The 230,686-nt window shown below is 46.9% G+C and carries 197 protein-coding genes, 3 tRNA genes and 1 other RNA gene; 100 read left to right on the forward strand and 101 right to left on the reverse strand.

Translation table 11 applies throughout. The features are described 5' to 3' along the window. Positions 1 to 158: 158 nt before the first annotated feature. The 10 genes from BC792_RS00505 to panC form a co-directional block, all read right to left on the reverse strand. A complete protein-coding gene (locus tag BC792_RS00505; protein ID WP_148907024.1) occupies positions 159 to 749 on the reverse strand; it encodes a DUF4136 domain-containing protein in 591 nt (196 codons plus the stop codon). Between the two features lie 122 nt (positions 750 to 871). Continuing rightward, on the reverse strand, positions 872 to 2,500 hold the full coding sequence (locus BC792_RS00510) for an NAD+ synthase (RefSeq protein WP_148907025.1): 1,629 nt from the start codon (positions 2,498 to 2,500) through the stop codon (positions 872 to 874). A gap of 15 nt (positions 2,501 to 2,515) precedes the next feature. Continuing rightward, positions 2,516 to 3,250, reverse strand: coding sequence for a porin family protein (locus tag BC792_RS00515; RefSeq protein ID WP_148907026.1), 735 nt, complete (start codon positions 3,248 to 3,250; stop codon positions 2,516 to 2,518). A 211-nt stretch (positions 3,251 to 3,461) separates the two neighbouring features. Beyond that, positions 3,462 to 4,148, reverse strand: a complete 687-nt coding sequence (locus BC792_RS00520) for an FKBP-type peptidyl-prolyl cis-trans isomerase (RefSeq protein ID WP_148907027.1) — start codon at positions 4,146 to 4,148, stop codon at positions 3,462 to 3,464. A gap of 203 nt (positions 4,149 to 4,351) precedes the next feature. Further along, the gene (locus BC792_RS00525; protein WP_148907028.1) at positions 4,352 to 4,969 is read right to left on the reverse strand and encodes an FKBP-type peptidyl-prolyl cis-trans isomerase; all 618 of its coding nucleotides are present in this window, start codon (positions 4,967 to 4,969) and stop codon (positions 4,352 to 4,354) included. A gap of 221 nt (positions 4,970 to 5,190) precedes the next feature. Further along, a complete protein-coding gene (locus tag BC792_RS00530; RefSeq protein ID WP_148907029.1) occupies positions 5,191 to 5,667 on the reverse strand; it encodes a thioredoxin family protein in 477 nt (158 codons plus the stop codon). A 188-nt stretch (positions 5,668 to 5,855) separates the two neighbouring features. Next, the gene (locus BC792_RS00535; RefSeq protein ID WP_246154727.1) at positions 5,856 to 8,207 is read right to left on the reverse strand and encodes a TonB-dependent receptor; all 2,352 of its coding nucleotides are present in this window, start codon (positions 8,205 to 8,207) and stop codon (positions 5,856 to 5,858) included. A gap of 282 nt (positions 8,208 to 8,489) precedes the next feature. Then, positions 8,490 to 8,855, reverse strand: coding sequence for a hypothetical protein (locus BC792_RS00540; RefSeq protein WP_246154729.1), 366 nt, complete (start codon positions 8,853 to 8,855; stop codon positions 8,490 to 8,492). 85 nt (positions 8,856 to 8,940) lie between these two features. Beyond that, the gene (panD, locus tag BC792_RS00545; RefSeq protein WP_148907030.1) at positions 8,941 to 9,291 is read right to left on the reverse strand and encodes an aspartate 1-decarboxylase; all 351 of its coding nucleotides are present in this window, start codon (positions 9,289 to 9,291) and stop codon (positions 8,941 to 8,943) included. 187 nt (positions 9,292 to 9,478) lie between these two features. Further along, entirely contained in the window at positions 9,479 to 10,324 is an 846-nt protein-coding gene (gene panC / locus BC792_RS00550; RefSeq protein WP_148907031.1) for a pantoate--beta-alanine ligase, read from the reverse strand. Between the two features lie 143 nt (positions 10,325 to 10,467). On the opposite strand from panC, the gene BC792_RS00555 reads away from it, so the two are divergent. Together BC792_RS00555 and BC792_RS18450 are read left to right on the forward strand one after the other, a co-directional pair. Next, complete coding sequence (locus BC792_RS00555; RefSeq protein WP_148907032.1) at positions 10,468 to 11,295, forward strand: glycogen/starch synthase; 828 nt, start codon at positions 10,468 to 10,470, stop codon at positions 11,293 to 11,295. A gap of 1,130 nt (positions 11,296 to 12,425) precedes the next feature. Then, positions 12,426 to 12,680 (forward strand): hypothetical protein, encoded by a 255-nt coding sequence (locus tag BC792_RS18450; RefSeq protein WP_211357435.1) that lies wholly within the window; start codon positions 12,426 to 12,428, stop codon positions 12,678 to 12,680. 194 nt (positions 12,681 to 12,874) lie between these two features. Here BC792_RS18450 and BC792_RS00565 read toward each other — a convergent pair. The 7 genes from BC792_RS00565 to BC792_RS00595 all read right to left on the reverse strand — a co-directional run bounded on the left by BC792_RS00565 (position 12,875) and on the right by BC792_RS00595 (position 16,159). Continuing rightward, positions 12,875 to 12,948: transfer RNA gene (locus tag BC792_RS00565), tRNA-Asp, on the reverse strand. 36 nt (positions 12,949 to 12,984) lie between these two features. Then, positions 12,985 to 13,058, reverse strand: a tRNA-Asp gene (locus BC792_RS00570). A gap of 61 nt (positions 13,059 to 13,119) precedes the next feature. Next, positions 13,120 to 13,193, reverse strand: a tRNA-Asp gene (locus BC792_RS00575). A gap of 72 nt (positions 13,194 to 13,265) precedes the next feature. Beyond that, on the reverse strand, positions 13,266 to 14,339 hold the full coding sequence (gene prfA / locus BC792_RS00580) for a peptide chain release factor 1 (protein WP_148907033.1): 1,074 nt from the start codon (positions 14,337 to 14,339) through the stop codon (positions 13,266 to 13,268). 72 nt (positions 14,340 to 14,411) lie between these two features. Next, positions 14,412 to 14,741, reverse strand: a complete 330-nt coding sequence (locus BC792_RS00585) for a DMT family transporter (protein ID WP_148907034.1) — start codon at positions 14,739 to 14,741, stop codon at positions 14,412 to 14,414. Between the two features lie 126 nt (positions 14,742 to 14,867). Further along, entirely contained in the window at positions 14,868 to 15,428 is a 561-nt protein-coding gene (locus BC792_RS00590) for a Crp/Fnr family transcriptional regulator (RefSeq protein WP_170249923.1), read from the reverse strand. After that, complete coding sequence (locus BC792_RS00595) at positions 15,416 to 16,159, reverse strand: UDP-2,3-diacylglucosamine diphosphatase (RefSeq protein WP_148907036.1); 744 nt, start codon at positions 16,157 to 16,159, stop codon at positions 15,416 to 15,418. Before BC792_RS00595 ends, BC792_RS00590 begins: the two co-directional genes overlap by 13 nt. Positions 16,160 to 16,615: 456 nt before the next feature. On the opposite strand from BC792_RS00595, the gene BC792_RS00600 reads away from it, so the two are divergent. Beyond that, positions 16,616 to 18,763, forward strand: coding sequence for a prolyl oligopeptidase family serine peptidase (locus tag BC792_RS00600; protein ID WP_148907037.1), 2,148 nt, complete (start codon positions 16,616 to 16,618; stop codon positions 18,761 to 18,763). A gap of 49 nt (positions 18,764 to 18,812) precedes the next feature. Here the strand turns inward: BC792_RS00600 and BC792_RS00605 are convergent, their stop codons facing one another. The 19 genes from BC792_RS00605 to BC792_RS00695 form a co-directional block, all read right to left on the reverse strand. Next, positions 18,813 to 20,051 (reverse strand): thioredoxin family protein, encoded by a 1,239-nt coding sequence (locus BC792_RS00605; protein WP_148907038.1) that lies wholly within the window; start codon positions 20,049 to 20,051, stop codon positions 18,813 to 18,815. 138 nt (positions 20,052 to 20,189) lie between these two features. After that, complete coding sequence (locus BC792_RS00610) at positions 20,190 to 21,380, reverse strand: C1 family peptidase (protein WP_148907039.1); 1,191 nt, start codon at positions 21,378 to 21,380, stop codon at positions 20,190 to 20,192. A gap of 586 nt (positions 21,381 to 21,966) precedes the next feature. Continuing rightward, on the reverse strand, positions 21,967 to 23,019 hold the full coding sequence (locus BC792_RS00615) for a TerC family protein (protein ID WP_148907040.1): 1,053 nt from the start codon (positions 23,017 to 23,019) through the stop codon (positions 21,967 to 21,969). A gap of 20 nt (positions 23,020 to 23,039) precedes the next feature. Next, positions 23,040 to 24,011: a polyprenyl synthetase family protein gene (locus tag BC792_RS00620; protein WP_148907041.1), complete on the reverse strand. Its 972-nt coding sequence runs from the start codon at positions 24,009 to 24,011 to the stop codon at positions 23,040 to 23,042. Positions 24,012 to 24,127: 116 nt separating this feature from the next. Continuing rightward, positions 24,128 to 24,691: a DUF3109 family protein gene (locus tag BC792_RS00625; RefSeq protein ID WP_148907042.1), complete on the reverse strand. Its 564-nt coding sequence runs from the start codon at positions 24,689 to 24,691 to the stop codon at positions 24,128 to 24,130. Between the two features lie 11 nt (positions 24,692 to 24,702). Then, positions 24,703 to 25,494, reverse strand: a complete 792-nt coding sequence (locus BC792_RS00630) for a DUF3108 domain-containing protein (protein ID WP_148907043.1) — start codon at positions 25,492 to 25,494, stop codon at positions 24,703 to 24,705. A 31-nt stretch (positions 25,495 to 25,525) separates the two neighbouring features. Then, entirely contained in the window at positions 25,526 to 26,041 is a 516-nt protein-coding gene (locus BC792_RS00635; RefSeq protein WP_148907044.1) for a DUF2480 family protein, read from the reverse strand. A 60-nt stretch (positions 26,042 to 26,101) separates the two neighbouring features. Beyond that, the gene (locus tag BC792_RS00640) at positions 26,102 to 28,201 is read right to left on the reverse strand and encodes a peptidylprolyl isomerase (protein WP_246154732.1); all 2,100 of its coding nucleotides are present in this window, start codon (positions 28,199 to 28,201) and stop codon (positions 26,102 to 26,104) included. Between the two features lie 162 nt (positions 28,202 to 28,363). Beyond that, positions 28,364 to 28,966: an LPS export ABC transporter periplasmic protein LptC gene (gene lptC, locus BC792_RS00645; protein ID WP_148907046.1), complete on the reverse strand. Its 603-nt coding sequence runs from the start codon at positions 28,964 to 28,966 to the stop codon at positions 28,364 to 28,366. Positions 28,967 to 29,031: 65 nt separating this feature from the next. After that, positions 29,032 to 30,351, reverse strand: coding sequence for a BamG family beta-barrel-assembly machinery protein (gene bamG, locus BC792_RS00650; RefSeq protein ID WP_148907047.1), 1,320 nt, complete (start codon positions 30,349 to 30,351; stop codon positions 29,032 to 29,034). 325 nt (positions 30,352 to 30,676) lie between these two features. Further along, positions 30,677 to 31,660, reverse strand: coding sequence for a DUF6427 family protein (locus tag BC792_RS00655; RefSeq protein ID WP_148907048.1), 984 nt, complete (start codon positions 31,658 to 31,660; stop codon positions 30,677 to 30,679). 86 nt (positions 31,661 to 31,746) lie between these two features. Next, a complete protein-coding gene (locus BC792_RS00660) occupies positions 31,747 to 31,944 on the reverse strand; it encodes a CcmD family protein (RefSeq protein WP_211357436.1) in 198 nt (65 codons plus the stop codon). Positions 31,945 to 31,959: 15 nt separating this feature from the next. Then, positions 31,960 to 32,625, reverse strand: a complete 666-nt coding sequence (ccsA, locus tag BC792_RS00665) for a cytochrome c biogenesis protein (RefSeq protein ID WP_148907050.1) — start codon at positions 32,623 to 32,625, stop codon at positions 31,960 to 31,962. 18 nt (positions 32,626 to 32,643) lie between these two features. After that, entirely contained in the window at positions 32,644 to 33,303 is a 660-nt protein-coding gene (locus BC792_RS00670; RefSeq protein ID WP_148907051.1) for a heme exporter protein CcmB, read from the reverse strand. 58 nt (positions 33,304 to 33,361) lie between these two features. Further along, the gene (locus BC792_RS00675) at positions 33,362 to 33,736 is read right to left on the reverse strand and encodes a hypothetical protein (protein ID WP_148907052.1); all 375 of its coding nucleotides are present in this window, start codon (positions 33,734 to 33,736) and stop codon (positions 33,362 to 33,364) included. A gap of 121 nt (positions 33,737 to 33,857) precedes the next feature. Next, the gene (locus BC792_RS00680) at positions 33,858 to 35,693 is read right to left on the reverse strand and encodes an ABC transporter ATP-binding protein (protein WP_148907053.1); all 1,836 of its coding nucleotides are present in this window, start codon (positions 35,691 to 35,693) and stop codon (positions 33,858 to 33,860) included. A 214-nt stretch (positions 35,694 to 35,907) separates the two neighbouring features. Then, complete coding sequence (locus BC792_RS00685; protein WP_148907054.1) at positions 35,908 to 36,285, reverse strand: SdpI family protein; 378 nt, start codon at positions 36,283 to 36,285, stop codon at positions 35,908 to 35,910. 147 nt (positions 36,286 to 36,432) lie between these two features. Then, on the reverse strand, positions 36,433 to 36,993 hold the full coding sequence (locus BC792_RS00690) for a hypothetical protein (protein WP_148907055.1): 561 nt from the start codon (positions 36,991 to 36,993) through the stop codon (positions 36,433 to 36,435). 113 nt (positions 36,994 to 37,106) lie between these two features. Continuing rightward, positions 37,107 to 37,892 (reverse strand): SAM hydrolase/SAM-dependent halogenase family protein, encoded by a 786-nt coding sequence (locus BC792_RS00695; RefSeq protein WP_148907056.1) that lies wholly within the window; start codon positions 37,890 to 37,892, stop codon positions 37,107 to 37,109. Between the two features lie 735 nt (positions 37,893 to 38,627). Between BC792_RS00695 and BC792_RS00700 the strand changes: the two genes are divergently transcribed. From BC792_RS00700 to BC792_RS00750, 11 genes are all read left to right on the forward strand, one after another. Further along, the gene (locus BC792_RS00700; protein ID WP_148907057.1) at positions 38,628 to 39,593 is read left to right on the forward strand and encodes a PhoH family protein; all 966 of its coding nucleotides are present in this window, start codon (positions 38,628 to 38,630) and stop codon (positions 39,591 to 39,593) included. Between the two features lie 31 nt (positions 39,594 to 39,624). Further along, a complete protein-coding gene (locus BC792_RS00705) occupies positions 39,625 to 40,572 on the forward strand; it encodes a phosphoribosylaminoimidazolesuccinocarboxamide synthase (RefSeq protein WP_148907058.1) in 948 nt (315 codons plus the stop codon). Between the two features lie 477 nt (positions 40,573 to 41,049). Further along, complete coding sequence (locus BC792_RS00710; RefSeq protein ID WP_148907059.1) at positions 41,050 to 41,430, forward strand: STAS domain-containing protein; 381 nt, start codon at positions 41,050 to 41,052, stop codon at positions 41,428 to 41,430. Beyond that, entirely contained in the window at positions 41,427 to 42,341 is a 915-nt protein-coding gene (locus BC792_RS00715; protein ID WP_148907060.1) for a ribonuclease Z, read from the forward strand. Before BC792_RS00710 ends, BC792_RS00715 begins: the two co-directional genes overlap by 4 nt. 47 nt (positions 42,342 to 42,388) lie before the next feature. Further along, positions 42,389 to 43,456: a histidinol-phosphate transaminase gene (hisC, locus tag BC792_RS00720; RefSeq protein ID WP_148907061.1), complete on the forward strand. Its 1,068-nt coding sequence runs from the start codon at positions 42,389 to 42,391 to the stop codon at positions 43,454 to 43,456. A gap of 56 nt (positions 43,457 to 43,512) precedes the next feature. Further along, positions 43,513 to 44,652: a bifunctional histidinol-phosphatase/imidazoleglycerol-phosphate dehydratase HisB gene (hisB, locus tag BC792_RS00725; protein WP_148907062.1), complete on the forward strand. Its 1,140-nt coding sequence runs from the start codon at positions 43,513 to 43,515 to the stop codon at positions 44,650 to 44,652. A gap of 50 nt (positions 44,653 to 44,702) precedes the next feature. After that, complete coding sequence (hisH, locus tag BC792_RS00730; RefSeq protein WP_148907063.1) at positions 44,703 to 45,302, forward strand: imidazole glycerol phosphate synthase subunit HisH; 600 nt, start codon at positions 44,703 to 44,705, stop codon at positions 45,300 to 45,302. Between the two features lie 55 nt (positions 45,303 to 45,357). Continuing rightward, positions 45,358 to 46,110, forward strand: a complete 753-nt coding sequence (locus BC792_RS00735; protein WP_148907064.1) for a 1-(5-phosphoribosyl)-5-[(5-phosphoribosylamino)methylideneamino]imidazole-4-carboxamide isomerase — start codon at positions 45,358 to 45,360, stop codon at positions 46,108 to 46,110. A 1-nt stretch (position 46,111) separates the two neighbouring features. Further along, on the forward strand, positions 46,112 to 46,864 hold the full coding sequence (gene hisF, locus BC792_RS00740) for an imidazole glycerol phosphate synthase subunit HisF (RefSeq protein WP_148907065.1): 753 nt from the start codon (positions 46,112 to 46,114) through the stop codon (positions 46,862 to 46,864). Between the two features lie 55 nt (positions 46,865 to 46,919). After that, positions 46,920 to 47,504 carry a bifunctional phosphoribosyl-AMP cyclohydrolase/phosphoribosyl-ATP diphosphatase HisIE gene (gene hisIE, locus BC792_RS00745; protein WP_148907066.1) on the forward strand — a complete coding sequence of 195 codons (585 nt, stop codon included), beginning with the start codon at positions 46,920 to 46,922 and terminating at the stop codon, positions 47,502 to 47,504. Positions 47,505 to 47,595: 91 nt separating this feature from the next. Continuing rightward, positions 47,596 to 48,510 carry a WD40 repeat domain-containing protein gene (locus tag BC792_RS00750; RefSeq protein WP_148907067.1) on the forward strand — a complete coding sequence of 305 codons (915 nt, stop codon included), beginning with the start codon at positions 47,596 to 47,598 and terminating at the stop codon, positions 48,508 to 48,510. A gap of 128 nt (positions 48,511 to 48,638) precedes the next feature. Here BC792_RS00750 and BC792_RS00755 read toward each other — a convergent pair whose 3' ends face one another. Together BC792_RS00755 and BC792_RS00760 are read right to left on the reverse strand one after the other, a co-directional pair. Next, positions 48,639 to 49,109: a GAF domain-containing protein gene (locus BC792_RS00755; RefSeq protein ID WP_148907068.1), complete on the reverse strand. Its 471-nt coding sequence runs from the start codon at positions 49,107 to 49,109 to the stop codon at positions 48,639 to 48,641. A gap of 136 nt (positions 49,110 to 49,245) precedes the next feature. Next, the gene (locus BC792_RS00760; RefSeq protein WP_148907069.1) at positions 49,246 to 51,021 is read right to left on the reverse strand and encodes an aminopeptidase P family protein; all 1,776 of its coding nucleotides are present in this window, start codon (positions 51,019 to 51,021) and stop codon (positions 49,246 to 49,248) included. Positions 51,022 to 52,501: 1,480 nt separating this feature from the next. On the opposite strand from BC792_RS00760, the gene dacB reads away from it, so the two are divergent. From dacB to ruvA, 3 genes are all read left to right on the forward strand, one after another. Next, positions 52,502 to 53,917, forward strand: a complete 1,416-nt coding sequence (gene dacB / locus BC792_RS00765) for a D-alanyl-D-alanine carboxypeptidase/D-alanyl-D-alanine endopeptidase (RefSeq protein WP_148907070.1) — start codon at positions 52,502 to 52,504, stop codon at positions 53,915 to 53,917. 300 nt (positions 53,918 to 54,217) lie between these two features. Then, positions 54,218 to 56,497, forward strand: a complete 2,280-nt coding sequence (locus BC792_RS00770; RefSeq protein ID WP_148907071.1) for an NADP-dependent malic enzyme — start codon at positions 54,218 to 54,220, stop codon at positions 56,495 to 56,497. A gap of 63 nt (positions 56,498 to 56,560) precedes the next feature. Continuing rightward, positions 56,561 to 57,145: a Holliday junction branch migration protein RuvA gene (gene ruvA, locus BC792_RS00775; protein WP_148907072.1), complete on the forward strand. Its 585-nt coding sequence runs from the start codon at positions 56,561 to 56,563 to the stop codon at positions 57,143 to 57,145. Positions 57,146 to 57,780: 635 nt separating this feature from the next. On the opposite strand, the gene BC792_RS00780 is transcribed toward ruvA, so the two are convergent. Beyond that, positions 57,781 to 59,004, reverse strand: coding sequence for a DUF4374 domain-containing protein (locus BC792_RS00780; RefSeq protein ID WP_148907073.1), 1,224 nt, complete (start codon positions 59,002 to 59,004; stop codon positions 57,781 to 57,783). A 29-nt stretch (positions 59,005 to 59,033) separates the two neighbouring features. Next, positions 59,034 to 61,379: a TonB-dependent receptor domain-containing protein gene (locus tag BC792_RS00785; protein ID WP_148907074.1), complete on the reverse strand. Its 2,346-nt coding sequence runs from the start codon at positions 61,377 to 61,379 to the stop codon at positions 59,034 to 59,036. Positions 61,380 to 62,660: 1,281 nt separating this feature from the next. On the opposite strand from BC792_RS00785, the gene BC792_RS18245 reads away from it, so the two are divergent. The 4 genes from BC792_RS18245 to BC792_RS18460 all read left to right on the forward strand — a co-directional run bounded on the left by BC792_RS18245 (position 62,661) and on the right by BC792_RS18460 (position 64,254). Then, positions 62,661 to 62,837 (forward strand): hypothetical protein, encoded by a 177-nt coding sequence (locus BC792_RS18245; RefSeq protein ID WP_170249924.1) that lies wholly within the window; start codon positions 62,661 to 62,663, stop codon positions 62,835 to 62,837. Between the two features lie 3 nt (positions 62,838 to 62,840). After that, positions 62,841 to 63,167 carry a hypothetical protein gene (locus tag BC792_RS00790; protein WP_211357437.1) on the forward strand — a complete coding sequence of 109 codons (327 nt, stop codon included), beginning with the start codon at positions 62,841 to 62,843 and terminating at the stop codon, positions 63,165 to 63,167. A 2-nt stretch (positions 63,168 to 63,169) separates the two neighbouring features. Next, a complete protein-coding gene (locus BC792_RS18455; RefSeq protein WP_211357438.1) occupies positions 63,170 to 63,388 on the forward strand; it encodes a hypothetical protein in 219 nt (72 codons plus the stop codon). Between the two features lie 614 nt (positions 63,389 to 64,002). Then, complete coding sequence (locus BC792_RS18460; protein ID WP_148907075.1) at positions 64,003 to 64,254, forward strand: hypothetical protein; 252 nt, start codon at positions 64,003 to 64,005, stop codon at positions 64,252 to 64,254. On the opposite strand, the gene BC792_RS00800 is transcribed toward BC792_RS18460, so the two are convergent. Next, positions 64,251 to 66,116, reverse strand: a complete 1,866-nt coding sequence (locus BC792_RS00800) for an alpha-L-fucosidase (RefSeq protein WP_148907076.1) — start codon at positions 66,114 to 66,116, stop codon at positions 64,251 to 64,253. The genes BC792_RS18460 and BC792_RS00800 overlap by 4 nt on opposite strands. Before the next feature lie 347 nt (positions 66,117 to 66,463). Between BC792_RS00800 and BC792_RS00805 the strand changes: the two genes are divergently transcribed. From BC792_RS00805 to BC792_RS00815, 3 genes are all read left to right on the forward strand, one after another. Continuing rightward, a complete protein-coding gene (locus BC792_RS00805; protein WP_148907077.1) occupies positions 66,464 to 68,752 on the forward strand; it encodes a GH92 family glycosyl hydrolase in 2,289 nt (762 codons plus the stop codon). Between the two features lie 254 nt (positions 68,753 to 69,006). After that, entirely contained in the window at positions 69,007 to 69,339 is a 333-nt protein-coding gene (locus BC792_RS00810) for a GIY-YIG nuclease family protein (RefSeq protein ID WP_148907078.1), read from the forward strand. A 277-nt stretch (positions 69,340 to 69,616) separates the two neighbouring features. Continuing rightward, the gene (locus BC792_RS00815; RefSeq protein WP_148907079.1) at positions 69,617 to 71,989 is read left to right on the forward strand and encodes a glycoside hydrolase family 3 N-terminal domain-containing protein; all 2,373 of its coding nucleotides are present in this window, start codon (positions 69,617 to 69,619) and stop codon (positions 71,987 to 71,989) included. Between the two features lie 420 nt (positions 71,990 to 72,409). Here the strand turns inward: BC792_RS00815 and BC792_RS00820 are convergent, their stop codons facing one another. After that, on the reverse strand, positions 72,410 to 73,618 hold the full coding sequence (locus BC792_RS00820; protein ID WP_148907080.1) for an acyltransferase family protein: 1,209 nt from the start codon (positions 73,616 to 73,618) through the stop codon (positions 72,410 to 72,412). A gap of 192 nt (positions 73,619 to 73,810) precedes the next feature. Between BC792_RS00820 and BC792_RS00825 the strand changes: the two genes are divergently transcribed. The 9 genes from BC792_RS00825 (at position 73,811) to BC792_RS00865 (ending at position 88,366) form a co-directional block, all read left to right on the forward strand. After that, positions 73,811 to 75,037, forward strand: a complete 1,227-nt coding sequence (locus BC792_RS00825) for an ROK family protein (RefSeq protein ID WP_148907081.1) — start codon at positions 73,811 to 73,813, stop codon at positions 75,035 to 75,037. A 711-nt stretch (positions 75,038 to 75,748) separates the two neighbouring features. After that, a complete protein-coding gene (locus tag BC792_RS00830) occupies positions 75,749 to 76,942 on the forward strand; it encodes an ROK family protein (protein WP_148907082.1) in 1,194 nt (397 codons plus the stop codon). After that, positions 76,939 to 80,160 (forward strand): SusC/RagA family TonB-linked outer membrane protein, encoded by a 3,222-nt coding sequence (locus BC792_RS00835; protein ID WP_148907083.1) that lies wholly within the window; start codon positions 76,939 to 76,941, stop codon positions 80,158 to 80,160. Before BC792_RS00830 ends, BC792_RS00835 begins: the two co-directional genes overlap by 4 nt. A gap of 11 nt (positions 80,161 to 80,171) precedes the next feature. Then, positions 80,172 to 81,752 carry a SusD/RagB family nutrient-binding outer membrane lipoprotein gene (locus BC792_RS00840; RefSeq protein ID WP_148907084.1) on the forward strand — a complete coding sequence of 527 codons (1,581 nt, stop codon included), beginning with the start codon at positions 80,172 to 80,174 and terminating at the stop codon, positions 81,750 to 81,752. 83 nt (positions 81,753 to 81,835) lie between these two features. Beyond that, positions 81,836 to 83,263: an alpha-L-fucosidase gene (locus BC792_RS00845; RefSeq protein ID WP_148907085.1), complete on the forward strand. Its 1,428-nt coding sequence runs from the start codon at positions 81,836 to 81,838 to the stop codon at positions 83,261 to 83,263. Positions 83,264 to 83,267: 4 nt separating this feature from the next. Continuing rightward, positions 83,268 to 84,311: a sialidase family protein gene (locus tag BC792_RS00850; protein WP_148907086.1), complete on the forward strand. Its 1,044-nt coding sequence runs from the start codon at positions 83,268 to 83,270 to the stop codon at positions 84,309 to 84,311. 194 nt (positions 84,312 to 84,505) lie between these two features. Continuing rightward, positions 84,506 to 84,784 (forward strand): 30S ribosomal protein S15, encoded by a 279-nt coding sequence (gene rpsO, locus BC792_RS00855; protein ID WP_148907087.1) that lies wholly within the window; start codon positions 84,506 to 84,508, stop codon positions 84,782 to 84,784. A 364-nt stretch (positions 84,785 to 85,148) separates the two neighbouring features. After that, positions 85,149 to 87,308, forward strand: a complete 2,160-nt coding sequence (gene pnp, locus BC792_RS00860) for a polyribonucleotide nucleotidyltransferase (protein ID WP_148907088.1) — start codon at positions 85,149 to 85,151, stop codon at positions 87,306 to 87,308. Positions 87,309 to 87,421: 113 nt separating this feature from the next. Further along, positions 87,422 to 88,366 (forward strand): hypothetical protein, encoded by a 945-nt coding sequence (locus BC792_RS00865; RefSeq protein ID WP_148907089.1) that lies wholly within the window; start codon positions 87,422 to 87,424, stop codon positions 88,364 to 88,366. Positions 88,367 to 88,424: 58 nt separating this feature from the next. On the opposite strand, the gene BC792_RS00870 is transcribed toward BC792_RS00865, so the two are convergent. Then, positions 88,425 to 88,754 (reverse strand): DUF493 family protein, encoded by a 330-nt coding sequence (locus BC792_RS00870; protein WP_148907090.1) that lies wholly within the window; start codon positions 88,752 to 88,754, stop codon positions 88,425 to 88,427. Positions 88,755 to 88,827: 73 nt separating this feature from the next. After that, positions 88,828 to 91,101 (reverse strand): GH92 family glycosyl hydrolase, encoded by a 2,274-nt coding sequence (locus tag BC792_RS00875; protein WP_148907091.1) that lies wholly within the window; start codon positions 91,099 to 91,101, stop codon positions 88,828 to 88,830. 220 nt (positions 91,102 to 91,321) lie between these two features. Between BC792_RS00875 and BC792_RS00880 the strand changes: the two genes are divergently transcribed. Continuing rightward, complete coding sequence (locus BC792_RS00880; RefSeq protein ID WP_148907092.1) at positions 91,322 to 92,344, forward strand: LacI family DNA-binding transcriptional regulator; 1,023 nt, start codon at positions 91,322 to 91,324, stop codon at positions 92,342 to 92,344. Here the strand turns inward: BC792_RS00880 and BC792_RS00885 are convergent. Beyond that, entirely contained in the window at positions 92,310 to 92,732 is a 423-nt protein-coding gene (locus BC792_RS00885; RefSeq protein WP_246154762.1) for a methionine-R-sulfoxide reductase, read from the reverse strand. The two genes, BC792_RS00880 and BC792_RS00885, sit on opposite strands and share 35 nt — an antisense overlap. Positions 92,733 to 93,086: 354 nt before the next feature. Here BC792_RS00885 and BC792_RS00890 point away from each other — a divergent pair, with 354 nt between their 5' ends. The 16 genes from BC792_RS00890 (at position 93,087) to BC792_RS00965 (ending at position 110,280) form a co-directional block, all read left to right on the forward strand. Then, positions 93,087 to 94,370 (forward strand): cytochrome c3 family protein, encoded by a 1,284-nt coding sequence (locus BC792_RS00890; RefSeq protein WP_148907093.1) that lies wholly within the window; start codon positions 93,087 to 93,089, stop codon positions 94,368 to 94,370. Positions 94,371 to 94,409: 39 nt separating this feature from the next. Continuing rightward, positions 94,410 to 97,421, forward strand: coding sequence for a TAT-variant-translocated molybdopterin oxidoreductase (locus BC792_RS00895; protein WP_148907094.1), 3,012 nt, complete (start codon positions 94,410 to 94,412; stop codon positions 97,419 to 97,421). Between the two features lie 28 nt (positions 97,422 to 97,449). Next, the gene (nrfD, locus tag BC792_RS00900) at positions 97,450 to 98,931 is read left to right on the forward strand and encodes an NrfD/PsrC family molybdoenzyme membrane anchor subunit (RefSeq protein WP_148907095.1); all 1,482 of its coding nucleotides are present in this window, start codon (positions 97,450 to 97,452) and stop codon (positions 98,929 to 98,931) included. A 5-nt stretch (positions 98,932 to 98,936) separates the two neighbouring features. Then, a complete protein-coding gene (locus BC792_RS00905; RefSeq protein ID WP_148907096.1) occupies positions 98,937 to 99,473 on the forward strand; it encodes a DUF3341 domain-containing protein in 537 nt (178 codons plus the stop codon). Next, positions 99,445 to 100,095, forward strand: a complete 651-nt coding sequence (locus BC792_RS00910) for a c-type cytochrome (RefSeq protein WP_148907097.1) — start codon at positions 99,445 to 99,447, stop codon at positions 100,093 to 100,095. Before BC792_RS00905 ends, BC792_RS00910 begins: the two co-directional genes overlap by 29 nt. 19 nt (positions 100,096 to 100,114) lie before the next feature. Further along, complete coding sequence (locus BC792_RS00915; protein WP_148907098.1) at positions 100,115 to 101,350, forward strand: quinol:cytochrome C oxidoreductase; 1,236 nt, start codon at positions 100,115 to 100,117, stop codon at positions 101,348 to 101,350. A gap of 42 nt (positions 101,351 to 101,392) precedes the next feature. Further along, positions 101,393 to 102,718 carry a cytochrome c oxidase subunit II gene (locus tag BC792_RS00920; protein ID WP_246154734.1) on the forward strand — a complete coding sequence of 442 codons (1,326 nt, stop codon included), beginning with the start codon at positions 101,393 to 101,395 and terminating at the stop codon, positions 102,716 to 102,718. Between the two features lie 26 nt (positions 102,719 to 102,744). Continuing rightward, complete coding sequence (locus BC792_RS00925) at positions 102,745 to 104,622, forward strand: cytochrome c oxidase subunit I (RefSeq protein WP_211357439.1); 1,878 nt, start codon at positions 102,745 to 102,747, stop codon at positions 104,620 to 104,622. Between the two features lie 50 nt (positions 104,623 to 104,672). Then, positions 104,673 to 105,716 carry a COX15/CtaA family protein gene (locus BC792_RS00930; RefSeq protein ID WP_148907099.1) on the forward strand — a complete coding sequence of 348 codons (1,044 nt, stop codon included), beginning with the start codon at positions 104,673 to 104,675 and terminating at the stop codon, positions 105,714 to 105,716. 70 nt (positions 105,717 to 105,786) lie between these two features. Next, positions 105,787 to 106,695, forward strand: a complete 909-nt coding sequence (gene cyoE, locus BC792_RS00935) for a heme o synthase (protein ID WP_148907100.1) — start codon at positions 105,787 to 105,789, stop codon at positions 106,693 to 106,695. Continuing rightward, entirely contained in the window at positions 106,696 to 107,280 is a 585-nt protein-coding gene (locus BC792_RS00940; protein ID WP_148907101.1) for a cytochrome c oxidase subunit 3, read from the forward strand. It abuts the gene before it with no gap. 9 nt (positions 107,281 to 107,289) lie between these two features. Beyond that, positions 107,290 to 108,027, forward strand: a complete 738-nt coding sequence (locus tag BC792_RS00945; protein WP_148907102.1) for a cytochrome c oxidase subunit 3 — start codon at positions 107,290 to 107,292, stop codon at positions 108,025 to 108,027. Positions 108,028 to 108,060: 33 nt separating this feature from the next. Further along, positions 108,061 to 108,441 carry a cytochrome C oxidase subunit IV family protein gene (locus BC792_RS00950; protein WP_148907103.1) on the forward strand — a complete coding sequence of 127 codons (381 nt, stop codon included), beginning with the start codon at positions 108,061 to 108,063 and terminating at the stop codon, positions 108,439 to 108,441. A gap of 17 nt (positions 108,442 to 108,458) precedes the next feature. Further along, positions 108,459 to 109,178: an SCO family protein gene (locus BC792_RS00955; protein WP_148907104.1), complete on the forward strand. Its 720-nt coding sequence runs from the start codon at positions 108,459 to 108,461 to the stop codon at positions 109,176 to 109,178. Positions 109,179 to 109,186: 8 nt separating this feature from the next. After that, the gene (locus tag BC792_RS00960; RefSeq protein WP_246154739.1) at positions 109,187 to 109,720 is read left to right on the forward strand and encodes a DUF420 domain-containing protein; all 534 of its coding nucleotides are present in this window, start codon (positions 109,187 to 109,189) and stop codon (positions 109,718 to 109,720) included. Positions 109,721 to 109,821: 101 nt separating this feature from the next. Beyond that, positions 109,822 to 110,280 (forward strand): ABC transporter ATPase, encoded by a 459-nt coding sequence (locus BC792_RS00965; RefSeq protein WP_148907106.1) that lies wholly within the window; start codon positions 109,822 to 109,824, stop codon positions 110,278 to 110,280. Positions 110,281 to 110,719: 439 nt separating this feature from the next. Here BC792_RS00965 and pckA read toward each other — a convergent pair whose 3' ends face one another. Together pckA and BC792_RS00975 are read right to left on the reverse strand one after the other, a co-directional pair. Further along, entirely contained in the window at positions 110,720 to 112,333 is a 1,614-nt protein-coding gene (gene pckA / locus BC792_RS00970; protein WP_246154744.1) for a phosphoenolpyruvate carboxykinase (ATP), read from the reverse strand. A 203-nt stretch (positions 112,334 to 112,536) separates the two neighbouring features. Next, the gene (locus BC792_RS00975) at positions 112,537 to 113,439 is read right to left on the reverse strand and encodes a S66 peptidase family protein (protein ID WP_148907108.1); all 903 of its coding nucleotides are present in this window, start codon (positions 113,437 to 113,439) and stop codon (positions 112,537 to 112,539) included. Positions 113,440 to 113,540: 101 nt separating this feature from the next. Here BC792_RS00975 and metG point away from each other — a divergent pair, with 101 nt between their 5' ends. Then, positions 113,541 to 115,610: a methionine--tRNA ligase gene (metG, locus tag BC792_RS00980; protein ID WP_148907109.1), complete on the forward strand. Its 2,070-nt coding sequence runs from the start codon at positions 113,541 to 113,543 to the stop codon at positions 115,608 to 115,610. Between the two features lie 230 nt (positions 115,611 to 115,840). On the opposite strand, the gene BC792_RS00985 is transcribed toward metG, so the two are convergent. From BC792_RS00985 to BC792_RS01010, 6 genes are all read right to left on the reverse strand, one after another. Then, positions 115,841 to 116,815 carry a phosphatidylinositol-specific phospholipase C gene (locus BC792_RS00985; protein ID WP_148907110.1) on the reverse strand — a complete coding sequence of 325 codons (975 nt, stop codon included), beginning with the start codon at positions 116,813 to 116,815 and terminating at the stop codon, positions 115,841 to 115,843. 293 nt (positions 116,816 to 117,108) lie between these two features. Beyond that, a complete protein-coding gene (brnQ, locus tag BC792_RS00990; protein WP_148907111.1) occupies positions 117,109 to 118,398 on the reverse strand; it encodes a branched-chain amino acid transport system II carrier protein in 1,290 nt (429 codons plus the stop codon). 9 nt (positions 118,399 to 118,407) lie between these two features. Further along, positions 118,408 to 119,250 carry a dihydropteroate synthase gene (gene folP / locus BC792_RS00995; protein WP_148907112.1) on the reverse strand — a complete coding sequence of 281 codons (843 nt, stop codon included), beginning with the start codon at positions 119,248 to 119,250 and terminating at the stop codon, positions 118,408 to 118,410. A 196-nt stretch (positions 119,251 to 119,446) separates the two neighbouring features. Further along, positions 119,447 to 119,923 (reverse strand): DUF4920 domain-containing protein, encoded by a 477-nt coding sequence (locus tag BC792_RS01000; RefSeq protein ID WP_148907113.1) that lies wholly within the window; start codon positions 119,921 to 119,923, stop codon positions 119,447 to 119,449. A 266-nt stretch (positions 119,924 to 120,189) separates the two neighbouring features. Further along, positions 120,190 to 120,771 (reverse strand): L-threonylcarbamoyladenylate synthase, encoded by a 582-nt coding sequence (locus BC792_RS01005; RefSeq protein ID WP_148907114.1) that lies wholly within the window; start codon positions 120,769 to 120,771, stop codon positions 120,190 to 120,192. Positions 120,772 to 120,773: 2 nt separating this feature from the next. Then, positions 120,774 to 121,601 (reverse strand): 2,3,4,5-tetrahydropyridine-2,6-dicarboxylate N-succinyltransferase, encoded by an 828-nt coding sequence (locus BC792_RS01010; RefSeq protein ID WP_148907115.1) that lies wholly within the window; start codon positions 121,599 to 121,601, stop codon positions 120,774 to 120,776. Positions 121,602 to 121,836: 235 nt separating this feature from the next. Between BC792_RS01010 and BC792_RS01015 the strand changes: the two genes are divergently transcribed. From BC792_RS01015 to BC792_RS01045, 7 genes are all read left to right on the forward strand, one after another. Next, positions 121,837 to 122,244, forward strand: coding sequence for an RNA-binding S4 domain-containing protein (locus tag BC792_RS01015; protein ID WP_148907116.1), 408 nt, complete (start codon positions 121,837 to 121,839; stop codon positions 122,242 to 122,244). A gap of 8 nt (positions 122,245 to 122,252) precedes the next feature. Further along, entirely contained in the window at positions 122,253 to 123,881 is a 1,629-nt protein-coding gene (locus BC792_RS01020) for a DUF6377 domain-containing protein (protein WP_148907117.1), read from the forward strand. A gap of 198 nt (positions 123,882 to 124,079) precedes the next feature. Further along, positions 124,080 to 127,052 carry a SusC/RagA family TonB-linked outer membrane protein gene (locus BC792_RS01025; protein WP_148907118.1) on the forward strand — a complete coding sequence of 991 codons (2,973 nt, stop codon included), beginning with the start codon at positions 124,080 to 124,082 and terminating at the stop codon, positions 127,050 to 127,052. Positions 127,053 to 127,070: 18 nt separating this feature from the next. Next, on the forward strand, positions 127,071 to 128,591 hold the full coding sequence (locus BC792_RS01030; RefSeq protein ID WP_148907119.1) for a RagB/SusD family nutrient uptake outer membrane protein: 1,521 nt from the start codon (positions 127,071 to 127,073) through the stop codon (positions 128,589 to 128,591). A gap of 67 nt (positions 128,592 to 128,658) precedes the next feature. Beyond that, entirely contained in the window at positions 128,659 to 130,149 is a 1,491-nt protein-coding gene (locus tag BC792_RS01035; protein WP_148907120.1) for a glycoside hydrolase family 30 protein, read from the forward strand. 46 nt (positions 130,150 to 130,195) lie between these two features. Further along, on the forward strand, positions 130,196 to 131,524 hold the full coding sequence (locus BC792_RS01040; RefSeq protein ID WP_148907121.1) for a DUF5125 domain-containing protein: 1,329 nt from the start codon (positions 130,196 to 130,198) through the stop codon (positions 131,522 to 131,524). Between the two features lie 114 nt (positions 131,525 to 131,638). Continuing rightward, positions 131,639 to 132,667, forward strand: coding sequence for an isoaspartyl peptidase/L-asparaginase family protein (locus tag BC792_RS01045; RefSeq protein WP_211357440.1), 1,029 nt, complete (start codon positions 131,639 to 131,641; stop codon positions 132,665 to 132,667). 41 nt (positions 132,668 to 132,708) lie between these two features. Here the strand turns inward: BC792_RS01045 and mtgA are convergent, their stop codons facing one another. After that, a complete protein-coding gene (mtgA, locus tag BC792_RS01050; RefSeq protein ID WP_148907122.1) occupies positions 132,709 to 133,455 on the reverse strand; it encodes a monofunctional biosynthetic peptidoglycan transglycosylase in 747 nt (248 codons plus the stop codon). A gap of 201 nt (positions 133,456 to 133,656) precedes the next feature. Between mtgA and mutS the strand changes: the two genes are divergently transcribed. Then, the gene (mutS, locus tag BC792_RS01055) at positions 133,657 to 136,233 is read left to right on the forward strand and encodes a DNA mismatch repair protein MutS (RefSeq protein ID WP_425262442.1); all 2,577 of its coding nucleotides are present in this window, start codon (positions 133,657 to 133,659) and stop codon (positions 136,231 to 136,233) included. 59 nt (positions 136,234 to 136,292) lie between these two features. On the opposite strand, the gene BC792_RS01060 is transcribed toward mutS, so the two are convergent. Next, positions 136,293 to 137,435 (reverse strand): hypothetical protein, encoded by a 1,143-nt coding sequence (locus BC792_RS01060; protein ID WP_148907124.1) that lies wholly within the window; start codon positions 137,433 to 137,435, stop codon positions 136,293 to 136,295. Between the two features lie 97 nt (positions 137,436 to 137,532). On the opposite strand from BC792_RS01060, the gene BC792_RS01065 reads away from it, so the two are divergent. Then, positions 137,533 to 138,234 carry a tRNA1(Val) (adenine(37)-N6)-methyltransferase gene (locus BC792_RS01065; protein WP_148907125.1) on the forward strand — a complete coding sequence of 234 codons (702 nt, stop codon included), beginning with the start codon at positions 137,533 to 137,535 and terminating at the stop codon, positions 138,232 to 138,234. A gap of 171 nt (positions 138,235 to 138,405) precedes the next feature. Then, positions 138,406 to 138,900 (forward strand): metallophosphoesterase family protein, encoded by a 495-nt coding sequence (locus BC792_RS01070; protein WP_148907126.1) that lies wholly within the window; start codon positions 138,406 to 138,408, stop codon positions 138,898 to 138,900. Between the two features lies 1 nt (position 138,901). Here the strand turns inward: BC792_RS01070 and BC792_RS01075 are convergent, their stop codons facing one another. Next, positions 138,902 to 139,237 carry a MerR family transcriptional regulator gene (locus BC792_RS01075; protein ID WP_148907127.1) on the reverse strand — a complete coding sequence of 112 codons (336 nt, stop codon included), beginning with the start codon at positions 139,235 to 139,237 and terminating at the stop codon, positions 138,902 to 138,904. 249 nt (positions 139,238 to 139,486) lie between these two features. On the opposite strand from BC792_RS01075, the gene BC792_RS01080 reads away from it, so the two are divergent. Beyond that, on the forward strand, positions 139,487 to 139,831 hold the full coding sequence (locus BC792_RS01080) for a hypothetical protein (RefSeq protein WP_246154746.1): 345 nt from the start codon (positions 139,487 to 139,489) through the stop codon (positions 139,829 to 139,831). 126 nt (positions 139,832 to 139,957) lie between these two features. Here BC792_RS01080 and accD read toward each other — a convergent pair whose 3' ends face one another. The 5 genes from accD to dprA form a co-directional block, all read right to left on the reverse strand. Then, a complete protein-coding gene (accD, locus tag BC792_RS01085; protein ID WP_148907128.1) occupies positions 139,958 to 140,800 on the reverse strand; it encodes an acetyl-CoA carboxylase, carboxyltransferase subunit beta in 843 nt (280 codons plus the stop codon). Between the two features lie 387 nt (positions 140,801 to 141,187). Further along, positions 141,188 to 141,285: signal recognition particle sRNA small type (gene ffs / locus BC792_RS01090), an RNA gene on the reverse strand. Between the two features lie 82 nt (positions 141,286 to 141,367). Continuing rightward, positions 141,368 to 141,595 carry a DUF6814 family protein gene (locus BC792_RS01095; RefSeq protein ID WP_148907129.1) on the reverse strand — a complete coding sequence of 76 codons (228 nt, stop codon included), beginning with the start codon at positions 141,593 to 141,595 and terminating at the stop codon, positions 141,368 to 141,370. Between the two features lie 2 nt (positions 141,596 to 141,597). Beyond that, on the reverse strand, positions 141,598 to 143,124 hold the full coding sequence (locus BC792_RS01100) for an MFS transporter (RefSeq protein WP_148907130.1): 1,527 nt from the start codon (positions 143,122 to 143,124) through the stop codon (positions 141,598 to 141,600). 13 nt (positions 143,125 to 143,137) lie between these two features. Further along, on the reverse strand, positions 143,138 to 144,223 hold the full coding sequence (gene dprA / locus BC792_RS01105) for a DNA-processing protein DprA (protein WP_148907131.1): 1,086 nt from the start codon (positions 144,221 to 144,223) through the stop codon (positions 143,138 to 143,140). Positions 144,224 to 144,267: 44 nt separating this feature from the next. On the opposite strand from dprA, the gene BC792_RS01110 reads away from it, so the two are divergent. From BC792_RS01110 to BC792_RS01120, 3 genes are all read left to right on the forward strand, one after another. Then, entirely contained in the window at positions 144,268 to 144,801 is a 534-nt protein-coding gene (locus BC792_RS01110; protein ID WP_148907132.1) for a hypothetical protein, read from the forward strand. A 79-nt stretch (positions 144,802 to 144,880) separates the two neighbouring features. Beyond that, positions 144,881 to 145,120: a GIY-YIG nuclease family protein gene (locus BC792_RS18555; RefSeq protein WP_246154748.1), complete on the forward strand. Its 240-nt coding sequence runs from the start codon at positions 144,881 to 144,883 to the stop codon at positions 145,118 to 145,120. Between the two features lie 288 nt (positions 145,121 to 145,408). Next, a complete protein-coding gene (locus BC792_RS01120) occupies positions 145,409 to 145,651 on the forward strand; it encodes a hypothetical protein (protein WP_148907133.1) in 243 nt (80 codons plus the stop codon). Between the two features lie 36 nt (positions 145,652 to 145,687). Here BC792_RS01120 and rsmG read toward each other — a convergent pair whose 3' ends face one another. Both rsmG and BC792_RS01130 read right to left on the reverse strand, forming a co-directional pair. After that, positions 145,688 to 146,323, reverse strand: coding sequence for a 16S rRNA (guanine(527)-N(7))-methyltransferase RsmG (gene rsmG / locus BC792_RS01125; RefSeq protein WP_148907134.1), 636 nt, complete (start codon positions 146,321 to 146,323; stop codon positions 145,688 to 145,690). Between the two features lie 33 nt (positions 146,324 to 146,356). Beyond that, positions 146,357 to 147,502: a glycosyltransferase gene (locus tag BC792_RS01130; RefSeq protein ID WP_148907135.1), complete on the reverse strand. Its 1,146-nt coding sequence runs from the start codon at positions 147,500 to 147,502 to the stop codon at positions 146,357 to 146,359. Between the two features lie 146 nt (positions 147,503 to 147,648). Between BC792_RS01130 and tgt the strand changes: the two genes are divergently transcribed. From tgt to BC792_RS01145, 3 genes are all read left to right on the forward strand, one after another. Next, entirely contained in the window at positions 147,649 to 148,779 is a 1,131-nt protein-coding gene (tgt, locus tag BC792_RS01135) for a tRNA guanosine(34) transglycosylase Tgt (protein WP_148907136.1), read from the forward strand. A gap of 62 nt (positions 148,780 to 148,841) precedes the next feature. Next, the gene (locus tag BC792_RS01140; RefSeq protein ID WP_148907137.1) at positions 148,842 to 149,924 is read left to right on the forward strand and encodes an LptF/LptG family permease; all 1,083 of its coding nucleotides are present in this window, start codon (positions 148,842 to 148,844) and stop codon (positions 149,922 to 149,924) included. A gap of 66 nt (positions 149,925 to 149,990) precedes the next feature. Further along, a complete protein-coding gene (locus BC792_RS01145; RefSeq protein ID WP_148907138.1) occupies positions 149,991 to 150,902 on the forward strand; it encodes a DMT family transporter in 912 nt (303 codons plus the stop codon). A 239-nt stretch (positions 150,903 to 151,141) separates the two neighbouring features. Here BC792_RS01145 and BC792_RS01150 read toward each other — a convergent pair whose 3' ends face one another. Together BC792_RS01150 and gltB are read right to left on the reverse strand one after the other, a co-directional pair. Continuing rightward, the gene (locus BC792_RS01150) at positions 151,142 to 152,608 is read right to left on the reverse strand and encodes a glutamate synthase subunit beta (protein ID WP_148907139.1); all 1,467 of its coding nucleotides are present in this window, start codon (positions 152,606 to 152,608) and stop codon (positions 151,142 to 151,144) included. Positions 152,609 to 152,628: 20 nt separating this feature from the next. Next, positions 152,629 to 157,143: a glutamate synthase large subunit gene (gene gltB / locus BC792_RS01155; protein WP_148907140.1), complete on the reverse strand. Its 4,515-nt coding sequence runs from the start codon at positions 157,141 to 157,143 to the stop codon at positions 152,629 to 152,631. A gap of 366 nt (positions 157,144 to 157,509) precedes the next feature. On the opposite strand from gltB, the gene BC792_RS01160 reads away from it, so the two are divergent. The 5 genes from BC792_RS01160 to BC792_RS01180 all read left to right on the forward strand — a co-directional run bounded on the left by BC792_RS01160 (position 157,510) and on the right by BC792_RS01180 (position 161,741). Next, entirely contained in the window at positions 157,510 to 158,127 is a 618-nt protein-coding gene (locus BC792_RS01160) for a hypothetical protein (RefSeq protein ID WP_211357441.1), read from the forward strand. 97 nt (positions 158,128 to 158,224) lie between these two features. Further along, positions 158,225 to 159,322: a mandelate racemase/muconate lactonizing enzyme family protein gene (locus BC792_RS01165; protein WP_148907141.1), complete on the forward strand. Its 1,098-nt coding sequence runs from the start codon at positions 158,225 to 158,227 to the stop codon at positions 159,320 to 159,322. Positions 159,323 to 159,521: 199 nt separating this feature from the next. Continuing rightward, entirely contained in the window at positions 159,522 to 160,502 is a 981-nt protein-coding gene (locus BC792_RS01170; RefSeq protein WP_148907142.1) for a deoxyhypusine synthase family protein, read from the forward strand. Between the two features lie 62 nt (positions 160,503 to 160,564). Further along, positions 160,565 to 161,098 (forward strand): hypothetical protein, encoded by a 534-nt coding sequence (locus BC792_RS01175; RefSeq protein WP_148907143.1) that lies wholly within the window; start codon positions 160,565 to 160,567, stop codon positions 161,096 to 161,098. A gap of 67 nt (positions 161,099 to 161,165) precedes the next feature. Beyond that, positions 161,166 to 161,741 carry a non-canonical purine NTP diphosphatase gene (locus tag BC792_RS01180; protein WP_148907144.1) on the forward strand — a complete coding sequence of 192 codons (576 nt, stop codon included), beginning with the start codon at positions 161,166 to 161,168 and terminating at the stop codon, positions 161,739 to 161,741. A 119-nt stretch (positions 161,742 to 161,860) separates the two neighbouring features. Here the strand turns inward: BC792_RS01180 and BC792_RS01185 are convergent, their stop codons facing one another. Beyond that, positions 161,861 to 164,125, reverse strand: coding sequence for an OstA-like protein (locus BC792_RS01185; RefSeq protein WP_246154751.1), 2,265 nt, complete (start codon positions 164,123 to 164,125; stop codon positions 161,861 to 161,863). Between the two features lie 150 nt (positions 164,126 to 164,275). Between BC792_RS01185 and tilS the strand changes: the two genes are divergently transcribed. The 5 genes from tilS (at position 164,276) to BC792_RS01210 (ending at position 168,124) form a co-directional block, all read left to right on the forward strand. After that, on the forward strand, positions 164,276 to 165,607 hold the full coding sequence (gene tilS / locus BC792_RS01190) for a tRNA lysidine(34) synthetase TilS (protein ID WP_148907145.1): 1,332 nt from the start codon (positions 164,276 to 164,278) through the stop codon (positions 165,605 to 165,607). A 5-nt stretch (positions 165,608 to 165,612) separates the two neighbouring features. Then, positions 165,613 to 166,110: a hypothetical protein gene (locus tag BC792_RS01195; protein ID WP_148907146.1), complete on the forward strand. Its 498-nt coding sequence runs from the start codon at positions 165,613 to 165,615 to the stop codon at positions 166,108 to 166,110. A 91-nt stretch (positions 166,111 to 166,201) separates the two neighbouring features. Beyond that, on the forward strand, positions 166,202 to 166,519 hold the full coding sequence (locus BC792_RS01200) for a DUF4834 family protein (protein ID WP_148907147.1): 318 nt from the start codon (positions 166,202 to 166,204) through the stop codon (positions 166,517 to 166,519). A gap of 194 nt (positions 166,520 to 166,713) precedes the next feature. After that, on the forward strand, positions 166,714 to 167,817 hold the full coding sequence (gene recF / locus BC792_RS01205) for a DNA replication/repair protein RecF (RefSeq protein WP_148907148.1): 1,104 nt from the start codon (positions 166,714 to 166,716) through the stop codon (positions 167,815 to 167,817). After that, positions 167,810 to 168,124, forward strand: coding sequence for a DciA family protein (locus BC792_RS01210; protein ID WP_148907149.1), 315 nt, complete (start codon positions 167,810 to 167,812; stop codon positions 168,122 to 168,124). The genes recF and BC792_RS01210 overlap by 8 nt, the downstream gene beginning before the upstream one ends. Before the next feature lie 57 nt (positions 168,125 to 168,181). On the opposite strand, the gene BC792_RS01215 is transcribed toward BC792_RS01210, so the two are convergent. From BC792_RS01215 to sucC, 3 genes are all read right to left on the reverse strand, one after another. After that, positions 168,182 to 168,802 carry an L-threonylcarbamoyladenylate synthase gene (locus tag BC792_RS01215; protein WP_148907150.1) on the reverse strand — a complete coding sequence of 207 codons (621 nt, stop codon included), beginning with the start codon at positions 168,800 to 168,802 and terminating at the stop codon, positions 168,182 to 168,184. Between the two features lie 187 nt (positions 168,803 to 168,989). Further along, positions 168,990 to 170,435 carry an asparagine--tRNA ligase gene (gene asnS, locus BC792_RS01220; RefSeq protein WP_148907151.1) on the reverse strand — a complete coding sequence of 482 codons (1,446 nt, stop codon included), beginning with the start codon at positions 170,433 to 170,435 and terminating at the stop codon, positions 168,990 to 168,992. 202 nt (positions 170,436 to 170,637) lie between these two features. Beyond that, positions 170,638 to 171,831 carry an ADP-forming succinate--CoA ligase subunit beta gene (gene sucC / locus BC792_RS01225; RefSeq protein ID WP_148907152.1) on the reverse strand — a complete coding sequence of 398 codons (1,194 nt, stop codon included), beginning with the start codon at positions 171,829 to 171,831 and terminating at the stop codon, positions 170,638 to 170,640. 96 nt (positions 171,832 to 171,927) lie between these two features. On the opposite strand from sucC, the gene BC792_RS01230 reads away from it, so the two are divergent. The 4 genes from BC792_RS01230 to BC792_RS01245 all read left to right on the forward strand — a co-directional run bounded on the left by BC792_RS01230 (position 171,928) and on the right by BC792_RS01245 (position 174,858). Then, positions 171,928 to 172,578 carry an ABC transporter ATP-binding protein gene (locus BC792_RS01230; protein ID WP_211357447.1) on the forward strand — a complete coding sequence of 217 codons (651 nt, stop codon included), beginning with the start codon at positions 171,928 to 171,930 and terminating at the stop codon, positions 172,576 to 172,578. 6 nt (positions 172,579 to 172,584) lie between these two features. Beyond that, on the forward strand, positions 172,585 to 173,052 hold the full coding sequence (locus tag BC792_RS01235; RefSeq protein ID WP_148907154.1) for a hypothetical protein: 468 nt from the start codon (positions 172,585 to 172,587) through the stop codon (positions 173,050 to 173,052). A 191-nt stretch (positions 173,053 to 173,243) separates the two neighbouring features. Beyond that, entirely contained in the window at positions 173,244 to 173,786 is a 543-nt protein-coding gene (locus BC792_RS01240) for an HAD family hydrolase (RefSeq protein ID WP_148907155.1), read from the forward strand. A gap of 67 nt (positions 173,787 to 173,853) precedes the next feature. After that, on the forward strand, positions 173,854 to 174,858 hold the full coding sequence (locus tag BC792_RS01245; protein WP_148907156.1) for a LacI family DNA-binding transcriptional regulator: 1,005 nt from the start codon (positions 173,854 to 173,856) through the stop codon (positions 174,856 to 174,858). Between the two features lie 114 nt (positions 174,859 to 174,972). On the opposite strand, the gene lpdA (BC792_RS01250) is transcribed toward BC792_RS01245, so the two are convergent. Further along, positions 174,973 to 176,361: a dihydrolipoyl dehydrogenase gene (gene lpdA, locus BC792_RS01250; protein ID WP_148907157.1), complete on the reverse strand. Its 1,389-nt coding sequence runs from the start codon at positions 176,359 to 176,361 to the stop codon at positions 174,973 to 174,975. A 482-nt stretch (positions 176,362 to 176,843) separates the two neighbouring features. On the opposite strand from lpdA (BC792_RS01250), the gene BC792_RS01255 reads away from it, so the two are divergent. Further along, a complete protein-coding gene (locus BC792_RS01255) occupies positions 176,844 to 177,158 on the forward strand; it encodes a DUF3817 domain-containing protein (protein ID WP_246154753.1) in 315 nt (104 codons plus the stop codon). A 3-nt stretch (positions 177,159 to 177,161) separates the two neighbouring features. Here BC792_RS01255 and BC792_RS01260 read toward each other — a convergent pair whose 3' ends face one another. The 7 genes from BC792_RS01260 to BC792_RS01290 form a co-directional block, all read right to left on the reverse strand. Next, positions 177,162 to 177,560, reverse strand: coding sequence for an acyl-CoA thioesterase (locus BC792_RS01260; protein ID WP_148907158.1), 399 nt, complete (start codon positions 177,558 to 177,560; stop codon positions 177,162 to 177,164). Positions 177,561 to 177,610: 50 nt separating this feature from the next. Further along, the gene (gene lpdA / locus BC792_RS01265) at positions 177,611 to 179,017 is read right to left on the reverse strand and encodes a dihydrolipoyl dehydrogenase (RefSeq protein ID WP_148907159.1); all 1,407 of its coding nucleotides are present in this window, start codon (positions 179,015 to 179,017) and stop codon (positions 177,611 to 177,613) included. Between the two features lie 149 nt (positions 179,018 to 179,166). Next, a complete protein-coding gene (locus BC792_RS01270; RefSeq protein ID WP_148907160.1) occupies positions 179,167 to 179,697 on the reverse strand; it encodes a plastocyanin/azurin family copper-binding protein in 531 nt (176 codons plus the stop codon). A 216-nt stretch (positions 179,698 to 179,913) separates the two neighbouring features. Then, a complete protein-coding gene (locus BC792_RS01275; protein WP_148907161.1) occupies positions 179,914 to 181,530 on the reverse strand; it encodes a response regulator in 1,617 nt (538 codons plus the stop codon). 342 nt (positions 181,531 to 181,872) lie between these two features. After that, a complete protein-coding gene (locus BC792_RS01280; RefSeq protein WP_148907162.1) occupies positions 181,873 to 182,442 on the reverse strand; it encodes a chemotaxis protein CheB in 570 nt (189 codons plus the stop codon). Further along, on the reverse strand, positions 182,439 to 183,269 hold the full coding sequence (locus tag BC792_RS01285) for a CheR family methyltransferase (RefSeq protein ID WP_148907163.1): 831 nt from the start codon (positions 183,267 to 183,269) through the stop codon (positions 182,439 to 182,441). Before BC792_RS01285 ends, BC792_RS01280 begins: the two co-directional genes overlap by 4 nt. After that, positions 183,257 to 186,730 carry a GAF domain-containing hybrid sensor histidine kinase/response regulator gene (locus BC792_RS01290; protein ID WP_148907164.1) on the reverse strand — a complete coding sequence of 1,158 codons (3,474 nt, stop codon included), beginning with the start codon at positions 186,728 to 186,730 and terminating at the stop codon, positions 183,257 to 183,259. The genes BC792_RS01285 and BC792_RS01290 overlap by 13 nt, the downstream gene beginning before the upstream one ends. Positions 186,731 to 187,054: 324 nt before the next feature. Here BC792_RS01290 and floA point away from each other — a divergent pair, with 324 nt between their 5' ends. The 3 genes from floA to BC792_RS01305 all read left to right on the forward strand — a co-directional run bounded on the left by floA (position 187,055) and on the right by BC792_RS01305 (position 189,571). Then, positions 187,055 to 188,038, forward strand: a complete 984-nt coding sequence (gene floA, locus BC792_RS01295) for a flotillin-like protein FloA (RefSeq protein ID WP_148907165.1) — start codon at positions 187,055 to 187,057, stop codon at positions 188,036 to 188,038. Between the two features lie 401 nt (positions 188,039 to 188,439). After that, the gene (locus BC792_RS01300) at positions 188,440 to 188,958 is read left to right on the forward strand and encodes a KdsC family phosphatase (protein ID WP_148907166.1); all 519 of its coding nucleotides are present in this window, start codon (positions 188,440 to 188,442) and stop codon (positions 188,956 to 188,958) included. 1 nt (position 188,959) lies between these two features. After that, positions 188,960 to 189,571, forward strand: a complete 612-nt coding sequence (locus BC792_RS01305) for a Maf family protein (protein ID WP_148907167.1) — start codon at positions 188,960 to 188,962, stop codon at positions 189,569 to 189,571. Between the two features lie 321 nt (positions 189,572 to 189,892). Here BC792_RS01305 and BC792_RS01310 read toward each other — a convergent pair whose 3' ends face one another. The 11 genes from BC792_RS01310 to BC792_RS01360 all read right to left on the reverse strand — a co-directional run bounded on the left by BC792_RS01310 (position 189,893) and on the right by BC792_RS01360 (position 201,901). Beyond that, positions 189,893 to 192,469, reverse strand: a complete 2,577-nt coding sequence (locus tag BC792_RS01310) for a carboxypeptidase-like regulatory domain-containing protein (protein WP_148907168.1) — start codon at positions 192,467 to 192,469, stop codon at positions 189,893 to 189,895. Positions 192,470 to 192,810: 341 nt separating this feature from the next. Next, on the reverse strand, positions 192,811 to 193,257 hold the full coding sequence (locus BC792_RS01315) for an HYC_CC_PP family protein (RefSeq protein WP_148907169.1): 447 nt from the start codon (positions 193,255 to 193,257) through the stop codon (positions 192,811 to 192,813). Between the two features lie 499 nt (positions 193,258 to 193,756). After that, on the reverse strand, positions 193,757 to 194,530 hold the full coding sequence (trpA, locus tag BC792_RS01320) for a tryptophan synthase subunit alpha (RefSeq protein WP_148907170.1): 774 nt from the start codon (positions 194,528 to 194,530) through the stop codon (positions 193,757 to 193,759). Positions 194,531 to 194,539: 9 nt separating this feature from the next. Beyond that, positions 194,540 to 195,724: a tryptophan synthase subunit beta gene (trpB, locus tag BC792_RS01325; RefSeq protein ID WP_148907171.1), complete on the reverse strand. Its 1,185-nt coding sequence runs from the start codon at positions 195,722 to 195,724 to the stop codon at positions 194,540 to 194,542. After that, positions 195,717 to 196,343 carry a phosphoribosylanthranilate isomerase gene (locus BC792_RS01330; RefSeq protein WP_148907172.1) on the reverse strand — a complete coding sequence of 209 codons (627 nt, stop codon included), beginning with the start codon at positions 196,341 to 196,343 and terminating at the stop codon, positions 195,717 to 195,719. Before BC792_RS01330 ends, trpB begins: the two co-directional genes overlap by 8 nt. Then, a complete protein-coding gene (trpD, locus tag BC792_RS01335) occupies positions 196,336 to 197,325 on the reverse strand; it encodes an anthranilate phosphoribosyltransferase (RefSeq protein ID WP_148907173.1) in 990 nt (329 codons plus the stop codon). The genes BC792_RS01330 and trpD overlap by 8 nt, the downstream gene beginning before the upstream one ends. Positions 197,326 to 197,652: 327 nt before the next feature. Next, positions 197,653 to 198,117, reverse strand: a complete 465-nt coding sequence (locus tag BC792_RS01340) for a hypothetical protein (RefSeq protein WP_148907174.1) — start codon at positions 198,115 to 198,117, stop codon at positions 197,653 to 197,655. Positions 198,118 to 198,272: 155 nt separating this feature from the next. Beyond that, on the reverse strand, positions 198,273 to 198,494 hold the full coding sequence (locus BC792_RS01345; protein WP_002996718.1) for a DUF2795 domain-containing protein: 222 nt from the start codon (positions 198,492 to 198,494) through the stop codon (positions 198,273 to 198,275). A gap of 288 nt (positions 198,495 to 198,782) precedes the next feature. Then, the gene (locus tag BC792_RS01350) at positions 198,783 to 199,541 is read right to left on the reverse strand and encodes an ABC transporter ATP-binding protein (RefSeq protein ID WP_148907175.1); all 759 of its coding nucleotides are present in this window, start codon (positions 199,539 to 199,541) and stop codon (positions 198,783 to 198,785) included. Between the two features lie 26 nt (positions 199,542 to 199,567). Continuing rightward, complete coding sequence (locus BC792_RS01355; protein ID WP_148907176.1) at positions 199,568 to 200,311, reverse strand: lysophospholipid acyltransferase family protein; 744 nt, start codon at positions 200,309 to 200,311, stop codon at positions 199,568 to 199,570. A 219-nt stretch (positions 200,312 to 200,530) separates the two neighbouring features. Next, a complete protein-coding gene (locus tag BC792_RS01360) occupies positions 200,531 to 201,901 on the reverse strand; it encodes a dipeptidase (protein ID WP_148907177.1) in 1,371 nt (456 codons plus the stop codon). A 190-nt stretch (positions 201,902 to 202,091) separates the two neighbouring features. Between BC792_RS01360 and BC792_RS01365 the strand changes: the two genes are divergently transcribed. Both BC792_RS01365 and BC792_RS01370 read left to right on the forward strand, forming a co-directional pair. Next, the gene (locus BC792_RS01365; RefSeq protein WP_148907178.1) at positions 202,092 to 204,854 is read left to right on the forward strand and encodes an outer membrane beta-barrel protein; all 2,763 of its coding nucleotides are present in this window, start codon (positions 202,092 to 202,094) and stop codon (positions 204,852 to 204,854) included. Continuing rightward, positions 204,854 to 205,645 (forward strand): GLPGLI family protein, encoded by a 792-nt coding sequence (locus BC792_RS01370; protein WP_148907179.1) that lies wholly within the window; start codon positions 204,854 to 204,856, stop codon positions 205,643 to 205,645. The genes BC792_RS01365 and BC792_RS01370 overlap by 1 nt, the downstream gene beginning before the upstream one ends. Positions 205,646 to 205,701: 56 nt before the next feature. On the opposite strand, the gene BC792_RS01375 is transcribed toward BC792_RS01370, so the two are convergent. Then, complete coding sequence (locus tag BC792_RS01375) at positions 205,702 to 205,884, reverse strand: histone H1 (RefSeq protein WP_148907180.1); 183 nt, start codon at positions 205,882 to 205,884, stop codon at positions 205,702 to 205,704. A gap of 122 nt (positions 205,885 to 206,006) precedes the next feature. Then, positions 206,007 to 208,145, reverse strand: coding sequence for a S46 family peptidase (locus BC792_RS01380; RefSeq protein WP_148907181.1), 2,139 nt, complete (start codon positions 208,143 to 208,145; stop codon positions 206,007 to 206,009). Positions 208,146 to 208,453: 308 nt separating this feature from the next. On the opposite strand from BC792_RS01380, the gene BC792_RS01385 reads away from it, so the two are divergent. The 4 genes from BC792_RS01385 to BC792_RS01400 all read left to right on the forward strand — a co-directional run bounded on the left by BC792_RS01385 (position 208,454) and on the right by BC792_RS01400 (position 210,953). Beyond that, positions 208,454 to 209,773 carry a DEAD/DEAH box helicase gene (locus BC792_RS01385; protein ID WP_148907182.1) on the forward strand — a complete coding sequence of 440 codons (1,320 nt, stop codon included), beginning with the start codon at positions 208,454 to 208,456 and terminating at the stop codon, positions 209,771 to 209,773. Beyond that, entirely contained in the window at positions 209,770 to 210,012 is a 243-nt protein-coding gene (locus BC792_RS01390; RefSeq protein WP_148907183.1) for a hypothetical protein, read from the forward strand. Before BC792_RS01385 ends, BC792_RS01390 begins: the two co-directional genes overlap by 4 nt. 162 nt (positions 210,013 to 210,174) lie before the next feature. Further along, positions 210,175 to 210,525, forward strand: a complete 351-nt coding sequence (gene gldC, locus BC792_RS01395) for a gliding motility protein GldC (RefSeq protein ID WP_148907184.1) — start codon at positions 210,175 to 210,177, stop codon at positions 210,523 to 210,525. A gap of 20 nt (positions 210,526 to 210,545) precedes the next feature. Further along, on the forward strand, positions 210,546 to 210,953 hold the full coding sequence (locus BC792_RS01400; protein ID WP_148907185.1) for an EVE domain-containing protein: 408 nt from the start codon (positions 210,546 to 210,548) through the stop codon (positions 210,951 to 210,953). Between the two features lie 65 nt (positions 210,954 to 211,018). Here BC792_RS01400 and BC792_RS01405 read toward each other — a convergent pair whose 3' ends face one another. The 7 genes from BC792_RS01405 to BC792_RS01435 form a co-directional block, all read right to left on the reverse strand. After that, positions 211,019 to 211,543: an acyl-CoA thioesterase gene (locus BC792_RS01405; RefSeq protein ID WP_148907186.1), complete on the reverse strand. Its 525-nt coding sequence runs from the start codon at positions 211,541 to 211,543 to the stop codon at positions 211,019 to 211,021. Then, entirely contained in the window at positions 211,536 to 212,450 is a 915-nt protein-coding gene (locus tag BC792_RS01410; protein ID WP_148907187.1) for an SDR family oxidoreductase, read from the reverse strand. The genes BC792_RS01405 and BC792_RS01410 overlap by 8 nt, the downstream gene beginning before the upstream one ends. Before the next feature lie 7 nt (positions 212,451 to 212,457). Further along, on the reverse strand, positions 212,458 to 213,411 hold the full coding sequence (locus BC792_RS01415) for a M20/M25/M40 family metallo-hydrolase (RefSeq protein WP_148907188.1): 954 nt from the start codon (positions 213,409 to 213,411) through the stop codon (positions 212,458 to 212,460). Positions 213,412 to 213,493: 82 nt separating this feature from the next. Further along, complete coding sequence (locus BC792_RS01420) at positions 213,494 to 214,144, reverse strand: lipoprotein signal peptidase (protein ID WP_148907189.1); 651 nt, start codon at positions 214,142 to 214,144, stop codon at positions 213,494 to 213,496. 63 nt (positions 214,145 to 214,207) lie between these two features. After that, positions 214,208 to 214,594, reverse strand: a complete 387-nt coding sequence (locus BC792_RS01425) for a TraR/DksA family transcriptional regulator (RefSeq protein ID WP_148907190.1) — start codon at positions 214,592 to 214,594, stop codon at positions 214,208 to 214,210. A gap of 2 nt (positions 214,595 to 214,596) precedes the next feature. After that, positions 214,597 to 218,013, reverse strand: coding sequence for an isoleucine--tRNA ligase (gene ileS, locus BC792_RS01430; RefSeq protein ID WP_211357442.1), 3,417 nt, complete (start codon positions 218,011 to 218,013; stop codon positions 214,597 to 214,599). Between the two features lie 353 nt (positions 218,014 to 218,366). Beyond that, positions 218,367 to 218,720, reverse strand: a complete 354-nt coding sequence (locus BC792_RS01435; protein WP_148907192.1) for a HesB/IscA family protein — start codon at positions 218,718 to 218,720, stop codon at positions 218,367 to 218,369. 368 nt (positions 218,721 to 219,088) lie between these two features. On the opposite strand from BC792_RS01435, the gene BC792_RS01440 reads away from it, so the two are divergent. From BC792_RS01440 to purE, 8 genes are all read left to right on the forward strand, one after another. Continuing rightward, positions 219,089 to 220,360: a serine hydroxymethyltransferase gene (locus tag BC792_RS01440; RefSeq protein WP_148907193.1), complete on the forward strand. Its 1,272-nt coding sequence runs from the start codon at positions 219,089 to 219,091 to the stop codon at positions 220,358 to 220,360. A 209-nt stretch (positions 220,361 to 220,569) separates the two neighbouring features. Further along, positions 220,570 to 221,160, forward strand: coding sequence for an RNA polymerase sigma factor (locus tag BC792_RS01445; RefSeq protein ID WP_148907194.1), 591 nt, complete (start codon positions 220,570 to 220,572; stop codon positions 221,158 to 221,160). 360 nt (positions 221,161 to 221,520) lie between these two features. Next, positions 221,521 to 222,210, forward strand: coding sequence for a zinc metallopeptidase (locus BC792_RS01450; RefSeq protein ID WP_148907195.1), 690 nt, complete (start codon positions 221,521 to 221,523; stop codon positions 222,208 to 222,210). Positions 222,211 to 222,414: 204 nt separating this feature from the next. Then, entirely contained in the window at positions 222,415 to 223,758 is a 1,344-nt protein-coding gene (gene ffh, locus BC792_RS01455; protein WP_148907196.1) for a signal recognition particle protein, read from the forward strand. Positions 223,759 to 223,963: 205 nt separating this feature from the next. Beyond that, positions 223,964 to 224,557 (forward strand): NADH-quinone oxidoreductase subunit A, encoded by a 594-nt coding sequence (locus tag BC792_RS01460; protein ID WP_148907197.1) that lies wholly within the window; start codon positions 223,964 to 223,966, stop codon positions 224,555 to 224,557. A gap of 3 nt (positions 224,558 to 224,560) precedes the next feature. Next, positions 224,561 to 225,061 carry an NADH-quinone oxidoreductase subunit B gene (locus tag BC792_RS01465; RefSeq protein WP_148907198.1) on the forward strand — a complete coding sequence of 167 codons (501 nt, stop codon included), beginning with the start codon at positions 224,561 to 224,563 and terminating at the stop codon, positions 225,059 to 225,061. 17 nt (positions 225,062 to 225,078) lie between these two features. Then, positions 225,079 to 226,221 carry a 5-(carboxyamino)imidazole ribonucleotide synthase gene (locus BC792_RS01470; protein ID WP_148907199.1) on the forward strand — a complete coding sequence of 381 codons (1,143 nt, stop codon included), beginning with the start codon at positions 225,079 to 225,081 and terminating at the stop codon, positions 226,219 to 226,221. Positions 226,222 to 226,223: 2 nt separating this feature from the next. Next, positions 226,224 to 226,733, forward strand: coding sequence for a 5-(carboxyamino)imidazole ribonucleotide mutase (gene purE, locus BC792_RS01475; protein WP_148907200.1), 510 nt, complete (start codon positions 226,224 to 226,226; stop codon positions 226,731 to 226,733). A 93-nt stretch (positions 226,734 to 226,826) separates the two neighbouring features. On the opposite strand, the gene BC792_RS01480 is transcribed toward purE, so the two are convergent. The 4 genes from BC792_RS01480 to bshA form a co-directional block, all read right to left on the reverse strand. Further along, positions 226,827 to 227,801 (reverse strand): sugar phosphate isomerase/epimerase family protein, encoded by a 975-nt coding sequence (locus BC792_RS01480; protein ID WP_148907201.1) that lies wholly within the window; start codon positions 227,799 to 227,801, stop codon positions 226,827 to 226,829. A gap of 218 nt (positions 227,802 to 228,019) precedes the next feature. Beyond that, positions 228,020 to 228,583, reverse strand: a complete 564-nt coding sequence (gene frr, locus BC792_RS01485; protein WP_148907202.1) for a ribosome recycling factor — start codon at positions 228,581 to 228,583, stop codon at positions 228,020 to 228,022. A gap of 25 nt (positions 228,584 to 228,608) precedes the next feature. Next, positions 228,609 to 229,313, reverse strand: coding sequence for a UMP kinase (pyrH, locus tag BC792_RS01490; protein ID WP_148907203.1), 705 nt, complete (start codon positions 229,311 to 229,313; stop codon positions 228,609 to 228,611). A gap of 226 nt (positions 229,314 to 229,539) precedes the next feature. Then, positions 229,540 to 230,679: an N-acetyl-alpha-D-glucosaminyl L-malate synthase BshA gene (gene bshA, locus BC792_RS01495; RefSeq protein WP_148907204.1), complete on the reverse strand. Its 1,140-nt coding sequence runs from the start codon at positions 230,677 to 230,679 to the stop codon at positions 229,540 to 229,542. Positions 230,680 to 230,686 lie beyond the last annotated feature (7 nt).

Raw genomic sequence — 230,686 nt, forward strand, 5'->3', positions numbered from 1 at the left:
CTAATAGCCGATGGCAGATAGCAAATGGCTATAGGCCGCAGAGTCGTTGATTTGTGAAGTCGCGAGGAGGTACGACAAAGCGATCTAATCTGCTAACTATTCTAACTTCTCATTTCTAACTTCTCACTACTCAAATCTCACTTCTAAAATCTAATTTCTCACTTTACTTTGCGCAACGGATATTGTTTGAAAATCCCAGCAACCACCTCCGGAAGTTTGTTGATCGATTTTTCCGGTGCTTTGATTTCCGATGATCCCCGGGCCTGCCATACGACGGTATTGGTACGCCGATCCACGGCCTCTATAATCAGGTGTGCGTAACGGAACTTCTCGCTGCCGACAGGGTAGCTAGTAGCGCCGAAACCCCACATGCCCATTCCCCACATTCCCCATGGTCGGTACCATCCCCAGGGACCCCAGCCGCCCCAACCGTACATCGGCGAAGCGTAAACCAAACGGCTCTTGTTGTTGACGATGCTTACGTACCGAAACAGGACATCCGGGTTATCTTTGGTATACTGAAGGCCCAAAGACTCAAGTTCCTTATTAGCGGCGTTCAATATATTGCTTTTTGCAATATCATTGTTGAAGTAATTTTTGGACAAGGAGTCCACCGGCGGCAACCAGCCGTAAGTGCGGTATTGACCAAAATCTAGGCTCTGTACTTTTGTGGTGTTATATTGGACAGAAGCACAGGAAGCTAGAAACGCAATCAGCCCAAGCGCGAAGATATATCCTAACTTTTTCATCTTTATAATTTTTCTTAGTCGGCGATAAGCTTGCATAAACCGTATCCTTTTGTTTTATAAATAATTTATGCAGGTATCAATTTGTATTATATTAGACTCCGCAAAGCCCCCATGGTTTAATTCTAAAATGGATATTTTGCGACCAGAGGCATTGCTCTTCCCGAACCAAAAGCCTTTTGGCTTACACGGAGGATCGGAGGAGCTTGGTAACGCTTAAATTCCGCCCCTACAAGCAATTTGTGGATGCGCTGCACGAGCGCTTCATCGAATCCGGCCTTGACGACTTCACTCGCTGACTTTTCGAGCTCAATCAGCTGGAACAGCACGCTATCCAGCAGATCGTAAGGAGGGAGCGAATCCGAATCTTTCTGTCCCGGCCGGAGCTCCGCCGACGGCGGTTTTACAAGCGTATTTATGGGGATGATTTCCCGTTCCCGGTTTATGTGGTTTGCTAGTGCATAAGCCTGGGTTTTATAAACGTCGCCAATGACGCTTAATGAACCAGCCATGTCGCCATAGAGGGTGCCATACCCGACGGCAGCCTCGCTCTTGTTCGACGTGTTGAGCAAGATGCGCCCAAACTTATTGGATAAAGCCATCAAGATTGTTCCCCGGATGCGCGCCTGAATATTTTCCTCGGTCACGTCAGGCTGTCGACCCGCGAAGGCGTCGGACAACGTAGTTTCAAATGCGGAAGCGACATCTTTTATGGGGATAATATGATGGGCACAGCCGGTATTGTTTACGAGGTCCAGCGCATCTTTGAGCGAATGGTCGCTGGAATAAACGGAGGGCATAAGAACAGCCAGCACATTCTCCGCGCCCAGCGCTTCGCACGCCAGCGCCGCCACCAGTGCGGAATCCAAACCTCCTGACAAGCCGAGGACCGCTTTTTTAAAGCCCGATTTGTTAAAGTAGTCCCGCAAGCCCAGTACAAGTGCCTCATGGATTAATCCAATCTCCGACGGGGGCTCGGCGTTTGCTGCTGCGCCTTTGCCGGAAGTATCCACGATGCGGTAGTCTTCTTCGAACCGCCCCAGTTCCGCTAAGAGGTCTCCATTGCGGTCAAGAGCGAGCGAGCGCCCATCAAAAATGATATCGGTATGCGCACCTATGTGGTTAACATATACCAGCGGACATCCTGCCTTAATAACGTTGCGCTTCAGTACGTTGATGCGGTTCTCAAAGTGTACATATGAAAAAGGAGAAGCAGCGATGTTGATGATAATAGCGGGGGCTTCTTTCCGAAGCTCTGCCATAAGATCGCCGACATAAGAGTTGGAGGCGTCATCATCCCACAGGTCTTCACATATTGTCAATGCCACTTTTTGTCCCTGAATTTCTATGCAGGATACGTAACGGTTCGGTTCGAAGTATCGGTACTCATCGAACACGTCGTAATCCGGAAGAAGGCTTTTCTTTACGATACGGGTGATGGCGCCCCCCTCGATCACCACTGCGGCGTTGTATAGGGCTTTGCCCTCGGGGTCTGTATTCTCAACGGGCGCCCCGATGATACAGGTTATTCCATGGCATGATCGGGCAATCTCGGCCAGACTGTCGTTACATCTTTCGATAAATCGCCGGTTTCGCAGAAGATCTTTGGCAGGGTATCCGCCCACCGCCAACTCAGCAAAAACGATCAAATCTGCCTTGTCAGCTTTAGCTTTTTCGATGTGGGCGATAATCTTTCGGTTATTTTCGGCGAAATTGCCAATATGGTAATTTAGTTGTGCTAGTGCGATTTTCATTTGTTTCAGTACGAATTAAAAAAGTAAACCGATGTTGAAGGAGAGATAAGACAGGCGAGGGCTACCAGCTGACATTGTGCGGGTGAAGCCGTTGTTATACGTGATGCCCGTTTGTGCAGAAAGGTTGCCCGCCAGTCGCCATTCTGCTCCCGTGCCGATTTGCAGTCCTAGCCGGAAAACATCATCGCCAGCGATTGGTGTATAATTTGGGTTGCCTTCATACCTTTCTTTTCCGGACACTTTCACGCCGGCAGTCAGACCAAACTGTCCATAAAACCGCCCTCTATAGCCTTGGTTCGTCTTAAGCTTGATCGTTAGCGGAACTTCCGCATATTGTAAACGATAAACTTTCTCCATGAGGATATCGTCCCCCGGGTAGGCCCCATACGCGCCACTATACAACGTGTTAATGAATAGGCCCGTGGAAAAGAAATAATTACGTGCAAATCCCAGGTCTGCCAGCAGCCCGTAGGAATAGCCTATTTTAGCACTGGGGTGGTAAGTATCGCGGTCTTCATAGGACAGCCAGCCAATGTTTGGGTTAAATGTCAATCCTAAAGACATATTCTTATCTCCATAATAATATTGTGCATTTGCAGGAAGAACAGACAAGCCAAACAAAAAGACGAAAATAAATTTAAAAAAGCCTATCCGGGCCGGAGTGAAAGAGAAATGTTGGGATGCCCCTTTTTGCGGAATAATAGAACGGAAATTTTCAAAAAAGAAGGGCTGTTCGAGCAGTTTCTCCATTATAAATAGGGGTTTGTTGCACCGGTAAAATTACTAATTCCTTTTATGTGAGCCTAAAAAACTTTCAAGATGTAGACCGGTTTTTGTGATTGGTATTGTTGTTATATCACGTGGGGTTCGATGAATTGTTTAATACAAAGAGCGTGTCTAATCTTTTTAAACACGCTCTTTGTATGTTTTGGGTTTTATGTATGTTTCTTGTTATTCAGTATTACTGGATGTTCATTACTTCAAACTCATAAATCACGGGAGCATTTGCTGGAAGATAATCCGCGTTTTTTTGGCCTGTATAAGGATTTACAGACCAATATGATGGTGCTATGATGCGGATTTTGCTACCTTTCTTTAAACCTTTTTCGGTGAGGCCCGCAAGAAGAAGTAGATTGGCGTTCTCCCCGTTATGCTTTACTGTATAGGGAGAAAATCCGATGAACCACGCCACCGTTAAGTGCGTGTTTGTATTGCTGAAATTATAATCGCTGCCTGTCGCATCCTGCTTTAAAGGTGTCTGACTTGTTAAGGAGTATACGGCATACTTTAGCTTTACCGTAGTCGGAGGAACTATTTGGTGTTGATTATATCCGACGTTCTGCACTTTATATTCATACGCCTTATCGTCTTCCTCCGTCGGTTCTGCAAGGATTTCAGACCATATACCTCTTTCAATTTTTTTTCCTAATCGCGGTAAAGACATCGTGACCGTATCTTTTACCCAGTTTCCTTCCGCTGAAGCTAGGTAGTCGTTAATCTTTAGCTTTTCGGCCGAGAACAAGGAGTCCAAGGCTCTTTCCTGTTTTAAGGCTTCTGCTTCGTAATCCGTATCGTCACTTTTCATACAGGAGGTAAGTGCGATTGCAGCAACAATAACCGCAAATAATGGTTTAAATAGAGTTTTCATCTTTTTTCTTATTTTTTTAATGGTTGATAAGAGAGCTCTCCCGATAACCTGGGATCGATTTCATAAAATTTATAAGTCTTTTCAGTGGTTAGAACGCACATGCGAAAGCTAACGCTACAGTGAATTTACATTATCGTAACAAAGAACGTAAAAAACTTTCAAGATGTCTTCAGATTATCGAATCAAAAGCATACTCGGTTTCCTTATTTTATATCCACGACCTCTATTTCAAAGTACAGCGGCGAGTTGGCAGGGATCTTTTCTCTTGTAGCGGTATCATACGCCCATGGAGAAGGAGTGACGATCCTAAACTTCGCTCCTTTCTTAAACCCATTTGGAGTTAAGCCTCCTGTAGTGTGATTGTCGCCGTTAAACCGGAATGTCTTCGGCAGAAAAGCGAGCTGCCAAGCTTCGATAACACTGGCTAAGGACATTTCAACCGGCTTGTCGTCTTTTGACTCATCGAACACTGTTCCGTCCAATAATGTTCCCTTGTATTTGACCGAAATCCTTGGTGCCAGGATTCCGCCCCTAGCAGAGACTTGGTAGGTATACGAGTTGTTGTCTCCAGGCTCTAAAATCTGTAACCAAATTCCGGTGGAGTCGTGCAGCGTAGCTCCTTCCATATGTTGGTCGGCAAAAGCCTTCAAGGCCCCGGCCTGTTCAGCAATGATTTTCTTTTTCCGCTCCAGCTCAAGGGAGTCTTTAATACGCTGCTCTTCCAGCGCTCTTTCATAGTCAAAATCCTCGCTTTTTGAGCAACCTAAAAAGCAGGCAGATCCAATAGCAATAACAACAAATAATCTAGCTAGTTTCTTCATAAAAATGTTTGATACAGATATATCGGATGAAAACGGAAACCAATCCGTAGACGCTACAATATCAGAAAAATCTTTTAAGATTCCATGTTTGTTAGCAGAGAATATGATGCATGGATATGTTAGAGGGGGAGAAGCGTTCGGAAACTGCAATAGTGCCAGGGAAGCGGCCCCATCTCACGTGTCTTCCGGCAAGGTATGAATCACGATCAGCTGTGTTGTTGTCATTCTACGTCTCTCAGAGCTTTCAAAAGCTTCTGCGGACCGATATATTCAAAGTACCGTCGCTGTACCCTAAAGTCGGGCTGTAAAAGTAAGGTCGTCGGGAATGCGAAATCTCCGTTTCGGGCGGCCAGAATTTTGGCTATATCGTGGTACTTGCCCGTCTGTTTCCTTCCGTGTTCGTTTCTGAGGATCTGACCATCAAAATACACGGTATCTATGCTTTCAGCATCGAATTGAACGGCATAATAATCGTCATTCAGCTTTTCAGCAATTGCGGGATTCGTGAATACATCGGCTAGCATCTTTCTGCAGTATGCGCACCAGTCGGTGTGAAAAAAGAGTAATACAGGCTTGGGACGTACCGTTAACGAATCGGACAGCTGCTCAAAAGTGAGCCAGTGCACAGCACGCTTCTCCTGCGCAAAAGCGGCACTGCTGATAGCGGCAAACCAGAGTATAATAAGTGTTTTTTTCATCCGTTTAAACTATCTATTCGTGTTAAGTCTCCACTGTATAGATGAGCGCGCCTCAGCGCTTCTGTTGCAGCTTCAGACGGCGGGAGATTTCGGCCGGACGTCGTTCAGGAGTCCGGCCGGAAACTCACTAACGTATTTTCCAACGAGCTTGCGACAGTTCAGCACAGCCTGGATAGTAGGGCTCTTTCTTAATGAAAATGTCCAACTTTTATACCAAACGTAAATGTACGCGGTCTTGTCGGCCCGTAGACATAATCGGAATCGCGTAATGGGCCCCTGTCAAAATCCTTTTGGAACGCGTTGAACATATTTTGCACGCCGCCAAATAGTTCGGCATTAAAGTTCTTTTTTATGGAAAATGTATAGCCCAGACGGACATTAAGCTCCATAAAGTCGTTAGCATTTTTAACAAGCATGCGCCCGTCCGGTTGATAGTGTGGTACCAACATGCTTCCCGTGTACACGCCTGTAAGGTCGACGGCGAGCTGCTTGGTTGCCTTGATGTTCGTGTTTAAATAACCGTACGTATTCGGCGTGCGCATGTAGCGGGTCGTGACAATATCATCTGCTGGATCTTCGCCTTCGAAAATAACCTGTTCCTCGCTATATCTGGAACGCTGTATGGTACCTCCAGCCTGTATGCTCAACATGTTCGACGGAGCGACGCTTAGCTCTATGTTACTTCCGTACACGCGCGACCGGCTGCCGTTGCGCATTTCCTGCAAAATGATATCCGCTTCTTCCGACGTCATTACCGTCGTGAAGGGGTTCTGCAGGTCGGTATAAAATCCTTCCACCAGCAAGCTGGCCTGTGTCCGTCCGAAGTTACGCGTATAGTTGAAAGACCCGGTATAGGCGTTCGAATATTCGGTTTTTAGGCCCTCGCCCATAAGCACGAAAACCTGCTGTCCGCCGATGGACGTGACATGCATGTCTTCGTTGAACGCCTGCGGGGCGCGGAAGCCGCGGGCGTAGCCGCCACGGAATTGCAGTTCATTGGTAATATCGTAGAGGATGGTAAGCCGCGGGCTTAGCGTGCCGAAATTCTGGTCAGATGTACGGCTTCGGCCGAGCAGGCGATAGGTGCCGTCTACGTAGGTGTAGTCGTACCGTGCCCCCACAAGGGCTTTCAGCTGATCTACGACTTTCCATTCGTATTGTGCATATGTGCCGATGGCGTGTGTACGCTGGTCTATACTTCGCCGGTAGGCGGGGATATTGTCTTCCGTGCGGTTCATATTGTATTCCACGCCGGCGGTGAACACATCACGCTCAAAATTATACGTATACTGCCCCCCTGCAACCATGGCCAGGTCGTCGGTCTGTCCATATGAGTTGGCTGCAATGATACTATCCTGGTATGTGCGCTCCCCACCCAGTCCGCCGTAATAGCTGTCACGCTTACTCTTCTGCGCAGAGGCATATACCGAAAACTTCTGTTTCCAGTCTTTTGAATACCGATCATAGGTAATGCCTCCGATGAGCGAGTTGGTCTGCAGCTGTTCGGTGATGTCCGTGAAGTGCGGGGCCAGGTCGAGACGGTCGCCGCCTCTTCTGAATTCGTTCAGGATACTGAGGTCGGCGGTGATCTTTTCGTATTCCGAGGGTTTAAAAAAGGCCTTTGTGCCGAAGGTGGTGTTTCGCAATCTGGTAATCTCCGAAAAGCCATCCCCGTTGGCATCCCAAGGCTGCCGGTCACGATGCATCCCATAAAAGGTCACGCCGTTCATCAGGTCGTCTTCAACGAAGGAAGTGTTAAAGTCAATGGTGTTATCCCAAGAGGTTCCGGCAATGAGCGAGTTTGTCAATTTAATCTGCCAGTCATTTTCTACCGGATCTTTAGTGATGATATTGATCGTTCCGGCAATGGCGTTCGCACCAAAAAGGGCAGATCCGCCGCTGCGTACCACCTCTATGCGGTCGATCATGCTTGTTGGGATCTGGTCCAGTCCGTAGACGCTGTTCAATGCGCTGAATACAGGTCGGCTATTAATCAGGATCTGTGAGTAGGCGCCTTCCAGCCCGTTCAGTCTTACCTGAGAAAAACCACAGTTCTGACAGTTGTTTTCTACGCGTACGCCCGGCTGGTAAGCCAACGTTTCAGACATCGCGACAGACTGGGTCGCATTAAACAGCTTGGGGCCGAGTACATTTACAACTACCGGAGCTTCCCGCCGGTCTAGCCCGTACCGGGTGGCGCTGACTACTACCTCATGGAGGTTTAGGTTATCTTCCAGTAGGCGGATATGGATGGGCTGTATCTGTTGTTCCGAAGTTAAGGTTGTCTTTTGCGTCTGATAGCCGACTGCGCGGACGACCAGCGTCGATCTGTTAGCAGGTACGGCTGTCAGGATAAACACGCCCTGTTCATTGGTCGAAGCGCCGGCATTGGTGCCTTCAACCAGTACGGAAGCCTGAGCGATCGGCTCGCCGGCGGCGTCCGTTACCTTTCCTTTCCATGTGGATTGTGCAGATGCGGCTATTGGCGCCATATATAAGACGGCTAAGGTTAATAAAAAACCGTAGTACTTTTTTAACATATAATAATTTTTTAAGTGCTTAATGTGTTGATATTTCCTTTGGCGGCGGCAGGGAACAGAGTTTCCTGTTCATCGTCCTTCGAGCGGGCGCAGGCCGGAGACGTCGGTCGCTCCCTGTTTTTAACACTGTTTCCGGCCGGATCAGGAGGAATGCAACCATACAACCCTGCCTCACTGTTATGGAGGATAGTCGTTTTACAGCATAAAAAACAGCATTATGTTGTTAGGGAAGCGATAACACCGTCCGATAGTGTTATCTCAGGCAAGAAGTGACGTTGCCCATTAAGCTAGGCGAGGGGGGCCTCGCAGGTCGTAGTGTACGATACTGTTGTAGCGAATGCGCTCTATGAGTTCGGCATAATAGATCCGCAGATAGAGCGGGCTCAGGGCGATCTCATAAATGAGTGTGTCGCTTGCTACAAAGGCGCCGGCGAAAACAACATTCAGGTATTGAATTTCGGCGTCAGACTTGTGATGATCTGGTTTTCCCTTTTTTGTGAAATCGTACGGGTGAACGTGGGTGATAATTTCGCCCGTGGAGGTAACCTCCTTGTGCATAAAGACAACACCACTTACAATAATAACAACCATCCAGGCACTTAGCAGGTAAGCGATGATGGAGCGGTATGTGGCAGTCAGTTGATGCATAGTTTTTCGTAAACTCTCTTTTTCTTTTAATCAAAAAAGCACTGTAAATGCAACAGTGCCACAAACATAGAGAATACTCCTTAAATTATTGTATTAATTTATTATTATCATCCGGAAAGACCAGTGTGGGTCTGTGCGCTTTCGCTTCCTCAGGTGTCATACTAGCATAAGATATAATAATGACAATATCGCCGACCTGTACCAGACGGGCAGCAGCGCCGTTTAAGCAGATGGTTCCGGTCCCCCGCTCGCCGGGGATGACGTACGTCTCCAGACGGGCTCCATTATTGTTATTTACGATCTGCACCTTTTCGTTGGCTATGATGTTAGCCGCATCCATCAAGTCTTCATCGATCGTGATACTGCCGACATAATTTAGCTCAGCCTGTGTCACACGCGCCCGGTGAATCTTCGACTTCATTACTTCAATTAACATATTACAAAATTACCTATTTTTTTTTAATTGTAGAGCTTCGTTTCCTACGCGGTGCGCTGGCCGCCGTCGGCCCGTTGATGTTTGGTTCGCCTCGCAGCCCGTCCTGTAGTACCCGACCCCTTAGGTTTGCTTGCGCCTGGTTCTCGGTCAAGACGTCGGTATTGACAGTTTTTTTACAAAGCGATACTCAATCCAACAGCATGTTGTCGATCAGCCGGACGCCTTCTACCCACGCGACGAGCAACGCGACGTGCTGTTTATGCGGAAGTAGCAGGTCCACCTCCCGCAGTGTTCTACGCTCACAGATAGCTAAATACTCCACCTCGATGTCACCTTCCTGTGCCAAAATCTGTAACGCTCCGTCTTTTAAGGCATCTACTGTCTTGGCCGTCTTATAGTTTTTTATAAACGCAAGCGACCGATATAGTGCCAGCGCTTTGATTCTTCCGGCATCCGAAAGCCTAAGGTTGCGCGAACTCAATGCCAGGCCGTCCTGATTACGAACCGTGGGGCAGATGTGAATGCGCACCGGTAGCTCTTTGATGTCGACCAGCCGCTGAATAACCATTACCTGCTGAAAGTCTTTCTGGCCAAAACAAGCGACATCAGGTCTGACGAGCTGAAACAGTTTGTAAACGATCTGTGTCACCCCCTGAAAGTGGCCTGGCCGCTTTGCTCCTTCCCAAATTTGGTCCAGCTCCCCAAGGTCAATGTGCCAGGGCATATCATCACCAGGGTACATCTCGTCTACTTCGGGCAGGAAAACAACATCGCAGGCCACAGCTTCCAGAAGCTGCAGGTCGTTTTGTATCGGACGCGGATATCTTTCCAGATCTTTTGGGTCGTTAAACTGTGTAGGATTTACGAAAATACTACATACTGTTGCATCGGCGATCTGCTGAGCTTCCCGTATTAAAGAAAGATGCCCTTCGTGCAGCGCCCCCATTGTGGGTACCAATGCTATTTTTTTAGCTGCCTCGCGAAGCCCCTGTAGAAAGGACTGGAGCTCCTTTTGGGTTTTAAATATTTTCACCGTTCAACGTTAAATAAGCGGACAAAATTGCATAATTAATTTGGTATTATAAAGCTATGAAAACTAACAAATTGTAAAATTGACAAAAACTTCGTACCTTTGTATACCGATTTTACTGTTCGATAAATAAAAATTAATTGGAGATGGCAAAAACGAAAATATTGTTTGTAACCCATGAGATGTCGCCTTTCCTTGAAATAAGTAAAATTTCTGAAATAACACGCCAGTTACCTCAAGCTATGCAGGAGAAAGGATTTGAAATCCGTATTCTTATGCCACGTTTTGGTAACATCAATGAGCGCAGAAATCGTCTTCATGAAGTGATAAGGTTGTCGGGAATGAACATCGTGGTGGATAACAACGACAATCCGCTAATCATTAAAGTGGCTTCATTACCAGCCGCACGCATGCAAGTGTACTTTTTGGATAATGAAGAGTATTTCCAGCGGAAGAAAGTTTTTCGTGATGAAAAGGGAACGTTTTTCGACGACAATAACGAGCGGTCGTTATTCTTCTGTAAGGGTGCGCTAGAAACTGTCAAAAAGTTGGGCTGGTCGCCCGACGTGGTGCACTGCCATGGCTGGTTCTCAGCGATGGTGCCGGCTTATCTGAAGACAGCTTATAAGGATGATCCTACGTTTAAGGATGCTAAAGTGATGTATTCGCTATATGCAAATGAGGACTTCGATTCGCTGGGCGCGAAATACGCCGAGATGGCGTCGCAGGACGATATGAGTGCGGCTGAAGCATCTCCGTACGGAAGTGGTTCTTACGTCGACTTATATAAAGGGGCGCTATCCTTCACGGATATTGCCGTGTTCGCCGATCCTGATGTCCATCCGGAATTGAGGGCGTATGTCGAAGAAAATGGTATCCGTAGCTTTTCTCCTAACGGGGACGCGGATTATGAAGGTTTTGCGGACGTATTTGATGAGTTTTCCACGGTTGATGTGGAAACGGCCTCAGCTTAAGGGTTTGTTCTATGACAAAAAGAAGGCATTTCCAGCGGAAGTGCCTTCTTTTTTTGTCCATGCCTATTGTTCCATCAGGCAAACGATAGGAACCTAGGGGGGCGTGACTAACGGGAGCCTCGACGGCGTCAACGCAACGACGACCGGCCGGGGAAAAGCGAAAATATTACGCAACCGATTGATGTAAGGATTCCTGGAAGAAAACGGCGGGTGGAGCCGTGAGGGCCTATAAAGAAGTTTGTAATTGATAAGAAGGATTCTATTTTTGCTGTATCAAATGGCGTCATGACAAGAAAGTTCAGCTCACGATACCATATCGGCTGCTCTTCGTTTCACCGGGACAGCCAGTTACCCAAAGTCGTCCGGTGACCTCCCGCTTGCCCGGTTTTTCCTACAATCACAAGAAACACTATCGGGGGAAGAGTGGGAGTCTCCCCGGCGATCTGTCTTTAACCAAAAATGGGATCAAGCATAATTCTTGGGGGAAGATCAATTGGGGTCGATAATCGCGGGCATTCGGGGAGATGCTAATCCCGCATTACTGTGTAACAGCTATCCGATTCTGAAATATATTGAACTCTTATGGGGTTCTAACACGCAAGGCAAAATCAACCTAAAGTAATCGTATAGCGTTACCGGACAGATATCGTGGGTACGTTTTTTTTAATCCAAAACAGTTCATTGTTAATTGAAAAATATAGCAGTTTTTCCTCGCCGGAAAAGGAAAAGTGCTTTGCTGACGTTATTTGGACCAACGTGGATGACATTACGTTGGTGCTGCACGTCATTAAGTCGATTGTGGACGTAAGCTCGTCGACTGTGGACGTAAGCTCGTCGACCCTGGAGGTAAACACGTCGACCCTGGACGTTATGTCATCTAGTGCTCACGTAAGTACGTCAGCGTCCGGTGTAAAGCCATCCGCTGTTTACGACATAGCGTCCGCTCCGCATAAATTTACGTCAGCGCAGCTTTTTTTGGATTATTGTGCGTAGAATGCCTTTAAGCGGTCTTAAAACAATTTCTTACAAATTTCAGCTCCTGCCAACAAGCTGATCAACGGACAATCTATTTCCGGAAGCATCGCCCTTAATTCTAACTATTTATTCTTAACACGATCAGTGCCCATTTTTTGGAGCTTCTGTTCCAGCTGGACGGCAAACAGCTCCAAGATCAGTATAAGAATTACCTGAGCGACTTTCGTGACTGGGACAAGAAACCTCATGCGGAGTACTGGACTGTATTCCTTAACAATATCTCCCCGCAGCTCGGTATCAATGCATCCGCAGAGCCATTCAATGCAAAACTCAGCGCTTTTAGAGGTGTGTTTCGTGGTGTAAGAGATACCGCATGTTTCTTATATCGAGTGATGAAATGGTGTGCTTAAAAAACATTCCCCCAAAACTTTCGGTATAATCCCCAGACTATGAGGAAATGCAAGTTCTGGAGCAGGACAGTACACTGTTGTATGATCCAAAAATGCCCCCCTCTGGAGGAGCGGCGCATGCATGAGCCGACGTGCCGCTGGCAGTGGAACAAAAAAGCCTGCTCATTTCATCAATGAGCAGGCTTTTTTGCTAGCGGTCTGGACGGGACTCGAACCCGCGACCCCATGCGTGACAGGCATGTATTCTAACCAGCTGAACTACCAGACCAAAAATCTTTAAAAGAATATTTACAATAAATATGGGCGGTCTGGACGGGACTCGAACCCGCGACCCCATGCGTGACAGGCATGTATTCTAACCAGCTGAACTACCAGACCAAAAATCTTTTAAAAATGTATGTTTAAGAACGTTTTAGGAAGCCTAGCTTCTTTATTTTAGCGGTCTGGACGGGACTCGAACCCGCGACCCCATGCGTGACAGGCATGTATTCTAACCAGCTGAACTACCAGACCTAAACCCTTCCTGCGAGAAGGTGTGCAAATATAGTGTTTATTTCTAATTCCGCTAAACTTTTTTGAAAAAAACTAGTCTACAGCCCCTTCTTTCATCTTTTCTGCGTTCTCCGCAAACTGTAACGCATCTATAATTCCTTGGATATCACCGTCCATAATTGCCGGTAAATTATACATGGTTAGACCGATCCTGTGTTCAGTCACACGGCCCTGCGGATAGTTGTAGGTACGTACTTTGGCAGACCTGTCGCCGGTCGAGACCATGGTCTTCCTTTTGGCTGCGATGTCGCCATGTTTTTTCTGCACTTCGAGCTCATACAGCTTGTTCCGGAGCATTTCCATGGCCAATTCCCGATTGGCAAGCTGCGACCGCTCCACCTGGCACACAACAACAATACCCGTCGGTTTATGTGTCAGCTGAACCTTTGTTTCTACCTTATTTACGTTCTGCCCACCTGCACCGCCGGAGCGTGATGTCTGCATCTCGATGTCGCCGGGGTTGATCTCAACGTCAACGTCCTCCGCCTCAGGAAGCACGGCCACTGAAGCTGCCGACGTGTGCACCCGCCCCTGCGTCTCAGTGTCCGGTACGCGCTGCACGCGGTGTACGCCCGACTCATACTTGAGCTGCCCGTATACATCTTCTCCGATCACTTTTAGGATAACCTCCTTATATCCGCCGGACGTGCCTTCCGTCACATCCATCACCTCAGTTCGCCAGCCTTTGCTTTCAAAATAGCGCGTATACATACGGTACAAATCGCCGGCAAAAAGCGCAGCTTCGTCGCCGCCTGTGCCGCCGCGGATCTCTATAATTGCATTTTTAAGATCTTCCGGATCCTTTGGAATAAGCATCAGGCGGATCTCCTCTTCTTTTTCCTCCTTTTGCCCCAGCAGCAGATCCAACTCTTCCTTCGCCATTTCCCTTAACTCCTGATCTTTTTCGTTGGCGAGTATATCTTTGTTGGTCTCGATATTGCTCACCATATTTTTGTAAATATGATACTGCTCAACGATCTTGCTCAAGTCTTTATATTCTTTGTTCAACTTTGCAAATCGTTTCATATCGTTGATGGTTTCCGGCTTGCTTAATTCTGCCTCTACCTCTTCCCATCGTTCTTTTATAGCTTGTAATTTCTCTAGCATAGTATATTGCTCGTTAATAGCAGCATGATGTATTCCTGCTTTATTGCCACAAAAGTACGTAAATTTTTGGTATTAGTGTGTCGAAACCGCTTTCAGACCGACGATTGAAGCGATAAGTGTGAAGATGAAAAAGATCCGCCAGAAGTCAGCAGGCTCCTTAAATATAAATATCCCCACGAGTACGGTTCCTACTGCGCCGATGCCCGTCCATACAGCATAGGCCGTGCCAAGGGGAAGTTGCTGCGTCGCCCGCATAAGCAGGAGCATACTGAAGGTGAGACAGGCAACAAAACCGGCATACCACCAGTACATTTCCGCGCCCGTTGTACTTTTCGCTTTACCCAGGCAGGATGTAAAGCCAACTTCGAAAAGCCCTGCAACAATTAAAATAATCCAGTTCATGATCTACGTGTTTTAGCTGTCGTACGCTCTTGCCCTCGCGGTACCGCGGAACGGGGTGGAACGATGACAATTACAGCACAAAGATCGCCTTTCGCCGGACGAATCTTTTTTACAAATGCTAAAAAGTTAAATCTTCGACCGTATCCGGCTTAGTGTGACCTGTGAGATACCTAAATACGAAGCGATGAAGCCCAGCTTAATTGTGGCCACCATGCCGGGCGCCCGTGCCAGTAGCTCCTGGTAACTTTCGGTAGCCGTCTTGAAAAGTTTGGACATCAAGCGGGATTCAATCTTAAGGGTTTCCAATTCGGCAAGTTTACGTCCCCAGTTGGCGATGGCTATGGAGTTGGCAAACAGCGTTAGCAGTGCCCTCACCTCCACTTTGTATAGTACGCACCTTTCTAAGGTCTGTATTGTCTCATATCCTGCTTTGCCATGCACATAGCTATTTAGGGAAAGCAGTGCATCGCCGGGGAAGGCAAAGTCAAGGATAACCTCTTTTTCCACTTTATGGTAAAATATACGGCAGGAGCCTGATCCAATGAAATAAACGAAATTCGCTACTTTTTCGGCTTCGATAATGTATTCATTTTTATCGACTGTAACTTCCTGGAACAAGCCGGCCAGCTTGTCCCGATCGTCGGGGGGGAGGGCCGTGATGCGGTTAATGATACTTATAACGTCCATTGCTTCAACGTAAGGTCTTTCCCATCCCATACGGCATAGGTACAATGATGTATCCATTCGCCGAGGTTGATAATACGGGCGTCGTTCTGCAGCCTAATGTCGTAGGGAAGGTGTCGATGTCCGAACACAAAATAGTCATAATGTGTTTCGGCCAGCTTTTCTTTTGCATATTGGATAAGCCACTCATTCGCTTCTCCCAGAAAACGTTCTTCCGCTCCATTGGACGCCCGGCTATGAGCCGACCATCGTTGGGCAACTCCAATGCCCAGGTTAGGATGTAAGCGAGCGAAAAGCCACTGGCATACACGGCTGCGGAAAAAGGCTTTCAAAAATTTGTATTTGGCATCTCCGGGACCCAGCCCATCACCATGGTGAATAAAAAAGCGTTTTCCCCCAAGGTTGAGCAGCAGTTCGTCGTCAACTATCCGTGCGCCCAGTTCCTCTTTAAAATAGCCGAACATCCACATGTCGTGGTTGCCTTTAAAGAGGGTGATTTTTACGCCGAGGTCAGCCAGCTCGGCCAACTTTCCTAAAAACCGGATATAGCCCTTCGGAACGACCGTGCGGTATTCGAACCAGAAGTCGAAGATGTCGCCAACAAGAAACAGTTCGGCAGCGTCCGACTTTATGTTATCCAGCCATGAAATAACGCGCCGTTCACGGTCCTGCGAGGTCGCTTTCGGCTGCACGCCAAGGTGGAAATCCGACGCAAAATAAATCTTGTCTCTCATGTTACGCATCAAAACTAGAGAAATAATCAGGGATATACAATAATAGGAGCCCGGCAAAAAGCTGTTTTAACAAAAAACGCCATTGTGGGACAGCTTAGTAACATGGTAACGACACGGTTTGTTTGGAAGTCGCCTTGTTGCGTAGGCGGTCGTTGTTAACCTGCGTTCGATTGCTAAAAGGCGGAGGTCATGGGCATCACGACTTTATACGATAAACGTATAGGTAAATCTTTGTGTTTTATAAAAAGGATGTAGGATCTTGTAGAGGCCCCATATTTATAGCAAGCATATATTTCTATAAAGGTGCAAACCCTCCGTGTTTATCTTATCATATAACAATATGTATCGGTCCGATCATCGTGCGCCCGACAGCATTTACGGCATTTGCTTTTCGGGAGGCTTTTTGTAACTTGCAGGGAAACACAAATGGAACACGATTATTTTAAAGATCAGATTATGAACAAAAATTTCGGGATAGTGCTCCTCGCTCTCAGCTTTGGAGCCTGTCAAACCCAAAAGACCATTGATGTAAAGGAGAATCTAGCGGTCAAACCTTACCCGAAGACCGAAAAAATCGACCAGAAGGACACCTATTTCGGGACAGTGGTGGATGATCCCTACCGTTGGTTGGAGGACGATCTGTCGGCGAAAACCAAGGAGTGGGTTGCTGCAGAAAACGAAGTAACGCAAGATTATCTGGGGCAAATTCCGTTCCGTGAAGCTATCCGCAAGCGTCTGGAAGATCTTTGGAACTACGAAAAGGAAACCGCACCGTTTAAGGAAGGCGAGTATACCTATTATTACAAAAATGATGGGCTTCAAAACCAGTATGTCCTGTATAGGAAGAAAGGTGATGATGGGCAGGAAGAGGTTTTTCTGGATCCGAATAAATTTTCAGACGACGGAACAACGTCGCTCGCGGGGATCTCTTTTAGTAAAGATGGTTCGCACGTAGCATATCAGATATCGGAGGGTGGGTCAGACTGGCGAAAGGTGGTCATTATGCGTGCCGCGGATAAGCAGATCATCGGAGACACACTGATAGATGTTAAATTCAGTGGCCTTGCCTGGAAAGGTAACGAAGGCATCTACTATAGCAGTTACGACAAGCCGAAACAAGGTTCGGCCCTGTCGGCCATGACCGACCAGCATAAATTGTATTTTCACAAGCTGAATACGCCCCAGTCGGAGGATCAGCTGGTGTTTGGCGGTACGGCGAAGCCGCGGCGTTATATTGGTGCAGGGCTGACAGAAGATGAGCGTTTTCTGATTGTATCTGCCGCTAACGCGACGTCCGGAAACGAGCTATACATTAAGGACTTGTCGGACCCTGCGTCTGATTTCGTCACCGTTGTGGGAAATATGGAGAAAAATCACTCGATTATCGACAACGAAGGTACTAAATTGTTTATCTACACGGAGTTGAACGCACCAAACGGGAGGGTAGTAACAACCGATTTTGCGACACCCCAGCCGGAGAACTGGAAAGATCTTATTCCCGAGACCGCTCAGGTGCTGTCTCCTGTTACAGGCGGGGGAAAGATTTTCGCCCATTATCTAAAAGATGCGACATCGCTGGTGAAACAATACGATAGGACAGGCAAGCTGGAGCGGGAGATTGAGCTGTCGGGGGTAGGTTCTGCCTCGGGATTCGGAGGGAAGTCGACCGATACGGAGACATATTATGCTTTCACGAATTACGTCAACCCAGGCACCATTTATAAGTATGATATTGCATCAGGAAAATCAGAGATATATAAAAAGTCGGCGGTTAAATTTGATCCATCGCAGTACGAGTCGAAGCAGGTATTCTATACCTCGAAGGATGGAACCAAAGTACCAATGATCATTACGTATAAAAAAGGAATTAAACTCGACGGCAGCAATCCTACAATGTTGTACGGATATGGCGGCTTTAATATTAGTCTCACACCTTCCTTTTCGGTGAGCAACGTGCTTCTGCTGGAACAGGGGGGCGTGTATGCCGTTGCCAATTTGCGCGGTGGGGGTGAATACGGGGAAAACTGGCACCTCGCCGGAACAAAGCTTAAAAAGCAAAATGTGTTTGACGACTTTATTGCTGCCGCGGAATATCTGATCGCGGAAAAATACACCTCTTCGGAGAAGCTCGCCATCGCGGGCGGATCAAACGGCGGCTTGTTGGTCGGAGCAGCCATGACGCAACGCCCCGAGCTATTTAAGGTGGCTTTCCCGGCTGTCGGTGTCCTCGACATGCTGCGATATCACAAATTTACGGCAGGCGCCGGTTGGGCTTTTGATTACGGTACGGCCGACGATAGCGAGGAGATGTTCGCCTATTTGCATAGGTATTCACCCTACCATGCACTGAAGCCCGGTACAGCATATCCAGCAACGATGGTCACGACGGCAGATCACGACGACCGTGTGGTACCGGCGCATTCGTTTAAGTTTGCTGCCCGTCTACAGGAATATCACCAAGGCGAAAACCCCGTATTGATCCGTATCGACACAAAAGCTGGACACGGCGCGGGAAAATCTACGGCCATGGTCATTGCCGAGCAAACGGATAAATGGGCCTTTATGTTCCAGAATATGGGCGTAGGCTATCAGGAAATAAAATAATATGTACCCTCTGGCGACGCGGAGATAGGTGTCGCCAGAGGGTATCTCTTTACCAGGTGGGTTCTCCTTTTTTCATTTTTTCCAATGTCGCTGCGTACGCAGACTTCTCTGCGTCTACCGCTTTTTCCAATGCTTTTTCCTGCCATATAATCGCATTGTCCTTATCGCCTGATTTGTAAAGGAGGTTGGCATATGTGTCCAGAAACGCCGGTTGTTCGCCCGCTTCCAAAGACTTCTTGCTCCATGTCAAAGCTGCCTGTACGCATGCTGGGTCGTCGCAGTTCTCAAATACCGACCATGCAAAAGAATTGAGGGAAGTTGGAGAGATATTTTTATTGTTCGTAGCGATCATCTCATTTACGGCGTCTTTAAACGCAGGCCAGTTTTTCTGTACAAAATAATATTGTGCTTTGGCATGGGTCAATATGGGAGCCATGTCGACATAGGGGTGTTCTTTTTCAAACGTTGCCTGCAGGGCAGCGAAGTCCAGATCTTTTTCTTTATTCCGGATTTTTGGCCCCACGAACTCATTGGCGAGGACCGACGACAGGACATCGTTGGCCGACTGTTTTTTTTCTCGTAGAAGTTCGTCGACCCGACTTCTGTTGTCTCTGATAATCTGATAGGCTGCCGATTTGCTGGACGAGGCTCCCTGTATCAATAGCCGGATATTTTCGGCCGTAAGGAGCTCTTCGGCTCCGGCCAGTCCAATATAGCGTTCGATGGCCCTGTTTGCAAGTTTGTTATCATACGAGGCCAGTGCAACCTGTGCCGTCTTTTTGGCGATGCCGGCGTCGTCCGGATGTTGTTCGAAGCGCTTAACGGTGGTGACGTACTGGGTTTCCGGATTTAGACCTTCCTTCGCTTTCGCAATAAACATGTCTGCTTCGCCCCCGCCGATAATGCGGTGGACCAGCTCTCCCTCCGGGTTGAAGATTAAGAATGTAGGATAGGCCCGGACAGCGTAGTCCGAAGCAAAGCGCTTGGCTTCCTCGTACCACGACTTAACATCTTCGCTGTCTTCCTTCGTCTGATCCATCTGTATTTTCAGATTTACAAAATGTGCATTGAAGAAATCGCCCACTTTTTCCTGCGGGAATATCGTGGAGGACATGTACTTGCAGGGACCACACCAGGTAGTAAAGCAATCGACAAAGATATGCTTGTTTTCGGCTTTTGCTTTAGCCTTCACTTTTTCCCATGTGGTTTGGTGTTCGAACTGTATTCCTTTTTCCTGCGCTACAGCCAGGAGCGGGATACAACATAAAATAAATAGTAGCTTTCTCATAACTTTCTTTTAAAAATGGTTATTACGAATGTTTGTCTTCAATGGGGATGAATAAACCGCCATGCTTAATCTACGGATTTTTCATAAAAAAACCCAAGAATATTTCTCGGGTTTTAGCAAAGCATGGAAAAAAGCTGATTAAAGGCCTAATTTAGCCTGCATGTTTTTCGTTAGTGCTTTTTTGTGTAACAAAATAGATATGGTTTTGTAACGGACGTATTCTTTGGTCGCATATAGATACCCTTTATAGTCATTCGACTCGCCCCATGAGTTTTTGACGATATAGTATTCTTTGCCATGCTGATCTTTAACGAGGCCGACGATGTGCATACCGTGGTCGTCTGTTGTTGTGTAATTGTCAAAGGCTTCCTGTCGCTGGGCAGCCGTAACTGTAGGTTCTGGTTTCGGACCATTAAACATGTTATCCAACTCCTCCTTCGTCATTTGCTCAATCGGCTTTTCGGGCACATAGGCTACTCCGTTCTTCCAGCTAAAGCTTTTTTCCGATACGTCTGTCGCCCACGCAACGGTGTAACCGTTCTGTAGGGCGTTGTCGATGATCTCCGTTATCTCGTTGATCTTTACATTGTAAAAACGTTCAAACGACCAGTTGTCCGGGATCAGGAGAACAAACGGCTTGTAGTACGCATGTTCCTCGAACGACGAAATGCCGACATAATCATCGGGATTGATACCGATCACGTCGTCGGCAAAGGTGCGGGGCGTGTATGTCTTTCCATTATATTGAAACGATGTCGGGACTTCTCCGAGGTAGGCATCCATCGCCGCGGTGAATGCGGCAAGCCAGTTGGCGCTTGGTTTCTTGCTTTTGGCTATCGTTTCGGTGATACCCTGCAGGATAGGAGCCATTTCAGCAAAATTATTGCGCGTTTGTCCCGGCTGCAGACCTGTATATACGTCGTGTGGAACAGCCCCGTATTTGCGGAAAATGGTCAGAACGTCATGCAGCTGACCGCCGTCGCCCTGAGCTTGTTGTCCATGTAAGCGCACGTAGTTTTTTGCTTTTTCTATATAGGTGTTTCTAGCAGTGAAAATAGGAGAGATGTCTACCGGTTGTTTCCCCATGCGTACCATCTCTGACTCCAGAAAAGAGTTGCCCGAATACGACCAGCATGTGCCTGATGATCCCTGATCCTTGATAGAGGTGTTGCCCAGGTTGATAATTTCGGTAAATTTGAACCCCTCTTTACTGTTATCGCTAACATTATTCTTCAGCGCGTTGATGAGGTTGTCCTGCGCATGGAGACTGGCAGGAGCAGCAGCAACAAATAATGCCGCCGCTAAAAATATTGATTTATTCCAGTTCATTATGTTGTTATGTGTTAATCCTACGAAGTTAAAATTTTAAAGGAGACCCGCTTCGGTCCAATTGTAAAAATCATAACACAGAATGATGTGATTCTGTGGGGCGCGTAATTGGTGTTGAATTTTCTATCGGAATGGTGATTAGAAGTGAGAACTAGATATTAGAAGTGAGAAGTGAGAAGTCAGAAGTTAAAAGTCAGAAATCAGAAGTCAGAAATCAGAAACTAGGAGTTAGAATAGTTAGGGAGTCTCCCTACAAGTACCCCTCACAAACCAACGACTTTACGGTTAATAGCCATTTGCCATCTGCTATTAGCCTTTCACCTCACGACTTTACGAATCAACGACTTTACGGCTGATAGCCATCTTCCATCTGCTATTAGCCCCTCACTTCACGACTTCACAAATCCACGACTTTACGGCTTATAGCCATTTGCCATCTGCTATTAGCCTTTCACCTCACGACTTTACGAATCCACGACTTTACGACCTATAGCCATCTGCCATCTCCTATTAGCCCCTCACTTCACGACTTCACAAATCAACGACTTTACGGCTTATAGCCATCTGCCATCTGCTATTAGCCACTCTAGCGCGACAGATCCTCTTTTTTAGGGAACATCAAGGACGCTACAATACTCAACACCAAAATGGATACAATGATGATTAGCGAGTGAATCGTTTCAAAGCCAAACTCTTCCAGCCAACTGTGGAGAAGCATCTTTGCCCCAATAAAAATCAGTAGAAAAGCCAGCCCCACTTTCAGGTAATGGAACTTATGGATAATGTTCACCAAAAGGAAGAACATAGATCTTAGCCCCAACACCGCAAAAATATTTGAGAAGAACACAATGTATGGGTCTTTGGTTACGGAGAAAATTGCCGGTATTGAATCGACAGCGAAGATTAAATCCGTGAATTCGATGACGAGGAGTACCAAAAACAATGGAGTCATGTACCGGACGCCGTTTTCCACGTGAAAGAAGCGTCCTCCATCCAGTTTTGGAGTCACTTTAAAGTACTTTGAAGCAAATTTTACAACCGCGTGGTTCTGTGGATCCACTTCTTCTTCTTTATTGCGGTTTATGTACATGTTGATACCCGTGTATACAAGGAACGCCCCGAAAACGTACAATATCCATCCAAATTTAGCGATTAATGCGGCACCCACGAAGATAAAGATACAGCGTAGGACAATGGCGCCGATGATACCCCATACTAATACCTTGTGGTAGTATTTCTCGGGAATTCCGAAGGAAGAAAACAGCAGTACCATGACAAATATATTATCCACAGAGAGTGCGTATTCGACCACATACCCCGTGAGATATTCTATCGTAAGGTTGCGGTTGTACAACTGGATACTGGCTGCCAGGTCGTTGTCATAGACGGCGATATTATGGTAATGTTTTGCAATGACTTCGCGCAATGTAGCGAAATCGTGTACATCGTGGAGCTCATTGCCCCAGAAGTATAACACTAAGCCAAACGCCAAAGCAAAAAGCACCCAAACTGCGCTCATGATGGCAGCCGACTTCAGCGAAACAGGCTTGTCGCTTTTGGAGAACAACCCAAGGTCTATCGCTAACATGAGGACAATAAAGACAATAAATCCTCCAAAAAATAACAACTCGTGGCTCATAGTGTATAGTAATAGTAAATCTATTTTTTTCTTTCTGTTGTAAAACGCACCAGCTGTTCCAGTGCGGCCTTATACCTGTTGTCCGGAAAGCTCTTCAAGATGTCAAAAGCTTCTTGCTGGTACTGCATCATGCGCTCGGTCGCATATTCCATGCCTCCGCTGCTTCGGACAAAAGCGATGACTTCTGCGACCTTTTCTTTGTTCTCACTGTGGTTACGTACCAGGTTGATGATGCGGCGTTTCTCAGACGTTGGTGTGTTACGCAGTGCATATATCAACGGTAGCGTCATTTTCTTCTCCTTGATATCGTTTCCGACAGGTTTGCCAACATCGTCAAGACCGAAGTCGAAAAGATCGTCTTTGATCTGAAAGGCGATACCAACCTTCTCGCCAAACGACTGCATGAGTTGGGTGTCTTCGGCGGATGCGCCCACCGATGACGCTCCGCATGCGCAGCAGGACGCAATCAGGGAAGCTGTCTTCTTCCGTATAATCTCAAAATATATATGTTCCTCAATATCCAATTTTCGTGCCTTTTCTATTTGAAGCAGCTCGCCCTCACTCATCTGTTCCACAGCCTCGGAGACAATCTTCAATAGATTATGCTCCTCGTGTGTCACCGATAGAAGTAGGCCTTTCGACAGTAGGTAGTCGCCGACAAGTACGGCCACCTTATTTTTCCACAGCGCGTTGATAGAAAAAAATCCCCGCCGTGCGTTCGCGTTATCTACGACATCATCGTGTACTAGAGAAGCCGTATGTAACAGCTCCACTAAGGAGGCTCCCCGATAGGTAGAATCGTTTATAGTGCCACAGACACCTGCCGATAGAAAAACAAACATCGGGCGCATCTGTTTTCCCTTTTGCTTGATAAGATATTGGGTGATACGGTTTAATAGCGGGACGTTACTGCGCATCGATTCTTTAAACCGACCTTCAAATAGTTCGAGCTCTTGGGCTATGGGCGTTTGTATATCTTTTAATTTCAGCATGGAAAATGGTTATATAACCATATCTTTTTAGCGGTTAAATCTGCAATAAAGATAAGAAATGTCCTTGATTGCCGAAACACAAACACGCGAATGAATAATTATTCGCATGAAATAGATTATAAAGTGTCTACAGCTGATTCCAACTCTCTATACCATTCCTCGCCGTATTCGCGTATAAGAGGTTCTTTCAGAAATTTGTATACAGGCACGCCAAGTTCTTTGCCGAACGTACATGCGTCATGGCAGATGTGCCAGCGATCGTAGTGCAGCACATCGAACTCGGGGTAATGTGTAACGCGGATAGGGTATAGGTGACAGGAAATAGGTTTCTTCCAATGTACGTCGCCCAGTTCGTAGGCTTTTTCAATGGCACATTTCGTGATGCCGTTTTCCCACGTTACGTAAGCACACTCTTTATTGCCATCCACACATGGCGTCGTCAGATCGCCGTCCTTGTCAATAACATGGGTACCCTGCTCTTCTATGGTTTGGATTCCCTTTTCGGTCATATAGGGCTTCACTTTCGGATAGATTTCCTGTAATATGGCGGTTTCCCTGGCAAGCAGCGGAGCGCCGGCGTCGCCTTCCACGCAGCAAATACCCTTACATTTTGTCAGGTTGCATACAAAATCGTTCTTGGCAATATCCTCATGCACCAGCACGCGACCAACTTCAATCATATTCTTCTCTTCTACTTTGAATAACTTACACGCTCACCAAGTTTATATTTTAGTCCGCTAGCCTGGACCAGCTCCATGGTGACGGAGCCTATTAATATTTCGACCTGAGCCTTTACGGGGATACGATTGCCATCATTGGTCACCCATAGTAACAACTGGCTGTCCTTTTTAAAAATCCGCCCAGGGGTAATCTCCGGACTGAATTTAAGACATTCGACAGTGCCCAGCGGCGTTTTTATTTTTTCGACGCCGAGATACCGGACACCAAGCTGCGCAACCTCATCGTTCAAAAAATAGCTAATCTTAAACGTACCTCCCTTTTTCAAAGACGACAAGTCGAGGTTCCGCGAAAAATAATAGGCCGACAGCAAATCGAAAAATTGGGATGTCGGACTCGTGAAGGTGCCCTTTTTACCGGTTACCTTCTTACTCTTATGATCGAATGTCGCATATTCTCTGCGGGTATAGCTGCCCTCGTGTATGTCCTCGGTGTAAAGGTAAGGAAGGTAGGTATCTCCGTCAATGTAAGAATCATACTGGTTTTTTACCGTATAGAACACAGAAAAAGCTCCCGAAGTTTGTCCAAAGGCGGACAGGTGGTATACATTTGGATTGCTGAAACGTAACTTAGATTTCTCGACCTTCAACGTTCCTGTTGCGGCAGAGATGATTCCGTACCGCAGCTTGTAGGTCAATTTTTCTCCTTCTTTATAGGTGGGATTGGGAAGGTAGGGCAAGGTCTGTCCGTAGGTCAGATAGATACTTCCTAAGCACAGTACAGCAGCGATGAATAGATTTCTCATATAAGGAGTGACAAATAAGAATGTCAATAGTTTAACTTTTCCTTTTGTAAACGGGAACGGTAGAGCAGGGCTCTCCATACATAATGCTTTTCGCCACTTTGCTGAGCGCAACCGTGAATGTTACGAACGCCGATTCGGGAACATAGATATCACCGCAGCCTTTGACAACAACCCGTTGATCTGCATAGTCTTCGTAAGCGATTTTGCTCAACGCCTCCTGAAAGAGGTTGTTTAACACTGTTTCCTTATCGCCGAAATGTACAGAAGCGGCATGCGGTTCCAGTTTATTCGCCAACAGCATATACGCCCATGTGGGGACAATGGCGTCGGTCGAGCAGATAATGCCAACATGTTTGTTTGCGTATTGGCTCCAGTCGTGATTCTTGATAAATTCTCTAAAATCCTTCTCTTTTAGAATCAGACCATGAAAAAGGTTGTCTTTGATGTCATAAATTACGATATCCTCTTTAGGGGCATAGTTCGCTAAGTCGATAGTGATCAGCCCGCTTTGAGCTACCTTGTTGACGATGTTTTCCTGAATATCCATAGTACGTAAACAAAAAAAGCCGGATAATATTTATCCGGCTATAAAGTTAACGATTATATCTTAATAGAATCTAATGCGATTGTCATCAATATCTGCTTTATTTTGAAGCGCTTGATAGATAGATGACCACGAGCGCTGAGCCTTTGTAGTCTGCATCTGTTTCTTTTGGTTGTTGACCTCGCTGGCGACGAGCTCGGCGGGGTTAACAAAGCCTGTCACCTGTACCGCATACACGCCTTGCGTGCCTTTAACAGATTTTGAAAGCTTATTTGGCTGCAGGCCAAACGCTGTTCCGACAACGGACGGCTCCAATGCTACACCTGGTAAAACAGGATTGGCCAACACGATATTTTCTACGCTAACGGCGGTCTTTCCGAGCTTTTGAGCTGCCTGGTCGATCGTGGACGCTCCGTTTAACGCATTGTTAAGTTTCTCTGTAAGCATTTTTGCTTTTACCTCGTTTCTAACCTGCGCCTCGATATGTGGTTTTACCGCATCCAATGACAATAAGCCTTTAGGTTGTATGTCAACGACCCGTGCAACAATAAAGTTCTCCTCGGTATCGAAGATTTTGTCGGTAACCTCGCCCTTTTTCGCTTCAAAAGCCCAACGGACGAGCTCTCTCGGAACGTCTACGCCGTTGAAATTGTTGTCCATGGCAATGACGCGGTCTACCTTTTGCGCCTTTAAGCCGTGCTTTGTTGCTGTTTCCGCAAAGTTTTTGCTGTTTGCATCGCCGAAGAAGTTATTGGCCTTCGCATAGGCGGCGTCCGTTGTCGCTTTACCGCTGTTGATATTTTTCGTGACTATGGCTGCCTTTACAATTTTCGAATTTCCGATCTGTTTTTCAATCTTAATGATATGCGTACCAAAGCGGCTGTTTACCACAACTACATCGCCCGCTTTACCTGAAAACACAGCTTCGTCGAACTCAGGAACCATTTGTCCGCGCGGGAAAGTACCCAAATCTCCGCCGTTGACTTTGCTGTTTTGGTCGACACTGAATTGTACGGCCAGTGCGGAGAAACTTTCGCCCTGCTGTATAAGCGCTTTGATGGAATCAGCTTTCGCCTTGGCTTTTTCAACACCGCCCTCCGCCGTAGCGTTCAACAGAATATGAGAAGCTTTGACCGAGTCCGGACTAAACTTGGCGTCTACAACTTTTGCGATTTCGAACGCGCCGTTTGATAAGAACGGACCCACAGTCGTTCCCACCGGTACGTTAAATAGTACAGAATCCAAGGCTGGGCTTACCTGTCCTTTGCGGATATACGAGAACGGGTGTTTTGTATCCGAGTTTACTGCCGCGAATAGAGAGTCTGTTTTAGAGCTTGTCAGCTCAGCTTTAAGCTGTTCTATCGTAGATTTTGTAGCCGCTGTATCATTGGCCGTTGGTGTAGCGTCAAACAGAACAAACTCAACGGTTCTTGTTTCCTCTGGATTTTTGAAACCGTTTTTGTGCGTATCATAATAGGCTTTGTAATCTGCATCGCTAAGTTTGATCTCCGAGTCCTTTACCGAAGAATAGTCCAGCATCAGATATTTGAAGTTCGCCAGTTTGTTCCGCAGGCTATATTCTTCCTGAACTTCCAACGAGGTAACATATACGCTGCTGCTGAGCAGGTTCGAGTATTTCTGGTTTAGACGTTCATTGCGGATATTTTCCAACAGCATGTTCCATTGGTGTTGCATCTCCGGTGTCCCTTGGGTATTCACCTGTGAAATAAAGGTGTTCAACTGGTTTTTATCGAACATGCCTGTTTCAGGATTTGTAAACGCCTGAACGATCTGTGGAGAAGGGTTCGCTCCTGTGACAAGGCTGTTTAACTCATCTTTGCTTACGCTCAGACCGATCTTTTCTATTTCCTGTTTTAAGAGCTCCTGCGACACAAATTGGTTCCACACCTGCTGTACGGCATAGTTGCGGATCTGAGGAGACCCTGCTCCGCCCATTTGTTGCTGATACATCGCCGTCGTCTGCTCCACCTGAGCGTTAAATTGTTGATAGTCGATGGATTCTCCGTTCACGCTACCTACTTGATTCTGATTTTTCATCCAGAAAGGAGTTCCATAGTTTATGATATCTCCCAATAAAAACGCAACAATTGCTAAACCAATGATGGTTACAACTAACCCCGCACGGTTTCGCAAATAGCTCATTAATCCCATAGTCTATATACTGTGTTTATTTTGTAATTGCTTGTTTTCAGTTATTTAATTGACTTTCTTAAAAACAAGGCGCAAGATACAACTTTTATGAAAAAAAATAGAAAAAATTGCGTAGGTGCGAAACTAAATTTGGAAAAATTTGTTACGCCTGTCCTAATGGCCGAACGACGGCAACTGCTGATCGCCGGAGGGGATATAAAAGCCGGTCATGTTCTGACCGTCGATTTTTTTGAAGTCGGTATCAGAAACGAAGGATGTGGCCTGTAGGCTTCCCCGCTGATCTTTAAAGTCGAAGGTGATGGGAACTGTATTATAGTAGATCTGTTTTTTCTCATCATAGAACAACTCCTCGGTTTTGATGATGGATCCATCAGCCATATTAACTACTACATTTTTCCGAAAGACGGTGAGACCCTCTTTCTCCTTACGCGTAGCCATGTCCGACTTGATCCGCTGCGATTCCTGTCCGTTTTCATCGAAAAAGCGGATCAGTACGCCTTTTCTAAACTCAAACAGTCCAATGCTATCTGGGTACTCCCGTAATTCAGGTCCTGTAAGCTCCGCTTTGACGACCGCCGAATCACTGTAGATGACTGTCACGTCTTTTGAAATGTTAACATTTTCTTCCTGCTGTATATTCGCAATTTTTTCGACGTCCCGCAGATCATTTTCACAGGCGACAAACGCGATCGCCCCCAGCAGAAATAGCATCGGGGGCAGAAAACGGTATATGCTATCGCCTATCAGCCGTTTCATACGTGCAGAATATTCAATTGCGTGCTTAAATCTTTAATAGCATTCATGAGCGTACTATGTTCGGTTTAATCTAAGCTGCGACGGATAAACCAAGAGTCGTTGATGGTAAAACCAAAGTTGATATTGATATAACGTTCGCGGACGAGGTTACTCTTTAACGTTCCCTGCTGGCCAAATTCGGCAGAAATGTTGACTTGGGAGAATGTGCGCCCGAAGTTCGTTTCCGGCAACGGGAACCCAAATCCAACTGTTACAGCCATGTCGTTAATCCGCTGGTTGCGGAAAACAACAGGCGTCTGGTTATAGCGGAAGCCCAGCCGGTAATCCACCTGGTTCCAGTAGCGTACGGATGTCGGGTCGGGTTTCAGTTGCCCGCCAACAGCAAAGCCGTAGCTTTTTTCCAGTTTATTGTGGCCTTCTCTAACCTGAAAATTAGACCAGTCGGCGTATTTAAAGTCGGCCCCCACCATCCAGTTGTAGCCCTTCGAAAGCGTGAAACCTACATTGTGTTTCAACGGTAAGGTGAGCTTCGAACTGCCGAACGTGTGCGTGCTGATGGTGTCCAACGGAGGGGCGATATAATCATCGGTGCGGTTTTCGGTAATGATAGTCATCCTGTCGCGGTTCGCGTTGATCTGATTGTTCAGGCTCCCACTGTAGCCAACTGTAAGGTTGTATTTCCTGTTTAAAGCTTTGCTATACTGAATCCCGTAATCAAGACTCGCCCCGCGGATATTCCGCGTCTCTCTCAACTCCGTAGGATAGGCATTTGCCTCGCTGAGGAACGTGACCCGCGTAATATCATATAGGTTGCCGAACAGAAACCCCGCGTTTACGCCGACACTCAACCCTTTCACGGGAGACACACCGTACCCGGCAAATGCTTTATTTATACCGCCTTCACCCGTAACACTTTTCCTGTAAACAATATCACCGATAGATTCCGTACTTGACGCTGAATACCCCATGTCAGAGTAGGGTAGTAGGCCGAAGGCCAGCCCCCCGTATTTCGCCAGAGGAACACCGATGGCTATATGGCCAAAGGCGAAATCAGCTGTGTGATCGCTACGGTCGTTTTTTGATAATTGTGTGAAGTTTCCGTACATACCAGCCTCAAGGACTGTTCTGTTCAAGCCGGAATAGGAAGCGGGATTGGTTATATTCAATGTAGGAAGGCCGTTCAGATACCGGACACCCGCAGAAATACCGCCCATCGCCCTTGTCTGGGGAAAGAGGTCTTCACGCATCTGGCCTAGACCAAACTGTGAATAGGGAGAGTGAGAGGTTGACCGCTGTGCGTAACTTTGTTGTGTACCTAAAAGCGTAAGACCGAATAATAAGTGGAACGCTATTTTGGCAAAACTTCCTGTTGAGTGTCTGTGCATATATACGTGTTGTTACATTTCAGCAAATCCAGCATTTACTATTCATTTTAGGCTTTATTTGTTGCTGGGCCTATAAAATAGGTAATTTACTAAAATGATTGCTCTTTCAAAATTTGTTACAAAACTATCTAATTTTTAATTATTCCGTTAGTTCTATTTGTTAAAAAAGGTTAATCGGCTTGTAATGAAAAAGTTAGCCAAAAAAAAGCGGAATGTTACGTAGTAAGCGCCGCTGTGCTTTTTCAGCGCCGTGAGCCGCCGACCGCCGTTGCATGTGATAGCGCAGGCTAATCACGGGCGCGGCACGATCAGCCTCGTTCGATTGCTACGTAAACTGAAAATACAAAATGGTAGCAATAATCACCATATATAGAATTTCGTAGGTCCACTTCGATTTCGAATTGGTGAAGTAAAAAGCCAGATAGATTGCGATAGGAGGAGCGCAAAGCAGAAAGTGGTTAACGGTTATATGGTCGTTAAGATAGAATGATCCTAACGTCAATAGGATCATAAAAAATAGCAATTGAAAGGACTTACGCAGGTGTACGACGCTCTTAAAGAAGTGATCTTTAAGAATGAATAGGAAGAACAGCAGGGCTACGAGCACCGGTACAACGACCAAATAATCATAGACGTTCAGGGACAATTCGGTAGGAAAGGAATAGCCCAACGGCTTGAATATAGCATAGAACTCCTGAAGTCTGCCGATCCAGTAATATATCACGCCAAGCAGAAAATAGATGGTCGAGAAACCTAATAAGGGGGTGAGCCATTCCCGCCAGTTAAACGGGCGGAAGATCACTAAGCTGATCCACAGCAGGAGCATCATCACCATAAACGGAAAATAAATGAGACTCCCAATAGCAACGATCATTCCCAGATCATACATCAGTCCTTTGATTTCCTGCTGTTTGTAGATGTTAAACAGTTTGCCCAACATCCATATGGCAATGAAGTTGCATATCAGGGGCGGGGAGAGCACCAAAAACGGTGTAAACAAGCTGACCAGCGTCATGAACAGCAGTGCCGTGAGGAAGTTTGGCTTTCCCAAAAAGTTAAAGTGGTTGATAGTCCGGTTGAGAAAAAATGCCTGCAGCAACGTCAGGACCAGCGTTATCATCACATTTTCGCCCGGAGACAAGGAGCTGCCGATCTGTATACCGATCAAATTATTGACGGCTGGTTCAAAAAGAACCGGCGTTATCTGTTCAGGAAGATGCAGAAAGATGCCTAGGCACAATGCAAAGCCGACAATCGATACCGATACGATGTTGAAGGGAGTGAACTTTCGATGTTGGTTGATAATCATTGCCGTGTTGCATAGGGGGCAGCGCGTGGGTCACTTTTTCATAAGAGCGTTGGCATCTTACGATGGCGCCCGCTAACGCCTTCCAATTATTTTTCTAATTTGCTGATGCGTCTATCCAGCATAAATAAGAATACGCCCAATACGATAAAGATAGTTAATACCACCAGTACCACGACGTATATTTTGCCCGAGCTACGGAGCGCGGTCGCCATTTCTATGTCGTCCTGCGCGAATACATGCAAGCTGGTAAGGAAAAGGAGTAATATTGCAACGATCTTCTTCATGATAATGTGTATGAATTAGTCTAATAGGTTTCTTTTATTTTCAAGGAGACGCATACGGTAGCGCAACGTGCATATCCAGATACCGATAAGGATCCAGCCGGCAACAGCGGTATAGAAAACCGGCCGCATCTGATTATCCATGTCGAGGTCGCCGAATGTGCTGTTTCCGCCGCTACCGGGGTGTAGCGAATCTGTCAGTTTCGGTAAAATATACAATAGTACGACCATGACCGGAAAGGCGAAAATATTATATATCGCAGAGATTTTGGCCCGCTTCTGTTCTTCTTCCAGCGCGTTTCGTAGAACGAGGTAGGCCAGGTACATCAGCGTGGCGATTGCAGAGCCATTCAGCTTCGGATCGTTAGGCCAGGGGTCGCCCCACGTGATATTCGCCCACAGCATGCCTGTCAGCAGGCCCATGATACAGAAGACGATGCCTGTATTTACAGCCTCGACCGCCAATAGGTCGTGCTCTTCCTTGCCGGAGCCGAGGTACTTTATGCTGTAAACGACAGAGATGAGGTATAAGGTAAGCATGGTGAACCACATGGGGACGTGAAAATAGACGTTCCGAATGGTTTCATGTAGGATAGGTAACGTTGGTACCGGACCGAGGAATCCAGCGATAATACCCACGCCCACCATTACTAGTCCCAGAATTTTCCACCAAGATTTTCTCATGTTCGAAAAGTTGAAGAATTAATCTCGCCAAAGGTACGGAAATAACAACAAAGAAATTGTAATCGTAATTACATTAATTGCCAGAAGGACGAGTATTTCGCCTGAGCTGGCCGTTCTGTCCAGTCCGTTTAGCGCATTTTGCGAGAGCTTAATCAACACAATCAACAGGGGGACAATAACGGGGAAACTCAGCACTGCCATTAATGTGCTATTGTTGCCGGCTTTGGCGCTTATGCCCGATACCATGGTAAACACAGACGCGAAGCTTATGCTACCGAGCAATACAGCTAAAGTATAGAGCGCCGGATCGCCGACCGGATTGCTGAATGTGATTGAGTACGAAATGTAGGCAATGGTGGAAAGGAGGAGCATGACCAGCGCATTGTAGATAATTTTGGCCATGATAACAGCTTTGGGGCTGATGATTGTGTAATAATACAGCTGTCGATAGGGGCTCTCCTGCGTGAAACTCCGGCTGATCGCATTGATGCTGGCGAACAGTAAAATAATCCAGAAGAGCGCATTCCAAACAAGTGTATCTACGGATTTGAAAGCTTGGTAGCAAACAAACACCGTAGATAACACGTATAATAAAATTCCGTTGATGGCGTACTTTGAGCGCCATTCAAGAATAATATCTTTGTAGACTAATGTCCTTACTTCCTGGAGAATCGTCATGCGATGCAAAGATACAAATACTTCGCGTCGAATGGCACGCGGTCTCCAACTTATGTGTTTAGGCGTTGTTGATCTCTGATTTCGCTTCAGCTAAAACATCATCCGCCTTATTGCTGGCACCGTTAGCTGCTTCAGATGCTCTGTCCGCCCATTTACTGGCTTTGTCCGACGCCGCGTCGATTGCATTCTTGCCGGCTTCTTTGGCTTTATCTTTTAGATTTTCAAGATCGGCCTTGGCAGACTTAGCCAATTTAGCGGCCCGCTTAGCTTCTTTTTCCGAAAGTTCTTTAATAGAATTGGTCAAGCTCTTAATGCCGTCGTTTGCCCGCTCAAGCTGACGTTTTCCGTCTTCTGTTCCTAACAAATAATATGCTGCTGTTCCTACTGCTAAACCTAAAAGCGCAAATGCAACAAGTCCGTTCTTATTTTCCATGATTTATGCGTTTAATGTGTTTCAAATTCTACTTTTTAAAGTACTAACAAGGTACGGGGGAAAAGGTTTACAGAAAACGCGATTTAACAGAATTTTAACATGGGCGTGTAGGCAGTGTGTGCTAGACGGTGAGTTTCTGAGCAGACTGTAGCGAGTACAGGTGGTGATACAAGCCGCTGCCTTTGCTCATTAGTTCCACATGGTTGCCGGTTTCCGACACCCGACCATTTTCGATTACAACGATCTGGTCCGCATCCTTAATTGTGCTGAGCCGGTGCGCAATGATAACCGACGTTCGGTCGCGCATCAGTTCTTCGAGCGCAAGCTGAACCAAACGTTCCGATTCCGAATCCAGCGAAGACGTGGCTTCGTCGAGAATAAGGATGGCGGGGTCTTTGAGTAAGGCTCTCGCTATGGCGATACGCTGCCGCTGTCCGCCCGACAGTTTTACACCACGCTCGCCGACCAATGTGTCATAACCCTGTGGAAATGCCATAATAAAATCGTGCGCGTTGGCACGTTTGGCTGCCGTAATGACGTCTTCAGCCTCGGCATCCAATCGTCCGTATCCGATGTTCTCGCGGATAGTTCCCCCAAAGAGCAATACATCCTGAGGTACGATTGCCACCTGATTACGGATGTCTGTCAGCGAAAAGGAGGTGCTATCATGACCATCATAGGCTATAGTTCCGCCCGTAGGTTTGTAAAACTGCAGTATAAGCGAAGCAATGGTTGATTTTCCCGTACCGCTGGGGCCAACGAGAGCGAGCTTCTTTCCGGCATCTACATGAAACGAAATATCCTTTAAAATTGGGATGTCGCAACGGGACGGGTAAGCGAAATTGACATGGTCGAACGTCAACGAACCGTGTATGGGTTTACGAATCTCTTTATTCTCCTCCGCGATGACAATGGGTTCCTGCTCCTCGTCAAGTATCTCCAAGACACGTTCGCTGGCACCGATTGATCGCTGGATATTAGCATAAAGTTCCGGAAAGCTCCCCATTGACCCTGCGACAAACATCGAGTACAGGATATACGTGGTTAGATCGCCAACGCTAATCTCTCCCTGTGAAACGAGAGACGCCCCATACCAGATCACGGTAATGACCGCGCCAAAAATACAGAAGATAATGAACGACGCAAAGAAACCACGGTACGTGGCTCCTTTAACAGCCAGGCAGACGACGGCATCCAGCTTGTTTGCATACCGTTTTGTCTCGTAATATTCGTTGACGAAGGCCTTGACATTACTAATGCCCAGTAAGGTCTCCTGTACAATGCTGTTGGAATCGGCGAGCTGGTCCTGTGCCTGCCGCGAAAGATTCCGTATAAAGCGCCCAAAAATCATCGCTGTTATGACAATAATAGGCAGAATACACAGGTTCATCATCGCCAGTTTCGGCGAAACAAAGATCAGCAGACATACACCGAACGCCAGGCTTATTGTCTGGCGCAGCACTTCGGCAAGGGTCGTTGTCAGGGTGTCCTGTATCTGGGCAAGGTCCGCTGATAGGCGGCTGTTTAACTCACCCACGCGGCGATTGGCAAAAAACTCTGTCGGTAAGGTGATCAGTTTGTGGTATGTATCTTTACGGATCGTCGAGAGCGCCTTCTCCGCAATTTCCACGAATAGACGGATTCTTCCGAACGAGATGATCGACTGAAATAGCAGAATGATCATGGAGATACCGCCTATACGTAACACGTCTGCCGGAAGCCAAGGATATGTTTGCCGGCCCTGTGCTGCGTCAATCATAGCGCCTAGCAGGGCGGGAAATGTCAGCATAGTCAGACTGGAAAGCGTCAAGAATACCATTCCCAAAATGAATTTCCCCCGATAGGGACGTAAGTAAGAAAATATTTTTAACGCCTTCTTAACTAGTTCTTTATTCAGTTTGGGTTTGGGTAAATCATCTGATTGGGTATTACCACTGTTCAATCGCGCTCTAGCCATCCGTTACTTAAAATTTGCCAGCAAAAATACAGTATTATTTGACGTACCTTATCACTCTTGCGTCAAATTTTTTGCACGGAGGGGGAGCCAACGCCGGTCAATAGCCGTAAAGGAATGTGTTTAGGCAGCCCGTGGCCGATGGAGCAGGGGCTTTTTAAAAAAATGGCGGGTAGCATAGGGTTTGCTCGTGGCGTTCTTTCAAAAGTTGTTGTCTCTAATACTCTTTGTTAGGAAGATTTGCACGGCCCAGCTTTTTTAATTTTGCCTCAGTTATAACCATCAGAACAATCGAATAGGTAAAGAACAAAACCATGGATAGTATTTCAATGAGATTTATATCTTTTATCTGCAATAAGGTCAAAGACAATATTTGGAATAGAATGATAAGGGGAATTGCCAAAAGCCATTTCCCAAAGTAGAACCTTTGGGAAAAGTCCCAGTTTTCTTGATTTTTCATTGAATTGAACGTTCGATATCCCACAATGCCGTTGATCTTCCTTTTGGGCAAAAAGTACATTAGCAAGGTCACAAAGCTGATGACCATATCACAGAAAAGAATGTCCATATAATCTTTAAAAAAAACTACTTCCATTTTTCGTCTTTATGGTTTCTAACTCCAAACTCGGGTGGGGGCCAGACGTGTTGGTTATATATAAACTAAAAGGCTGAGTTCCGTGGAAGAGGTCCGGCACTGCTGGTTGGGAGCTATCTAAGTTGTTAAACCTGTTTGAAGTAGCTTTTACGGTTTCTGCAGGTTATGTCTTAGTTTCCGATGATTGGTATATAGCGTATAAACAACGATGAGGAGTACAAAGACGATGGCCAGCAGCAGGTATGTCCAAAGGTGGTTGGCGTGATCTTCTTCGTCCATACCTGCGATCTGCGCGCGGAGCCGCTCATTTTCAAGCTGAAGCTTGGTTATGGTTTTCATATAGGCAGAAACCTGTTGGTCGTACTCTGCCGCTAATGCTTTATTACGGCTACTTTCAAAATCTTTGATGTCCAGCAGCTTTTTCGTCTCAACGAAAATATTGTTGTCGGTTAAAACAATCTGCTGCAGGATGTCAATAGACCGTTGCATGTCGGCCTTGGTTTTGAATATGCCGAAGATGCCTGTTTTTTTCTGCAGACTGCTGTTGTAGTCGCCGAATCGCTTGCTGCGTTCTTCCAGAAGCGTATTCACCCGTTGTCTTTGCTGTTCGAAGCTCACCGTGTCCGGATCCATGGGTTGCCCGCCGTAAAGAGCTGTAATAAAGGCTGCGTTTAATACAAAAATTAGTAGAAGTGCAATTTTGTTCATCTCTCAATTCGCTTTGGTTCTGCTTTTTTCCTTTATCCCTCGGGGAGTCGGACTGTTTCGCTCTTTATGAAACGGGAGCGTCAAGTGACGTATATTCCGGTCGCATAACGCGGCTAACGGTCCAAAAATTCGATCATGATGATCTCGTCCTGATGAAGACCCAACAACCGGCTGGCATGTCCCTTGTTAATGGCAATCTCGAGAAAATTGCTGATCCCAAAAAGGCAAAGTTTTTCGCCCTCCGGAACCTCGTTGTAGTGCCAGCTTAGCTTGTTGATCGTCTCGTTGCGTTTAAAGTGCAGCCTAAAGCTGCGACCCTTTTGTACGTCATTAAACAGCTCCTTGCTGATATTGCTGATCACGTTGCCGAAGGAGTCTATATACGACACATGTCCCTTGATAATGTTGTTGTCTACCAGCGGTTGGACCATCACCTTCTTTAAAGGGCGCTCCATCGGCTGTCCAATTTCGGATAGCCGCCCCCCTTTAGCAATGTGGCACGCCGCTTTCGTCAGAATGTCTGCCAGCGGAAAGTGCAAATAACGCAAGTCCTGCATGATGTCTATTTCGAAAAGTTCCTGAGGGGGCTTTTCGCCCAGAATAATGCTGAAGATACCATTGTCTGCGCCAACGAAGAAGTGGTCGTCGAATTTCATCATGGCATAATGTGAGCCTTCCTGAAACACGGTATCGATACCGATGAGGTGAACCGTGCCTTTCGGAAAATAATGGAAGGCGTTTCGAAGGACAACGGCCGCACGCTGTATATCAAAAGAAGGGATCTCGTGGGTTATGTCTACGAGCCGGACATCAGGCAATTGCGATATAATGCTACCTTTCAGCGCAGCCTGATAAAAGTCGCGATGTCCTAGATCTGTCGTTAGCGTAATTACTCCCATAGCGTACCTTCTAAAGATACTAAAATCTTAATGTGCTGATATACTTTTTTTAAACCTTCGTGAGCAGCGCCGTCAGTAACGCCGGTGAACATATAGATGAAGGCCCGCTGTCCATAATAATGTATTAGACATAGTTCGTGATGTCCCTTTAAAACCGAGCATGAGCAGCCCATCCATCCTTGAATACTACAGCAATGAATAAGCCAACATTTTCAGAAAAAAGGACTACAAAGTTAATAAAAGAAACGGCAATAATGTTCTTAAAAGCCTAAATAAATTCGCTGCGGTCTGTAGTATATTCTATCGGCAGGTTAAAAGAGCCCGTTGCGCATTGCGTCGCGTATTTGTTATTCGAACGCCCGGTTTCGACAGAGGCTGTACTGAGCCTGCCGAAGTGCTCAACCTGACATGGTCAGAAAGTACTGGTATCATTCAGAGCCTGTCGAAGGATGGACATGCTCTTTGATAGCCTTATCTGACATTGAAAATACCTAAAATGTCCAATTTTCGCCGACCATAGGCTAAGACATCATTATAGTTTGTACTTTTGACACGATGGCTTGCCCTCATCGCGAAAGTCCTGGCGACCGCGGAGCAGGCCGCTCTGACTCCCTGTCGGATAAACGGGGTGCACAACAGTGGATACGGTTAGAAAAAATGTGTAGGGGCAGGTAGGAGATATTGCATATAAACGGAAATTTATCTAAGTTTATTTCAGAATTTAAAAAGAGAAATTTGAGCGAAGTACTTATACATTTAGATGACGTCAATCTGATGACGTTATGGGGCCCTCAAAATGAACATTTTGAGCTTATCAAGCGAGGTTTTCCCAAGCTACGACTTGTGGCCCGTGGCAACGAACTGAAAGTGCTGGGGGAGGAGTCTGAGCAGGTCCGGTTTAAGGACGTGTTTCAGCGGATTCTAAGCCATATAGAACAGTTTCAGACACTGAACGTCAATGCGCTGGAGGATCTCGTCGGAGCGCCGGGAAAGGCCGAGCGAAAAGAGGAGAAGAAGGAAGGTGAGGCACCACAGGCCTTTAAAGGAGAACCCATCGTATACGGTCCCAACGGTATAATCGTGCGTGCCCGTACACCGAACCAGCGCCGTATGGTCGACAGCATAGCGAAGAACGACATCCTGTTTGCGATCGGGCCGGCCGGTACGGGAAAGACTTATACAGCCGTGGCGCTGGCCGTCCGCGCGTTGCGCAACAAGGAGATAAAAAGGATCATCTTAACCCGCCCGGCGGTAGAAGCGGGGGAGAACCTTGGTTTTCTTCCCGGCGATCTGAAAGAGAAAGTCGATCCATACCTGAGACCGCTGTATGACGCCTTGGATGATATGATTCCCGCAGAAAAGCTAAAGGACTATCTGGAGCGTAGAGTCATCGAGGTAGCCCCGCTGGCGTTTATGCGGGGCAGAACACTGGACAACTGCTTCGTAATTTTGGACGAAGCGCAAAATGCTACAGACATGCAGCTTAAGATGTTTTTAACCCGTATGGGACCGACGGCGAAATTTATAGTAACGGGCGATCTGACGCAGATCGATCTTCCAAAGAAGACACAGTCGGGCTTAGCAACTGCGGTAAAGCTGCTGGACAGCATTGAGGGCATCGAGATCATACATCTCAGCGGCTCCGATGTGGTGAGACACAAGTTGGTGAAACGTATACTGGAAGCTTACGGAGATATTTAATCAGAAAGAGCGTGCGGGGCACGAGTAAAATATGAATGCAATAAAAGAAACAAATTTTAATTTCGAAGGACAAACCGCTTTTTATAGGGGTAAGGTACGTGATGTATATACTATAGCTGACAAGTATCTGGTGATGGTCGCTTCTGACCGTATCTCGGCATTTGATGTTGTGTTGCCTAGACCGATCCCTTATAAAGGGCAGGTGCTCAATCAAATTGCCGCTAAATTTCTGCAGGCAACACAGGACATCGTTCCGAACTGGGTGCTATCAGTGCCTGATCCGAGTGTAACGATAGGTCATCAATGCGAGCCGTTCAAGGTGGAAATGGTTATCCGCGGGTATCTGGCCGGACACGCCTGGCGTACATATAAAGCCGGAGGGCGCACACTTTGCGGTGTGTCTTTACCGGAAGGACTGAAAGAAAACGATAAGCTGCCCGAGCCTATCATAACGCCAACAACAAAAGCTGCAGTTGGCCACGACGAGGATATTTCGCGCGACGAAATTATCGGTCAGGGTATCGTGAGCGAGACCGATTACATACAGCTTGAGCAATATGCACGCACGCTGTATCAGCGAGGGGCCGACATGGCCCGTGAGCGCGGATTGATTCTCGTGGATACAAAGTATGAATTTGGTAAAAAAGACGGACAGATCTATTTGATGGACGAGATCCATACACCCGACTCATCGCGCTATTTCTATGCAGAAGGATATGAAGAGCGGCAGGCGGTGGGAGAGCCGCAACGGCAGCTGTCGAAAGAATTTGTCCGTCAGTGGCTGATCGAAAACGGCTTCCAAGGTAAGGAAGGCCAGACAGTGCCGGAGATGACGGACGCTATTGTCGAATCGATTTCGGCCCGTTATATCGAACTATACGAGCACATCACCGGAGAGCCTTTTCAATATCCGTCCGAAGGCGAAGTGGTCAGCCGTGTAGAACGTAACGTCAAAGACGCGCTGGGGAAGCTGCAGTAGCCAACGCGTACATCGGAAAACGAAAAGCAACGTTGTTTGTTCGATGATATGCATGGTCTTCCGGAAGTTTAACGGTAGGGGGCTACGGCGCCCCCGTTGTGCTGCCGGAAAGACGTCCTTTACGGGCGGCATCACTTGTGTTAGCCGCTGATCTATTGCGATATGCATATTCATGTTTGAAAAGCCGGCCGACCGCGCAGGGATACCAAGAAATGAGGCGTCAGTAAACACGGGCACAGAGGGCCACGGATCAGCATGAATGCGATAGCGAAGAAGATGAGCAGTAAGTCGAAATATTCCAAGCGGTCATAAAAGAGCCAAAATGCGAAGCATTCGCGAACACATGGAGATCCAACAAGCATACCGCCAAGGCAGCATGAACCGGTGAAGCGAGCTCATCTATACAATTGAAATTAAACAGTTGAAACCATGACGGCTTATTCAAGGGCTGAATAAACCGGAAAACAAATTATACGGATGAAATTTACAGTTGATAAACACGAGCGTTATGTAGTAATTGAACCGCTGACCGACTTTTTGGACGGTGAAGCGGCAGCGAAATTAAAAGGGGAGTTTATGCTGCGACACACCGGAGGGCAGCGCAACATCGTTTTGAACCTTTGTCACGTAGGCGACGCCGATGAAGATGGCTTGCGCATGGGGCTGCTTGCAAGACGATTATGCAAAGCTTCTGGCGGATTGTTCATTCTCACGGGGCTGAACCAAAAGTTAAAAGAACTGTTGCGGGTGACAAATCTCGAAGGATACTTCAAAATCGCGCCCTCAATCTCTAAAGCAGAGGATATGATTTTCGGGAACGAGATCCGCTTAGATCTACGGGGAGAACAGGCACAATGACACGGTTTGAGGTGTTGATTTTGGGCAATAGCTCTGCTACACCCATGTATGGACGACACCCTACCGCCCAAATTGTCAATTTTAATGAGCAGCTGTTTCTGATAGACTGCGGAGAAGGTACCCAGATGCAGCTGTTCCGGTACGGAATACGCAGCAATAAAATTAGCCATGTTTTTATCAGCCATCTACATGGCGATCATTATCTGGGGCTTGTCGGGCTCTTATCTTCCCAGCATTTAATGGGCCGGCGGGCAGACCTACATCTGTATGGGCCCCCGCCGTTAAAAGAAATTCTTGATCTGCAGTTTAAGCATTCGGATACGCAGCTCCGCTACAGGCTGATCTTCCACCCCACGCGGACAGATGGCGTCGATGTCCTTTTCGAGACCCCTGCACTGAAAATAAGCAGTTTCCCGCTCAGACATCGTATTGCCTGTACGGGGTTCCGCTTTGATGAGGGCAAGCGGGCGGTAACCTTAAACGGGGACGAGGCAGAGCGGCTTGCGATTCCGATGTCGTATAGAAAGCTGCTGAAGCGGGGGATCGACTATGTCGACGCCGATGGGCAGGTACACCGCGCCATCGACCTCACTTTTCCTGCTCCGCCATCCCGAAGTTATGCCTATTGTTCAGATACCGTCATGACAGACGAATATTTCGGCGCGATAAAGGGAGTTGACCTGCTCTACCATGAGTCTACGTTTCTTCATGATATGGTAGACCGTGCGAAGGAAACATTTCATACCACCAGCCTGGAGGCCGCTCAGGTCGCCCGGACCGTACAGGCGAAGAAACTTCTGCTTGGCCACTATTCTGCCCGCTACAAAGATCTCCAGCCTCTTTTGGACGAATCGCGGACGGTTTTTACCGAGACCTTCCTCTCGGAAGAAGGTAAGTGGTTTTTAGTATAGGGATTTTGTAGATTTTTCCCCATATTTACACGCTCAATAAAAAAGTTATGAAAGAGTCTTTTAGCCTAGACGCTCTGCTGAGACATAATATAAAAAAACTCGTTCCTTACTCATCAGCGAGAGATGAGTTTAAGGGGGAGGCTTCCGTTCTGTTGGATGCGAACGAGAATGCGTTTGGGTCGCCCTATAGTAAAAATTACAACCGTTATCCGGACCCGCTGCAACAACAGCTGAAGACGAAACTGCACCAGATAAAAGGCGTGCCACCGGAAAATATATTCTTAGGGAACGGCAGCGATGAGGCGATCGATATTCTCTTTCGTGCCTTCTGCGAGCCGGGACAGGATAACGTTATCTTGGTACCTCCTACCTACGGGATGTATGAGGTGTCCGCGAATATCAACAACGTGGCGTATCGCAAGGTCAATCTGACGGCAGACTACCAGTTGGATCTCGACGGAATAGCTGCTGCCATCGACGTAAATACGAAGTTAATTTTCTTGTGTTCGCCGAACAATCCGACAGGCAACAGCATCCGCCGTCAGGATATCGAAACGATTTTAGTCAACTTCGATGGGATTGTTGTTGTGGATGAAGCCTACATCAACTACGCTAAGCAGCCTTCCTTTTCGAAAGATCTGCCTGAATTTCCCAATCTCGTGGTGTTGCAGACACTATCTAAGGCTTGGGGCCTCGCCGCATTGCGGCTGGGGATGGCTTTCGCCAGCCAGGATATTATCGCTATCTTTAACAAGATTAAGCCCCCGTACAACATCAACCAGGCGACACAGGAAATAGTCCTGGAAGCGTTGGATCGGGTGGATGTGGTCAATGAGTGGATTAAAGAAACGGTAACCGAAAGAGAGAAATTGGCAACGTCGTTACGGGAGCTGCCTCAAGTGGAACATATAACGCCATCCGATGCTAATTTTATATTGGTGAGGCTGGAGCAGCCACGTGCGTTTTATACCTTTTTGGTCGAGCGGGGCATCATCGTGCGGGATCGCTCCAAGGTGGAACTCTGCGAGGGATGCCTCCGGCTGACGATTGGAACGCCCGAAGAAAACAAGGCGTTGTTACACGCGATTCACACGTTTTATAATCATACTTCGTAATAGCCTGAGACGCTTAAACGCGACTTAGCCGCTATTCGACTTTACGTTTTATACATATGCCTGACTTAGTGAAAAGAGTATTGTTTATCGACAGGGACGGAACATTGATCCTGGAGCCGGAAGATGAACAGATAGATTCATTTGCAAAGCTAAAATTTTATCCGGGCGCTTTGCAGTATTTACCGCGTATAGCGAAAGAACTGGATTTTGAGCTGGTACTTGTTTCTAACCAGGACGGGCTCGGCACAGCTTCGCATCCAGAGGAAAACTTCTGGCCGGTACACCGGTTTATTATCGATACATTTGCGGGGGAGGGAGTTGTATTTGCAAACGAACATATCGATCGGACGTTTCCCCATGAGAACGCCCCCACGCGTAAGCCGGGCATAGGTATGCTGCAGGCCTACTTCGATATTGCCGCATACAACCTTGCTGAATCTTTCGTTATCGGCGACAGGGTGAACGATGTAAAGCTTGCCGAAAATCTGGGGGCCAAAGCGATTTGGCTTCGGAACAACGACGAGCTGGGAAGGGCGGAGAACGTGGCTTTTGAAAGCGCTTCGGTGGCATTGGAAACGACCGACTGGAAGTCCATATACGAATTTCTGAAGCTGGGGACCCGTAGCGGGCAGCACCGACGGAAGACCAACGAGACCGATATCTTTATCGAGCTTAATCTCGACGGTTCGGGAAAAGCCGACATAAGCACAGGGCTTCCGTTCTTCGATCATATGCTCGATCAGATAGCACGTCACGGTTCTCTGGACCTTACGGTCAAGGCAACGGGTGACTTACATATTGATGAACATCATACCATAGAGGATACCGGTATCGCGCTAGGTGAGGTGTTTTTGAAGGTATTGGGCGATAAGCGGGGTATCGAACGTTATGCATACACGCTGCCTATGGACGACTGCTTAGCGCAGGTAGCCATCGACTTCGGCGGACGAAGCTGGATTGTCTGGGACGCCACATTTAAACGGGAAAAAATTGGCGATATGCCAACGGAAATGTTTTTTCACTTCTTTAAATCTTTTTCCGACGCATCCCGGTCTAATCTAAATATTAAAGCCGAAGGAGAAAACGAACATCATAAAATTGAAGCTATATTCAAGGCTTTTGCCAAGTCCATAAAAAAGGCCGTACGACGGGACGCCGAGAATATGCAGCTTCCGAGTACAAAAGGGGTGCTGTAGCAGACCTGGGATAGAACAGGTAGCAGCGGGACGTCTTAAAATATCACACAATGGTAGGAATAGTAAATTACGGGGCAGGAAATATTTTTTCGCTTACGGCGGCTCTGGACCGCGTAGGAGTACAATATGGCATGATCAACAACGAGGACGAGTTTGATCATTATGAGCGCATCATTATCCCAGGAGTCGGTCATGCCGGCGCGGCGATGGACAAGCTAAAGAACTCGGGGCTGGCTGAGCGTATCGTTACGCTTCGGAAGCCGGTGTTGGGTATCTGCGTGGGCATGCAGCTGCTGACATCCTACTCCGAAGAAGGCGACGCTGATCTGCTGGGAATTGTGCCGTTGAAGACGTTACATTTTTACAAAAGAATCGACGAAAAGGTACCCCATATGGGGTGGAACAGTGTGTCCCCGCAAAATGGGTGTGTTCTTTTTCAGGGTATCCCCGATAATAGCTATTTTTATTTCGTGCACTCGTACTTTATCGAATCGGATGACACGTATACAAGCGCGAGGTGTAATTATGGCATAAATTTTTCTGCTTCTATACAAAAAGACAATTTTTTCGGGGTACAGTTCCATCCCGAAAAATCGGGAAAAGCAGGCGAACAGCTGTTGCTGAATTTCTCAAGAATGGTTATTAGCTAGGGGCTAATGACAGATGGCTATTTGATTTTTAATTTTTGACTTTTAACTTTAACATATGTATATCATTCCTGCAATTGATGTTTTGGACAAGAAGGTTGTCCGTCTGAGAGAGGGTAACTACAACGATGTCACGACGTATGATATCTCGTTGGAAGAACAGATCGAAAAATACCACGCTAATGGTACGGAAATCGTTCATATCATCGATTTGAATGGCGCCAAGGGCGATTTCAGCAATCAGGAGTACCTGTTTGACATCATTCAAAAGACGGAGATGAAGGTGCAGTACGGCGGCGGCGTCAGAAGCATCGAAAAGGTAAAAGAGCTGGTAGACGCGGGTATCTATCGCGTTATTGTTGGTACACAGGCTATTACGAATCCCCACTTCTTGGAGGAACTAAGTAAGTTGAATGAGGGACGGGTGAAATACGCCGACCATATCGTTATTGCCATTGATGTTTTAGACGAAGTTATCAAATACTCGGGATGGTTGGAGAGCTCGCCGATCAAGCTTATTGAGTATATAGATAAGTGTTTGGCGCTTGGATTTTTTCGTTTTTTATGTACAGACATCAGTAAGGATGGAAAGTTAGGCGGTGCCGGTGTGGAGCTTTACCAGAAGTTATTGGATCATTCGCCGATTATCAAGTTAATAGGTTCTGGCGGCATCAGTTCGATGGACGACATTAAAGCCTTAAATGCGTTGGGACGGATGGAATCGTGCGTCGTGGGCAAGGCTATTTACGAGAATAAGATTACGATCGAGGAAATTAAAGACTGGAATCTTAAATCGCTTATCAACTTTTAACATGTTAGCTAAGCGAATCATCCCCTGTTTGGATGTAAAAGACGGACGTACTGTCAAAGGGGTCAACTTCGTTGATCTGCGCGACGCCGGCGATCCTGTGGAGCTTGCCTGGCAATATTCCGAGCAGGGAGCAGATGAACTGGTTTTTCTGGATATAACAGCCACCTATGAGGGTCGGAAAACAACCATAGAACTGGTAAAAGCGGTGGCACGCCAGGTAAATATTCCGTTTACCATTGGCGGTGGGATCAACGAGCTAAGAGATGCCGAAGTGCTATTAAATTCGGGGGCCGACAAGATTTCTATCAACTCGGCAGCTGTGCGGAACCCGTCCTTGATCGATCAGTTGGCCAAGGCGTTCGGACGGCAGTTTGTTGTAGTTGCCGTGGATACACGCCTGGTAGACGGACAGAACTTTGTCCACCTTCGCGGCGGACGCGACAAGACGGAAATACAGACAGAAAATTGGATCAAGGAAGCCGAAGAACGTGGCGCGGGAGAAATCCTCTTAACTTCGATGGATCACGATGGTACGAAGAACGGCTTTGATAGTGCATTGTTGAAGCGTGTGAACGACCGTATACAAATACCGCTGATAGCGTCGGGCGGGGCTGGAAGCCAGCAACATTTTGTGGATGTCTTTCAACAGGCGAATGTTGACGCGGCGTTGGCGGCTTCTGTTTTTCATTACGGGGAAATTCTTGTACCGGAGCTGAAAGACACCTTGCGTAAAAACGGGATCGTTGTCCGATAATGCCGAAGCCGGTAGGAGCGCCCCATATTTATGATTTTAATTTTGAGTTTTTAACATGCTAGATTTTGCAAAAGGAGATGGGCTGATACCTGTCGTTATACAGGATGACCAGACGCTCGAGGTGCTGATGCTCGGCTACATGAACCAGGAAGCTTGGGAGAAAACCGAGCGCGAAGGGCGTGTTACTTTTTATTCGAGGAGTAAAAACCGCCTTTGGACGAAAGGAGAAGAAAGCGGAAACTTTTTAAAGGTTGTGTCTGCCCATATCGATTGCGATCAGGATACGTTGCTGATAAAGGTGGTCCCCGCTGGGCCAACCTGTCATACAGGAGCAAGAAGCTGTTTCCAGACGGCATACAACCAAAACTTCCTGCTACAGCTGGAGCGCATCATCCAAAACCGTTATGACGAACCTTCGGACGAGTCCTACGTGAATCGTCTGCGCCAACGGGGCTTAAATAAAATTGCGCAGAAAGTAGGCGAGGAGGCGGTCGAGACTGTCATCGCAGCGCTTGCGGAGACGGAGCACGACTTTATCAACGAGTCGTCGGATCTGCTTTTCCACCTGTTGGTGCTGCTTCGTGAAAAAGGCCTCGGTCTACAGACAATTGCCAAAAATCTAGAGAGCAGGCACCAATAGCGGTCGGTTGATACCAACCTACCGGGCGAAAGAAAGTATTTTAAACTGCGCCGGCCGATAGGCCGCCCGCAGGAGCAAAGGACGATAGCACATGTATACGACAGATATTTCATTAGCGAAGACATTGACGGGGCATCAAAATCCGATTTTCGCACTAGCGGGAATGCCCGGCTCGCCTACGCTATTTTCGGCAGGAAACGATAAGGGAATTGTGGAATGGGATATCGCGTCGGGCAAATTCGTCCGTATCTTATGTGCCGTTCCATCCGCGGTGTATACGCTTTGCTGTCTGCCGTCTAAAGATATGCTAATCGCCGGAATGCGCAATGGTGAACTATGGTGTGTGGATATTGGCCGGCAGCAACTAATCCATAAGATGAAGACCGAGACGGGCGCCATTTTTTCTGTTAAGGTACTCCACGGGAAAAACGAGCTCATCGCCATCGGCGAGGAGGGTACGGCCTATGTGTGGTCGTTAGATTCCTTTGAGCTGCTGTACCGCTTCCGCGTATCCTCAACGACCGTGCGTACCATAGAGCCGTATCCGGGGGGCAGGCAGCTCGTGTTCGGCGATAAAGACGGCACGCTGTATCTTTATGACGTTAACGATTTTAAAGAAGTCGAAAAGAAGAAAGTGCATAGCCTTCCCGTGACCGCACTGCACGCTACCGAGACTTACCTTTATTCCGGCGGGCGGGACGCCCAGCTGTTTCAGATGGAGCAGAAGGATCTAGCGATAGTCCGGAATATCACACCACATATGTTTACAATATACGGCATCCTGCCGCATCCCACGGCGCCGGTTCTTGCGACTGTCAGCAGGGATAAATCAATTAAGCTGTGGGATAGCACATCCCTATCTCTCCTGAAAAATGTCAGCGTGGACCGAGGCTATGACGGACACAGGCTATCGATCAACACGGGGCTGTGGATGGAAAACCAGCTTATCACTGCCGGAGACGACAAGCTGATAAAAATTTGGGATGTCGTTGCCCGCGAAGCGTAGCCGCGAACGGCTGGAGCGCTTATTCTGCCGCTACTTTAAAAACTGATCTGCGTCTGCTGAAGTGCCCAACATGACAGCAAAGTGAACGCGTTTCAGACACCGTGTTCTATAATGCTAAAACATCGAGCTTAGGCTATAAGGCTGCAGATTTGCTCAAGATACGTAGCATCTATCTGATCGAAGTGGTTAAGAAATTCACTGTCTACGTCCAGCACGCCAATACATTGATCATTTTGGAATACGGGAACAACTATTTCTGAGCGCGACAGGGAACTGCAGGCAATATGTCCCGGAAAAGCATCTACATCGGGAACAATGACAGTGGAGCCCTTTTGCCATGCGGAACCGCAAACGCCTTTACCATACCCAATACGCGTACACGCGACGGGGCCTTGGAATGGGCCTAACACCAATTGTTCATCTGTAACCAGGTAAAAGCCCACCCACCAAAAGTTGAATTGTTCTTTTAAAGCAGCAGCTATGTTTGCCATGTTGGCGATGCGGTCGGTCTCGCCGCTTACAAGCGCCTCGATCTGCTTAAAAAGCAGTCGATATTGTTCTTCCTTGGAGCCTGTCGCTATTTGTAAATCCTCAGCCATATCTTGTTTATTTCTGCAAAGTTAGTACTTCCGATGGTATTCCTGTCATCCCCCGGTCATGTCAGACGGAGCTTTAGAAGCCCCGGTTGACATGGCCGGGGTGAGTCCGGGAGGCGTCTATCCTTCGATAATGTTCTTAAATGGCTTTGGTTTTCTCCCGCAGCCACGTTGCTTCTTCTTCAGTAAGGTGATCCGCCAGCTTTTCAAAGACCCAGGCATTGTAATTGTTGAGCCAATCGATGTGCTTTTGGTCCAGATGTGTTTTATCTACCAGATCCGTGTCGATATAGCAGATCGTCAACGTTTCGAAATGGAGAAACTCGCCAAATGCATTGTTTTTTAAAGTCTTCGTAAGGACAAGGTTTTCGATACGGATGCCGTATTCACCTTCGCGGTAAAGTCCGGGCTCTATCGAGGTAATCATGCCTTCCTCTACGGCGATATCGATATTCGACGGATTAAAGGTGTGTGGCCCTTCATGTACATTTAAGAAGAAGCCGACGCCGTGTCCGGTACCATGTCCGTAGTTGCGGAAGGTTTCCCAGATCGGCCGGCGTGTAATGGCATCGATCTGATAACCGCGTGTACCTATTGGAAAAACCGCCATTGAACCCTCTATGGTGCCCTTGAGAACAATTGTATAATCTTCCTTTTCAGCAGCCGTAATGTTTCCTAAGGACACGACGCGGGTGATATCGGTTGTACCATCTCTGTACTGTCCTCCAGAGTCGATCAGCAGCAAACCGTGCGGCTGCAATGTGGCGTTGCTCTCTTCTGTGGCCTTATAGTGGGGGAGGGCGCCATGCGCACGATAGCCGGCGATGGTGTCAAACGAGATATCCACAAACCCTTCGCCCTCGGCGCGCAGTTGCTGCAGACGTTCCGCAATCGACATTTCGGTGAGGTTTCCTTGTGAAACATGCTCTTCTATCCACTTGAAGAAGCGCGTCATGGCCACGCCGTCTTTAACCATGGCATTGCGTGTGTGCGCAATTTCCACCTCATTTTTTAATGCCTTAAGGCGCGTTGAAGGGTTAATATCCTCCACAATCCGCGTGCGCTTCGGTACAGCATCGTATAGCGCAAAGCACGTGCGTTTCGGATCCAGCAAAATGCTGTCCGCCTGTATGTTAGCTACCGCGTTAAACGTGTCTTCATACGGCTTTATGGTCACGCCGGCCTCCGCCAGCCGCCCGCGCTCCGCGTCAGATAACTTACGCCCATCCATAAATAGCGTGGCCTGTTCCTCTTCCAATAACAGGAAGCCCAGCACGACAGGGTTACACTTTACGTCACTTCCACGCATGTTCAGCACCCACGCTAAGTCGTCCAGCGAGGATATGAGATGCGCTTGAGCACGCTTTGCTTTAAGCTTTTCGCGTACACGCTCCAATTTGTTTTCCGTCGACATGCCGGTAGTCATTTCGTCCAGGAGGTAGGCTTTCGCTGTCGGAAGCGCAGGACGCTCCTTCCAAATCACGTCCAGCAGATCGAGGTGCCCGTCCACGGCTATGCCTGCCGGTCTCAGTGCTTCTTCTACAGCCTTTGCAACAGCCACCGAAGCTAGGTTGCCATCAAAGGCGACCCTGCTGCCGGGGGCTAGACGTTCCGCCAGCCAAAATGCATACTCAGCAGCTCCCTGTACCTTCAGTTTTACCAGTTCAAACCCTGAGCCAGCAAGCTGTTCGGCAGCTTGGACAAAGTAGCGGGAGTCTGTCCACAGGCCGGCAAAGTCCTGCGTGATGGCCAAGGTGCCTGCAGATCCCGTAAAGCCGGAAACCCAAGCTATACATTTGTACCGCTCCGGCAGATATTCGCTAATGTGGGGGTCAGATGATGGAATTATATACGCGTCGATGCCGCGAACCTTCATCTGTTCACGTAACGCCTGTAACCGTTCTACATGTGCCATTTTTATTCTTTTCTAGTACGGCCGCAATTTAGAAAATATGTTAGGAATAACGGTCTTTTTCGTCTCATTTTAGTTGGGGGTAATAAGGTTTGTAAAAGCCGTAAAGTCGTTGATTTGTGAAGTCGTGAAGTGGGTGGCTAATGGCAGATGGCTGATAGCAGATAGCTAATAGCAGATGGCAAATGGCCAACATATAAAGTCGTAAAGTCGTTGATTTGTGAAGTCGTGAAGTGAGTGGCTAATAGCAGATAGCAGATGCTGATAGCAGATAGCTAATGGCAGATGGCTGATAGCAGATGGCTAGTGGCGGATGGCTATAAATCGTGAAGTGGTTTTTGATAGCAACGAGCGTCATCTAACCATTCTAACCCATCTAACTACTCTAACTCCTAATAATAGCCGTAAAGTCGTTGATTTGTAAAGTCGCGAGGAGGTACGACGAAGCGATCTAATCTGCTAACTATTCTAACTTCTGATTTCTAACTTCTCACTTCTAATAGCTATAAGCCGCCGAGTCGTTGATTTGTAAAGTCGTGAGGAGGTACGACGAAGCGATCTAACCTGCTAACTATTCTAACTTGTCATTTCTAACTACTCACTTCTCCATACTAACTACTCAAATCTCACTTCTAATATCTGACTTCTCACTTCTTCATAGCCCCTCAACCCGGGGCGGGGTTTTACTTGGAGGGACCCAAGTAAACAAGGTCCTCCGGCCGAGGTTCTTGATGCTACCGTGCCTTATCCTAGCCTAAACCGTTCCAAACTCACTACGTTCAGACAAGGAACGGTTCTTCACGGCTAGTATGACGGCCCGCTGACGCAGTCGAACCGATGCCGGTTCTTTCCCTCCGCTCAAGGCAGCCTTTCCATAGAGTTAGCCGTAAAGTTGTGGATTTGTAGGTCGTCGTGTCTAAGCACAACGATTGACCTCGTAGAGGTCATATCCCGATAGAAAACCGGGCATCAATTACACGACCCCATAGGGGTCGAATATCTCTTCGCGATAGGCATAGCGAAACAAAGTTGCTAGTTAATAGCTAGGCAGATGGCTATAAGCCGCAGAGTCGTTGATTTGTAAAGTCGTGAGGAAGTACGACGAAGCGATCTAACCTGCTAACTATTCTAACTTGTCATTTCTAATTTCTCACTTCTAATAGCTAATAGCGGATGGCTGATAGCAGATAGCTAATGGCAGATGGCAAATGGCCAACACATAAAGTTGTAAAGTCGCTGATTCGTAAAGTTGTGGATTTGTGGTCGCGAGGAGGTCCGACGAAGCGACCTAACCTGCTAACTATTCTAACCTGCTAACTATTCTAACTTCTCACTTCTCACTTCTCACTTCTCACTTCTCACTTCTCAAATCTCACTTCTCAAATCTCACTTCTCAAATCTCACTTCTGATTTCTAACTTCTCCAATTACCAATCACCATCTAATCAATTTTTAATTAAGTTTGCTTGAAAGAACCATATAGAATGAAAACGAGTTTATACTGTTTCTCGCTCATTGCTATGCTGTATACCGGCAGCGTACACGGGCAGGGAGTCAAAGAAAAAATCGCGTCGGCCTACCAGACATTTGCGCACGACGGAAGACTGAGAAATGGAATCGCCGCATTCACCGTGCTGGATGGGAAAACCGGCGCCGTTATCTTCTCCGATAACGCATCACTGGGACTGCCGACGGCGTCTACCATGAAGGTGATCACGTCTATCACCGTACTGGACATACTTGGGCCCGAGTATCGGTTTAAGACGCAGCTAGCGTATGCCGGCACCGTTGATAGCCTCGGTGTCCTGCACGGCGACCTTCTTATTTCAGGATCTGGCGACCCGACCCTGGGGAGCGACCGCTATCCCGATGCCACCGAAGCTGCTGTTATGAACAAGTGGATAGCAGCCGTCAGACAGGCGGGAATCTCGCACGTCAATGGACGCATCGTCGGCGACGATCTACATTTCAACGGGAACGATATTCCAGGCGGATGGAGCTGGAACGACATGGGGAATTACTATGGCGCGGGTATATCCGGGCTTAACTGGCGGGAAAACAAAGCCGGTATCACCTTTTCGCCCGGCAATGTGGGCCAACCGGCATCTATCGTAAAAATCAGCAGTCCGCTCGAAGGTATTACTCTTGTCAATGAGGTGACTACAGGTGCCGACGGCACCGGCGACAATGTGTACGCCTATGCCGCTCCCTACTCGCAGGTTATATACGTACGCGGAACCTACGGCAGGGACCTTAAGAAGACCATTGAAATCTCCGTACCTGACCCCGCCATGGATCTGGCGCAGCAGTTTACCGCTGCCCTGTATAACCAAGGAATTGCCGTGGATAGCCTACCGACCACAGGGAGACGCCTTCGGAACCAAGGACAGCGGCTGAGCCCGCCAAACAAGGTGCTGGATACGCACCAATCGCCGCCTCTGCGTGATATTGTGTATTGGTTTAACCAGAAAAGTATCAATCTATACGGAGAGGCCCTGCTTAAAACGTTCGGCCTCGTAAGCGGCAACAAACCGGGAACGGGCGAAGCGGCGCAACTGGTAACAAAATACTGGGAACAGAAGCTAAAAATTCAGGGCAGCGAGCTGAAAATAATAGATGGCTCGGGGTTGTCTCCGCAGAACAGGGTCACGACGGCCGCGATGTCCGGTATCATGCATTACGCGCAAAGCCGCCCGTGGTTCGCCGACTTCGAAAAGAGCTTGCCGACGATCAATGGCATGTCCATGAAGAGCGGAACCATAGGAGGTGTACTCGGATACACGGGATACCATCAGGGAAAGTCGGGACAGGTTACGTTCTCGCTGCTGGTCAATAATTATACAGGGAGCAGTTCGTCTATGCGTCAGGCGATGTTTAAGCTCCTTGACAGCTTAAAATAGGTGCTCTTCAATGAGGATGTGCCCGACCATGGATGACTCGAATGCTGGGCAGTGAGCTGGGGAATTTTCTATTTGCGGTGGTGAGCAGACGCAAAAGAATAAAATGACAGCTTCGGAAAAAAATTAGCGAATCTTCTTTTGAAGTTTTAGCTTTGTAGCGAAATAATAACACAATTTTAGCAGTAAATGACGTTGAAGGTACTGGATACAAAGAGCAGATGCATAGCGCAAAGTTGCGGTTTTGCAGCTCCTGTGGATCGGTACTTCTTCTACTTTACGTAACATTTTTTTACTTAGGATATGAGTAACAACAGAAAAAAAGATGCGTTGGATTACCACGCCATGGGCAGACCTGGAAAGATAGCCGTGGTGCCAACGAAGCCGCACAATTCACAGCGCGACTTATCACTAGCATACTCGCCGGGCGTAGCGGAGCCTTGCCTGGCTATTGCGCAGAATAGTGAAGATGCTTACAAATATACTTCTAAGGGCAATCTTGTCGCCGTTATCAGCAACGGTACCGCCGTATTGGGCCTGGGGGATATCGGCGCTCAGGCCGGTAAACCGGTTATGGAAGGAAAGGGATTGTTGTTCAAAATTTTTGCGGACATTGATGTGTTTGACATTGAACTGGACACAAAAAATGTGGACGAATTTGTCAATATTGTAAAGGCGCTGGAGCCTACTTTCGGTGGGATCAACCTGGAGGACATTAAAGCCCCCGAATGTTTCGAGATAGAGCGCAGGCTGAAGGAAGAGATGAACATTCCGGTGATGCATGACGATCAGCATGGGACCGCGATTATTTCAGGAGCGGCGTTAATTAACGCGTGTGAACTGACGGGGAAGGACATCAGCCAGATTAAGATCGTGGTCAATGGTGCGGGGGCCGCAGCGATCTCGTGTACTGCAATGTACATCGCCGTGGGCGCGAATAAAGAAAATATCGTTATGCTGGACAGCAAGGGAGTGATCCGCAAAGATCGCGAAAACCTGGACGGCACGAAGGCAGTCTATGCTACCGACCGCGATATCCACACCCTGGAGGAAGCGGTGAAAGGGGCAGATGTCTTCATCGGCCTTTCGGCAGCCGACGTACTTACGCCTGATATGCTTCGGTCCATGAACCCCCGTCCGATCGTGCTGGCTATGGCCAATCCGAATCCCGAGATTGCATATGACTTGGCGCTAGAAACGCGCGACGATGTTATTATGGGGACAGGACGTTCAGATTTTCCGAACCAGGTCAATAACGTATTGGGATTCCCATACATCTTCCGTGGTGCCCTGGACGTACGTGCTACGGGGATTAACGAAGAGATGAAGATTGCTGCGGTGCATGCATTGGCGGCCCTGGCGAAGCAGCCGGTGCCGGAAGAGGTAAATCAGGCGTACGATACGAGCAATCTGAAGTTCGGCCCGGATTACATTATTCCGAAACCAACAGACCCACGGTTGATTACGGAAGTGTCGGTAGCGGTGGCGAAAGCGGCGATAGCTTCTGGCGTTGCGCGGAAGGAGATTGCCGATTGGGACAAATACAAGGAAGATCTTCGTAAGCGCCTCGGGAAGGATGATGGCATTATGCGCAATCTAACAACCAAAGCAAAGCAAAATCCTAAGCGGGTGGTATTTGCTGAAGCCGACAACTATAAAACCCTGCGTGCAGCACAAATCGTCAAGGAAGAAAAGATAGCCCATCCGATCTTGCTTGGCAACAGGCAGAAAATAGAAGGACTAATCAAAGAATACGACTTCGAGTTGCAGGGCGTGGATATTATCGATCCGAACGAGGAGAAAAATTCAGAACGCTTTCAACGATTTACGCAGCACTTATATAAGCGTAGGCAACGTCGCGGCATCTCCGAGAACGATGCAAAAAAGCTAATGACCAACCGCAATTATTTCGCTGCCAGCATGGTGCAGTTTGGCGAGGCTGATACGCTGATCTCGGGGCTCACGAGAAATTACGCCTCGACAATTAAGCCTGCACTGCAGGTTATCGGAGCAAAACCGAATAGCCGCGTGGCGGGGATGTATATGATGCTAACCGCGAAAGGACCGATCTTCTTTGGCGACACTACCGTAAATGAGGACCCAACGCCCGAAGAATTGGCCGACATTACGATGTTGCTCGAAAACGCCATTAAACGTTTCAATATAAAGCCACGGATTGCCTTGTTGTCTTATTCGAACTTCGGGTCTAATGACGGTCGCGTAGCAACAAAAATGCGGGAGACGGCAAAGATTTTACGGGAGAAGGCGCCGGACGTCATTGTCGATGGCGATATTCAGGCGAACTTTGCATTGAACAGCGATCTGCTGAAGGCTAATTTTCCGTTTAGCACGTTAAACGGGGAAGCGGCTAATACGTTGGTATTTCCAAACTTAGAATCGGGAAACATCGCGTACAAGCTACTACAGGAAGTTGGCAATGCAGAAGCTGTCGGGCCTATTCTGCTGGGGATGAATAAACCTGTACACGTTTTACAGCTGGACAGCTCAGTCCGCGAGATCGTTAACATGGTGACTATCGCTGTAGTGGACGTGCAGGAGCACGAAAAGGAAAGCAACCGCTAGTCGCGGCGAAGGCGGGTGGTACCGATTGGCGGTGCCACCGTTTTATACTTTTATCTAATTATCATGTACGATTACTTTCAGGGGAGGCTTGTTTTTAAGGCTCCTACGCATGTTATCCTTGATGTGGGAGGTATAGGTTACCATATCCATATATCGCTGACTACATTTTCTCAGATCAAGGATCAGGAAAGCTGCAAGCTTTATGTGTCGTTTCAGGTGCGGGAAGATGCGCATACGCTTTACGGCTTTGCGACCGAAGCAGAGCGACAGCTATTTAACCACCTGATTTCCGTGTCGGGCATCGGGCCTAATACTGGCCGGATGATGCTTTCTTCCATCACTCCCGAAGAGATTCAGTCAGCGATTATCAACGGACAGGTGCAAGTCATTCAGAAAATTAAAGGAATCGGACCGAAATCAGCACAGCGCGTGATTTTGGAGCTGCAGGACAAACTGAAGAAACAAGGGGCAGATGCCCTTATTCCAATGCCTATCACCAAACAATCTGTTCCGGAGGAGGCGCTTACGGCCCTGGTCATGCTTGGATTTGGTAAGCCGCAGGCGGAAAAGGTATTAAATGGTCTGGTGGCAGCAGACCCCAACCAGACGGTCGAAGAGTTGATAAAAGCAGCACTTAAGCGACTTTAAACACGAGGCTAATGGCTGTTGACCCATAGCTTATCGCTGCTATCTGCCATTAGCCGTCGGCTATTAGCCATCTGCCATTAGCTATTAACTAGCAACTTTGTCTCGCTATGCCTATCGCGAAGAGATATTCGACCCCTATGGGGTCGTGTAATTGATGCCCGGTTTTCTATCGGGATATGACCTCTACGAGGTCAATCGTTGTGCTTAGACACGACGACCTACAAATCCACAACTTTACGAATCAGCGACTTTACGACTTTATGTGTTGGCCATTTGCAATTTGCTATTAGCTATCTGCTATCTGCCATTAGCCACCCACTTCACGACTTCACAAATCAACGACTTTACAACTTTATGTGTTGGCCATTTGCTATTATCTATCTGCCATCAGCCATCAGCTATTAGCCACTCACTTCATGACTTCACAAATCAACGACTTTATAGCGATGGCCATTCGCCATTTGCTATTAGCTATCTGCTATCAGCCATTTGCCATCAACTATTAACCACTTTGAAACGGCCATCTTCTTACTGAAAAAAATCCTCGAAATAGTCCGCTATCGCTTCGTCTTTTTCAGTGGAACCCAGCCATTTCAAAGCATTCTGAGGCCAAAAATCGGCGTTGAACGATGGTATTATTCAACCTTCGTAACGGCGGTTATCGAACCTCCTTCAACACGTAACCCTTGCGTTGCGGTGGCCGTAGAAGCATCTACTTTATAAACATAGCTTACGGCGTCTGTCGTAGCGACGCCGATATAGGCCACGCCGTCCTTGGCTGTATAGTTATTGTATGTAACCGCTTTAATTTTGCTGAGCTCAGGCATGCCGGTTACGTCCTTAAACGTTTTATTATATACATCTACAATTCCCATATGTTTACCGTCGGTATATCCCGTTCCTTTTTCCGAAGGAGTAGTCATCTGCACAACAAACTTACCTTGCCCGACATAAATCCAGTTGGTGATATTTTTACCGTTGCTCACCGCTTCGATGTCAAAATAGTAGTCGTCGAATGCGGTTGTGCCCGCGGGAACGCGCACAATGGCCGATGGCTTTGTGGAATTCAGCTTCTTATCGCCTGTCGCTACGGAAGAAGAAAACGCATATACATCGCCTTTTTCGTCTACAGCCAGCCCGTCTCTGAAATAGCGTCCAATGTAGCTGATGCGGTCGTCTTTGATGACCGTCTCCAAGGACATATCGGGGTAGGAGTATACCGCAATCCAGGCATTGTCTGGAAAGGCAGTCTCAAACGCCGCCTCGCAGCACGCCTTGACAGACATAAACGGTGCATACACTTTGTTGCCGACCTGTTTGATCCATGTGAAGAAGGCTGATTCCCCGTTTTTAAGGATATCTTGTACATTCATTGTGCCCTCTTTGGTTATTGTTAAGCTGTTTGTGTTCACCTGATAGTAGTTGGCCAGCGGGTTTGTGATGGCTCTCGGGATCTTCAGCATCAGTATATCATCGTTGACCGGTGCGAATGCCTGTACCGTTTCGCTTTGGAAATTGCTTAACTTATTTAGTTTTCCGCCGACGATGTCGTAGGTGGTCACCGCTCCGGGATTTCCCTGTCCATAGAGCATGCTGAAAAATTTGTTATTATGCGTTACGTAATAGCGGTATGTGCCGTCTTGTTCCACACCATTTCCCAGAATGGATACAGTACCCGATTCAAGGCTTCCGGTTGTAACCAGATAATCGGCAACAGCTTCTGATGCTACTGGCGTAACAGCAAGTACAAAGTTACCTCCGGCTGGTGTCTCGGGGGACGGGCCATCACTTTTGCATGAAAATGCTCCTAAAGATACCATAGCGCCTACGGCCAGGCTTGTCCATTTGTTCGTTCTCATATTGAAATATTTGTGTTTTATAAATTTGTTTAATGTGCTTTCTGAAGGTAGTATCGCAGGTTTACGTTGAAAAACCGGCCAGGTTTCTGCAGGCTGAAATTGTCAAATAGCTGGGCGTCGCCGATGTTGTTGACTTCTATACCGATGTTGTACCGTCCGTCTTTCAAGCTGTAGACGAGCGAGATGTCATGGCTCAGTTGTTTCGGGATCTCCCGTTTTTCGTCAGACACCGAAGTCCCCCCAAGGCTTGGCCAGTAAAGCCAGAACCGATGCACGTAAAGCAGGTTATAGTTGAGGTTTAAGACGTTTCCGCGCCCACCGAGATTGCGGAAAGCGAGCCCCACATTGGTGTTCCCAAAGAGATAGGGGATATTCGGCATCTGATCGTTATAAAGCGGACTGATACTGGTGTATCCCTCTTCATATTTTTGTTTGTTCTGTAAATATTGATAGGTTAAGGATCCGCCGATATTGAAGAGCCTCTTGTACGAGTAACGGAATTCTGCATCGACACCCCGCGTGCTTACACCGTCCCGGTTGTCCGCGATGAGTTTTGTCTGATTATTATTAAAACGATTATAGATAAAATCAAATGCATACCGGTAAATAAGGTTACCCCCTGCAGAAAACCGATGCGCGTCGCCCGATTTCCAGTCGTAAAGTGCCCCCAGATTGATGTTATGGCTATGCTCCGGCTTTAAGTTGAAGTTGCCGTCCTGGTTTTCCACGTCCCCGAATAGCTCATAAGGTGTAGGAAGGCGGTTTGTCAGCTCGTACGACGCTTTCAGTTGTAACGCAGGTTTTGGAAAGTAGGTCGAGGCAAAGCCATAACCAAACTCGTGGGAACTGGTGTTGGTAATATCCTCATTTTTGTTGTGTTGGAACAGGTACTTCCCAAATAGAGTCGAGCTCCACACTCCGTCGAGCGTATAGCTGTAACCTACGCCGAGTACGTTTTTCAAGGTCCTCTTTCCGGTCTCGTAGAGACTCGACTGTTCGTCGAGTGTATTTTCGCCCTTTCTATTGAAGGTAGTCGCAGTGTTGCCCAATGAGATAGACTGTTTTTCGGATATTTGGTAATCAGCTGTTAAAGAGGCTAGTCCTTCATTATTTCGATATTCGTACAACTGCCGGCTTCGCTCACCGTTTACGCCCGTTTCTTTATAGTTTCCATACCAATCGTACCGTCGGTTTAATGTGTCAATGTTTTGCTCGGTGCCTAGGTTGAAGTTAGCGTTCAACGCGATATTCAACCCCTCTATTAGATCATTTTTTTGATATTTGAGCGTGGGCATTATAGTGTTTCCCCGTCGGTGTATACCCCCAAAAACCGTGGTCATCCGGGCGCCGGTCTGGATTTCTTTATAGTTTTTACCCAGTGTTATGCCTACCAGTAAACGATCTGCATAAGGTTTGTTTACTACGCCCAACTGAGCAATCAGCGCCTCATTGTGAAACTTATCGTGAAATCTCTTTACGGATGCATTTCGCGCGTAGGCGCCGGTGTTTATATCGGCGGCATCCACGGTTACACTATAATTGTTATCTGAATAATTCTGATAAGCGTTTAACTGTACCGTGAAGCCTTTTTTTGAAATGTAACCTGTATTGATGACGGTACGGTGGGTGTTAAAAGATCCATAACCGTAGGATACATCAACGTAATTTGTTGGTTTCGTGGAAGTGACAATGTTAACTGCTCCGCCTAGCGCATCGGTGCCGAGCCATATCGGCACGACGCCCTTGTATACTTCGACGCGCTCAGCCATATTGATGGGAATATTATTCATCTGGAACGACGAACCGAAGTTATCCATCGGGATGCCGTCGATAAAATAGCGGACATGGTTGCCAGAGAAGCCGTTCAACGACAGATTCATAGTGGAGCCGAGCCCCCCCGATTGGCGTACGCGTACCCCGGGGACACGGTCCAGTGCGCTGGCGATGTTCATGCTCGAATTGTACAGTTTAGTAGCGTCCAGCGCCGTCACGTTGTAGGCTTGTCTGTTGACTTCTTGTACCTTCGTGAAACCCACAACTTCGATCTCCTCTATGTGCCGGTCTTCCGCCTCCAGATAGAAGGCGAGCAGGTCGTTCGATCTGCCGTCCACCACGGTCATTCTTTGTTTTAACGGTTTAAATCCGAGTGCGGTGATTTCAATAAGCAAAGATGCCCCCGGTGCTGCCCGGAAAGAGAAAAGACCCTCTTCGTCGCTTAGCAATGCTTGCTGGCCTATGCGGATGCTGGCTGCCGGCACCGGGCTTTGTCCGGATGACACCCGTGCGCGGTAAACTTCTGTCTTCTGTTGTGCCGTCGTCGGGGAAATACAAAACAACAGAACGATAATTAGAAAAAAAGTACTATTTTGTTTCATCTTTTAATGGTCATGCGTTAGAAGAAGCTACGTATTGTACGTAGGGTAAGCAGGGCTAATTGCCGTTAGCCCGGTTTTAAGGCGTCATAGTCGAATTGCCGTTCGCTATGGCGCTATTTTATGGATTTCAGCCTGATTTCATTACTATGTTTCCTGTTAAACAGTTATGGTTGTCGCCATGTTCTGTTTATTTAGATTTAGTATAAACAACGCAAATGTAGTTTTCTATTTAATGAAGTGCAAGTGTTTTTTTAATTATTCGCGAAAAAGGGGTGGATATAAGGAATGGACTGCGGTTGTTTCGTCGGCTTCGTAATGTCCGCAGCTAGACAGTTTTGGAAGTGAGAAGTCAGATATTAAAAGTGATATTTGAGTAGTTAGTATGGAGAAGTGAGAAGTGAGAAGTTAGAAATGAGAAGTGAGAATAGTTAGCAGGTTAGATCGCTTCGTCGTGCCTCCTTACGACTTTACAAATCAGCGACTTTGCGGCTTATAGCCATCTGCCATTCGCCATTAGCTATCTGCCATGAGGTCACTTCGTTGTCGTACGAGGGCTTCGACGAGCTCAGCCTGACATTGTCATTCAGAGCCTGTCGAAGAATAGACAATGGAAGGAGTAGTTTATTAGAAGTGAGATTTGAGTAGTTAGTATGGAGAAGTGAGAAATGAGAAGTTAGAATAGTTAGCAGGTTAGATCGCTTCGTCGTGCCTCCTTACGACTTTACAAATCAGCGACTCTGCGGCTTATAGTTATCTGCCTAGCTATTAACTAGCAACTTTGTCTCGCTATGCCTATCGCGAAGAGATATTCGACCCCTATGGGGTCGTGTAATTGATGCCCGGTTTTCTATCGGGATATGACCTCTACGAGGTCAATCGTTGTGCTTAGACACGACGACCTACAAATCCACAACTTTACGAATCAGCGACTTTACAACTTTATGTGTTGGCTATCTGCCATTTGCTATTAGCTATCTGCTATCAGCCATCTGCCATTAGCCACCCACTTCACAACTTTACAAATCAGCGACTTTACATTTTAGAAGTTAGAAATTAGGAGTTAAGGGTTTGGTGTTAGATCTTAACTTTACGAATCAGCAACTCAACGACTTTACAGCTTACAGCCATTTGCCATCAGCTACTAGCTATTAGCTATTAACTTCACGGACTTCACAAATCAGCGATATAGCCTAGTGATTCTTCTCTATTAGGTTGCCATCATTTTGAGGTAAAACTCGTATCTTTATAAGTAGAATCTGTTTAATAAGTTGGAAGTATATCATGCATATCAAGGAAGAGCATAATCCACAACCTTTTAGCGATGCTGAAATCGCTTTATTGAAAGAAGGATTGAATCGTTCTTATAAAGAGCGGTTTGAAATGACTACTCGACTCTATAAAATACAACAAACTCTTAAGAAAGCAAAGATCGTTCATAAACCTTTTGTTCAGAAGTAACATATGGATATTTTTGATGAGGAGATATTGAATTTTTGGCGAAATCTCGAAAATGCTGAAGTATCCTATATTATGATAGGTGGCTACGCTACAAACTTACACGGCTTCCAGCGATTTACTGGTGACTTGGATATATGGATAAAAGATTCTATAGGTAATAGAAGGAATCTGAGAGAAGCATTCCGATTATCAGATCTTGGCGATATTCCACAGTTAGAAACCATTTCTTTTGTAGCCGGGTGGACGGACTTTCATCTTAACAATGGGTTACGTTTGGATATCCTGACCGATATGAAAGGGTTAGAGGGATATTCTTTTGATGAGTGCTAGAAATGGCTTCTATAGCGGATATCGAAGGAGTACGTGTTCCTTTTTTGCATATTAACCAGCTAATAGCTAATAAAAAAGCTGTTAATAGACCTAAAGATCAAATTGATGTCCAGGCGCTGGAAGAGATTATAAAGCTTAGAGAGAGGGGAAGAGTAGGGGATAGCCTTGCAAAGAAACCTGGAAAAGTACTCTTGTACGGCTTACTTCCTTTTATATATTGAGAAGAAGCTTTTAATTAGAATAGTTAGACTGCTTCGTCGTTCCTCCTCGAGATGAGGTAATTTTCGGTTCGTCGTAGGAGTTAGGATCTTCAAATCAACGACTTTACGGCTTATAGCTATCAGCCATTAGCCATCGGCTATTAGCCACTGACTTCACGACTTTACAAATCAACGACTTAACGGCTTATAGCTATCAGCCATGAGCCATCGGCTATTAGCCACTCACTTCGCGCCTTTACAGATCAACGACTTTACAACTTTATGTGTTTGCTATCTGCCATTTGCTATTAGCCATCTGCTATGAGGTCGCTTCGTTGTCGTACGAGGGCTTCGACGAGCTCAGCCTGACATTGTCATTCAGAGCCTGTCGAAGGATAGACAATGGAAGGAGTAGTTAGTATGGAGAAGTGAGGATATATCGCTGCTGGCCTATAGCCATTTGCTATCTGCCATTAGCCACCTGCCATTCGCTATTAACTAGCAACTTTGCCTCCCTATGCTGTCGCGAAAATATTCGACCCCGTTGGGGTCGTGTAAATTCATGCACGATTTCTATAGGGGTATGACCTCTACGAGGTCAATCGTTGTGCTTAGACACCACAACCTACAAATCCATGATTTTACGAATCAACGACTTTAAGGCTTATAGCTATCTGCCATTTGCTATTAGCCATCTGCCATTAGCTATTAACTTCACGACTTTACAAATCAGCGACTTTACAACTTTATGTGTTGGCTATCTGCCCTTTGCTATCAGCCATGAGCCATCGGCTATTAGCCACTCACTTCGCGACTTTACAAATCAACGACTTTACAGCTACTTATCAAGGCCGCCTCGTGCGTCGGAAAGGACCGGCATTGGTTAAAGCTTGTCGTTGATTTTTTCGATGATAAGTGGTTTGTCCGATGCCAAAGTGCCCGTTTGACCACTGTTTTTTTCGACCCTATCGATCCAAATCCTATTTAGCCAGAGATCTCCGTTATCCTGTTTGTGGAGTCTGACTTCGTATTTCCCTGCTTTATCCACGGTAATTTCGCCGATATGTGTCTCCAAAAATTCATCAGTATAGTTGTTTTGATTGGGTTCGACCACGACTTTACCACAGGGCGCAATGATGCCCTGTATAGTCTGATCGCCAACTTGGACGGTGACCGCAGCATCCTGTTCTGTGGGATTGTGGGCGGATAGGTCTAGACGGTAGGTGCCCGGTTGGGGGAGATAGAGCTCCCAAAATATGGTCTGCCCGTTTTTTGTCCGTATGTGGCTCGGCCGTTGCCCGTCGTAGCTGACGTGCTGAAGTTCATCGCTGTTTTTGGCATTGGTTCCGCGGAGCGCAAATCCGCCGAAGGTCGACTCCGCGACGATTTCATCGTCCAGTACGATGTTGTTGTAGGTTACCCGTACCACCGAAACGAAGGGATCACGTTGTGCTTGGGGTAGACGGATATGTAGCAACGGTCCCCGAAGTGTAAAGTCCAGCGTCTTTGTGCCGTGTTCCAAGAGCAATTCCACCTTCTGCGGCCGGCTCCTGATGCCGGAAACCCGCAACACCCCGTCCAGCGGCCAATTGAAAATATGGAAGTAAGCCGTGTTTTTTGAGACGCTGCGCGTGATCTTGCCCCAATCGTGCTGCCCGCTATGGAGCTTTATCCCCGTATTGCCGTAAAGGGCTTCGCCGTACTTCGAGAGCCAGCTCCCGATATCATTTAGTCGGCTAATGCTTTCATAGGGAACAGATCCATCTGCGCGGGGGCCGATATTCAGCGTGAAGTTCCCGTTTAACGCGACGTTGCTGATCAATGACTCAAAGAGTTGTGCGGTGGATTTCCATTCTTTTTCCTGCCCGTTGTATCCCCAGGAATGCGCAATGGTGCCGGGCGTCTCCCAAGGATGTTCCACGTAGCTGCTGCCGAACTGATTATCGCCGAGCGTCTCAAAATCAACATAGCGGGCATCTGTAGGCAGGCCCAGGCGAGAGTTGATCAGGCAATTCGGCTGGAGTTCACGTATTAAAGCCACCGCCTGTTCCAATTGCTGTTTTTTGAAGATGGAATGCTGGTAAGGAATCCACATATCAAACCACATAATGGATATATCTCCGTAGTCTGTCAATAACTCACGTAACTGCGGAATCGCCTTCTCCTGCCAGTATTCATCGAACTGCTCATCGGTGACATGGCCCGTGAGCTCCTGGTTGTGGTCCCATGCATAAGGATGCTCCCAGTCAATCCAATGCGAATAATAGAAGCCAAGTTTCATATTGTGCTTCCGGCAGGCGTCGGCAATTTCGCGGATTACATCGCGGCGGGTTCCCGCCAGCTTAGGCAGGGAATATTCGCCAACCTTGGTGTCCCATAGAGCTACCCCGTCGTGGTGTTTGGAGGTAACAATGATATATTTCATGCCGGCTTTTTTGGCGAGAAGAACCCATTCTTCCGGGTTGATCTTATCCCAGACAAACCGTTTAGCCAACTGGCCGTATTCCTCCTTCGAGATACGGTTACGGTATCGGATCCATTCTGCGTAGTTATTGATGTAGCGGAGCTTTTCGCCCTTCCACATCCCTTCGGCTGCGCTATACAGACCCCAATGGATGAACATCCCGAATCGCGCATCTTCGAACCAGTCGGTGTGCGGAGACTGGGCTGTGGCAAACGATAGGGAAAATAAATACAAGGTTAAGAGGAATAGACCTTTTTTCGTTAAATGACGCAAATTTGTATACATATTTGGCGACTAGGATTATTCTGTAGAAATAGGTAAGTTATCTGGGCAAGATAGGTAATTGCGGTGTAATTTGAAAGATCTGTTTTCAGATTAATGGGCGGTTGCCTGCTTTTCAAGGCTTTTATCACGGGGCCCGCCAGATTTCGGGACAGGCCCGTTGTCGTCGACCTCTTTATCACTTATTTGCAAAAAAGGTAGATTGGTATTTTGTCCGTGTGAAACGCCCTTTTTTGTAAAAAGACAGCTATATTACATTTTTAGTAAAGCTAAAACGTTATTTTTAGCACGTTTAAAAAAACGTATGCCAGACGACGTGAAAACCGATTTGGCTTCAAGCAAGATTAAATATGATGAATTTCAAAAGTATGCTAGCCAGGCTAACGCTGATGGGGAGTGTTTTGGCAGTTTTTGGCGCATGTAGCGTTGGCTCGGGTATTCAAAAGACAGATTCGCTGACCGGCTATGTGGATCCATATATTGGTACAGGAGGGCATGGCCATGTGTTCGTCGGGGCGAACGTTCCATACGGTGCGGTTCAGCTGGGGCCGTCGAATATCTCGACAGGCTGGGATTGGGTTTCTGGTTACCATATCTCAGACTCGACCATTATGGGATTTGCACATCAGCACCTAAGCGGTACAGGAATTGGAGACTTAGGAGACATCATTTTCTTACCGTTTACGGGCGATGTACGTTTTGATCGCGGCGTAGCCGGAGATCCGTCCAGCGGAGCCTATTCGCTGTTCCGCAGAGATACAGAAAGAGTAGAGCCCGGGTATTATGCCGTCCACCTGGACCGTTTTGACGTACATGCAGAACTTACATCGACAGCCAGGGTCGGCCTGCACCACTATTCTTATCCCGAGGGCACGGCGCCCAAGATTTTGATCAACCTGGATGCCGGTATCGGTTGGGAAGGTGAAAAGGAAGGACAGATAACGATTGAAAATGATAGCGTCGTTTCGGGATACCGTTATTCCATGGGTTGGGCTAAAAACCAAAAGATCTATTTCACGGCCAAGTTCTCGCAACCGGTTGCTGAATTTCGTCTGGCAGACAGTACATCGGTAAAAGAAGGACGCTCAATAACCGCGCCCCGCGCTTATGCTGAACTGATTTTCCGCGATAGCAAGCAGCCCCAGGATATTTTCGTGAAGGTGGCTATTTCGCCCGTCAGCGTCGCCAATGCCAAGCTGAACATGGAGAAAGAAGCGTCAGGCTGGGATTTTGAAGCGGCAAGACAGACGGCCGACGCTGCCTGGAATGAACAGTTACAGAAAGTCAAAATAGAAACGAAAGATACGGTCGCGCGCAAAATTTTTTATACGGCGCTTTATCATACGATGATCGCTCCTTCTTTATTTGACGACGTGAACGGAGATTACATGGGCGCGGATTTCGAGCCCCATCGCCTGGAGACAGGAAACAACTATACGACCTTTTCGCTTTGGGATACCTACCGCGCAGCACATCCCCTGATGAGCATCATCCACCGGGAGCGCGTGCCTGACATGGTCAATACGATGCTGCGGATTTATAAAGAGCAGGGAAAACTTCCCGTATGGCATCTGGTAGGCAACGAAACCGATTGTATGGTTGGCAATCCGGGGATTATCGTCGTAGCCGACGCCTATCTCAAAGGGATAGATGGTTTTGATAAGGATCTCGCCTACGAAGCCATGAAGCAGTCGGCGATGAAAGACGATAGAGGTCTCCGGTGGTATAAAGAATACGGATATGTGCCGTTTGACAAAGAAAAAGTGGAGTCCGTGGCTAAAGGATTGGAATTCGCCATTGCCGACTGGAGTCTCGCGCAGGTAGCCAAGCTGCGCGGCGAGGAGGAAGACTACAGGTACTTCCTAAACCGAAGCCAGGCGTTCAGGCACTACTTTGATAAAGATCTGCAGTTCCTCAGGGGGGTCGATTCGGAAGGTAACTTCAGAGCCGGGCCTTTCGATCCTTTCCACTCAGCACATCTGGCGAACGACTACACTGAAGGTAACGCATGGCAGTACACCTGGCTCGTGCCACACAATGTTAACGGTTTTATCGATCTTTTCGGTGGGGATGAGCAATTCCTTACCAAGCTAGATTCCTTGTTCGTGGTAGAAGGAGATCTTGGCGAGGAAGCGTCGCCGGATATCAGCGGTCTGATCGGTCAATATGCCCATGGGAACGAGCCCAGCCACCACGTGATCTATATGTACCCCTATGCAGGACAGCCTTGGAAAGCTGCCGAACGCGTGCGGCAGACGTTGGCCACACTGTATACCGATAAGGCGGATGGACTTTCCGGAAATGAGGACGTTGGGCAGATGTCGGCGTGGTATGTTATGTCCGCAATGGGTTTTTATCAGGTGGCGCCCGCCGGTGGGCCTTTTGTCTTCGGAAGCCCGTTGTTTGATAAGGCCGTGCTGGATCTGGGAGAAGGGAGGAATTTCACCGTAATTGCTCATGACAATAGTGAGACGAACAAGTACATCCAAAAAGTAACACTGGACGGAAAGGCATACGATAAATCTTATATTGCCTATGAAGACATTGTACGGGGAGGGAAGCTGGAGTTTTATATGGGTCCCGTACCGTCGGCGACGTTCGGTGTTGCGAAAGACGTCAGACCGGTTTCGGCACAGTAGCGGTTCCGGCCGTGGTTCGACTACGCTCACCATGACATGTGTTGAGGCTGTCACCCTGAGCTTGTCGAAGCGCTCACCATGACAAAAGTAGTTTATCGAGCTGTGATCGTGCGCGTATTGGAGCTGTCACCCTGAGCGTAGTCGAAGGGTGAGCGTAGTCGAAGGGTGAGCGTATTGGAGTTGTCATCCTGCGCGTAATGGAGTTGTCATCCTGAGCGTAGTCGAAGGATAGACAACTCAAATAAAAGTAAATAATGAAAGAATATTACGTTTATATCCTAAAATGTAAAGACGCTTCGTATTACACAGGTGTTACTAATGATATTGATCGAAGACTGTGGGAACACCAAGAAGGTATAAACAAGGAATGCTACACGTACAGAAGACGACCTGTCGAATTGATGTATGTTGGAATCTTTAACGATGTAAACGAGGCCATTGCATTTGAAAAGCAAATCAAAGGTTGGAGCAGAAAAAAGAAAGAGGCACTGATGCGAGAAAACTGGGATGAGATGAAGAAGTTGTCAACATGTAAAAATGAAAGCCATTATAAAAATTATCTTCGAAATTTGGATGATGGGAAGTAATGTGTTCTTTTGCCGTGGTTCGACTACGCTCACCATGACAAAAGCAGTTTATCGAGCTGTGATCGTGCGCGTATTGGAGCTGTCACCCTGAGCTTGTCGAAGGGTGAGCTTGTCGAAGTGCTCACGATGACAAAAGCAGTTTTATCGAGTTGTCACCCTGAGCGTAGTCGAAGGGTGAGCGTAATGGAGTTGTCATCCTGCGCGTAGTCGAAGGATAGAAGGGTAAGAGCCTGTCGAAGGGTACCAGGTATAGTAAGAAACTAAAGAGTTATAGACAATGAAGTTAAAATATATTGTGTTTGGCGGACTCCTCTGTTTGGGAACGGGGCTTCGTGCACAGACCCTGCCTTATAAAAACAGCCGCCTGCCTATTGAAGACCGGGTCAACGATCTTGTCGGTCGGATGACGGTGGAAGAAAAAGTGGGGCAGCTGTCCAAGATGTTAGGCTGGGAGATGTATGAAAAAGATGGCGAAGCCGTACGGGTCAGTGAAAAATTAAAGAAAGCTGTTAAGAAGGAGCATATAGGTTTGTTGTGGGCGACATTGAGAGCTGACCCATGGACACAGAAAACCCTGGAGACCGGGTTGTCTCCGCGGCAGGCTGCGAAAGCGACAAACGCCATACAGCGTTATATGGTCGACAGTACGCGTCTCGGCATTCCGCTGCTGCTTTCCGAGGAGGCGCCGCATGGACACATGGCTATCGGCGCTACCGTGTTTCCTACAGCGATCGGACAGGCGAGTACCTGGAATCCCGACCTGATCAGGCAGATGGCCGCTGCTATTGCGCGGGAAACGTACGCCGTGGGCGGAAAGAATGGATATGGCCCCGTGTTGGATCTCGCCAGAGATCCGCGCTGGTCGCGCACGGAGGAAACGTATGGAGAAGATCCCTATCTTGTTGGTCAGATGGGCCGGGCGATGGTGTCCGGTTTCCAGGGAGATAAGGTCGGAGGCGAAGATAAGATTATTTCCACGTTGAAGCACTTTGTAGCCTACGCAGTGCCAGAAGGAGGACATAATGGCGGAAGCGTGAGCGTAGGGGAGCGGTCGTTGTTGCAAAATTTTCTACCACCTTTTGAACAGGCGGTAAAGGCAGGTGCTGGTTCGGTCATGACGGCCTACAATTCCATAGATGGGATCCCCTGTTCGTCCAATAGCTGGCTGCTGAACGACGTGCTGCGCAAACAATGGGGGTTTGGCGGCTTTGTGGTGTCAGACCTGCTGAGTATCTCGGGCTTAAATGGTAGCCATAGTACTGCGGCCGACGCCGTGGATGCTGCAACGCAGAGTATAGAAGCAGGACTGGACGTGGACTTAAGCGGATCCGGCTATGGACGGAACCTCCTTCAGGCAGTGAAGGACGGTGCGGTCGATATGCAGACGTTAGACAGAGCTGTTAGCCGCCTACTTTATCAGAAATTTGCTTTGGGACTGTTCGAAAATCCCTACGTCGACGAAAAAGCGGTTTCGGATAAAGTAGGGACGCCGGAACATGCGGCATTGGCAAGACGGGTCGCCCGCGAGTCTATTATTTTATTAAAAAACGATGATAACGTTTTGCCACTGAGCAAGAAGTTAAAGCGGATTGCCGTGATCGGTCCCAATGCTGACAATATGTATAACCAGCTTGGCGACTATACGGCACCTCAGCCGGACGATAAGGTTGTGACGGTATTAGAAGGCGTGCGTGCCACGGTATCGAAGGGAACAAGGGTAGACTATGTCAAGGGCTGTGCCATCCGCGATACGTCGGCTACGGATATAGAGGCGGCTGTACGTGCGGCAGCGGAAGCCGATGTGGCTATCGTTGTTTTAGGTGGATCCAGTGCGCGCGATTTTAAGACCTCCTATCAGGCGACTGGAGCGGCCACGGTTGACAGTGGCGCGAAGGCCGTAAGCGATATGGAAAGTGGCGAAGGGTTCGACCGCGCCACCTTGGACCTATTGGGCGACCAGCCGCAGCTTCTTCATCGGTTGTACGCTACAGGTAAACCAATCGTGCTGGTGACTATTATGGGGCGTCCGTTAAATCTCAACTGGGCCGCTCGGCATATTCCTGCCATTGTCAATGCATGGTACCCCGGACAGCAAGGTGGGCTCGCTATTGCCGACGTTCTTTTCGGAGATTACAACCCGGCAGGACGTCTGCCCGTGTCTGTACCCAAATCGGTGGGGCAACTCCCTGTGCACTATAACCACGACAAGCCTAAACACCACGATTATGTGGAGATGGATGCTAAACCTCTTTATGCATTTGGCTACGGCTTAAGTTACTCGACATTCCGCTACGCTGATTTGCGTGTGGAACTGAGAGAGGAGGTAGACGATTTCCGTGCTACGGTACGGTTTACCGTAACTAATAACGGCGATCGCGATGGCGACGAAGTGGCGCAGCTATATGTCGTTGACGAGGTGAGCAGCGTGGTTACCCCGGTGAAGCAGCTGAAAAGATTTGAACGCCGTACGATCAAAAGTGGACAACGCGAGGAGTTTGTTTTTGAACTGACCAAGGACGACTTGAAACTCTGGGGAGTTGACCGGAAATGGAAGACCGAGAAAGGAACGTTTAAATTGTTGATCGGTCCCGCCTCGGATAATATCGTCCTGGAAGGGCGTTTGGTATTGACAAAGGATTTTGAAGTTTGATCGTCGTCAAACGGATGTATGTTGAGGAGCCCTCGAAGGGCCTAGAACAGCACCGCAGAAAAAATGATAGATATGTCAGTCTACGGCCCGGTATGGCTTCAGTAGGTTTTAAGTACTTCCTAAGTACAGATGAAGTACTTTTTACGCAACGGTTGCGTAAGCTAAAAAGGTACCGCGAGTGTTCCGGGGGTGTTCTAGGAGGGTTCTAAAAAGGTTCTGAAAAGGTTCCGGGAAGGTACTACGGAGGTACAGGAGATCTACGTCAGCGTTACAGTCATTTGTACCTCTGCCGTAGATCAGCAGTAAGGTAATAGCGGGAGCACCTGTAGATGTTTGGGTATCGTTGCCGTAGCCTCCACAGACTTGGGGTTTATAAAGCGCCCACGTGTCATCGGCTGAATCGGTACAATAACGATCCGTTTATACTCTAATGTATATTTTCTGTTTATCAAGCCAATAGCAGATAATCCACATGAGGAGAAGAAAGCATAATGAATAAGCAAACGAACCTACCTCCGGCGGGCCGGGCATCTGAGCGCAGACATTTTTATAAAACCACTGCAAAGCATTGGTATAGCTTGCAGAACCATCGGAGGCCTCGCCGTCGGCTATACGGAAGAGGTTGATAAAACGAGGCAGGAGTCCGCTAAGTACAAAGATGAATAATGGGTTTTTCCCGAACACGTCGAAGAACCGGGTTAGCATATTCTTTACTCCCCGAACTTCAATATACCAGATCATGCTGCCGATAGTCAGTATACCGAGTCCCGTAGTATATAGTACATAAGAACTTGTCCAGATCTTTTTATTGATGGGAAAGCCCAGGGACCAGATCCACCCCAGCAGCAGAAGCACAAACCCGGTAACTAACAAGCCCGCTATGAGCTTAAAATGCGTTTCCCCGCCGTTGGTACCCGACCAGAGCCAGTCGACCTCACCCCGCCTTTTAATGAATTCTCCCGCTAAATAGCCGAAAACGACCTGCACAATTGCCGGCAGTGTACTTGCCAACCCTTCAGGATCGAATGGCACACCTTCTCCTTTATACATGTGAGCGACACCAAGGACCGCCTTATCGATATTCGTGCCGAACCACCCTTCCAGGCTATACGGATCCCCCGTTCCTAAGGTCGCCGTAAGTCCCCAGTAGCAGAGGAGTGTCAGTGTCGATATATAAATAAGGGTGCGGGGTTTACAGTAAAAGGCCAGTATGGACGCAAAGAAATAAGCGACGGCGATCCGCTGAAGTACTCCGAATAGCCTAACCCCTTTTTCCGGGCTTTCCGTGCTCACCCATTCCCGGAATGCAAGACTATCGCCCACCCATTGTACAAACGGCCACCAATTCAGAAATAGGCCTATGGCGAATATGAGGATTGTTCTTTTTATCACCTTTTTAAAGAACGCGCTGCTTCCGCTTTCCTGTAGGCGAGGAATAACAAATGCCATGGCATTTCCAACAGCAAAGAGAAAAAACGGAAACACCAGATCAGTGGGAGTACACCCGTGCCAAGGGGCGTGTTTTAAAGGAGCAAACATGTGGCTCCACGATCCGGGATTATTGACCATGATCATTAAAGCGACAGTAGCTCCACGGAATACGTCGAGCGAATAATAGCGTTGTTTCATTTCTATGGTAGTTGCGGCTTGTTGCTTATTTGTTTATTTTCCGCGAAAAACACGAAGCTAATAAATATATCGTATTTGTGGTGCGGATTTTAAAAAAACAACCTGTTAAATGGCGTAAATTTCAAAAACGTTGTTGGAAGTTAATTTGGTTTCTTTTAAGTTTGTATGACCAACATCACTAACTGATAAATCGTGAACAACCTAAAATCAGCTATATTAAAAAGCCTATATTTTGCTAATGTGCAGTCAATTGCCGAACTAAGCTCTAGTATCGGGAAGAGCATTCCACTAGTCACTCAGAATGTTAATGAACTGTTGGAAGATGGTATGATAAAAGAAAGCGGGCGACGGGCATCGACGGGCGGAAGACGGGCTATGGATTATATGTTGGACACCAGCGCACACGGTTGCGTCATAGCTGTCGCGATAGATCAACACTCAGCAAGAATATGTGCTTACAACATTTTAAACGAGTCTCTCGCTGTCACTGCCAACGTGTCCTGTAACTTGCAGAATGATGACGTTGCATTTATAGCGATTCGGGATGCTATTGGCCGGGTCTACTCGCAGCTAGACGGTAGAGATGTGCTCGCTATAGGTATCACCATCCCTGGCTTTGTTGATCCGTCTACAGGGATCAACAGTTCGTATCCGTCGACTTCGCCTTTACATTCACTTCAAGAGACGATTGAAGCTACTTTCGGGATCCCGGCTTATCTGGAAAATGATTCCTCAGCAATTGCTATTGCCGAGAAACACTTTGGAGCCGCCCGCGATACCGAGGATGCACTCGTCATCAACTTGAATTGGGGCGTAGGGCTGGGTATGATTATTAACAACCGACTGTTCAGTGGTCACAGCGGATTCGCAGGAGAGTTCAGTCATATTCCGCTAGCTAACGAAAACAAACTTTGCTCTTGCGGGAAAAAGGGCTGTCTGGAGGTTGAAGCCTCTCTTTTATGCGTATTCGAAGACATCCGGGAGGCGTTGGCCGCCGGCGAACGGTCATCTTTAGAAGACGCCTTTCAGGACAGCCATGATGTAGCCTTCCCGCTATTACTAGCCGCTTACGAAAAGGGCGATCAGCTCACGATTAGGGCATTAAAAAAGATAGGACATATGTTAGGCAAAGGCATAGCTACTTTGATTCATATCATGAACCCCGAAAAAATTGTAGTGAGTGGGCGAGGAGCGGCCTTTGGGGATGTCCTTTTGCCTCAGATCCAGTCATCTATTCAGGAATACTGTATTCCGCGGCTAGCAAAGCAAACGACAATTGAGATATCCGATATCCCTGATGTTCAGCTTTTGGCTTCCTCTTGTACTGCCGTGCAGCAGATGCCGTGGGTAAAAGCGGGTGAGACGGAATTGACTAAATACAAAGAAAAAGATCAAATCGCTAGCCATCGCGTATCATAAGATTGTCAGCTAGCTTTAACGGAAATCAGGGGACGACGGCCTTCCGTTGATCGCAAGCCGTGTATTGACCTCGGAGCTGGGGAGTAGACCAGCAAGTTTTTCCACAATAGACGGAAGGTTCTTGAGTTTATACAATTAAATATTAGGTGATTTTAGCTAATGCGGATTACAGAGCTATTTAAGATCAGACCTACGAGATTATACTAGCTTGGTCGAAGGCTAGAACTGTACCCCGAAAATCGTAGGCTGCAAGTTGATATCGAGATCGTTCAAGTGGAAAGAGTTATTTTTTCAATAAACCTTTATGATAAACAGTTTGAACCTGGACTCCCCTCGGATTTTACTGACAACTCGTTTTTTTCAATTTATAGCAGGTCCACATAACTCACCATACCTTGTAAATTGCTGTCTCTTTTATCCGACGCCCGTTGTGTGGCAAAAAAGTACTTGGGCTCGACATTCGGGCCCAAGTACTAAGGGCAAAACGCACTCAAGCCGTTATGAGCGGCTTATTCCTGCAAGCCTCTCGTTGACAGGTGGATTTATGTGGCCTTCTACTTCAAATATTTTTCAAGCAAACGATAGATATTTCTTTTTTGTCGTAAGTTCATTTTACTTGTTAAAATTTTTAATAAGTTTCGTGTTTTTATAAACTTTTTTTAATTTCACGGCCGGCTATCTAAATGCACGCCACCTGAAATTGATAAAAAGATGGATCTAGCTGATCAAATTATAAAACAGCTTTACTTTTTCGAATGTTTGTCCGTGTCGGAACTCAGCGCTCTCACGGGGAAAAGCATCCCGAAAGTTACTGAGGAGGTAGGGAAACTTGTTCACGGCGAAACGCTTATGGAAAGTGGTTTTGCGGCGTCTACCGGGGGGCGTAGGGCTATGAAGTACGCCGTGAACACAGGCAGGCTACCTCGTATCGCCACCATTGCCGTGGATCAGCGCTTTACGACCCTTGCCGTGCTGGACTACAAAAACCGATATGTTGTATTTCCGAGGACAATAAGGACAGATATCTACGGTAGTAAAGATACGCTTGATCTTGTGATAGCCGGGGTAAAGAAGATGCTGAACGAATTAAGTGGTGAAGAACCCTTGATCATCGGCTTAACAATGCCCGGATTTGTCGATAAAGAACTAGGAGTTAATCTGTCTTTTCCGGTAAATTCTCCTTGGTACGATGTGCGGAAACGAATTCAGGACGCTCTCGGGCATACGGTTCAGATTGCCAATGATTCCAGTGCGATTGCCATCGCCGAGCATAAATTGGGGGCGGCGAAAGGAAGTGAAGACGTGTTGGTCGTCAATCTAAACTGGGGAGTGGGACTCGGTATAATCATTCACGATAAACTCTATAAAGGGCATGCAGGCTACGCCGGCGAGTTTAGCCATATTCCGTTGGCCGATGCACGCCAGCTATGTTCCTGTGGAAAAAAGGGATGTCTGGAAGTTGAAGCTTCTCTGTCCTCTGCTTTGTCCTACGTGTACGAATACCTGGAGCAGGGTGAACCTTCCAGTTTGGGAGCTGTGTTGGAGAACAAAGGTGCACTGAATCTGGCGGATTTAGTGGATGCTTTTGAGAGTGGAGATCAGGTGGTCATAAAAGCTGTACGGAAAATAAGCCATATGCTCGGAAAGGGCCTTTCCACCCTGATTCATATTATGAATCCCGAGAAAATTATAATCAGCGGTAACGGTGCGGCTTTCGGTTCCGGACTTTTACCTACTATTCATTCTGCTATTCAGGAATATTGTATCCCCCGACTGGGGAAACTAACCGATGTTCAGGTCTCCGACTTCGCAGACGTGCAAACAATTTCAACCGCTTGTATCGCGGTACAACAATCAAATATGTATCAATTTCAACACAAACAAATCAAACTACAACAACTATGAACAAGTTTTACAAACACTGTTGCGGTTTAACGTTGTTGATGCTTTTCAGCATCACGACGCTATTTGCACAGCAAGCAGTTACCGGTAAGGTGACGGACGCCAACGGACCTCTGCCCGGGGTTACTGTCGGTGTGCCGGGGACGTCAAAGGGCACGCAGACAGATGCGGAGGGTAATTATTCCATTCAGGTCGACCAAGGCGAAAAAATCCGATTTTCTATGGTCGGTTACCTCAGTCAAGAGTTAACAGCATCGGGTAGCCGTCTTGATGTTGTATTAAAGGAAGATGCAGGAGCATTAGACGAGGTCGTGGTGACGGCGATGGGTATCAAACGCGAAACGAAGGCATTAGGATACGCAGTGAGCAATATCAAGGCCGAAGAAATCACTAAAGCGGGAAACACCAACTTCGGTTCCGCTTTATATGGTAAGGCCTCTGGGGTGAAAATCACCACAGCACCGGGCGGTGCTTCGAGCGCCGTGAATGTGCAAATTCGGGGGATCAATTCCCTGAACTACCAGCGCCAACCGTTATATGTTGTGGATGGAGTTATCATTCGTAACGACCAGCAATATGGTGCTAGTGGCGCAAATAACAATAACTATTGGGATGACCAACGCATCCGTGGTAACGGTATGCTGGATATTAATCCGGCCGATATTGAAAGTTTATCGATTTTGAAAGGTTCGGCAGCCAGCGCATTATACGGTTCGGATGCAGCGAGCGGGGTTATCGTTATCACCACCAAGAAAGGCTCTAAAAGCCGTGGACTAGGAATAGACTTTAATTATAACGGATCGTTGGAAAGAGCAGCGTTCTTGCCTCGTTTCCAAAATATATACGGCCCGGGATATGATGCTGCGACCAACGTTGCGAATGGTGCGACGGAAGAAGGTTGGATCCTAGATGCGAATTCTCCCTCCGGCAGACGACCTTATTTCCGAGCGTATGGTAACTTCGGTCCAAAGTTTACCGGAGAAGAAGTGCGCTGGTGGGATGGATCTATACGCACTTACGAAGCACGTGAAAATAACTATAGGGACGTGTTCGATTTAGGGTATAATTCGAATATCAACTTCGCAATTTCTAACCAGACGGACCAGGTGAACTATCGTTTAAGTGGCACGCGTATGGACTATAAAAGCACCAGCCCTGGATCGAAGCAAAATAGGAATACGTTTAATCTAAACAGTTCGGTTAAACTCCATGATAAGGTATCTCTGGATGTCGTTGCGAATTATATTAATACGAACACGCATAACCGATCGCAACTGTTAGGACAGGTGTTAGGCTCATTCGATGGCTTCTTTAGCCGTACGGAGGACATGTCGGTTCTCAAAAACAAATACCGGACATCCGATGGATATAAGTTTTCTACCTTCGGAACCGGTCGCGAAGAAGACTTTATTTATACTATCCGTCCGACCAATTTACTGAATTATTTTTGGTCCCAGTATAAGAACAACTACGACGAGACGGAAAATCGGTTATTGACGAGTGCTACCTTAAATTGGGATGTAGTTAAAAATTTGAAATTCAGAGGGCGGATTGGGAATGACTTAACAAGCGCCTCCAGTACCTATGAACGTTTCAACGAATGGGCTACCCGATACAACTCGGTTTCTGAAAGTTCTGGCGGTTTTGAAACGTCGAAAGGCGTTTACTCCATCCTGTACGGTGATTTGTTGCTGACATATGCGAATAAGATCAATACAGATTGGGATTATAGTGTGAGTGCTGGTTTTCAGTCTAGAGAAGAAAACTACAACGATCAATCATCGACAACAGTAGGAGGGTTGGTTAAGGAAAATTGGTTTAGCTTGAATAATACCTATGCGCAAGCTACGACAACGAACGCGCGTAAGAAAATGATGAAGTACGCGTACTTCGGGATGGCAAACATAGGTTATAAAGGATTTGCTTACCTAGACGGTACCTATAGATCGGAGTATTCGTCGACTCTACCTCCATTGAATAATAATTACAAGTACGGTTCGGTGAGTGGAAGTTTTATTTTTAGCGAAGCATTCGGGTTGCAATCTTCGAACTTTAACTTCGGTAAGTTAAGAGCCTCCTACGGCATTGTAGGTAATGATGCACCAATCTTTGCCGGAAATATTGCCAATTCCCAGTCCTCTCTTGCGACGATCAATGGGTCGGTGCCAGCATTGTCTTATTCAACCAACTATGGGAATTTAGGACTTAAGCCGGAAATGAAGTACGAATGGGAGTTCGGTTTAGAGCTTAAATTGCTGCAAAGTCGGCTAGGATTGGATGTAAGTTACTATGACAATTACATCAATAATCAAATTTTGAGCTTAACCATGGCGCCATCTCAGGGAGCTATTACGCAATTATCAAACATCGGACGTATCGCCAATAACGGCCTGGAGGTGTCTCTTTCAGGAACAATGATACAACGTGAGAATTTCAACTGGAATGCAAGACTCAATTATTCCTTCAATAATACCATGGTGGAAAAATTAAACCAGGAAGGGACTGAATTAACGTTCTATAGTGCAGATGAGAATTCGCTTAAGGTAGTCGCTGAAGAAGGAAAACGGCTGGGAAATATATATGTATACGATATCGCTAAAGATGCGGATGGAAATAACCTGATTTCGGATGATGGTTATTATGTCATAGACAAGACGAAGTACAAACATGTTGGAAACATCCTTCCGCGGGCAGTTGGCGGTTTAACCAATACTTTCAACTACAAAAATTGGATGTTGGATTTTACCGTAGATTATCGTTTTGGCGGACAAATGGTTTCCGAAAATTTAAAATATGCGATGAGCGCTGGACAACTGGAAAACACGCTAGAGTATCGGGAAACAGGTGTCACGTTAGATGGTGTTAATGAAAATACTGGGGAGAAAAATGATGTCCATTTAAGTGCGGCGGAATACTATATGAATACATTTGCATGGGGTGCTAATTCCTGGTCAGAAAAAGGTGCCGTATATGATAATTCATATATCAAAATGCGCGAGATGTCTATCTCCTATCGTATCCCATCGTCTGTTACGACAAAACTTCGAATCAATAACTTACGTGTGTCACTTTTGGGAAGAAATCTCTTTTATTTCTACCGGACGCTTAAAAACTTAGATCCAGAGTCTCCTGTGGGAAATCAATGGTGGTCTCAAGGAGTAGACGTCGGGTCGAATGCAGCAACCAGAAGCTACGGTATTTCACTAAATGCTAATTTTTAAAGAATTTTGTAATGAATAAAAAAAGATATTTTCTATTATTTATCATACTTCCGATTCTGGGATTTACAAGTTGTAAGTCAGAGTTAGAAGATGCTTTCAACAACCCGGATCAAACGACCGAGGCTAGTATTCCCGGTTTCTTTGCCAGCTTGTTGAACAACGACCGAGTACGTCCCTCGTATTATCACTATCGTACTTTTATTTTATCTAATCATGCTATTTATACACAAACAGCCTCATTTATCCCGTCAAATACGATGTACCAGCCTAACGATGGCTATTCTTCCTCATACTGGACTGGATACTATACGCCGGGTGTATTGGGTCTCTATCGCAAAATGGAAGCTGCATATGCGGAATTGGGAGAGGAAGAAAAGAGTAAAGAGCGGATTTTTCTTGAAGCTGCCAAAGTAGTACTGTACGATGAAGGGTCGAAGCTTATCGATAATTACGGCGATATTCCTTTTTCGGAAGCGGGGAGCCTACCGGCTACGAACGAGGCTGTTAAAGCCAAATTCGATGATCAGAAAGAATTATATTATTCCTTTATTGAAGGTCTGAGAGAAATTAATTCGTTTTTTGCCGCAGCATCAACAACGGGCGACTTCGCAAAATTCGATATTCTTAACAGCGGTAACGTGGATAAGTGGAGAAGATATGCGAATTCTCTACGTTTACGTTTGCTAATGCGTATTTCCAACGTAGATGAGGGTAAAGCAAGGGCAGAAGTTATGGAGATGTTAAGCAATCCTGCTGAATACCCGTTAGTAGACGGTGGAAATAATGGAAATTATTCGCCCGGAACTGCGGATATTTTATTGCAGCCCTTGAATACAAATACTGCGTCTCTAAGACAGGCACTAATTGAAGGTCCTAACTTTTATGCGACAGATTATATGTTGAATAAAACGATGAAGCCGGCAAACGATCCACGTATCCCTGTGTTCTATGATAAGTTCGGAGTTACACAGGGAGACGTCTTTACGCCGAACAAGGAGTACAATGCTATGCCAATTACATTCACGGAAGCCGAAATTGCGACCAATTATCAGAAGTATGCGATTCTTGATTCAGCTACGTTTTTTGATAATGCGAAGCTTCCCGGTATTGTTGCCACAGCATCGGAGACAAACTTTGCTAAGGCCGAAGCGTACCTGCGTTGGGGCAGCAATGTAGATGCAAAGGCAGCTTATGATGCAGCGTTGAAACAGTCTGTGACATTTTATTACTATTTGAACAATCTGAACAATTCTGGTCTTCCGTTGGAAACAAAACCTGACGATGCAATAATTAATGACTTTGTAAATAACTCCACCGCTAGTTTCGCCGGTAACACTTCTGAAAAATTAGAACTGATCCTAACGCAGAAATGGCTCCATTATGGCTTTCTGCAAGCGCAGCATGCATGGTCGGAATATAGGAGAACCGGCTATCCGAAAATTACTGTATTAAGAGCCGGACTAGCTAACTATGCAACGCCACCTATGCGCTTTTTGTACCCGACTAGTGAGGTCTCCAATAATCTGCAAAACTATGAAGCGGTGCGTGCAAAAGATACCCGAAATACAAGGATATTTTGGGACGTTGATTAAAATTTGAATCCGTCGATATGAAAAGCCACCTAGTGTGGCTTTTCTTTTATAAATGTGTAAATTCAAACGAGAACAATCCAATCATGAAAACAACAATATTAACTGCATTGCTCATTGTCTATTCTTATTTTTCCTTCGCCCAAGCCCACAACGTCTCGGCCGGCTATCAGCCACCTAACGATCCGCTGGTTGTTGAGAATCTGGAGGCCTGGCAGGATTTGAAGTTCGGCCTTTTTATGCACTGGGGGACTTATAGCCAGTGGGGAATTGTAGAAAGCTGGAGTCTTTGTCCCGAGGATGAGGGCTGGACACAGCGCCGGGCAGAGCATGGCAAGACTTACTACGAGTACGTAAAAAACTATGAAAATCTGCAAAAGACCTTTAACCCGACCGATTTTAACCCGCAAAAGTGGGCTGATGCTGCAAAAGCAGCGGGAATGAAATACGTGGTCTTTACGACGAAGCACCACGATGGCTTTGCTATGTTTGATACAAAGGAATCGGATTACAAAATAACCTCTCCCAATACGCCCTTCTCCGAACATCCGAAGGCTGATGTGACGAAAGAGATATTCCGGACCTTCCGCAATGAAGGATTTAAAATAGGGGCTTATTTTTCAAAGCCGGATTGGCACACGGAGTATTATTGGTGGCCTTATTTTCCGCCGAAAGATCGAAACGTGAATTACGATCCGGTCAAGTACCCCGAGCGATGGGAAAAATACAAGCAGTTTACGTATAATCAGATTAATGAGCTGACGTCTAACTATGGCAGGGTTGATATTCTTTGGTTGGACGGGGGATGGGTCAGACCGTTCCATACGATCGATCAAAGCGTGGAATGGCAGCGTACCATTAAGGTGGAACAGGATATCGACATGGATCGGATAGGGGCCATGGCCCGGCGCAACCAGCCGGGAATCATTGTTGTCGATCGAACCGTTCCCGGTAACTGGGAGAACTATGTCACGCCGGAGCAGGCCGTTCCGGAACATCCGCTGGACATTCCTTGGGAAAGTTGCATCACCATGGGCAATTCGTTTTCGTATGTCCCCGGCGACGACTATAAACCGGCGAAGAAGATCGTGGAAACTTTGGTTAAGATCATCTCGCGAGGTGGAAACTACCTCTTAAACATCGCTCCGGGGTCGAATGGCGATTTTGATCAGGCGGCTTACGATCGCCTGCGCGACCTATCTGCATGGATAGACGTCAATGGTTCTGCCGTATTTGCGACGAGAGCGGTGGCTCCATACCATGAAGGGGACTACTATTACACAAGAAGCAAGGACGGTAAGGTGTTAAATGTCTTCCATCTGGCCGAAGGGAATGCGTATACTGCTCCGGCTACCTTTGCCTTCACGGTGCCGGCTGATTTTCAGGTTAAGGAGGTGAAAGTATTGGGGCATAAGGGAAAGATAAGGTGGTCGAAAAACGGCGACAAGCTGTCTGTGCAGAACCCGAACGCGGTGCTGAACTACGCTGCCGTTATTCAGCTGGAACGGAGGTAAGGTCATGGGGTACTTAAGTAAATTCGCAATTACTGGTCTGGCGGTCTGCGGCGCGCTGTTTGTACGTGCTCAGCACCTATCGGTCCGGGTACAAAAGACGGAGTTCATTTTTGAGGAAGGAAAGTTTTTTGATCAGTGTCATGCTTCAACGCTGGAAGAGACGGCAGAAGGTGTGCTATTAAGCGCGTGGTTCGGGGGGAAACACGAGGGTAGCAACGACGTGGTTGTCTGGGGTGCGCGGCAGGTAGATGGAAGATGGACGGCTCCCGAAGTATGGGCCGACGGGAAAGTAACTCCAGAGACTCAGTTTCCATGCTGGAATCCCGTTTTGTTTAGGCCGCGGGGTAGCGATAAAATTTACCTATACTATAAAGTGGGGCCGAATCCGAGAGAATGGTGGGGAATGGTTAAAACGTCCGACGACGGCGGGTTGACATGGTCGGTTGCAAAAAGGTTGCCGGACGGGATACTAGGTCCGATTAAAAACCGCCCGATACAACTGGCGGATGGAACTGTGCTTTCCCCGTCCAGCGTGGAGCTGAGCGAGGATCGATGGATAGCACACGTGGAGCGTAGCGACGATGGACAGAACACGTGGCAGGCTTATCCCGTCGATCACGCAAGCCTATTTAACGTGATACAGCCAAGTATCGTCCAGCATGCTGACGGACGTCTGCAGGTCTTATGCCGGAGTAAGGAGGGCGTAGTCGCCACCGCATGGTCCACCGACGGTGGAAGAACATGGTCGTCTCTCGAAAAAACAGACCTTGTGAACCCAAATTCGGGAACAGACGCTATACGCGTCGGCGGACGCCTTTTCATTGTATATAATCCGGATCTGCCAGGAAAGGAGTGGTGGGAAGGGAGGGCCAAGCTTCGGCTGGCCTCCTCAACGGATGGGATAAGCTGGACGGATGTGCTGAACCTCGAGGATGAAGAAAAGGGCGAGTTCAGCTATCCGACAGTTATCCAGGATGCTAAAGGGCGCCTGCATATCAGCTATACCTATAATCGGAAATCTATAAAGCATATCGTTGTGCTGTTATAACGATCCAAGGCCGTGTCTAACGCATCGGAGGCCTAACGACTCACTACTAATCCCCTGTCCGCAATGAAGACGACGGGCCATGCGCGGAAATCTCCCGTACACGCATGCACGTATTTAATTTTATTTTTCCGGTTTTAATTTCTATCTTTGCACGCAATTAATAAATTTTTTAACGCTTTAATATTATTCAAGAGATGTATTTAAGTAAAGAGTACAAAGCTGATATCTTCACAGAATTTGCAGGTTCAGCAACAAACACAGGTTCTGCAGAAGGACAAGTAGCTTTATTTACTAAAAGAATTGCTCACTTAACAGAGCATTTGAAAAAGAACAGAAAAGATTTTAACACACAACGTTCACTACAGATGTTAGTTGGTAAACGTCGTTCATTATTAGCGTATCTGTACAAAAAAGATATCAACCGTTACCGTGCGATCATCAAAGCATTAGGTTTACGTGATATCATCAAATAAGCTTTTAGAAGAATAAATAAAAAGCCGTTTGCGAAAGTAAGCGGCTTTTTTTATGTCGCGTGTTGACCTGGCGAAGGAAGGGATAAGAAGTGTGGGTCCTGTGTCGGTCACGCTTTCATGGCGCAGCTCAAGAACATAGCACTACAGGCGATCTCTTGCCACGTTCGGTATGGATGCGGAGCGGTTATATACAGCTATAAAAAGCTCCTCCTCCGGAAAACCCGAGTGATCTTATCTTCGTAGTTTTTTTATAACCTGCAGCAGAAAGTATAAATTTTATTTACCTTTGTGTGAATTTTAAAGGTCTATAAAAAAGTGGTATACAACAATGAAAGATGAAATGTATGCCGAAATGTATTAACAAATGAGTTACAACGAAAAGAAAGTGTCGATCGATTTGGGCAACGGATTAGCTCCGATCGAATTATCAACAGGAAAACTAGCCAAGCAGGCTGATGGCTCCGTCGTATTAAAGCAAGGCAGTACCATGTTGCTGGCTACTGTAGTGTCGTCTAAAGAGGCCAAAGCTGGTGTAGATTTTCTTCCTTTATCCGTAGATTATCAAGAAAAATATGCTGCTACAGGACGGATCCCCGGCGGGTTTCTTCGTCGTGAAGCCAAATTGTCGGACTATGAAGTTCTGATTTCACGTCTGGTAGACAGAGCGCTTCGTCCGTTATTCCCTGAAACATATCATGCAGATACCCAAGTGATGATTTCCTTGATTTCTGCCGATAAAGATATTATGCCTGATGCATTGGCCGGTCTGGCAGCTTCTGCTGCTTTGGCGGTATCCGATATTCCTTTTAACGGTCCGATATCGGAAGTGCGTGTAGCGAAGATCGACGGGCAGCTTGTTATCAACCCTCGCCTGTCGGAGCTTGAAAGAGCTACACTGGAATATATTGTTGCAGGATCAGCCCAGGACATCGTTATGGTTGAAGGGGAGTCCAAAGAGATCTCTGAAGCCGAGATGGTAGAAGCGATCGCTTTTGCCCATGAAGCTATTAAAAAGCAAGTAGCGGCGCAGGTAGAGCTCGCCAATTTAGTTGGTTCGCTTGTGAAGCGCGAGTTCAACCACGAGCCCTCAAACCCGGCGTTACGCGAAGCGATATTTGCAGCGACCTACGAAAAGGTTTATGCAGTGGCTAAATCGGGCTCGACTAAACATGAGCGTTCCGACAAATTTGCGGCTATCGGCGAGGAGTTTTTTGCTACATTGGGAGAGGAGATCGATGAAGAGACTGCGTTCCTGGCAAAAAAATATTACCACGATGTGCAGTACGAAGCCGTACGTAATCTCATTTTAAATGAGGGCATCCGCCTTGACGGACGTGACGTACGTACCGTACGCCCTATCTGGTCTGAAGTAGACTACCTGCCGGCAGCACATGGATCGGCGGTCTTTACGCGTGGAGAGACTCAATCCCTGACATCGGTAACATTAGGGGCAAAAGATGATGAACAGATGATCGATGGCGCCTTTATCCATGGATATAACAAGTTCATCCTTCATTATAACTTCCCTGGATTTTCAACAGGGGAGGTAAGACCAAACCGTGGTCCGGGCCGGCGTGAAGTTGGTCATGGTAACCTGGCTATGCGCTCGTTGAAACAGGTGCTTCCTGCGGATACCGAGAACCCTTACACTATACGCGTGGTGTCCGACATCCTGGAATCTAACGGTTCTTCGTCGATGGCAACCGTATGTGCAGGTACACTGGCGCTATTAGATGCCGGGGTTAAGCTTAAAGCACCTGTATCGGGTATCGCGATGGGATTGATTACTGATGAGAAAACAGGCAAATACGCGATCCTCTCGGATATTCTGGGCGACGAAGATCACCTGGGCGATATGGACTTCAAAGTGACAGGAACCGAGAATGGTATTGTCGCGTGTCAGATGGACTTAAAAATCAATGGTCTGAAATGGGAAGTGTTGACACAGGCATTGGATCAGGCGAAAGAAGCACGTTTACATATCTTGAATGAGATGAAGAAAACGATAGCTGCACCTCGCGAAGATTACAAGCCACATGCTCCACGCATTATCTCCATGACGATCGACAAAGAGTTTATCGGTGCTATCATCGGACCTGGTGGAAAAATCATACAGGAAATGCAGCGTGAAACCGGATCAACGATTTCTATCGAGGAAGTAGATGGAAAGGGTATTGTTCAGGTGTTTGCCGACAATAAGGCTTCTATCGATGCGGCTGTTGCCCGTATCCGTGCTATCGTAGCTAAACCGGAGGTTGGAGAAGTTTACGAAGGTAAGGTGAAATCGATTATGCCATTTGGTGCGTTTGTCGAGATCCTTCCGGGTAAAGACGGGTTGCTCCACATTTCCGAGATCGATTGGAAACGTCTAGAGAGCATGGACGGTGTGTTCAACGAAGGAGACCTTGTAACAGTAAAATTGCTGGATATAGATAAGCAAGGTAAGATGAAGCTTTCGCGTAAGGCTTTGTTGCCGCGCCCTCCGAAGGAAGAAAAAACAAAGCAGGACGCACCGCAGGCGTAGCTGAATAGAGGCAAAAGATAGCCGTAAGTAATGTCAAAATAGATTATATAGAAAGCCTGTTGAAAAGCAGGCTTTTTTTTATGAAATATATTTCTTCATCGAACCATAGAGATATGAAAAGATTTTTGTTACCAGCGTTCTTTTTATTGTTGCTCATGCGTACGTCGTGTTTGGTTAGGGGGCAGGACTTTGAATCCGCTTATATCGATTTGTTGAAAAACGAACTGCGGGCACTGCCCTACAGAGACCTGGATGTGTCCTACTCACTATCGTACGATTCCTTACAAATGGGATATGTCTTCCACGCCCCGCAACTCTTTCTCGATTCTGTATTGCGCGCTAGCATCGACAGTAAGGTAAATGTATTGCCTAGAACAACAGCGGCTTCATACAAAGGAACGATCCGTTTTGACAACTATACCAACGCCATCTTTATCCGCTCGGCGCTCGTTGGTGCTGCTTTGGTTTTTAATACCATGCATGTGATGACAGAACCGCGAGGTGGAATGGCCCGTTTCATGAAACGGTGGGCGGTTTTTTTAGACTCTTTGAAAAGGATCGATAAGTTTGAGGATAAAAATGTAGGTCTTGATAGCTACGTGTATATGGTTGTCGAAGTAGACGGCTCTCTAGTTTGCGGAGATACTTCGGAGGCCGGGCAGTTGCTCCAACAATTTATCCGGAGTGAAAAGCCTTGGACGCCGGGTATCATGAGTGGACGACCTTTGGTACAGTCTGTTGCGTTGCAGATACCGTATCACGGAATGGACTATGATAAATTAAGGTATAAGCGACATGGAGGAGTCCGTCCACGTGTACGTATAAATAACGAAGAGAGAATAGTATGTTTTAGTTATGCGTTGCCTAGAGAGAAGGATGTCCGTGCAATATTGTCTATGGCGTGTGAAAACGATGGATATGTCGCGCCTGTTTTTCATAAAGGTCCTGTAAATGAATTGCAGCAACTCGCCACCTTTTTAAGAGGGGAGCAGATCAATATTTCTTACTATAACCCGCATATGGCCAATCGTGTGTATTTTTATATCATCGATAATTAAAATCACCAAAAGAAGCGGCGGGCTGTCAATTTGACAGCCCGCCGCTTCTTATACATTTTTAGAGCATAATGACCGATTCTATTTTTGAAACTTTCTTATAGTAATCAATTACCTCTTCAGCATTGTTTACAAAAGTTTCAACGGTAATAGACCGGTACTTACCTCCGGAAGATTCCTTTTCCGAAAATTTGCTGCTGGGATGCTGAAACACCCCTTTTACCGATGCTAGCTTCTCATCGGCTGCTTTGACAATGAATTTAAAAGTGTACATCGCGGGAAACTGCTCGACCGAATTTAACTTAACGCGGAAATTATCGTAGAAGTCCGCTTGGCTGTTACCCTCGTTGTCGGGCAGATCCTGGATGTTGATGTTGCTGAAGTCCGTCATTTAAATTATCTCCTGGCTTATTATCCGGCAATAACTATACCTAAAAAGATCGCTGTCGTTTTGTCTACACGACTTAATTGTCCATTGATGTCGGCCAGCTTGCGGACGACTTTCCGTATCGCCTATTCGGTTTGTCGGACATCTCGAAAATCAGTTCTCCTCCTTCAAGCATATCCTGGTGGGTAATGAAGCTTTTGTGGTATGGCTGGCCGTTTAACGTAGCCGACTTAATATAGATATTTGTTTTCGAGTTGTTTTTTGCCGTGATAACAAATGTTTTTCCATTTGGCATTGTGATCGTCGATCGGTCCAGTGCCGGGCTTCCGAACACGTATTCACCGCCGACGGGCGAGGCGGGATAGAGGCCCATCATGGACCACACTGCCCAGGCGCTCATCTGCCCTGCGTCTTCGTTGCCGGCGTAGCCGTCGGGCCGGTCATGGTACATGGAATCGATTATCTGGCGGACTTTCTCCTGCGTTTTCCACGGCTTTCCGATATAGTTATACATATAGGCTATATGGTGGCTGGGCTCGTTGCCATGTGCATACTGGCCGATGAAGCCGCTGGCGTCGGGCGATTGGTTTTCGCCGGTCATGTACGATGGAGCGGTAAAGAGTTTGTCGAGCATCTTATCAAGGCCGTTCTTCTTTGGGAAAAGTTTTGCTAAGCCCCGCACATCGTGTGGGACAAAGAACGAATGTTGCCAGGCATTGCCTTCAATATACTGGCTTTTGTCGAAATCGTGTTCCGAGTAGAAAGGGTCAAAAGGCTCTACAAATTTCCCGTTCTTGTATTTGGCACGCATGAAGCCCGTTTTCGGATCAAAGTGGTTAACATAGTTTTTAGCGCGCTTTGAGAAGAGCTCGTAATCGTCCATTTTTCCCAGTTTTTTCGCTACCAGTGATATACAATAGTCGTCGAACGCATATTCAAGCGTTTTGGTTACGCTTCCTCCGTTTACATCCTGAGGTACATAACCATATTCTATGTAGGCCGGTACTTCGCGGATTTCCTGAAAGGCGCTTTTGCGCATGGCCTGATAAGCTCTCTCGGGATCTACTCCCGGCCAGTCTTTCAATATGGCGTCGGCCAATACGGGAATGGCGTGGTATCCGGTCATGGTGTTGGTCTCGAACGTGCTCAGGTCCCATACGGGCAGAAGTCCGTTCTCGTCGTGAAAAGCAAGTAAGCTGTTAAGCATGTCGGTATAACGGTCGGGCTGCGTTATTGTAAATAGAGGTTTTAACGCACGAAATGTATCCCATAGCGAAAAGAACGTATACCGCTGGCCTCCGTTTGCCATCTGATGCTGTTCGCCCTTGTAATTTTTGTAGACACCGTCGGCATCGGAATATAGGGTAGGCGCAACCGCTGTATGGTAAAGTGCCGAGTAAAAAATCCTCTTTACGGTCTCGTCTTTTGTCTCAACCCGGATTTTGCCGAGCTCTTTTTCCCACTTCTGTGTAGCCTGAGCCTGCACGCGTTGGAAGTTCCAGTCGGGAATCTCGTTGAGAGCGGCCAATGCTTTTTGTTGATCCGTTGTAGACAGCGCAACCTTGACCAGAACCGTGCCGGAGTTCTCAAAAATAAGCTGTGCATTTACCCCCTGCCGGCCGCGCTCTTGCGTATTGTCGATGCGGATGGATGGCTGGTTGTTCCCTGTGTGCACCGTAGGATCAGATCCGTTGAATAAGTAGCTTGCAAACGGGCGGGAAGTGCGTAGGGCGAAGTAGATATGCTGCTTGTTTGCCCATCCCTGCGAATACCGTTTGCCCACGACGGTACTATCGTTGATGATGGTAATCTCGGTGTCTACGGCCCGGTCCCAGTTGTACGTATGATCAAGATCCAATCGTACGGTAGGGCGCGTCGTGCCGGCTGGGAAAGTGTATTGATGAAATCCAACGCGTTCGGTCGCTGTCAGTGCCGCTTCAATACCATTGTTTAGTTTTACCTGATAAAAGCCGGGGCTGGCTACTTCGTTCTTCCGGTCAAATTGTACGCGTGTATCGATTTTATTGGTGTTTACGGGCTGCAGCAAAGGCATTACCGCGATGTCGAGCCAGTCGCCGATGCCTGTTCCGCTCAGGTGCATATGGCTGAATCCAGCGATGGAATCTGATGAAATATGGTAGCCGCTGACCCAGTCCCATCCACCTTTTCCGTTGTCGGGGCTTAGCTGTACAAGAGAGAAAGGTACGGTAGCTCCCGGGTAGGTGTGACCGTGTCCGCCTGTACCAATGAGCAGGTTGACATGTTTGGTCAATTCTTGCGCCTGTGCGTGTACGCCCGTTGCTATTGTAGAAACGAGAAGTCCGATGTTAATAAAATGTTTTCTAATCATGTTTGTGTTTTGACGATAAAAAATTACGTATGGAAAGCATTTTTTTATTCAGCCTGTCCATCCGATAAAGCGTTTTCTACTCGCTATTTTGAGGCAATAATATTACAAAAAAAAAGATATTCCAACTAATAAATCCTTTTAGCTAACCGGTTTTTTAGCGGGATTGTGGTTTTTGCTAAAAAAATTTAGTAGATTGTCTCCTTAATTCTATAAACCGTATATGAAAAAAAGAGTTCTGATCAGCGACATTGCGAAAGCGCTGGGCGTGTCCGTGACCACGGTATCCTTTATTTTGAATGATAAGGCGAAGGAGAAGCGGATTAGCGACGCATTAACAAAACGTGTGCTGGATTACGTTAAAAAAGTTGGATATAAACCGAACCAACTTGCTAAAAGCCTGCGTACAGGGCAGACAAAGATTTTAGGACTGCTGGTAGAAGATATCGCCAATCCGTTTTTTTCGAATGTAGCCAAGCATATTGAGCGCCGGGCGTACGAAGCCGGGTACCACATCATATATTGCAGTATGGACAACGATGAACACAAGGCAAAAGAGCTTATCCAGCTGTTTATGGATAGACAGGTCGACGGTTTTATCATTACGCCATCGGAGGGGTTGGAAGACACCATATCCAACATCAAACAAAATAATATCCCGCTTGTTCTGTTCGATCGTTTTATTCCTGCGGTGCAGACGAATTATGTAGTGTCGGATAACCGGCGTGGAGCTTATGAAGCAACGAAGCACCTTCTGGAGGGGAATAATAAGCGGGTAGGACTCATCTCTTTATACTCCAATCAGACACAGATGCGCGACCGGTTAGACGGGTATATGGAAGCTATGGACGAGTTTCGCATGCAGTCTTTTATTAAGAAGCTGCACCTCGATAATCCCGAGGACGAGGCGAAGGAACAAATTTTTGAGTTTGTTGTTGATAACAAACTCGATGCGGTGCTGTTTGCAACAAACTATCTCGCCGTAAGTGGGCTCAAAGCCCTTAAGGAAAGAAAAGAGAAGCTGCCCAGAATGGTCGCGTTTGACGAACATACGCTGTTTAAGCTGCATGACCCTTCCATTTCGGTGGTGTCCCAGGACATCGAGCGGCTCACAGGAGAGCTGATACAGACGCTGATCGCCGATATCGACGGGAAGCTGAAGGAAAGCCGTCAGCTGAGCATTCCCTGCCATCTCATTGTCCGCGAATCATCTACTTCTCTGCAGGAACAAATTTCATTGAAATAGAGTTGACACAATGGCGTATGTTTTTGGGGGTGAATCCTTCGCCTTCAAAAACATGGCCCAGATGCCCACCACAGTTGGCACATAGAATTTCCACACGTCGCCCGTCCGCATCCCGTTCCCGCTTCACGGCTCCGGGAATTTCATCGTCGAAGCTGGGCCATCCACAATGCGATTCAAATTTATCTTTGGATAAATACAGCGGAGCGTCGCACTGCTTGCAGACATAGACGCCTTCCGCCTTGTTGTTCAGCAATTCGCCCGTAAAGGGACGTTCTGTTCCCTTGTGAAGAATTACATACTCTTCCTGCGGTGTCAGGTTATTGTATTTAGTCGTGTCGCTCATAGATAATATCTCCTCTTTATTTGACGAAAAATGGGTTGTCCGCATGCCATCGCACGATATCCAGGCTGTGACGACCAACATGGTGTTGAAAATTCCCCATTGCATGATGCTAAGTTCGGAAAAATCGCCTATATGTTTGTTGGATAGGTGTCAATAATTTATGCGCTCCAGCCGCCCGTTTTTTCTGTCATGTGTTTGTCATCCGATGTCCAAAAACGCCCTTTACGGGGCGTTTTATAGGGTTATTTAGAATGGTTTTAAATTGACAATTTGAGTCATTAAATTGTCAGTGATTGCTTAAATAGTTATACTTTTGTGCATTGTTTGGAGGGTTTAAACCATTTAGACGACGTATTTTAAAAGTTTTATATCATAAATAAATAGTATAAAGTGCTAAATATGAGAAATATCTCATCCGTTTTGGGAAGACTTGCAAAGACGATGTCCGTTGGCTTGATGTTGTTATTTGCCGTTACAATGGCGCATGCGCAAGATGTTAAAGAAGGCGAAACCCTTTTTAAGTCAAAATGTACAACTTGTCACGGCGTGACGAAAAAAGTTGTCGGTCCGGCTTTGGCGGGCATGTCGGAAAGACATTCGGAAGAGTGGTTGGTGAAATGGATTCACAATTCGCAGGCGATGGTGGCTGCAGGAGATCCAGCTGCTGTTCAGATTTTTGAAGAGTATAACAAGATGGTGATGACTTCATTCACCGACTTGTCCGAAGATCAGATCAAAAGCATTATTGCTTATGTAAAAGCAGAGGAGACGAAGGCGGCGGAAGCTCCTGCTGGCGGAGGCGCTGAAGGCGGTGCGGGAGCTAAATCTGGCGATGCAAGCACCATGATGATTGTTGGTTTGATCGCAATTGTTGTGCTGGCGGTTGTGGTTATTGTGGTGTTGAACCGTGTAATCCGCACGCTGGAGAAAGTGATTGCTAACAATCAGGCAGCTATCGCTGAGGCACAGGCTAGAAACGAGCAGTTTGAAGAGAGCAAGTTTGCGAAATTTGCAAAGGCGTTCGTCAAAAACAAGAAACTGGTTGGTTTTGCTGTGCTCATGTTGGTGGCATTTCTGGCGGTGCTGGGGTGGAATACCATGTGGAATGTGGGAGTTCACCAAGGTTATCAACCGGTTCAGCCAATCAAATTCTCCCATCAGATTCACGCCGGTGTCAATCAGATCGAGTGTCAATATTGTCACGGTGGAGCATTTAAGTCGAAAAATGCGTCCATCCCGTCTGCAAATGTGTGTATGAACTGTCACAACACCGTGACGGCGTCGGATCACTATGACGGAGAGATCTCCCCTGAAATTGCGAAGATTTACAGAGCGGTGGATTACAATCCGGAAACCCGGGAGTATGGGGATAATCCAAAACCTATTGAATGGGTAAGGATTCACAACCTTCCTGACTTCGCTTACTTTAACCACTCACAGCACGTGGTGGTTGCCGGAGTGGAATGTCAGACTTGTCACGGTCCGGTAGAAACAATGGAAGAAGTTTACCAATACTCTCCTTTAACAATGAAGTGGTGTGTAGATTGTCACAGAACAACGGCTGTAAATGCAGATAATGCATATTACGATCAGTTGATCGAAGCACACGAGAAATTGAAGAAGGGTGAGAAGATGACAGCTGCCATGATCGGCGGTCTGGAGTGTGGTAAATGTCACTATTAATAATTAATTTAGGAATACGCAATCTTATATACAGCTTAAATGGATAGCAACAAAAAATATTGGAAAGGTTTGGAAGAATTGCAACAAACACCTGCTTTCGTAGAGAGTAGTAAAGGTGAGTTTGCCGAGCCTATTCCTGTAGAAGATGTATTAAACGAAGCAGGTTTGAGCACGAAGACTCCTCGTCGTGATTTCTTGAAAGCTTTAGGATTCGGTTTAGGAGCTGTGACGTTGGCAGCGTGTAATCGGACACCTGTTCATAAAGCAGTCCCTTATGTTATCAAACCAGAAGAAGTAACTCCGGGTATCCCGAACTTTTACGCTTCTTCATTCAACGGGCAGAGTGTTTTGGTTAGGACACGCGAAGGCCGTCCTATTTCCATCTCTCCAAACCCGAACGCTGTGGGCGTTACGCAAGGTACGGATGCAACTACTGTTGCGTCGGTGCTTGACCTTTATGATATGTCTAAACTGCAAAACCCGCAGTTGGGGGGCAAAGATGTAGAATGGTCTAAGTTGGATGCAACCGTTATAGACGCCTTGACCAAAGCGGCATCGGCAGGCAAGCAGATTGCTATAGTTTCAAGCACGGTGAATAGCCCTTCTACATTGGCTGCCATTGCTAAACTTACGGCGAAATACCCTACAACAACGCATGTACAGGTAGATGCTGTTTCTTACAGCGGTATTATAGAAGCAAATAGAGCTAGCTTTGGAAAAGCTGTTGTTCCTTCCTATCATTTCAACAATGCGAACGTTGTGGTGTCTGTAGCAGCAGATTTTCTAGGTACCTGGTTAGCAGGCGAAGAACATACACAGGATTATATTAAAAACCGCGATTACAAATCGTTGAAAAACGGTAAGATGTCGCGCCACATCCAATTCGAGTCGGGATTGAGTATGACCGGTTCAAACGCGGACGTGCGTATAGCCATCAAGCCTTCAGAAGAAGGAGCGGTGTTAATTTCGTTATATAACGCGATCACCGGTCAATCGTTGCCTGGTGGTGTTTCCAACAAAAAGGCGCAGACAGCTATCACCCTGGCGGCGAAGGAATTGACCAACAACCGTGGAGGAGCTGTAGTTGTTGCCGGATCGAACGACGTCAATGTGCAGTTATTGGTGAATGCCATCAACAGCGCGTTGGGGGCTTATGGGGCCATCATCGATCTGGATAATTTCTCAAAACAATACCAAGGTTCGGATGCTGCGTTTCAGCAATTTTTGGCTGACGCCGCCGCAGGGCAGGTAGGTGTGGCATTTTTCCTAAACAGCAATCCTGTTTATGACTATTTCAAACCTGCAGATGTTACGAATGCCCTTTCGAAGGTAGCCTTTACATTGTCTTTTGCAGATCGTCCTGACGAGACGGCATCGACATTAAAAGCCATCGCTCCAGCGTCCACATTCCTGGAGTCGTGGGGAGACGCCTCATCGAAAGAAGGTTACTTTACTATTGTTCAACCAACGATCAATCCGGTCTTCAATACCCGTCAAGCCGAGCAGAGCTTGTTGATTTGGTCGGGAGACAATACAAATATTTACGAGTTTGTCAAACAGAACTGGGAGACAAATATCCTGGCCGGTACAGGTAAAACCTGGAAAGATGTTCTTCAAACCGGTTTCGTCTATAAAGGATCGGCTACAGGATCTTCTTATTCGGCAAATGTTGATGTCAACGCGGTAGCGTCGGCTATCGCCACAGCAGCTAGAGCCATCGCAGGAGAAGTAGAGTTAAAGCTCTACGAATCGACCGTGATGCGCGACGGGCGTTATGCCAATAACGCGTACTTACAGGAGCTGCCTGACCCGATAACAAAAGTAACCTGGGATAACTATGCTGCTATAAACCCGAAATTTGCAGAGGAACTGGGGATAGGTGAAAAAGGAAGAATTAAGGTAGAGGCGAACGGTTACGCGGTGGAACTGCCGGTGGTATTACAGCCCGGACAAGCATTGGGAACCGTGTCTATAGCTGTCGGTTACGGTCGTACAAAGGTTGGTAAAGCTGGAAATAATGTAGGACAGAATGCTTATCCTTTTGCCCGACTGGTTAACGGTACGATCCAGTTCGCTTCGAAAGCGTCGGTGTCTAAGGCCGGAGGTAGCTATGAGCTTGCACAAACGCAGACCCATCACACCATAGAGGGACGTAATATTATTCGGGAGACAACTTTTGCGAAATACCTGAAAGATCCGAATTCAGAATCTGGCCGTTTCTCTGACTCGCATAAAACATACGATCTGTGGAATAAATTCGAGTCGCCAGGCCATAAATGGGTGATGGCAATCGATTTGAACGCTTGTACCGGCTGTGGTTCATGTATTGTTGCTTGTAACGTAGAGAACAATATACCGGTGGTGGGACGCGATGAAGTACGCCGTCGCCGTGAAATGCATTGGTTGCGTATTGACCGCTACTACACGTTGGATGCCGGCGATACGAAACTCACGAAAGAGAAAGAGATCGCGAAGGCGACAGATCTTGATTACGAGGATGTAACGGTTGTTCACCAGCCAATGTTGTGTCAGCACTGTGACCACGCTCCTTGTGAAACTGTATGTCCGGTATTGGCAACGGTGCATTCGTCGGAAGGATTAAACCACATGGCTTATAACCGTTGTTTCGGTACACGTTACTGTGCAAACAACTGTCCATATAAAGTGCGTCGTTTCAACTGGTTTAACTACTGGAATGACTCACGTTTCGATAACTATCTGAATAACGAGTTTACGCAGCTTGTATTAAATCCGGATGTTACTACACGTTCACGTGGAGTTATGGAGAAATGTTCTATGTGTATCCAGCGTATTCAAGGCGGCAAATTGAAAGCGAAAATGGAAAACCGTAAGCTAAGAGACGGCGATGTGAAGGTTGCTTGTCAGGAGGCTTGTTCTGCGAATGCGATTATCTTCGGTGATATCAACGATCCAGAATCAGAGGTTTCAAAAGCGCTACGTAACGAACGTGTTTACTATGTGTTGGAGGAGATCAACGTTCAGCCAAACATCGGCTATATGACGAAAGTTAGAAACACATTTGAAGCGTAATTTTATTCTAATCTGAAATAAAACAACTATGTCATCGCATAACGAATCAATATTAAGAGAACCATTAGTAACCGGCAAGAACATCACTTATGCAAAAGTGACGGATGACATCTTGTTACCGGTTGAAAATAAACCTAATAAAGCTTGGTGGATCGGCTTCACTGTCGCTGTGCTCGGTGCTTTGTTATGGGTTGTGAGTGTTGGATACACGTTTTGGACGGGTATTGGCGCTTGGGGTCTGAATAAAACGGTAGGTTGGGCTTGGGATATCACCGACTTCGTATGGTGGGTGGGTATCGGTCACGCCGGAACGTTGATTTCAGCCGTATTGTTACTTTTCCGTCAGAACTGGCGTAACTCGATCAACCGCTCAGCAGAGGCGATGACTATTTTCGCCGTTATCTGTGCGGCAACCTATGTCGTAGCGCACATGGGACGCCCTTGGTTGGCCTATTGGATTTTCCCGTTGCCAAACCAGTTCGGCTCGCTGTGGGTTAACTTCAACTCACCTCTTGTATGGGACGCATTTGCCATCTCCACTTATTTTACGGTTTCGCTGGTGTTCTGGTATTGTGGTCTGTTGCCCGATATCGCGTCAGTCCGCGACCGTGCTACAGGGCTTAAACAAAAGGTTTACAGCATCCTGTCTTTCGGCTGGAACGGTTCTGTAAAGACGTGGCAGCGTTTTGAGATCGTGTCGTTAATTCTGGCCGGTATATCTACGCCGCTTGTACTTTCGGTACACACAATCGTATCCTTTGACTTTGCAACGTCGGTAATACCGGGATGGCATACAACGATTTTCCCTCCTTATTTCGTAGCGGGTGCGATTTTCTCTGGATTTGCGATGGTGCAGACATTGTTGTTGATCTTGCGGAAAGTGATGAACTTCGAGGATTATATTACGATGTTCCACATCGAATCGATGAACAAGATCATCATGACAACAGGATCTATCGTGGGTATTGCATACCTAACGGAGCTGTTCATCGCATGGTATTCCGGTTCAGAGTATGAGATGTATGCTTTCGAAAACCGTATAGCCGGTCCGTACGCATGGGCTTATTGGGCGATGATGACATGTAACGTTATTTCTCCTCAGCTGTTCTGGTTCAAGAAAATCCGTACAAGTATTCCTATTTCATGGGTGTTATCTATTGTCGTAAATATCGGAATGTGGTTTGAGCGTTTCGTGATTATCGTGACTTCATTGCACCGCGATTATTTACCTTCTTCGTGGGCTATGTTCTATCCAACGTGGACGGATGTCGGCATCTTTGTTGGATCAATAGGTTTATTCTTTACTTTGTTCTTGTTGTTCCTACGTTTCTTACCGGGTATTGCCATTGCTGAGGTTAAGTTGTTGTTGAAATCAGCCTCTTTACAGCAGAAAACCAAATTGGCACAAGAAGGAGCCTTCCCGGCAGAGCAAGTTGAATTCTTCGCAAATTCATTGGATAAGTACGATTCGGTTACACAAGAGGATATTAACGCATTAAAACAAAAATAATAGCAATGAGCAATACAAAATATATATTAGGTAGTTTTGCTGATCCTGATGAAATGATGCACGGGATTGATAAATTGCAAGCAAACAATATCAGCATATATGATTGTTTCACACCAATGCCGATTCACGGAATCGAGGCGAAATTGGGTGTAAAACCATCACGTTTACCCATTGCAGCGTTTTGTTTCGGTGCTTTGGGAACTTGTCTAGGTTTTAGCTTGTTGTATTATACCATGTCGTACGACTGGCCAATGAATATCGGAGGTAAGCCTTCCATGCCATTGCCAAACTTTGTTCCCGTAACGTTTGAGGTTACGATCTTATTATGTGCTTTGGGTATGGTTGCTACATTCTTCTTCCGCAATCACCTGTTTCCGGGACGTACACCACGTGTGATGGATCTGCGGGCTACAGACGATCGGTTTATTATTGCGATCGATGCCCATGAGAATGCGGATCATGCCTTGATTGAGTCTTTATTAAAGGATGCTGGTGCGGTTGAAGTTAAATACAATGAAAGAAAATATGTTAGCTATGAATAAGAAGAGTTTTCTTGGATCTGTATGTGCTGCATTTGCGTTGGCGGCAGTAGTTTCCAGCTGTAGCGATGGAAAAACGCGTAGTACAGGGTGGGAATTCTCCAGAAATATGTATGATCCGATTGCATACAACCCGGATCAACCAAATAATAATTTTAAGAATAAAATAACGGCACAGCTTCCGCCCGTGGGCACTACGCCTATTGGCTTTGAGCGCTTTGAGTTTGCAAACTCATTGGAAGAGTACGAACGTGCCGGTCGTGAACTGAAAAATCCGTTGGCGGTTACGCAGGCAAACCTGGCGCAGGGCGAGGCATTGTTCCAGACGTATTGTGCAGTTTGTCATGGTAAAGAAGGAAAGGGCGACGGGCCTATCACGAAGGATAGATCTGTGGAAGATTCACGGGGTAGCCGCCAGCTGGAGAACTTCCCGCCACCACCATCGTATCAGAAATCGGATGGGGCTTCATCATCCAGAGGTGGGGCAATGAGTGAACTGACCGACGGTAAGATTTACCACACGATATACTATGGTCATAACTCTATGGGATCGCATGCATCGCAATTGTCTCCGGAAGAACGCTGGCAGGTGGTCATGTATGTACACGAATTACAAAAAAAATAATCTAACATCAATATAGTAAATGGGAACTCACAATCATCATCACGATTATAATTTCAGCGAAAGATTTCAATTTGCTGGTATCGCCAAGATACTCAGTCTGGTTGGGATTGCTGTAGGTGTTATAGCTATCGTTATAGGCCTAATGTCAAGTGACCATATTATGGTTGAACGTACATACGCTAACCTGTTATTGATGGGTTATTATTTCACCTGTGTATGTGCTGCCGGAGCCTTCTTCGTTGCGCTTCAGATGGTAACACAGTCGGGTTGGTCCGCTGGTTTATTGCGTATTCCACAGGCGATGGCCAGTGTATTGCCGATCGCAGCTATCGTACTGCTCGTTATCGTCGGCCTAGGTTTATATAGCCATAACTTGTACCACCATTGGCATGCGGAGGGGTTAACAGATCCGAACAGCCCTAATTATGACAAACTCGTAGCGGGCAAGTCGGCCTTTTTGAATGTGCCGGGCTTTTTGATCCGTCAGATATTGTTCATGGGAACATATAGTATTTTTGCTTTCATCATTGCTAACCTGTCTTACAAAGAAGATTTAGAGGGCGGTTTGAACTCTTATAAAAAGAGCTTTAAGTTGTCGGCGATTTTCTTGGTAATCTTTGGATTTACTACGCCTATCTGGTCGTTTGATACAGTGATGTCTCTTGAGGCTCACTGGTTTTCAACCATGTTCGGCTGGTATAACTTCGCAGCGATGTGGGTAAGTGGAATTGCCGCTATTGTTGTTATCTTGGTATTGGTCAAGAAAGCCGGCTACCTGGCTTGGGTGAACGAGAACCACCTGCACGATTTAGGCAAGCTTATGTTCGGTTTCTCTATATTCTGGACGTATGTTTGGTTCGCGCAGTTTATGTTGATTTGGTATTCGAATATTCCTGAGGAAACGGTTTACTTTTATAAAAGATGGGAGCCTGAATACAAACCTTGGTTTTGGTTGAATATTGTCATTAATTTCCTTGCGCCGTTGTTGCTGTTGGTAGACCGCGACGCCAAGCGTAAGCAGAACGTGATGTTGTTCGTAGCGATCCTTTTATTGTGTGGTCACTGGTTGGATTATTACATCATGATCATGCCGGGTACGGTCGAAACACACCGTGGATTCGGATACATCGAGGTGGGAACTGCGATCGGTTTCGTTGGCTTGTTTACTTTCCTCGTGCTGAACAAACTAAGTAAGCACGCTATAGCGCCAAAGAACCATCCGTTCTTAGACGAAAGCTTACATCATCAGATATAATTTCTAATCATTGCATAATACGTTTAAACGTCTTAATAAGAAATGAAATTCAACATTAATAACAGATTCAAAGCCGTGTTGGGATGCTTACTAGCCGTAGGATTGCTTTTCTCTACACCTAGTTTTGCTGATCAGCAAGATTCGTTAGCTCAAGATTCTACGGTCTCTGCCGTTGCTGCCGATGAAGGTGCAGCGGGCGAAGCGGATTCTGCTGCGACGGCTCCAGTGGTAGATTCGGCTGCCGCTTCTTCTCCGGCTTCAAGTACTACTGCTGCTACTAATCCTGCTCAGGAGCAAGTACAGCAGATAGATCCACAGGTTTATAAGAACCTGACGTACTACATTCTATTGTTTTTAATAGTTTGTACTATTGTCGCGGTTGTCGGTAAGGTATTGTCCATTTACGAGCTAACCAGAAAAATGAACGGTAAGTATAATCCGTTTGCAAATAACACTCTTCAGTCGGTGCTATTTGTTGTTTTCCTGGTGGCCTTCTTTGGATTCGTGTATTACGGCTATGCCGTATGGGGCGACTGGGCATGGCGTGCGGCGGTGACGGAGCATGGTAAGCGTATTGATAGTATGTTTATCATCACCACGGTGGTCATCACGGTAGTGCTTATCCTTGTTCACCTTCTGCTGTTAACGTTTCCTTACATCTACAGGATGCGCGCTAATACCAAAGCGTACTACTACCCGCATAACGATACGATAGAGAAGATCTGGACCATTGTACCGGCGATTGTATTGACAGTGTTGGTGTTGTTCGGCTTCTTCACATGGAGATCTATCACCAACGTTCCTGAAGATTTGCAAAAGTCAGCTCTACAGGTAGAAGTATTGGGAGAGCAGTTCCAGTGGCAGGTTCGTTATCCGGGAGCCGACGGTGTGATCGGTAAGCGCGATTATAGATTGACGACGCCAACGAATTCATATGGTATTGACTTCAACGACAAGAATGCGTGGGACGATATCCAGGCATCGGATATTGTGTTACCAGTAAATAAGTCGGTTCGTTTTCACATCATTTCGAAAGACATCATTCACTCTTTCTATATTCCCGACTTCCGCGTACAGATCAACGCCGTACCGGGCATGACGAACTACTTCCAGTTTACGCCGACGGTGACAACGGAGGAGATGCGTGAACGTATGAACGATCCAAAATACGACTACGTGATGCTTTGTAACAAGATCTGTGGATCCGGTCACTACAATATGCAGAAGAAAGTCGTGGTGGTTACCGAAGCGGAGTATAAAGAGTGGTTAAGCACGCAAAACAAATATTTTACTGAAGATTTGCAGAAAGAGTTTACAGCATTAGATTCCAAGGAATCTGATGAACTCACTACGGCTTCACTAAATTAATTGAAATAAGAAATTATTAAACGAATATGTCAAGTACAGTTATATCGCACGGCGCAGCGCATCATGATGCACACGATCATCATCACGAAACGTTCTTAACTAAATATATTTTTAGTCAGGATCATAAGATGATTGCAAAGCAATTTTTGATCACAGGTATTGTGATGGCGGTCTTCGCTATGTTGCTTTCTATCTTATTCCGTATCCAATTGGCTTGGCCGGAAGAGGATTTTCCGATCTTGGAAGTTTTTTTAGGTAAATGGGCTGAGGGTGGACGAATCAAGCCAGATTTCTTCTTGTCGCTGGTCACTATCCATGGTACCATGATGGTATTCTTCGTCTTAACGGCGGGCTTGTCCGGTACTTTTAGTAACCTATTGATCCCTTATCAGTTAGGCGCCCGTGATATGGCGTCGCCATTGATGAACATGTTATCGTACTGGTTCTTCTTTGCGGCCTGTGTGATCATGGTGGCATCGTTCTTTGTGGAAAGTGGCCCCGCTGCTGCCGGATGGACGATCTATCCGCCATTATCGGCGGTGCCGACAGCCATTGCAGGCTCCGGCTTGGGGATGACCCTTTGGCTAGTCAGTATGACGTTGTTTATCGCCTCTCAGGTATTGGGTGGTGTGAACTACATCAGTACTGTATTAAATATGCGTACAAAAGGGATGGATCTTTGGAAAATGCCGTTAACCATCTGGGCGTTTTTCCTGACGGCTATCGTAGGCTTGTTGTCTTTCCCGGTTTTGGTATCTGCCGTAGTTCTTCTGTTTTTCGATCGTACCGTGGGTACCTCGTTTTATCTGTCGGACTTGGTCGTTCAAGGTCAGATTTTACCGAATGAAGGTGGATCGCCTATCTTATTCCAACACTTATTCTGGTTCTTGGGACACCCTGAGGTATATATCGTGGTGATGCCTGCATTGGGTCTTACTTCTGAAGTTATTTCTACAAACTCCCGCAAACCGATTTTCGGTTACCATGCGATGGTTTATTCGTTGGTAGGTATTACCGTATTGTCGTTCATCGTTTGGGGACACCACATGTTCGTTACGGGTATGAACCCGTTCCTAGGGGGGGTGTTTATGATCACGACTTTGATTATCGCCGTACCATCTGCGGTGAAAGCGTTTAACTATATTGCTACCCTGTGGCGCGGTAATATCCGTTTCACGCCTGCGATGATGTTCGCAATCGGTATGGTGTCGTTCTTCGTTTCCGGCGGTTTGACAGGTTTATACTTAGGTAATGCGGCCTTGGACATCAACTTGCATGATACATACTTTGTAGTAGCCCACTTCCACCTTGTGATGGGATCCGCCTCTATTTTTGGAATGTTGTGCGGTGTTTATCACTGGTACCCAAAAATGTTCGGACGGATGATGGACACTAAACTGGGATATCTACACTTCTGGCTTACATTTGTTGGTGCCTATTTGGTGTTCTTCCCAATGCACTTCATGGGTATAGACGGCGTTCCCCGTCGTTACTATACGTTCACTGCATTCCCATTTATGGATAAATGGATCTCCGTGAACATGTTGATCACTTGGGCTGCTATTATCGCGGGCTTGGCGCAGGTAGCGTTTTTGTGGAACTTCTTTAGCTCTATCTGGAGAGGGAAGAGAGCTCCTCAAAACCCTTGGAACGCAAATACGCTGGAGTGGACAACGCCGGTAGAGCACATCCATGGCAACTGGCCTGGTGAAATTCCTACAGTGTACCGTTGGCCTTATGATTACAGTAAGCCTGGTCACGATACGGATTTCATTCCGCAGCACATACCGTTCTCTGAAACAATGAGTTCGAACCTGCCTCACGACTTTGAAGGTAATGAAGAAGCTATTCGCATTCAAAATGAATGGAATAAGCAAAACAATAGAGAAGTAATAGAAGGGTAGGTGTATACCTACCTCTCTTTTATAAGAGGTTTTAAGTAGAAGGAGAGGGCATGTATCCACGTGCGGAAAAACGATTCATAAAAGCAAATAGGCTGACTATTATTGTTTTGTTTCTAGTGATAGCCGCTGGAGGGATCGTTCGGAGCACAGGGTCTGGAATGGGATGTCCGGATTGGCCGAAGTGCTTCAATCGGATTGTGCCTCCGACAGATGTGTCTCAGTTGCCCGCCGGATACGAAGAGCACTATGTAGAGGGACGCGCAAAGAAAAATATGCGCTTTGCGAAAATCGTGGAATTTTTCGGTTATCGCGATATCGCAGACAAGATACGGCATGACGAGTCTATACTGGAGCATGAAGAGTTTAATGCCGCAAAGACATGGACGGAATACATTAACCGATTGGTCGGCGTGGCAGCAGGTTTCTGCCTATTGGCATCAGCGATTTTCTCGTTGACCTATTTAAAGACCAAGCCAGCCATTCTGGGATGGAGTGTGCTTAACGTCTTTGTTGTGGTAGTTCAGGCGTGGTTGGGTTCTATCGTGGTTTCCACTAATCTCATGCCCTGGATCATCACGGTACATATGTTGCTCGCACTGATTATAGTTGGCATTAGCATTTATACGTTCTACCTGGCGACGACCTTGCGGAACAAGAGCATTCTTATTAACCAGCGCTTTTTAGCGTTGAAAGCATTGGCGCTGTTTTCGTTGCTGATAACCGTTGTGCAGGTGGTATTTGGTACGGAAGTCCGGGAAGCTGTGGATCTCCTGAACGACAAGGAAATTGCACGTTCGGAATGGATATCACAAATAGGTATACCCTACGAGGTGCACCGCTCATTAGCTTATGTATCACTGGGATTGACGATTTTGCTGTTTTTCCTGGTAAAGAATAAATTTAGTTCATTGACATTACAAAGTAAATACGCTTGGTTTGTACTAGGCTTGGTCGGAGTCCAGATGATGACGGGGATTATTTTAGCTCGGTATGATGTACCTCCCGTTGCGCAGACGATGCATCTGGTGGTTGCAAGCTTATTTTTTGGTGCACAGTATTACCTGATGTTATTAATGACAAAATTGAAACGATAGTTTGGACAAAGTTGTGGAAATTTGTCGATCGGGTTCCACGTGTTCACCAAAAGAAGGGAATATATTATTCATGAAGCAGTTCATCTCGGATTTCAATAAACTAGTAAAGCTCAGGCTCACGCTGACTGTCGTCTTTTCGGCTTCCATATCCTTTTTGATCGGGGCCAAACAGCAGGGCGATATCATCTGGCTGAATTGGCTTATCCTGACGGTAGGCGGATTTTTCGTCACCGGTGCGGCCAACGGCTTCAATGAGATTATCGAACGGGACCTCGACAGGTTAATGAAGCGTACCGCAGACAGACCGTTGCCGGCCGGTCGGATGACTACAGGACAGGCATTGGTAATGAGCTTGTTTATGGGCATATTCGGAACGTTGTTTTTAGTGCAGCTTAACTTTTTGGCGGGCTTGCTATCGGTGTTTTCGATTATTTTGTATGCTTTCGTGTACACGCCACTGAAACAGAAGTCGCCTATCGCGGTGTTTGTCGGTGCGTTTCCCGGTGCATTACCGCCGCTCATCGGATATTATGCAGCGTTTAAATCTGCAGGATTTGGGTTCGAGTATGCAGCCGTTAGCGAAGCGGCCATTGTCATTACACCATGGGTACTGTTTTTAATCCAGTTCTTCTGGCAGTTTCCCCACTTCTGGGCGATAGCTTGGGTTGCTGACGAAGATTATAAAAACGCCGGTTTCAGGCTTCTTCCGACAACGAAGAAAGACCGCCTGTCAGCCTGGTTGATTTTTGTGTCAGGCGTGTTGATGATACCAGTTGGCTTTCTGCCTATGTATTATGGGTTTGGCGGCTGGGTGTTTACCGTCGCCTCGGTACTTGGTGGCTTATTATTTGCTGTTTACGGGTATCAACATGCGCGGCAGATGACAGACGCTACGGCAAAGAAAGTGATGTTTACATCCTTTATTTATTTGCCTTTAACGCAGTTAATATTGTTATTTGATTTTATTCCTTTGAAATAGATGGAGCATACGGATTTTAAAACGGAAGAGTTGATCCAATCAAGGAAGGCCAGGAAGTTTAATCTTTGGCTTGGTATGATTGGCATGTTTATGATGTTCGCCGCGTTGTCGAGCGGTTTCATCGTATACACCGCAAGCGGGGTGGACAAAGGAATTAAAACGTTGCTTCCGGACACGTTTGTTTATAGCACCGCTGTTATCGTGCTGAGCAGTCTTACATTGCATCTGGCGTATCGGGCTGTGAAACACGAGAGTTTGGATCGTCAAAAGCTGTTTCTGCTGCTGACATTAGCGTTGGGGATTGTATTTTTCTTTCTTCAGGTACAAGCTTGGTCGGTGCTGACCGGCAGAGGTATTTATTTTATTAACAATAACGCATCGCAGTCGTTCATTTATATTTTTACGGGACTGCATTTAGCACATATTTTAGCGGGACTGATCGTATTGGTTCGATGTCTGCTGGGGGCGCTGAAGCCTATTCCATATGTAGACAACCAATTCCGCATGAATCTAGCCACTATTTTTTGGCATTTTCTCGATCTTCTATGGATTTATATTTATGTTTTCTTACTTTTGAATCAATAATAGTAAAAAATGAGTACAACAACTGTATCGCAATTGGATAAGGTAAAAGACGGCCCTTGGAGTGGTGGTAAGTCGCCTTGGAATTTGGAGTATGGAAAAATCATGATGTGGTTTTTCCTGGTATCGGATGCATTTACATTCTCTGCGTTTTTAATATACTATGGCGCACAGAAGTTTGCACAACCGACCTGGATTGATGCGGATAAGATTTTCCAGTCTATTCCCGGGATCGCTGAGCACGGACAGCCGTTGGTGTTTGTAGGGATCATGACTTTTATTTTGATTATGTCGTCTGTAACGATGGTGTTGGCTGTAGACGCAGGACATAGGAACCAGAAACAGGAAGTTGTAAAATGGATGCTTTGGACGATTCTAGGAGGTCTTTGCTTCTTGGGCTGTCAGGCCATTGAGTGGACGCACTTGCATCACCAGGGCTTTTGGTTTGGAAGAAATCCGGCAACCGGTTTGGAAGGCGACGCTGTTGCCGAAGCGCTGGCGCCGTATTTTACAAAAGACATATCTTATACAGCGGCATTACAGTTCTCCAATCTTTTCTTTACCATTACAGGATTCCACGGATTCCACGTATCTGTCGGGGTGTTATTGAACATTATTATTTTGTGGATGACCATGAACAATACATTCGAAAGAAGGGGCACTTACCTAATGGTAGAAAAAGTTGGTCTATACTGGCACTTTGTCGACTTGGTTTGGGTATTTGTCTTCACGTTCTTCTATCTAATCTAATTCGTTCCGGAAATTTAATTTATACTAAGAAACATGTCACATCATAACGAAAATATAGCTGCAGCACATGATCACCACGATCATGGGGGGATGGATAAAAAGGGTATCTGGAAGGTGTTTTTCATCCTTCTGGCGCTTACAGCGCTGGAATTCTTGATAGCCTTAGGTTTTGTACACCACTGGGGAGTGATCGAGAAAGGGATGGTGTTAAACACGATTTATATTGTGTTGACGCTTGTTAAGGCATACTATATCGTAGCCTATTTTATGCACCTGAAGTTTGAAAAATCAGGATTCATTCTTTGCTGCGCAATCGGATTTATTTTTATTGTTTACTTTATTATACTGTTACTGATCGAGGGAGATTTCCTGTTATATCATTTGCATTCGCATCCGTTGTTTCCAAGTAAATAACCAATAGGAGGATGTTCATGAGTAACCGTACTCAACGCAGTAAATCAAAAATTATAATCCTGGCATTAATTTTATTACTGCCAGGATTTTTATATATAGCTGTTAACCGGTTCGGATCAAACGAATACGTTTCTTTGCCTGTATTCGGCGAAAAGAAGCTCAGCGGAGAGCTGAAACGCAACTGGGGCAGGGAATATCCAGATACTATTTTTCACACGCTGACGCCGATCGCTTTTAAGGATATAGACGGAAAAGGCCTCACGTTTCCTGTATCTGATACCTCTATTACCGTTACCCATCTGTTTTATACAAAGGATGAATCGTTCTCCAGACTGATGCTGGACAATGTCAACGCCTTATCGTCCCGTTTTGCCGCCAACCCACAGATCCGTTTTTTTTCAATCTCGGTCGATCCCACGGAAGACGTCGGAAGGCTACGGCAAATGTTGAAGCCCTACAGCCAGTGGGAGCAGCGACATTGGGAAATAGGAATGCATCCGTCGGTGGATATTTTCAGCTATGCCAAAGATGAGCTATTGGTTGATGCTATGATCGATCCGGCAGATTCTTCCCGCTTTCTGATAAGCAATCAGATGATACTTGTCGATTCCAAAAGACGTATCCGCGGTTTCTATGATATCAGTCAGAAGGGAGAGGTTGATCGTCTGGAAGATGAGATCAAGCTGTTGATGGTCGAAGAGATCCGAAATAGACCGCTAAAACTAGAAAAAAGATAAATATGGTGATGACTGAAGAAGAAAAGAAATATAAGAAGTGGATTGTGACGCTGTCCATCGTTATACCGGTAGCAGTGGCCATACTTTTCGGCGTAAACTTAAGGAAGTTGGGCTTCGATGTGCAGCCGCTTTCATTTCTGCCTCCTATTTACGCCTCTATCAATGGGCTAACGGCTATTCTATTGGTTGTGGCTGTTTCAGCAATAAAGCGGGGCAAGATAAAGTTGCATGAACAGTTGATAAAGCTTTGTATGTTGTGTTCGGTGAGTTTTCTCGTCATGTACGTCGCTTACCACATGACGTCGGATTCCACCCCATATGGGGGAGAAGGAGTGATCCGCTATGTGTACTTCTTCATACTGATTAGTCATATCCTGTTATCGATTATCATTATTCCTTTTGTGCTATTTACGTTTGTCCGCGGGATCGCCGGCGCTTATGAGCGGCACAAGAAGCTCGCACGGATAACGTATCCAATGTGGCTGTATGTGGCCGTAACCGGCGTCATCGTTTATCTGATGATTTCGCCGTATTATAGTTGAAATATATAAAGTACTGAAGTCGTAAGGGAAAAGTGTATAGTCGGGGCTACAAATCGACAACTTTAAAACTTCACAAATAAACAACTTCACAAAAATCGAACATGAAGAGAGTCTGGATCTACCAAAGTAGCCGTTTTTTAACGGATGAAGAAGTGGCTGTCGTGACGGATATTTTACAGGAGTTTGTTTCCCAGTGGACGGCCCACGGCAACCAACTCGCCGGATCGTTTGAGGTGAGATATCATCTTTTTATTATCCTTCAGGTGGACGAGGAGAAGGCTATGGTGACGGGCTGTTCTATCGATAAATCGGTTCATTTGTTAAAAAAGATAGAAGCGACGTTAGGCGTATCGCTGTTCGACCGGCTGAACATTGCGTACCGCGATCAGAACATGAATATTCAAATTGCCTCGCGGGACGAGTTCGAGCGACTGGTCACGGCGGGCATTGTCGATCAACGTACGGTTGTTTTTAACAATATGGTGACATCCGCTGAGGATCTGACGGACAAATGGGAGATTCCGATAAGCGAAAGCTGGCACGCTAAGGTCTTTTTTTAAACGCATGGATCCTTCCAAATAAAACCTCGCCCAAGTTAGAAGTCAGAAATTAGAATAGTAAGATGAAGTTAAAGGGGGTTAGAAGAGTTACCCTGTCCCACTTCGTTTAACTTCACCTAGCCAGCCGAAGTGCTCGGCTGCACATGTTCCGTTCCTTAAATCTCAAGCTTCGCGACGACGCATTTCGTAATTTTAATAGACCGCCATCGAGCACCGATTTGGAACCACGTTAACAGGGTGTTATCGCAAACTGGGCCGGAGGAGGAACCTGGCGCTGAAGATAGGTATGTACCACAGTAAACCGATCCGTAAGATCTATGGATATTACGGATCGGTTGTAGGCGAGTTCCCGTCGATGTATGCATCCTGTGCAGGGCTAGCACCCGGTCGCAGCGCTGCCTCGCCACCGGGTCTGTAATCTTTAAATTATCCTCTTTTCTTACAGCACGGTGTTCAGTGCCTGCGGAGATGCGCTCTTTATGGCGTCGTTGGCCTGCGCTTCGTACTGTTCGAAGTTTTTCATAAATAACTTTGCCAGCATCTCCGCCTGGCGGTCGTAATCCGTTTTGTCGCCCCATGTATCTTTCGGGTTGAGAACTTCGGCTGGTACATCGGGGCAAGATTGTGGTACGAGTACACCGAAGTTAGGATGGGGGACGAAATCTTGCTGCGCCAGCTCCCCGCGTACCACCGCCTGCACCATAGCCCGTGTATACCGCAAGCTAATCCGTCTTCCTGTACCATAGGCCCCGCCTGTCCAGCCGGTGTTTACCAGCCATACATTGACATCCGGACATTCCTCCAGTTTTTGTCCGAGGAGCTCTGCATACCGGGTAGGATGCAGCGGCAGGAATACCTTTCCGAAGCAGGCCGAGAATGTTGTCTGCGGTTCGCTGATTCCGACCTCTGTCCCCGCTACCTTCGCGGTGTATCCCGACAAAAAATGGTACATGGCCTGCGCCGTCGTAAGCTTAGCAATAGGAGGCAGCACGCCGAATGCGTCGCAGGTCAGGAAGAAGATGTTTTTGGGAGTATCTCCTACGGATATCTTTTTGGCGTTTTTGATGTGCGATATAGGATAGGCCGCCCGCGTATTCTCGGTGAGGCTTGCGTCTGCGTAGTTTACCGTGTTTGTTCCTTCGAAGAAGCGGGTATTTTCAAGCAACGTGGGATGCTTGATCGCGGCAAAAATTTCCGGTTCTTTCTCTGCGCTGAGGTCTATACATTTCGCGTAGCAGCCGCCCTCGAAGTTGAACACGGTATTATCTGACCATCCATGTTCGTCGTCGCCGATCAGCTGACGTTGTGCATCTGCCGAGAGCGTCGTTTTACCGGTTCCGCTGAGACCGAAAAAGAGGGCCACGTCGCCCGCCTTTCCCTCGTTTGCCGAACAATGCATTGGCAGCACGCCATGCTCATGGGGCAGCAGGAAGTTTAAAACCGAAAAGATTCCTTTCTTCATTTCGCCGGTGTAAGCCGTTCCTCCGATAAGAATCATCTTCCTGCTGAAGTTGATGATAGAGAAGTTCTGCTGCCTCGTACCGTCGACAGAAGGATCCGCCAAAAACTCGGGCACCTGCAGAATAACCCATTCCTGTTGATAGCCGGCCAGTTCTTCCGGCGTCGGCCTTAGAAAGAGATGATGACAGAATAAGTTGGCCCAAGGTGTTGTGTTGATAACAGTAACGTTTATCCTCAGCTTAGGATCCGCTCCTGCATAGCAGGATCGTACCCAGAGCTCCCTGTCCCGGATAAAGACGCGCATTTTTTCCAGTAGGCGATCGAAGATCTCGGTGGCGATGGGGATATTGATTTCTCCCCAGTCTACCGTGTTCTCGGTGATTCCGTCCTTTACAATAAAGCGGTCCTTTGGGGAGCGGCCGGTGAATTTCCCCGTTTCAATGCAAAGTGCGCCGGTGTCACTTCGCGAACCTTGTCCGCGTGCTATCGTCTGCTGAACCAAGGTGTCGGCATCAAGGTTTAGATGAACTTTTGTGGCTAAAGTGTCTAAACCGTCCGTGATGCATAGTGGATTTGGATGTTCCATTTCCATAACCATATCATAATTTATTTTTACGCCACTAAGTTAGGCAGAATATGCACACGAATGCTGACGAGAATACTTTTCGTTAAGAATTGAACAAAATTGATTAATTATTAAAAAAAGTATAGCGAACGTACCGTTCAAAACGTTTGTTTATATTTTGGTCTTGAAATTATTGAAAATAGTTAAATGTCTTTTTCGAATAAACGAAGCTAAATAAGGTATTTTAACGACGTTTGTTCGTTTTTAACCGTCAGTTCAACCCGTTTTCCCAGAATTAAACTATGGTTATCTTCGATATGACCTGCCGGAAAGCCGAAGCACACAGGGAAGTTGTATTCCTGAACTTTATCCATGATGATCTCTTCGAACCGTTGGCCGAAGGGGGGATCGCTGTCTTTAAGAGACGTGAAGCCTCCTACAATGAGACCTTGAAGTCTGTCGAACTTTTTAGCTCTTTTCAGGGTCCACAGCATGCGGTCAATATTGTAATGGGGTTCTCCTACGTCCTCAATAAAAAGAATCTTTCCGTCGTAATTCCCGTCGGAGGGTGAGGATAGCATACTGTGGAGGATGGCCAGATTTCCACCGATAAGTTCGCCCTGGCCTTTTCCGGGGCGGTTGGGAAAGCCGGTTTGCGCGTATCTGTAATCCATGTTCTGCCCAAAAAGAGCGCGCTTGAGCGAATCGAGGGCGCCGGCTGTACTGTCGTCAAACGATTTAGGCATTTGCCCGTGGATGCTACATATTTTAACGCGATTGTGCAGATGGCTGTGAAGCACGGTAATGTCGCTGAAGCCGACGAGCCACTTCGGCCGCTTTTTAAAGTTGGTAAAGTTCAGCCTGTCAATAATCCGCACGGTACCGTATCCGCCCCGTGCCGCAAAAATAGCTTTGATATCGGGTGCATCGAGTGCCCGCTGCAGATCGCCTGCGCGTTGTTCATCCGTACCCGCGAACTGATGAAATTGTGAACTCACCGTTTCGCCGACATCTACCATCAATCCCCAGCTATTTAAGATATCAATAGCTGTGTCGACATTACCTTTAATGTAGCTTGCAGGGCATACAATGGCCACTTTGTCGCCCTTTTTAAGAAATTGAGGTATTTTCATGTGCTGCGCTTATTTTACGCGCAAATTGAGTTATCTTTGCCAAAGTAACAAATCTTTGTTCACTTTTTTAGTCGTAGTTTTCATTTTAAAATCGTTACACGTTGAGTATTTTAACTAAAAACAGATTTACTATTACGTCCGCCTTACCATATGCTAATGGGCCTTTGCACATCGGGCATCTTGCGGGTGCCTATATACCCGGCGATATTTTTACACGCTTTCTTCGTCTAAACAACAAGGACGTCGTGTATGTCTGCGGATCGGATGAGCACGGAGCGGCCATAACAATCAAAGCCAAAAAGGAGGGCGTTACGCCCAAGGAGATCATTGATAAATACAATACGCAAATTAAAGAGAGCTTTGAAAAGTTCGGAATAGATTTCGATATTTATCACCGCACTTCAGAAAAAATACATCACGAGTTATCTCAGGAATTTTTCTTGAACCTTTACGAAAAAGGGGAGTTCATCGAAAAATTTTCTGAACAGTATTACGACGAAGAATTTCATCAATTTTTAGCCGACAGATACATCGTTGGTACCTGTCCGCATTGTCATAGTGAGGGAGCATACGGCGATCAGTGTGAAAAATGCGGAACCTCGCTGAACCCCACTGACCTTATCAATCCAAAGTCTACGCTAAGCGGAAAAACACCTGTTTTGAAAGAAACCAAGCACTGGTACCTTCCGTTAGACAAATATCAGCCTTGGCTGGAAGAGTGGTTGATAGAAGGGAAAAAAGGTGTATTGAAGTCCAACGTTTTTGGACAGTGTCAATCCTGGTTAAAATCCGGACTCCAGCCGCGCTCAATGACAAGGGACCTCGATTGGGGCGTAGATGTCCCGCTGGATGAAGCTAAAGGCAAGAAACTATACGTATGGTTGGATGCTCCAATTGGCTATATTTCGGCAACAAAGCAGTGGGCGATTGATCACGGTAGGAATTGGGAAACTTATTGGAAAAAACAGGAGAATGAGGCCGAAAACTCAACACTGATTCATTTTATAGGAAAAGATAATATTGTTTTTCACTGTATTATTTTCCCCGCTATCCTGCACGCGCACGGAGCATACATTCTTCCGGAGAACGTGCCGGCGAACGAGTTTTTAAATCTGGAAGGGGATAAGCTCTCAACGTCGAGAAACCATGCTGTGTGGCTACACGAATATCTGGAAGAATTTCCGGGAAAGCAGGATGAACTACGTTATGTGCTCACCTCTATCCTGCCAGAGACGTCGGATAGTGAATTTACGTGGAAGGACTTCCAATCGCGTGTCAATAATGAATTGGTGGCCATCCTCGGCAACTTCGTGAACCGCGTGATGGTCTTATCTCACAAGTACTTTGATGGCAATCTGGCCTTAGGAAGCACGATGACAACACGCGACGAAGACACGCTGAAAGATCTGGCCGGCTATCCGCAGGACATTACAGACTCCATCTCGCAATATCGATTCCGCGAGGCATTGGCCCACTTTATGAACGCCGCTCGTCTGGGAAATAAATATTTGGCCGACGAAGAACCGTGGAAAATTTATAAGGAGGATCCGGAACGAGTTAAGACAATACTATATGTCGCGTCGCAGATCGTTGCCAATCTGGCTGTACTGGCGCAGCCTTTTTTACCTAAAACCGCCGCCAGACTCTTTTCGATGCTGAACATCGAACGTGTAGGCTGGGACAAGGCAGGAGAAGCAAATATCCTTCCTGAGGGACATGTGCTGGGAGAGACCCAGCTGTTGTTCGAAAAGATTACAGATGAGCAGGTTGACTTCCAGTTACAAAAATTGGCGACAGCTAAAGCAAAAAACGCACAGGATGCCGCAAAAGCAGAGCCCGCCAAGCCGAACATAAGCTATGACGATTTTCTGAAGATGGATATCCGTGTCGGTACCATCCTCGAAGCAGAGAAAGTAGCTAAGACGAAGAAGTTACTAAAGCTTAAGATCGATACAGGCATTGATCAGCGGACGGTAGTGTCGGGGATAGCCGAGTTTTTTGCGCCGGAGGAGATCGTCGGTAAACAGGTATCCATCCTTGTTAATCTCGAGCCGCGGGAGATTAAAGGTATTACATCCCAAGGTATGATTTTGATGGCCGAAGATGCTGACGGACGCCTGGACTTTGTTAACCCAACCACGGCAATCAAGCCGGGCAGTACGGTGAGGTAGCCAATACAATGGATATAGAAACGGCTGTTATCTAGCAGCCGTTTTTGTTTGTTAAAAGCAATCGCAATTGTCCGTCCGTAGAGTTCCATAGGGAGATTCGACTCTGCAGGAGTCGCCCTAATGGATTTGATTTAGATGACCCCGCGGGGTCATCTAAATCGTCGCTGCATTCAAATCCGGCAGCCTTCGCGGTTCATAAGCCGCTCTGCCAATCATTATCTTATTATCGTCTAAAAATTCGTTTCATATATAGCGGTCGACAGCTCTTGGTCGATAAAGTCTGCTACTATGATTCCGAACTTGGCTGTAGCCTGCCCAGCGAAGTAGTTCTTTAATCGAGGGTTAACATAGTTGGATACCGACGTGATATTAGGAATTCCCAGAATGCTTCGGTAGCCGCTGCTAAAATTTACCCAAAGCACTTTTTCTGCTGGATAACCCGCCGATTTTGTTGCCTCAAGAAACTGGGAGACCCGAGACCATTTGTTTTCAGGGGTGTTTTGATACTCATCTTGTATTTCCAGTCGATAACCCGGCCGGTTGATGGTGAACGTCGCTTTATCGGCCCAGTCCGGTGTGGCAGCTATTCCCAATGCACCGTTGTAGCCGAAGCGTCGCAACAGTACGATCTTTCCGCGGCAGCTGCCGAGTGAAGGGATGTCATCTTCCAGATACCACAAGCTGCGATCTTGCTCCGCATAGGCCAGAAAACGTTCTTCGAAAGTGGTTGTGTTATTTTCGGCGGTATGCTCGGGTTTGACGCTCATGATAATCGTCTCGGATGGATTGGCCGTCAGAAAGGCTTTACAGGCATTGATCACGTCGTCAAAATTCAGATGTTGATAAATAGCTCCATGATGGATCGCGAAGGCGTCATTGAAGTGACGGCACCGTATATCGAGGAAGCGTACACCGGCATTAAGCTGATCGCCGATACTTAATTCCTGTGTTTTAGCCGTTCCGGGAAACGGCTCATGCCGCGCTCCGCTATCATGCGTTCCGGGGATACTGATGTGGTGGATGGGCAACTGATTCGGTAATGCGCTCATCCAGTTCGAAGAGTTGTAAGCTGACAAGGCTGCTTGATGCGTGTTGCTCGTCAGCTTTTCGGTTACAGCCTGTTCGACCGGACTCTCCATCTTCTGGCAAGACCAAGTTCCCAAAAGGAAGAGTAAACAAATAAATAGGTACGGGTGGTGTTTCATTGTATTGTGATTTAATGAATAGGTAGCGTTCCATAGACACCACCGAAATTATCTAAAAAATATGATCAGACTCCCCGCTTCGTATTACTAAATTGTTATATCTTCGATTTCTATATGAGGCGCGACCGTGGCGCTGCTTGTCCCCAATATCGAGGCGACAGCACGGAAGAGGTACACGGCGTCACATATCGGGGCGTTCGCGACACCGATGTAATAATCCTGTATCAGGCGGTAAAACGGTAACGCAAGCGGCTTCTGCGGTTTAAAATAGGGCAGGCCGACGTGTGATCAGCTTATTTGGCTGTCCGCAACCGTTCCAGACACGCAAAAAGCATAAAGGCGAAAAACGACGGGGCCACCCACCCGAGGTCGTATTGAAAGAATGGAATATTATTGAGGGTGTCGAGCTGCGGCAATGTCAGCAAGCCGAGTATTTTCAGGACATTGAAAAAAGCGACGGCCGTCGACGCAACCAGAGCAGCAATATAGGGGCGTTTCGATTTCACCCAGCGCCCAAAAAACACGACGTATAATACCAGTGTAATGACAATGGGATAGACAAATGCTAAAGGTGGATAGGCGAACTGGATGATATTGTCCACACCGGTAATTGAAAGGACTCCCGATACCAAACAAGAAAGCGTTACCAGCAGTTTATAGCTTATTTTCCCGTTGGAAAGGTTATTGAAGAATGTCCCTACGGCACAGGTCAACGCTATTGCCGTGGTGAGGCAGGCAAGCGCGATGCCGATCGCTATTGCGAAAGTGCCGTACCGTCCTAACGTCGTGTGAGAAATATAGATAAGAAGTTCGGAGCGTTTTATAGTGGTTTCCTCGATGCCCGAGGTTGCCCCAAGGTAAATAAGACCGCCGTAGATAAGCAACAGGCATATTGCCGCCAGGGCACCGGCGGCGATGACAATTTTGTTTTTTTCTATTGTGCTACCGTAACCTTTTGCCTTAATCGCGGTGATGATAATGCCTGCAAATATAACCGACGCCAGCACGTCTAAGGTCTGATAGCCTTCCGTAAGGCCGACGGTGAAGGCATCCATTGCCGATAGACTGTTTGTCGCTGGCGCTGCGACGGGGTTTATTATCCCGATGGCGATCAATAATATGAGGACGACCAGCAGTAAGGGCGTGAGCACGCGCCCGACGAGGTCTACTACTTTGGAAGGTACAATGGAAAACAGCCAGGTAATAACGAAAAAAGCGATTGAGGTCCACACCGGACTGCTATTGGGAAAAGAAGGCAGAATTCCCACTTCATAGGTTGTCGCAGCCGTCCTCGGCAGGGCGATAAGGGGCCCAATGCAGATCATGATAACTGTCCCGAGAATAGTAGCAAGGCGTTTATTAACGCGGTGTCCAAGGTCGTCGAAGGTATCTCCAGACTGGGCAACGGAGAGAATCCCGAAAAATGGAAGCAAAATGCCTGTTAGCCCAAAGGCCAATATCGTTATCCAGATATGGCCGCCGATCTGCAGACCGATAAATGGGGGCAAGAGTAGATTCCCTGCTCCAAAAAACATCGCAAATAGCGCGAAGCCAACTGTTCCAATATCTATCGCTTTTTTCATGTTCTGGGTTTAGAATAATAAATCTACCACTTGCCGGGCCTCTTTGACGTCGTGCACGCGCAACAGCTGTACGCCTTTAGACAACAGGAGCGTATTGAGTGCAATTGTTCCCGTCAGCGCTTCCTGCGCCGTGATATTTAACTTTTTATATATCATCGATTTTCGGGAGACGCCCCCTAGAATGGGTAGACCAAAATAGTGTAGCTCGTCTATGCGGTGGAGCAGTTCATAGTTCTGTTCCAGCGTTTTCGCAAATCCGAAACCCGGATCCAGAATGATATCCTTGACACCGAGTTCCCGTAACGATGCTACTTTGTCTCCCAGGGAAGTGGCGATATCCACCACGACGTCGTCGTAAGAGGTAAGCGTCTGCATACTTTCGGGGGTGCCCCGCATGTGCATCAAAATGTAGGGCACTTGCAGGCGTGCGACGGTTGGGAAGATTTCCTCATCCAGGGCGCCGCCGGATATGTCATTGATAATATGGACGCCTGCCTTTACAGCTTCTTCGGCGACTTGGGCACGGAACGTATCTATAGATAACAGTACGTCCGGGAATTGCCGGACGAGCGCCTCTATCAGAGGCAGTGCGCGATCTATTTCTTCTTGGACGGAAATCGGTGAAGCACCAGGGCGGGAAGAATATGCCCCTATGTCGATGATGTCGGCACCATCTGCAACAAGTTGTTCCGCCTTGGTCAGCGCTGTATCTGACGTGTTATGTTGGCCTCCATCATAAAAGGAGTCCGGCGTAAGATTTAGAATCCCCATGACGAGGGGACGTTCAAAAGTCACCAGCCGGCCCCGCGCGTTAATGGACTGGGCCGGTGCGGTACGTAAAAGATGTCTCATCTGAAGCTAACATACACCAGGAGGGTGTCTAAAAAGGCAAATATCACGGCATCGGGATAATAATGTAATCTGGCGGTGCGACAAACGCAGGATGGCTGGCTTCGCCTTAGGTGCCGGCCGGCTCCTCTCAACGACGTGTTTTTCAGGTATTTGATGACCTTTTAGACACCTTTTTTCTGTACTCCGGTTTGTTTAATTAATTTATGACAAGAACGCCATCGGCGACGATGCTGATATCGGTCCTCGGCTTTGTAATTCTAGCTATTTCTTCTTTGGAAGCTCCTTTGTCCTCTGCATAGTGCTTTAACCAGTCGACCGACGTTTCTTTAATTTTGGCACGTCCCTCTACAACGACCTGCTTACCGACGAGGTCCTGCGGCACGAAATAAGCATAGTCCGTAAAACGGACCATCACGGATTCCCCGTTGGCGCGTTTGAGCGTGAGAAAGCAGCCTTTTTTCTTGCATACTTCGACAACTTCTCCTTCTACCTTTCCGGAGTAACCGGCTTCAGATTTTAGCTTTGCTTCCAGCTGGGCGACGGACAGCGCGCTGTTGCCGTCGATCTTTTTACCGTAATATACGCCTTTCTTTGCGGGTTCAATTTTCTGCTGCGCAAAACCGAAATGTAGAGCGGATAGTGCGACAGCCAGTAGGCAAAATAGATGTTTCATATGTGAATAGTTATTTTTGTTTAATCATTTTCTGCGTAATTCCAAGTTTTACCCATTCGTACCTATCTTCAATGGTATTCCTGAACCCGTTACGCCCATTTCCTGTGCCTCCGGCAGTTAATGGCATCCATGAGCTTACTACGTTGGGATATTCATCTGTGTTTACATCTTACTGTATGCATGAATCCCCGTATTTGTTTTTATGGCACTCACGCTACTTCGCGGTCATTCCTAACGGATCCCACTTCGCGTCTTTTACGGCTTGGTTACTTACGCAAAAACGCAAACTTGCCGCTCGGGTCGATTTTCATAACAGTGGACGACTTTCCGTCCCCTTTTTCGTGCTGCCCGTACCCGACAATGTAGTCTACCCCCCCTTTTACCACGGGCGAGATGTCGTCGAAACAGGTGGGCGATGGTTCACCGCTTATATTTGCTGAAGTCGATATAAGCGGCTTTCTGAAACGCTGGAGCAACTGCTCACAAAACGGGTGCCGCACGATACGTATACCTATACTGCCGTCTACTGCAACGGCATTCTTAGCAAGGTTTTTTGCATTCGAATAGACGATAGTGAGCGGTTTGTCGGCATATTCAATGAGCTCGTATGCTACTTCTGGAACATCATTTACGTAGCTGGCTAACTGATTGTCGTTGTGCAACAGTACAATCAGGCTTTTGGTCTTCTCGCGTCCTTTTAAGGCGAACACTTTTTCCACGGCCGCTTCGTTGGTGGCATCACATCCAATCCCCCATATGGTATCTGTCGGGTAAAGAATAAGCCCTCCGTTTTTCAACGTTTCAAGGGCTTTATTCAGATCGTCTTTATTTACTAGATGAGGGCTCATGGTTACACAGCAACGTTATGGTCGCGCAGCGCATCGTTCAGCGACGTTTTTTTATCCGTCGATTCCTTGCGCTTTCCAATAATTAGTGCACAAGGCACCTGATATTCTCCTGCGGGGAATTTTTTGGTATATGATCCCGGGATGACAACAGAACGGGCGGGAACATATCCTTTATACTCGATCGGCTCAGAACCCGACACGTCGATGATCTTTGTCGATGCCGTAAGCACCACGTTGGCGCCTAAGACAGCTTCCGTTTCGACGCGTACACCTTCTACGACAATGGCACGTGAGCCGACGAAGACGTTGTCTTCAATGATAACGGGAGCCGCTTGTACAGGCTCCAACACACCGCCAATTCCGACACCCCCACTTAGGTGGACATGTTTACCTATTTGTGCGCAGGAACCGACAGTGGCCCACGTGTCGACCATAGTGCCCTCGTCCACGTAGGCGCCGATGTTAACATAGGACGGCATCATAATGACGCCTTTGGACAGGTAAGCACCATAACGGGCGCTTGCTCCGGGCACGACGCGTACACCTAGCTCCTTGTAGTTTGTCTTTAATTTCATCTTATCGTGGTATACGAAAGGACCGTTGTCGATCTCTTTCATCTCACGGATTGGGAAATAGAGGATTACTGCTTTCTTTATCCAGTCGTTAACGTGCCAGCGGCTACCGATGCGTTCTGCAACCCTGATCTCTCCATCATCCAATTTTTGGATGACAACAGTTATGGCTTCAAAATATTCTTTATATTCCAACAATTTCCTGTCTTCCCAAGCGTCTTCAACTAATTTTTGCAGTTTTTGTAATTCTAATTCCATGTGATAAAAATAAAATTTAAAAAGTTAAAAAAGAGTTTCAACAGGATATACGCGTGCTACTCTTTTGTTGCAAACTTACATAAATTCATTTTAATTGTTGGATATATAAAGGAATTTGTATAGCACTCCCTTGCCTCTGTCGGCCGACCTTTATAGCCGGAATGGCGTAATTTTTTTAAGGGAAGACCCAGTATGCCCAGCTAAATTTAGTTTAATTTCAAGTATTTTTGTGTTTATGGAATCAGGAACAGAAAAGCTGAGAATAGATAAATACCTTTGGGCCATCCGGATCTTCAAGACGCGGAGCTTGGCTACGGAGGCTTGTAAAGCGGGACGCGTCAAGCTTAACGGACAGAACGTGAAGCCTTCGTATGTTGTGAAGGTAGGCGAGGTATACGCCATACAAAAAGGAGTAGAGCGAAAGGTGATTAAGGTGACTGGCCTGCTGGAACGCCGTGTGGATGCTAAAACAGCTGTGCAGTTTTACGAAGACCAGACGCCTGTCGAAGATACATATGCTTTTAAGTCGGTGTTCCAGGCTCCTGTGCTAAAACGGGATCGCGGAACCGGCCGTCCGACAAAAAAGGACCGGCGGGAAATCGACGAACTCAAAACGGACTGGTGGGAAGAAGAGGAAGGTTAAAAGCATAGATGAAGCTGTTCTTTCTATATGTCCTGACCATTAGTATATCGGTTGTGGTGAGTTGCTGTGATGCGTATGCGCAGGCAGACTCCGCTTTGTGGGAACTGTCGAATGTTCTGTCGGCGAAAGCGAGCTTCGAACAGGATAAGAACGCCCGGATCGAACAATTAAAGAGAGCGTTCCGTCAAGAGCCGACAGCGCTGCGAAAGCGGCAAACTGCGTTGCGGTTAGCTGATGAATATAAGAAATATCAAATTGACTCGGCGATTAAGTATATCTCGGTAGTGAAGAGTCTCGGCGAACAGGAAAAAAATGCCTTCGCGACAAACCAAGCGTCTATTTACCTAGCTGGTTTATACTCATCTGCCGGTAAGTTTATCGAATGTGAGCAATTGTTGAGGAGCGTCAGGAGAAACGAACTCGCAGAAGAGCTCTTGCCCGCGTATTTTGAATCGTATACAGCGTTTAACAGTCACTATGGACAAAGTAGCGATAACGAGTTGTATTTCCGTAGGAGCGAAGTGTACAGAGACTCGCTTCTATCCGTTCTTGATACAGGCTCTTTGGATTTTCAGGTGGCTATCGCAACCCGGTACCTGTTTAGGAACGACGCCGAGCAAGCTGAACATATTCTACAGACACTTTTGAAGTCGACAACTGACGAGCAGCCCGAACGGGGACTTATTGCTTACCTAATTGGCGTTATCTATAAAAACAGAGGAGACGTTGATAGACAATTGTACTATTTCGCTCTGTCTGCCATTTCAGATACGAAGAATGTTGTAAAGGACAATGCTTCCCTGCAAAGCTTAGCCCAATGTTTCTATAAAATGGGGGATATCGACCGAGCATTCTTGTTTATCCAAGAGGCGATCAACGACTCAGAGTTTTGTAATGTCCGCTACCGTTCGTTGGAAAATTCTTCATTTTATTCGATCATCAATGCGGCCTTTCAAGACAAAGAGCAGGCAAAAAAACGTATGTTATGGCACAACCTCGCTGTCATTAGCTTTTTGACCTTCTTATTGATTGTCGCGCTCTTCATATTGTATATTCAATTGAAAAAGCTTCGAGCAGCCCGGGCTAGTCTCCACGATGCGAATCAGGAACTAAAAGAACTAAACGCCCAGCTTCTCGACGTAAATAGGGACCTCTCGGAATCCAATCATATTAAGGAAGCGTACATCGCTCAGTTTTTCGACCTCTGCTCAAACTATATTGATAAAATCGACGAGCAACGAAAAGTGCTACTCAAAAAGTTTACTGCCAAACAATATGATGAGATAAGCAGGCTTTTGAAATCGCAAGACTTGCTGAAAAACGAGCTGGAAGAGCTATACCATAATTTTGATATTATTTTTCTGAATCTGTACCCCTCCTTTATTGACGACTTCAACAATCTATTGCGGCCCGACGAACGAATCATACTAAAAACGGGCGAACTGCTAAATACGGAACTCCGCATATTTGCGTTGATCCGGCTCGGAATTACAGACTCCGCTAAGATCGCATCTTTCCTTCGCTACTCCTTACGTACCGTGTATAACTATCGGGTAAAGGTGCGGGCAAAGGTCGCCGGCTCGAAGGATGAGTTCGAAGAGAGAATCCGAAATATAGGTGATTTTCGTTCCATGTAGACGTGTCGTTGGTTTACTTTTTGGATTGTCTGTTTTTCTCTAACTTACTGTGTGATAGGTTTTTGTTTGTTTTTCTTGGTTACTTTTCATTCGCGGTGCCCGTCCGGTAGGCTTATTCCGTTAGAGGAGTTATATACCTTTGCTACGTTCTTCGGAACCACAATTATATTCCAAACAACACATAAAATTATAAGACCTATGGCATTTCTTATCAGAATGACGCGTCCTATTTTCTTCTTTGTTTTGTTATGCACCCAGGTCACGCTTTTCGGGCAGACGGGTATAACAATACGGGGAAGAGTGCAGGACGGACAGACGGACGCGCCGATCTCCGGTGCAACTCTTACCGTTACGGGTACGTCCTTGGCGACTTCCACCAACGAGTCCGGAAGTTTCAGTCTTCAGAACGTCCCTCGCGGCGCCACCTTAACGATCTCGTATATCGGTTACGAGACGAGTACGCTTGTGATTCAAGATGACTACATCGAGGTTCTTCTACAACCGAACACATCGTCGCTGGAAGATGTTGTGGTTATCGGTTACGGGTCGGTGAAACGCAGAGATGTTACCACGGCGATATCAAGCGTGTCATTAGACGACCTGAACGAACGTCCCATCGTCTCTGCGGGACAAGCTATTCAGGGACGGGCAGCGGGCGTATCCGTTATCCAGCCTAATGGGGCTCCGGGAGGAGAAACCTCTATACGTATTCGTGGTACGACCTCCTTTAACGCCAACAACGATCCGTTGTATGTTGTTGATGGTGTGCCGGTAGATAACCTCAACTTCCTTTCTCCAAACGACATCGCGGATATGCAGATCCTTAAAGACGCGTCCTCTGCGGCAATCTATGGATCACGGGCAGCAAACGGGGTGGTGTTGATCACCACGAAGCAGGGAAAAGCGGGCGACGCGAAAATAGCGTTTAATATGCAGGCCACCCAGAATAAGGTAATCAGTAAGTTAGAATCGCTTAATGCAGCTCAGTATAAAGAACTTCAGGACGAAATCGGTGTTGTTCATCTGCCGGAAGGGCTACCCGATCGCACGAACTGGTTTGATGAAACATTCACGGACGGACTCATGCAAAATTATCAGTTGTCTATTGCCGATGGAACGGATAGACTGCGTTACTTCCTTTCTGGCGGTTACCTGAATGAGTCGGGTATCATTGAATCTTCTTTTTATCGGCGCTACAACTTCAGGGGAAATATTGAGAACAACGTTCGGGATTGGTTGAAGATTAATGCGAATATTGCATACTCCGACGACAACCGCAACGGCATCAATACCGGAAACGGAGCCAACCGCGGAGGCGTCGTTCTTGCGGTCATCAATACACCTACTTATGCCGAAGTGTGGGACCCGTATAATCCGTCGCATTACAACACGAATTTTTATGGTGTGAATATCACCAGCCCGTTGGAGAATATCGCCCGGACGAAGAATAATAAGGGGCGTGAGAATCGTATTATTGCTTCCGGAAGCGCTACCGTGACATTTAGCCCGGCGTTAAACTTTAGAACTATGCTATCTTTAGACCGCCGGAATGGACTCACGACTACGTTTTTAGATCCTATCTCCACGAGCTGGGGAAGAACACAATACGGACAGGCGTCCGACAGTCGGAATATGAACACTGTACTTACGTTCGACAATGTACTTAACTACAACAAGCAGTACGGGAAACACGGAGTCGACGTAATGGCCGGAACATCCTGGACGGCTTCTGACTACCGAAACAGTTGGATTAATGGTTCGCACTTCAGAAATGATCTGATCGAGACGCTAAATGTTGCGAACAGGATTTCCTGGACTGAGACAGGATCGGGGGCCTCGCAGTGGGCCATCATGTCGCTTTTCGGCCGTATATCCTACAACTTCGACGGAAAATATTTATTAACAGCTAACTTAAGGGGCGACGGGTCGTCAAAGTTGCATCCCGACTATAGGTGGGGAACCTTCCCATCAGTTTCTGCCGGCTGGCGTTTATCTGCGGAGAACTTCTTGGCTGACGTCGCGTGGCTGAACGATCTGAAAATCCGAGGCGGCTGGGGACAGACCGGTAATCAATCAGGACTGAATGATTATGCCTATCTCCAGATGTACCGGATAAACCGCGTGGCGTGGTTTGTCACGGGTCAGGAAAACGCCTTGCCGACAATTAATCAGGCGAATCTACGCACGCGTGACCTGCGGTGGGAAACAACGACACAGGCAAATGTGGGGGTAGACTTTACGGGCTTCTCGAATAGGCTAACCATAAATCTGGACTACTACCATAAACGAACAAAAGACATGTTGATGTTTGCGCAGGTACCAACCGGTGCCGCTGAGGTAGGTTCAATTATGCGTAACGAGGGGATAATGACCAATCGTGGATTGGAGCTGAATGTAAGCAGTAAAAACCTGGTTAACGATGTCCGTTGGTCTACAGATTTTAATATTTCGTTCAATCGAAACAAGCTGGTAGATCTGGAACTGCAGAAAATCTACAGTGCCGCCCGTACATCCGATTTCATTAGTGAGGATGTGGTGAGAAATGAACCCGGACGGCCCCTAGGAGGCTTTTTCGGGTATATAAGCGATGGTGTCGATCCGGAAACAGGTGAGCTGATGTACAGAGACATAAACGGAGACGGACGTATATCATCTTCGGACCGCACGTATATTGGTGACCCGAACCCAGACTTCATCTTTGGTTTAACCAATAATATTAGCTACAAGGGGTTTCACCTGAGCGTATTCCTTCAAGGCTCGTATGGGAACGACGTCTTTAATGCGTCACGTATAGAAACAGAAGGAATGTATGATGGAAAGAATCAGTCGGTGCGCGTATTGGAGAGGTGGCGAGTACCAGGACAACAGACGGTGGTACCGAAAGCTGGCTTTGACCTGAAAAATTCCAGTTATTTCGTGGAAGACGGAAGTTATTTACGAGTAAAAAATATCTCGTTGTCATACGATGTTAATAGTGCACGTTTAGGAAACCTTGGCATACGGAAGCTACAGCCGTTTATTTCTGTGAGTAATGTGCTGACTGTGACAAAATACACGGGATTTGATCCCGAAGTGAATCAATGGGGCAACAACGGAGCTGTGCAAGGCATTGACTGGGGTACGTATCCGCAAAACAGAGCGTTTGTTGCAGGATTGAACCTAGAGTTTTAAAAACTAATATCGAAGATCATGAAACGATTCTTTTTTCATATACTTATTTGTGTAAGTACGTTGACGGCACTGTGTGGGTGTTCCTTGATAAAGGATCCGTTAGACTCCTATTCGGATGTCACCGAAGGGATAAACGAGGTGGGTGAATTTGTGGCATTTAAAGATAAGGCTGCAGTTCTGAGCCATCGACAGTCGTTGTACGATCAGATTCGGGACCGCCAGGAACATTGGTACCTCGACCTGCTGCTGGTAGGCGACGCGCACGCCGACAACGCCTATGCCGGCACCACGGGGGCAGAAGTGCTTCCTTTTGAAAACAATTCCATTGAAGGTTCGAACTCTGTTTTAGCCCGCGACTGGGAGCGCTATATGGAGGATGTTGCCCGCGCCAACAAGCTTATAGTTTACATAGATTCCGTAGCCGATAATACGTTAACGACATCGGAGCGTAGGCAGTTCAAAGCTGAAGCGAAGATTTTTAGAGCGATGGTATACTTCGATATGGTAAGGCTTTGGGGCGATGTGCCTATTATCACGACCGTGGCGCGTGATATTACTTCGGAGAATATAGAGGAAGTGTATGATTCATACTTTCCCGAGCAGCGATCAGAAAAGGAAGTCTACGAGCAGATCAAAAAAGATCTGTTGGAAGCTATTCCTGACGCGCCCGCCAACAACCCAACAGACAAAACCAGATTTAGTAAATCCGTTGCTAGGGCCTTATTAGCTAAAGTGTATGCAGAAAAGCCGCTACGCGACTATAACAAAGTGATTCAGTATGCAGATGAGCTTTCTTCCGACGGATTTGCTTTGGAGGAAGATTTTGCTAACCTTTTCGGCATGACCGACGATAAGACGGACGCAAGAAAAAGAAATACGAGCGAGTCTATTCTCGAAGGGCAGTTCTTCGCTGGAAACGGAAATTGGGTAACTTGGATGTTCGGCCGCGATTTGACCAACTACGACGCCAATTTTACCTGGGCGAAATGGGTCACCCCGTCAAGAGATTTAATCAACGCTTTCCAATCGGAAGGAGACCAGATCCGTTTCAGCGAGTCCATGGTCTTTTATCAAACTACGTGGAGCAACTATTATCCGGCCAACAACTATCCTTTTATGTACAAGATCCGCTCGGCGGTCAACAGCATCATTAAATATCGGTATGCGGACATCCTCCTTTTAAAAGCCGAAGCCCTGATCCATCGGGACAATCCTGATCTAAATGCGGCGGCAGCAATTATTGATCAAATACGCACGCGTGCGAAGTTACCTCGACTAAGTGCTTCGGTGCGGAGTAGCAGAGACGCGTTGTCCGAGGCATTGCTCAAGGAAAGGCGTCTCGAACTGGCATTCGAAGGACAGCGCTGGTTCGATTTAGTACGGCTGAATAAGGTCGAGCCGGTTATGAATACCGTATACGACAGGGATTCAGGACGTAGAAGCCGCGTGTATCCGTTTAACAGCTACTCGTATAGACTACCGATACCGCAACGTATTCTCGATCAAAATCCGAACCTTAAACAGAATTTAGGCTATTAACATGTACAAGAGAATTCAGCAATAGGCTGTGGCAAGGCTTATGTTCAATTCCTAAAATATAATTACAATGAAACGTATAAAGAAAACAATACTTTTTGGAAGTTTATTCAGTCTGATGATCATGGCTTGCGGATCGAGCGGGCCTTCCGACATCGTGCCGGAGGTACCGCCGGCGACAACGGGAGATGTGCTGGTATACACGACGACAGCGGCCCGTACCCAGGAATTTCGAAAGTCGTATACCGAGTTTGGTAAAGGTACAAATATGTCGCCAAGAACGGTGCGACTGAACGAACAGATACGCTACCAAACCATGGATGGCTTCGGCTCTGCCATAACGGGTTCTACAGCTTACAACTTACTCAAAATGAGTGCGTCGGATAGGAGCAGATTTCTTAAGGAAACCTTCTCTGTACAGGACGGAATGGGGCAAAGCTATATCCGTGTCGCCATCGGATGTTCCGACTTCTCCTTGAGTGAATATACGCTTAATGATATTCCGGGCATCGAACATTTTGCCTTACAGGACGAGGAGAAGAATTATGTAATACCAGTACTGAAGGAAATTTTGACCATTAATCCCTCTATTAAGATCCTTGGTTCGCCATGGACAGCACCGAGATGGATGAAGGTGAACGACCTGGACCGTCTGCAGGCACACGATTCGTGGACCGGCGGACATTTAAATCCAGCGTATTACCAGGACTACGCAACATACTTTGTGAAGTGGATTGAGGCCATGCAAGCGGAGGGCATTGCAATACATGCTATCACACCGCAGAATGAACCATTAAACCCCGGCAACTCGGCTTCTATGTTAATGTACTGGAATGAGCAACGTGACTTTGTGCGAGATGCATTAGGACCCAAGTTAAGGCAGGCCGGATTGCAGACTAAAATCTACGCCTTCGATCATAATTATAACTACGACAATATTGCCAGCCAAGAGGACTATCCGCTTAAAATCTATGCCGATCCAGAAGCTGCGCACTTCTTTGCTGGGGCTGCCTATCACAACTACGGAGGGGATAAGAAAGAACTCCTCGATATACACGGACGAGCCCCCGAAAAAGAATTAATATTCACGGAAACTTCTATCGGAACGTGGAATAATGGGCAAAATTTGGGAGTCAGGCTTTTGGACGACATGAAGGAGGTGGGCCTGGGAACGATTAACAATTGGAGCAGAGCCGTCATCGTGTGGAATCTTATGTTGGATTCTGAACGCGGACCTAACCGCGAGGGCGGCTGTCAGACCTGCTATGGCGCTGTCGATATCAATGCTGATGATTACAAGACGATCCGGAAAAATTCGCACTATTTCATTATAGGACATTTATCTGCCGTCATTCAGCCGGGAGCCGTCCGGATCGGAACGGAAGGTTTCCAGGAAGAAGGGATTGTGCTTTCCGCTTTTAAAAATCCGGACAATAGCTATGCGGTCGTAATGGTCAATGACAATCAGACCAACAAACGGATTACCTTTAGTGACGGGAAGCGTTTCTTCGGTTATGAAGTCCCGGCGCAGTCTGTGGTGTCCTTCAAATGGAAACAATGACCTGAACGGCAAGGAAAAATTAGTAACTGACGAATGACCAGTACAGATGAACAAGATAATAATATTTTTAATAGCTATTCTCACGGCGGCGGTAGCCGTCGCCTGTAAAGAGGATTTTAAATACCCGCTCGGCGGCGGTGCCCCAAAGCTGTCCATCAGGGAAGTGACGACAGAAGCTCATTTTGGAGATAGCCTGTCTTTTTATGTGTCCGTCGCTGACGATGGGACGGCGTTATCCACTTTGAAAGTCGAGCTCTATTTTAGCGGAGATAAAGTGAGCGAGACGGTCATAAGGACCAAAAATTATGGAGATTACCGTGGTAAATTGTTCGTTCCGTTTTTCAAAGATATTCCAGATGGCACTGCGCAACTGAGATTTGTATTGCAAAATGTGGGTATGGTCGAGGCCATCGAAACGAAGGACCTGGAACTGACACGGCCCGACTTTCCTTACATCGATTTAGTTACCGAAAATACAACGATACGCATGGAAAGGACGGGAATTAACCAATATGCCGTGACCGGCGAGCTGCCCCAAAAGGTTAGGGCGTTTATTCAAGCACCGGCGGTGGGTGCGAACGGTAATAACATAACCTTCGGATGGGATAACGGGAAGATTGTGGAAGGAAGCACACAGCAAATCCCGTTTTCCTACCTAACGCCTGGCGTATATACCATTTCCTTCAACACGTTTACCTACGAAGCTGCACCGTTCCAAAGTTATGAGGTAAACGGTGTTGAAATGCGTATGCTGGATGATACCCATTACGCTGCAGACCTGACTCTGACGGCCGATCAGGAGATCGCATTTACAAACATTCCTACGTTAGACGAATGGTGGATAGATCCTGACTTCATAAGAGAGGATAGCGGTAGGTTACTCTTTAATGCGCTGTCGGGAAAGTATCGGATCACGGCGGACTTTGACAAGAAGTATTTTATTGTGGAAGCCATGGATGGCGACGAAACCGCGAAACTGGGGCAGGATGGCAGCGGTGCGATCTGGATCATTGGAGAGGGAATCGGAAAGCCTAGTCTGGGTAATGAAGTCGGCTGGGTCACCGAAAAGGCGCTATGTTTAGCTCCTATTGGCGGAAAGAAGTATAGAGTGACCGTAGTCGCTGGACAAACGATCCGTGCGGACGCTATTAATTTCAAGTTCTTCCATCAAAAAGGATGGGGAGGAGAGTTTACAAATGAACGCCTCTCCACAAGCAGTGACCTCATTTTTATAGGAGATGGTAAAAACGGCCGTGACCCCGGCAATCTAGGTGTGATGCCGGACAAGCGGCTGACGGCGGGTGCCACGTATATGCTGACGCTAGACGTTTCTGCCGGCATCGACAAAGCTGTATTGTCTATCGAGCTGAAATAAAAATGCGTCGGATAAGCAATTGTAAGATCGGGGACGGAAAAGTTCCCGATCTTTTTTATGGATATACCTTTGGGATTTAGTACATTCACTTAAAAAACATAAAGATCAGATAGTATGATGAAAAATATCCTCGTTTTATGGTTGTTGCTCAATATTGGCTTTCCTGCTGCCCGGGGGCAGGAAAACGATAATCCGAAATATGTCCTGGCGATACATGGCGGTGCGGGAACTATCCTTAAGAAGAACATGAGCGACTCTTTGGAGAAAGCTTATCAGGCAGTGCTTTCGGAGTCTCTGAGGGTTGGCTACAGGATATTGAAAGGGGGCGGGTCAAGTATAGACGCGGTATCTGCTGCGATACAGGTGATGGAAGACTCACCGCTTTTTAATGCGGGAAAGGGCGCGGTATTTAATCATCAAGGCCAGAACGAACTAGACGCTTCTATCATGGATGGGAGCACCTTACGGGCGGGGGCTGTGGCGGGTGTGCATACTGTGAAAAATCCCATAACCGCGGCACGGGCCGTAATGGAAAGGTCAGAGCATGTACTCATGATAGGAGCGGGGGCAGAAGAATTTTCGGCTGCCCATGGTGTGACGATCGTCGACCCGTCCTATTTCTGGACGCAGCCGCGGTGGGATGCTTTGCAGCGGATACGCCAACGGGATGCGGAGAAGACGGAGCTAGACCATCAGGCGCTTCAAATCCGGGAAAAAAAATATGTGGACGAAAAGTTTGGCACTGTCGGATGCGTGGCTTTGGATCAGAACGGAAATTTAGCTGCCGGCACGTCTACCGGAGGAATGACCAATAAAAAATATGGGCGGGTCGGAGATGCTCCCATCATCGGAGCGGGAACATACGCCAATGACCAGGTCGCCGTTTCATGTACCGGCTGGGGCGAGTATTATATACGGACGGTAGCAGCATACGATGTTGCGGCGCAGCTAAAGTATGGAGCGTCAACGGCGGCGGAAGCTGCTGCACAGGTGATAAAAAAAATTGGAGATTTAGGAGGCAACGGCGGTATGATTGTTCTCGACCGACATGGCGGAGTAACCATGCCTTTCAATACGGAAGGAATGTACAGGGGAGCCATTACCGAGGATGGACATATTGATATCCGTATCTATAAAGACTAATCCCCCCCGTGCTGGGGTATTGAGAGCCAGCGTGCCTGTCGCTATTTGGGGATGGTATAGTAATTCATATATCGGACGATGCTGTTGGCCCGCCTGTTGATATATGCGGACGGACGCCGTGCATCCCATTTTTGCGGACTTGGAAGAATCGCTATAATTAGGGCGGCCTCTTTTCTGGTCAGGCTTTTTGCCGACTTTTGAAAGTAGTAACGGGCCGCCGCCTCGGCTCCATATACGCCTTGGCCCATCTCGATAACATTTAAATAGACTTCAAGGATACGCTTCTTGCTCCAAAAGGTTTCGATCAGTACCGTAAAGTATGTTTCCAGCCCCTTCCGTAGCCATGAGCGTTCGGGCCAAAGAAATACGTTCTTGGCAACCTGTTGGCTGATTGTGCTGCCACCCCGCAGCTTCTTGCCGGCAAGATTTTTTTCGAAAGCTTGCTTGATGGCGTCGGTATCAAAGCCGTTGTGTGTCAAAAAATGAGCGTCTTCCCCCGCGATGGCAGCACGCTTCAGGTTGTCTGATAGCTCATCATAGTCCAGCCACTTTTTTTCTATCTTCCATGTTTTGCCGGCGGCTTTTCGTTCGAAGCCTCTTTTCAGCTGAAGGTAGGTAACAGGCGGGTTCATGACAGTCAACAGCAACACCCAGAACAAAGAAAATCCAATAAACAAAATCACGATGCGGGCAATCCAAATGCCGACTTTGTGTTTCCAATGCCGTTTAGGCTTTTTCTTCGGTGTATTTTTCTTCGTTGTCTTGAGCCTGGACCTTTTGATTGCCATCACATTTGCTTTTATCCTGCAAAGCTAGTCCAATTTCTGCAAAAAAATAAGAGACATTCTATTTTCCGCGAAGTTCGTGGGCCTTATGTTCCAAATAGAAAAGGATGCTCACCAACTTGCCAAATCGCACCATTTACCTTATTTTTACGGCACACTAAAATCAGAAAACCGTTGGCAAAAGAGAAGAAACAAACTCCTTTAATGCAGCAATACAATACAATTAAGGCCAAATATCCCGGCGCGCTATTGCTGTTTAGAGTGGGTGATTTTTACGAGACATTTGGGGAAGATGCCATTAAGGCAGCAGGTATTTTAGGTATTGTATTGACAAAAAGAGGGAACGGGTCGGAGTCCGAGACCGCTCTGGCAGGGTTTCCTCACCATTCGTTGGAAACGTACCTCCCAAAGTTGGTGCGCGCGGGGCAAAGGGTTGCTATATGCGATCAGCTGGAAGACCCGAAACAGACTAAGACGATCGTGAAGCGCGGTGTTACCGAGTTGGTCACGCCCGGCGTATCGTACAACGATAATATCGTACAACAGAAATCCAACAACTACCTCGCCTCGATTTTTAGTGAAAAGAATCAGTATGGAATATCGTTTTTGGATATATCAACCGGAGAATTCTTGGTTGCACAAGGCAATGCGAGCTATCTGGATAAGCTGTTACAGGGCTTTAAACCTACGGAAATCATTCTTCCCAAAAAACAATACAAGGACTTTCTGGAGCAATTCGGCAGCTCCTATTACACATACACGTTAGACGAATGGCCCTATACGGGGGATTATGCGACAGAGACTCTACTCAAGCACTTCGAGGTAAAGTCGATGAAAGGGTTTGGGGTCGAGCGCATGCCGCTTGGCATCGTGTCGGCCGGCGTTGCTCTTCATTACCTGAATGAAACAGAACACCGCAACCTACAGCATATCTCCCAGATCTCCCGCATTGAAGAAGATCGCTTTATGTGGCTGGACCGCTTTACGATCCGCAACCTGGAGCTTATTGGCTCGGCTAACGAAAATGCAACAACACTATCCGACGTTCTGGATCAAACGGCCTCCCCTATGGGAGCGCGTCTTCTGAAACGATGGATGGTGATGCCGCTAAAAGATCTGAAATCTATCGAAGAGCGGTTGAACGTCGTCGATTATTTTTTTAATAACCGCGACCTTCGGGATGAGTTGATCAAGGAGATCAAACAGGTCGGCGATGTTGAGAGGTTGATTTCAAAAATCGGTCTGCAGAAGGCCAATCCGCGGGAAGTCATTCAGCTAAAGCGTGCACTGCATGCTATAGAAAGGGTGAAGGAACTGATCAACATAGAGGTATCGGAACCGCTGCGGATAATCTCCGAACAGCTGAACGCCTGCCATATCATTCGCGATAAGATGGAAAAAACCCTGCAGGCGGAGCCTCCGGTCGCGCTGAACAAGGGGAATGTGATCGCCGACGGTGTGGATGTCGAACTGGACAAGTTGCGTAAGGTGGCCTTTGGTGGAAAGGACTACTTATTGGAAATCCAGCGTCGGGAGGCCGAAGCAACCGGGATTCCTTCGTTGAAGATTGCTTTCAATAATGTTTTTGGCTATTATCTTGAAGTAACCAACACGCATAAGGACAAGGTGCCTGCTTCCTGGATACGGAAACAGACGCTGGTCAACGCGGAGCGTTATATCACTGAAGAACTGAAGGAATATGAGGAGCAGATATTAGGTGCGGAGGAAAAAATACAGGTTATTGAAAGCCGGATTTACGCGGAACTTCTGATGGATATTGCCAACTATATCAAGCCTATACAGCTAAATGCCCAGCTCATAGCCAAGCTTGATGTGCTGCTGAATTTCGCATTTATCGCCGAGAAAAACTACTATGTGAAGCCGGCCGTTTCAGATAGCAAAATTATAGATATCAAAGGAGGTCGCCATCCCGTTATCGAAAAGAACCTTCCTTTGGGCGAAGACTACATTACGAATGATACCTTTCTTGATCCGGTATCGCAGCAGATTATCATTATCACAGGACCGAACATGGCGGGTAAGTCGGCCTTGCTGCGGCAAACCGGACTTATTGTACTGATGGCTCAAATCGGGTGCTTCGTGCCTGCTAAAGAGGCTTCTATAGGTGTGGTAGATAAGATTTTTACCCGCGTGGGCGCGTCAGATAATCTTTCCTCCGGCGAATCTACCTTCATGGTGGAGATGAACGAGACGGCAAGTATCATGAATAACCTCTCAGACCGTTCGCTGATTTTGCTGGACGAGATCGGACGGGGTACGAGCACCTATGATGGTATCTCTATTGCTTGGGCTATCGCCGAGTTCTTGCATAACCACCCTACAGCGCGGGCGAAGACATTGTTTGCCACACACTACCACGAACTGAATGAACTGACGACTTCGATGCCGCGGATCAAGAATTTTAACGTTACTGTAAAAGAGGTAAATAATAAGGTGATCTTTCTGCGAAAGCTCGTTCCGGGAGGGTCCGAGCATAGCTTTGGTATACATGTGGCCAAGCTGGCCGGTATGCCGCCAAAGCTCATAGGTCGCGCCAGCGAAATACTTAAGCGCCTGGAACAGGAACGCACAGGAGGAGAACAGATCAAAGATAGCATGCGTAAAATACAGAAGCAGGCCTATCAGCTTCAGATGTTCGCCATCGATGATCCTATTCTTGAGAAAATCCGTGATATGTTAAACAACTTGGATGTCAACACGCTTACGCCTGTTGAGGCATTGATGAAACTGGATGAAATACAGCGGCTGCTGAAGCATTAGCAGCTGTCAGAAGGATCCGGAACATGGAACATAGGGCATGTGCTGTGAGGTGGTTTGTCCTAGAAGCGAAAGAATAGCTGCGCGCTGGCGTAGTTAGGCTGAATCGATGTCAACAAATTGTTGTCCCAGTTGTACGGAATATAGTGGTACGCCAGTTCCAGCCCGATATATTTCTTCATTGACAGGTGCCGCATAATGGAAAGAGCGAGGGATGTCCGCATCGTGTTGACGTTGTGAAAGCGTACGTTGCCTCCTCCGTCATAGTAATATGGGTCTTCGTAATATCCGGTGGTTTCTGTCAAACCCGTGCCGGTGGTTTCCCAAAATAGCCCCACTTTAGGGTACAGAATAAAACTCCCGGCGTCCAATAATTTATAGCCGACGCTTCCGCCAAGCGCCAGGGAAGCCGACGAGTTCACGACTTCTACGGCGTCGTATAATAGGTACTCGAAATCGCGGTCGTTGCTGTTTACTCGTATTTTTGCGCCTAGTTCATAAAGAAACGGGGAGGATAGTTTGGATGAATACATAACGCCGAAAACAGGGCTAGCTTTGAATACCGGGCTGGATCCCGTGATTGGGAATTCCACCCCCGCATAGAGCGTTATACCGGAGCGGTCCTCGTAGTATACGGGGGCAGCCGACGCTCGGGGGGTCTGTTTCGGTGCAGGCTCCTCATAGGCCTGATAAAACTCGTCTATATGATCTGCGAATAGAAACGCAATGTCCTCCTCCTGTTCCGTCAGATTGTACGAGGTAGAGTTGAGCAAAGCCGTCGCCTTTAGTTTGACCAGGGAATCGATAGGGTGGCGCAACGGTATATAGTTGAAGTCCGCCTTATTGTTTTGGTAGATGCTGCGATACTCTTGCTCGAGCGCATAATCCCAACGCATCACCAACACTTCGTGATAGTTTTTAGCAAGGTAATCGGCAATAAGTGCTCCCGTAGATTTCTTCTCAATCAGGGCACGGAGAATCCGCATCCGTTGTGTGAACTCGTTTTCGCCGCAGGTACCCTGTATGGTGGCCAACGTGCTTTCGAGGTTGGTGAAATCGTTTTTCTGAAGGATGGGAATCAGCTTTTCCAGTGCTATTTTCGTGATTTGCTCGCAGTCCTGCCAGTCTTCTGTCGCCTTAGCCTCCGAATATAATGGGAGGGTAAATGCTTGCAGCACAAGGAGAAAAGTTAGAAATCTAGCCATGGTCAAATAATGTACGCCAAAATATGAAAATAAATCCGCTTCTGAAAGAAGAGCATTCAGAAGGCAGGAAATTTAACGTAACTTTACGTTTTATAGTATGGGATCCGTTTTTCGTTTTAAACAGTTTGAAATAGACCAAGGCGACTGCGCCATGAAAATCAATACCGACGGGGTACTACTGGGGGCGTTGGCAGAGGGGCCAGACGCCCGGCGGGTGCTGGACATCGGAACGGGCACGGGGGTGATAGCGATGATGATCGCGCAACGATATCCTGAGGCTAGCATCGATGCGGTAGAGATAGACGAGCATGCCAGCATGCAGGCGTATAAAAACTTCAGACGGTCGGTCTTTTCGGAGCGGCTTCATGTCATTGGTGGCGCGTTTGAAGACACGGTGCCTACCGAACCTTACGATCTTATCGTTTCGAATCCACCGTTTTATACAAACTCGCTGCATAATCCCGATCCGAGAAGGAAGATGGCGAAGCACGCAGACAACGGTTTTTTCGAGCGCTTGCTGTCTTTTGTGGAAAGAAATCTCAGTGGGAATGGCAAGTTTCAATGTATAGTGCCGGTAACGGTGGCCGATATGCTGGCCGACATCCTGCCTGAAGGACTTTTCCTGCAGGAGGAACTGTCTATCTGCTCCTTCCCGGGGGAGGAACCCATAAGGAGACTGCTCAGCTTTGGCAGGGCAGCGAACGTGCTACGGAGCGATTTGTTTGTTATCTATGCCGGAAAGGGCGTATATACGCAGCGGTATAAAGACATCTTGCAACCTTATTTTTTAGCTTTTTAACTTTGGTACATGACAAAAACCGGAGACAAAAAATGGCATGGCGGGGAACCGCGTTCATCAGGGCGGTTGCATCAGCCTACGGGGGCTCGCATATATTCCTGGGGGCTGCTTCGCGGCAGTACCTCGCAGGATCCGGCAGATTTTTTGTCATGTACTGTACTTTACTAATAAATGATGAAAGTAGGACTCCTTTCGGATACGCATGGGTATCTGGACGATGCGGTTTTTCGGTATTTTGATCAGTGCGATGAAATTTGGCATGCGGGCGACTTCGGTTCCATTGCGGTTGTCGATACATTGACAGCTTTTAAGCCTTTTCGGGGTGTGTGGGGGAATATCGATGGTCGGGATGTCCGCATGGCTTGTCCGGAACATAACCGGTTTGTCTGTGAAGGTGTTGATGTGTGGATGACCCATATCGGAGGCTATCCGGGACGCTACGCTCCACAGGTAAAGCCGGAGATTGTCTCGCGTCCACCGAAGCTTTTTATCTGTGGACATTCCCATATCCTAAAGGTGCAGTATGATCCCAAATTGGGGTTGTTGCATCTGAATCCCGGAGCAGCGGGAAAACAGGGCTGGCATAAAGTCCGTACCTTGATGCGCTTTGATATCCGCGATGAGCGGATAGAAAATCTGGAGGTCATCGAGTTAGGCGCGCGTTAGCTTAAAGGCTGTCGCGAACCTCCAGCAGGAATTTCTTCAAACGTTCTAGCGAGTCGATGACCCGCTGGTTTTCTTTAACTTCGTTCTTATTCGAACGTAAATAGTCCCGAGCCCCCTGTAACGTATACCCCTTGTCTTTTACCAGGTTAAAGATAATCTTCAGGTTAGATATATCTTCCGGTGTAAAAAGACGGTTTCCTTTTTTGTTTTTTTTCGGTTGCAGAATATCAAACTCGCGCTCGTAAAATCTTATCTGTGAAGCGTTTACGCCGAACATGGCCGTAACTTCACCCATAGTATAATATAACTTGTTTATCTCGCGTTCTTTGTACGGCATAGTTTACTTTGTGCTTTAACAAACTTAGATAAATTTCCTTTTATATGCAATATATGGTAGCTGTATAAAAAATGCGTTTTCGAAAGATCGCGCGACGGAAGTGCTGTACCTGCATAACAACACTTGAGAGGCGGGGCACATACCTGACGGGATTAGCGAGCAATATGTACAAAATTTTTTCTTTATGTGGATATTTTTATAAACTTGAATGTGTATCGACAAATGGGGCGTACGTAATTCTGAGGGAGTATGAGAGGCATTCTTATTGTTAATAAATTCTGGACGAACCTCTTTTCGGCGCGGAAAGCTGCAGCGGTAACTGTCTTTCCATTTATTTTCGTGTTAAATCGCTCGTTCTCTCAGGATCGCGTGTTAGTGAACCACGAACGCATTCATATCCGCCAGGCGCTGGAGATGTTGGTAATTCCATTTTATCTGTGGTACCTGCTGGAATTTCTTATACGCTACGTAAGATACGGCCGCTTCCGGAAGGCTTACCTTAACATCTGTTTCGAGCGGGAAGCATATGCCGGAGAGAAGGACCAGCACTATTTGAAAAAACGAAAACCGTGGGCCTTCCTCCTCTATCTATAGCGATCTAATGGTTGCGGCCTGATGTGGTGAAGCGGGTGGTTTCTGCGGGAATAGACGATATCCTATATACGACCAAGGCCCCTCGTTTGAAGCGGCCTTGGTCGTATATGTGTATGTTGTTTATCGCTAATTGACTAGCCGCAGGTAGGCCGCAACTTTTGATTTTAGGTGACGTCTGTCGACAATAAAATCTAAAAATCCGTGTTCCAAAACAAATTCTGAGGTCTGGAATCCTTTCGGCAGATCTTTTTTGATTGTTTCTTTGATGACACGGGGACCTGCGAAGCCTATTAACGCTCCGGGCTCAGCGATATTGATATCTCCAAGCATAGCATAAGACGCCGTGACGCCTCCCGTTGTAGGATCTGTTAACAGGCAAACGTAAGGAATCTTTGCTTTAGCAAGTAAAGCTAGTTTGGCTGAGGTCTTTGCCATCTGCATTAATGAAAACGCGGCCTCCATCATACGGGCTCCTCCTGATTTTGAGATGAGCATGAAAGGGATTTTATGCGCTATGCAATAATCGATGGAACGGGCTATTTTTTCGCCGACAACGGAACCCATGGATCCTCCGATGAAGTTGAAATCCATACAGGCAATAACGATATCTTTTCCTTCCATCTTCCCGTGTCCGCAGCGAATGGCATCTTTGAGGCCTGTTTTCGCCTGGCTGTCTGCGAGCCTGACCGGATAGGGCTTCGTGTCGGAGAATTGCAACGGGTCTCCGGATGTCAGATTTCCAAACAGTTCTGTGAAGTTGTTGTCGTCAAAAAGGATGGAAAAGTAAGCGGCGGAGCCTATACGGATGTGGTAGTCACAGTACTGACAAACATACTTATTCTCGACTTGCTCGCTGTTTAATAATGGCTTTTTACAGTTTGGACATTTGTTCCACATGCCATCAGGAGCTTCCTTCTTATTTTCAGTAGCAGTGCTGATACCTGCTTTGCTTCTTTTAAACCAACTCATAAGTTTTCGATAATTCGGACTACAAATAAACGAAAAATATCGTAAAAAATCATAGCGGATCGCTCGTCTGGGGATTTCGCTTTAACCCTTTAGGTGCAAATCAGCCTGGTGTGGCTTCACCACGGTCAACGACCGCAGCGCTATCCACCTCCTGGAACATGCGGCAAATGTACCTTATTTGGCTGCATTGTCACGTTGCATGGCGGCTATGGCACGTGAGATGAAGGATGCGGATGACAGGAAGAAGTATGTTGCACGGTTATTTACGACGAAGTAAAGTTACATCGGTTCAATGTACCGTGCTCGGTGTAAATGTATAAGATGACATGGATCTGTTTGGCCCAAAAAAAGCGCTTAATAGCGCCTCTCATGATCTCAACAAATAAAAAAGGGCAAGCTACTCCTATCGCGCCGCTCAACCAAATACCCTTGCTTTGTTCCCAACCTGGGGGAGTCAATGGGAGCTGGCCGTAGGAGACTTGCCCGCGACAAAAGTAGGAAAAAAATAGTGTTTGGCGAAATTTTTTCGGGGCCTGCCTGTAGTCGCTTGATAGTCAATGAACAAAATTATTTTTTTTCTTCTTTGTACTCGCCGGTGAGGGCGAAGTACCCGAAGACGGCTAGCCCGATGCTAATAATAGGGGTTAAGATGAATAGGATGATAATGCCGAATACGAGGTCTTCCTGATGCCCCGTGTTCAACTTGGGGAGGCCAAACTGGAAGATACAGAAATAGGCAGTCAAAACGGCCGCAGCGATCCAAACAATACCTAATATTTTTTTTAGTGTTTCCATGATCAATTTTGAGATTTTGAGGATGTAATATATACGGCGCCGATAATAAAGCAAACGGCTGATATGATAATGGGATACCATAAGCCGGCCAGATAGAAATCGCTGGCTCCATTGATCTTCGCGTTCGTAGCCAGATAGGTTGATACAGCCGGTAGGAGACCTCCAAAAATGCCGTTGCCGACATGGTAGGGTAGCGACATCGACGTGTAGCGTATTTTTACCGGAAACATTTCGACGAGGAAGGCGGCTATCGGCCCGTATACCAGTGTTATGTATAGAATCTGTATAAAGATAAGCGCGACGAGTGCCACGTAATTTTTCCCGCTGATGTGGACGGTCGTTTTGGCGGTTGTCTGCAGCTGATCATCCTTCAGCGGATCTCCCGTATCTTGGCTTACGGGTGTAAACGTCGTATGTACTACCCGTGTGCCGTCGGTATATAGTCTGGTCATTTCGGCAATCTCCACCTTTCCGCTTTCCCGATCGACAACTGAGACGCTGGACGTGCCTTTGCCGGCAACCTCCGTTTTGGCGGGGATGTTAGTAAGCTGGTACATGGCTTCATAGATGGGCCTATAGGTGAGGATGGCTAAAAGCATGCCGGCCAGCATGACCCATTTGCGCCCGAGTTTATCGCTAAGTCTGCCGCAGACAACGAAGAAAGGTGTGCCCAGTAGTAGCGCGATGCCGAGTATCAGATCTGCCTGATCCGTATCCAGCAGCATAACCGTCTTCATAAAACTCATGGCATAAAACTGCCCGGTATACCAGATGACGCCCTGTCCCATTGCCGCACCGAAGAGTGCCAACAGTACAAACTTAAGATTGTATCTATTGCCGAAACTCTCCTTGAGCGGGTTGGTTGCCGTTTTTCCTTCTGATTTCGCCTTCTTGAATTCCGGCGATTCATCCATATTTTTTCGGATGAGATAAGAAACATATACCATCAGTATCGACAGAATAAAAGGTACCCGCCATCCCCAGCTGTCAAACTGTTGCTCCGAAAGGATAAGACGCGTTAGAAGAATGACTACCAGCGAGATGAAGAGACCGAATGTCGCTGTGGTTTGGATCCAGGACGTCCAGTATCCACGCTGTCCGACAGGACTGTGCTCTGCGACATAGGTGGCCGCGCCACCGTACTCACCGCCAAGGGCCAGTCCCTGCAGCAGCCGGAGAATCAAGACGATGAGTGGAGCAAAAAAGCCTATTGTCTCGTATCCGGGGGTGCACCCAATCAGGAACGTTGCGCCGCCCATCAACATCAGGGTAACCATAAAGGTGTACTTTCGCCCGATGAGGTCGCCCAACCGGCCAAAGAACAGGGCACCAAACGGCCGTACCACAAATCCGGCCGCGAATGTAGCCAATGTGGAGAGAAAGGACGCTGTCGGATTGTCTGCCGGAAAGAATTTAGTCGAGAGAACAATGGAGAGGCTGCCGAAAATAAAAAAGTCGTACCACTCGATGAGCGTGCCAAGAGAGGAGGCTCCGATGACTTTCCATAGTGTTTTTTTGTCGTCTTGCATAGTTGGTTTAGGTTTATTGTATCTTATATAGTTTTCCGGGAAGCGAAAATAAGGTGCCGTTCATTTCCATTTCCAATAGGGTCATCGCGAGCTTGCTTGCCTGCCAGCTAACATGCGCCGCGATCTCGTCGACGTGTGCCTGTTCCCTTCGTTGAAGAAAGTCGTAAATGCGTTGATGATCCTTGCTGAGGGGCAGCGACAGCTGCACAGGGCCGGCGGGCTGCGGACGCTCCCAACCCATTAAGTAGAGAAGATCTTCTGCATGACGGATCAGGTGGGCACGATGGGTTTTTATCAGGTAATTGCAGCCGGCGGAGTAGGGCTGGTTGATGCCGCCGGGAAATGCACATACTTCCCGATTATAGCTATTCGCTATTTCTGCCGTGATCAGCGCTCCACCCTTATGGGCCGCTTCCACGACGATAGTAACATCGGATAAGCCGGCGATGATGCGGTTCCTAGCGGGGAAGTTGATTCTGTCGGGACGTGTTCCGGATGGATATTCTGTTAGCAGTCCGCCATGCTCGAGCATGCGGGCGGCGACATCCCGGTGCGCTGCGGGATACAGCATGTCGAGGCCATGGCCCAGAACGCCGATCGTTGGAATGGCGTGTCGTATGGACAAACGGTGTGCATGCACGTCAATGCCGTGCGCAAGCCCGCTGATGACCTGTATATCCATATCCCTGAGGTCTTCGACAAGCTCCTCGCATATGCGCTTACCATAAGGCGTAGCATTTCTGGTTCCGACTATGCTGACAGCTCGCTGCGGTTGAAGATCTGCTGTTCCTTTGAAGTAGAGCATGAGCGGAGCGTCCTCGCATTGCTTTAGCCGATGAGGATAGTTGTCGTCCGTTATCCACAAGGCCGTGATTTTGTGTTTCTCAATAAAGGCCAGTTCCTCTTCCGCCTCGCTAAGGCATTCTTTGGAAAGCAAGGAGTCTACCGATTTTTTCTGTAGAAACGGGAGATGATGTAGTGTTACTTCATCTATATTGAAAATCTGCTCCAAAGATCCGCAGTACTCTAATAGGCTGCGTGCTGTCTTCGGACCCACACCTTTTATTTTGGTGAGCGCTATTTGCTGAAGTTTGTTCATAATTGGACTCCTAAAAATAACAATTTTGTTTAAAAATCCTACCTTTGGATGAAATAATCCTGCATATAAGGCTTCGACGGGCTCAGCCTGACATGGAGGTGGCATCCGGCTATGGAGGTATCGGTGTCGTCCAGAGCCTGTCGACGGATAGACGCGGGAACGGGCTTCGACGGCTTAGCCTGACATGGAGGTGGCATCCGGCTATGGAGGTATCCGTGTCGTCCAGAGCCTGTCGACGGATAGACGCGGGAACGGGCTTCGACGGGCTCAGCCTGACATGGAGGTGTCATCCGGCGATGGAGGTGGCTTCCTGCTATGGAGGTATCGGTGTCATCCAGAGCTTGTCGAAGGATAGACACCGAACGGGCTTCGACGGGTTCAGCCTGACATGGAGGTGTCATCCGGCTATGGAGCTGTCGGTGTCATCCAGAGCCTGTCGAAGGATGGACGCGGGAACGGGCTTCGACGGGCTCAGCCTGACATGGAGGTGGCATCCGGCTATGGAGGCATCGGTGTCGTCCAGAGCCTGTCGACGGATAGACGCGGGAACGGGCTTCGACAGGCTCCGCCTGACATAGAGGTGTCATCCGGCTATGGAGCTGTCGGTGTCATCCAGAGCCTGTCGAAGGATGGACACTGACGAACTCTGAAACAAAAATGAAAGAATATTATGTCTATATCCTAAAATGTAAAGATGGGTCGTATTATACGGGTATTACAAATGATATGGATCGGCGTTTATGGGAACACCGGGAAGGTATCAACGTTAAATGTTATACATACCGGCGTAGACCTGTAGAACTGGTATATTTTGAAACGTTCATTGATGTTAATCAGGCGATTGCTTTTGAAAAGCAGGTTAAGGGGGGGCAGGAGAAAGAAAGCAGCTATTATTAACAATGAATGGGAAAAGTTGCCGGAATTGTCAAAGAACCGACAGACCCTTCGACAGGCTCAGGGTGACATTGTTGAAGAGCCCCAGGTGACAAGGCCGACTCACAGGGACAAGGACTCTGACGGGATTTATACAGACCCTTCGACGGGCTCAGCCTGACATGGAGGTGGCCATCCGGCTATGGAGCTGTCAGTGTCATCCCTCGGAAGCGGCGATAAAAAGAAAACAAACGTTCTGCTAAAACAGTTTAAGGACGACAGCGGGCGGATTAGGACAACATATTTAAAAAAATGGAATTACAAGGAGCACAGGAACCATTTGATGTGGAAATAGACGATATCGTTTATTCGATATTTCCGGAAGAGAAGGATGTTTTCATGGTTTTTAAGGAAGGAGAGGAGTATGTCAAAATTATTAAGGACGAGAACTCCTGGCTTAAGCTTAACCCTGAAACGGAACTTCCGATGTTCGGTATGGACGAGGAAATACAGGCTATCGGTCAAAAGATAAACGAGGCATTGGGCGGAGCCTGATAGCGGATGCCAGTTGATGAAAAGTGTATGTACCGGCTACATCGGTACATACACTACATATTTTGTTTCGAAGAAATCCTCGGCGAAGAAGCTGGACAAGGGGTGTAGTTCAGCTTTTAATCTGGCCTCCCTGACTTCATCTTTTAAATCGCCCCCTTTGAGGTAGAGGATACCATTGGGGATCCCGTTTTTATCTTTTTTGTCGAATTTATTCCTAATCCATGGGACAAACTCGGCTAAACGCGTAACAGCTCTTGAAACGACAAAATCATACTTTCCGTCGAGCTGTTCAGCCCGGATATGGTCTGCTTCTACGTTTGTAAGTCCTATTGCTTCGGCTACCTCACGGACTACTTTGATTTTCTTCCCTATGGAATCAACCAGATGAAACTTTACATCGGGAAAAACAATAGCTAAAGGAATTCCAGGGAAGCCGCCGCCTGTGCCAACATCCAGAACATGTGTCCCGGGGGTGAACTCCTTCACAAACCTGGCAATTCCTAAGGAATGCAGCACGTGGTGCAGGTACAGTTTATCCATATCTTTTCTCGAGATGACATTGATCTGGTTGTTCCAGAACGGATAGACGTCTGCCAATTTGGCGAATTGCTCTTTTTGCCTGTCGGACAGATTTGGAAAGTAGCGGTAGATAATGTCAACTGTTGGATTCATGCGTGTAATATGTATGCTGTTAAAGTAGGTCTCCTATTTCCAGGATTGCTGTTTTTTACTCCGGTTAAATAAACCGTTGATGCAAATATAGAAATAGTAGAGGATGTCTAGAAGAGGAAGCCAGACGAGAAGATCCCGTACCTGGAGCTTTTGATAGATATGGCTGAAAACGATGAACTGGCTGATAAGCCGCACCAGATAAATGGTTGTGGGCACAAACCAGAACTGGGGGTACACGCAAAGGCAGCCAACCAGCATCGTGTAAAACAGTAGGGATGATAGAAGCTGCACCGCCAGCATACGTTTATGTCTTCCCTTGTAGAGGACGGAAGCGCCGGCATGCCGGGCCTTTTGCTTATAATAACTTTTCCACGTTCTCTTGGGTACGGAATATACGTGCGCATCAGGGTGGATCGCTATCTGCACATTGTCCGGGGTTGCATTGTGGTTGACGAATAGATCGTCGTCGCCCGACTTAATGTGCATATGCTTGTTAAACCCTTTGCCTTTAAAAAATATGGATCTTGTGTAGGCAAGGTTTCTGCCCACACCCATGTAGGCGTCGCCCTTTAATGCGTAAGCTAAATAGCTCATGGCCGTGTGCGACGTTTCAAAGCGTATGAGCTTATTGAGGAAGCCTTTTTCTTTAAAGTAGGGTGAATAACCCAGGACGATTTCCGTGCCTGGTCCGAAGGCCCCTGCGATCTCGGCGAGCCAGGCATTGCTTTGGGGCAGACAATCTGCATCGGTAAACACGAGATGTTCGTACTTTGCAGCTTTAATTCCCATGGTCACCGCATATTTTTTCGTGTTTTTCAGGCGGATATACTCCTTGATCTCTACGATTTTCAGCTTATCGGGATATGTTGTCAACAGCTCTTTCAATAGCCAATGCGTGTCATCCTCGGAACAGTCGTCGACAAGTACGACTTCGAACTCGGTATAGTCCTGATCTAATACGGCTGGAAGGAACGTCTTGAGATTTTCCAATTCGTTGTGCGCACAGATGATTACGCTGACAGGCGGTTTAGCTTCGACGTCTTTATAGGATACAATCTTGTAGGATGCCAACCTTCCGTATACCGAAAAGAAGTAATACAGTTGTATGAGAAGCAACAGGAAGAGAACGCCCAGAGGCAGGTAGCCCAGATAAGGAAAAAAGTATTCAAATTGTTCCATACGGGGTCAAAGATACGGTGTTCTACGAAGATAAGCGGATCAATCGTTAAGTTTTATTAAGATTTCGGCAGGCGCTCGTTTCCTGACATTTTTTATCCTATTTTTGCAGTGATTTTATCAAAGAGGATAGAGGGATAAACACACATATGAAATTTACGCTTCAAGCACAAGATAAAGGGTCTAAGGCTAGAGCTGGGATGCTGGAGACGGCGCACGGCCCTATTCAGACGCCGATTTTTATGCCGGTCGGTACTGCCGGAACGGTGAAGGCTGTCCATCAGCACGAGCTGGTTCAGGATATACAGGCACAGATCATATTAGGCAACACGTATCACCTTTATCTCCGTCCGGGACTTGACGTTTTGCATAAAGCCGGCGGCCTGCACAAGTTCAATCAATGGAGCGGTCCGATTTTGACAGACTCCGGAGGATACCAGGTGTATTCGCTGACGGAAGTCCGTAAGATCAGGGAGGAGGGTGTAACGTTCCGATCCCATATTGACGGTTCGAAACATCTGTTTACGCCTGAAAACGTCATGGATACGCAGCGTGTAATAGGCGCGGATATCATCATGGCTTTCGACGAATGTACGCCTTATCCATGCGAATACAGTTATGCAAGAAAGTCATTGGACATGACTCACCGCTGGCTGAAGCGATGTGTGGATCGTTTTGATAGCACAGAGCCCTTATACGGCTATGAACAGACATTATTCCCCATCGTTCAAGGATCGGTTTACAAAGATCTTCGGGAAAAATCGGCGGAAGTAATTGCGTCGTTTAACAGGGATGGCAATGCCATCGGAGGTCTGTCTGTGGGCGAACCGGCAGAAGAGATGTATGCGATGACCGAGGTCGTGACGAACATATTGCCAGCAGATAAGCCGCGGTACCTGATGGGTGTGGGAACCCCGGTAAATATTTTAGAAAATATAGCGCTGGGTATCGACATGTTCGACTGTGTGATGCCCACGCGTAACGCCCGCAATGGGATGCTGTTCACAAAGAACGGCATTATCAACATCAAGAACGAAAAATGGAAAGACGACTTCTCGCCGATTGAGGCGGAAAGCGATCTGTTGGTAGACCAGATACATACAAAAGCGTATCTTCGCCACCTGATCAAATCGCAGGAAATCCTCGGCGCACAGATCGCTTCATTGCACAACCTCCATTTTTATTTGTGGCTCGTGAAGGAAGCAAGAGAGAAAATTCTGGAAGGCACCTTCTATGACTGGAAGGAGAAAATGGTAAAAGTTTTGGGGCAAAGGCTGTAACCGCGACCATAATCCGTTACTGACGACTGGCAAGCGGATCACGAATAAACAATACACGAGTAATGAACATTATTGACCGTTATATCATTAAAAAATACCTGAGCACCTTCGTGTTCACGGTGGGTATTTTTATTATCGTGATCGTTGTATTTGATGTTTCGGAAAAGTTGGACGACTTTCTGAAGAACAAAGCCCCTATGTCGAAGGTCTTTCTGGAATACTATGCGTTGGGTAGCATCCCGTTTTTCCTGAACATGTTAACTCCGCTGATTAATTTCATTGCCGTGATCTTCTTTACATCGAAGATGGCTGATCAGACGGAGGTAGTGCCTATTCTTAGCGGAGGGATGAGCTTTAACCGCTTTCTGCGTCCTTATATGATTGCCGCAGGCGTCATCTTCTCTTTCACCATGGTCTCCAACCTCTACATTATTCCTTACACCAATAAGATCAAAGTTAATTTTGAGAATGTGTATGTGAAACCGCAGAAGGTCAGCTCGTCTACGTTGTCCACACATATGCAGATCGACTCGAATACCTATGTGTATATCGATAACTTTGATACGAAGCGTAACATAGGTTATAATTTTTCGTTGGAAAAATTTTCGGGCGATCAGATGATTGAGAAGCTGATGGCGCAACGGATTACGTGGGACTCGGTTGCTACAAAATGGAAAATTGAAGATTATACTGTCCGGAAAATCGATGGATTGAAGGAAAGTATGGAAAAGGGAACGGCACGTGATACGACGTTGGACATGTTGCCGAGAGATTTCGAAGTATACGACAATGTCTTTACGGCGATGGACACAAAGGAGCTCAACGACCGTATCCGCAAGGAAGAAACGAGAGGGACGGGCATGATGACGGATCTGCTTCTGGAGAAGTATAAACGTTACATAGGTCCTTTTTCCGCTTTCATCCTAACACTGATGGGGGTTTCCCTGTCGTCGAAGAAGGTCAGGGGAGGTATCGGATTGAGTTTAGGTATCGGCATCGCACTGAGCTTTACATTCATTGTGCTGGTGCAGTTCTCGACCATGTTTTCCTTAAAAGGAGGGCTACCGCCGCTCATTGCCATCCTGATTCCGAACGTTCTGTTTCTGGCGTTGGGGCTTTGGCTCAAATACAAGGCACCGAAATAAGTTATATGCACCGCTTCGTGTGCCGTAGCGGAAGTTTATCACCATGATGTTTATGTTTTAGGAAGGATGAGCCGATTTTTTCTTAATAAGAATGTTCTTATTTTACATCTGACTGTATTAATCTGGGGTTTCACCGGCGTGCTGGGCGGTTTGATATCGATTTCTGCCCTGCATTTGGTCTGGTACCGTGTGCTTATCGCCGCCTTAACCCTGTTTGTTTACTTTATCCTGGCGGGTAAGTCGGTGCATGTTACGAAAAAGCAGCTTCTTCAGTTCCTGTCGGTGGGTGCCGTCGTGGGGCTTCACTGGGTGCTGTTTTTTCATGCCATCAAGATCTCAACCGTGTCGGTAACCTTGGTTACTTTGTCGGCGACGACACTATTTACTTCCATACTGGAACCGGTGATTAACAAGCGGAAGATTTCTCTCGCGGATGTTGCCGTGGGACTGGTTATTGTATTCGGTATCTACCTTATTTTCAAGTTTGAGTTTCAATATGTGTTAGGTATCATTTGCGGGTTGTCCTGTGCGCTATGTGCCAGTGTATTTTCCATCCTAAATGCAAGGATGGTGAAGCATACCAGCCCCACGGTGATTACTTTTTATGAGATGCTGGGCGCTTTTCTTTGGGTGTCTGTCATGATGTTGGTTAGCGGCGATTTTAACGGAGAGATGTGGTTGCGGGGAACAGACTGGGCTTATCTGCTGCTGCTGGGCGTCGTTTGTACAGCCGTAGCTTATGTCCTCGGAGTGGCCGTCATGAAGGAATTAAGTGCGTTTATCGTCGCACTGACAACGAACATGGAGCCGGTATACGGAATCGTGCTGGCAGTGCTTATTCTGGGACATAAAGAGACGATGAGCACAGGGTTCTATTTAGGCGCACTCATCGTGCTGGGAGCCGTCTTTCTTTATCCTTATGTTAAAACCCGGATAGAGCACAGGGAGCGGAGCTTGGTGAATAGGAAGCTACATTGAAACGAGGCATGAGCCGCACTTCATTTCGTCGCCGCCAAGGTTACGCTGTTGAAGGAGGTTCATCATGAAGAGCAGGTGCCTATGGATAAAAAAATGGAAAAAAGTATACCTCAGAGAACCTATTTTAATCCCCCCTTTGCCCGGCCTATAGGTTGACTAACAGTGGGTTTTGTCAGGGGGTATAAATAAAGAAAACCGGACCTGGTCCGGTTTTTCACTTTGTACTAAAGTATATGAAATTAAGCGTATGAGACAGCTTTATCTTTGCGCTCAAGTTCGGAATATCCCATCAGGTATTCGTCAACTTTCCTAGCGCATTCACGACCTTCGGAGATCGCCCAGACAACGAGCGACTGACCGCGACGCATATCGCCGGCCACAAATACTTTTTCCGCGGACGATTTGTATTCTCCTTCGGCAGCATCGACGTTTCCCCGTTCGTTGAGTTTCACGCCGAGCTGCTGCAAGAGGCCTTCGTGTTGTGGATGCAGAAAACCCATCGCGAGCGTTACCAGCTCACAAGGTATCTCCCGTTCGGAGCCTTCGACCTCCTTGAATTTTATTGGTCTGCCCAAAGCATCTGTTTCCCACTCCAGATCGACTACCAACGCGGCGCGTACATGTCCGTTGTCATCTCCAAGGAAAGCCTTGGTGCTGACGCTCCAAAAGCGCTGACATCCTTCTTCATGTGACGTCGTGGTCTTCAACAACATCGGGTAGGTTGGCCACGGCATGGCCTCAGTCCGTTCTTTCGGGGGCTGTGGCATTAACTCAAATTGTGTCACACTTTTAGCGCCATGACGGTTGGACGTTCCTACACAATCAGAGCCTGTGTCGCCACCTCCGATAACCAATACATTTTTGCCTTCTGCATGTATTTCCTCTTCTTCGATCGGTGAGTTTCCTACCCGCTTGTTCTGCTGTTTCAGGAACTCCATCGCAAAGTGTACTCCTTTGAGTTCGCGTCCCGGAATCGGAAGGTTGCGGGGGATAGTTGATCCGCCGGCCAGGACGATAGCGTCGTACGCCTGCAGCTCGCCAGCAGGTACGTTAACGCCCACCTCGGCGTTAACCCTGAACTCAATACCCGACTGTTTCATAACGTCGACACGACGATCGATAACCGACTTGTCCAATTTGAAATCTGGTATGCCGTAGCGGAGCAGCCCTCCGACCTTATCGTCCCGCTCGTAGACAACGACGTCATGCCCCGCTTTGTTAAGTTGGGCAGCGGCCGCCAGTCCGGCAGGGCCCGACCCTACAACAGCCACACGCTTGCCGGTTTTTATGTAGCTTTTGTTAGGCTGCACGTAGTTTTTGCTATACGCGATTTCGATAATATGTTTCTCAATTTCTTCGATTGCTACGGGCGACTTATTTATGCCCAGCACGCATGCAGCTTCGCACGGCGCTGGACATATCCTTCCCGTAAACTCGGGAAAGTTATTGGTTGAAACTAAGATATTATAGGCCTCTTCCCAACGACCATCGTACACAGCATCATTGAATTCGGGAATGACATTACCCAGCGGGCATCCCGAATGACAGAAAGGAATGCCGCAATTCATACAGCGCGCTGCTTGATTGTTGAGTTGATCGTCTGAATAACGATGTACAAATTCTTGATAGTTCTGTTTTCTGCTTTCTACAGACTCTTTCTGAGGAAGCGCTCTTTCAAATTCTAAAAATCCTGTTGGTTTTCCCATGACTCTTTTCCTCCTCTATATTAAGCTTCAACTAATTTTTTACGTAACACATTCTTGTATTCGCGTGGGAATACTTTGATAAACTTGTTTTTCTCGCTCGACCAGTTCTGCAAGATAAAGTTGGCGCGTTCACTTTTGGTCAGGTTGATATGCCGCTTGAGTAAAGCGATGATCGCATTTTCATCTTCCGTATCCAATGGGTCGAGGTCGACCATCTCCTGGTTGCAGTTGTCGCGGAATGTCCCCGAGATGTCGTAGATCCACGCGATACCACCACTCATCCCGGCCGCGAAATTCCGTCCTGTAGGGCCTAGGATTAACGCATGTCCGCCTGTCATATATTCACAGCCGTGGTCGCCAATACCTTCAACTACGGCTGTAGCCCCCGAGTTACGTACCGCGAAGCGTTCTCCAGCCATACCGTTGATAAATAGATGGCCTGATGTTGCCCCATAGAGGGCTACGTTCCCGATGATGATGTTGTCATGGGCTATTAACGGGCTGTCGGCGGTGGGGTAGATCGCCAGTTGCGCGCCAGAAAGGCCTTTTCCAACATAATCGTTCGCCTCGCCTTCAAGCTCAAAGGAGATACCTTTGGCTCCGAATGCACCGAAAGACTGACCTGCTGATCCCTCGAACTTGAAATTAATGGTATTGTCCGGTAGCCCGTCTGCCCCGTAGAGCTTGGAGATCTCGTTGGACAACATTGTTCCGATGGTGCGGTCTGTATTTTTTACTTTAAATGTGCCGAATACGGGTGTCTTTGATTCTAAGGCAGGCTTAGCCTGTGTAAGCAGCCCCCAGTCGAGAATCATGCTTAGGCCGTGATCTTGCTCCTGCGTGTTATAAAGTGTTTCCGACGGTTCGTTCCGTGCGACATATAGAATTTTTGAAAAGTCAATTTTGGACGCTTTCCAATGGTCGATGTTTTCGCGCTTCTTCAGGAATTGCGCCCGACCCACCATCTCATTGATGGTGCGGAAGCCCAGCTGTGCCATAATCTCGCGTACTTCTTCTGCGAGGAAGCGGAACAGGTTTACAATGTCCTCCGGTTTACCGGAGAATAGCTTGCGTAGCTCCGGATCCTGTGTTGCCACGCCCACAGGGCATGTGTTCAGATGGCATTTGCGCATCATGATGCACCCTCCGGCCACGAGGGCTGCCGTGGCGACCCCCCATTCTTCGGCGCCTAACAAGGTGGCAATAACAATGTCGCGGCCTGTTTTCATCTGTCCGTCAGCCTGCAACACAACGCGGCTGCGAAGTTTGTTCTGCACGAGCGTTTGGTGGGCTTCTGCCAGCCCGAGCTCCCAAGGTAAGCCTGCATGCTTAATAGAGCTTATTGGTGAGGCTCCTGTTCCTCCATCGTAGCCGGCGATCAATATCACGTCCGCATGCGCTTTCGCTACACCTGCCGCGATGGTACCGACGCCCGCCTTGGATACCAGTTTTACGTTGATCCGTGCTTTTCTGTTGGCATTCTTCAGATCAAAGATAAGCTGTGCCAGGTCCTCTATCGAATAAATATCGTGGTGAGGAGGAGGGGAAATTAACCCAACTCCCGGAGTGGCGTGGCGTAAACGCGCGATAAACTCGTCGACCTTGTGCCCCGGAAGTTGACCTCCTTCTCCGGGTTTCGCTCCCTGCGCCATTTTGATCTGGATTTCGTCGGCCTCGCTAAGGTAGTGCGATGTTACCCCAAAGCGCGCCGAGGCCACCTGTTTAATAGCTGAACGCATAGAGTCGCCGTTGGGCAGCCGTTGAAAGCGTATTGCATCTTCACCGCCTTCGCCGGTGTTGCTCTTAGCGCCGATCCGGTTCATGGCGATGGCCAAGGTACTATGGGCTTCTGTGGAGATCGACCCCATGGACATGGCACCGGTAGCGAAACGTTTCATAATGTTTTCGACAGGCTCGACCTCTGCCAGTGGCACCGGTGTACGGTGTTTGGCGAAATCCAACAGCCCGCGTAACGTAAACATACGTTCCTTTTGGTTGTTGATGATGGACGCATACTGTTTGTAAGCATTGTAGTCGGTAGTGCGACAAGCCTTTTGCAGCAAGTGAACGGTCTCGGGGCTCCATAGGTGCCCTTCGCCGCGGCGTTTCCACTGATAGATACCGCCTTCCGGCAGTAGCTTCTTTTCAACGCGGGACTCGCCGAATGCTCTCCAATGTTTAGATAAGGCTTCCGCAGCGATATCATCTAATGTTAGACCTCCGATGCGTGAAACGGAGCCGCAGAAGTATCTATCTACAACATCTTTATCGATGCCGAGAACTTCAAATATCTGTGCGCCATGGTACGATTGCAGGGTGGAGATTCCCATTTTGGAGAATATCTTGAGTAAACCTGCACAGATCGCTTTGACGTAATTTTTCTTTAAATCGTCCCAGGTAAGGCTGGTATCTATCTGCCCAAGTTCTTTCATGGTGCGGATAGAGGCTAACGCCATGTAAGGGTTTATGGCCGTGGCGCCGAAAGCCAGCAGGCACGCGAAGTGGTGTACTTCCCAAACATCCCCCGCCTCGACAACGAGTCCTACAGCACCTCTGTTCCCTGTCTTTATCAGGTGGTGGTGCACGGCGGAAACAGCGAGTATAGAAGGTATTGCGGCGTGCTGGGAGTCGATGGCGCGGTCGGAAAGAATGATCACTTCAAATCCATCCCGCACTGCGTCGTCGGCATAGCGGCAAAGTCTTTCGAGTCCGGCTTCCAATGATCCGGGCTTGCCATCCGCTTTGAAGTAGAGCTGTAGTGTCTTTGCCTGGAAAATGCCGGTATCTATTGAACGGAGCTTTTCCAGTTCGCTGGAAGTCAGGATCGGGTGCTCTAATGTTACGCAGTGGCAGAATTTCTTGTCTTCGACAAGAATATTACCGGCGTTGCCGATAAACGTTGCCAAACTCATCACGAGCCGCTCGCGGATCGGGTCAATCGGAGGATTCGTAACCTGCGCAAAGAACTGCTTAAAATAACTTGACAGGTGCTGAGGCTGATCGGAAAGAATGGCGAGAGGCACATCAGTTCCCATAGAGCCTATCGGTTCGTATCCTGTCAGGGCCATCGGCGTTAATATCGCTTCCAGGTCTTCCCGGGAATATCCGAAAGCCTGTTGGTACTTGAATACCGACTCTTTTTTTAGATACGTGTAAGTTACGCGCGGCTCTTCCAGTTCCTGGAGACGGATTTTATAGTTGTTGAGCCATTCGCCGTAAGGCTGCTGGCGTACCAATTCGCCTTTAACTTCTTCGTCGGAGCGGATACATCCCTGCTCCATATCCACAACGAAAATTTTTCCGGGCTGCTGCCGTCCTTTTTTTATAATCAGATTTTCGGGGATCGGTAATGCACCGGCCTCGGACGCGACGACTACGCGGTCGTCGGAGGTTACGGCGAAGCGTAACGGACGTAATCCATTACGGTCGAGTGTAGCTCCAATGATTTTTCCGTCGGTAAAACAGAGTGCAGCGGGGCCGTCCCAAGGCTCCATTAGCGTTGCATGATATTCGTAGAAAGCCTTCTTCAGCGGGTCCATTTGCGTGTTGCCATCCCATGCTTCAGGTACGAGCATCAGCATGACATGCGGTAGGCTACGGCCGCTGTGGAGCAGAAGTTCCACCACATTATCGAGACAGGCAGAATCCGACTGTCCGCGGTCAACCACAGGCAACAGGATTTGCATCTCCTCTTCCGTAAAATAGGGCGATGACAACGAGCGGGCTCCCGCATAAAACCAGTTGAGGTTCCCTGTAAGGGTATTGATCTCCCCGTTATGGGCGATATTCCGGAACGGCTGGGCGAGCGACCACGATGGGAATGTGTTTGTAGAGAAACGTGAGTGGACCAGACCGAACGCCGAGACGACGCGCGGATCTTTTAGGTCTTCGAAATATGTTCCGACCTGATAGGTTGTCAGCTGCCCCTTGTAGATAATGGTCTTACAGGAAAGCGACGCTATATACAACGGTAACGGATATTCCTGATGTTCTTTTACTTTTTGGATGATGAGCCGCCTAAGTACGAACAGCTTCCGTTCGAAATCTTCGGTGGTGGAGACGCCGTCAGGACGGGATACGAAAAACTGGACAATTTCGGGTTCGGCGCTGAGTGCCGTAGGGCCAATGCCGTCCCGGTTTACAGGAACATCGCGGAAGCCAAGAAACTTCATGCCTCTGTTTTCTGTAGCTTCCATAATTGCCTGGCGGCATACGGCGTTTAACTCTTCGTCTTTTGGAAGGAATACCATGCCGGTGCCATAGTAGCCGGGCTCTTCCAGCTGAATGCCAATGTTAATACATTCTTCCCACAAAAATTCGTGAGGAAGCTGAATCATGATACCAGCTCCATCCCCGCTTTCCGGATCACACCCGCATGCACCTCTATGCTCCATGTTTTCCAACATAGTTAAGGCGTCTCTGACCTGCTGATGTGATTTTTGACCTTTGATGTGCGCTACAAAACCTACCCCACAGGCATCATGCTCAAAGTCGGGGTTGTAAAGCCCTTGTTCCGGTAATCTTTCGTTTATCATTTTCTCCTCAAAATATTAGGTTGCTAATATATGAATAAAAAACGATCTTTTTTAAAGATTTTATAAAAAATATTATCTGTTGTTGTTTTATTGATAAATAACAGCGTTTTTTTTGTTGATATTGTATTCTTGTTTGTAGATGCGCCGTAATTGGAAATATCATTCTGTAACTTTCTTATGAGAGCGAATTTATGATTGTGGCGGCCTGGTTCAGTAAACCCGGAGACGCCGCTGCCGCCGGACGGGAATATTGCCGCGCGCCAAAAGGGATGACGAATGGGTGCAGGTCCTGACGGAGGGGTAATCGATGCTTGGATATGGATTTTTTTATGTATTTTTAGCTATTATTAATCTAACAGAAAACACGTGAAAAATCTAACTAATGTAATGGTATGGCTACTCATACCGCTATTCTTGGTTCCGGCGATCGCCGTTGGTCAAAAGATGAAAGTCGCATCGGGCAATTTTGAATTTCTAAGGGGGCAGCGCAATTTAAATGTGGTGTTTGACTATGCGGGCGCTACGTTTTATAATGAGATGATGTCGGAACAGGACTATATCAATAAACGTATTGATGAGATTACCAGGGATAAAGGAGCGGACGAAGCTGAAGTTTGGCGTAAGGATTGGGACTATTCAAAATCCACAACATTTGTGAATAAATTTTTAGCATCGATGAACAAAAACCTGGCCATCAAATCGTCGACAGATGAAGGGGACGCAACCTACACGGTGATTGTCAAAACCACTTGGATCTACCCGGGCTGGTTTGCGGGGGTGATGGCTCAGGCAGCAAAGGTAAGTACGATTTTGCGTTTTGTTGAAACGGCAGATCATAGCAAGGTGCTTCTGGAGATCCACAGTACAAAGGCTCCGGGAAACATTCAATTTGTCGGTATTCCAAATAACAATGATCGTATGTCGGAGGGCTATGCGAAAACCGGGAAGACACTCGCTGCTCTGATTAATAAGAAACTGAACTAAGCTATATCTGCAAGCAGATCGGTTACGTTTTACCCATCTGCTTGCTTTTGTTGCTTTTATTGTAGAATTTTGATGCGTATTTTAGTCATAGCTATCCATGAAAATTACAGCTGTAGAAATTTATCGTTTAAGTATCCCGATGGAACCCTTTGTCATTGCAACGGGGACTATGGATTATGCACAGAACACGTTCGTACGGGTCATGACGGACATGGGGATATATGGGGTGGGCGAATGTTCGGCGTTTCCCATGATTGTCGGTGAAACGCAGGATACGTGTTTGGTTCTTGCGCGCGACTTCGCCCGTTTATGGAAGGGAAAGGATCCGCTGGCGATTGCCGAGCGCATGGGCGAATTGAATCTGTATATAGCCGGGAATACTACGGTAAAGTCGGCATTCGATATGGCCCTGCATGACCTTTCGGCAAAACATGCCGGGCTCCCCCTCTATCGTTTTTTAGGAGGAGAGCGGAGAGATATCGTTACAGATATCACCCTCGGTATCGGCGAGCCGGCGCAAATGGCCGACAAAGCGGCCACATTGAAGGCTGGCGGGGCCGAAGCGCTAAAAGTCAAGCTCGGAAAAAAGCCAAAGGAAGATGTGGCGCGCATACGGGAGATCCGTAAGGCTGTTGGTTTTGATATTCCCATACGTATTGATGCGAATCAAGGCTGGACCTTTGAGGAGGCCCTGGAGGCACTTGGCGGCCTCGAGCCCTTCAAAATTCAATTTTGCGAACAGCCGATGCGTACTTATAACGACCACCTGTTGCCGGAACTGCGGAGCCAGACCATCGTCCCGATCATGGCCGATGAATCGGTCTATTCGCATCGTGACGCAGAACGCCTATGTAGAAACGATGGATGCGATTATATCAATATTAAATTTTCTAAATCAACCGGTATCGCGGAAGCTTTGCGGATACAGGAATTGGCCGCCGCATATCAGATTCCCTGTATGATCGGAGGGATGCTCGAGTCGCGCCTGGCGCTGGCAGCAAAGGTACATTTCGCATACGCGGCGCCCAACGTTAAATTTTTCGATCTGGACACCTGTATGGTGGGACATCTGGAAGACCCGGTTATCGGCGGGGTAGCGTACCGGGGATATCACGTTTCCGTATCCGAAGAAATCGGCATCGGTGCGGATATAAGTCCCGCATTTCTGGACAGATGCGAGAAGTGGGTGATTTAATCCGGATAGCAAACATGTTAATTGTATGAGTTGGAATATAGGTAGGGAAGAGTTCGTTGTTTTAGGCGTTTTAATCTGTATACTTGTTCTATTTTACCTGGTCTTCCGTAGATTATTGAAGCGGAAGTAAAATAAAATCGCCGTGTCCCATTTCGTCCGGTTTGTGTACCTTTGTTCTTAGAATAGAAAACTAGAAACTATGAGTACACAAAAAGGTCCTATTTCTCAATTTCTGGAGAAAAACTACCTACACTTCAACGCTGCAGCGTTAGTCGACGCGGCGCAAGGTTATGAGGCTCACCTATTGGACGGTGGTAAAATGCTAATTTCTTTAGGTGGGGCGATGAGTACAGCTGAATTGGGCATTTCATTAGCTGAGATGATCCGCCAGGACAAGGTTCAATTTATTTCTTGTACCGGAGCCAACCTGGAAGAGGACGTTATGAATTTAGTGGCCCACTCGCACTACAAACGTGTGCCTAACTATCGCGATCTAACGCCCGAGCAGGAACGGGAGTTACTTGATCAACACTATAATCGTGTAACGGATACTTGTATTCCTGAAGAGGAAGCTTTTCGACGTCTGCAAAAGCACCTGGAAGACGTATGGCACGCCGCTGAAGAAAAAGGTGAGCGCTTTTTTCCGCATGAATTTTTATACCAAGTTGTAAACTCCGGTGTGCTGGAGCAATACTACGAGATTGATCCGAAGAACTCCTGGATTGTAGCTGCCGCAGAGAAAAATTTACCGATCGTATGTCCGGGATGGGAAGATTCCACTACTGGAAATATCTTTGCTGCCAATGTCATTAAAGGCAAATTGCAGGCAAGTACCGTAAAATCCGGTATTGAATATATGATCTATTTAACGGAATGGTATCGTGCCAACTCAGAAGGTAAAGGGGTAGGATTTTTCCAGATCGGTGGTGGTATTTCGGGCGACTTTCCTATTTGTGTCGTGCCGATGATGTATCAGGACCTGGAATGGGAGGATGTTCCTTTTTGGGCCTATTTCTGCCAGATCTCCGATTCAACGACCTCGTACGGCTCTTATTCGGGGGCAGTGCCAAACGAGAAAATCACCTGGGGTAAGCTGGATATCGACACACCGAAGTTTGTGGTCGAGTCAGATGCTACTATTGTAGCACCGCTAATTTTTGCTTATGTCTTAGGTCAATAATTACGCCGATTCCCGGATTCGTCCACGAGGCAGGTCCGGGAATTTGCACCAAGGGAGCATAGATGAATCTCATAACTAAAAATCCGGTAGCGTTACACGCTTTGATGTCCGAGACCCTGTTTGGTGTTGATACGGATGGAGCGGCGGTTCCCCAGGCGGGCGAAGATCTGAGAAGTACACCGGCTTCAGAAGGGAAGCAGGGAGGGGCATTTGCCTACCGGGGAGACAAATCAAACGGGGTTTTATTTATTCTCCGATATCCAGATTACCCATATTTTTCGCCGCAGGCGGAAGAGGCTTTCATAAAGACTATCGGCGCATTGAAGTTAACATGGCAGAACGTGGCCGTGGTGAACCTGGCGAATCCGCACAATCCTAACGATTTCAAACAGATCATGGAGTTTTTTCAACCGACCAAAATTACCCTGCTCGGCGTGGAACCTGCATCACTGAAATTGCCTGCCATTGGGCATAACGCATACATGAAGGGACGTGTAGCCACGGTTTTCAATACGTTTAGTTTTGAGGAAATGTTTGCTGACCCTGAAAAGAAGAAGCTCTTCTGGAGCGAATTTAAGACGTTTATTAATGGTTAAGTGCTAACGGCCAAAGTAAACTAAATGTTTAAGAGGCACGCATACTTGACCGCTAATCATAACTACTATGTTTGAACTGGTTTTTGCGACAAACAACAAACACAAACTCGAAGAGGTGCAGGCCATTATAGGCGACCGTTTTCATATTAAATCGCTTTCTGACATTGGGTGTAGCGACGATATTCCGGAAACCGGAGTAACTTTTGAGGAAAATGCCCAGCAGAAGACAGACTACCTGGTAAAGCGATATGGATTGGATTGTTTCGGCGACGATTCCGGATTGGAGGTGACGTCGTTGGGCGGAGAGCCGGGAGTCTATTCTGCCCGGTATTCGGGAACGCGGGATATGGAGAGAAATATTGATCTGTTGTTAGAGAGGCTGGGGGATACCCCGGATCGGAAGGCCCGTTTTAGAACGGTTATTTCTCTTTATTTAAATGGGCAGCAGTACTTTTTTGAGGGTACGATAGAAGGACATATTCTCGATGCGCGACGTGGAGACGGCGGGTTCGGTTACGATCCGATTTTTGTTCCCGATGGTTATGATCGGACATTTGCCGAGATGTCCCTGGAGGAGAAGAATAAAATTAGTCACAGGGCCGTAGCCGTTGAAAAGCTGGCCGCTTTTCTGAACACGCTTTAGCGGCGTTAGTGGCGGGGCGGGTGTGGTCCGGCCGGTCAATAATCCCTTCCGGAAGTATTCAGGCGACATGCTATGACGCCTTTTGCTTCAAACAGACAACAATCGTATGCAGCATATACTCAGCTCGCAGCCTGTGGGCCCGGCTTAGGAGAAGCTGCATTTCCGGCTTTTTCCTCCTTATCTGGTCGATCGGTCTCGTCATTGCCTTCATTTAGATCAGGTTGACCTCCGGCTTTTTCGATTTCCCGTTTCCTATTTATCATGTCCTCCTTCGATTTTGGACGGTCCTGAGGGCGCCAGATAAAACCTGGAAGGACCTCGTTTTCGGGGGTGACAAGTTTAAAAGGATATACTTTTTGGTCGACTTTCCGAACGGTGATATAATCAATGATCTTTTTGTTTTCCATCTTGATTTTGATCCGTGCGCCGCGATCGTGGAACATCTCGGTGATGGTCTTCGTCTTGTCATTCTCGGAAAAGACGAGGTTCTCCGCATTGCCATCCACATAAAGCCTGTCAATAGAATTATTGGCGAAGAAAGCCGTAATCTTACGTCCCTTTAGCTGGTTGAATTTTACCGTATCTAATACCGCGTTTACCATGAAAGCGTTGCCAACCAACAATGCGTTGTCCAGTTGCTGTCGCCTTATTTGCATGTAGATGGTGTCGGACGATATTTGCGAGCCTTCTGCCCATATCATGGGGCGTCCCATAAAGCGGAACATGGAATCGGCCATGCCGTAGTAAAGGGAGTCTGCGACAGCCTGTAGGTCGGACTTGAACATGCGCACATTGTAATAGGCTTTTACAATCCGCGTACGTGCGGTGTCAAGGTAAGCCTGATTGCTCGTATCTTTTATCACCGTGTCGGGCGTCTGGGCCGTCAAAAGGGCTTTATTCATGATGCTGTCGGCTTCTGCTACGCGGGGTATCACGGCCCTCTGGCGGATGATGGAATCCTGAGCTAATGTTTTACCAATCTCGGAGCGTGCTGCCGAATCCGTCTTTCCGGCAGACCTCGCTACGGTTGCCGGCGAGCTTTTTTTTAGCTCGTCCGTTTTGCGGACTATCTCCTTGAGGCCTTCCTCGGGCAGTTTGCTTATACTATCCCCGGAGGTGCTGTCCGTCAGCGGCAGATTCGGTTCTTCTCCGTCCGAAATGTCGTCCAGCCCATCATCGTCGTCTCCGTAGTCTATATCTTGATCGATCTCCAGCTCTCCGCCGTTGCGGTCCAAGTTAAAATTCAATGCTTTATAGTCTTTGAGGAGGATCAACCTCGAATACAACGTGTCTGCCGTCATATAGGCGGAATCGACTTTGGCCGATTCTACGGGGGGAGGAGCTGTTCGGAGAGAGTCGCTCGCGGCCGCCCCCGGGCGGTCTGCCGATATCTGGTCTTCCTTATTTTCATCCCGTCCGTTCTTACGTTTTTTTTCCTTAGCGGTAAGGTTGGGAGCCGCCAGCGAATCTACGGACGTGCTATCCGTAACGGAAGCCCTATCGGTCGAGTCATTTTGTATAACCATTATTACCAGGGGCTTGTCGGTCATCGTGATCGACTCTTCGCGTTGATCGTACAGGCCGTAGCCTCCATAGGCATAGAACTTGTCCGAGGTGTCGACGAAGACCACGTTCCGATAAGCCTTTCCGAGGCCCGACTCCCGGTTATAATGTAAACTGTCGCCTTTTAAAAAGCGGGTTCCTTCGGTGTAGAGGTTGTTTTTGGAAAAGTTGGCCACCCCAGTTGCGGTGTTGTAATTACCCTTTTCGGTATATAGGTTCTCGCCTTTGTTCCCTTTAATGTTTGTGGGACCAAAGAAATAGGTCATTCGCTGCGCGGAGTTGTAACGCATCGTATCGGTGTATATTTTAACGTCGGGGGTGCGGACCACTACTTTATTGCGAAAATATGCATCCTGCGTATTTTCAAAATAGTAGGCGTTCTTTGAGGTGATGGTATCTCCTTTCGAGATAATGCGGCCGCCCCCGGTGTAGGTGCCGATCTTATCCCGCATCTTATAGATCAGGTGATTGGTGGTTAATACGGAGGTTGCGTCGACCATCCGCACGTTGTTGGTTAACGTCGCAATTTGTGGGGCCGCGTCGTAATGTAATCGGTCCGCGTAGATAATGGTACCCGAAGGCTGTGTAATGACCACATTGCCAAAAGCTTCGAAAAACTGCCGCCCAATGGCGTCCTCGTAGATAATCCCGCTGTCGGCCGACAACGTACTTCCTTTATGAGAATAGACAGGTTGGATGCTGCTGAAACCCTTTTGGTCAATAATTGTACTGTAGCGGGATGACACAAGACGGAGCTCGTCCTGCGCAAAGAGGGACGTTAAGCAGAAGAGGTTTACTATGAGTGCCAGATAATACTTCACAGCAGCAAAAGTAGCTAATAAAATAGCAAAAAATTGTTAAAGGTTTTAAAAAGTGGGAAGTAGGGGGGAGGATGCTAAAAGTACGAATGCGGAGGCAAAAAGTGAACCCACGTGATGGAGGGGATAGGAATAATGTATTACCTTTGACGTATGGATCTATTTGGCCGTTTTCAGGAGTTTATCACCGAGGTCATAGGCGTGGTGAAGGGCGATAAAATCTTGCTTGCTGTCAGCGGCGGGCGGGATTCCATGCTGATGGCGCGCCTTTTTCTGGAACTGGGATATCCGTGTGTCATTGCACACTGCAACTTTGCGCTGCGTGGCGAAGCATCCGACCTGGATGAGTCGCTGGTGCGTACCTTTGCGCAAGAAAACAAGGTTCCCTTTGTTGTCCGCCGTTTTGAAACGGAGACCTTTGCGCAGGCGCAAGGAATATCTATACAGATGGCGGCCCGTGCGCTTCGGTATGAGTGGTTTGAAATGCTGCGGGAAGAGCAGGGGGCACGTTGGATTGCCGTTGCCCAGCATCAAAATGATCATATCGAAACCGTACTGCTCAATCTGACCCGGGGTACCGGGCTTCGAGGGCTGCGGGGAATCTTACCTCGCCGAAACCGACTGATCCGTCCGTTGCTTTTTTTGAAGGCAGAAGAGGTTACATTTTATGTCGACCGGCTGAAGGTACCGTATCGGGACGATGAATCGAATTTCTCGACCAAATATGCGCGTAATAAGATCCGTCTCGATATCATTCCAAGATTTAAAGAGATCGTTCCTGATTTCGAGGTCGCAATCACACAAAATATCAGTCATTTCCAGGAAGCCTACGATTTACTGCAATCGTTCGTTAAACCGCTACGGAAGCAGCTTTTGGTGGAGAAGGATGGCGACTATCGTATCGACCGAAAGTTGCTTCAGCCGTATTTGGCCAATCTACCCTTGTTATTTGAAATTTTTAAGCCGTTCGGCTTTTCCAAAGCTGTGTTGGCTGACTTACAGAAAAGCGTGGATGGAAACCCTGGGAAACGCTTTCTGTCGGATACGCACGAGATGCTGCTAGATCGGAATGCCATATGGATGGTCCGGTTAACGGGTGCTTCAGTGGAAGCGCGCAGTCGGGACATCCATCCCGAAGAGCAGCAGCTACAGTTTGGGGGAAAAGACATCCATATCCGCGTGGAAGAGAATCTGGAGGTCAGGGCCGGCGCGTACCAGGCACAGCTGGACATGGACACGTTAAAATTTCCGTTGTATTTCCGTTTCTGGAAAGAGGGAGACTATTTTTACCCATTAGGTATGCAGGGCAAAAAAAAGCTGAGCGACTTTTTTATCCAGGAGAAGGTTGCGCTGCATAAAAAAAAATGTATTCCGATTTTGGTGGATGCGGCAGGCCATGTCGTTTGGATCGTCGGATATCGGCTAGATAATCGGTATAAGATATCGGAAAGTACGAAAAAAGTCTTTACTTTAGTTTGTAAATAAAAGCTATGGGCGGACATTATCTTTTTCAGGAAAAACAATATTTAGGCCGGGATGCTACATGGATCAGCGTCCGGATGATATTGGTGTTGTTCTGTTTTATTGCATATTACCTAAATTTGGAAAACCTGGCATCAAGCCAGCTGTTTTTCATTGTGGGTGTTAGCGTTATTGTTGTGTCGATCATTATGATCTATATGGTACACTACAAGACGGTGGTCGACGGTAAATTTTTAATTTTAAGCGGGCTCTGGTCGTCAAAGCTTGTCAAAATAGATTTATACAACATTGTTAAGATCGAACTGAAGCCCTACAGTACTTTTGTGTTTAATAACCCCGTGTACAACCTGCACAAGAATGGAAAGATCCGTTTTTATTCCGGAGGAAAAGATGCGGTCTGGCTTACTGATAAAGAAGGCCTGACCTATATTATCGGTTCGCATAAAGCAGAGGAGCTTGCACGTGCGGTGATGGAAGCCAAACGTAAACTGGCTTCAAAAGATTAGCAGGTGTTAAATTCTGTTAACGGTGGGATGCTGACATTACCTTGACGGAAGGGGTAGCAGAATTTTAGTAAATTTGATCAAACGTTAAAAAATGGAATTAATTAAGTTTATAGCAATATTTTTTATCGCATTTTATGGGTTGAAATATTTGTTTCGCTTATTGATGCCTTTCGCGATAAGAAAAATGACAGAGCGGCTCATGGACAAGGCACAACAGTCTGCCGGAGGACAGAGACGATATCAATACACGAATACCGCTAACCCGTTCGACGAGTTTAAACAGACTTCTTCGCAGTCGCACCGCAAAGATGGCGAAGTGCGTGTGGAATATGTGCCGCAGGAGGATGCCCGACAACGCAAAGGCCCTCAAACGGCGGGCGAATTTGTCGATTTTGAGGAAATAAAATAAGCTTTAGCGAAGAGAATACGTCATGAATTGGAGCCGCGCTTATCGCGGTTTTTTTTATTCCTTCTGGGGACGACGTCAGAGCAGACGCTTCTCAGGACGTGTTGCTGCCGCAGTTGCCTGCTGATATTTTTTGTCTATCTTTGAGGAGAGAATGTCCCGCTGTTCGGGTACTGATCTTTGATTCACTTTTCGGAATGTGGTTAAAACAATTGTCCGTTTTAAATTTTAAGAATTATACCGAGTCTTCGTTAGTGTTCCTGCCCCAGGTGAACGCCTTTGCCGGCCCAAATGGAGCAGGGAAGACAAACCTGCTCGACGCGATACACTATCTGGCGCTATGTAAATCGTATTTTAACCCGATCGACTCTCAGCACATCAAAAGAGGATGCGACTGGTTTATGATTCAAGGGGAGTTTGAAGGCGTATATTCGTCCGATACGGTGTCGTGTAGTTTAAAGAAAAATCAGAAGAAGCAGTTCAGAAAGAATAAAAAGGACTACCAGCGGCTGGCTGATCATATCGGGCAGTTTCCGCTTGTCATGATATCGCCCAATGACACTTCTATTATAACGGATGGAAGTGAAGAAAGGCGTAAATTCATGGATAACGTGATTTCACAGACAGATAACCACTATCTGGATATTCTAATCCAATACAACAAGGTCTTGTTCCAGCGGAACGCTCTTCTCAAACAGGTACGGGAGACGGGCGTTTTCGACGTCGGTCTGCTCGAAGTTTTTAGTTTGCAGCTAGCTGACGTGGGGGAACGTATTTTTGTCCGTAGGAAGCAGTTTATGGAGGAATTTCTTGCTGAATTTGTTCGCTACTATGCCTTTTTGACCGACGACGCCGAACAGGTATCACTGGTGTACGATTCGCCTTTAATGCGGGACGACTTCGAAACGTTGCTAAAAACAAATTTGGAAAAAGATAGGATGTTGGAACGCACATCCCAAGGGATTCATCGCGACGATCTGTTGTTTACCATCCATGGCGAGATGCCTTTAAAAAAATTTGGCTCCCAAGGGCAGCAGAAATCTTTTTTGATTGCATTAAAGCTCGCTCAATATAGCTTCCTGAAAAGTAAAAAGAATGAAAAGCCCTTACTGCTGTTGGATGATATCTTCGATAAGCTCGATGCGTACCGCACAAAGAAATTGATGCAGCTGGTTTCTGAAAACGAATTTGGGCAAATCTTTCTGACGGATACCGACGCTCTGCGAATAAAGCAGATTTTTGAAGAAATAGCGAAGCCAATTCGTATTTTTGATGTGAAAGGAGGAACGATAGATGTATAAGAAAAAGTTTGATGAGATTCCCACGAAGGACGACATAGGTATTAAGGAAGCCATCGAAAAATGGATAGACGTTTACCGCCTCCGGTCAAAATTCGATGAATCGTCTATCGTAACGGCCTGGCCCGAGATCATAGGTAAAGCCATCGCCAATAGGACGCAGAAAATTTATATTCACGACAAGAAGCTATTTGTCAAGGTTGAATCCGCTGTCATTAAAAATGAACTTGCACTCATGCGGCGACAGATTATAGGCCGGGTGAACGAGTATGTGGGCCATGTCGTTGTTGAAGAATTTATCATTTTGTAGGGCGAAGCGCAATAACTGTGCCGCCGCCATGCCGATGAGGTAGCCGGAAATGACACGTTATAGGTAGTTTTCGAGGTCGCCCTTTCCCTCCCGTACGACTTCAAATTCGCCCGAAGTTACATCGACAATTGTCGAAGCCACATTCCCTCCATATCCACCGTCTATCACCAGGTCTACGAGGTCTTCATATTTTTCATGGATCAGTTCGGGGTCGGTAGAGTATTCGATAATTTCATCTTCGTCATGAATGGACGACGTGACGATCGGATTCCCCAACTCTTTTACAATTTCACGGACAATATTGTTATCCGGTACCCGTATACCGACGGTCTTCTTTTTAGAACTCAGCAGTTTAGGCACTTGGCCGCTGGCGTTAAAGATAAATGTGAAGGGGCCGGGAAGGGCTTTTTTTAATACGCGGAATACGGCCGTATCAAAGGGTTTGGTGTAATTGGAGATGTCGGTGAGGTCGTAACAGATAAAAGAAAGGTTTGACTTTTCGGGTTTTAATCCCCGTATCTGGCAGACGCGTTCGATTGCCCGGTGGTTTGTAATATCGCACCCGATACCATAAACGGTGTCGGTCGGATAAATGATGACACCTCCCTTTTGCAGAACGTCTACGGCCTGTTTTATCGCCTTAGGATTAGGGTTGTCTTCGTATATTTTCAAAAGCATGATGTAGTGTCGTTAAGTTTCGTATTCGCTCTAAAATAGAACCGCCAAACAGGGGAAATGTTCGGCGGCTCTTTTCAAAAGTGTTTATCTGTCCGTTTATATTCTCCATGCAAGCGTGCTTGCCGCGTGTGCTCCGATAGCGTAGGGACGCCGGTGTTATATTGCTGGATATTACGCAGTGCTGCTGTTAAAACTCTGCGTTCTTAGGTGTGCGTGGGAATGGAATAACATCGCGTATGTTGGTCATTCCTGTAACGAATAGCACAAGACGTTCAAACCCGACGCCGAAACCGGAATGCGGTGCCGATCCGAAGCGGCGGGTGTCCAAGAACCAGCTCATCTCCTCCTCCGGAATACCAACCTCAGCCATGCGGGTAAGGAGCTTATCAAGATTTTCTTCCCGTTGGGAACCGCCCACCATCTCGCCGATGCCCGGGAATAGAATGTCCATGGCGCGGACCGTGTGTCTGCCCTGCGCATCTGGCTCGTTTTGCTTCATGTAGAAAGACTTTATCTCGCGTGGATAGTCTGTTAGAATAACAGGCTTCTTAAAGTGCTTCTCTACGAGATAGCGCTCGTGTTCGGATTGTAAGTCGGCCCCCCAATCTTCAATAAGGTATTTAAATTGTTTTTTCTGGTTGGGCTTGCTTCTCTTTAATATCTCTATTGCGTCTGTATAGGTTACCCGTTCAAACTGATTGTCCACGACGAAGTTTAGTTTGTCTATGAGGTTAAGTTCCGAACGCTCTGTTTGAGGCTTTGATTTTTCTTCCTCAAGCAGGCGGTTTTTCAGAAACTCAATTTCATCGGGGCATGCTTTCAGTGCGTATTTAATGACATATTTTAACAGGTCCTCTGCGAGATCCATGTTATCTTCGAGTTCGTAGAACGCCATTTCGGGTTCAATCATCCAAAATTCGGCCAGGTGGCGGGTAGTATTTGAATTCTCGGCGCGGAACGTAGGACCAAAGGTATAGATGTTGCCGAGCGCCATAGCGGCCAGTTCGCCCTCCAACTGTCCGGAGACGGTCAGGTTTGTGGACTTCCCGAAGAAGTCTTCCTTATAATCAATATCTCCAGACTCGGTACGTGGAGGATTGTTAAGGTCCAAGGTGGTTACACGGAACATCTCTCCGGCCCCTTCTGCGTCGGATCCGGTGATAATGGGGGTATGTATGTATACGAAGTCGCGTTCCTGAAAGAAGTTATGTACGGCAAAAGCTAGCGCATTTCGTACTTTGAAAATGGCGTTGAACGTCCCTGTACGGAACCGTAAGTGCGCGATCTCGCGGAGGAACTCCAAACTGTGTTTCTTTGGTTGTAGCGGAAATTTGTCTGGATCGGAATCGCCCAGAATGGTCAATTCCCCGACTTTGATTTCCACACGCTGGCCTTTACCGAGCGATTCCACCAATGTCCCCCGTACACGTAAAGCAGCACCCGTCGTTACTCGCTTTAATAAAGTATCGTCTGTATTCTCGAAATCAACGACCGCTTGAATATTATGGATAGTAGAACCATCATTAATGGCGATAAACTGGTTGTTGCGGAATGTTCTAACCCAACCTTTAACAATGACTTCTTTGCCAAACTCTTCTGACTGTAATAGTTCTTTAATACGTGTGTGTTCCATTTTGTAGTACGATAATAAACCTGCTTTACACTAGCAATTTTAGGCTTACAAAAATAGCGTATTATTTCCTAAATCTGCCATTTATCGGCAAAAACGGGGCAAACAATTTTCGCGCTGGAACGAGGAGGGGGGCGGTGGGGTATGAAACGGAAACAAAAAAGCCATGGATCGAACCATGGCTTTTGTTCTATGTCGAAAAGGACTATCCTTTTAAAACTTTTGTAACTAATTCTGCGGCTTCTTTCAATAAGATGGCAGAGTATACCTGTAAGCCGGAATCATCAATTAGTTTCTTTGCTTCTGCGGCGTTCGTTCCTTGAAGACGCACGATGATAGGCACAGGGATGTTTCCGATTTCCTGGTAGGCGTCGATAACTCCTTGAGCAACGCGGTCGCAACGGACAATACCGCCAAAGATATTGATCAAGATAGCTTTTACGTTAGGATCTTTCAAGATGATGTTGAAGCCCGCCTTAACCGTCTCTGCATTAGCGGTTCCACCAACATCCAGGAAGTTTGCAGGCTCTCCGCCGGCAAGCTTGATAATGTCCATCGTCGCCATAGCAAGTCCGGCACCATTCACCATACAACCAACGTTTCCGTCAAGTTTTACATAGTTTAGATTTGATTCGCCTGCTTCTACCTCTGTAGGATCTTCTTCTGTAACATCGCGTAGAGCCGCATAGTCCGGATGACGATACAGGGCGTTTTCGTCAAAATTAACCTTGGCGTCAACAGCTAATATTTTGTCGTCTGAAGTTTTCAGTACAGGGTTGATTTCGAATAATGAAGCATCGATGGTGTCGTAAGCTTTGTAAAGCGCGCTGATAAACTTCACCATATCTTTATGAGCTGCTCCTGAAAGACCAAGGTTAAAAGCTATTTTACGCGCTTGGAAACCTTGTAGGCCGGCTTTCGGATCGACTTCTTCTTTAAATATCAGGTGTGGTGTTTTTTCGGCAACCTCTTCAATATCCATACCACCCTCTGTCGAATACATGATGATGTTACGGCCTTTTGCACGATCTAACAACACAGAAACGTAGAATTCTTTTGTTTCGCTTTCTCCAGGGTAGTATACATCCTGCGCAACCAAGACTTTATTTACTTTCTTCCCTTCCGGACCTGTCTGTGGTGTCACGAGCTGCATGCCGATGATGTCTGTTGCACGTTGCAATACTTCGTCGTGATTTTTTGCGAGCTTCACACCGCCGCCTTTACCACGGCCACCAGCGTGAATTTGTGCTTTTACAACTACCCAGTCCGAATTAAAATCTTGTTTTAATTTTTGCGCAGCTTGAACAGCCTGCTCTGGAGTTTCTGCAAGAATTCCTTCTTGAACTCTTACGCCAAAACTTTTAAGTATTTCTTTTGCTTGATATTCGTGAATGTTCATCTTAAAAAATTTGTCGTAAAAATATGATTTTTAAATGGAAGGGGCAAGTAATTCTTTGGTAAAAAAGTAGATAAAAGTAGGTATATTCGCGATATGATATTAAAGGCGAGCCAAATTCGGAAATCATACGGACAATTGCCTATCCTAAGAGGTGTCGACCTGTCTGTTGAGAAGGGAGAGATTGTATCCATCGTAGGAGCGTCCGGAGCGGGAAAGAGTACGCTATTGCACATCATTGGCACCCTAGACAGACCCGACGAGGGCCTGCTGACCATCAACGGTGTAGATATCCGCCACCTCAGTGAGAAGAAGCTCAGCATGTTCCGGAATGAACACATAGGTTTTGTCTTTCAGTTTCACCACCTTCTCCCGGAGTTTACAGCATTGGAGAATGTGTGTATTCCCGCTTTTATTGGAGGCGTAGGAAAAAAGGAGGCGGAAGTACGGGCGTTGGAACTACTCGACAGGCTTGGGGTCAAGCACCGCGCCCATCATAAGCCGGCAGAGATGTCTGGCGGCGAACAGCAGCGTGTTTCCGTGGCGAGGGCGCTCGTCAACAATCCATCGCTTGTCCTCGCGGACGAGCCCTCGGGAAACCTGGATTCTGAGAATGCAGCGTCGTTACACAAATTGTTTTTCGAATTACGGGATTCCCTAAAGCAGACGTTTATTATTGTAACACACAATGAAGAGCTGGCAGATATCTCCGACCGGACTGTACACATGAAGGACGGCGAGATACTATAGCGGATTATGGAGAAGATATTGTTGACTTTTGGTACAAGGCCGTTTGCTCAACGGCTGGGAAATATGCTGTCGTCGCAGTATACGTGTTATTACGGGAGCTCCGAACCGTTTCCAGATTTGCTGCTGCGGCAACGCTATTCGCGGATCCCTACGGCTGCGAATCCTGTGTTTGTCCACGAGGTGCTCAAGACCTGTCTGGACAAGGGCTGTACATTTGTTCTGCCTTTAGGCGAGACGGAACTTGGCCCGCTGGCCGAAGCCAGGGTGCTGTTCGAGGAATACGGGATAGCCGTATTGGTGCCGCAGGATTGGGAACATATGGCAGTCTTGTCGGATCCACGCGCCGACGTAGATGTCCGTATCCTACGCGGAGGCATAGATATGATAACTGGCCGATCAGCGGCGGCAGACGGCTTTTCCGGAGCTGTCGTTCTGTCGGACTCCGAAGAGGAACTGGCGATTTGCGTCGTTTGAATTTAGACAATCGAACCAACATGATTTACAAATCACACAGGCAGATGAATAAGCCAGCGCTTGCGGGCGCTTGAATATCCCTGTAAATACGGGTGAAAAATCTGATAGCTTCAACACCGATAAAAAATGAGACCCGGTGTAGCGAGCTCATCATACGATGGAGATTGAACACCTGCAGATAGATTAAACGGATGAAAAAGATACATATGGATGCGTCGGTTTACCTGTTTGAAATCGACGACGTACTATACCCAAAAAAAGACTACATACTACAAGTATTTTACTTATTTAGTAATTTCGTTGAATACACGGAGGGAAAGTCGGTTGCCAAAGATCTCTTGGCCTTTTTAAAAGAAGCCTATGAACACGACGGCGAGGAAATTGCTCTTCGGCGGGCGATGGAGCTGTTCGGGCTTGAAGCGAAATATGAAGAGAACTACGAGCGGTTGAGGGCCAACGCCCACCTTCCTTTGAAGCTTTTCCTGAAGGAGGATATTAAAGCGTTGCTACTTGAGCTCTTCGGCCAGAATAAGCATGTTGCTATATTGACGGACGGCAATCCCGTTGAGCAGTTAAATAAGTTAAAACATCTCGACTGGCAGGAGCTTTCTCCTTACCTGACAAAGGTGAAAATATACTTTTTTCGTGAGCTGGAATTTCGGAATATAGATCCGTTTGATTATATTATGCAGGAATATCATGTTAATCGTGATCAAATTTACCAGATAAGCTAAGAATAGCAGATCTTTTGTGTTCGATTGGCAGATTATTTAAGTTTGTTACCATAAACGCACATATTGCATGAAGAAAAAACCAACAACGATAAAGGAGATTGCACGTAAACTGAGATTGTCGCCTTCCACGGTATCGCGGGCTTTAAATGATCATCCTAGTATTGGTCTGGTTACTACCATGCGGGTCAAAAAAGTGGCGGAAGAGCTTAATTATGAACCAAATCAGACAGCCATCTTTTTCAAGCAGAGACGGACGTTTACAATCGGCGTTATTTTGCCCAGCCTATCCGAACCCTTTTTTTCTTCGGCAATCAGTGAGATAGAAAACGTCGCTGCAGACCACAACTACACCGTCCTGATGGGGCAGTCGCGCGACGACGCCGCGCGCGAACTACAGATTATCCAAACGTTTAAAAAGCACCGCGTCGACGGTATCTTAATGTCATTGGGAAAGAATACCGAAGACCTCAGTTTTATCGAGTTATTGAAGGAAGCCGAAATCCCCATCGTTTTTTTCGATTGCGTACCGAAGATCGACGGGGTTAATAAGGTCTTTAGTGATCTGTCATCCGGCATGCGCGAAGCGATCCAGTCGTTCGCTTCGATCGGACATAAAAATATTGCGCTCATAAACGGACCGGAAGGGCTGCTTGCGTCGCAGGAACGTATGGAGGCCTATAAGTTGGCGCTGGCGAACGAAGGCCTTGTCTATAGTGATAAGTATATGGTTGAAACGGATTTGACGGAGCAAGGGAACATACAGGCTATCGACCGCTTATTGGCGTTGCCCGATCGCCCATCCGCTATCGTTTCTTTTAACGACTTCGTAACATTAGACGTGATCAAGCATGTGCGGCAGAAGGGACTCGTCCAAAAGAAGGATATTTATTTTATTTCGTATGCAAATTATCCACTGTGGAAGTATATGGAAAACCCACCTATGGGTAGTATAGAGCAATATCCGGACCAGCAGGCCCGTAGAGCCGCCGACATACTTTTCCAGAATATTGAAGCTAAAGAGCAGCTTGCGCCGGAATCCATCGTTTTCAAGTCGAAGCTGATTCTTAAGTAGTACGCAAAGAGCCGTGCCTTTCAGGAGGCGGGAAAAACCTTTACATGCCCTCCGGTCTATAACATAGAAGCCTCCCTATGGAGGCTTCTAAGAAAAATATATCGATTTGTATTCTTACAGGTGTATGACTTCGCCGTAGGCATCTGCAGCCGCTTCCATGATTGCTTCGCTCATGGTCGGGTGTGGATGAACAGCTTTAATCATTTCGTGGCCGGTAGTCTCTAGTTTTCTGGCAACGACGATTTCTGCAATCATCTCGGTAACGTTGGCTCCAATCATATGAGCGCCCAGTAACTCACCGTATTTCGCATCGAAAATGAGCTTGACAAAGCCGTCTTTCGCTCCGGCAGCGGAGGCCTTACCTGAGGCTGAGAAAGGAAACTTGCCTACTTTAATCTCGTAACCGGCTTCTTTCGCTGCCTTTTCCGTATAACCAACAGAAGCGATTTCAGGCGAACAGTATGTACATCCCGGAATGTTGTTGTAATCAATAGGGTCTACGTGAAGGCCTTTGATTTTTTCTACACAGGTGATACCTTCGGCTGAAGCTACGTGTGCCAGTGCCTGTCCCTGGACGATGTCACCGATAGCGTACACGCCCTCTACGTTGGTTTTATAGTAGCTGTCAACGACAACGCGTCCCTTTTCGGTCTTTACACCTACTTCTTCTAGCCCGAGGTTTTCGATGTTCGGCGTGATTCCCACTGCAGACAGCACCACTTCAGCTTCTATAGTCTCTGTGCCTTTTGCTGTTTTGATAGACACCTTGCTCAGTTCACCCGATGTATCAACAGACTGAACTTCGGATTTCGTCAGGATATTGATTCCCGCTTTTTTCAGTGACTTCTCGAGCTGTTTTGATACTTCTTCGTCTTCCACAGGTACTATCCGGTCCATAAATTCGACGATCGTTACCTGTGTGCCTATGGCGTTGTAAAAGTAGGCGAACTCTACGCCGATTGCACCCGAGCCAACAACTACCAACGATTTGGGTTGTTTGGGAAGGTTCATTGCCTGACGATATCCGATAATTTTTTTACCGTCCTGCGGAAGGTTCGGCAACTCGCGGGAGCGGGCTCCTGTTGCTAAAATGGTGTGTTTGGCTGTATATTCCTTGACAGCTCCGTCCGCTGCTTTCACCTCGATTTTTCCGCCCTTCTTGATCTTGGCCGTTCCCATGATGACGTCGATCTTGTTCTTTTTCATTAAGAACTGAATCCCCTTGCTCATGCCATCTGCAACGCCGCGGCTTCTTTTAACTATGGCTGAAAAATCAGCCTCACCACCTTGAACTTTAATACCATATTCTTCGGCATGGTTCAGATACTCGAATACCTGCGCGCTTTTTAGCAACGCTTTGGTAGGGATACATCCCCAGTTTAAGCAAATTCCACCTAGTGCTTCACGCTCGATAATGGCTGTTTTGAAGCCTAATTGAGATGCACGGATAGCAGCGACATATCCTCCAGGACCACTACCGATTACTATGACGTCGTAATTCATATCTAAATAATTATTTTATTCATTTGTGTATGTTTCCAAAGGTATTATGCGTCCTTTGGCGGTATGCGTGTATGTATTCTTCGGAATAAGTAGAGCCGTTAGGCCCGATTTCTTTTTTTTAAGGTCATATGGAATACGCATGTGTGTTTGCATCTGTTGATTACTGTTTAACTTCCAAAGGAACCCATAGGCTCGCCGCAGGGGTTTTCAAACATGGGCATTTCATATGTCATTATCTTCTGGTTATGTGTTATGTCGTTACGGTCACTGCCAACGGCTATCACATTTAAACATTTGTAGTTAAGACTATTCTTAAACCGAACTCTCAAAAATACATATTTTTTTGGGTAAGAAGCAACCGTTTTTTTGAAACGGCTTCTTTCTACCTTTCCCCCTCTCCATTTTTTTTTCGCTCCGTCCTTCACCATGTCAAACTTTAGTCAATAGATCGATTAAATGCTATTTTCCGGACTTAAGACTGTATGTTTGCTGCAATTCTTTTTATTATGTTACGGATATTTCGACAGATTGCTTTGTGGGAGGCGATTTCCACGGTTGTATTATTCTTCATTGCGATGCCCCTAAAATATGCTGCTGGCATTCCCGAGGCAGTGAAGGTCGCGGGATCAATTCACGGATTTTTAGTTGTTTTGTTTGTGATTTTGCTGGTGATGTGCTGGAACGAATACAAGTGGTCCGTAGGGCGGGTGGCAAAATATTTTTTTCTTTCACTTATCCCCATCGTCTCGTTTTGGGTCGAGCTTGACCTTAAAAAGCAAATAGCCTCTAGTCGATAGAAGCTATTTGTTTGTTTTTTCGATTCCCATATAAGCGTACGTAATTTCCGTCTTATTATGCGGAGTCGGGTTTCCGTCTGTGTCGAGGTTGACGAATACCAGCTTTTCGATGGAAAGGATGGTCTTCCGTGTTATCTTGTTGCGTACTTCGCAGCGTAGGGTGAGCGAGGTACGCCCGAAGTTTACAGCTTCGATGCCCATTTCTATAATGTCTCCCTGCTTGGCGGAACTGACAAAATTGATCTCGGATATATACTTTGTAACCACGTGGGGATTACCCAGCTGTACGATGGCGTAAATAACAGCCTCTTCATCAATCCATCGAAGCAGGGTGCCGCCAAACAACGACCCGTTGGGATTCAGATCCTCCGGTTTTATCCATTTTCGTGTATAGAAATTCATTGAGTAACGAAATTAAAAAGGCAAGATCATGATCTTGCCTTATGATTGTGTTATGCGTGAATTGCTCTGTTTGCTGTAGCTGCCAATGCAGCTTCTTTAAAGGCCTCGGTAAATGTGGGATGCGCATGGCAAATCCGGCCCACATCTTCAGCAGAAGCGCGGTATTCCATAGCAACGACTGCTTCCGCGATCATATCCGCTGCGCGCGGGCCGATCATATGAACGCCCAAAATTTCGTCGGTTCCGGCATCAGCCAGTACTTTAATGAAACCGTCCGTGTCTCCGGAGGCCTTCGCACGTCCCGATGCTTTAAAAGAAAACGATCCTGTTTTATATTTTATGCCGGCCTCTTTTAGTTGTTCTTCCGTTTTTCCGACAGAAGCAACTTCGGGCCATGTATACACAACCCCAGGGATCAGGTTGTAATCTATGTGTGGCTTTTGTCCGACAATATGTTCTGCAACATAGATACCTTCATCTTCTGCTTTATGCGCTAACATTGCACCTCTCACCACGTCGCCGATGGCATATACACCTGCAACAGACGTTTCCATGTGCTCGTTGACGGTGATTTTGTTTCCACGTTCTTCGGTCTTTATGCCTATGTTCTCTAAGCCGAGACCTTCCGTGTACGCCGTTCTGCCGACAGCAACGATACAATAGTCGCCTTCCAACGAAATTTCCTGTCCTTTGGGATCTTCTGCGGTAACGGTTACCGTCTTTCCCTTGGTTGTGGCGCCGGTCACTTTATGTCCCAGGAAGAACTCCATACCAAGGTTTTTCTTTAGCACGCGCTGTAGTTCTTTACCAAGACTTCCGTCCATCGTTCCGATAATGGATTTTGCAAACTCGACAACGGATACCTTAGCCCCGAGGCGGGCGTATACCGATCCGAGCTCCAGCCCGATTACGCCTCCTCCAATAACGATAAGGTGCTTCGGTACCTCCTGTAAGTTTAATGCTTCGGTCGATGTGATAATACGCTTTTTGTCGATAGGTAGGAAAGGGAGGGCAGTCGGCTTGGAGCCCGTGGCGATGATAACGTTTTCCGCTTTCAGTTCTTCGGTGCTACCATCTTTTTTGGTTACCTTAATGGTGTTCTTGTCTACGAATGATCCGATGCCTTCGTAGGTGTCTATCTTATTTTTCTTAAACAAAAATGTGATACCGGCAGTGTTTTGCGCAATGACCTCATTTTTGCGCTCGATCATTTTTTTAACGTCTATCTTTAAGTTGCTCAGGCCGATGCCGTGGGACTCAAAGTTGTGCGCTGCATTATGATAATGTTCGGAAGTATCCAATAATGCTTTTGATGGAATACAACCCACATTTAAGCAAGTACCACCAAAAGTGCTATATTTTTCAATAACAGCTGTCTTTAGTCCGAGCTGGGCACAGCGGATAGCGCCAACATAGCCACCGGGACCACTTCCTATAACGATTACGTCGTATTGCATAAAAATAGTATAATAGTTTCGGTCTCAAATTTAGTCAATTAAATAAACTTATTTGTATGTAAGTTGTAAAAATACGGGTTGGCAAGTCAAAAAAAACGCACGCGCGAGGCGTGCGTAGCGAGAACGATACTTCTATATCTTATTACCTATTATTCGGCAACAATCTTACCCTGCATTACACCATAGTGGCCGGGAAAGCTACAAATAAAAGTGTACACTCCTTTGTCCAACGTAAATGTAATTTTGTCTTCCTCTCCTGGTCCCAACAGTTTAGTGTGAGCAGCAATCGAAGAAAGAGACGTTTTTGGTATATAATCGTTGTCAGCCGCAGCGGTTGCTTCGCCTGCAAACGTCGCGACATCCACTCCCGGTTTTAGGACGATCAGGTTGTGACCCATAGATTCCTTGGGAAGTGTACCAACGTTCTTTAACGTAAGTGTCACGGCTTCGCCAGCTTTCACACGTAATAACTCTTTGTCAAATTTCATCTGGTCGTTAGACTCCACTGTAATGTTGTTCGAAACCTCCACGTTTTCGATGCCGGGAACTGTTTCTGTTTCTACGGTCTCTGAAGAAGAAGTGGTCTCGGTTGTTGTCGTTGTACTTTTATTTTCTGAACCTCCACAAGCCGCGAACGACAATGCCAGGGCAACAGCAGGTAAAACAAATAATTTTTTCATGTTAATATTAAAATATATGTGCTCCCACAAATTTAACAATATATTTTTATAACCCACTGTGCATTATGAATAAAATTCAATAGCAAAGACAGTCCCGCGCATCGCCAAAAGTTGGGGGAAGCGACGGACAAACGAAGCCGCGGTGGCAGGATCATCGCCGTGTAGCGCTATCATGCCCCTTATCTTTCTGCCATTATCCCCTCCACACGTCTATTTTTATAACCAGGTTAAGTTCTTTTTGGAAAGGAGCTGCGTTATTTTCTGATGCAGGTCGAGCGGATCAAATGGCTTCCCTATGACAGAATCGGCTCCCACCTCATAAGCCCGTGCCTGTTCGTGTTCGAGCACTGATGCCGAAATTGTGATGATGGGTATATACGCCTTTTGGGCCGAAGCATTTTTTTTGATCTCTTTGATCGCTTCGAATCCGGACATAACCGGCATATGGGTGTCCATCATAATCAGGTCGTAATCCTGCTGACTCACGTTTTCCACCGCCTGTCGGCCGTTCTTCGCGATATCAACCCGGCATCCCCACGATTCTAACATATGGGCGAGCATGAAACTATTTAAATCGTTGTCTTCTGCGACAAGAATACGTACGTTGTGGAAGCGTTCGAGCTTCGAGAACACCGTTTTGTCTATCTTTTCTTCGTTCGGAAAATCTTCCACGCGTTGGAAGGTCGCTTCGAATGAAAATTCTGATCCCTTGCCGTATACGCTTCTCGCTTCAACCTTTCCGTTTAGCAGATCGGCTAGGCGCTTTACAATAGCTAATCCCAGCCCCGTGCCGCCAAATTTCTTGGTGATGCCATCATCCCCTTGCTCAAATGCCAGAAAGATTTTTTCGATCGCCTCATCTTTTATTCCGATGCCGGTGTCAATCACCGTAAACCGGATCGTATATTGGTCGTCCACGTGCGTTACAACTTTTATTTTCAGCGTAATCTTTCCGGTTTCCGTGAACTTTAAGCTGTTTGATATAAAGTTGTTAATAATCTGCTGAATACGAAGAGGGTCGCTATTGATGTATTCGGGGAGCGCTGGATCGATGTCCATCTCGAAGATCAGGTTTTTATCGCGGGCCCGCAATGTGAAAATGTTGTTGATGTCAATCAGCTTTTTACGGATCGAGAAGTTCTCATTTTCAATTTTCATCATGCCCGAATCAATTTTGGAGATGTCCAGAATGTCGTTAATGATCAAAAGTAGAGAACTTGACGCGCTGTCCAACCGATTAATCCAGTCGCGCTGCTCATTGTTTAACTCCGAGTTCCGCAACATATGAATGATACCCACTATTCCGTTTATGGGTGTTCGGATTTCGTGGCTCATGTTGGCGAGGAAACTCTCTTTGGACTTGCGCGCTTCCTCCGCTTCTTCCTTGGCCATTATCAACGCCCGTCGCGACTCTTCCAACGCGATATTTTTTTGCTTGATTTCTTCCTGTATGTGGATCTGCTTAACAAAAGAGGTAACCTTGGCAACGGTGATCTCCGGATTAAGGGGTTTGTAGAGATAGTCGACCGCGCCGCTCTCCAGCCCTTTAAGCAGGTATTTATCCTCTTTGGAGATGGCTGTTACCATGATGGCCGTAATGTGATTGGTTCTCGGGTTGGACTTCAGCAGGGAGACAAATTCAAACCCATTGATCTCCGGCATCTGCACATCCACTAACGCAATTGCAATATCATTTTTCCAGCATATTTTCAGCGCCTCATTAGGGTCCGTCGAGCTAATGATGTTGATATGCGGAATCTCCGATAGAAGGGCGGCCAGACTAATGATGTTCTCTTCCTTGTCGTCCAGAATAAGAAGATTTACGTTTTTCATATGTAAATAGTTATTCATTCGTGTTTGTTTTCAATGGCATTCTTGAGCTTACTACGTTCGGTTGTTCATTGTGTTCGTTTTTTCATGTAGCGCCTGATTCCAATTTGCCTAGCTTATGCTGCTTCGGCGGCTCAATGGCATTCATGCGGTCACTACGGATGGAATGTGGTGTTTATTTTTAGTTCAGCGATCTCAACCGTTCCTCGTGGCCGTCATGGACACGCCCTATGCAGATAATGCGTTGCAGGCTTACAAGCCCAAATGTTAACTGGTTCGTGTACGTAATGCCGGAGTCCATGCATTTGCCTGGTTAGCTTCCAAATTAAGATGTTCCTCATATTGTTACGTTAGCTTCCTGAAAAAAGAGATGATCTGCTGATCATCATAGACGTCACTTTCTGCGTTTGCCTGAATCGCATACGTCGGCATTGTTGCAATAAGGGCGTCGTCCGGCGATTGTATGATCGCTTTTCCCCCCATTTCGCGGACACGTCGTATACCGTCGGCTCCATCCTGATTTGCACCAGACAGAAGAAAAGCTGTACATCGGTCTTGATACACCTCTGCGGCTGTGTCGAACAGCACATCAATGGATGGACGCGAAAAATGGATACGTTCGGAGACGTCGACCGAAAAAGTCCAATCGGGCTCCACGAGCAAATGGTAGCCGGGTCCGGCGAAATAAATGATATTTGGAGCTATGGCTGTCTTGTCCCGCGGCTGTATCACGCTGCGCCTAAGTTTTATAGATAATGTTTCTTCTATCTTTGTGGTAAACCTAGGGTTCCGGTGGATGACGATGGCAATGGCAGCATCAAAACGCTGGGGTAAGGCTTCCAGAATCTGAACAATCAGGGTGTATGACCCGGCGCTGCCACCGATTAATACGATGTCTTTTGCCTTATTCATCATTTTATCTTCTGATAGATGTTAAACTCCTTGTTGACAACCTTAAATTTAGATCTTATCTCATGATTAACCATCGTCTCTTTTGCTCCAAGACATAAAAAACCGAATTCGCTTAGCGACTCATAGAACAGTTGAAACACGCGCCGCTGTAATTCTAAGTCGAAGTAGATGAGAACGTTCCGGCAAGAGATAAATTGAAACTCGTTAAAAACGTAGTCTGTGGCCAGGTTGTGTTGGGAGAACAGCACGTTCTTCCGGATATCGGCACGGATGATGGCTGCGTCGTACATGGCCGTATAGTAGTCTGACAGGCTATTGCATGTGCCCGTTGCGTTATAGTTTTCGCTGTAAATCTTGAACCGTTTTAGGGGATAGATGGCTTTTTTCGCCGTTTCCAGTACGTTGCTGTTGACATCCGTCCCGTAGATAAAGCTCCTTTTGTAGAGGTCGGCTTCAGCCAGTACAATCGCTAAGGAATATACTTCTTCTCCCGTGGAACACCCCGCGCTCCAAAGCTTCAGTCTTGGGAATGTTTCCAGATAGGGGAGGACATCTCCGCGGAGGGCCATATAGTACCTCGGATCACGGAACATCTCCGTCACGTTGACGGTTACTTCGTTTATCAGGTAAGTCTGGAAGCCCTCAACGTTCACGATGGCGTTCTTGAGGTCTACCACGTCCATCTGTTCCAGATCCAAAATCCGTTGGATCCGCCTCTTTAGCGATGATTTGCTATAACCGGATAGATCAAATCCCGATACTTTTCCCAGTAGCTCTACAATGTCCTGCAGCTCCTGGAACGTGATATGTGAGGAAATTAGCTTAGCCATACGCGCATTAATGAGATTAGTTTATCCACATCGATAGGTTTGCTGATATAGTCGCTGGCGCCGATCTGCATGGATCTCTCGCGATCGCCCTTCATCGCTTTTGCCGTAACGGCGATGATGGGCAGCTCGGCGTATTTCTTCTGCTTCCGTATGTTTTCTATAGCTTCATAGCCGTCCATTTCGGGCATCATGATGTCCATCAGTACGATATCTATCTTTTTGCTGCTGTCGTTTATTATATCCACGGCTTCTGTCCCGTTATTGGCAACATCTACCTCCATATGATATTCCTGCAGTATGGTGGTCAGTGCATAGACGTTACGCATATCATCGTCTGCGATTAACACCCGTTTGCCATGAAGACTATCGGTCTTGTTGATAATCTGCTCTAATTTATTGAGGTTTTTGATCGGGGAATAGTTGTCGGAGCTGATTTTGTTGAGAAACAACGTGACTTCGTCGATTAAACGGCTGTTGCTTTTTTCTGATTTTAATACCATGGCCTTGGTGTGTTGGGAGATGCGATCTATCTGGCTTTGTGAAAGATCATAGGCCGTATTGATAATGATCGGCGTATCTTCATAAGCTGGCATTGATTTGATCTGATCCAGGATATCGAGTCCGTCGGCGTCGGGAAGCTTAATGTCGAGGATGATACAATCGATATTTCCTTCTTCCTTCAACTTAGCCATAGCCGATTTTGCGGAGAAGGCTTGCAGCGTGTGTATGTTCTGTTCGGCAAAAGCCAGTTTGATAATGTCGCTCTGGAACTCCTGATCTTCGATAAGGAGAACCTTTTTTATACTCTTATTGATGCTTAGATTAATGTTTTCGAACACTTGTTTTAAGGCATCCCCCGATACAGGCTTAGGCAGAAAGCCGATTGCCCCTTTTTCGATGGATTCCCGCTTGTTAAACGTAGCGGCCGACATCATATGAACGGGAATGTGCTTGGTCTCTGCAGACGACTTTAGATTGCGGAGGACTTCCCAACCGTCTGATATTGGCAGCATGACGTCGAGGATAATCGCCTGAGGCTTAAATTGACGGGCTTTTTGTATACCGTCCGCCCCATCATAAGCGATCACCACGTCAAAGCCGTAGGATTCCGCGAATTCACGCAATATGTCGGCAAAATTGATGTCGTCCTCCACGATGAGCAACGTTTTTGATAGGCCGTATACTTCTTTACGGGAATCCTCAGATGGCGCTTCGAGCGTCTCTACGGATGTTTGCACCGCATGTTCCGGGGTAGCTGTCGGCGATGGAGCGGCCGACGTCCTAAGCGGCCCTGTTTCTGCTGCCGCCGGCTTTAGGCTGTCCGCACGCTGACAGGGAATGATCAGCGTGAAGGTGCTGCCCTTTCCCAGTTGGCTTGTCAACGTTATTCTGCCTCCTAAAAGCGAGGCGATCTCCCGGCTTATCGATAAACCAAGGCCGGTTCCTCCATATTTCCGGCTCGTGGAGCCATCCTCCTGCCGGAATGCTTCGAAAATAAGCTGCTGTTTTTCCGGAGATATTCCTTTGCCGGTATCCGCAACAGTGAATTTTAGATTGTTGCTGTCGGCCCTAACAGCAAGCTGTACCTGTCCGTTGCGGTCGGTGAACTTAAATGCGTTGGATAAGAAGTTCTTCAATACCTGCTCGAGCCGATATTCGTCGGTCACGAAAGTTTCCGGAACCTGATCTTCGATGACGACCTCAAACCGTATACCCTTTTCCTTCGCCGTCGCAGCAAAGAGATTGTCGATATTATTTCTGAAATCGGAAGTGTTTATAACATCCAGGTTAAGCTCTACTTTTCCGGCTTCTATTTTCGCCAGATCCAGGAGTTCGTTGATAAGCTGTAACAGGTCATTTCCTGCGCTATGAATAACCGAGGCGTACTTTACCTGGTCGGGGCTTAGGTTTTTAGTCTTGTTGTCCTGCAGTAACTTCGCAAGGATCAGAATACTATTGAGAGGGGTTCGGAGCTCATGGCTCATGTTGGCCATGAATTCCGACTTATACTTGCTCGCCAATTCCACCTCTTGGACCTTTTCGGCTACAGTTTTATGGGCCAGATGAAGTTCTTCGTTACGGACTTTCAGCTGTTTTGCTTTTTCTTCCAGTTCGGTATTCGCTTGCTGCAGCTCCTCTTGCTGTACGCGCAGCTCCTCTTCCGAGGCCTCAAGAAGGTGTGTTTTATGGATAAGCTCTTCGTTGGTTATACGCAGTTCCTCCTGCTGTGCTTCCAGCTCTTCCGTTTGCTGCTGTGTCTCCTCTAACAGGCTTTCGACCATCGTGTGGCTCTGCCCGAATTTGATGGACATGGCCAGCGTCCTACAGACCCGCTCTAAATATTCGCAGGTCCTTTTTAAGCGGGGACCTTTGAAATCGCCGCCGATCTCCAGTAGCCCCCATGTTCGGTTCTCATAAACAAGCGGCGCCAGGATAATGGTCTGTATCTGGTTGGCCTGAAGGGAGGCCGAGGAACTTAAGATTTTGTCGGCATGTTGCTCGATAATGCGTATTTCCTTGCTTTCCACGATATGTCCCATAAGGCCTTCGCCTTTAGAGAATGATGGAGGTACCGCATGGTCTTTGTCTACGCCGATGTGTTGTTTCAGTACAAACTCCTGTGAATCCATGCGCCGGATATAAATCGCCCCGGCGTAGAACTGAAGCGACTCCATAATAGATTCAAATCCCGCCTTTGCGATCAGGTTTTCGTTGTCAATACCGCTGATGTTTTCGTTAAGTTTGCTCGCCTCTGCCAGCACCCAGTTGGTATCTTCGATGTTTTTCTTGGCCGTTTGGATCTCCTCATTTAAAAGGTGCGTTTCTTTCGATCGGCGGCTTAGCTCACGGATGACCTTGATGATTCTGTTAATGATGAAAAGTATAAACAACAGCGGCAGCCCGATAAATATATAAGCCGTGGTTTTTAGTGACTGGACGGTGGTGAAGAAGTGCTGTGAAACAGCTTGTCTTTCGTGGGACAACGCTGTCCGGATACCGTATATCAGGTCATTCATTTGGCCTTTCTCCTGTAATAGAAGCTCGTTCATTTCATCAGACGACGCGGCTTTTTTCTCCACGATATTATTGATCTGGAACGCTTTTTTGGTTGCAGCCTCCAGTTTGTTAATTTCTATAACAATGTGTTCGGTGCCGCTATAGCCTTCGCGTAGGCTTTTGAAGGATGAGGCAAGCTGCTTTTGCAGCGTGGCTATTTCTTTGAGGTCCTGCGTCTTGTTCTGTAACAGATAGCGATCCTTTGCCTGCATGGCGTCGAATATTTCTTCATCTGTCTTTATCAGCAGGGTGGTTTTGTTCTGTATTCTGTCGCTTGCTGCTTTCACCTGCTCCGCTTCTTCGCCGAGTGCGTGAAAGAAATAAATAGCTGTACCTATAATCATTAGGTAGGCAAAAGTTATCCCAATGAATAGTTCCCATTTCAGGATAGCGTCTTTCCTCATAGTAATGTGGTGTTTACAAAATCAATTTCAAATATCAGTTAGCCGCTTGTATTTAGTCATACATACCCCAATGCAGACCAATCCACAGATGTTTCTCCATTGGTAAAGCCCTCCACGGCGTCTGGACCGTCCACCGCTTGCTGTGTAGTAGACAGTTGCGCAAAATTAGGGATTAATTATGGCACATTTTATCCGTTGGCGAAAAAATCGGGACGTAGTTAGTGCTTGACATCTGCCCGGACACGGGGAAAAATCAGAATAAACAAAATTGTTAGGCGAAATGAGAAAAATAATAATATCTTTAGGGAAATAACTAAAATAGATATGGAACCAGGAATTAGCTTAATTCTTATTATTGTCGGAGGTGTAATCGCCTTTTTTTTACTAATGTATTTGCTCCCTATTAATTTATGGTTTACGGCCCAATTGTCGAACGTGAAAATTAGCCTTTTAAACCTTGTTCTTATGCGTTTGCGGAAGGTGCCACCCTCTTTGGTTACGAATGCCATGATCACATCTACTAAAGCCGGGCTTCGCATTACAACGAACGAAATCGAAACACATTATCTGGCGGGGGGAAATGTCAACAAAGTAATAAAGGCTTTGATATCTGCCGACAAGGCGAATATCCCGTTAGATTTTAAATTGGCGACAGCGATTGATCTTGCGGGAAGAGACGTCTTTGATGCGGTTCAGCTTTCGGTGAACCCGCAGGTAATCAATACACCGCCGGTTGCTGCCGTTGCCAAAGACGGTATTCAATTGATTGCAAAGGCCAGGGTGACGGTACGCGCCAATATAAACCAGCTTGTCGGCGGTGCCGGGGAGGACACGATCTTAGCCCGCGTCGGGGAAGGTATTGTTACGACAATCGGATCCTCAGCGCATCACAAAGAGGTGCTCGAAAACCCTGACCGTATTTCGAAGACCGTACTTTCAAAAGGACTGGATTCCGGAACCGCCTTTGAGATACTATCCATTGATATCGCGGATATAGACATCGGCGAAAACGTGGGTGCGAAACTACAGACAGACCAGGCGGAAGCTGATCTGAAGGTTGCCAATGCCCGTGCCGAAGAGCGTAGAGCCATGGCAGTTGCTACGGAGCAGGAGATGCGCTCGAAGACGCAGGAGGCAAAGGCGAAAGTGATTGAAGCAGAATCGCAGGTGCCACTGGCCATGGCGGAAGCGTTCCGTAATGGAAATCTAGGGATAATGGATTACTATAAAATGCAGAATATTCAGGCGGATACCGATATGCGTACGTCGATTTCCAAGCCACCGACAGGAGATAAGGGAAAATCATAATTATGACACTGCAGATTCAGTGCATCTTGCAGGGACGGTGCGCGTCGATCGCGCAAGGAAGATTTCTTTATCCGTCTTTTCCAACATAACATTATAAAAAGATAGTTGCATGAAAAACAAAACCCTGACGATGGGCGCCAGGGTTTGCTACTAACCAATTATAAACCTAAATTATGAAAAGACAATTTTAACTAGCAATCGTTGGTGTTCCCCATCGATTACAGTACAAATGTACAGCTAATTTCGATTCCTGTCAATGGTTTTTGTGCTGCTGGTTGTTGTTGCAACTAGTTTTTGACACGACTATGATTTTTTGTCGTAATGCGATAACAATTTGGCTGTTTTGAATTAAAGAAGGCTAGCTTAAAGAATATAGCTGACTTTATCTATTTTTGGTAACTATGATTTTACAGGATTTTTCGCGGATTAAACTGCTTTTTTTGGATGTCGACGGGGTTTTAACGGATGGAACGGTACTTGTGACCGAGGAAGGACATCAGCTACGCCGATTTTCGATCCGGGACGGTTACGCACTACAGCTGGCGGTAAAGGTCGGACTAAAGATCGTGATCATCAGCGGCGGGAGATCACACGGCACCCGGACCAGACTTCAAGGATTGGGTCTGGAAGAGATTCACCTCGGTGTGAAAGATAAGCTGTCCCTGATGAAGGAGATTGTGGCGGGGCATGGTATAGCGTTGGAGAACGTGGCGTTTATGGGCGACGATATGCCCGACCTGGTCTGCATGCAGAATGTCGGACTACCGTTATGTCCGAATGATGCGGCAGAGGAGATCAAAGCCGTAGCGCGATATGTGTCTCCCCGGAGGGGAGGAGATGGATGCGTACGCGACGTAATTGAAAAAATTTTAAAGCTGCAGCATCGGTGGCGGCATGACGTAGACGTAAAAAGCATTTAGAATGGTAACCGAAATATTTGGAGATATCCGGGTGGTACTAGGGTCCCAGTCGCCCAGACGAAAAGAATTATTGGCCAGGATGGCGATCGACTTTCAGGTCGTTGTTAAGGAGACAGACGAAAGTTACGACCCGTCGTTGTCTTCGGAAGATATCGTGCGGCATATCGCATTGGCGAAAATGGACGGTTTTGAAGGAGCCGAATTTGATGATGCTTTGATCATAACAGCTGATACCGTCGTTGTATTTGAGGATAGGGTACTCGGCAAACCTGTGGACGAGGACGAAGCCATAGCTACACTCCTCGCTTTGCAGGGCAGGAAGCACCGCGTACTGACGGCTGTGGTATTGAAATATAAGGGGCAAAAGCACTGTTTCGTAGAAGAGACCGCAGTGCAGTTTTTCCCGTTGACGGAAGAAGAAGTTTCCTTTTATGTCCGGCAATATTTGCCTTTCGACAAAGCGGGATCCTATGGTATTCAGGAATGGATAGGTCTTATCGGTATACAGTCGATCAGCGGATCGTACGAAAATGTAGTCGGACTGCCCACAGCACGCTTGTATCAGGAAATGAAGCAACTGTATGCAGCAGGCAAAGAAACTGAAAGAGAATAAATAAGATAGGAGCGTGCCGATGTCGCCGGCAGACATGGTCGATCGTGATCGCACGAATTACCGTGGCCGCGAATGCGTAAGCCACATGTTGATATCGCCGTCCTTATAACCCAGAATGGAGATGGCTGCCGAAGGCAGCTGCGAAGTAAACCAATGACGGCGGCAGGGTAGCGCGAACCGGGCTGCTCCGCCGTCGTCAGGTTTTGTTCAGATAAAAGAGTTGTCATGCTGAGCGCAGCTAGTCCTATTTCGGTTAGTACGCTGATTTTGCCTCCCAGCGCAGAAGCAGGAGACCTACCTTTGACGCTTCCGCGTGTGCGATTATTTGATTGTATATCTGATGCCGCTGTAGAACAGACGTCCGGTGAGCGGTCCCCAAAGCATATTCGTGTCGAAGTAAGACCCAAAAGGCTCGTCGAATGCCAGAATCGGATTTTTTTGGTAAAAATTCGTTAGATTTTCCCCTCCGATATAAACGGCGAAGTTCTTATTGGGACCGAAACTCTTGCTGATCTGGGCATTCATCGTCATGTAACTGTCTGCGTAGTCAGCAAGCTGATACGCTGGTGGATTGTCCGCCGTCGACGGCAACCGCTTTCTGCCGACGACATTAAGTGTATAGTCAAAGCTCCATCCGCTATGAAGGTTGTAGCCCAGGTTGACAAAGCCTCGATGTTTGGCGGTCAGTGGTTTTTGTAACCTGCCCGACAGATAGTCGGTCTGGACATCAAGCAGCCGATAGGCAAGACGGGCTTCAAGATGTGGAATAGGCATAAAGCGGAATTCCGCTTGTAAGCTATTGGAAAACGATTTTCCGGATAGGTTGTAAAAAGATGCTGCCCTTGGATTTTCGAGATCAACAACGACCTGGTCCTGAAAATTGTTATGGAAGAGCTCCAGGGATACACCCGACTCACGGCCAAATAAATGAAAATCCTGGTCAAACGATAGCCCCGTGTTCCAGGAGACCTCGGGCTTCAGGCCGTAGGCAGCTCCCGTGCTGTTTGACAACGCTTCACAATTAATGGTTCTGCTGGAAGCGAATATGCCCATGTTTTCAGCAAATATGTTGGCCGTTCGTTGTCCCCTGCCCGAGCTTAAACGGATGGTTGTTCCCGCAGCAGGCTCGTATCGAAGTACGGCACGGGGGGTGGTAAACCATCCATATATACTGTTATAGTCCTGACGGAGTCCAAGTACGGCATCAAATTTTTCGTTCGGAGCGAAAGTATATTCTATAAAGGCGCCCGAAACGGCCTCTGTCCGGCCGAAGCCGTGGTCTGCGATCTGCTCATCGTATTGGTCATAAGAAAGTGATATCCCCGCCTTGTATTTGTGGCGTACTGTGCCTATTACGTCTTGATAGAGCAAATTGGCATAACCGCTGCTTTGTTCGCTGTCATAAGTCGTCAGTCCAAAATAACTGGCCTGCCGATAGTGCGAGCCCGATAGTTGTAAACCAATACTACGCAGCTTGTGGTTTGGGAATACATAGCCGATCTTTGCAAATCCTTCCACGCGGTCGATATCGAACCCCAGTCCATAGCGGTTCGTCGTTAGCTTGTCGGTATCTTCATTGAAATCGATTTCACCTCCTGTACGGTCGTCGCTAAGATACTTTATGCCAAACTGGGCAATAACGCCCTTCCCATTCTCATAGTGCCAACGATTTATGCCGGAGAAGACGTTTCCAACAGGCATATCTCTAAACCCATTATTGCTGAAGTTCATCCCTTTGTTATACATAAAGTTGTCGTGTAATAACAGCCCTACCGACCATTTGTCGTTGATACGCTGTGCGAGATTTAAGTTGACATCTGTACGGCCCATGTTGTTTACATATGCGTTTACGTGTAGTCGATCCGTATTGTGCGGCTTCTTTAACTCTACGTTAATCTGGCCGGACATGCTCTCGAAGCCGTTTGCCACAGATCCCATTCCTTTGCTGATCTGGATAGACTCTATCCATGGTCCGGCCATGCTGTTCAGTCCCAACGGCGAAGCAAAACCGCGCGGTCCGGGCAGATTCTCCACCGTCAGCTGCGTGTATACGCCGCTAAGCCCTAACATCTGTATCTGTTTACTACCCGTTACAGCATCGCTACTGACAACGTCTACAGATGCATTCGTAGAAAAGCTCTCACTGAGGTCACAGCATGCCGCCTTGAACAGCTCTTTCGCCGTGATCATTTCGACCCGATTCGGCGAAAGTTTGGAGATATAGTTGGAGCGTTGTTTTCTGGAAACGACGACCTCCTCCAGCACGTTGTCTTTGGCATGGATAACCAATACGTCGTGTAGATTTTTAACATGGATTGTATCTGATTTCATTCCCGCGTAGCTCACGACGAGACGCTCGTTTCCGCTCTCGTGTTTGATATCGAAGACGCCGTTTTCATTGGTTTGCTGTATGTTGTTAGCATTTTCCAGCCAAAATATATTGACGCCGGGTATTGGCGTCAGCTCTCCTTTGTCATTCTCCTGGACAACCACTCCGCGTACGATATGTTCGTGTCCATGGTCGTCAGCGGCCGATGGTCGGGGAGAGTCCTGCTTTCCGTCTGCGGATCTTTCATATAAACAGCATTGATGAAGTTTCTCGTATACTTCGTCTAAGGCTCTGGTTTCGTCTGTGTCATGTCCGACGTCGGCTATCGCTTGCTTAATCGCTTTCGCGCTCGTTTTCGAACCATCGAAGATGACAGTGGCTATTCCAGTCTGCATGTTCCAGTCTGCCTTGGATACACCTGTTATTTTTGCGGCCTTTTCGATCCGCTGCTTACATAGCCCGCAGTTTCCCGCTACAGGGAAAGTGATCGTACTGTCGGTTTGCGCAAGGGACAAGAGGTGTATGTGGACAAAGAAAAATAGTATAAATCCTTTAAATATTGATTTCATCTGTTTCCGTATTGATGAGTTAATGTGTTTCAACTGTATCAATCGCTATACCTGATCATCAGGCAGAGCGTGTCAATCGTCTCTATCGGTAGACCTTTCGCAACTAAAAGCCGTCTCGCACTGGCGCCGCTTTTAATCGGGTGGGTCTGAACGCCGATGTTTTTGCACGGTCGGGAGAGTTTTTACAAGCCGTATAATCTTTGTCTCGTCTGGTGTTCCAAGGTGGACTCCAGCTTAACATTCTTTAAACGTGGGCAATGCAATTTTCTATGACGCGCGCAAAAAGGAACGGTCCGGCATCACAACGTGCCGACTGTTCTTTTTGAAGTCGTGGTTAGAAATCAAATACGGAAATTACAATGAATGAGGTAGGGAGGGTTGCTGTACGCCAGGAGTTCCTTGTAAGGAGGATCAAAGCCGGCAACAGGCTGGTACGTGTCAGAAAAGTACGCAACAATCCAGTGGAGGGTTAGCGTAGCAGGCGAAAGCGTCAGGAATGAAGCTTGAGCCGGCGCATTTTCGGTGTTTTGTTCGCCTTTGCTTAAGTCGACCCGTATGTCCTGGCAGCAGTTATTGCCGTCATCGCAACAATCAGTATTCGTATGTTGTTGGTCTGTTGCTTGCTTGCCGCCTTCATGATGGCACACGGGGCAGGGCGCATGGTTTCTTTCAGCGGCTACCTCGGTGATGAACGCCTTTTGGCCATGACACAGGTGCATATATACAGAGGCTCCGGTAGAAGTCACCGTGTAAAAGAACAAGAGTATATATGCAAATAAGGCTCTCATGGTCACAAACTTAAATAAAATTGCTTTTATATACAATTTTTTATTGCGTTGTATATAAAAACAATCTATCGTTCTCCTCTCCACGACGAAGGCTTATTCTTAGAAGGATATATGAAACATCCGTTGCTGCCGGCTATAATCTTCACAAAATAGTTTGATACCCTGTGCCGTCATTGAAAGCATTCCGAACGCGTTCAACAAGTAGCAATCGGTGTATTCAGTATTGCACGCTGAGGTTTTGAACATATTTATGCTATGTTGTGGAAAACTTAATATAGAAAGGCCGCCTCTTTTTTAATAAATTTATCTTCTAAACGTTATAAACCAAGTCATTATGGAAACGATGTTCGTTGAGCCCGAAATCTCACTTTTCATAGCTGCATGCTTAGTTGTGGCTGCATTTATTATTTTCAAGCTGTATTCCAAATTCGTCAAGGACTTTTAGCCTGTCGGTGCGCTGTAAACGTTGCCCCAGCGTGGCAGATCCCATTGAATCTTATCAGATGGACTGCTCCTTGATGCTGCGGATAAATGTGTCAATCTTGTTTTGATAGTTTTCTTCACCGAGGATTTTGACAAATGCACTTCCTATTATAGCTCCTTTTGCGTAGTGCGTTGCTTTTCGGAACGTTTGATGGTCTGATATACCGAAGCCGATAACCAGCGGGTTGCGTAGCTGCATATCTTTTAGCCGCTGGAAATAATGTTCCGCTTGGTTATCGACAGCAAGTTGCTTGCCCGTGGTCGCGTTAGAAGATAAAAGGTAGATGAAGCTGTCAGATAAGCCGTCGATCTTGTGGATACGCTCTTCGGACGTCTGAGGAGTGACCAGGAATACATTGCTGATCTGGTACTTCCTGAAGGTCTCTTGGTAGAGTTCTTCGTATTCGTACATCGGAAGATCCGGAATAATAGCGCCCTGGATTCCCGCTTCGTGGCAGTCGCGACAAAAATTCTCGACGCCGTACTGCAGGACAGGATTAAAATATCCCATGAGAAATACGGGTATAGATACACGCTCCCGTAATGTTTTTAATTGCTCAAAGAGCACGCCGAGTGTCATGCCGTTTTTTAAAGCCTGCTCAGAGCTGTGTTGGATAACAGGTCCGTCGGCTACGGGATCTGAATAGGGGAACCCTATTTCTAAAAAATCAGCACCGGCACGTTCCAGACGTTCAGCAATATCGATCGTACTGTCGATCGACGGGTAGCCTGCGGTAAAATAGATCGAGAGAAGTTTATCTTCTTTTTGGTTATTGAATATGTCTTGCATTGCTTTCTTTTAAAGTCCGAAATAGGTCATATAATTATCCAGATCTTTATCGCCCCGTCCTGACAGACAGATAACTATATTGTCTTCTTTACGGAGCGTCATCTTCTCGAGGTACGCCAGGGCGTGTGAACTTTCAATTGCCGGAATAATTCCTTCCAGCTTCGTGAGCAGAAGACCGGCTTGCATAGCTTCTTCATCGGTGATGCTTACATATTGTGCGCGACCACTTTTGAACAGCCAAGCGTGTTGAGGGCCTATTCCGGGATAGTCCAGACCTGCCGAGATCGAGTATGGCTCTACGACCTGGCCGTCGGCAGTTTGCATTAAAATCGACCGGCTTCCGTGGAGTACCCCTTCTTTTCCCAGCGCTGTTGTGGCCGCTGTTTCTCCGCTATGGACACCATGTCCGGCGGCTTCAACTGCAATAAGTTTAACATGCTCCTCGTCTAGAAAGTGGTAAAACATGCCCGCTGCATTCGACCCGCCCCCAACGCAGGCCAACACATAGTCAGGTGTACTGCTGCCCGTCTTCTCTTTGAGCTGGGCCTTTGTTTCTTCCGATATAATCGATTGAAATCGGGCGACTAAATCGGGATATGGGTGTGGACCCACAACCGAACCAATGATATAATGTGTGTCTACGGGATTGTTTATCCAGTCGCGGAGCGCTTCATTGGTGGCATCTTTTAATGTCTTACTGCCCGATTGGGCCGCAACGACTTTGGCTCCCATCATTTTCATACGGGCGACATTCGGAGCCTGCCGCTTAGTGTCTATCTCGCCCATATACACAACGCATTCGAGGCCTTTTAATGCACAGACGGTCGCCGTCGCCACACCATGTTGGCCGGCGCCGGTTTCTGCAATTATCCGCTTTTTTCCCAGTCTCTCGGCGAGTAAAATCTGGCCGATCGTATTGTTTATCTTGTGTGCGCCCGTGTGATTCAGGTCCTCCCGCTTCAGAAAGATGTTAGCACCATATTTCTCCGAAAGCCGTTTCGCTAAATATAAAGGAGAGGGGCGACCCACGTAATCTCTCAACAGCTGTTGGAATTCTTGCTGGAAATTTTCTTCCTGCATGATCTCTAAGTAAGTTGCCTGGAGTTCTGCTACATTAGGATATAACATTTCCGGAATGTAAGCGCCGCCAAAGGGACCGTAGTATCCTTTTTCGTTTACTTGATATTTATTCATGTTTGATAATTTTCAGGGCCTCGTTTAATTTTTCAATGTCTTTAATCCCGGGGGCAATTTCGAATCTGGAGTTCAGATCAAGACCTACCAGGCGTTCGTCAGCAATGGCCAGGGTGTCTGCCACATTTGCCGGGCTTAAGCCGCCGCTTAAAAAGTAGGCAGTAGGCAACGGGTAGTTAGCTAATATTTCCCAGTCAAATGTTTGCCCCGTTCCTCCGTATTGCGCGCTGTCTGTATCGAATAAGAAGTAGTCGACGTCGTCCTGGTAAGCTTCCAGGCTACTCCAATTGAACCGATCATGGATGCCAAAGGCTTTGATGACTTTTACCCCACGGTTCCGAAGTACACGGCATAATGTTGGAGGTTCTGTTCCATGAAGCTGAACGGCATGTAGACCAAGATCTATTTTGGTGTGTATGAGCGCCTCCGCAGCGTTGACAAATACCCCCACCTTTTTAATGTTGTTGGGAATAGATACCTCAGGCACCGTATCGGTATATCGTGTGGATTTCTCGTAGAATATAAAGCCCATGTAATCGATGGCGAGCCCCGACAGCGCCGCTATATTGTCCGCATCCTTCATTCCGCAGACTTTGACTTTACGTGTTTTATTAACCATGGGTCAGCTTCTTTAAACAGTATAGGGCTTTCTTTTCCAGGAGGGAGCTTTCTGCCTCGTAATAGCAATCTCCAAAAGTTTTTTCGGGATGGATTGTTTTGATGGCAAAAGCGGCATTGGTTAACACGACATGATTCTGCTGATCGCTACCGTCGCCATTAATTATTTTACTGAATATCCGGGCTGCTTCTTCCACAGAATTTCCTCCGGCAAGGTCGTTGGCGTGCAGTGGCGTAAATCCTATCTCTTCGACCCCATAGATTTTCTCACCTTGGTTATTGATGATTTTAAAGTCGCCTGTGAGCGAGATTTCGTCGTATCCATCTAGTGTATGGATGATGCTATATTGTTTATTTGTTCCCTGGTAGAGATAATTATACAATCGAGCTAACTCTAAGCTGAATACGCCTACTGCCTGAAACTTCGGGTTGGCCGGATTCGTCAGCGGTCCCAGCATATTGAAGAATGTTTTCACGCCCAGAGCCCGTCTGATGGGGCCTACTGTCTTCATTGCGGGGTGAAAGAGCGGTGCGTGCAGAAAGCAGATCCGCGCCTCATCCAGTTGGCGGTGCAGGATATCCCGGTCGTTGGTGAATGTGTAACCGAGGTATTCCATGACGTTGGAAGAGCCACATCCCGAAGAGACACCGACATTTCCATGTTTCGCAACATGATAACCAGCACCCGCAACGACGAATGACGCTAATGTGGAAATATTAAACGTGTTTTTGCCGTCGCCTCCCGTTCCGCAAAGGTCTATTAGATCATAATTGGAGAAGTTAAGCTTATTGCAGAGGTCGTACATCGCGTCGCGAAAGCCGCTGAGCTCCTCCACCCGGATACTTCGCATACCGTACGTTGTCATAAAGGCTGCGATTTGATGGGTATCATAGCTGCCCGTAGCAATGTTCGTTAAAATGGCGTAAGCTTCTTCTTTCGTAAACGTTTTGTATTCGAATAAGTGGGCGAGTATCTCTTTCATAATTCTATTTAATAAACTTTATAAAACCAGCGCGGCCTTCCGCTCAATTGTCCTACATGCTTTTGCATTGAAGAACGGGTTAAAAAAAAAGCCCGCCCAGGAAGGCAAGCCGCTATTTTTTGACGAATATATTCAAGCAATAGGTTTTTGCCACAACATTAGTTGTTGTGCCACCACCATGCTTTATATACATTGTTCGAATTCATGCTGATTGATATGTTAACAAATATCCATTATTTGTGATAGAGTTGCAAATTTTTATAAAAAAACCTTCCTTTTTTATAAAGCTTGCGCTATCGCAGGCACTGTGTCGGATGTACCCGGAAGTTAGTAGGTGACGAAGTGCGCTATTTTGTTTCCCTTGGACACCAGGGTGAACGAGGCTATCTTCTTGTTGGCTATGTAGACAGCTAACATTTGTCGGTTCTTATAGCGTAGAAAATACATTTTGTCCGTCGGCTTGCCTTCAGGGTCAATATCTCTTGTTTCCTTTCTCGGAAGCTTGTCGAATGGGATATACTCAATTTCCTCCACGTTTTTGGTCTGCAGGTTTAGGCGTATTTCTTCTACACTGGCCTCCAGATAGTCGTACGCCTCGTCTGAGGTGGTATTTTCCACCAAGACGTGTTGACTCAGAATAACGTCAGGACGGATTGTCTCATCGGCGACGTCCGCAATGAAGGCTTGGATGATGCGTATGTCTTCCGTAGTGGCCGAGGACGGTGGTTGGGCCTTTCCCGCGCCGAAAAATAGTACGGCTATAAAAAGCGTGAGATGAAGTCTTTTTAACATAAAGGTTAGACAGGGTATAGCGTGAAAAGGATTAACGGACGATGAACAAAAATGGAGAAGAGGAGAAAGAAATGCTACGCACAGGAGCTCAATAACGCGAGGGGACCGACCGGACAAGTAAAAAACGCCTTTTTCAAGGCGTTTTTTATGATAATTTAATACTCGTCTTCATTAAAAAAGAAGTCATCCTTTGTCGGATAATCAGGCCAAATCTCTTCAATGTTTTCATAGGGCTCTCCATCATCCTCCAACGCCTGTAGGTTTTCAATTACCTCCACGGGAGCGCCCGAACGAATAGCATAGTCGATTAACTCATCTTTAGTTGCTGGCCATGGTGCATCTTCCAAGTGAGATGCCAATTCTAGTGTCCAATACATATCTAATAATTTAAGTTGCTATTTTCCGCAAAAATAACATAATTATTCACTAAATCAAGTCAAAACAATGTTATCAATTTGTTTTTATTGTATTTATCTGGTAGTCAGATAGATAAATATCTTTTTTGAGACGACAGGCAAATTTCTTTAAGGTAAACCTGCTATGCGGGGCAGGGTATGGCGACGCAACAATCCAGTCTGGGCGCTTTCTATTGCACCCACCGGCAAATGTCCGTTACATCCCTACGCCCGTAAAAGAAATGTCATTAAGCTGCCTGCTTGGGGCCGCTATAAGCTTTCGAAGTCCGAGCCGCGTTCCCTGAGAGCATCCAGCCTTGGGAGCACGGATTTGATGTCAGGGTTGGGGTAGTCGTCTTCAATGAGGCCGTCGCGCATCCTGACAATGCGGTGGGCATGTTGTGCGATGTCTTCTTCGTGGGTAACCAGAATAATTGTATTGCCTTTTGCATGGATATCTTCCATGAGGCCCATGATTTCTATAGAAGTTTTTGTGTCCAGATTTCCGGTGGGCTCATCGGCGAGGATAATAGACGGGTTATTGATAAGTGCTCTGGCAACAGCTACGCGCTGGCGTTGTCCCCCCGAAAGCTCGTTCGGTTTATGATCGACCCTATTGCCAAGACCAACATTTTCGAGCGCCTTGTGCGCGCGCTCTTCGCGCACTTTCTTATTGAAGCCGGCGTAGATGAGGGGGAGGGCCACATTTTCCAGAGCAGTACTCTTCGGCAATAGATTGAACGTCTGGAAAACGAAACCTATTTCTTTATTGCGGACTTCCGCAAGGTCGTTTTCACTCATGTCGGAAACGTTAATACCATTGAGGATATATTGCCCTTTACTGGGCGTATCCAGACATCCAAGGATATTCATCAGCGTCGACTTGCCCGACCCCGAGGGGCCCATCAGCGCAACGAATTCGCCCTTTCTTATGTTGAGCGATACCGACTTCAGGGCGTGGATCTCTTCGGCACCGATAATATACTTCCGACCGATATCTTCTATTTGGATTAGATAGTTGCTTTCCATGACTGTCACGTTAACGAAGGCTTAAGTTACGATTTATTACAGATTTCCCAAGCTTCTTTCATTTTATCGTATACTTCTGCCTCTAAAGATGAAAAATGTCTACTATGGTAGTTCGCCGTTTGTATAGGGGCCATAACTTTTACATGGATAACCCCGGGCCTCGAGCCATATACTTTTCCGTCGTCCCACAATATGTGCCAGGCGTCCTGTATCACCACAGGGAGGATAGGGATATCGTTTTCGGTAGCCATCCTGAATGCACCGGATTTAAACTGCTGAAGCACCGGGGGGTATGTTTCGTCGATCTTCCCTTCGGGAAAGATGACAATCGATCGGCCCTCCTGTAGCAGTGTTGATGCTCTTTTGTAAGCTTTGAACGACGAGATACGGCTATCCCGCTTTACAGGGATATCGATTGTTTTAAAAAATATCCGGGTAACCGGATTGTTTAACAGCTCCATCTTTCCGATAAAAGAAAATGGTGCTTTGCATAAATAGTTGAGTACGGTGATGTCTAAAAAAGACGTATGATTAGGACATAGGACATAGTTTTTTGACCAGTCGATGGGCGCTTCATATTCTACCTCCACACGTATCCCGACAGCATAGATGCCCGCAAGACTTATCCATCGGCGGAAGGAGACAATCTTATGATAATGCCTGTCGGCATTCCGCGCATAATAATACAGAAATGGAAAGCCCAGAGCGAAAAAGAACAATACGGAAGCAAAGTAGGCTAGTAAATGTAATCTTCTCAAGATTCTTTTCATGTCCAAACTTAATTAAAAAAGAGCACCGGGCCACCGATGTAGTACTTGTTTATGAGAGAAGCACAAGGCTCGCTATTGTGTCCGATAGTATCGTTGTCGGTAGCTATGCCGCGCGATAAGACGGATAATAATGGTTTTAACGGTCGGGAATTAATGGTTGTAAACAGAGGGGTGTCTCCTATGATCGCTCCCTATAAACATAGGCGACACCCCTCGTTATTATTTACTTAATTCCGCGTAATACTTGAAAAAAGAAGGAATAGTCTCAATACCTTTCAGGTAGTTCTCTATACCATATTTTTCGTTTGGAGAGTGCAGGTTGTCACTGTCGAGCCCGAAGCCCAGCAGTACCGTCTTGACACCGAGTTCCTTCTCGAAGAGGGCGACAATAGGAATAGATCCGCCGCCACGGGTTGGAATGGGTTTCTTGTTGAATGCTTCTTCCAACGCTTTCTCGGCTGCTTTATAAGCTATGCTGTCTGTTGGTGTGACCACCGGTTCTCCGCCGTGGTGCGGTTTCACCTGTACTTGAACATACTTGGGCGCTATGCTTTCGAAATGGGTTTTGAAAAGCTCGGTAATGCGGTGGGAATTCTGGTTTGGAACGAGACGCATGGATATTTTTGCATAAGCTTTAGACGGTAGAACGGTTTTCGCCCCTTCGCCAATGTAACCGCCCCAGATCCCGTTGACTTCCAGTGTTGGGCGTATCCCGGTACGTTCTATTGTCGTATAGCCGTTTTCTCCCCAGACCTCGCCAATACCGAGGTCCTCTTTATATGTTTCGATGTCAAATGGAGCCTTGTTTAGTGCTTCCCGTTCTTCGGCGCTTAGCTCTATGACATCGTCGTAAAATCCTGGTATGGCAATGTGATTGTTTTCATCGTGTAAGGACGCAATCATCTTTGCCAGAATGGTGGCTGGGTTAGCGACGGCACCTCCGTATACTCCGGAATGTAAATCTCTGTTCGGGCCGGTAACTTCAACTTCTACATAGGACAATCCGCGGAGGCCCGTCTCCAGTGATGGCTGTTCCATGCTAATCATCGACGTATCCGATATAACGATAACGTCATTCTGCAAACGCTTCTTATTGGCTTTAACGAAGGTCTCAAGGTTTGCGGAGCCAACCTCTTCTTCTCCTTCGATCATGAACTTGACATTGCATGCGAGCGCATTATTCCGCATCATGTATTCAAAGGCTTTTACGTGCATGTAAAACTGTCCTTTGTCGTCGGCAGCGCCCCGCGCGTAGATTTTGCCGTCCCTCACGGTAGGTTCGAAGGGTGGAGTCTCCCACAGCTCCAGCGGATCGGCGGGCTGCACATCATAGTGGCCGTATACCAAGACGGTTGGCAGCGATGCGTCCACGATTTTTTCGCCGTATACAATCGGGTTGCCGGCTGTTGGACAGACTTCCACGTTATCGGCGCCAGCCTCTTTAAGCCGTTCTGCTACGAATTCCGCCGTTTTCACAACATCTTCTTTGTATTTGGGATCCGCACTGATGGACGGAAAGCGGAGTAGGGCGAATAGCTCTTCTAGAAATCTATCCTTATTTGATTGGACATATTCTTTTATTGTTTGCATAACTTTGAGTTTTGTACAAAGCTACCAATTAAAATTTTTTCTGCCCGTAATTTTTGGGAATTTCAGTGGCATGAAGGCCAGCATCCCCTATCTGATGACGTATTTGTTAAAAGTCTGTTAAACATTTCAATTCGTTTTGAGGAATATTAATATTATGATATTTTCGTAGATACTTTCGATTTACCCGTTTATGAAAAGACTAACCATTCTCTGTGTCCTCCTTTTCCTGAGTGGATGCTTCTGTTTACATGCCCAGACCAAGATTGCCGGCGAAGTTGTCGATGAAGGAGACAAGGCGGTTAAGCTTGTTAATGCAACAGTTATGCTTGTGCAATCCCACGATTCAATTTTGGTGAACTTTGCACGTGTGAACGACAGCGGCCGATTCAGCATCATAAAGCCGGATTCGGTCCCTTGTCTGTTGATTATCAGCTATCCCAAGTTTGGAGATTATTATGCCAAGGTAACGGACAGCGCGGATGTCGACTTGGGGCAGATAGGGCTTACAAGCGTGAGTAACCTTATCGAGGAGGTACTGGTCACAGGAAAGATTCCCGTTGTCATCAAGGGAGACACAACAGAATATGATGCCTCCAGCTTTACGGTAGAGAAAAATGCGAAAGTCGAAGATCTTCTTAAGGCGTTACCGGGGATCTCGGTCGATGGGGATGGGAAGATCACGGCTCAAGGGAAAACGGTGGAAAAGGTGCTGGTCGATGGCGAGGAATTTTTTGGCAATGATCCGACGCTCGTTACGCGGAACGTCCGCTCGGATATGGTCGATAAAGTGCAGCTCTATGAGAAGAAGTCTGAGGAAGCGGAGCGTACCGGCGTCGATGACGGGCAGCGTATACAAACGATCAACCTGAAATTAAAAGAGGATGCGAAAAAGGGCATGTTTGGAAAAGCCGAGGGCGGTGGCGGTGCGGACCGCGATAATGGATACTATATGGGCACACTGGCCGTAAATAAGTTCAGTGGTTCCCAAAAAGTGGGCGTCTTTGGTATCACCTCAAACGATGGCACGGTTTCCCTGAATTGGCAGGACAGCGAACGGTTCGGGTTTTCAAATATGAGTTCGGAGGTGTCAGACGATGGATCGGTGTATTTCAGTTGGACAGGCGACAATATGGACTATTGGAACGGACGGGGGAGGCCAAGGGCTGTCAACAGCGGCGTCTCCTACGCAGATGCGTGGAAAGAGTCAAAGCATAAATTAAATATGAACTATAAGTTCGGTATTATCGAAAACGACGAAATATCTTCACGTATTGCGCAGGAGAATCTTAGCGATTATGTTCAGAACTCTTCAGAGACGAACAATAACTTTACGAGAAATCAAAAACATCGGTTTAACGGACGGTACGATCTGAAGATTGATTCGGCGACGACGCTGACCATGACGATTGGTGCTGCGAAGGGAGAGGCTAGAGTCGAACGGGCCAGAGAAGCGGTAACCACACAGGGAGATGGCGAGCTGTTAAACGAGAACGTAAGCTCTCAGCATAGTGAGTCGGACAACCAGTCGTTGGACTATAGCGCCTATCTGACACGGAAGCTAAAAAAAGAAGGGCGGTCGTTGGCCCTTCGGATTAACGGAAGGTATGATGAGACGCAGGGCGACGGCTTTTTACAGGCCTCGACCAATTTTTATACAAGGGATAGCGTAGCTGATATCAACCAGAGAAAGTTGCTGAATTCGTCGACAGGCAATTTCAGAACATCCCTCGCTTATTCCGAACCACTTACCAAGCGGCTGGTCGGTACGGTACAATATGAGTTCACCCGCGGGGTATCCTCGTCGGTGAATAACTCGTACAACTATTCGGAGGTAGGCGGCGGCTATAACGAACTTGATAGAGAGTTTAGTAACGACTTCAACTTTAATACGACACGGCATGCAGCTAATCTGTCGTTCAATTACCGATCCGATTTGTTTGATGCCAATCTAACCAACAATCTGAGAGAAGATAAAATGTATCAGATAAACAATTACGAGAATCTGGATCTGGAGCGGAGTTTTCTTACATACAATCCATCAATCTTTTTCCGGTATAAGATATCCAAAACGAAGGGAGTTGGCTTCCGGTTTAGCAGAAACAACTCATTGCCGTCGCTGACGCAAATTCAACCGCTGAGACAGAATACCGATCCGTTGAATATCGTGGTGGGAAATGAAAATCTTCAGCCATCCCAAAGTAATAGTTATAACTTAGACTATAACACGTACAACATGCTGAAGAATGCGTATGGATACTTTAATCTAAATTTTACGCAGCGTTTCAATAATATCCAGCAAAATATAACCATTGAGGACGGTATACGTACCCTGTCGTACGCCAACTTGGATAGGGTCGCCAGCACGGCCAGTATGTGGAGCAGGGTGGGCAGAGATATCATAAAAAAGCACAAAGTACGCGGCAGTCTAGGATTAAACGGAACATACAATAACTACTTCAACTACATTAATGACGACCTGAGTGAAAATAACAACTTCGATTTTTCGTTCTCGCTCGACTTCTATAAGGGTACCAAAAAGGGATTGGATTTTTCGCTGGAGTTTTCTCCGGGATACAGTGTGTTGAAAAACTCCTTGCAGCCAAACCTTAACAGCAACGGGTTTACTTACAACAGCCGGATGAATCTTGAGTATTATCTTCCATGGAAAGTCAGGTTGTATTCCAACATGGATTATACCTATCAGGCGCCGACAGCTGTATTTGACGAAAAGATCGAGCGGCTGTTATGGCGGCCCGGCGTCAGTAAAAAGTTCTTAAAAGACGAATCGCTTGCGCTGGAAGTATTTGTTAACGATGTTTTAAATCAGAATATTGGATTTTCGCGGCAACAGAACGCGAGTACGCTTGTCCAGGATCGCTATAATACCATCGCGAGGTATTTTATGTTAAAGGTGAGCTGGGATTTTACGTCTATGAAAGGAGGAAAGGAATAATGAAGATAAAATTTATGATGATCGCTGCCCTCATGTTACTTGGCGCAGGAGCAGCACGCGCGCAATATGCGCATTTCCCTGTTGCAGGTACTATTGAGTATGAGAAAACCGTCCATGTTAAAAACTTCATGAAAAGGCATCTGTCTATGTCTAAGGACGAAGGGTTCGACCGCACGTATATAGAACAGTTAATGGCAAAGGCTCCCGACTCATACGTCTTTAAAAACAAGATGATGTTTAATGGCAGCGAGTCGCGGTACGAGCCTATCAAAGAAGAACGGACGGGGATTATGCGTAGTATTATGTGGTTTGGATTTGACTATGAGACCACCTACTATAAAGATATTAAGAATGGCGTTTTCAGGAGCGTGGCCGATTATGTCGGATCAAATATCCTAACGCAGGATTCGCTGTTAAAAGTGAAGTGGAAGATTACTGACGAGTACAGGACTATAGCAGGCTATAATTGTCGCCGAGCTAATGGCGTTGTTTTAGACTCCGTTTTTATTGTCGCATTTTACACGGACGAGATTCCGCTTTCGTCGGGTCCAGGGGCTTTTCACGGCCTGCCGGGAATGATTCTGGGCGTGGCAGTTCCTGAACAGCACTATAATATCTATGCGACGAAGGTAACTTTTGTACAGCCTCAGGTGATGGCGGAAATGGGGAAGAAGAAAGATAAACCGATGACCAGGGCGGAGTTGAAAACTTTTCTATATGACCGGATGCGGGTGGGCGATTGGAATACCGAGCAACAATTTAACTTTCTGTTGACGGGGCTGTATCTGTGAGGTTGGAAAGAAAAAAGTGCCGGTCATTTCTGGCCGGCACTTTTTATCACAACATGTTATTTTTTTGTTTCGTTTTTCTTAGCAGTCACTTCGTTACGGATTTCCTGAGCCAATGTCTTGATCTCTTGTAAACCTTTACGAACGCGTGTACCAGCAGCCGAATTTCCGTTGTTGAAGAACTTATCTGCATCTGCTTCAATAGATGCTACCAAGCTTTTTAATTTGTTGTAGTTTTCCATTTTTAATTATATAATTTTAGTTTCTAGTAATTCCTGTTCTAAGATATTATAAATATACAAAAACAACGAAGCAAACCGCAAATTTTGTATCCAAAATCCAAAATAAATTTGATTTGGAGCGTTTATTCGACGATTTTTAGTTCATCGATGATGTTTTGCGCACCTGCGAACTTGTCAATGATGAACAATACATAGCGGATATCTACAGATATTGTCCGCTGCAGTACGGGATCAAATATTACGTCTCCCGCCATCGCTTCGATATTCCCGTCGAACGCGAGTCCTATTAATTCACCGTTTCCATTCAGCACGGGCGAACCGGAATTTCCTCCGGTGATATCCTGATCGCTGAGGAAGTTGACCGGCATGTAGCCTGCCTTATCGGCATAGCGTCCGTAGTCCTTTGCCTCGTATAGGTCGATCAGTCGTTTCGGGAGGTCAAACTCTTCGTCTCCAGGCTGGTATTTTGCAATGGTTCCTTTCAGCGTGGTGTAGTTGTTGATTTCCGCGTCGTTCCGTGGGTCTGCAGGTAGCGCTCTTATCGTTCCATAAGTCAGGCGTAGTGTAGAGTTGGCGTCGGGGTAATATTTACCCTTCGGGTTTGATTCCAACACGCCTGCAATATATTTGCGATATGCAGCCTGAAATTTCTCAGCCAAGGCTTCTGTCTCCGGCGTCCTTTCCCGGTATTTGTCCATTAAGGATTTGGAGATAAGATACAGAGGATCGTTGTCAATCGCCTCAGCAGAAGGATTCACGAGAAATGCCTGTAAGTTTTCGGACGATGAAAAAATACTCCGGTTAAATGCGTCCTGTACGTCGGATTGAAAGTTTCCTTGGTTTTTGTTAGCCAGTTCCCGGATATAAGGGGCGATCTCGCCTGCTTTTTGCGCATACAGATTCAGCTCGTCGGCCAGAACGTCGACTTCCAACGGAATATAGATGTTTTCAAACGTTTCTGCAACGCCTGCTTCCAAGTTCGGAAGCATCTCTTTACGTTTGGCCTCATTTGAAGCTGCGTATTGTTTCAGTACGCTTCCTAAGCTATAGGGTAGCGCGGCGAAGCTCGACGAGCGAAGCATTCCAATAAGGTAATTGTCATGCCTGGCTTTTTCATTGGTTGCAGCGTAATATGCATCTATCGTAGCTAGTACGTCGCCGTATTTGGCTCTGTTTGCACGTTTGTTTGCCCATTTCTGGAATTTAGCCTCCTGTGTACGTTTTGTGGCGGCTGTTTTATGTTTCGTCAGCGCATCGATCATGCCTTGACGGTTTTTCCAGTAGTTGGCTACGCCCGAGTAAGTCGATGCATAATTCAACTTAACCGCCTGATCTTTATCCATATGCTTCTTCATCGCATCCATACCGACCTTAGAAGCTTCGACCCATGCCGGATAGGCGTAGTGAACATTTTGATCGATCCCCGCCGCGGGCATCCAGCGGTTGGTACGGCCCGGATAACCGAGTATCATCGAGAAATCACCTTCCTTAATTCCCTTTATACTGATAGGTAGGAAATGTTTCGGTTTTAGCGGGACATTTTCTGTCGAGTAGGGCGCTGGGTTGCCATCTTTATCACCGTAGACACGGAAAATAGAAAAGTCGCCGGTATGACGCGGCCATTCCCAGTTGTCGGTGTCCCCGCCAAATTTGCCGATACTGCTCGGCGGCGTACCTACCAGACGCACGTCGGTATAATCCTGATAAACGAAATAGTAATACTCGTTTCCATTGTAAAACGACTTAACAGAAACAACATATTTTCCGCCTTCGCTGTTTTCCTGTTCAATTTTGGCAATCTCCTGATTGATGATTTTCTCCCGTTCTTTTTCGCTCATCCCGTCATTGACCAAGCTTAGAATACGCTTGGAGACATCGTCCATGCGGACGAAGAAGCGTACCGAGAGCGATTTCGGCTTGAGCTCTTCCGACAGCGACTTTGCCCAAAAGCCGTTGGTTAGATAATCGTGTTCGGGAGTTGACAGCTCGGCGATCGCGCCGTAGCCGCAGTGGTGATTGGTAAATACCAGCCCCTGACCTGATACAATTTCGGCCGTACAGCCGCCCCCAAATTGCACAATCGCATCTTTAAGCGACGAATTGTTAATGCTGTAAATTTCTTCTGCCGTTAGCTTAAGGCCTTTTTTCTGCATATCCGCTTCATTGAGACGCTTCAGATGCATCAGAAACCACATTCCCTCATCGGCGAACGTGCTCATACTCACAACGCTTAGGAGTACGAAAATCCAGATTTTTTTCATATGTGTATAGTTTGACTTGATCTGTATAGGGAATACCGCTATGTGCCTTTCAAGACATGTGTATTCCTTATTCAATCAATTTTATAGCACAAAGTTGATTTAATTACTTTTCAAATCAAAATTAAACGATAATTTATTCCATCCAGCAGAGATGGTGCCTCCGCGATATCATGAAAGGGATATGGCCGTTTTTAACTATAGCTCCTTTATAAAAAAGTTCTTGATGGCAGAGGAGAGATGGATAAATTGCTTTTATATATAAACGCAATTATTTTGCACCTGACCCGCAATTTATCTAAGTTTGTAAAATGGCATCATTCGAAGACTTCAAATTAAACCGGCAGCTGCTGAATGCTATAGCTGAGGCGGGTTACCAAACCCCCACAGAAGTACAGCAAAAAGCAATCACACCGATCCTTGCAGGACAGGACGTTATGGGGATCGCGCAGACCGGAACAGGCAAAACTGCAGCATTCGTACTGCCGATACTGATGACTTTGAAATATGCGCAGGGGCAGGACCCGCGGGCATTGATTCTGTCTCCGACCCGGGAGCTGGCGATGCAGATTGAGGAAAATATCCAGACTTTTTCCAAATATCTCGACCTGAGAACCGTCGTCTTATACGGAGGGCTCGGGCCAAAAGTGCAGAAAGAGAAATTGGCTCAAGGCTGTGATATCATCGTGGCAACGCCCGGCCGCTTTCTGGAGCTCTATCTGGAAGGTGAGATCAACACCAAATCTTTGAAGTTTCTGGTGATGGATGAGGCTGACAAAATGATGGACATGGGATTTATCGGAAAGATTCACAGGATCTTGGAAGTGGTCCCCAGAAAACGCCAAAACTTACTGTTCTCCGCAACAATGAGCGAGCTGGTACGGAAGATCGCCGGCGACTTCCTCGCGTTTCCGACCGTAATCGAAGTGACCGAGCAGGCCACGCCCGCACAGACGGTCTCGCAGTCGCTCTATGAGGTGCCCAACCTAAAAACGAAGCTTAATCTCCTGCAATATTTACTGCAGGATGATGAATCTTTCCATCGCATTATCGTTTTTTGTAAGACGAAGAGTGTCGCCGATAATGTCTTTCACTACTTGGAACGCAAGTATGGGAAGGACGAAGTTCGTGTCATTCACGCCAACAAAGGGCAGAATACACGCATCAACTCGATTAACGCCTTTAAAGAAGGTAACATCAGGATTTTGGTGGCAACGGATGTGGCAGCAAGAGGGCTTGATGTTTCGAACGTAAGCCATGTGTTTAATTTTGATGTGCCGATAGTAATCGAAGATTATGTGCATCGTATAGGACGGACGGGACGCGCTTTTCATCACGGGGATGCAATAACGTTTTGTAATCCGGCAGAGAAATACTACGTAGACAAGATTGAAAAGTTGATCCGGCAGTCTATTCCCGTGCGGGAAATCCCCGAAGGAGTGTTCATCGAGAAAACAGGATTCGAAGAGCGACAGGCCATAGCCCGCGAAATCGATAACCAGAAGAGGAAGGATGATCCTGAATTTAAGGGGGCCTTTCATGAAAAAAAATATGCGTCCAAAGAGTCGGGACGATCAAAGAGTACGAAGAAAAAAACCACCAGAAAAAAGGATAAGAAACGCTATTCATGAAGTTAACCCCACTCAATATCGTCCTGGCCTGTTTCTTAACCTGGGTAATTTCAGAGTGGGGAAACGAGCAGCTGCGGCTGCCTTGGTGGGGGATAGGCTTGTTTTTAATGACCCTTCTCTTTGGTGATGTCGTGTTTAGGCTATTCGTGAAAGACATTAAAAAGCTGTGGTTGGCGCAAATTGGATTTATCCTCATGACAGGTATCCTACTGGTTCTTATAAAGGCACTGGCAGGTTGAGTCGCGATGGGTCCGGCAAATCAACGGGAATAAGGTGTACACGCCTTTTATAAGTTCATGGCAACGTTATAATGCCATTGAAATACAAACACGAAACGAATTCCGAGTGAAACGAGCTCATCTATACAATGAGATTTAACACGTATATAGATAATTAAACAGATGAAAAAAGCAGAAATCAAGCTCAATGTAACATTGGACGACCAAAATATACCGGAAACAATCGACTGGTCGTCTACCGACGGCGAATCATCCGATGAGATGCCTGCCAAAGCGATGTTTTTAGCACTGTGGGACGCGCAGTACAAAAATTCGTTACGGATAGATCTTTGGACAAAGGATATGCCTTATGATGAAATGAAACGTTTCTTTTACGAGACACTACAAACCTTAGGGGATTCATTTATACGCGCTTCGGGCGGAGATCCGATGGCTGACAAAGTGATCGGCGATCTGCGCGACTACTGCGCGCATTTTGCAGACAAGATGGAAGTACTCGAGCAGGAAGGTTAAAATAACTGTTGTTTAAGAAGATGAACTACTTTTTAGTAAAATCCGAGCCGTTTAAATATAGCTGGGAACAGTTTAATAAGGATGGACAAACCTTTTGGGATGGTGTCCGTAACTACCAGGCCCGCAACAACCTCAAAGCCATGAAGAATGGCGACCTGGTGCTTTTCTACCATAGCAACGAAGGAAAGGAAGTAGTCGGGATCGCCAAAGTTGTGAAAGAGTTTTATCAGGATCCGACGACGGATGACGAACGTTGGGTGGTGGTCGACCTGGCTCCTGTAGAGACATTTAAAAAGCCGGTTACATTGGAAGCGATAAAGGCCGACCCTCTTTTACAGGAGATGGGACTTGTCCGGCAGGGCCGCCTATCGGTTATGCCCTTGAAACCGGAAGAGTTCGATCGTATTGTTGAGCTTGGAAGCGAATAGCAGCCTGCAGCCATCGGCAGAAGGTTGCTCTTTTGCCGACATGGCTTTTTCAGTCATGTGTGGGTTTATCCCTTTGTCGCTATACTGACAAGGTTCTGGATCTCAACCGCGTGCTCTGGTTTCAGTTTGCCGCCGAGAATCAGGCGCAACTCCCTCCGTTGGGACGCTTTCTCAAACAGTTCTTTTTCCGTATCCGTCTCGGGAACAAGTTCTGGGACTCTTGTGGGTTTATTGTCTTTGTCAATGGCAACAAAGGTATAATAGGCCTCATTCGATTTTACTTTCGTCCCCTCAGGAAGGTTCTGTGCAAAGATCTCCATGCGGACTTCCATAGACGTTGAGAACGCCCGTGTTACTTGTGCCTGAATGGTGACGACTTCGCCCAACCTAATCGAACGTCTGAAGGATACGTTGTCGACAGATACGGTGACGACTGGGCTGTTCGAGTGTTTCTGCGCAGCCATGGCGGCACATATGTCCATCCAATAAAGAAGCCTTCCGCCCATAAGATTCCCAAACGTATTCGTATCGTTCGGCAACACGAGTTCATTCATCTCTGTATAAGATTCTTTGGCGAGTTTTTTATTCATGATATTTTATTGTTGCTAGCTGTTGTTCGATTTCTTTTAACGAGTCCAAGAACGGTGTGGGGCGATATCCCAGCAGGTCTTGCGCTTTCTTGATCGAGAAGCCCGTCTTTTTCGGTCTGTTAAACTCCTGTCCGATGTCCCGTGCCGTGACAGGCGAGATGAGGGACGTATCTAACTTCCAGAACGAAGCAACTTGTTGAGCGATTTCAAGGATGCTGAACAGCTCATTGCCTGAAATATGAAATATACCTTCCGCTTCCCTCTCGGATGCCAGAATACATGCCCTGGCAAGGTCGTCCACCCAGGTCGGCATCCGCCATTGGTCGCTGACTACGGAGATGTTTTCTCCTTTTGTAAGCGCGTTTTTTACCCAAAGAACAATGTTGGAACGTTTTCTATCCGCAATGACACCGTAAACGAGTATTGTCCGGAGTATGGCGGTTCGGCACCCCGTCTGGAGAATGCGGCGTTCCGCGTCCAGCTTGCTCTTCCCATATCGGTTGCACGGATTCGTCGCGTCACCCTCCGCGTATGGACCGGCTGTTCCATCAAAAACGAAGTCTGTCGACAGGAAGGTGAGATGGATGTTGTTCTCCTTACAATATTGTGCTATCTGTTCGCTGAGAAGGACGTTGATCCGTTCGCACTGTTCGGGCTCCTGTTCGCATGCTTCCACGCTTGTTATTGCTGCCGTGTGGATGATGTGTGTAGGCTGAAAAGCTTGCGCTCCTTCCATAAATCGGCTGAAGTCGGTGAGGTCAAACGAAAGAAAGTTGGCCTGTTTCAGGGATGGATTCCGGTTGGAGCTCTTAGACATACACAGGACCGAGCCGCCCACGTAAGCCTGCAGCATGTCGGCTAGTTTCTGTCCTAGCAGGCCATTTGCTCCGGTTATCAATATACGCATGTCCGTACTAGTTAGTCCAGATAAAGTCCATTTTCGGCTGATCCATGGAATTGTCGATGACTTTTGTTTCCAGTTCCAGGATCGCTTTCAGTGAAGAATAGTCGATTTTTTCGGGGTCATCTCCCGGCTTGTGGTAGTCTTCGTGACCTCCCGTATGGAAGAATAAGACGGGGATATGTTTACGATAAAATGAAGTTTGGTCGGAACCGCCGTTCCCGTCTTTACTTGTATAAAACCTGATATCGCTTGTCACTCCTTCGAATATGGCCGGAAATCTGGAACTGGTACCGTAGCCAATGATGGCCAGGCCGTTGTCCGGATTGTATCGGCCGATCATATCCATGTTTAGCATCCATTGGATGTTGCTTAATGGGATGGTTGGGTTTTCGGTGAAGTGTTTTGATCCCAATAGCCCCAGTTCTTCAGCTCCGAACGCAATAAAAAGAAGGTTGCATTTTTCTTTGATAGCATTGCTGCTGTAATGGCGGGCTAATTCCAACAACCCTGCTACGCCGGAGGCATTGTCGTCTGCACCGTTGTGTATTTTGCCCACCCCAAGAGAATCCCGTGAACCGCCAAAGCTACCATCGCCTAGGTGATCATAATGGGCTCCGACGACCACGGTATAGGGGGCGCCGTTGTCAATAAAACCAATGATGTTATCCGCCTGCCGTATACTGTCTTTCACAGCTACCCGACGTACACGTGCCTCAAAGGTTTGGCGGTATCCTTTCTCGCCCAACGGCTGAAGGCCATATTTTTTGAATTCTTTTTCGATGTAATTGGCAGCTTTGCGAACCTGTTTCGAACCGGTTCCCCGTCCTTTCATCTTGTCGTCAGCGAGGTAGAAGATGTGCTTCTTCAGGTTGTCCTGGTTAATCTGGGCAACAGATGGCCGGTAGACAAAAAGGACTAGAAACAAGAATGTGGCGCTTCGAAGCAAGTATATCTGTTTTTTCATGGTTCAAACTTAGAGAAATTTATACGCGCATGCAACAACGCCTCCCTGCAGTACGTACACATCCATTCGGTCCGCTTGTTTATCAGTCTTCTAGTATTTCACTATTTGCGCTTTCTTTTTCTACGTGCTCTTCTTTGAAGTAGCGACGCTGAAAAATGAGGATTAAAAAGACACCGACAGAAATGGCAGAATCGGCTATATTAAAAACCGGCCGGAAGAATAGAAAATGCTCGCCTCCCCAAAAAGGAAACCATCCAGGAAAAGTCCCTTCAATCAATGGGAAATAAAGCATGTCCACCACTTTTCCATGAAAAAGCGAGGAATAGCCGCCACCGGCAGGAAATAACGTGGCCTTCTCGTAAAAAGTACTCTCACTAAAGATCACCCCATAAAATGTGGAATCAATAATATTGCCCATTGCACCTGCAAAAATTAATGCCACGTTTAAAATAAACCCCCTGTGGTATTTATTTTTAACCATATAATATAGTCCGTAACCGATACCAGCGACGGCAACGATTCTGAAAAGGGTCAGGAACAGCTTGCCAAACTCGCCGCCAAACTCCATGCCATAGGCCATCCCGTTGTTCTCGATAAAATGTATCAGGAATTTATTCCCGATGACATTAAAGTCCTGGCCGATTGTCATATTGAGTTTTACCCAGAACTTCGACAGTTGGTCAACCAATAAGATGATGGCGATAAGTAAAAGTGGTTTTGTATAGGCTTTCATATATGCAAAGAATGAGGTTGCCCCCGACGCGCGGAGGCAATCACACCCTATAAGTCTCTCAAATTAATATTGTTTATTTTTCGCTTCAATACTCAACGTTGTATGCGGAACAGCTTTTAGACGCTCTTTTTGGATGAGTTTTCCTGTCTCGCGACAAATACCATACGTTTTATTTTCGATACGTACAAGCGCCGCTTCCAGGTTGTCGATGAACTTCTTCTGACGCGCCGCCAGCTGATTTATTTGCTCCTTCTCTAAGGTTGCGGATCCATCTTCCAGCGTCTTATAGGTTCCGGCAGTGTCATCTGTTCCATTCGCGTTGCTATTGCTCAGGGTAGATGTTAAGGCCGAAAGCTCTTCCTTCGCAATGCGGAGCTTCTCTAAAATGATATCTTTGAACTCTTGTAGTTCAGCGTCGCTGTAACGTGTTTTTTCGTTAGTCGTTCCCATAATTAAACTTTATCAATTAATACACTTAATTCAATACCATCAATTTCGATAGTATCCGTAGACTCGAAGGACGTCTCCATAAAATCCAAAGAGTTTGCAAGAATTTCGGTGCAAATATACGACAAATTATCGTTTACAGCGTCTTGAATTTCAGTATTTTGGCTGATCGATACACGGATTTTGTCCGTAACTTCAAAGCCTTTATCTTTCCGTAAGTTTTGAATTCTGTTCACCAATTCCCGGGAAAGTCCCTCTTTCTTCAATTCCGCCGTAATATTGACGTCCAATGCAACGGTTAATTTTCCAAGGTTTGCTACCTGCCATCCAGCAACGTCCTCTGCTATAATTTCGACATCTTCCGGTTTGATACTATATGGTGTGCCCGGAAGCGCAAGGGATCCTTGTTGTTCCAATGTGCTAATTTCTGTCTCGGTAAGCGTTTGGATAGCTCCGGCAACCATTTTCATATCCTTACCAACTTTCGCGCCAAGAACCTTAAAATTCGGTTTAATTTTCTTTTTGACGATACCCGTTGTGTCGGTAATGAAAACAATCTCCTTGATATTCGTTTCCGAAAGGATTAATTCCTTGACCTTTTCGACTTTCGTCTGGAACCTGCTGTCCAGAACGGGGACCAGAATCTTATTTAACGGCTGACGTACGTTTATTCCAGTCTTCTTACGCAACGATAACGTCAGCGACGATATTTGTTGGGCCAGCTCCATCCGCTCCTCAAGATCTTTGTCCACCAGATGTTCGCTATAAACCGGAAAGTCTGCCAGGTGTACCGACTCGAAGGATTCTTTGTTCGAACCGCTGTTCAGGTCGAGGTATAGACGGTCAGAAAAGAAAGGGGAGATGGGTGACATCAACTTGGCTATGGTGTCCAAGCATGTATAGAGGGTCTGATAAGCTGAAATTTTGTCAGCTGTGTATTCCCCTTTCCAGAAGCGACGGCGGCACAGACGTACATACCAGTTGCTGAGATGCTCGTCGACAAAATTCTGAATGGAGCGTGCCGCTTTTGTGGGTTCGTAGTCCGCATAGGAAGCATCCACCTCTTTGGTTAAGCTGTTTAACAGCGAGATGATCCAGCGATCAATCTCCGGACGTTCGGCGATGTCGATATCCGGCTCCTGATACGTAAAGTTGTCAATATTGGCATATAGCGCGAAGAACGCATAGGTGTTGTAAAGGGTGCCGAAAAATTTTCGCCGCACTTCGTCCAACCCCTCTTCGTTGAACTTCAGGTTGTCCCATGGAGCCGCGTTGCTGATCATGTACCAGCGGGTTGCGTCGGCGCTATACTGTTCAATGGTAGCAAAAGGGTCCACCCCGTTGCCGAGGCGCTTAGACATTTTGTTTCCATTTTTATCCAACACCAGACCATTTGATACGACGTTCTTAAACGCCACAGAGCCACGGATCATCGTCGAAATGGCATGGAGCGTGAAGAACCAGCCTCGCGTCTGGTCGACGCCCTCTGCGATAAAGTCGGCAGGGAATGCATCATTGTAACCGTCTTTAAACGGCAGAGGGGCACTCTTTGCCAGCTTATCGTGGTCTAAGCCCCACTGCGCATAAGGCATAGCTCCTGAATCAAACCATACATCAATAAGATCGGGCTCGCGATACATCTTCTGACCGTTGTCCGACACCAGAATGATATTGTCGACGTACGGTCTGTGGAGGTCTAAATCTTCTGTGCCGAATTTATCGAGATATGCCCGATTTATTTCCTTTTCCGCTGGGCTAAGGACATCAGACTCCAAAGACCGTTCCAGCAAGTGCTTTAACTCGGGAAGCGAGCCGATACAGATTTCTTCATTTTCATCAGCGGACCGCCAGATAGGAAGAGGCGTACCCCAATAACGTGAGCGGGACAAGTTCCAATCGACGAGGTTTTCGAGCCAGTTTCCAAATCGACCGGATCCGGTAGCTTCCGGTTTCCAGTTGATCGTCTTGTTCAACGCGACCAACTCGTCTTTAACGGCCGTTGTTCTGATGAACCAGCTGTCCAGCGGGTAATAGAGGACGGGTTTATCGGTACGCCAGCAGTGTGGATACGTGTGCTCGTATTTTTTAACATCGAAGGCCTTGTTTTCCTCTTTTAACTTGATGGCAATAAGTACATCCGTCGGACGGAAGTCTTTGTCGGCACGTTCTTCCGCAGTGTAGTATTCTTCTTTTACAAAACGTCCTGCGAAGTCTGTGATCTCCTTAACGAAGCGCCCCGTGCGGTCGACAGTCGGCACGTCCTTTCCGTTCTCATCGCGGACGAGGATGGCGGGTATATCGTTTTCTTTTGCTACGCGGAAGTCATCGGCACCATAAGTAGGGGAGGCGTGTACAATCCCTGTTCCATCCTCGGTGGTGACAAAGTCTCCCGGGATCACGCGAAAGGCTTTTTCTTGCAGCTCTTCGTTCGTAATATAGGGAAGAAGTTGATGGTATCTTAATCCGACGAGGCTTTCGCCTTTGAAGGTCGCGGCTAGTTCCCAGGGGATTACCTTGTCACCCAGCTGGTAGTCCTGGAACGAAGCGTTTTCCCCTTCGGTCTTAAAATGTTTGCTGATCAGGTTTTTGGCCAGGATAACTGACACCGGTGCACCCGTATATTGGTTGAACGTCTTAATTTTTACATAGTCGATGTTCTTTCCGACGACCAGCGCTGTGTTGCTTGGCAGGGTCCAGGGTGTCGTGGTCCAGGCGATGAATGCCACATCTTCGTCTTCAGATTCAACCAGCGTCGACATCAACGGATGTACCTGCGTCTTGTCCAGACGGAACTGGGCGACGATGGTCGTATCTTTAACGTCTTTGTATGTGCCCGGCTGATTGAGCTCGTGTGAGCTCAGGCCTGTACCCGCGGCAGGCGAGTAAGGCTGTATTGTATACCCTTTATATAACAGCCCCTTCTTGTACAACTCCTTCAGTAGATACCAAAGTGTTTCTATATATTCGGTTTGATAAGTTACGTAAGGGTTCTCAAGATCTACCCAATACCCCATCTTTTGGGTAAGGTCATTCCATACGTCGGTATATTTCATGACCTCCTTGCGGCAGGCATCGTTATAAGCTTCTACGGATATTTTTTTTCCTATATCTTCCTTCGTGATTCCCAATGTTTTCTCTACCGCCAGCTCAATAGGAAGACCGTGGGTGTCCCAACCTCCTTTACGCTTAACCTGAAAACCTTTTAATGTTTTATAACGGCAGAAAATATCTTTGATGGACCGGGCCATAACATGGTGGATCCCCGGCATTCCATTTGCTGACGGCGGTCCCTCATAAAATGTGTACGGCTTACTCGCAGGACGATTCGAAATACTTTTTTCAAAAATGTTATTCGACTCCCAATGCTTCAATATTTCTTTGCCTATCTCAGGCAGGTTTAACTGCTTATATTCCTTGTACATCCGAATTTCCTGTTGTTTTTTAAAGGTCGCTAATTTAACGATTTTATATTTAAGAATAAATAGGTAATTGTTCGCTGGAGAAGAGCCGTCGGCTGAAGTCTGCGTTGTGCCCGGACAGCTTCATTTTCCGGTGCCGCCGGATAGGATCCCGCGGGATCTCCATGATGGAGGAAACACGCCCGTGAAATTGGTATTGCGGATTCTGAACGGATGCTTTGGAGTAAGATAAATAGAGAGAGGGAGCCTTGTGTATCCGGGCTCCCTCTCTTGCGGTTTCGCATCAGGCTCGGAAGGTGTTTTTTTCGAAAAAAACACCACTGTAGCGTTAACCGCAGCGTAACGGTTATATGTTTCTAAGCGGAGAACGAACTTCCGCATCCGCACGTGCTTGTTGCATTCGGATTGTTGAATGTAAATCCGCGGGCCTCCAGACCACTTTTGAAGTCGATTTCCATCCCTGCCAGATAAAGGCCATGTGCCTTATTCATAAACACGCGGATGCCCTCGATCTCATACTCATTGTCCCCGTCTTTTTTCTGGTCGAACCCTAAAATATAACTCATTCCGGAACATCCTCCGCCCTCAACGCCTATGCGCAGGCCGAAGTCCGGGCCGATCTCTTGCTGATCGATCAATTTTTTTAATTCCTGCACTGCACCTTGTGTTAAACTTACCGGAGCGCTAACCGTTGTGTTTTCTATACTCATCGTGCTCTAATTTTTTAATCCAACGATAGACAAATTTACGGATTTTTAAGCATAAAATTCTGAACTGCCTATTTTTTACAGTAATACAACATTCAGAAGACGGCCCGCAACCGGGTTAAAAAAGCCGCAGGGCTGGGGACGCCTAAACGTGTGGCGTCCGGCTCCGGTAATACACGGGTGGGCCAGGAAGCGGGAAGCGGAAGAAACGCATGCAGCGAGCTTAACGATACCATTAAAATGATACACGAACGGATCATTCATTTTATCTGCTGATGCTGACTCGATTATATTGCATATAAAGACGAATTTATTTAGGTTTGCAACAGATTTTAAAAGTTTAATAACAATTACTCCTTAAGAATAAAATAATGGAAAGAGATCAGGTCGTTTTTAACCTAATAGCTGATGAGCTAAAGCGCCAGGAAGAAGGCATTGAACTAATCGCTTCGGAAAATTTCGTGAGCAAGCAAGTTATGGAAGCCGCCGGTTCTGTGTTGACAAACAAATATGCCGAAGGCTTGCCCGGCAAGCGGTATTACGGGGGCTGCGAGGTCGTCGATGAAATAGAGACTATTGCTATTGACCGTGCGAAAAAACTATTTGGCGCGGAGTGGGTGAATGTACAGCCACACTCCGGGGCGCAGGCCAACGCAGCTGTTTTTTTAGCTACTTTACAGCCTGGCGATAAAATTTTAGGACTGGATCTCTCACACGGTGGCCACCTAACCCACGGTTCGCCGGCCAACTTATCGGGTAAGGTGTATCAACCATTATTTTATGGAGTAAAAGAGGATACGGGGTTGATCGATTATGAACAGCTGGAAGAGACTGCTCTTCGCGAAAAGCCAAAAATGATTATCTGCGGAGCATCCGCTTATTCCCGCGACTGGGACTATGCGCGCATCCGCAAGGTGGCCGACGAGATCGGAGCTTTAGTGATGGCCGATATCTCTCATCCGGCCGGATTAATAGCCAAAGGATTGTTAAACGATCCGCTTCCGCACTGCCATATTGTAACTACTACCACCCATAAAACATTGCGCGGCCCACGTGGCGGAATGATTATGGTCGGCAAAGATTTTGAAAATCCATGGGGCATAAAAAATCCGAAAGGAGAAATCCGTACGATTACGCAACTGCTCGATCTTGCTGTATTCCCCGGAACACAGGGCGGACCTCTGGAGCATACGATTGCAGCAAAGGCTATTGCCTATGGCGAGGCCTTGACGGACGAATATTTAGCCTATGCGAAGCAAGTACAGAAAAATGCCGCAACCCTTGCGCAATTTTTTGTGGAGAGAGATTACAAGATTATCTCGGGCGGAACAGATAACCACCTGATGCTGGTTGACTTGCGTAACAAGGATATTTCCGGTAAGGAAGCGGAAGCCGTGTTGGGTAAAGCGGGTATTACGACGAATAAGAACATGGTACCTTTTGATACCCGATCGCCGTTTGTTACATCAGGCGTGCGTTTTGGTACAGCAGCCGTCACTACACGGGGTGTCAAGGAAGCTGAAATCATCCAGATTGGAGAATTGATTGACGAAGCACTCCTCAACAGAAACGATGATGCCGCTTTGAATAAAATTCATGGTAAGGTTAAAGAGCTCATGGCACAGTTTCCATTGTATAAATAACATAGGAAAAATCTTAGTATGCCCCGCAGATCATGCGGGGCTTTTTTTTGTAACAGAAATGTGATGAAGTGTGAAGAAATGTTAAAAACAGATGCTTTTATTTGAATACTCGTAATTTTTCATTTGATTTGAATTATAAATCAAACATAAAAGGAGCGCCTATAGAACACTTTACTCTTAAATATTCAAACTAAATCCAGGGATTTATTATGAAAAGGTTAAAAGAAAAGAGTGATCTGGAGCTAATTCAGGCCTATGTTGCAGGAGATGAAGCGGGGATAGAGATATTATTAAACAGATACAAGTCAAAGATATACACTTCCATTTATCTTCAGGTTAAAGATGAATATCTAGCTGAAGATATCTTCCAGGAAACTTTTATTAAAGTTATTAAAACATTGAAATCGGGGCGTTACAATGACGAGGGGAAATTTCTGCCTTGGGTTGTCCGTATTGCCCAGAATATGGTCATCGACCACTTCCGGAGGGAAAAAAGAAGCCCGACAGTTGTGAGCAGTGATGGTTACGATATTTTTGGTATACTGGAATTTGCGGACGATAGTGCGGAGTCGAAGTTGATGGTCAGTCAGCGGGATATCGATCTCCGTAAGATTATACAGAAGCTGCCGGACGACCAAAAGGAGGTGCTCATCATGCGGCATTTCTGCGATATGAGTTTCAAGGAGATCGCCGATATAACGGACGTCAGTATCAATACCGCACTAGGACGGATGCGGTACGCCCTGAATAATCTGCGGAAGATGATCGAGGAGCATAACATGATGCTGAACCTCGGGTAGGAGCTAGGTGAAAGCCGGGACCGTGTGAAGAGAGCCCTTTTGATATTATAATGTAAAATCGATTTTTGAATCATGTCGTCCCGTTACGGTTTGTTGAAGGGCAGGCGGACGCGAAAAACCGGATACATCAGACCGATAGTCTGCCGTATCCGGTTTTCTGCATGTTATCCGCAGGCTTCAGTTTCCTCTCCTGTCTGGTCGAGGGATATTACCGTATTGTATTTTGAAGGTAAAAATGGCAGGTTACGTCGGTTTTCTGCGGCGAGATGCTGACAGATTGGAAGGTTTTTGCTATCTTAAGGGCGAAAAACAACTGTGGAATGTGTTTTGTTAATGTTTGATAAACAAGAAAAATAGATTATGTTATATTGGGTTTTATTTATTGGAATTGCGGTTATCAGCTGGATCGTACAATCCAGGTTTAAAAATAAGTTTAAGAAATATTCGGAGATACCGCTGACTTCAGGTCTTTCTGGGGCTGAAATTGCGCAGAAGATGCTTCACGAGAATGGTATCTACGATGTTCAGATATTGGTGGCAAACGAAGGTCAGCTATCGGATCATTATAATCCGGCCAATAAGACAGTGAATCTAAGTCCTGAAGTGTACCATGGACGTAGCGTCGCTGCTGCCGCGGTAGCGGCCCACGAGTGCGGGCATGCTGTGCAGCATGCAACGGCCTACTCGTGGTTGCAGTTCCGTTCGGCAATGGTTCCGGTAGTAAGCATAGCGTCCCGGCTGACGTCGTGGGTGCTGATGGCGGGTGTAATGCTTATGGTGTTTTCGGGTAACCCCTGGATTTTGGCTATAGGTGTAGGGGCTTTGTTTTTAACGACTTTGTTTTCGTTTATAACGCTTCCGGTGGAGTTCGATGCTTCGAACAGAGCGCTAGCGTGGCTGGACGCATCCAACGTTACGCCTAACAGAGAAGAACACGACGGCGCGAAAGACGCACTGAAATGGGCGGCCATGACTTACGTGGTTGCAGCATTGTCGGCGCTTGTCACGCTGCTGTATTATGCCTACCTTCTATTCGGACGAAGAGATTAAACTTACCCTTGGATAACAAAAAAGCAATGCATACCGCATTGCTTTTTTGTTGGTAGATATGTCGGAAAAATATCCGTATATGTATATACGACACAAAACAGAGGAACGGCGAGCTGTGCAACAGACAAGGCGCCCTTAAAAAAAGTATGGTAGCTTCGCCACTATTTTGTAACTTTGGCACTTAGCATTTAAGAGATAGATAACATGTTTCAGAATTTACAGGATAAACTGGATAGGGCCTTTAAAGTTTTAAAGGGACAGGGAAATATTACTGAAATAAACGTCGCGGAGACGATGAAGGAAATTCGCAAGGCCTTGCTAGACGCCGACGTGAATTATAAGACGGCTAAGACGTTTACGGATGATGTAAAGCAGAAAGCCTTAGGTCAGAACGTTTTAACCAGTATCTCTCCCGGTCAGTTGCTGACCAAGATCATGAACGATGAGCTGACGGCGCTTATGGGGGGCACCGTAAGCGATTTAGATATCTCGACCAATCCCACTGTCATTTTGATAGCCGGTCTAAACGGTGCCGGTAAGACTACTTTTTCCGGAAAGTTGGCCAACTACCTTCGCGATAAAAAGGGCAAGAAGCCGTTGCTTGTCGCAGGAGACGTGTATCGACCCGCTGCCGTTGACCAGTTGCAGGTACTTGGCGAGCAGGTGAATGTTCCTGTTTATGTTAACCGTGAGTCAAACGATCCGGTGGCGATCGCTAAGGAAGGGGTTGAAGAAGCTAAAAGGAACGGGAACAATATCGTGATTATCGATACGGCTGGCCGGCTGGCCATCGATGAGGCATTGATGAACGAGATTTCAGCTGTAAAAGATGCGACCAAGCCGCATGAGATCCTTTTTGTCGTTGATTCAATGACCGGACAGGATGCGGTAAATACGGCAAAAGCTTTCAACGATCGTCTCGACTTTACCGGAGTTGTGCTTACCAAGCTGGACGGCGACACCCGCGGTGGAGCAGCATTATCGATCAAGTCTGTTGTCAATAAACCCATCAAGTTTATCGGTACCGGCGAAAAAATGGAAGCGCTCGATGTGTTTCACCCAGACCGTATGGCATCCCGTATTCTGGGCATGGGCGATGTCGTGTCTTTGGTGGAGAGGGCTCAGCAGCAGTTTGACGAGAAGCAGGCAGCGGAACTTCAGAAGAAAATACGGAAAAATAAATTTGACTTCAATGACTTCAAAACCCAGATTCAGCAAATCAAGAAGATGGGTAATATGAAGGATCTGATGGGTATGATTCCCGGTATCGGTAAAGCAATAAAGGACGTGGATATTGACGATAACGCGTTCAAGCCCATAGAAGCTATTATCGATTCCATGACACCGTTTGAACGGGAAAATCCGGATGCCATAGACGCTAAAAGAAGGCTGCGTATCGCTAAAGGATCCGGAACTAACATAAATGAAGTAAATAAGCTGATGAAGCAGTTCGCCGACATGCGGAAGGTGATGAAGCAGATGTCGAATCCGGGGATCGCGTCGAAGATGATGAGGAATATGCCCAAGATGCCCGGTAAGCCATTTTAAGAGCCGATTTATAAAATAACAAAGGGGAGTTTTATACTTCCCTTTGTTATGTGGAAGCCAGCCCGTTTCAACGGTTTGATGGCGGGTAGCATATCGGGATTAACCGGATCTGGATTGGATAGAATGGGATGTTTCTGAGCCGCCAGGCTTTTATTTTAAGAAACGTTTGTCTATTTTTACAATTAATATTTCGTATTTTTGCAGTATGGATGACCCGGCCCAACTTTCGGAATATGGAAAGATATTATTGATCGCAATAATAGGTGTTGTGTTGGTCTGTGCTACCATCTTTCTGGCTAAAATTTTATCACCTAAAAAGCCCAATCCAATAAAGCTGAGTACATACGAATGTGGCGAGGAAGCCATTGGCAGTTCTTGGGTTCAGCTTAACCCCCGTTTTTACGTGATAGCGCTGGTCTTCTTGCTGTTCGATGTCGAACTGATTTTTGTTTTCCCGTGGGCTACTGTCTTCGGTAACGCCACGCTTGTAGCAGAGGATAGCCGTTGGGGATGGTTCACCCTGCTGGAGATGTCGATTTTCCTTGGAATCCTGGTTATAGGCTTGATATATGTGTGGAAGCGTGGTGACATTTCGTGGGTCAAACCGGCGCATCAAAAGCCTGTGGTCTCAGTCGGTATTCCGACCTCTGCGTACGATATACTGAACCAGAAAGAATATAAGGTGCGTGATTACCGCGACAGTGTAAAGGGGGCGGCGGTAGCAGAAGAGACGGCTCAGTCGGTGGCGGCGCCGAAAGCGATGGGGTTCCGGCCAGCATTTAAAAAAAATAAGGAATAACGTATGGAAGGGGTGCAATCACAGAATGGAGGAGTAGTTATTGCGAAAATGGATGACTTGCTGAACTGGGCAAGGTTGTCATCCCTTTGGCCTGTCAGTTTCGGTATTGCCTGTTGCGCGATAGAAATGATGGGGGCTATGGCTTCAACCTATGACCTTGACCGTCTGGGCGTGTTTCCCAGACCCTCTCCCCGGCAATCCGATGTTATGATTATCGCGGGGACAGTTACATTTAAGATGGCCGATCGCATAAAGAAGCTGTACGAGCAGATGCCCGAGCCCAAATATGTTATTTCCATGGGATCATGCTCGAACTGTGGAGGGCCTTATTGGCAACACGGCTACCACGTGGTTAAAGGGGTAGATAAGATTATTCCTGTCGACGTTTACGTGCAGGGGTGTCCGCCACGGCCCGAAGCGTTAATAGGTGCTTTTATGGAACTGCAAAAGAAGATAGAAAAAGAAAACATTTTACAAGACCAGTATTTTCCTGGGCAAGTTTAATATATTTTATACATACTATGGCAAAAGATTTTTATGGCGAGTTGCAATTGGGCATTCTTGGAGGCGGCCAACTAGGGCGGATGCTTATCCAGGAGGCTGTCAATTACAATGTTAATGTGCATGTTCTGGATCCTGATAAGAATGCACCTTGCCGTAAATTATGCAACCGATTTGAGTGTGGTTCATTGAGCGATTTCGAGACTGTTTATAACTTTGGGAAGGAACTCGACATGATTACGATCGAAATCGAGAAAGTCAACGTGGATGCGCTGGAGAAACTGGAGGAGGAAGGAGTTGTCGTATACCCTCAGTCCCGGGTCATCCGGCTCATTCAGGATAAGGGGCTTCAGAAGCAATTTTTCAAACAGAACGCTATCCCTACCGCCGCCTTTCAACTCATCTCGAGTCGGGACAAGCTCTACGATACAAGCATCGCGTTGCCTTACATACAGAAGCTCCGCCGGGACGGTTACGACGGAAAAGGGGTAAAGAAAATCAGCAGCGTACACGACATAGAATCTGCCTTTCCTGAACCATCGTTGGTAGAAGAATTGGTCGACTTCGAGAAGGAAATAGCCGTGATCGTTGCACGCAATGACCGTGGGGATATTACAACCTTCCCGCTCGTAGAAATGGAATTTAACCCCGAGGCAAATCTTGTGGAATTTCTTATTTCTCCTTCCACCTTACCGCTTGAAGTACAGGTAGCAGCTGAAGAGATAGCGAAAAAAATAGCATCGGATCTACAGATTGTTGGTTTACTGGCCGTTGAGATGTTTTTGACCAGGGACGGACAGATTCTAGTCAACGAGTTGGCTCCACGGCCGCATAATAGCGGACATCATACCATTGAAGGAAACCTTACATCTCAGTTTGCGCAGCACCTACGTGCTATATTTAATCTGCCGTTGGGATCTACAGCGGCGCGGTCCAATGCTGTCATGATTAACCTGCTGGGCGAGCCGAAATATGAAGGACTAGCGAAATATGACGGCGTGGAAGAGGTGTTAAGCCGCGAGGGCGTTTTTGTTCACCTCTACGGTAAAAAGTATACAAAGCCATTCAGGAAAATGGGACACGTCTGTATTATTAACGACGACCGGGAGACCGCTATAAAAAACGCCCGCTGGGTGCAAGAAACATTAAAGGTTAAAGCATAAACATGAATAAAGACAAGAGCGCAGTGGTAGGCATCATTATGGGTAGCAAATCGGATCTTCCGGTGATGCAGGATGCCGTAGATATCTTAAAAAAGCTGGACATCCCGTTTGAAGTTTCTATTGTGTCCGCACATCGTACTCCGGAACGCATGGTTGATTACGCTAAATCGGCGGCGCACCGCGGATTGAAGGTTATTATCGCCGGCGCCGGCGGCGCAGCACATCTTCCCGGTATGGTGGCTTCGATCACGCATCTGCCCGTTATTGGTGTTCCTGTGAAATCTTCGAACTCGATCGATGGCTGGGATTCTGTACTTTCAATTTTACAGATGCCGAACGGGATTCCAGTAGCGACAGTCGCGCTCAACGCAGCGAAGAACGCTGGTATTCTGGCCGCTCAGATTTTGGGTACATCGTCGTCCCCGATAGCCGAAAGGATACTTGCCTATAAGCTGGAGTTGAAGGAAGCGGTGGAGAGAAACGCAGAAGAGGTAGAAAATACGGAGTTCTAATAGGCGTCACGAGTGCCCAGGGAGAGAGGAGAGGCCCTGATCATTGAAGATTGCCGCACCGTCTTTCCCTGGGATGATCACCGTTTCTAAATTTTATTTTGCCAACGATCTTTCGATATAATCGTAGCTCTTTTTTATACTTTCAAATTTGTTGGGCATATAAATATCGTCTTGCTCGACGAATGCATACTGTAGGCCCGATTTATTTGCGTAGTTGGCTATGTTTATATAGTCTATGGCTCCGGTACCGACTTCGGTATACTTAATCTCTTTCATGATATCCATAAACCCTGCTTTGTCATATTTTTCGCCTACAACCGGCGTAGTGTACTGTTTGTCCATATCTTTGATGTGCCACATGCTGAAACGGCCGGGATACCTTTCGAAGTATGACTGCGGCTTGAGTCCTGCCTTTTCAATCCAATAAATATCCAATTCAAAGTCGACAAGGTCGGGTTCTGTAAATGCGATTAAGATATCCAGCCCCTTTGTTCCATTGGCAAAGTTTCTGAACTCCCAGAAATGGTTATGGTAGCCGATTTTGATACCCGCCTTTTTTGCCATCTCTCCCGCTTTATTCAGCTGCTCCGCAGCATATTGATAGTCTTCTACTTTTAGGTTGTTTAAATCGTCCATAGGCGTTACAGGAGCGACCACAAAGGATTGTCCGAGCTGGTGAGCGATCTCGATGTACTTTTCGATATTCTCTTTCTCCTGATGGTGGCGGCTCAGGTACTTCGACATGTCGTAATGACCGCTGTGCGTTTTGAGCCCGTTGTCTTCCAGTACGTTCTTTAATTCCGTAATCGGAAGATCCCAGTATTTTCCGGCCGCGGCATCGACACCGAAGGTTTCCACGTGTTTGTATCCTATTTTAGCAACCGTTTCCAAGGTTTTAACAGGATCTACGCCGATTAAATCGCGGATAGAATACAGTTGAATGCCGAGCTGGTGGAAAGGGCCGTTACCGGTCTTGTTACCCTGACACGAGAATAAATAGGGACTTAAGATAGCTGCGGAAAGGCCAAGACTAGCCTGCCGTAGGAACGTTCTTCTGCTACTTTGCATACCTTGTGTTGTTTAAATTGGTGATTTTGTAGGTAAGTTAAGGAAAAAAATTAAATGAAAAAACTTTGACGGCGCTATTCCCGTCTCCCCATCATCGTCCGATGTAATGTGTGGGTAAGGTCATGAGATCAAACCGTCTACGCGGGCGGAAATGGAGTTTCAGAAAAAAAGGATTCTCGTTATAAGAATCCTTTTTTTCTGAAAATATGCGGACCAGGTTAAACGGTCATAATGTCCTTTTCCTTTAGTTCGGCAAGGTGGTCCACTTTGGCGATGAAAGCGTCTGTTAGTTTTTGTACTTCCGCTTCTCCCACTTTGATTTCATCTTCCGACACACCTTCGCTCTTCAGTTTTTTTATGGATTCGTTCGCGTCCTTACGGATGTTCCGCACTGCTACACGGCCTTTTTCTGCTTCTTCTTTTACCTTTTTTACCAAATCGCGCCGTCTTTCTTCCGTTAACGGCGGAACAACGAGGCGGATAACGTTTCCGTCGTTTTGAGGATTAAGCCCGATATTGGAATCGATGATCGCTTTTTCGATTGTACCAATGATATTTCTTTCCCAAGGCTGGATAACGAGCGTTCTAGCATCTGTGGTATTGATGTTACTCACCTGAGAAAGGGGAGTCATACTACCATAATATTCGACCGAGATTCCGTCCAGCATAGAAGGGGTTGCCTTTCCCGCTCTGATTTTCGTTAGCTCAGACTCCGTATGAGCCACGGCTTTCTCCATGCTCTCTTTACAGTCATCTAGTTCTAAGGATATTAGTTCGTTCATATCTATTGTATTTCTTTTGCAATGATTAACTAACGATAGTTCCGATATGTGCACCATCGGCCAGCTTTTTCAAGTTTCCGGGCTTATTCATGTCGAACACGATAATCGGAAGATTGTTTTCCTGACAAAGTGTAAAAGCAGTCATGTCCATGACGTTCAATCCTTTTTCATAAACCTCTTGGAAAGATATGGTGTCATAACGCTTCGCTGAAGGATCTTTTTCGGGGTCAGCCGTATAAATACCGTCGACGCGTGTTCCTTTTAATACGGCATCTGCATTAATCTCGATGGCGCGTAGCGAGGCAGCCGTATCTGTCGTAAAGTAAGGGTTCCCGGTTCCTGCTCCGAAGATGACGATCCTCCCTTTTTCCAGATGTCTTACCGCCCGTCGGCGGATAAACGGCTCACAGATCTGTTCCATCTTTATCGCTGTAAGTAGACGGGTTTTCAGGCCTACTTTTTCTAACGCATCTTGAAGGGCCATACTGTTAATTACGGTCGCTAACATACCCATATAGTCTGCCTGTACCCGGTCCATACCAGCTTTTTCTGCACTTAATCCCCGGTAGATATTCCCCCCGCCGATAACAATGGCAATTTCTAGACCTTGGCTATGGATTTCTTTAATGTCGTTTGCATATTGCATCACGCGATTGATGTCAATACCGTAACTTTGTTCGCCCATTAAGGCTTCACCACTGAGTTTTAGTAAGATACGTTTATATTTCATGATTGTTTTTTTGGAACATTTCCAAAAGCCAAAGATAAAACTTTTTTTTGAAAGTCGCCCGTAGATTTGCGTGCACGACAGATTTCCTTTGTCATGGCACAGCCCAATGTCGCCCTTCGACAAGCTCAGGGTGACATTGGGGCGCCCCGTCGATTGCAATCGCGCAGGGAAACGGGTGATAACGAGTATGCATCACGCCAGCGCATAGTCGGGCGTCAGCGATCGGTTATCCGGGTATCTTTGTATTATTGAGTACCTCCTCATAGTAAGCTTCATACAAGGGCAATATATTCCGGAGATCAAATTCCTGGGCTCTGGCGAAAGCGGCATCCTTAAACCGCTGGAGCCTATCGCAATCTTCCAGGATATGAATGGCGTGCTTACTCATATCGTCTACATCGCCGATATTGCTCAGAAATCCGCTCACACCATGAAGGTTTAGCTCCGGAAGTCCCCCCGTGTTCGTCGATACTACCGGTACATGACAGGCCATAGCTTCCAAGGCGGCAAGACCGAAGCTTTCAGAGGAAGAAGGCATCAGGAATAGATCAGAAACAGAAAGTATTTCCTCGATGGCGTCTTGCTTTCCAAGAAAGCGGACATCTTGGCTCACCCCAAGCTGACGGGCAAGTTCTTCCGTATTGCGACGTTCAGGACCGTCGCCGACCATCAACAGCTTGCTCGGAATGACCTCGTTAACCTGTTTAAAAATACGGACGACATCTTGTGTGTTTTTTACCTTTCTAAAGTTAGATGTGTGGGTAATCACGCGCTCATTTCCTGGGGCAATGGCCCGTTTAAAATGCTCTTTACTCTTATTATGGAATCGCGAAAAGTCGATGAAATTGGGAATGACGCGCACTTCCCGTTTAATATCGAAAGACTCTAAGGTCTGCTCCCGTAAGTTCTCGGACACAGCTGTCACCCCATCAGAATGGTTGATCGAGAAAGTGACAACAGGACTGAAGCTCTTGTCTTTTCCGACCAGGGTGATGTCGGTTCCGTGTAACGTTGTCACGACAGGGATATGGATGCCATAAGTAGCAAGAATCTGTTTAGCAAGAAATGCCACTGACGCATGCGGAATCGCATAGTGAACATGCAGCAGGTCCAGCTTTTCAAATTTCACCACATCGACGAGCTTACTCGCTAACGCCGATTCATAGGGCGAAAAGTCAAAGAGCGGATACTGGGCCATAGCAACCTCATGGTAATAGAGGTTTTCAGAAAAGAAATCAAGACGGGCAGGTTGGGAATAAGTGATGAAGTGTATTTCGTGGCCATTGGAGGCTAACGCTTTTCCTAGCTCTGTCGCTACAACCCCGCTTCCACCGAAAGTGGGATAACATACGATACCTATTTTCATCTGTATA

It is taken from the genome of Sphingobacterium allocomposti (assembly GCF_008124885.1).
GTDB classification, from domain to species: Bacteria; Bacteroidota; Bacteroidia; order Sphingobacteriales; family Sphingobacteriaceae; genus Sphingobacterium; species Sphingobacterium allocomposti.

What these genes read in the sequence shown, in the direction of transcription:
- BC792_RS01310 (WP_148907168.1), bottom strand. Translation starts at nt 192,469, where the DNA reads ATGAAATCAATATTTAAAGGATTTATACTATTTTTCTTTGTCCACATA.
- BC792_RS00770 (WP_148907071.1), top strand. Translation starts at nt 54,218, where the DNA reads ATGAGTAACAACAGAAAAAAAGATGCGTTGGATTACCACGCCATGGGC.
- BC792_RS00975 (WP_148907108.1), bottom strand. Translation starts at nt 113,439, where the DNA reads ATGAAAATACCTCAATTTCTTAAAAAGGGCGACAAAGTGGCCATTGTA.
- BC792_RS01070 (WP_148907126.1), top strand. Translation starts at nt 138,406, where the DNA reads ATGATGAAAGTAGGACTCCTTTCGGATACGCATGGGTATCTGGACGAT.
- BC792_RS00685 (WP_148907054.1), bottom strand. Translation starts at nt 36,285, where the DNA reads ATGGAAGTAGTTTTTTTTAAAGATTATATGGACATTCTTTTCTGTGAT.
- BC792_RS01175 (WP_148907143.1), top strand. Translation starts at nt 160,565, where the DNA reads ATGAATCTCATAACTAAAAATCCGGTAGCGTTACACGCTTTGATGTCC.
- BC792_RS00620 (WP_148907041.1), bottom strand. Translation starts at nt 24,011, where the DNA reads ATGCTGAAATTAAAAGATATACAAACGCCCATAGCCCAAGAGCTCGAA.
- BC792_RS01035 (WP_148907120.1), top strand. Translation starts at nt 128,659, where the DNA reads ATGAAACGTATAAAGAAAACAATACTTTTTGGAAGTTTATTCAGTCTG.
- BC792_RS01120 (WP_148907133.1), top strand. Translation starts at nt 145,409, where the DNA reads ATGGAATTACAAGGAGCACAGGAACCATTTGATGTGGAAATAGACGAT.
- BC792_RS01020 (WP_148907117.1), top strand. Translation starts at nt 122,253, where the DNA reads ATGAAGCTGTTCTTTCTATATGTCCTGACCATTAGTATATCGGTTGTG.
- BC792_RS01075 (WP_148907127.1), bottom strand. Translation starts at nt 139,237, where the DNA reads ATGCCGTACAAAGAACGCGAGATAAACAAGTTATATTATACTATGGGT.
- BC792_RS00600 (WP_148907037.1), top strand. Translation starts at nt 16,616, where the DNA reads ATGAACAAAAATTTCGGGATAGTGCTCCTCGCTCTCAGCTTTGGAGCC.
- BC792_RS01285 (WP_148907163.1), bottom strand. Translation starts at nt 183,269, where the DNA reads ATGGCTAAGCTAATTTCCTCACATATCACGTTCCAGGAGCTGCAGGAC.
- BC792_RS01145 (WP_148907138.1), top strand. Translation starts at nt 149,991, where the DNA reads ATGAGCCGATTTTTTCTTAATAAGAATGTTCTTATTTTACATCTGACT.
- BC792_RS00875 (WP_148907091.1), bottom strand. Translation starts at nt 91,101, where the DNA reads ATGATTAGAAAACATTTTATTAACATCGGACTTCTCGTTTCTACAATA.
- sucC (WP_148907152.1), bottom strand. Translation starts at nt 171,831, where the DNA reads ATGAACATTCACGAATATCAAGCAAAAGAAATACTTAAAAGTTTTGGC.
- hisB (WP_148907062.1), top strand. Translation starts at nt 43,513, where the DNA reads ATGCCTGACTTAGTGAAAAGAGTATTGTTTATCGACAGGGACGGAACA.
- BC792_RS00830 (WP_148907082.1), top strand. Translation starts at nt 75,749, where the DNA reads ATGGATCTAGCTGATCAAATTATAAAACAGCTTTACTTTTTCGAATGT.
- trpB (WP_148907171.1), bottom strand. Translation starts at nt 195,724, where the DNA reads ATGAATAAATATCAAGTAAACGAAAAAGGATACTACGGTCCCTTTGGC.
- BC792_RS00640 (WP_246154732.1), bottom strand. Translation starts at nt 28,201, where the DNA reads ATGAGCTATTTGCGAAACCGTGCGGGGTTAGTTGTAACCATCATTGGT.
- pyrH (WP_148907203.1), bottom strand. Translation starts at nt 229,313, where the DNA reads ATGAAATATAAACGTATCTTACTAAAACTCAGTGGTGAAGCCTTAATG.
- bamG (WP_148907047.1), bottom strand. Translation starts at nt 30,351, where the DNA reads ATGCACAGACACTCAACAGGAAGTTTTGCCAAAATAGCGTTCCACTTA.
- BC792_RS01360 (WP_148907177.1), bottom strand. Translation starts at nt 201,901, where the DNA reads ATGCAAACAATAAAAGAATATGTCCAATCAAATAAGGATAGATTTCTA.
- BC792_RS00870 (WP_148907090.1), bottom strand. Translation starts at nt 88,754, where the DNA reads ATGACGGACTTCAGCAACATCAACATCCAGGATCTGCCCGACAACGAG.
- panD (WP_148907030.1), bottom strand. Translation starts at nt 9,291, where the DNA reads ATGTTAATTGAAGTAATGAAGTCGAAGATTCACCGGGCGCGTGTGACA.
- BC792_RS01015 (WP_148907116.1), top strand. Translation starts at nt 121,837, where the DNA reads ATGGAATCAGGAACAGAAAAGCTGAGAATAGATAAATACCTTTGGGCC.
- BC792_RS18455 (WP_211357438.1), top strand. Translation starts at nt 63,170, where the DNA reads ATGGCTTCTATAGCGGATATCGAAGGAGTACGTGTTCCTTTTTTGCAT.
- trpD (WP_148907173.1), bottom strand. Translation starts at nt 197,325, where the DNA reads ATGAAAGAGATACTCGCCCACTTATTCGAATACAAAACGTTTACGAAA.
- gldC (WP_148907184.1), top strand. Translation starts at nt 210,175, where the DNA reads ATGAAAAAAGCAGAAATCAAGCTCAATGTAACATTGGACGACCAAAAT.
- BC792_RS01445 (WP_148907194.1), top strand. Translation starts at nt 220,570, where the DNA reads ATGAAAAGGTTAAAAGAAAAGAGTGATCTGGAGCTAATTCAGGCCTAT.
- BC792_RS01030 (WP_148907119.1), top strand. Translation starts at nt 127,071, where the DNA reads ATGAAACGATTCTTTTTTCATATACTTATTTGTGTAAGTACGTTGACG.
- rsmG (WP_148907134.1), bottom strand. Translation starts at nt 146,323, where the DNA reads ATGAATCCAACAGTTGACATTATCTACCGCTACTTTCCAAATCTGTCC.
- BC792_RS01450 (WP_148907195.1), top strand. Translation starts at nt 221,521, where the DNA reads ATGTTATATTGGGTTTTATTTATTGGAATTGCGGTTATCAGCTGGATC.
- BC792_RS00760 (WP_148907069.1), bottom strand. Translation starts at nt 51,021, where the DNA reads ATGGCACATGTAGAACGGTTACAGGCGTTACGTGAACAGATGAAGGTT.
- BC792_RS00785 (WP_148907074.1), bottom strand. Translation starts at nt 61,379, where the DNA reads ATGAAACAAAATAGTACTTTTTTTCTAATTATCGTTCTGTTGTTTTGT.
- BC792_RS01245 (WP_148907156.1), top strand. Translation starts at nt 173,854, where the DNA reads ATGAAGAAAAAACCAACAACGATAAAGGAGATTGCACGTAAACTGAGA.
- BC792_RS00985 (WP_148907110.1), bottom strand. Translation starts at nt 116,815, where the DNA reads ATGAAACACCACCCGTACCTATTTATTTGTTTACTCTTCCTTTTGGGA.
- BC792_RS00605 (WP_148907038.1), bottom strand. Translation starts at nt 20,051, where the DNA reads ATGAGAAAGCTACTATTTATTTTATGTTGTATCCCGCTCCTGGCTGTA.
- BC792_RS18555 (WP_246154748.1), top strand. Translation starts at nt 144,881, where the DNA reads ATGAAAGAATATTATGTCTATATCCTAAAATGTAAAGATGGGTCGTAT.
- BC792_RS00965 (WP_148907106.1), top strand. Translation starts at nt 109,822, where the DNA reads ATGAAGAGAGTCTGGATCTACCAAAGTAGCCGTTTTTTAACGGATGAA.
- bshA (WP_148907204.1), bottom strand. Translation starts at nt 230,679, where the DNA reads ATGAAAATAGGTATCGTATGTTATCCCACTTTCGGTGGAAGCGGGGTT.
- BC792_RS00920 (WP_246154734.1), top strand. Translation starts at nt 101,393, where the DNA reads ATGAAATTCAACATTAATAACAGATTCAAAGCCGTGTTGGGATGCTTA.
- BC792_RS00530 (WP_148907029.1), bottom strand. Translation starts at nt 5,667, where the DNA reads ATGAAAAAAACACTTATTATACTCTGGTTTGCCGCTATCAGCAGTGCC.
- rpsO (WP_148907087.1), top strand. Translation starts at nt 84,506, where the DNA reads ATGTATTTAAGTAAAGAGTACAAAGCTGATATCTTCACAGAATTTGCA.
- BC792_RS00840 (WP_148907084.1), top strand. Translation starts at nt 80,172, where the DNA reads ATGAATAAAAAAAGATATTTTCTATTATTTATCATACTTCCGATTCTG.
- lptC (WP_148907046.1), bottom strand. Translation starts at nt 28,966, where the DNA reads ATGAAACGGCTGATAGGCGATAGCATATACCGTTTTCTGCCCCCGATG.
- lpdA (WP_148907159.1), bottom strand. Translation starts at nt 179,017, where the DNA reads ATGCAATACGACGTAATCGTTATAGGAAGTGGTCCCGGTGGCTATGTT.
- BC792_RS00945 (WP_148907102.1), top strand. Translation starts at nt 107,290, where the DNA reads ATGAGTACAACAACTGTATCGCAATTGGATAAGGTAAAAGACGGCCCT.
- BC792_RS01460 (WP_148907197.1), top strand. Translation starts at nt 223,964, where the DNA reads ATGGATGACCCGGCCCAACTTTCGGAATATGGAAAGATATTATTGATC.
- BC792_RS00845 (WP_148907085.1), top strand. Translation starts at nt 81,836, where the DNA reads ATGAAAACAACAATATTAACTGCATTGCTCATTGTCTATTCTTATTTT.
- BC792_RS01130 (WP_148907135.1), bottom strand. Translation starts at nt 147,502, where the DNA reads ATGGAACAATTTGAATACTTTTTTCCTTATCTGGGCTACCTGCCTCTG.
- hisIE (WP_148907066.1), top strand. Translation starts at nt 46,920, where the DNA reads ATGCTAGATTTTGCAAAAGGAGATGGGCTGATACCTGTCGTTATACAG.
- ruvA (WP_148907072.1), top strand. Translation starts at nt 56,561, where the DNA reads ATGTACGATTACTTTCAGGGGAGGCTTGTTTTTAAGGCTCCTACGCAT.
- hisF (WP_148907065.1), top strand. Translation starts at nt 46,112, where the DNA reads ATGTTAGCTAAGCGAATCATCCCCTGTTTGGATGTAAAAGACGGACGT.
- BC792_RS00865 (WP_148907089.1), top strand. Translation starts at nt 87,422, where the DNA reads ATGAAAAGATTTTTGTTACCAGCGTTCTTTTTATTGTTGCTCATGCGT.
- gltB (WP_148907140.1), bottom strand. Translation starts at nt 157,143, where the DNA reads ATGATAAACGAAAGATTACCGGAACAAGGGCTTTACAACCCCGACTTT.
- BC792_RS01415 (WP_148907188.1), bottom strand. Translation starts at nt 213,411, where the DNA reads ATGAAAAAACAGATATACTTGCTTCGAAGCGCCACATTCTTGTTTCTA.
- BC792_RS01010 (WP_148907115.1), bottom strand. Translation starts at nt 121,601, where the DNA reads ATGGAATTAGAATTACAAAAACTGCAAAAATTAGTTGAAGACGCTTGG.
- BC792_RS01195 (WP_148907146.1), top strand. Translation starts at nt 165,613, where the DNA reads ATGGGCGGACATTATCTTTTTCAGGAAAAACAATATTTAGGCCGGGAT.
- BC792_RS01255 (WP_246154753.1), top strand. Translation starts at nt 176,844, where the DNA reads ATGTTTGCTGCAATTCTTTTTATTATGTTACGGATATTTCGACAGATT.
- BC792_RS01095 (WP_148907129.1), bottom strand. Translation starts at nt 141,595, where the DNA reads ATGGAAACACTAAAAAAAATATTAGGTATTGTTTGGATCGCTGCGGCC.
- BC792_RS01440 (WP_148907193.1), top strand. Translation starts at nt 219,089, where the DNA reads ATGGAAAGAGATCAGGTCGTTTTTAACCTAATAGCTGATGAGCTAAAG.
- BC792_RS00750 (WP_148907067.1), top strand. Translation starts at nt 47,596, where the DNA reads ATGTATACGACAGATATTTCATTAGCGAAGACATTGACGGGGCATCAA.
- nrfD (WP_148907095.1), top strand. Translation starts at nt 97,450, where the DNA reads ATGTCATCGCATAACGAATCAATATTAAGAGAACCATTAGTAACCGGC.
- BC792_RS00630 (WP_148907043.1), bottom strand. Translation starts at nt 25,494, where the DNA reads ATGAGAAATCTATTCATCGCTGCTGTACTGTGCTTAGGAAGTATCTAT.
- BC792_RS00790 (WP_211357437.1), top strand. Translation starts at nt 62,841, where the DNA reads ATGGATATTTTTGATGAGGAGATATTGAATTTTTGGCGAAATCTCGAA.
- dacB (WP_148907070.1), top strand. Translation starts at nt 52,502, where the DNA reads ATGAAAACGAGTTTATACTGTTTCTCGCTCATTGCTATGCTGTATACC.
- BC792_RS01045 (WP_211357440.1), top strand. Translation starts at nt 131,639, where the DNA reads ATGATGAAAAATATCCTCGTTTTATGGTTGTTGCTCAATATTGGCTTT.
- ffh (WP_148907196.1), top strand. Translation starts at nt 222,415, where the DNA reads ATGTTTCAGAATTTACAGGATAAACTGGATAGGGCCTTTAAAGTTTTA.
- BC792_RS00690 (WP_148907055.1), bottom strand. Translation starts at nt 36,993, where the DNA reads ATGAACAAAATTGCACTTCTACTAATTTTTGTATTAAACGCAGCCTTT.
- BC792_RS01420 (WP_148907189.1), bottom strand. Translation starts at nt 214,144, where the DNA reads ATGAAAGCCTATACAAAACCACTTTTACTTATCGCCATCATCTTATTG.
- BC792_RS01410 (WP_148907187.1), bottom strand. Translation starts at nt 212,450, where the DNA reads ATGCGTATATTGATAACCGGAGCAAATGGCCTGCTAGGACAGAAACTA.
- BC792_RS01140 (WP_148907137.1), top strand. Translation starts at nt 148,842, where the DNA reads ATGAACATTATTGACCGTTATATCATTAAAAAATACCTGAGCACCTTC.
- BC792_RS01080 (WP_246154746.1), top strand. Translation starts at nt 139,487, where the DNA reads ATGAGAGGCATTCTTATTGTTAATAAATTCTGGACGAACCTCTTTTCG.
- hisH (WP_148907063.1), top strand. Translation starts at nt 44,703, where the DNA reads ATGGTAGGAATAGTAAATTACGGGGCAGGAAATATTTTTTCGCTTACG.
- BC792_RS00800 (WP_148907076.1), bottom strand. Translation starts at nt 66,116, where the DNA reads ATGTATACAAATTTGCGTCATTTAACGAAAAAAGGTCTATTCCTCTTA.
- BC792_RS00585 (WP_148907034.1), bottom strand. Translation starts at nt 14,741, where the DNA reads ATGAACTGGATTATTTTAATTGTTGCAGGGCTTTTCGAAGTTGGCTTT.
- accD (WP_148907128.1), bottom strand. Translation starts at nt 140,800, where the DNA reads ATGAGTTGGTTTAAAAGAAGCAAAGCAGGTATCAGCACTGCTACTGAA.
- BC792_RS01170 (WP_148907142.1), top strand. Translation starts at nt 159,522, where the DNA reads ATGAGTACACAAAAAGGTCCTATTTCTCAATTTCTGGAGAAAAACTAC.
- BC792_RS01305 (WP_148907167.1), top strand. Translation starts at nt 188,960, where the DNA reads ATGGTAACCGAAATATTTGGAGATATCCGGGTGGTACTAGGGTCCCAG.
- BC792_RS01270 (WP_148907160.1), bottom strand. Translation starts at nt 179,697, where the DNA reads ATGAAAAAATTATTTGTTTTACCTGCTGTTGCCCTGGCATTGTCGTTC.
- folP (WP_148907112.1), bottom strand. Translation starts at nt 119,250, where the DNA reads ATGAGACATCTTTTACGTACCGCACCGGCCCAGTCCATTAACGCGCGG.
- BC792_RS01405 (WP_148907186.1), bottom strand. Translation starts at nt 211,543, where the DNA reads ATGAATAAAAAACTCGCCAAAGAATCTTATACAGAGATGAATGAACTC.
- BC792_RS01240 (WP_148907155.1), top strand. Translation starts at nt 173,244, where the DNA reads ATGAAAAAGATACATATGGATGCGTCGGTTTACCTGTTTGAAATCGAC.
- BC792_RS01470 (WP_148907199.1), top strand. Translation starts at nt 225,079, where the DNA reads ATGGCAAAAGATTTTTATGGCGAGTTGCAATTGGGCATTCTTGGAGGC.
- pnp (WP_148907088.1), top strand. Translation starts at nt 85,149, where the DNA reads ATGAGTTACAACGAAAAGAAAGTGTCGATCGATTTGGGCAACGGATTA.
- BC792_RS00625 (WP_148907042.1), bottom strand. Translation starts at nt 24,691, where the DNA reads ATGATTGAAGTTGGTCGCGTGCTGGTGCATGAGGATATTGCCAAGAAC.
- prfA (WP_148907033.1), bottom strand. Translation starts at nt 14,339, where the DNA reads ATGCTAGAGAAATTACAAGCTATAAAAGAACGATGGGAAGAGGTAGAG.
- BC792_RS00535 (WP_246154727.1), bottom strand. Translation starts at nt 8,207, where the DNA reads ATGTTAAAAAAGTACTACGGTTTTTTATTAACCTTAGCCGTCTTATAT.
- BC792_RS01370 (WP_148907179.1), top strand. Translation starts at nt 204,854, where the DNA reads ATGAAGATAAAATTTATGATGATCGCTGCCCTCATGTTACTTGGCGCA.
- BC792_RS01005 (WP_148907114.1), bottom strand. Translation starts at nt 120,771, where the DNA reads ATGAGCCCTCATCTAGTAAATAAAGACGATCTGAATAAAGCCCTTGAA.
- BC792_RS00615 (WP_148907040.1), bottom strand. Translation starts at nt 23,019, where the DNA reads ATGAGCCACGAGTTGTTATTTTTTGGAGGATTTATTGTCTTTATTGTC.
- BC792_RS00940 (WP_148907101.1), top strand. Translation starts at nt 106,696, where the DNA reads ATGGAGCATACGGATTTTAAAACGGAAGAGTTGATCCAATCAAGGAAG.
- BC792_RS00660 (WP_211357436.1), bottom strand. Translation starts at nt 31,944, where the DNA reads ATGAAGAAGATCGTTGCAATATTACTCCTTTTCCTTACCAGCTTGCAT.
- BC792_RS01400 (WP_148907185.1), top strand. Translation starts at nt 210,546, where the DNA reads ATGAACTACTTTTTAGTAAAATCCGAGCCGTTTAAATATAGCTGGGAA.
- BC792_RS18460 (WP_148907075.1), top strand. Translation starts at nt 64,003, where the DNA reads ATGATTTTACGAATCAACGACTTTAAGGCTTATAGCTATCTGCCATTT.
- BC792_RS00705 (WP_148907058.1), top strand. Translation starts at nt 39,625, where the DNA reads ATGAATGCAATAAAAGAAACAAATTTTAATTTCGAAGGACAAACCGCT.
- BC792_RS00755 (WP_148907068.1), bottom strand. Translation starts at nt 49,109, where the DNA reads ATGGCTGAGGATTTACAAATAGCGACAGGCTCCAAGGAAGAACAATAT.
- lpdA (WP_148907157.1), bottom strand. Translation starts at nt 176,361, where the DNA reads ATGAATTACGACGTCATAGTAATCGGTAGTGGTCCTGGAGGATATGTC.
- BC792_RS01480 (WP_148907201.1), bottom strand. Translation starts at nt 227,801, where the DNA reads ATGCAAAGTAGCAGAAGAACGTTCCTACGGCAGGCTAGTCTTGGCCTT.
- BC792_RS00820 (WP_148907080.1), bottom strand. Translation starts at nt 73,618, where the DNA reads ATGAAACAACGCTATTATTCGCTCGACGTATTCCGTGGAGCTACTGTC.
- BC792_RS01280 (WP_148907162.1), bottom strand. Translation starts at nt 182,442, where the DNA reads ATGATGAATAAGGCAAAAGACATCGTATTAATCGGTGGCAGCGCCGGG.
- BC792_RS00735 (WP_148907064.1), top strand. Translation starts at nt 45,358, where the DNA reads ATGTATATCATTCCTGCAATTGATGTTTTGGACAAGAAGGTTGTCCGT.
- BC792_RS00695 (WP_148907056.1), bottom strand. Translation starts at nt 37,892, where the DNA reads ATGGGAGTAATTACGCTAACGACAGATCTAGGACATCGCGACTTTTAT.
- BC792_RS01380 (WP_148907181.1), bottom strand. Translation starts at nt 208,145, where the DNA reads ATGAAAAAAATCTGGATTTTCGTACTCCTAAGCGTTGTGAGTATGAGC.
- BC792_RS00710 (WP_148907059.1), top strand. Translation starts at nt 41,050, where the DNA reads ATGAAATTTACAGTTGATAAACACGAGCGTTATGTAGTAATTGAACCG.
- BC792_RS01465 (WP_148907198.1), top strand. Translation starts at nt 224,561, where the DNA reads ATGGAAGGGGTGCAATCACAGAATGGAGGAGTAGTTATTGCGAAAATG.
- brnQ (WP_148907111.1), bottom strand. Translation starts at nt 118,398, where the DNA reads ATGAAAAAAGCGATAGATATTGGAACAGTTGGCTTCGCGCTATTTGCG.
- mutS (WP_425262442.1), top strand. Translation starts at nt 133,657, where the DNA reads ATGCAGCAATACAATACAATTAAGGCCAAATATCCCGGCGCGCTATTG.
- BC792_RS01100 (WP_148907130.1), bottom strand. Translation starts at nt 143,124, where the DNA reads ATGCAAGACGACAAAAAAACACTATGGAAAGTCATCGGAGCCTCCTCT.
- BC792_RS00960 (WP_246154739.1), top strand. Translation starts at nt 109,187, where the DNA reads ATGACTGAAGAAGAAAAGAAATATAAGAAGTGGATTGTGACGCTGTCC.
- BC792_RS01200 (WP_148907147.1), top strand. Translation starts at nt 166,202, where the DNA reads ATGGAATTAATTAAGTTTATAGCAATATTTTTTATCGCATTTTATGGG.
- BC792_RS00885 (WP_246154762.1), bottom strand. Translation starts at nt 92,732, where the DNA reads ATGCGGACAACCCATTTTTCGTCAAATAAAGAGGAGATATTATCTATG.
- BC792_RS01215 (WP_148907150.1), bottom strand. Translation starts at nt 168,802, where the DNA reads ATGCTTTTGAAAATATACGAAGACAACCCTAATCCTAAGGCGATAAAA.
- BC792_RS00590 (WP_170249923.1), bottom strand. Translation starts at nt 15,428, where the DNA reads ATGGACGTTATAAGTATCATTAACCGCATCACGGCCCTCCCCCCCGAC.
- BC792_RS00915 (WP_148907098.1), top strand. Translation starts at nt 100,115, where the DNA reads ATGGGAACTCACAATCATCATCACGATTATAATTTCAGCGAAAGATTT.
- BC792_RS00895 (WP_148907094.1), top strand. Translation starts at nt 94,410, where the DNA reads ATGGATAGCAACAAAAAATATTGGAAAGGTTTGGAAGAATTGCAACAA.
- BC792_RS01180 (WP_148907144.1), top strand. Translation starts at nt 161,166, where the DNA reads ATGTTTGAACTGGTTTTTGCGACAAACAACAAACACAAACTCGAAGAG.
- dprA (WP_148907131.1), bottom strand. Translation starts at nt 144,223, where the DNA reads ATGAACAAACTTCAGCAAATAGCGCTCACCAAAATAAAAGGTGTGGGT.
- BC792_RS00505 (WP_148907024.1), bottom strand. Translation starts at nt 749, where the DNA reads ATGAAAAAGTTAGGATATATCTTCGCGCTTGGGCTGATTGCGTTTCTA.
- frr (WP_148907202.1), bottom strand. Translation starts at nt 228,583, where the DNA reads ATGAACGAACTAATATCCTTAGAACTAGATGACTGTAAAGAGAGCATG.
- asnS (WP_148907151.1), bottom strand. Translation starts at nt 170,435, where the DNA reads ATGGAACACACACGTATTAAAGAACTATTACAGTCAGAAGAGTTTGGC.
- BC792_RS01235 (WP_148907154.1), top strand. Translation starts at nt 172,585, where the DNA reads ATGGAGAAGATATTGTTGACTTTTGGTACAAGGCCGTTTGCTCAACGG.
- BC792_RS00675 (WP_148907052.1), bottom strand. Translation starts at nt 33,736, where the DNA reads ATGGAAAATAAGAACGGACTTGTTGCATTTGCGCTTTTAGGTTTAGCA.
- BC792_RS01340 (WP_148907174.1), bottom strand. Translation starts at nt 198,117, where the DNA reads ATGTTAAAAAGACTTCATCTCACGCTTTTTATAGCCGTACTATTTTTC.
- BC792_RS00715 (WP_148907060.1), top strand. Translation starts at nt 41,427, where the DNA reads ATGACACGGTTTGAGGTGTTGATTTTGGGCAATAGCTCTGCTACACCC.
- ccsA (WP_148907050.1), bottom strand. Translation starts at nt 32,625, where the DNA reads ATGAGAAAATCTTGGTGGAAAATTCTGGGACTAGTAATGGTGGGCGTG.
- recF (WP_148907148.1), top strand. Translation starts at nt 166,714, where the DNA reads ATGTGGTTAAAACAATTGTCCGTTTTAAATTTTAAGAATTATACCGAG.
- BC792_RS01365 (WP_148907178.1), top strand. Translation starts at nt 202,092, where the DNA reads ATGAAAAGACTAACCATTCTCTGTGTCCTCCTTTTCCTGAGTGGATGC.
- BC792_RS01355 (WP_148907176.1), bottom strand. Translation starts at nt 200,311, where the DNA reads ATGAAAAGAATCTTGAGAAGATTACATTTACTAGCCTACTTTGCTTCC.
- ileS (WP_211357442.1), bottom strand. Translation starts at nt 218,013, where the DNA reads ATGTACAAGGAATATAAGCAGTTAAACCTGCCTGAGATAGGCAAAGAA.
- BC792_RS00835 (WP_148907083.1), top strand. Translation starts at nt 76,939, where the DNA reads ATGAACAAGTTTTACAAACACTGTTGCGGTTTAACGTTGTTGATGCTT.
- BC792_RS01065 (WP_148907125.1), top strand. Translation starts at nt 137,533, where the DNA reads ATGGGATCCGTTTTTCGTTTTAAACAGTTTGAAATAGACCAAGGCGAC.
- BC792_RS00930 (WP_148907099.1), top strand. Translation starts at nt 104,673, where the DNA reads ATGTATCCACGTGCGGAAAAACGATTCATAAAAGCAAATAGGCTGACT.
- BC792_RS01425 (WP_148907190.1), bottom strand. Translation starts at nt 214,594, where the DNA reads ATGGGAACGACTAACGAAAAAACACGTTACAGCGACGCTGAACTACAA.
- floA (WP_148907165.1), top strand. Translation starts at nt 187,055, where the DNA reads ATGGAACCAGGAATTAGCTTAATTCTTATTATTGTCGGAGGTGTAATC.
- BC792_RS00515 (WP_148907026.1), bottom strand. Translation starts at nt 3,250, where the DNA reads ATGGAGAAACTGCTCGAACAGCCCTTCTTTTTTGAAAATTTCCGTTCT.
- BC792_RS00610 (WP_148907039.1), bottom strand. Translation starts at nt 21,380, where the DNA reads ATGAACTGGAATAAATCAATATTTTTAGCGGCGGCATTATTTGTTGCT.
- BC792_RS00510 (WP_148907025.1), bottom strand. Translation starts at nt 2,500, where the DNA reads ATGAAAATCGCACTAGCACAACTAAATTACCATATTGGCAATTTCGCC.
- BC792_RS01350 (WP_148907175.1), bottom strand. Translation starts at nt 199,541, where the DNA reads ATGGAAAGCAACTATCTAATCCAAATAGAAGATATCGGTCGGAAGTAT.
- pckA (WP_246154744.1), bottom strand. Translation starts at nt 112,333, where the DNA reads ATGGAAATGGAACATCCAAATCCACTATGCATCACGGACGGTTTAGAC.
- BC792_RS00810 (WP_148907078.1), top strand. Translation starts at nt 69,007, where the DNA reads ATGAAAGAATATTACGTTTATATCCTAAAATGTAAAGACGCTTCGTAT.
- purE (WP_148907200.1), top strand. Translation starts at nt 226,224, where the DNA reads ATGAATAAAGACAAGAGCGCAGTGGTAGGCATCATTATGGGTAGCAAA.
- BC792_RS01040 (WP_148907121.1), top strand. Translation starts at nt 130,196, where the DNA reads ATGAACAAGATAATAATATTTTTAATAGCTATTCTCACGGCGGCGGTA.
- BC792_RS00525 (WP_148907028.1), bottom strand. Translation starts at nt 4,969, where the DNA reads ATGAAGAAACTAGCTAGATTATTTGTTGTTATTGCTATTGGATCTGCC.
- BC792_RS18245 (WP_170249924.1), top strand. Translation starts at nt 62,661, where the DNA reads ATGCATATCAAGGAAGAGCATAATCCACAACCTTTTAGCGATGCTGAA.
- tgt (WP_148907136.1), top strand. Translation starts at nt 147,649, where the DNA reads ATGAAATTTACGCTTCAAGCACAAGATAAAGGGTCTAAGGCTAGAGCT.
- BC792_RS01345 (WP_002996718.1), bottom strand. Translation starts at nt 198,494, where the DNA reads ATGTATTGGACACTAGAATTGGCATCTCACTTGGAAGATGCACCATGG.
- BC792_RS01315 (WP_148907169.1), bottom strand. Translation starts at nt 193,257, where the DNA reads ATGAGAGCCTTATTTGCATATATACTCTTGTTCTTTTACACGGTGACT.
- BC792_RS01435 (WP_148907192.1), bottom strand. Translation starts at nt 218,720, where the DNA reads ATGAGTATAGAAAACACAACGGTTAGCGCTCCGGTAAGTTTAACACAA.
- mtgA (WP_148907122.1), bottom strand. Translation starts at nt 133,455, where the DNA reads ATGGCAATCAAAAGGTCCAGGCTCAAGACAACGAAGAAAAATACACCG.
- BC792_RS00850 (WP_148907086.1), top strand. Translation starts at nt 83,268, where the DNA reads ATGGGGTACTTAAGTAAATTCGCAATTACTGGTCTGGCGGTCTGCGGC.
- BC792_RS00955 (WP_148907104.1), top strand. Translation starts at nt 108,459, where the DNA reads ATGAGTAACCGTACTCAACGCAGTAAATCAAAAATTATAATCCTGGCA.
- BC792_RS00815 (WP_148907079.1), top strand. Translation starts at nt 69,617, where the DNA reads ATGAAGTTAAAATATATTGTGTTTGGCGGACTCCTCTGTTTGGGAACG.
- BC792_RS01290 (WP_148907164.1), bottom strand. Translation starts at nt 186,730, where the DNA reads ATGAGGAAAGACGCTATCCTGAAATGGGAACTATTCATTGGGATAACT.
- BC792_RS00890 (WP_148907093.1), top strand. Translation starts at nt 93,087, where the DNA reads ATGAGAAATATCTCATCCGTTTTGGGAAGACTTGCAAAGACGATGTCC.
- BC792_RS01385 (WP_148907182.1), top strand. Translation starts at nt 208,454, where the DNA reads ATGGCATCATTCGAAGACTTCAAATTAAACCGGCAGCTGCTGAATGCT.
- BC792_RS00520 (WP_148907027.1), bottom strand. Translation starts at nt 4,148, where the DNA reads ATGAAAACTCTATTTAAACCATTATTTGCGGTTATTGTTGCTGCAATC.
- BC792_RS01330 (WP_148907172.1), bottom strand. Translation starts at nt 196,343, where the DNA reads ATGGTTAATAAAACACGTAAAGTCAAAGTCTGCGGAATGAAGGATGCG.
- BC792_RS00595 (WP_148907036.1), bottom strand. Translation starts at nt 16,159, where the DNA reads ATGAGAGACAAGATTTATTTTGCGTCGGATTTCCACCTTGGCGTGCAG.
- BC792_RS00805 (WP_148907077.1), top strand. Translation starts at nt 66,464, where the DNA reads ATGATGAATTTCAAAAGTATGCTAGCCAGGCTAACGCTGATGGGGAGT.
- BC792_RS00555 (WP_148907032.1), top strand. Translation starts at nt 10,468, where the DNA reads ATGGCAAAAACGAAAATATTGTTTGTAACCCATGAGATGTCGCCTTTC.
- BC792_RS00635 (WP_148907044.1), bottom strand. Translation starts at nt 26,041, where the DNA reads ATGGATATTCAGGAAAACATCGTCAACAAGGTAGCTCAAAGCGGGCTG.
- BC792_RS01260 (WP_148907158.1), bottom strand. Translation starts at nt 177,560, where the DNA reads ATGAATTTCTATACACGAAAATGGATAAAACCGGAGGATCTGAATCCC.
- hisC (WP_148907061.1), top strand. Translation starts at nt 42,389, where the DNA reads ATGAAAGAGTCTTTTAGCCTAGACGCTCTGCTGAGACATAATATAAAA.
- BC792_RS01390 (WP_148907183.1), top strand. Translation starts at nt 209,770, where the DNA reads ATGAAGTTAACCCCACTCAATATCGTCCTGGCCTGTTTCTTAACCTGG.
- BC792_RS01060 (WP_148907124.1), bottom strand. Translation starts at nt 137,435, where the DNA reads ATGGCTAGATTTCTAACTTTTCTCCTTGTGCTGCAAGCATTTACCCTC.
- BC792_RS01150 (WP_148907139.1), bottom strand. Translation starts at nt 152,608, where the DNA reads ATGGGAAAACCAACAGGATTTTTAGAATTTGAAAGAGCGCTTCCTCAG.
- BC792_RS00925 (WP_211357439.1), top strand. Translation starts at nt 102,745, where the DNA reads ATGTCAAGTACAGTTATATCGCACGGCGCAGCGCATCATGATGCACAC.
- BC792_RS01000 (WP_148907113.1), bottom strand. Translation starts at nt 119,923, where the DNA reads ATGAAACATCTATTTTGCCTACTGGCTGTCGCACTATCCGCTCTACAT.
- BC792_RS00670 (WP_148907051.1), bottom strand. Translation starts at nt 33,303, where the DNA reads ATGACGATTCTCCAGGAAGTAAGGACATTAGTCTACAAAGATATTATT.
- BC792_RS00905 (WP_148907096.1), top strand. Translation starts at nt 98,937, where the DNA reads ATGAGCAATACAAAATATATATTAGGTAGTTTTGCTGATCCTGATGAA.
- BC792_RS00540 (WP_246154729.1), bottom strand. Translation starts at nt 8,855, where the DNA reads ATGCATCAACTGACTGCCACATACCGCTCCATCATCGCTTACCTGCTA.
- BC792_RS00910 (WP_148907097.1), top strand. Translation starts at nt 99,445, where the DNA reads ATGAAAGAAAATATGTTAGCTATGAATAAGAAGAGTTTTCTTGGATCT.
- BC792_RS01275 (WP_148907161.1), bottom strand. Translation starts at nt 181,530, where the DNA reads ATGAAAAACGTAAATCTTCTTATTCTGGACGACAAGGAAGAGAACATC.
- BC792_RS00950 (WP_148907103.1), top strand. Translation starts at nt 108,061, where the DNA reads ATGTCACATCATAACGAAAATATAGCTGCAGCACATGATCACCACGAT.
- tilS (WP_148907145.1), top strand. Translation starts at nt 164,276, where the DNA reads ATGGATCTATTTGGCCGTTTTCAGGAGTTTATCACCGAGGTCATAGGC.
- cyoE (WP_148907100.1), top strand. Translation starts at nt 105,787, where the DNA reads ATGAAGCAGTTCATCTCGGATTTCAATAAACTAGTAAAGCTCAGGCTC.
- BC792_RS00655 (WP_148907048.1), bottom strand. Translation starts at nt 31,660, where the DNA reads ATGATTATCAACCAACATCGAAAGTTCACTCCCTTCAACATCGTATCG.
- BC792_RS01375 (WP_148907180.1), bottom strand. Translation starts at nt 205,884, where the DNA reads ATGGAAAACTACAACAAATTAAAAAGCTTGGTAGCATCTATTGAAGCA.
- BC792_RS01300 (WP_148907166.1), top strand. Translation starts at nt 188,440, where the DNA reads ATGATTTTACAGGATTTTTCGCGGATTAAACTGCTTTTTTTGGATGTC.
- BC792_RS01025 (WP_148907118.1), top strand. Translation starts at nt 124,080, where the DNA reads ATGGCATTTCTTATCAGAATGACGCGTCCTATTTTCTTCTTTGTTTTG.
- BC792_RS00680 (WP_148907053.1), bottom strand. Translation starts at nt 35,693, where the DNA reads ATGGCTAGAGCGCGATTGAACAGTGGTAATACCCAATCAGATGATTTA.
- BC792_RS00880 (WP_148907092.1), top strand. Translation starts at nt 91,322, where the DNA reads ATGAAAAAAAGAGTTCTGATCAGCGACATTGCGAAAGCGCTGGGCGTG.
- BC792_RS01210 (WP_148907149.1), top strand. Translation starts at nt 167,810, where the DNA reads ATGTATAAGAAAAAGTTTGATGAGATTCCCACGAAGGACGACATAGGT.
- trpA (WP_148907170.1), bottom strand. Translation starts at nt 194,530, where the DNA reads ATGCAAGACATATTCAATAACCAAAAAGAAGATAAACTTCTCTCGATC.
- BC792_RS01165 (WP_148907141.1), top strand. Translation starts at nt 158,225, where the DNA reads ATGAAAATTACAGCTGTAGAAATTTATCGTTTAAGTATCCCGATGGAA.
- BC792_RS00780 (WP_148907073.1), bottom strand. Translation starts at nt 59,004, where the DNA reads ATGAGAACGAACAAATGGACAAGCCTGGCCGTAGGCGCTATGGTATCT.